The organism is Kitasatospora sp. NBC_00240 (assembly GCF_026342405.1).
GTDB lineage: Bacteria > Actinomycetota > Actinomycetes > Streptomycetales > Streptomycetaceae > Kitasatospora.
This window is the reverse complement of sequence record NZ_JAPEMU010000001.1, coordinates 9,116,490-9,337,474: the sequence shown is the minus strand read 5'-3', so window position 1 is coordinate 9,337,474 and position 220,985 is coordinate 9,116,490. Positions and strand designations below refer to the sequence as shown.

210 protein-coding genes and 24 pseudogenes (1 of these 234 only partly in view) are annotated in these 220,985 nt (G+C 72.6%); 102 read left to right on the top strand and 132 right to left on the bottom strand.

The genetic code is table 11. From position 1 onward, the window contains the following. The first annotated feature begins 598 nt into the window (after positions 1-598). The gene (locus tag OG689_RS39825) at positions 599-1,282 is read left to right on the top strand and encodes a hypothetical protein (protein ID WP_266326732.1); all 684 of its coding nucleotides are present in this window, start codon (positions 599-601) and stop codon (positions 1,280-1,282) included. Positions 1,283-1,618: 336 nt separating this feature from the next. On the opposite strand, the gene OG689_RS39820 is transcribed toward OG689_RS39825, so the two are convergent. The 4 genes from OG689_RS39820 to OG689_RS39805 all read right to left on the bottom strand — a co-directional run bounded on the left by OG689_RS39820 (position 1,619) and on the right by OG689_RS39805 (position 7,774). After that, positions 1,619-2,455 carry a DUF4265 domain-containing protein gene (locus OG689_RS39820; RefSeq protein WP_266326731.1) on the bottom strand — a complete coding sequence of 279 codons (837 nt, stop codon included), beginning with the start codon at positions 2,453-2,455 and terminating at the stop codon, positions 1,619-1,621. Between the two features lie 331 nt (positions 2,456-2,786). Then, positions 2,787-4,850 carry a hypothetical protein gene (locus OG689_RS39815; protein ID WP_266326729.1) on the bottom strand — a complete coding sequence of 688 codons (2,064 nt, stop codon included), beginning with the start codon at positions 4,848-4,850 and terminating at the stop codon, positions 2,787-2,789. A 46-nt stretch (positions 4,851-4,896) separates the two neighbouring features. Then, entirely contained in the window at positions 4,897-6,564 is a 1,668-nt protein-coding gene (locus tag OG689_RS39810) for a hypothetical protein (RefSeq protein WP_266326726.1), read from the bottom strand. Between the two features lie 334 nt (positions 6,565-6,898). After that, a complete protein-coding gene (locus OG689_RS39805) occupies positions 6,899-7,774 on the bottom strand; it encodes a LysR family transcriptional regulator (protein WP_266326724.1) in 876 nt (291 codons plus the stop codon). Between the two features lie 122 nt (positions 7,775-7,896). On the opposite strand from OG689_RS39805, the gene OG689_RS39800 reads away from it, so the two are divergent. From OG689_RS39800 to OG689_RS39785, 4 genes and pseudogenes are all read left to right on the top strand, one after another. Continuing rightward, complete coding sequence (locus tag OG689_RS39800) at positions 7,897-8,895, top strand: NADP-dependent oxidoreductase (protein ID WP_266326722.1); 999 nt, start codon at positions 7,897-7,899, stop codon at positions 8,893-8,895. Continuing rightward, positions 8,892-9,041, top strand: coding sequence for a hypothetical protein (locus OG689_RS39795; RefSeq protein ID WP_266326720.1), 150 nt, complete (start codon positions 8,892-8,894; stop codon positions 9,039-9,041). The genes OG689_RS39800 and OG689_RS39795 overlap by 4 nt, the downstream gene beginning before the upstream one ends. 371 nt (positions 9,042-9,412) lie before the next feature. After that, positions 9,413-9,648 (top strand): annotated as a pseudogene (locus OG689_RS39790) (FMN-binding glutamate synthase family protein); the annotation flags it as partial. A 247-nt stretch (positions 9,649-9,895) separates the two neighbouring features. Continuing rightward, positions 9,896-10,285: a hypothetical protein gene (locus OG689_RS39785; protein ID WP_266326718.1), complete on the top strand. Its 390-nt coding sequence runs from the start codon at positions 9,896-9,898 to the stop codon at positions 10,283-10,285. Between the two features lie 132 nt (positions 10,286-10,417). On the opposite strand, the gene OG689_RS39780 is transcribed toward OG689_RS39785, so the two are convergent. The 3 genes from OG689_RS39780 to OG689_RS39770 form a co-directional block, all read right to left on the bottom strand. Continuing rightward, the gene (locus OG689_RS39780) at positions 10,418-10,816 is read right to left on the bottom strand and encodes a DUF2267 domain-containing protein (protein WP_266326716.1); all 399 of its coding nucleotides are present in this window, start codon (positions 10,814-10,816) and stop codon (positions 10,418-10,420) included. Next, positions 10,813-11,226, bottom strand: coding sequence for a DUF2267 domain-containing protein (locus OG689_RS39775; RefSeq protein ID WP_266326714.1), 414 nt, complete (start codon positions 11,224-11,226; stop codon positions 10,813-10,815). The genes OG689_RS39780 and OG689_RS39775 overlap by 4 nt, the downstream gene beginning before the upstream one ends. Before the next feature lie 200 nt (positions 11,227-11,426). Next, complete coding sequence (locus OG689_RS39770; protein WP_266326712.1) at positions 11,427-11,864, bottom strand: Hsp20/alpha crystallin family protein; 438 nt, start codon at positions 11,862-11,864, stop codon at positions 11,427-11,429. Positions 11,865-11,978: 114 nt separating this feature from the next. Between OG689_RS39770 and OG689_RS39765 the strand changes: the two genes are divergently transcribed. Next, positions 11,979-12,671: a type III effector protein gene (locus OG689_RS39765; protein WP_266326710.1), complete on the top strand. Its 693-nt coding sequence runs from the start codon at positions 11,979-11,981 to the stop codon at positions 12,669-12,671. A gap of 306 nt (positions 12,672-12,977) precedes the next feature. On the opposite strand, the gene OG689_RS39760 is transcribed toward OG689_RS39765, so the two are convergent. Beyond that, positions 12,978-13,148 (bottom strand): hydrophobic protein, encoded by a 171-nt coding sequence (locus OG689_RS39760; RefSeq protein ID WP_266326708.1) that lies wholly within the window; start codon positions 13,146-13,148, stop codon positions 12,978-12,980. Positions 13,149-13,295: 147 nt separating this feature from the next. Here OG689_RS39760 and OG689_RS39755 point away from each other — a divergent pair. Next, positions 13,296-13,406, top strand: a pseudogene (locus OG689_RS39755) (phosphatase); the annotation flags it as partial. 101 nt (positions 13,407-13,507) lie between these two features. On the opposite strand, the gene OG689_RS39750 reads toward OG689_RS39755, so the two are convergent. After that, positions 13,508-14,359: a LysR substrate-binding domain-containing protein gene (locus tag OG689_RS39750; RefSeq protein WP_266326706.1), complete on the bottom strand. Its 852-nt coding sequence runs from the start codon at positions 14,357-14,359 to the stop codon at positions 13,508-13,510. 82 nt (positions 14,360-14,441) lie between these two features. Here OG689_RS39750 and OG689_RS39745 point away from each other — a divergent pair, with 82 nt between their 5' ends. Then, complete coding sequence (locus tag OG689_RS39745) at positions 14,442-15,335, top strand: MBL fold metallo-hydrolase (RefSeq protein WP_266326704.1); 894 nt, start codon at positions 14,442-14,444, stop codon at positions 15,333-15,335. A gap of 213 nt (positions 15,336-15,548) precedes the next feature. Here OG689_RS39745 and OG689_RS39740 read toward each other — a convergent pair. Then, positions 15,549-15,695: pseudogene (locus OG689_RS39740) on the bottom strand (cold shock domain-containing protein); the annotation flags it as partial. Between the two features lie 32 nt (positions 15,696-15,727). Between OG689_RS39740 and OG689_RS39735 the strand changes: the two are divergent. After that, a complete protein-coding gene (locus OG689_RS39735; RefSeq protein ID WP_266326700.1) occupies positions 15,728-15,868 on the top strand; it encodes a ricin-type beta-trefoil lectin domain protein in 141 nt (46 codons plus the stop codon). A 449-nt stretch (positions 15,869-16,317) separates the two neighbouring features. Here the strand turns inward: OG689_RS39735 and OG689_RS39730 are convergent, their stop codons facing one another. Continuing rightward, positions 16,318-16,620 (bottom strand): MerR family transcriptional regulator, encoded by a 303-nt coding sequence (locus tag OG689_RS39730; RefSeq protein ID WP_266327767.1) that lies wholly within the window; start codon positions 16,618-16,620, stop codon positions 16,318-16,320. A gap of 1,098 nt (positions 16,621-17,718) precedes the next feature. On the opposite strand from OG689_RS39730, the pseudogene OG689_RS39725 reads away from it, so the two are divergent. The 3 genes and pseudogenes from OG689_RS39725 to OG689_RS39715 form a co-directional block, all read left to right on the top strand. After that, positions 17,719-18,167 (top strand): annotated as a pseudogene (locus tag OG689_RS39725) (hemolysin III family protein); the annotation flags it as partial. Between the two features lie 37 nt (positions 18,168-18,204). Further along, positions 18,205-19,061: pseudogene (locus OG689_RS39720) on the top strand (PP2C family protein-serine/threonine phosphatase); the annotation flags it as partial. Further along, positions 19,030-19,227 carry a hypothetical protein gene (locus OG689_RS39715; RefSeq protein WP_266326698.1) on the top strand — a complete coding sequence of 66 codons (198 nt, stop codon included), beginning with the start codon at positions 19,030-19,032 and terminating at the stop codon, positions 19,225-19,227. The pseudogene OG689_RS39720 and the gene OG689_RS39715, both read left to right, overlap by 32 nt. A 28-nt stretch (positions 19,228-19,255) precedes the next feature. Here the strand turns inward: OG689_RS39715 and OG689_RS45090 are convergent, their stop codons facing one another. After that, the gene (locus tag OG689_RS45090) at positions 19,256-19,537 is read right to left on the bottom strand and encodes an ATP-binding protein (RefSeq protein ID WP_354536924.1); all 282 of its coding nucleotides are present in this window, start codon (positions 19,535-19,537) and stop codon (positions 19,256-19,258) included. A 17-nt stretch (positions 19,538-19,554) separates the two neighbouring features. Between OG689_RS45090 and OG689_RS44945 the strand changes: the two genes are divergently transcribed. Both OG689_RS44945 and OG689_RS39705 read left to right on the top strand, forming a co-directional pair. After that, a complete protein-coding gene (locus OG689_RS44945; RefSeq protein WP_323189369.1) occupies positions 19,555-20,052 on the top strand; it encodes an endonuclease/exonuclease/phosphatase family protein in 498 nt (165 codons plus the stop codon). A gap of 565 nt (positions 20,053-20,617) precedes the next feature. Then, a complete protein-coding gene (locus OG689_RS39705; RefSeq protein ID WP_266326696.1) occupies positions 20,618-21,220 on the top strand; it encodes a hypothetical protein in 603 nt (200 codons plus the stop codon). An 870-nt stretch (positions 21,221-22,090) separates the two neighbouring features. Here the strand turns inward: OG689_RS39705 and OG689_RS39700 are convergent. Beyond that, entirely contained in the window at positions 22,091-22,735 is a 645-nt protein-coding gene (locus OG689_RS39700; RefSeq protein WP_266326694.1) for a DUF4232 domain-containing protein, read from the bottom strand. 94 nt (positions 22,736-22,829) lie between these two features. Here OG689_RS39700 and OG689_RS39695 point away from each other — a divergent pair, with 94 nt between their 5' ends. Next, positions 22,830-23,012, top strand: a complete 183-nt coding sequence (locus OG689_RS39695; RefSeq protein ID WP_266326692.1) for a hypothetical protein — start codon at positions 22,830-22,832, stop codon at positions 23,010-23,012. A gap of 185 nt (positions 23,013-23,197) precedes the next feature. Here the strand turns inward: OG689_RS39695 and OG689_RS39690 are convergent, their stop codons facing one another. The 5 genes and pseudogenes from OG689_RS39690 to OG689_RS39670 all read right to left on the bottom strand — a co-directional run. Beyond that, on the bottom strand, positions 23,198-24,238 hold the full coding sequence (locus OG689_RS39690) for an NAD(P)-dependent alcohol dehydrogenase (protein ID WP_266326690.1): 1,041 nt from the start codon (positions 24,236-24,238) through the stop codon (positions 23,198-23,200). A 34-nt stretch (positions 24,239-24,272) separates the two neighbouring features. After that, on the bottom strand, positions 24,273-24,683 hold the full coding sequence (locus OG689_RS39685) for a cupin domain-containing protein (protein WP_266326688.1): 411 nt from the start codon (positions 24,681-24,683) through the stop codon (positions 24,273-24,275). Positions 24,684-24,705: 22 nt separating this feature from the next. Then, entirely contained in the window at positions 24,706-25,722 is a 1,017-nt protein-coding gene (locus tag OG689_RS39680) for a zinc-dependent alcohol dehydrogenase family protein (protein WP_266326686.1), read from the bottom strand. 321 nt (positions 25,723-26,043) lie between these two features. Further along, complete coding sequence (locus OG689_RS39675; RefSeq protein WP_266326684.1) at positions 26,044-26,322, bottom strand: GlsB/YeaQ/YmgE family stress response membrane protein; 279 nt, start codon at positions 26,320-26,322, stop codon at positions 26,044-26,046. Positions 26,323-26,608: 286 nt separating this feature from the next. Continuing rightward, positions 26,609-26,875: pseudogene (locus tag OG689_RS39670) on the bottom strand (MerR family transcriptional regulator); the annotation flags it as partial. 1,018 nt (positions 26,876-27,893) lie between these two features. On the opposite strand from OG689_RS39670, the gene OG689_RS39665 reads away from it, so the two are divergent. From OG689_RS39665 to OG689_RS39655, 3 genes are all read left to right on the top strand, one after another. Beyond that, positions 27,894-28,118, top strand: coding sequence for a hypothetical protein (locus tag OG689_RS39665; RefSeq protein WP_266326682.1), 225 nt, complete (start codon positions 27,894-27,896; stop codon positions 28,116-28,118). 47 nt (positions 28,119-28,165) lie between these two features. After that, positions 28,166-28,369, top strand: a complete 204-nt coding sequence (locus OG689_RS39660; RefSeq protein WP_266326680.1) for a hypothetical protein — start codon at positions 28,166-28,168, stop codon at positions 28,367-28,369. A 128-nt stretch (positions 28,370-28,497) separates the two neighbouring features. After that, positions 28,498-28,707, top strand: coding sequence for a hypothetical protein (locus tag OG689_RS39655; protein WP_266326678.1), 210 nt, complete (start codon positions 28,498-28,500; stop codon positions 28,705-28,707). A gap of 48 nt (positions 28,708-28,755) precedes the next feature. Here OG689_RS39655 and OG689_RS39650 read toward each other — a convergent pair whose 3' ends face one another. Continuing rightward, positions 28,756-29,121: an STAS domain-containing protein gene (locus OG689_RS39650; protein WP_266326676.1), complete on the bottom strand. Its 366-nt coding sequence runs from the start codon at positions 29,119-29,121 to the stop codon at positions 28,756-28,758. Positions 29,122-29,519: 398 nt separating this feature from the next. Here OG689_RS39650 and OG689_RS39645 point away from each other — a divergent pair, with 398 nt between their 5' ends. The 3 genes and pseudogenes from OG689_RS39645 to OG689_RS39635 form a co-directional block, all read left to right on the top strand. Then, positions 29,520-29,876 carry a helix-turn-helix domain-containing protein gene (locus OG689_RS39645; protein WP_266326674.1) on the top strand — a complete coding sequence of 119 codons (357 nt, stop codon included), beginning with the start codon at positions 29,520-29,522 and terminating at the stop codon, positions 29,874-29,876. A 330-nt stretch (positions 29,877-30,206) separates the two neighbouring features. Continuing rightward, positions 30,207-30,704: a hemerythrin domain-containing protein gene (locus OG689_RS39640; protein WP_266326672.1), complete on the top strand. Its 498-nt coding sequence runs from the start codon at positions 30,207-30,209 to the stop codon at positions 30,702-30,704. A gap of 293 nt (positions 30,705-30,997) precedes the next feature. Next, positions 30,998-31,660 (top strand): annotated as a pseudogene (locus tag OG689_RS39635) (iron-containing redox enzyme family protein); the annotation flags it as partial. A gap of 163 nt (positions 31,661-31,823) precedes the next feature. On the opposite strand, the gene OG689_RS39630 reads toward OG689_RS39635, so the two are convergent. After that, positions 31,824-31,964, bottom strand: a complete 141-nt coding sequence (locus OG689_RS39630; protein WP_323189368.1) for a hypothetical protein — start codon at positions 31,962-31,964, stop codon at positions 31,824-31,826. An 11-nt stretch (positions 31,965-31,975) separates the two neighbouring features. Beyond that, positions 31,976-32,086 (bottom strand): annotated as a pseudogene (locus tag OG689_RS39625) (methyltransferase); the annotation flags it as partial. A 42-nt stretch (positions 32,087-32,128) separates the two neighbouring features. Between OG689_RS39625 and OG689_RS39620 the strand changes: the two are divergent. Then, complete coding sequence (locus OG689_RS39620) at positions 32,129-32,293, top strand: hypothetical protein (protein ID WP_266327794.1); 165 nt, start codon at positions 32,129-32,131, stop codon at positions 32,291-32,293. Positions 32,294-32,625: 332 nt separating this feature from the next. On the opposite strand, the gene OG689_RS39615 is transcribed toward OG689_RS39620, so the two are convergent. Beyond that, the gene (locus OG689_RS39615) at positions 32,626-33,867 is read right to left on the bottom strand and encodes an SLC13 family permease (RefSeq protein ID WP_266326670.1); all 1,242 of its coding nucleotides are present in this window, start codon (positions 33,865-33,867) and stop codon (positions 32,626-32,628) included. Continuing rightward, a complete protein-coding gene (locus OG689_RS39610; RefSeq protein ID WP_266326668.1) occupies positions 33,852-35,174 on the bottom strand; it encodes a CoA transferase in 1,323 nt (440 codons plus the stop codon). The genes OG689_RS39615 and OG689_RS39610 overlap by 16 nt, the downstream gene beginning before the upstream one ends. Before the next feature lie 209 nt (positions 35,175-35,383). On the opposite strand from OG689_RS39610, the gene OG689_RS39605 reads away from it, so the two are divergent. Next, a complete protein-coding gene (locus tag OG689_RS39605) occupies positions 35,384-35,959 on the top strand; it encodes a MaoC family dehydratase (RefSeq protein ID WP_266326666.1) in 576 nt (191 codons plus the stop codon). Between the two features lie 160 nt (positions 35,960-36,119). On the opposite strand, the gene OG689_RS39600 is transcribed toward OG689_RS39605, so the two are convergent. From OG689_RS39600 to OG689_RS39590, 3 genes are all read right to left on the bottom strand, one after another. Further along, a complete protein-coding gene (locus tag OG689_RS39600; RefSeq protein ID WP_266326664.1) occupies positions 36,120-36,947 on the bottom strand; it encodes a CoA ester lyase in 828 nt (275 codons plus the stop codon). After that, positions 36,947-37,456 carry an ATP-binding protein gene (locus OG689_RS39595; RefSeq protein ID WP_266326662.1) on the bottom strand — a complete coding sequence of 170 codons (510 nt, stop codon included), beginning with the start codon at positions 37,454-37,456 and terminating at the stop codon, positions 36,947-36,949. The genes OG689_RS39600 and OG689_RS39595 overlap by 1 nt, the downstream gene beginning before the upstream one ends. Positions 37,457-37,591: 135 nt before the next feature. Then, entirely contained in the window at positions 37,592-38,515 is a 924-nt protein-coding gene (locus tag OG689_RS39590) for a LysR family transcriptional regulator (RefSeq protein WP_266326660.1), read from the bottom strand. Between the two features lie 199 nt (positions 38,516-38,714). On the opposite strand from OG689_RS39590, the pseudogene OG689_RS39585 reads away from it, so the two are divergent. Beyond that, a pseudogene (locus OG689_RS39585) lies at positions 38,715-39,347 on the top strand (ATP-binding cassette domain-containing protein); the annotation flags it as partial. 323 nt (positions 39,348-39,670) lie between these two features. On the opposite strand, the gene OG689_RS39580 reads toward OG689_RS39585, so the two are convergent. After that, positions 39,671-40,615: a YafY family protein gene (locus tag OG689_RS39580; RefSeq protein ID WP_266326658.1), complete on the bottom strand. Its 945-nt coding sequence runs from the start codon at positions 40,613-40,615 to the stop codon at positions 39,671-39,673. A gap of 101 nt (positions 40,616-40,716) precedes the next feature. Here OG689_RS39580 and OG689_RS39575 point away from each other — a divergent pair, with 101 nt between their 5' ends. Further along, a complete protein-coding gene (locus OG689_RS39575) occupies positions 40,717-41,451 on the top strand; it encodes an alpha/beta hydrolase (RefSeq protein ID WP_266326656.1) in 735 nt (244 codons plus the stop codon). A 511-nt stretch (positions 41,452-41,962) separates the two neighbouring features. On the opposite strand, the gene OG689_RS39570 is transcribed toward OG689_RS39575, so the two are convergent. Then, positions 41,963-42,871, bottom strand: a complete 909-nt coding sequence (locus tag OG689_RS39570) for an AraC family transcriptional regulator (RefSeq protein ID WP_266326654.1) — start codon at positions 42,869-42,871, stop codon at positions 41,963-41,965. A 189-nt stretch (positions 42,872-43,060) separates the two neighbouring features. On the opposite strand from OG689_RS39570, the gene OG689_RS39565 reads away from it, so the two are divergent. After that, on the top strand, positions 43,061-44,179 hold the full coding sequence (locus OG689_RS39565; RefSeq protein WP_266326652.1) for a serine hydrolase domain-containing protein: 1,119 nt from the start codon (positions 43,061-43,063) through the stop codon (positions 44,177-44,179). Between the two features lie 712 nt (positions 44,180-44,891). On the opposite strand, the gene OG689_RS39560 is transcribed toward OG689_RS39565, so the two are convergent. Further along, positions 44,892-46,166: a serine/threonine-protein kinase gene (locus tag OG689_RS39560; RefSeq protein ID WP_266326650.1), complete on the bottom strand. Its 1,275-nt coding sequence runs from the start codon at positions 46,164-46,166 to the stop codon at positions 44,892-44,894. Between the two features lie 284 nt (positions 46,167-46,450). On the opposite strand from OG689_RS39560, the pseudogene OG689_RS39555 reads away from it, so the two are divergent. Further along, positions 46,451-46,999, top strand: a pseudogene (locus tag OG689_RS39555) (thiamine pyrophosphate-dependent enzyme); the annotation flags it as partial. Positions 47,000-47,289: 290 nt separating this feature from the next. On the opposite strand, the gene OG689_RS39550 reads toward OG689_RS39555, so the two are convergent. Then, the gene (locus OG689_RS39550; RefSeq protein WP_266326648.1) at positions 47,290-48,183 is read right to left on the bottom strand and encodes a S41 family peptidase; all 894 of its coding nucleotides are present in this window, start codon (positions 48,181-48,183) and stop codon (positions 47,290-47,292) included. A 312-nt stretch (positions 48,184-48,495) separates the two neighbouring features. Here OG689_RS39550 and OG689_RS39545 point away from each other — a divergent pair, with 312 nt between their 5' ends. Next, entirely contained in the window at positions 48,496-48,993 is a 498-nt protein-coding gene (locus tag OG689_RS39545) for a cupin domain-containing protein (protein ID WP_266326646.1), read from the top strand. Positions 48,994-49,054: 61 nt separating this feature from the next. On the opposite strand, the gene OG689_RS39540 is transcribed toward OG689_RS39545, so the two are convergent. Then, positions 49,055-50,257, bottom strand: a complete 1,203-nt coding sequence (locus OG689_RS39540; RefSeq protein ID WP_266326644.1) for a saccharopine dehydrogenase C-terminal domain-containing protein — start codon at positions 50,255-50,257, stop codon at positions 49,055-49,057. A gap of 227 nt (positions 50,258-50,484) precedes the next feature. Here OG689_RS39540 and OG689_RS39535 point away from each other — a divergent pair, with 227 nt between their 5' ends. From OG689_RS39535 to OG689_RS39525, 4 genes and pseudogenes are all read left to right on the top strand, one after another. Beyond that, entirely contained in the window at positions 50,485-51,138 is a 654-nt protein-coding gene (locus OG689_RS39535) for a GPP34 family phosphoprotein (protein ID WP_266326642.1), read from the top strand. Positions 51,139-51,290: 152 nt separating this feature from the next. After that, positions 51,291-51,695 (top strand): annotated as a pseudogene (locus OG689_RS45085) (LamG-like jellyroll fold domain-containing protein); the annotation flags it as partial. Between the two features lie 124 nt (positions 51,696-51,819). Continuing rightward, positions 51,820-52,023, top strand: a complete 204-nt coding sequence (locus OG689_RS45080) for a ricin-type beta-trefoil lectin domain protein (RefSeq protein WP_354536923.1) — start codon at positions 51,820-51,822, stop codon at positions 52,021-52,023. 430 nt (positions 52,024-52,453) lie between these two features. After that, the gene (locus OG689_RS39525) at positions 52,454-53,056 is read left to right on the top strand and encodes a hypothetical protein (RefSeq protein ID WP_266326638.1); all 603 of its coding nucleotides are present in this window, start codon (positions 52,454-52,456) and stop codon (positions 53,054-53,056) included. A 160-nt stretch (positions 53,057-53,216) separates the two neighbouring features. On the opposite strand, the pseudogene OG689_RS39520 reads toward OG689_RS39525, so the two are convergent. Continuing rightward, a pseudogene (locus tag OG689_RS39520) lies at positions 53,217-53,474 on the bottom strand (RNA polymerase subunit sigma-24); the annotation flags it as partial. Positions 53,475-53,502: 28 nt separating this feature from the next. Between OG689_RS39520 and OG689_RS39515 the strand changes: the two are divergent. The 4 genes and pseudogenes from OG689_RS39515 to OG689_RS39500 form a co-directional block, all read left to right on the top strand. After that, positions 53,503-53,817: pseudogene (locus tag OG689_RS39515) on the top strand (ROK family protein); the annotation flags it as partial. Between the two features lie 44 nt (positions 53,818-53,861). Continuing rightward, positions 53,862-54,221 (top strand): NUDIX hydrolase, encoded by a 360-nt coding sequence (locus OG689_RS39510; protein ID WP_266326636.1) that lies wholly within the window; start codon positions 53,862-53,864, stop codon positions 54,219-54,221. Between the two features lie 175 nt (positions 54,222-54,396). Next, entirely contained in the window at positions 54,397-55,641 is a 1,245-nt protein-coding gene (locus tag OG689_RS39505; RefSeq protein WP_266326634.1) for a GNAT family N-acetyltransferase, read from the top strand. Between the two features lie 106 nt (positions 55,642-55,747). After that, on the top strand, positions 55,748-56,368 hold the full coding sequence (locus OG689_RS39500; protein ID WP_266326632.1) for an L-threonylcarbamoyladenylate synthase: 621 nt from the start codon (positions 55,748-55,750) through the stop codon (positions 56,366-56,368). Between the two features lie 254 nt (positions 56,369-56,622). Here OG689_RS39500 and OG689_RS39495 read toward each other — a convergent pair whose 3' ends face one another. From OG689_RS39495 to OG689_RS39485, 3 genes are all read right to left on the bottom strand, one after another. After that, positions 56,623-57,234, bottom strand: coding sequence for a hypothetical protein (locus OG689_RS39495; protein ID WP_266326630.1), 612 nt, complete (start codon positions 57,232-57,234; stop codon positions 56,623-56,625). Positions 57,235-57,818: 584 nt separating this feature from the next. After that, entirely contained in the window at positions 57,819-58,313 is a 495-nt protein-coding gene (locus OG689_RS39490; RefSeq protein ID WP_266326628.1) for an ATP-binding protein, read from the bottom strand. 31 nt (positions 58,314-58,344) lie between these two features. After that, positions 58,345-59,172 carry a DUF6328 family protein gene (locus tag OG689_RS39485; protein WP_266326626.1) on the bottom strand — a complete coding sequence of 276 codons (828 nt, stop codon included), beginning with the start codon at positions 59,170-59,172 and terminating at the stop codon, positions 58,345-58,347. Here OG689_RS39485 and OG689_RS39480 point away from each other — a divergent pair. Then, positions 59,122-59,931 carry an aminoglycoside adenylyltransferase domain-containing protein gene (locus OG689_RS39480; protein WP_266326624.1) on the top strand — a complete coding sequence of 270 codons (810 nt, stop codon included), beginning with the start codon at positions 59,122-59,124 and terminating at the stop codon, positions 59,929-59,931. The two genes, OG689_RS39485 and OG689_RS39480, sit on opposite strands and share 51 nt — an antisense overlap. A gap of 597 nt (positions 59,932-60,528) precedes the next feature. Here OG689_RS39480 and OG689_RS39475 read toward each other — a convergent pair. Then, entirely contained in the window at positions 60,529-61,116 is a 588-nt protein-coding gene (locus tag OG689_RS39475) for an SRPBCC family protein (protein ID WP_323189367.1), read from the bottom strand. 330 nt (positions 61,117-61,446) lie between these two features. Then, positions 61,447-61,758 (bottom strand): DUF3040 domain-containing protein, encoded by a 312-nt coding sequence (locus tag OG689_RS39470; protein WP_266326622.1) that lies wholly within the window; start codon positions 61,756-61,758, stop codon positions 61,447-61,449. Between the two features lie 1,125 nt (positions 61,759-62,883). Here OG689_RS39470 and OG689_RS39465 point away from each other — a divergent pair. Beyond that, on the top strand, positions 62,884-63,123 hold the full coding sequence (locus OG689_RS39465; RefSeq protein WP_266326620.1) for a DUF6479 family protein: 240 nt from the start codon (positions 62,884-62,886) through the stop codon (positions 63,121-63,123). Between the two features lie 372 nt (positions 63,124-63,495). Here the strand turns inward: OG689_RS39465 and OG689_RS39460 are convergent, their stop codons facing one another. From OG689_RS39460 to OG689_RS39450, 3 genes and pseudogenes are all read right to left on the bottom strand, one after another. Beyond that, positions 63,496-64,932, bottom strand: a complete 1,437-nt coding sequence (locus tag OG689_RS39460) for a non-reducing end alpha-L-arabinofuranosidase family hydrolase (RefSeq protein ID WP_266326618.1) — start codon at positions 64,930-64,932, stop codon at positions 63,496-63,498. A 294-nt stretch (positions 64,933-65,226) separates the two neighbouring features. Continuing rightward, positions 65,227-66,693: pseudogene (locus OG689_RS39455) on the bottom strand (endo-1,4-beta-xylanase); the annotation flags it as partial. Between the two features lie 296 nt (positions 66,694-66,989). Then, positions 66,990-67,871, bottom strand: coding sequence for a glycoside hydrolase family 11 protein (locus OG689_RS39450; RefSeq protein ID WP_266327762.1), 882 nt, complete (start codon positions 67,869-67,871; stop codon positions 66,990-66,992). 976 nt (positions 67,872-68,847) lie between these two features. Here OG689_RS39450 and OG689_RS39445 point away from each other — a divergent pair. Both OG689_RS39445 and OG689_RS39440 read left to right on the top strand, forming a co-directional pair. Further along, complete coding sequence (locus tag OG689_RS39445; RefSeq protein ID WP_266326616.1) at positions 68,848-70,095, top strand: histidine kinase; 1,248 nt, start codon at positions 68,848-68,850, stop codon at positions 70,093-70,095. Further along, complete coding sequence (locus OG689_RS39440) at positions 70,083-70,733, top strand: response regulator transcription factor (RefSeq protein WP_266318246.1); 651 nt, start codon at positions 70,083-70,085, stop codon at positions 70,731-70,733. Before OG689_RS39445 ends, OG689_RS39440 begins: the two co-directional genes overlap by 13 nt. Positions 70,734-71,265: 532 nt before the next feature. On the opposite strand, the gene OG689_RS39435 is transcribed toward OG689_RS39440, so the two are convergent. Continuing rightward, positions 71,266-71,649, bottom strand: a complete 384-nt coding sequence (locus tag OG689_RS39435) for a hypothetical protein (RefSeq protein ID WP_266326614.1) — start codon at positions 71,647-71,649, stop codon at positions 71,266-71,268. 684 nt (positions 71,650-72,333) lie between these two features. On the opposite strand from OG689_RS39435, the gene OG689_RS39430 reads away from it, so the two are divergent. Together OG689_RS39430 and OG689_RS39425 are read left to right on the top strand one after the other, a co-directional pair. Beyond that, positions 72,334-72,681 (top strand): VOC family protein, encoded by a 348-nt coding sequence (locus OG689_RS39430; protein ID WP_266326612.1) that lies wholly within the window; start codon positions 72,334-72,336, stop codon positions 72,679-72,681. 290 nt (positions 72,682-72,971) lie between these two features. Next, the gene (locus OG689_RS39425) at positions 72,972-74,672 is read left to right on the top strand and encodes a PKD domain-containing protein (protein WP_266326610.1); all 1,701 of its coding nucleotides are present in this window, start codon (positions 72,972-72,974) and stop codon (positions 74,670-74,672) included. Positions 74,673-75,034: 362 nt separating this feature from the next. On the opposite strand, the gene OG689_RS39420 is transcribed toward OG689_RS39425, so the two are convergent. The 9 genes from OG689_RS39420 to OG689_RS39380 form a co-directional block, all read right to left on the bottom strand. Further along, positions 75,035-76,708: a ricin-type beta-trefoil lectin domain protein gene (locus tag OG689_RS39420; protein ID WP_266326608.1), complete on the bottom strand. Its 1,674-nt coding sequence runs from the start codon at positions 76,706-76,708 to the stop codon at positions 75,035-75,037. An 810-nt stretch (positions 76,709-77,518) separates the two neighbouring features. Then, positions 77,519-77,905 carry a gas vesicle protein K gene (locus OG689_RS39415; RefSeq protein WP_266326606.1) on the bottom strand — a complete coding sequence of 129 codons (387 nt, stop codon included), beginning with the start codon at positions 77,903-77,905 and terminating at the stop codon, positions 77,519-77,521. A 28-nt stretch (positions 77,906-77,933) separates the two neighbouring features. Continuing rightward, positions 77,934-78,179 carry a gas vesicle protein gene (locus OG689_RS39410; protein WP_266326604.1) on the bottom strand — a complete coding sequence of 82 codons (246 nt, stop codon included), beginning with the start codon at positions 78,177-78,179 and terminating at the stop codon, positions 77,934-77,936. Positions 78,180-78,183: 4 nt separating this feature from the next. Then, the gene (locus OG689_RS39405) at positions 78,184-78,972 is read right to left on the bottom strand and encodes a GvpL/GvpF family gas vesicle protein (RefSeq protein WP_266326602.1); all 789 of its coding nucleotides are present in this window, start codon (positions 78,970-78,972) and stop codon (positions 78,184-78,186) included. Continuing rightward, a complete protein-coding gene (gene gvpJ / locus OG689_RS39400) occupies positions 78,972-79,481 on the bottom strand; it encodes a gas vesicle protein GvpJ (protein ID WP_266326600.1) in 510 nt (169 codons plus the stop codon). The genes OG689_RS39405 and gvpJ overlap by 1 nt, the downstream gene beginning before the upstream one ends. A gap of 97 nt (positions 79,482-79,578) precedes the next feature. Then, positions 79,579-79,827 carry a gas vesicle protein GvpG gene (locus OG689_RS39395; RefSeq protein ID WP_266326598.1) on the bottom strand — a complete coding sequence of 83 codons (249 nt, stop codon included), beginning with the start codon at positions 79,825-79,827 and terminating at the stop codon, positions 79,579-79,581. 12 nt (positions 79,828-79,839) lie between these two features. Continuing rightward, complete coding sequence (locus OG689_RS39390) at positions 79,840-80,553, bottom strand: GvpL/GvpF family gas vesicle protein (protein WP_266326597.1); 714 nt, start codon at positions 80,551-80,553, stop codon at positions 79,840-79,842. 3 nt (positions 80,554-80,556) lie between these two features. Beyond that, entirely contained in the window at positions 80,557-80,988 is a 432-nt protein-coding gene (locus tag OG689_RS39385) for a gas vesicle structural protein GvpA (protein WP_266326596.1), read from the bottom strand. A 101-nt stretch (positions 80,989-81,089) separates the two neighbouring features. Further along, on the bottom strand, positions 81,090-81,482 hold the full coding sequence (locus OG689_RS39380) for a gas vesicle protein (RefSeq protein ID WP_266326594.1): 393 nt from the start codon (positions 81,480-81,482) through the stop codon (positions 81,090-81,092). 680 nt (positions 81,483-82,162) lie between these two features. Here OG689_RS39380 and OG689_RS39375 point away from each other — a divergent pair. The 4 genes from OG689_RS39375 (at position 82,163) to OG689_RS39360 (ending at position 84,789) form a co-directional block, all read left to right on the top strand. Next, complete coding sequence (locus OG689_RS39375) at positions 82,163-83,104, top strand: histone protein (protein WP_266326592.1); 942 nt, start codon at positions 82,163-82,165, stop codon at positions 83,102-83,104. A gap of 2 nt (positions 83,105-83,106) precedes the next feature. Further along, positions 83,107-84,195 (top strand): SRPBCC family protein, encoded by a 1,089-nt coding sequence (locus OG689_RS39370; RefSeq protein WP_266326590.1) that lies wholly within the window; start codon positions 83,107-83,109, stop codon positions 84,193-84,195. Between the two features lie 153 nt (positions 84,196-84,348). Continuing rightward, the gene (locus OG689_RS39365; protein ID WP_266326588.1) at positions 84,349-84,507 is read left to right on the top strand and encodes a hydrophobic protein; all 159 of its coding nucleotides are present in this window, start codon (positions 84,349-84,351) and stop codon (positions 84,505-84,507) included. A gap of 108 nt (positions 84,508-84,615) precedes the next feature. After that, on the top strand, positions 84,616-84,789 hold the full coding sequence (locus OG689_RS39360; protein ID WP_266326586.1) for a CsbD family protein: 174 nt from the start codon (positions 84,616-84,618) through the stop codon (positions 84,787-84,789). A 173-nt stretch (positions 84,790-84,962) separates the two neighbouring features. On the opposite strand, the pseudogene OG689_RS39355 reads toward OG689_RS39360, so the two are convergent. The 4 genes and pseudogenes from OG689_RS39355 to OG689_RS39340 form a co-directional block, all read right to left on the bottom strand. Further along, positions 84,963-85,191: pseudogene (locus OG689_RS39355) on the bottom strand (SRPBCC family protein); the annotation flags it as partial. Between the two features lie 121 nt (positions 85,192-85,312). Further along, entirely contained in the window at positions 85,313-85,681 is a 369-nt protein-coding gene (locus OG689_RS39350; protein WP_266326584.1) for a low affinity iron permease family protein, read from the bottom strand. A gap of 87 nt (positions 85,682-85,768) precedes the next feature. Then, positions 85,769-86,254, bottom strand: a pseudogene (locus tag OG689_RS39345) (YihY/virulence factor BrkB family protein); the annotation flags it as partial. Positions 86,255-86,661: 407 nt separating this feature from the next. Then, positions 86,662-87,783 carry a YbdK family carboxylate-amine ligase gene (locus OG689_RS39340; protein ID WP_266326582.1) on the bottom strand — a complete coding sequence of 374 codons (1,122 nt, stop codon included), beginning with the start codon at positions 87,781-87,783 and terminating at the stop codon, positions 86,662-86,664. 770 nt (positions 87,784-88,553) lie between these two features. On the opposite strand from OG689_RS39340, the gene OG689_RS39335 reads away from it, so the two are divergent. Together OG689_RS39335 and OG689_RS39330 are read left to right on the top strand one after the other, a co-directional pair. After that, positions 88,554-88,961 (top strand): hypothetical protein, encoded by a 408-nt coding sequence (locus tag OG689_RS39335; RefSeq protein ID WP_266326580.1) that lies wholly within the window; start codon positions 88,554-88,556, stop codon positions 88,959-88,961. A 95-nt stretch (positions 88,962-89,056) separates the two neighbouring features. Beyond that, positions 89,057-89,389 (top strand): annotated as a pseudogene (locus tag OG689_RS39330) (LLM class F420-dependent oxidoreductase); the annotation flags it as partial. A 31-nt stretch (positions 89,390-89,420) separates the two neighbouring features. Here OG689_RS39330 and OG689_RS39325 read toward each other — a convergent pair. Continuing rightward, positions 89,421-90,332 carry a Rieske 2Fe-2S domain-containing protein gene (locus OG689_RS39325; protein WP_266326578.1) on the bottom strand — a complete coding sequence of 304 codons (912 nt, stop codon included), beginning with the start codon at positions 90,330-90,332 and terminating at the stop codon, positions 89,421-89,423. A 228-nt stretch (positions 90,333-90,560) separates the two neighbouring features. Here OG689_RS39325 and OG689_RS39320 point away from each other — a divergent pair, with 228 nt between their 5' ends. Beyond that, the gene (locus tag OG689_RS39320) at positions 90,561-90,953 is read left to right on the top strand and encodes a DUF6328 family protein (protein ID WP_323189398.1); all 393 of its coding nucleotides are present in this window, start codon (positions 90,561-90,563) and stop codon (positions 90,951-90,953) included. A 243-nt stretch (positions 90,954-91,196) separates the two neighbouring features. Further along, positions 91,197-91,859, top strand: coding sequence for an SGNH/GDSL hydrolase family protein (locus OG689_RS39315; protein WP_266326576.1), 663 nt, complete (start codon positions 91,197-91,199; stop codon positions 91,857-91,859). Between the two features lie 84 nt (positions 91,860-91,943). Here OG689_RS39315 and OG689_RS39310 read toward each other — a convergent pair whose 3' ends face one another. The 11 genes and pseudogenes from OG689_RS39310 to OG689_RS39260 form a co-directional block, all read right to left on the bottom strand. Continuing rightward, entirely contained in the window at positions 91,944-93,131 is a 1,188-nt protein-coding gene (locus tag OG689_RS39310) for a sn-glycerol-3-phosphate ABC transporter ATP-binding protein UgpC (protein ID WP_266326574.1), read from the bottom strand. A 34-nt stretch (positions 93,132-93,165) separates the two neighbouring features. After that, positions 93,166-93,996 carry a carbohydrate ABC transporter permease gene (locus OG689_RS39305; RefSeq protein WP_266327758.1) on the bottom strand — a complete coding sequence of 277 codons (831 nt, stop codon included), beginning with the start codon at positions 93,994-93,996 and terminating at the stop codon, positions 93,166-93,168. Beyond that, positions 93,996-94,925 (bottom strand): carbohydrate ABC transporter permease, encoded by a 930-nt coding sequence (locus tag OG689_RS39300; protein WP_266326572.1) that lies wholly within the window; start codon positions 94,923-94,925, stop codon positions 93,996-93,998. Before OG689_RS39300 ends, OG689_RS39305 begins: the two co-directional genes overlap by 1 nt. Further along, positions 94,922-96,199, bottom strand: coding sequence for an ABC transporter substrate-binding protein (locus OG689_RS39295; protein WP_266326570.1), 1,278 nt, complete (start codon positions 96,197-96,199; stop codon positions 94,922-94,924). Before OG689_RS39295 ends, OG689_RS39300 begins: the two co-directional genes overlap by 4 nt. A 126-nt stretch (positions 96,200-96,325) precedes the next feature. Next, positions 96,326-97,378, bottom strand: coding sequence for a cation diffusion facilitator family transporter (locus OG689_RS39290; protein WP_266326568.1), 1,053 nt, complete (start codon positions 97,376-97,378; stop codon positions 96,326-96,328). A 153-nt stretch (positions 97,379-97,531) separates the two neighbouring features. Beyond that, positions 97,532-97,765 (bottom strand): annotated as a pseudogene (locus OG689_RS39285) (PRC-barrel domain containing protein); the annotation flags it as partial. 30 nt (positions 97,766-97,795) lie between these two features. After that, on the bottom strand, positions 97,796-98,269 hold the full coding sequence (locus OG689_RS39280; RefSeq protein ID WP_266326566.1) for a hemerythrin domain-containing protein: 474 nt from the start codon (positions 98,267-98,269) through the stop codon (positions 97,796-97,798). 302 nt (positions 98,270-98,571) lie between these two features. Beyond that, entirely contained in the window at positions 98,572-98,694 is a 123-nt protein-coding gene (locus OG689_RS39275; protein ID WP_266326564.1) for a hypothetical protein, read from the bottom strand. A 126-nt stretch (positions 98,695-98,820) separates the two neighbouring features. Then, positions 98,821-100,359 carry a CYTH and CHAD domain-containing protein gene (locus OG689_RS39270; protein WP_266326562.1) on the bottom strand — a complete coding sequence of 513 codons (1,539 nt, stop codon included), beginning with the start codon at positions 100,357-100,359 and terminating at the stop codon, positions 98,821-98,823. A gap of 168 nt (positions 100,360-100,527) precedes the next feature. Further along, positions 100,528-101,895: a mycothione reductase gene (locus OG689_RS39265; RefSeq protein ID WP_266326560.1), complete on the bottom strand. Its 1,368-nt coding sequence runs from the start codon at positions 101,893-101,895 to the stop codon at positions 100,528-100,530. A gap of 73 nt (positions 101,896-101,968) precedes the next feature. After that, a pseudogene (locus OG689_RS39260) lies at positions 101,969-102,248 on the bottom strand (methyltransferase domain-containing protein); the annotation flags it as partial. 175 nt (positions 102,249-102,423) lie between these two features. Here OG689_RS39260 and OG689_RS39255 point away from each other — a divergent pair. After that, positions 102,424-102,741: a hypothetical protein gene (locus tag OG689_RS39255; RefSeq protein WP_266326558.1), complete on the top strand. Its 318-nt coding sequence runs from the start codon at positions 102,424-102,426 to the stop codon at positions 102,739-102,741. 257 nt (positions 102,742-102,998) lie between these two features. Here OG689_RS39255 and OG689_RS39250 read toward each other — a convergent pair whose 3' ends face one another. Then, the gene (locus OG689_RS39250) at positions 102,999-103,529 is read right to left on the bottom strand and encodes a hypothetical protein (protein WP_266326556.1); all 531 of its coding nucleotides are present in this window, start codon (positions 103,527-103,529) and stop codon (positions 102,999-103,001) included. A gap of 448 nt (positions 103,530-103,977) precedes the next feature. On the opposite strand from OG689_RS39250, the gene OG689_RS39245 reads away from it, so the two are divergent. Further along, positions 103,978-104,142: a hypothetical protein gene (locus tag OG689_RS39245; RefSeq protein WP_266326554.1), complete on the top strand. Its 165-nt coding sequence runs from the start codon at positions 103,978-103,980 to the stop codon at positions 104,140-104,142. A gap of 244 nt (positions 104,143-104,386) precedes the next feature. Here OG689_RS39245 and OG689_RS39240 read toward each other — a convergent pair whose 3' ends face one another. Beyond that, complete coding sequence (locus OG689_RS39240; protein ID WP_266326552.1) at positions 104,387-104,728, bottom strand: hypothetical protein; 342 nt, start codon at positions 104,726-104,728, stop codon at positions 104,387-104,389. 417 nt (positions 104,729-105,145) lie between these two features. On the opposite strand from OG689_RS39240, the gene OG689_RS39235 reads away from it, so the two are divergent. The 4 genes from OG689_RS39235 to OG689_RS39220 all read left to right on the top strand — a co-directional run bounded on the left by OG689_RS39235 (position 105,146) and on the right by OG689_RS39220 (position 108,033). Further along, positions 105,146-105,406 carry a DUF4235 domain-containing protein gene (locus OG689_RS39235; protein ID WP_266326550.1) on the top strand — a complete coding sequence of 87 codons (261 nt, stop codon included), beginning with the start codon at positions 105,146-105,148 and terminating at the stop codon, positions 105,404-105,406. A gap of 155 nt (positions 105,407-105,561) precedes the next feature. Beyond that, a complete protein-coding gene (locus OG689_RS39230; RefSeq protein ID WP_266327756.1) occupies positions 105,562-105,912 on the top strand; it encodes a DUF2000 domain-containing protein in 351 nt (116 codons plus the stop codon). A gap of 49 nt (positions 105,913-105,961) precedes the next feature. Continuing rightward, on the top strand, positions 105,962-106,771 hold the full coding sequence (locus tag OG689_RS39225) for an alpha/beta fold hydrolase (RefSeq protein WP_266326548.1): 810 nt from the start codon (positions 105,962-105,964) through the stop codon (positions 106,769-106,771). Then, on the top strand, positions 106,771-108,033 hold the full coding sequence (locus OG689_RS39220; protein WP_266326546.1) for a SpoIIE family protein phosphatase: 1,263 nt from the start codon (positions 106,771-106,773) through the stop codon (positions 108,031-108,033). Before OG689_RS39225 ends, OG689_RS39220 begins: the two co-directional genes overlap by 1 nt. Here OG689_RS39220 and OG689_RS39215 read toward each other — a convergent pair. Beyond that, on the bottom strand, positions 108,008-108,211 hold the full coding sequence (locus OG689_RS39215; RefSeq protein ID WP_266326544.1) for a hypothetical protein: 204 nt from the start codon (positions 108,209-108,211) through the stop codon (positions 108,008-108,010). The genes OG689_RS39220 and OG689_RS39215 overlap by 26 nt on opposite strands. A gap of 502 nt (positions 108,212-108,713) precedes the next feature. Here OG689_RS39215 and OG689_RS39210 point away from each other — a divergent pair. The 3 genes and pseudogenes from OG689_RS39210 to OG689_RS45075 all read left to right on the top strand — a co-directional run. Beyond that, on the top strand, positions 108,714-109,676 hold the full coding sequence (locus tag OG689_RS39210) for a hypothetical protein (protein WP_266326542.1): 963 nt from the start codon (positions 108,714-108,716) through the stop codon (positions 109,674-109,676). A gap of 1,224 nt (positions 109,677-110,900) precedes the next feature. Further along, positions 110,901-111,218, top strand: a complete 318-nt coding sequence (locus tag OG689_RS39205; protein WP_266326540.1) for a hypothetical protein — start codon at positions 110,901-110,903, stop codon at positions 111,216-111,218. A 56-nt stretch (positions 111,219-111,274) separates the two neighbouring features. After that, positions 111,275-111,721, top strand: a pseudogene (locus tag OG689_RS45075) (extracellular solute-binding protein); the annotation flags it as partial. Positions 111,722-111,871: 150 nt separating this feature from the next. Here the strand turns inward: OG689_RS45075 and OG689_RS39200 are convergent. Together OG689_RS39200 and OG689_RS39195 are read right to left on the bottom strand one after the other, a co-directional pair. Next, on the bottom strand, positions 111,872-112,849 hold the full coding sequence (locus tag OG689_RS39200) for an aldo/keto reductase (protein ID WP_323189366.1): 978 nt from the start codon (positions 112,847-112,849) through the stop codon (positions 111,872-111,874). Between the two features lie 2 nt (positions 112,850-112,851). Continuing rightward, complete coding sequence (locus OG689_RS39195; RefSeq protein WP_266326536.1) at positions 112,852-113,232, bottom strand: MerR family transcriptional regulator; 381 nt, start codon at positions 113,230-113,232, stop codon at positions 112,852-112,854. A 296-nt stretch (positions 113,233-113,528) separates the two neighbouring features. Between OG689_RS39195 and OG689_RS39190 the strand changes: the two genes are divergently transcribed. Further along, positions 113,529-114,038, top strand: a complete 510-nt coding sequence (locus OG689_RS39190) for a hypothetical protein (protein ID WP_266326534.1) — start codon at positions 113,529-113,531, stop codon at positions 114,036-114,038. A 162-nt stretch (positions 114,039-114,200) separates the two neighbouring features. On the opposite strand, the gene OG689_RS39185 is transcribed toward OG689_RS39190, so the two are convergent. From OG689_RS39185 to OG689_RS39150, 8 genes and pseudogenes are all read right to left on the bottom strand, one after another. Further along, positions 114,201-114,947, bottom strand: a complete 747-nt coding sequence (locus OG689_RS39185; RefSeq protein WP_266326532.1) for an SDR family oxidoreductase — start codon at positions 114,945-114,947, stop codon at positions 114,201-114,203. A 329-nt stretch (positions 114,948-115,276) separates the two neighbouring features. Next, the gene (locus OG689_RS39180; RefSeq protein WP_266326530.1) at positions 115,277-115,525 is read right to left on the bottom strand and encodes a hypothetical protein; all 249 of its coding nucleotides are present in this window, start codon (positions 115,523-115,525) and stop codon (positions 115,277-115,279) included. Further along, positions 115,525-116,928, bottom strand: coding sequence for an AMP-binding protein (locus OG689_RS39175; protein WP_266326528.1), 1,404 nt, complete (start codon positions 116,926-116,928; stop codon positions 115,525-115,527). Before OG689_RS39175 ends, OG689_RS39180 begins: the two co-directional genes overlap by 1 nt. Then, complete coding sequence (locus OG689_RS39170; RefSeq protein WP_266326526.1) at positions 116,925-117,896, bottom strand: p-hydroxycinnamoyl CoA hydratase/lyase; 972 nt, start codon at positions 117,894-117,896, stop codon at positions 116,925-116,927. Before OG689_RS39170 ends, OG689_RS39175 begins: the two co-directional genes overlap by 4 nt. Continuing rightward, a pseudogene (locus OG689_RS39165) lies at positions 117,896-118,500 on the bottom strand (LysR family substrate-binding domain-containing protein). The gene OG689_RS39170 and the pseudogene OG689_RS39165 overlap by 1 nt, the downstream one beginning before the upstream one ends. A 43-nt stretch (positions 118,501-118,543) precedes the next feature. Next, on the bottom strand, positions 118,544-119,224 hold the full coding sequence (locus OG689_RS39160) for a CPCC family cysteine-rich protein (RefSeq protein ID WP_266326524.1): 681 nt from the start codon (positions 119,222-119,224) through the stop codon (positions 118,544-118,546). 261 nt (positions 119,225-119,485) lie between these two features. After that, positions 119,486-120,265, bottom strand: a complete 780-nt coding sequence (locus OG689_RS39155) for an ATP-grasp domain-containing protein (RefSeq protein ID WP_266326522.1) — start codon at positions 120,263-120,265, stop codon at positions 119,486-119,488. Positions 120,266-120,560: 295 nt separating this feature from the next. Beyond that, positions 120,561-121,091: a hypothetical protein gene (locus tag OG689_RS39150; RefSeq protein WP_266326520.1), complete on the bottom strand. Its 531-nt coding sequence runs from the start codon at positions 121,089-121,091 to the stop codon at positions 120,561-120,563. A gap of 480 nt (positions 121,092-121,571) precedes the next feature. Here OG689_RS39150 and OG689_RS39145 point away from each other — a divergent pair, with 480 nt between their 5' ends. From OG689_RS39145 to OG689_RS39130, 4 genes are all read left to right on the top strand, one after another. Beyond that, positions 121,572-122,279, top strand: coding sequence for a response regulator transcription factor (locus tag OG689_RS39145; RefSeq protein ID WP_266326518.1), 708 nt, complete (start codon positions 121,572-121,574; stop codon positions 122,277-122,279). Then, positions 122,276-123,724 (top strand): HAMP domain-containing sensor histidine kinase, encoded by a 1,449-nt coding sequence (locus OG689_RS39140; RefSeq protein ID WP_266326516.1) that lies wholly within the window; start codon positions 122,276-122,278, stop codon positions 123,722-123,724. Before OG689_RS39145 ends, OG689_RS39140 begins: the two co-directional genes overlap by 4 nt. 99 nt (positions 123,725-123,823) lie before the next feature. After that, positions 123,824-124,201, top strand: a complete 378-nt coding sequence (locus OG689_RS39135; RefSeq protein ID WP_266326514.1) for a hypothetical protein — start codon at positions 123,824-123,826, stop codon at positions 124,199-124,201. Then, positions 124,198-124,416, top strand: a complete 219-nt coding sequence (locus tag OG689_RS39130) for a hypothetical protein (RefSeq protein WP_266326512.1) — start codon at positions 124,198-124,200, stop codon at positions 124,414-124,416. The genes OG689_RS39135 and OG689_RS39130 overlap by 4 nt, the downstream gene beginning before the upstream one ends. 192 nt (positions 124,417-124,608) lie before the next feature. Here OG689_RS39130 and OG689_RS39125 read toward each other — a convergent pair whose 3' ends face one another. Then, entirely contained in the window at positions 124,609-125,301 is a 693-nt protein-coding gene (locus OG689_RS39125; protein WP_266326510.1) for a TetR/AcrR family transcriptional regulator, read from the bottom strand. An 80-nt stretch (positions 125,302-125,381) separates the two neighbouring features. On the opposite strand from OG689_RS39125, the gene OG689_RS39120 reads away from it, so the two are divergent. After that, positions 125,382-126,536, top strand: coding sequence for an NAD(P)/FAD-dependent oxidoreductase (locus OG689_RS39120; protein ID WP_266326508.1), 1,155 nt, complete (start codon positions 125,382-125,384; stop codon positions 126,534-126,536). Between the two features lie 260 nt (positions 126,537-126,796). Next, the gene (locus OG689_RS39115; protein WP_266326506.1) at positions 126,797-126,991 is read left to right on the top strand and encodes a hypothetical protein; all 195 of its coding nucleotides are present in this window, start codon (positions 126,797-126,799) and stop codon (positions 126,989-126,991) included. A gap of 171 nt (positions 126,992-127,162) precedes the next feature. Here the strand turns inward: OG689_RS39115 and OG689_RS39110 are convergent, their stop codons facing one another. Next, positions 127,163-128,338: a HEAT repeat domain-containing protein gene (locus OG689_RS39110; protein ID WP_266326504.1), complete on the bottom strand. Its 1,176-nt coding sequence runs from the start codon at positions 128,336-128,338 to the stop codon at positions 127,163-127,165. 257 nt (positions 128,339-128,595) lie between these two features. Between OG689_RS39110 and OG689_RS39105 the strand changes: the two genes are divergently transcribed. From OG689_RS39105 to OG689_RS39090, 4 genes are read left to right on the top strand one after another with little or no spacing between them, the layout of a single operon-like run. Further along, complete coding sequence (locus OG689_RS39105; RefSeq protein ID WP_266326502.1) at positions 128,596-128,931, top strand: hypothetical protein; 336 nt, start codon at positions 128,596-128,598, stop codon at positions 128,929-128,931. An 8-nt stretch (positions 128,932-128,939) separates the two neighbouring features. Beyond that, positions 128,940-130,415, top strand: coding sequence for a PrsW family glutamic-type intramembrane protease (locus OG689_RS39100; RefSeq protein ID WP_266326500.1), 1,476 nt, complete (start codon positions 128,940-128,942; stop codon positions 130,413-130,415). Continuing rightward, positions 130,412-130,762, top strand: coding sequence for a hypothetical protein (locus OG689_RS39095; RefSeq protein WP_266326498.1), 351 nt, complete (start codon positions 130,412-130,414; stop codon positions 130,760-130,762). Before OG689_RS39100 ends, OG689_RS39095 begins: the two co-directional genes overlap by 4 nt. Before the next feature lie 58 nt (positions 130,763-130,820). Then, the gene (locus tag OG689_RS39090) at positions 130,821-132,878 is read left to right on the top strand and encodes a hypothetical protein (RefSeq protein WP_266326496.1); all 2,058 of its coding nucleotides are present in this window, start codon (positions 130,821-130,823) and stop codon (positions 132,876-132,878) included. Positions 132,879-133,318: 440 nt separating this feature from the next. On the opposite strand, the gene OG689_RS39085 is transcribed toward OG689_RS39090, so the two are convergent. Next, positions 133,319-134,722 carry a helix-turn-helix transcriptional regulator gene (locus OG689_RS39085; protein WP_266326494.1) on the bottom strand — a complete coding sequence of 468 codons (1,404 nt, stop codon included), beginning with the start codon at positions 134,720-134,722 and terminating at the stop codon, positions 133,319-133,321. A gap of 759 nt (positions 134,723-135,481) precedes the next feature. On the opposite strand from OG689_RS39085, the gene OG689_RS39080 reads away from it, so the two are divergent. Further along, positions 135,482-136,273 carry a nucleotidyltransferase domain-containing protein gene (locus OG689_RS39080; protein ID WP_266326492.1) on the top strand — a complete coding sequence of 264 codons (792 nt, stop codon included), beginning with the start codon at positions 135,482-135,484 and terminating at the stop codon, positions 136,271-136,273. Positions 136,274-136,392: 119 nt separating this feature from the next. Here OG689_RS39080 and OG689_RS39075 read toward each other — a convergent pair whose 3' ends face one another. Next, entirely contained in the window at positions 136,393-137,196 is an 804-nt protein-coding gene (locus OG689_RS39075; protein WP_266326490.1) for an aminoglycoside 3'-phosphotransferase, read from the bottom strand. A gap of 395 nt (positions 137,197-137,591) precedes the next feature. On the opposite strand from OG689_RS39075, the gene OG689_RS39070 reads away from it, so the two are divergent. Next, positions 137,592-138,932: a DUF1996 domain-containing protein gene (locus OG689_RS39070; protein ID WP_266326488.1), complete on the top strand. Its 1,341-nt coding sequence runs from the start codon at positions 137,592-137,594 to the stop codon at positions 138,930-138,932. An 80-nt stretch (positions 138,933-139,012) separates the two neighbouring features. Beyond that, a complete protein-coding gene (locus OG689_RS39065; protein ID WP_266326486.1) occupies positions 139,013-139,633 on the top strand; it encodes a DUF305 domain-containing protein in 621 nt (206 codons plus the stop codon). Positions 139,634-139,672: 39 nt separating this feature from the next. Here OG689_RS39065 and OG689_RS39060 read toward each other — a convergent pair whose 3' ends face one another. Then, the gene (locus tag OG689_RS39060; protein ID WP_266326484.1) at positions 139,673-140,092 is read right to left on the bottom strand and encodes a hypothetical protein; all 420 of its coding nucleotides are present in this window, start codon (positions 140,090-140,092) and stop codon (positions 139,673-139,675) included. A gap of 201 nt (positions 140,093-140,293) precedes the next feature. Further along, positions 140,294-140,692, bottom strand: a complete 399-nt coding sequence (locus tag OG689_RS39055) for a nuclear transport factor 2 family protein (protein WP_266326482.1) — start codon at positions 140,690-140,692, stop codon at positions 140,294-140,296. 255 nt (positions 140,693-140,947) lie between these two features. Here OG689_RS39055 and OG689_RS39050 point away from each other — a divergent pair, with 255 nt between their 5' ends. The 3 genes from OG689_RS39050 to OG689_RS39040 all read left to right on the top strand — a co-directional run bounded on the left by OG689_RS39050 (position 140,948) and on the right by OG689_RS39040 (position 144,524). Then, a complete protein-coding gene (locus tag OG689_RS39050) occupies positions 140,948-141,220 on the top strand; it encodes a hypothetical protein (RefSeq protein WP_266326480.1) in 273 nt (90 codons plus the stop codon). Between the two features lie 246 nt (positions 141,221-141,466). Then, positions 141,467-143,572 (top strand): sigma-70 family RNA polymerase sigma factor, encoded by a 2,106-nt coding sequence (locus OG689_RS39045; protein ID WP_266326478.1) that lies wholly within the window; start codon positions 141,467-141,469, stop codon positions 143,570-143,572. A 130-nt stretch (positions 143,573-143,702) separates the two neighbouring features. Next, entirely contained in the window at positions 143,703-144,524 is an 822-nt protein-coding gene (locus tag OG689_RS39040) for a hypothetical protein (protein ID WP_266326476.1), read from the top strand. Positions 144,525-144,610: 86 nt separating this feature from the next. On the opposite strand, the gene OG689_RS39035 is transcribed toward OG689_RS39040, so the two are convergent. Then, positions 144,611-144,919: an MBL fold metallo-hydrolase gene (locus OG689_RS39035; protein WP_323189397.1), complete on the bottom strand. Its 309-nt coding sequence runs from the start codon at positions 144,917-144,919 to the stop codon at positions 144,611-144,613. An 83-nt stretch (positions 144,920-145,002) separates the two neighbouring features. Between OG689_RS39035 and OG689_RS39030 the strand changes: the two genes are divergently transcribed. Continuing rightward, positions 145,003-145,314: a hypothetical protein gene (locus tag OG689_RS39030; RefSeq protein ID WP_266326475.1), complete on the top strand. Its 312-nt coding sequence runs from the start codon at positions 145,003-145,005 to the stop codon at positions 145,312-145,314. A 144-nt stretch (positions 145,315-145,458) separates the two neighbouring features. Here the strand turns inward: OG689_RS39030 and OG689_RS39025 are convergent, their stop codons facing one another. After that, positions 145,459-146,583, bottom strand: coding sequence for a lactate 2-monooxygenase (locus OG689_RS39025; protein WP_266327752.1), 1,125 nt, complete (start codon positions 146,581-146,583; stop codon positions 145,459-145,461). 482 nt (positions 146,584-147,065) lie between these two features. Between OG689_RS39025 and OG689_RS39020 the strand changes: the two genes are divergently transcribed. Then, on the top strand, positions 147,066-147,608 hold the full coding sequence (locus OG689_RS39020) for a hypothetical protein (RefSeq protein WP_266326473.1): 543 nt from the start codon (positions 147,066-147,068) through the stop codon (positions 147,606-147,608). A gap of 445 nt (positions 147,609-148,053) precedes the next feature. Here OG689_RS39020 and OG689_RS39015 read toward each other — a convergent pair. Both OG689_RS39015 and OG689_RS39010 read right to left on the bottom strand, forming a co-directional pair. Further along, positions 148,054-148,377, bottom strand: a pseudogene (locus OG689_RS39015) (ArsR/SmtB family transcription factor); the annotation flags it as partial. Then, positions 148,377-148,748, bottom strand: a complete 372-nt coding sequence (locus OG689_RS39010; RefSeq protein WP_266326471.1) for a hypothetical protein — start codon at positions 148,746-148,748, stop codon at positions 148,377-148,379. The pseudogene OG689_RS39015 and the gene OG689_RS39010, both read right to left, overlap by 1 nt. A gap of 456 nt (positions 148,749-149,204) precedes the next feature. Here OG689_RS39010 and OG689_RS39005 point away from each other — a divergent pair, with 456 nt between their 5' ends. Continuing rightward, on the top strand, positions 149,205-150,716 hold the full coding sequence (locus tag OG689_RS39005) for an oxidoreductase (protein WP_266326469.1): 1,512 nt from the start codon (positions 149,205-149,207) through the stop codon (positions 150,714-150,716). 520 nt (positions 150,717-151,236) lie between these two features. Beyond that, the gene (locus OG689_RS39000; protein WP_266326467.1) at positions 151,237-152,328 is read left to right on the top strand and encodes a peptidoglycan-binding protein; all 1,092 of its coding nucleotides are present in this window, start codon (positions 151,237-151,239) and stop codon (positions 152,326-152,328) included. 250 nt (positions 152,329-152,578) lie between these two features. On the opposite strand, the gene OG689_RS38995 is transcribed toward OG689_RS39000, so the two are convergent. After that, positions 152,579-153,715 (bottom strand): ROK family protein, encoded by a 1,137-nt coding sequence (locus OG689_RS38995; protein ID WP_266326465.1) that lies wholly within the window; start codon positions 153,713-153,715, stop codon positions 152,579-152,581. A gap of 69 nt (positions 153,716-153,784) precedes the next feature. Here OG689_RS38995 and OG689_RS38990 point away from each other — a divergent pair, with 69 nt between their 5' ends. Together OG689_RS38990 and OG689_RS38985 are read left to right on the top strand one after the other, a co-directional pair. Then, positions 153,785-154,879, top strand: a complete 1,095-nt coding sequence (locus OG689_RS38990; protein WP_266326463.1) for a Gfo/Idh/MocA family oxidoreductase — start codon at positions 153,785-153,787, stop codon at positions 154,877-154,879. Then, a complete protein-coding gene (locus tag OG689_RS38985) occupies positions 154,876-155,367 on the top strand; it encodes a heme-degrading domain-containing protein (protein ID WP_266326461.1) in 492 nt (163 codons plus the stop codon). Before OG689_RS38990 ends, OG689_RS38985 begins: the two co-directional genes overlap by 4 nt. An 84-nt stretch (positions 155,368-155,451) precedes the next feature. Here the strand turns inward: OG689_RS38985 and OG689_RS38980 are convergent, their stop codons facing one another. The 4 genes from OG689_RS38980 to OG689_RS38965 all read right to left on the bottom strand — a co-directional run bounded on the left by OG689_RS38980 (position 155,452) and on the right by OG689_RS38965 (position 160,032). Beyond that, the gene (locus OG689_RS38980; RefSeq protein WP_266326459.1) at positions 155,452-155,889 is read right to left on the bottom strand and encodes a hypothetical protein; all 438 of its coding nucleotides are present in this window, start codon (positions 155,887-155,889) and stop codon (positions 155,452-155,454) included. Next, entirely contained in the window at positions 155,886-157,376 is a 1,491-nt protein-coding gene (locus OG689_RS38975; RefSeq protein WP_266326457.1) for an APC family permease, read from the bottom strand. The genes OG689_RS38980 and OG689_RS38975 overlap by 4 nt, the downstream gene beginning before the upstream one ends. Positions 157,377-157,813: 437 nt before the next feature. Beyond that, on the bottom strand, positions 157,814-158,173 hold the full coding sequence (locus OG689_RS38970; RefSeq protein WP_266326455.1) for a DUF6204 family protein: 360 nt from the start codon (positions 158,171-158,173) through the stop codon (positions 157,814-157,816). A 188-nt stretch (positions 158,174-158,361) separates the two neighbouring features. Further along, the gene (locus OG689_RS38965) at positions 158,362-160,032 is read right to left on the bottom strand and encodes a beta-1,3-glucanase family protein (RefSeq protein ID WP_266326453.1); all 1,671 of its coding nucleotides are present in this window, start codon (positions 160,030-160,032) and stop codon (positions 158,362-158,364) included. A gap of 461 nt (positions 160,033-160,493) precedes the next feature. Between OG689_RS38965 and OG689_RS38960 the strand changes: the two are divergent. After that, positions 160,494-160,699: pseudogene (locus OG689_RS38960) on the top strand (NADP-dependent oxidoreductase); the annotation flags it as partial. A 65-nt stretch (positions 160,700-160,764) separates the two neighbouring features. On the opposite strand, the gene OG689_RS38955 reads toward OG689_RS38960, so the two are convergent. Beyond that, a complete protein-coding gene (locus tag OG689_RS38955) occupies positions 160,765-161,454 on the bottom strand; it encodes a 2-phosphosulfolactate phosphatase (RefSeq protein ID WP_266326451.1) in 690 nt (229 codons plus the stop codon). A 222-nt stretch (positions 161,455-161,676) separates the two neighbouring features. On the opposite strand from OG689_RS38955, the gene OG689_RS38950 reads away from it, so the two are divergent. Beyond that, entirely contained in the window at positions 161,677-161,865 is a 189-nt protein-coding gene (locus OG689_RS38950) for a hypothetical protein (RefSeq protein ID WP_266326449.1), read from the top strand. Positions 161,866-162,138: 273 nt separating this feature from the next. On the opposite strand, the gene OG689_RS38945 is transcribed toward OG689_RS38950, so the two are convergent. Further along, on the bottom strand, positions 162,139-162,663 hold the full coding sequence (locus OG689_RS38945; protein WP_266326447.1) for a DUF1877 family protein: 525 nt from the start codon (positions 162,661-162,663) through the stop codon (positions 162,139-162,141). 201 nt (positions 162,664-162,864) lie between these two features. After that, a complete protein-coding gene (locus OG689_RS38940) occupies positions 162,865-163,092 on the bottom strand; it encodes a hypothetical protein (protein WP_266326445.1) in 228 nt (75 codons plus the stop codon). Positions 163,093-163,646: 554 nt separating this feature from the next. On the opposite strand from OG689_RS38940, the gene OG689_RS38935 reads away from it, so the two are divergent. The 3 genes from OG689_RS38935 to OG689_RS38925 all read left to right on the top strand — a co-directional run bounded on the left by OG689_RS38935 (position 163,647) and on the right by OG689_RS38925 (position 168,816). Continuing rightward, the gene (locus tag OG689_RS38935; protein ID WP_266326443.1) at positions 163,647-163,820 is read left to right on the top strand and encodes a cold shock domain protein CspD; all 174 of its coding nucleotides are present in this window, start codon (positions 163,647-163,649) and stop codon (positions 163,818-163,820) included. Between the two features lie 820 nt (positions 163,821-164,640). Beyond that, positions 164,641-168,030, top strand: a complete 3,390-nt coding sequence (locus OG689_RS38930) for a CARDB domain-containing protein (RefSeq protein ID WP_266326441.1) — start codon at positions 164,641-164,643, stop codon at positions 168,028-168,030. A 498-nt stretch (positions 168,031-168,528) separates the two neighbouring features. Further along, complete coding sequence (locus tag OG689_RS38925; RefSeq protein ID WP_266326439.1) at positions 168,529-168,816, top strand: hypothetical protein; 288 nt, start codon at positions 168,529-168,531, stop codon at positions 168,814-168,816. A gap of 36 nt (positions 168,817-168,852) precedes the next feature. Here OG689_RS38925 and OG689_RS38920 read toward each other — a convergent pair whose 3' ends face one another. Continuing rightward, positions 168,853-169,455 carry a hypothetical protein gene (locus OG689_RS38920; RefSeq protein WP_266326437.1) on the bottom strand — a complete coding sequence of 201 codons (603 nt, stop codon included), beginning with the start codon at positions 169,453-169,455 and terminating at the stop codon, positions 168,853-168,855. A gap of 348 nt (positions 169,456-169,803) precedes the next feature. Here OG689_RS38920 and OG689_RS38915 point away from each other — a divergent pair, with 348 nt between their 5' ends. Continuing rightward, complete coding sequence (locus tag OG689_RS38915; RefSeq protein ID WP_266326435.1) at positions 169,804-171,927, top strand: SpoIIE family protein phosphatase; 2,124 nt, start codon at positions 169,804-169,806, stop codon at positions 171,925-171,927. Positions 171,928-172,000: 73 nt separating this feature from the next. Here the strand turns inward: OG689_RS38915 and OG689_RS38910 are convergent, their stop codons facing one another. Further along, entirely contained in the window at positions 172,001-172,930 is a 930-nt protein-coding gene (locus OG689_RS38910; protein ID WP_266327750.1) for an NADP-dependent oxidoreductase, read from the bottom strand. Positions 172,931-173,041: 111 nt separating this feature from the next. Between OG689_RS38910 and OG689_RS38905 the strand changes: the two genes are divergently transcribed. Next, positions 173,042-174,007, top strand: a complete 966-nt coding sequence (locus tag OG689_RS38905) for a helix-turn-helix domain-containing protein (protein ID WP_266326433.1) — start codon at positions 173,042-173,044, stop codon at positions 174,005-174,007. Between the two features lie 398 nt (positions 174,008-174,405). Here OG689_RS38905 and OG689_RS38900 read toward each other — a convergent pair whose 3' ends face one another. From OG689_RS38900 to OG689_RS38875, 6 genes are all read right to left on the bottom strand, one after another. Beyond that, positions 174,406-175,179 carry a maleylpyruvate isomerase family mycothiol-dependent enzyme gene (locus OG689_RS38900; protein WP_266326431.1) on the bottom strand — a complete coding sequence of 258 codons (774 nt, stop codon included), beginning with the start codon at positions 175,177-175,179 and terminating at the stop codon, positions 174,406-174,408. A 416-nt stretch (positions 175,180-175,595) separates the two neighbouring features. Further along, on the bottom strand, positions 175,596-176,240 hold the full coding sequence (locus tag OG689_RS38895) for a helix-turn-helix domain-containing protein (RefSeq protein ID WP_266326429.1): 645 nt from the start codon (positions 176,238-176,240) through the stop codon (positions 175,596-175,598). Further along, on the bottom strand, positions 176,237-176,605 hold the full coding sequence (locus OG689_RS38890; RefSeq protein ID WP_323189365.1) for an AAA family ATPase: 369 nt from the start codon (positions 176,603-176,605) through the stop codon (positions 176,237-176,239). The genes OG689_RS38895 and OG689_RS38890 overlap by 4 nt, the downstream gene beginning before the upstream one ends. Before the next feature lie 108 nt (positions 176,606-176,713). Beyond that, complete coding sequence (locus tag OG689_RS38885; RefSeq protein WP_266326427.1) at positions 176,714-179,257, bottom strand: hypothetical protein; 2,544 nt, start codon at positions 179,255-179,257, stop codon at positions 176,714-176,716. Positions 179,258-179,551: 294 nt separating this feature from the next. Continuing rightward, positions 179,552-180,289, bottom strand: coding sequence for a hypothetical protein (locus tag OG689_RS38880; RefSeq protein ID WP_266326425.1), 738 nt, complete (start codon positions 180,287-180,289; stop codon positions 179,552-179,554). Continuing rightward, positions 180,267-181,493 carry a hypothetical protein gene (locus OG689_RS38875; protein WP_266326423.1) on the bottom strand — a complete coding sequence of 409 codons (1,227 nt, stop codon included), beginning with the start codon at positions 181,491-181,493 and terminating at the stop codon, positions 180,267-180,269. Before OG689_RS38875 ends, OG689_RS38880 begins: the two co-directional genes overlap by 23 nt. Positions 181,494-182,281: 788 nt before the next feature. Here OG689_RS38875 and OG689_RS38870 point away from each other — a divergent pair. Both OG689_RS38870 and OG689_RS38865 read left to right on the top strand, forming a co-directional pair. Further along, positions 182,282-182,419 (top strand): hypothetical protein, encoded by a 138-nt coding sequence (locus tag OG689_RS38870; RefSeq protein WP_266326421.1) that lies wholly within the window; start codon positions 182,282-182,284, stop codon positions 182,417-182,419. Continuing rightward, complete coding sequence (locus OG689_RS38865; protein WP_266326419.1) at positions 182,416-182,670, top strand: hypothetical protein; 255 nt, start codon at positions 182,416-182,418, stop codon at positions 182,668-182,670. The genes OG689_RS38870 and OG689_RS38865 overlap by 4 nt, the downstream gene beginning before the upstream one ends. A 125-nt stretch (positions 182,671-182,795) precedes the next feature. Here OG689_RS38865 and OG689_RS38860 read toward each other — a convergent pair whose 3' ends face one another. The 3 genes from OG689_RS38860 to OG689_RS38850 all read right to left on the bottom strand — a co-directional run bounded on the left by OG689_RS38860 (position 182,796) and on the right by OG689_RS38850 (position 184,302). Then, entirely contained in the window at positions 182,796-183,200 is a 405-nt protein-coding gene (locus OG689_RS38860) for a hypothetical protein (RefSeq protein ID WP_266326418.1), read from the bottom strand. 184 nt (positions 183,201-183,384) lie between these two features. Further along, entirely contained in the window at positions 183,385-184,056 is a 672-nt protein-coding gene (locus OG689_RS38855; RefSeq protein ID WP_266326417.1) for a MarR family transcriptional regulator, read from the bottom strand. A gap of 84 nt (positions 184,057-184,140) precedes the next feature. Then, the gene (locus tag OG689_RS38850) at positions 184,141-184,302 is read right to left on the bottom strand and encodes a hypothetical protein (protein ID WP_266326415.1); all 162 of its coding nucleotides are present in this window, start codon (positions 184,300-184,302) and stop codon (positions 184,141-184,143) included. 428 nt (positions 184,303-184,730) lie between these two features. On the opposite strand from OG689_RS38850, the gene OG689_RS38845 reads away from it, so the two are divergent. Then, positions 184,731-185,426, top strand: coding sequence for a DUF1062 domain-containing protein (locus tag OG689_RS38845; protein WP_266326413.1), 696 nt, complete (start codon positions 184,731-184,733; stop codon positions 185,424-185,426). 190 nt (positions 185,427-185,616) lie between these two features. Here the strand turns inward: OG689_RS38845 and OG689_RS38840 are convergent, their stop codons facing one another. From OG689_RS38840 to OG689_RS38825, 4 genes are all read right to left on the bottom strand, one after another. Next, positions 185,617-186,468 (bottom strand): class I SAM-dependent methyltransferase, encoded by an 852-nt coding sequence (locus tag OG689_RS38840; protein WP_266326411.1) that lies wholly within the window; start codon positions 186,466-186,468, stop codon positions 185,617-185,619. A 254-nt stretch (positions 186,469-186,722) separates the two neighbouring features. After that, complete coding sequence (locus OG689_RS38835; protein ID WP_266326408.1) at positions 186,723-188,168, bottom strand: glyceraldehyde-3-phosphate dehydrogenase; 1,446 nt, start codon at positions 188,166-188,168, stop codon at positions 186,723-186,725. Positions 188,169-188,385: 217 nt separating this feature from the next. Beyond that, complete coding sequence (locus OG689_RS38830) at positions 188,386-189,573, bottom strand: agmatine deiminase family protein (protein ID WP_266326406.1); 1,188 nt, start codon at positions 189,571-189,573, stop codon at positions 188,386-188,388. Between the two features lie 213 nt (positions 189,574-189,786). After that, entirely contained in the window at positions 189,787-191,034 is a 1,248-nt protein-coding gene (locus OG689_RS38825) for an agmatine deiminase family protein (protein ID WP_266326404.1), read from the bottom strand. 320 nt (positions 191,035-191,354) lie between these two features. On the opposite strand from OG689_RS38825, the gene OG689_RS38820 reads away from it, so the two are divergent. Then, the gene (locus OG689_RS38820; RefSeq protein WP_266326402.1) at positions 191,355-192,014 is read left to right on the top strand and encodes a TetR/AcrR family transcriptional regulator; all 660 of its coding nucleotides are present in this window, start codon (positions 191,355-191,357) and stop codon (positions 192,012-192,014) included. A 45-nt stretch (positions 192,015-192,059) separates the two neighbouring features. Here OG689_RS38820 and OG689_RS38815 read toward each other — a convergent pair whose 3' ends face one another. The 8 genes from OG689_RS38815 to OG689_RS38780 all read right to left on the bottom strand — a co-directional run bounded on the left by OG689_RS38815 (position 192,060) and on the right by OG689_RS38780 (position 201,243). Continuing rightward, positions 192,060-193,250, bottom strand: coding sequence for an agmatine deiminase family protein (locus OG689_RS38815; protein ID WP_266326400.1), 1,191 nt, complete (start codon positions 193,248-193,250; stop codon positions 192,060-192,062). 230 nt (positions 193,251-193,480) lie between these two features. Further along, a complete protein-coding gene (locus tag OG689_RS38810; RefSeq protein ID WP_266326398.1) occupies positions 193,481-194,278 on the bottom strand; it encodes an ABC transporter ATP-binding protein in 798 nt (265 codons plus the stop codon). A gap of 100 nt (positions 194,279-194,378) precedes the next feature. Further along, positions 194,379-195,356 carry an ABC transporter ATP-binding protein gene (locus tag OG689_RS38805; protein WP_266326396.1) on the bottom strand — a complete coding sequence of 326 codons (978 nt, stop codon included), beginning with the start codon at positions 195,354-195,356 and terminating at the stop codon, positions 194,379-194,381. Further along, the gene (locus OG689_RS38800) at positions 195,353-196,207 is read right to left on the bottom strand and encodes an ABC transporter permease (protein WP_266326394.1); all 855 of its coding nucleotides are present in this window, start codon (positions 196,205-196,207) and stop codon (positions 195,353-195,355) included. Before OG689_RS38800 ends, OG689_RS38805 begins: the two co-directional genes overlap by 4 nt. Further along, positions 196,204-197,163, bottom strand: a complete 960-nt coding sequence (locus OG689_RS38795) for an ABC transporter permease (RefSeq protein ID WP_266326392.1) — start codon at positions 197,161-197,163, stop codon at positions 196,204-196,206. Before OG689_RS38795 ends, OG689_RS38800 begins: the two co-directional genes overlap by 4 nt. Continuing rightward, the gene (locus OG689_RS38790; protein WP_266326390.1) at positions 197,160-198,818 is read right to left on the bottom strand and encodes an ABC transporter substrate-binding protein; all 1,659 of its coding nucleotides are present in this window, start codon (positions 198,816-198,818) and stop codon (positions 197,160-197,162) included. The genes OG689_RS38795 and OG689_RS38790 overlap by 4 nt, the downstream gene beginning before the upstream one ends. A gap of 109 nt (positions 198,819-198,927) precedes the next feature. Next, positions 198,928-199,938, bottom strand: a complete 1,011-nt coding sequence (locus OG689_RS38785) for an agmatine deiminase family protein (protein WP_266326388.1) — start codon at positions 199,936-199,938, stop codon at positions 198,928-198,930. Between the two features lie 141 nt (positions 199,939-200,079). After that, a complete protein-coding gene (locus tag OG689_RS38780) occupies positions 200,080-201,243 on the bottom strand; it encodes an agmatine deiminase family protein (RefSeq protein ID WP_266326386.1) in 1,164 nt (387 codons plus the stop codon). A gap of 269 nt (positions 201,244-201,512) precedes the next feature. Here OG689_RS38780 and OG689_RS38775 point away from each other — a divergent pair, with 269 nt between their 5' ends. From OG689_RS38775 to tatA, 3 genes are all read left to right on the top strand, one after another. Continuing rightward, complete coding sequence (locus tag OG689_RS38775) at positions 201,513-202,085, top strand: TetR/AcrR family transcriptional regulator (protein WP_266326384.1); 573 nt, start codon at positions 201,513-201,515, stop codon at positions 202,083-202,085. Positions 202,086-202,608: 523 nt separating this feature from the next. Then, positions 202,609-203,004: an ATP-binding protein gene (locus tag OG689_RS38770; protein ID WP_266326382.1), complete on the top strand. Its 396-nt coding sequence runs from the start codon at positions 202,609-202,611 to the stop codon at positions 203,002-203,004. A gap of 113 nt (positions 203,005-203,117) precedes the next feature. Next, positions 203,118-203,423, top strand: a complete 306-nt coding sequence (gene tatA / locus OG689_RS38765) for a Sec-independent protein translocase subunit TatA (RefSeq protein WP_266326380.1) — start codon at positions 203,118-203,120, stop codon at positions 203,421-203,423. A gap of 235 nt (positions 203,424-203,658) precedes the next feature. Here the strand turns inward: tatA and OG689_RS38760 are convergent. The 4 genes and pseudogenes from OG689_RS38760 to OG689_RS38745 all read right to left on the bottom strand — a co-directional run. Further along, positions 203,659-204,303 (bottom strand): annotated as a pseudogene (locus OG689_RS38760) (amidohydrolase family protein); the annotation flags it as partial. 251 nt (positions 204,304-204,554) lie between these two features. Continuing rightward, positions 204,555-205,718, bottom strand: a complete 1,164-nt coding sequence (locus OG689_RS38755; RefSeq protein WP_266326378.1) for an agmatine deiminase family protein — start codon at positions 205,716-205,718, stop codon at positions 204,555-204,557. Between the two features lie 210 nt (positions 205,719-205,928). Continuing rightward, positions 205,929-207,092 (bottom strand): agmatine deiminase family protein, encoded by a 1,164-nt coding sequence (locus OG689_RS38750; RefSeq protein WP_266326376.1) that lies wholly within the window; start codon positions 207,090-207,092, stop codon positions 205,929-205,931. Between the two features lie 646 nt (positions 207,093-207,738). Further along, positions 207,739-208,320 (bottom strand): TetR/AcrR family transcriptional regulator, encoded by a 582-nt coding sequence (locus tag OG689_RS38745; protein ID WP_266326374.1) that lies wholly within the window; start codon positions 208,318-208,320, stop codon positions 207,739-207,741. A gap of 304 nt (positions 208,321-208,624) precedes the next feature. On the opposite strand from OG689_RS38745, the gene OG689_RS38740 reads away from it, so the two are divergent. Further along, positions 208,625-210,358, top strand: a complete 1,734-nt coding sequence (locus OG689_RS38740; RefSeq protein WP_266326372.1) for a serine/threonine-protein kinase — start codon at positions 208,625-208,627, stop codon at positions 210,356-210,358. 29 nt (positions 210,359-210,387) lie between these two features. Here the strand turns inward: OG689_RS38740 and OG689_RS38735 are convergent, their stop codons facing one another. The 4 genes from OG689_RS38735 to OG689_RS38720 form a co-directional block, all read right to left on the bottom strand. After that, positions 210,388-210,900: a protein phosphatase gene (locus OG689_RS38735; RefSeq protein ID WP_266326370.1), complete on the bottom strand. Its 513-nt coding sequence runs from the start codon at positions 210,898-210,900 to the stop codon at positions 210,388-210,390. Positions 210,901-210,982: 82 nt separating this feature from the next. Next, positions 210,983-211,105 carry a hypothetical protein gene (locus OG689_RS38730; protein WP_266326368.1) on the bottom strand — a complete coding sequence of 41 codons (123 nt, stop codon included), beginning with the start codon at positions 211,103-211,105 and terminating at the stop codon, positions 210,983-210,985. Between the two features lie 179 nt (positions 211,106-211,284). Then, positions 211,285-212,061 (bottom strand): MBL fold metallo-hydrolase, encoded by a 777-nt coding sequence (locus OG689_RS38725; RefSeq protein WP_266326366.1) that lies wholly within the window; start codon positions 212,059-212,061, stop codon positions 211,285-211,287. 239 nt (positions 212,062-212,300) lie between these two features. Beyond that, entirely contained in the window at positions 212,301-213,320 is a 1,020-nt protein-coding gene (locus tag OG689_RS38720; protein ID WP_266326364.1) for a GlxA family transcriptional regulator, read from the bottom strand. A gap of 201 nt (positions 213,321-213,521) precedes the next feature. Between OG689_RS38720 and OG689_RS38715 the strand changes: the two genes are divergently transcribed. Then, a complete protein-coding gene (locus tag OG689_RS38715; protein ID WP_266326362.1) occupies positions 213,522-214,025 on the top strand; it encodes a DUF1269 domain-containing protein in 504 nt (167 codons plus the stop codon). Positions 214,026-214,212: 187 nt separating this feature from the next. Further along, complete coding sequence (locus OG689_RS38710) at positions 214,213-214,452, top strand: amphi-Trp domain-containing protein (protein ID WP_266326360.1); 240 nt, start codon at positions 214,213-214,215, stop codon at positions 214,450-214,452. 120 nt (positions 214,453-214,572) lie between these two features. On the opposite strand, the gene OG689_RS38705 is transcribed toward OG689_RS38710, so the two are convergent. The 3 genes from OG689_RS38705 to OG689_RS38695 all read right to left on the bottom strand — a co-directional run bounded on the left by OG689_RS38705 (position 214,573) and on the right by OG689_RS38695 (position 218,122). Further along, on the bottom strand, positions 214,573-216,051 hold the full coding sequence (locus OG689_RS38705) for a diacylglycerol kinase family protein (protein ID WP_266326358.1): 1,479 nt from the start codon (positions 216,049-216,051) through the stop codon (positions 214,573-214,575). Between the two features lie 292 nt (positions 216,052-216,343). Next, the gene (locus OG689_RS38700) at positions 216,344-217,885 is read right to left on the bottom strand and encodes an alpha/beta fold hydrolase (RefSeq protein ID WP_266326357.1); all 1,542 of its coding nucleotides are present in this window, start codon (positions 217,883-217,885) and stop codon (positions 216,344-216,346) included. A gap of 15 nt (positions 217,886-217,900) precedes the next feature. Then, positions 217,901-218,122, bottom strand: coding sequence for a hypothetical protein (locus OG689_RS38695; protein ID WP_266326355.1), 222 nt, complete (start codon positions 218,120-218,122; stop codon positions 217,901-217,903). A 1,020-nt stretch (positions 218,123-219,142) separates the two neighbouring features. Here OG689_RS38695 and OG689_RS38690 point away from each other — a divergent pair. Continuing rightward, positions 219,143-219,340, top strand: a complete 198-nt coding sequence (locus tag OG689_RS38690; protein WP_266326353.1) for a hypothetical protein — start codon at positions 219,143-219,145, stop codon at positions 219,338-219,340. 98 nt (positions 219,341-219,438) lie between these two features. Then, positions 219,439-219,783 carry a S26 family signal peptidase gene (locus OG689_RS38685; protein WP_266326351.1) on the top strand — a complete coding sequence of 115 codons (345 nt, stop codon included), beginning with the start codon at positions 219,439-219,441 and terminating at the stop codon, positions 219,781-219,783. Positions 219,784-219,855: 72 nt separating this feature from the next. Here OG689_RS38685 and OG689_RS38680 read toward each other — a convergent pair whose 3' ends face one another. Then, a complete protein-coding gene (locus OG689_RS38680) occupies positions 219,856-220,158 on the bottom strand; it encodes a hypothetical protein (protein WP_266326349.1) in 303 nt (100 codons plus the stop codon). Between the two features lie 169 nt (positions 220,159-220,327). Between OG689_RS38680 and OG689_RS38675 the strand changes: the two genes are divergently transcribed. Then, positions 220,328-220,985 carry the 5' portion of an alpha/beta hydrolase gene (locus OG689_RS38675; RefSeq protein WP_266326347.1) on the top strand. The gene runs 293 nt beyond the window's last position, so 658 of the gene's 951 nt are visible here — the first part of the coding sequence; its start codon is at positions 220,328-220,330; its stop codon lies beyond the right edge, outside the window.

Sequence of the window (220,985 nt, the reverse complement as noted above, 5' to 3'; positions counted from 1 at the left end):
CGCCCTCGCCCGGGCGAGCGGGCGGGCACGGGGCCCGCGGCGTCAGGGGCCCGGCGGTGTCAGGGGGCCCGCGGCGTCAGGGGCCCGGCAGTGTCAGGGGGCCCGCGGCGTCAGGGGCCCGGCAGTGTCAGGGGCCCGCGGCGTCAGGGTCGGCGGGTCACGGCGCGATCTTCCAGGAAAGGCGACGATGGTCCGGGCCGGGCGGACGCCAGGCGGCCCGCGCCCGCGCGCCGGCGGGGCTTGCGGGACAGGGGCGTACGGGACAGGGGCGTGCGGGACAGGGGCGTGCGGGGCCTGTCCGTCGAACGGCCCTGTCGCGTCATCGGTGGTGGCACTGTGTGGTGATCACGTGAGGAGGATGCGGCGGCGGAGGCGGGTGAGCCCGGCTCGGCCGTGCAACGGGCGCGCGCGAGCCGAGCCGTCGGGCACAACGCGGGGAGCAAGGCCGACAGGCCCGGGGTGCGCGGCCAGCAGACCCGGATGAATCCGGCGGCGGGGCAGTCCACCCGCCCGCTATGGTGCTGATCTTGAACCCGGAAGCCCCGGAGGCCCCGCGCCGCCTCGGCGGACCGGCCGGCCGCGTCCAGAAGGCACAGTGATGTACAGATTGCGGGCCGCCGTGCCCGCGGGCGCCGCCCTGCTGGCGCTCGCCACCGCCTGCTCCTCCCCCGGCGGTAACTCCCCCAGCGACTCGGCCACCGCGACAAGCACCGCATCGGCCGCCGCGTCGGCCGGGCAGGGCGGAGCAGATTCCTCCCTCCCGCCCAGGTACACACTGACGGCCCCGCAGGCCGTCGGCAGCGCGCAACAGATCAAGCGGAACCCCGGTGAAGGCCTGGCGGACAGGATGGGCGTGCAGCTGGCGGCCCTCTTCCCGGAGCGCACCGACTCCCCCGTCGCAGCCGCGTTCGACATCAACCGGGTCTTCTACTTCGCCGGGATCAGCGGCTCGCTGCCCCACCCCGGGAACCTCGGCGAACAGGCCGACCTGGCCCTGCGGGCCGTACCGGCGGCCTCTTCCTCCTCGGTGGCACCCACGCTCTCCGCGGCCGCGACCTACCCCTCCGACGATCCACGGGCCGTCCTGCGGTGCGCGGCTCTGACCCTGCACAACACGGACCGGCCGCTGGACGTGCCGGTGTGCGCGTGGGCGGACGCCTGGAGCGTCGGCGTCCTCCTGGACTACTCCTCGCCACCGGCGGAGCCTGGCGCGGCCGAACTCACCGGCGCGGCGCAGCGGACGTCTCTGGTTCGCGAGGCGGCCCGACAGCCCGGCCTTTAGTGCGGGCGGTTGCGGGTCGCCGCGGCTCCAGGACGTCGCGGACCGGCGTGCGGGCGGGGGCCTGACCGCCGAAAGCGGGGTACGGGCGGCAGCTCCGACCGGCCGGGGCGGCAGCCGGGACCGTTGCGCGGCGGACGGGCGCGCCCGGAAGAACCGCCGACGGCGGGCAGGGCGGGCGCCTGGAACTCGGTCTGGCGGGCCGTGCAGAACACGAACCGACCGGACACGCCGGACAACATCATCCGAAGGGGCGGGAAGATCAACTGAGCAGGTTCGGCCGACGCCCGAGGCGAAGGGCAGGAGGAATGCGGCTCCGGCAGTCCGGTCGACGACCGCTCAGGCAGAGGCGGCCGGGTGATCTCCGTTGCCGAGCCACCACTCGACCCCGTCGATGCCCGCGGCCCATGTGTCCATGACCCGCTCGATCGCAGGCAGGCCGACCGTCCGGCTGACGGTGACGACGATGAAACGCAGGTCTGCCGGTGCCTCGGCCATGCCGGGGAGAACCGCGGCTGCTTCTCTGAGCGCCACAAATGATCCGGGGCTCAAGCGCCCGAGGCCGGCTGCCTGAATGCACCAGTTGTCGCCCTGTTCGACTACTTCGAACTGGCCGTCATCGGCGACCCTCAGCACGTCACCGGCCGCGCATCCGAGCACCATGCCCGGGCTTCCTGCCAGCCGGAACAGGTCCGACTGCACCGGCCGGGCCGGCAGTACTTCGAACACCGGACGCCCGGCCCCGGCGTGACCCGCCAGAAGACGTATGTGGGTGCGGGTACCGGCCGGCGGCTGAGGATCGGACGTCATGCGAGTGATCGTCCCACTAGCCTCCGACCGACCGTGGCCCACGGCGGGGTCCCGGGCGAGGCGGGCCAGCAGGGCGGCACCGTTCTCCCGGCGCTCCGCCATCCCCGCCAAGGTCGCGGCCGCGCTGCGGCGGAGGTGACCGTGCAGCGAGGCGTCCTGGGCGCAGCGGGTCAACAGAGCGGCTGCGGCCTCCTGATGCCCCTCCAGGGCGCTCAGGGCCTCCACCGCGTTCAGATGGTCGAGGTCGTCCACGAATTTTTCGAGCCAGAGCCACTTCCGCAGCAGCCGGCGTCGTTTCGGCCACTTCCCGGCGCCGTCGTCGGCGAGGCGCACCAGGCGCGCGGCGCCGTCCTCGGCGTGGCCCACCACCCGGGCCGTCGCCGCAGCCGCGTCCACACGGGTGTGACCGGGCAGCGAGGTGTCGTCGGCGAGGGGTGCCAGCAGGGCTGCCCCCCTCACGATGACCGTCCCGGAACGACAGGGCCTCGGCCGCCGACACACGCTTCTCCTCGCCGAGGCCGGCGTCCCCGGCGAGCCGAGCCAGGGCGGCGGGGCCGAGAGACGCAGATCCGTCCGGTACCTGGTCCGCCGTGGTTTCGCCCATGGTCCTCCTCCGTCGTGCCGGACGTCCGCGGAGCGCGAGCCCGGGCGTCATGGATGTTGTGCGGCTCACTCGGGAGGTGAGCCGCCGCACGTGTCACCAGGTGAGCTGGAGTGTGAGCACTCCGCCGTCGTGTCCGACGACCAGGTCGGAGCCGGCGGCGGCCAGGCAGGTGACCGCCACGTCCAGGGCCAGGTGCTGCACCTCGCCGGTCCTGGGTTCCCAGACCCGCAGGCTCCGCCCGGAGTTGCTGCCGGTGACCAGGACGGCGCGCCGGCCGGGGAGCGTGGTGGCGGTCATGGCCGTCAGGAGACTGCCCGGGGCGTCCGCGGGCAGCCCGTCGCCGACCGGGGTGCCGGTGGCGGGATCCCACAGCATGACCGCGCCGCGGCGGTCCCCGGTGGCCACCAGGTGACGGTCGTGAGCGGCTACGGTCGCCACCAGAGCCACCTGATGGCGGTGGTCCTCCCGTACCCGCTCGCTCGGCCGTGTCGCGGCCCCGGGCTCCCAGGGGTCGTCGACGGCCGGATCCCACAGGTGGACGTCACCTTGGGTATCCGAGGCCGCGACCAGCGTGTGTCCGGGCGAGATCGGCACGGCGGCGATCGATGCGATCCCACGGCCGGTGGGGTTGAGACGCGCGACGGACTCGCCGGTCCGCGGGTCCCGCAACCGGACCGCCCCGCGTGGAGTAGCGGTGACGAGAAGGGTCCGGCCGTCCGGGACGGCCGCGGCACACATGCCTTCCACGGAGCCGAGCCAGTTGGTGACGGGCTCGCACAACGGCTGCCCGGTGCCCGGGTCCCACAGGACGAGCGTGCCGTCCGCGTGCCCACTCGCCAGGACGACGGGGCCCTCGGGCAGCCGAAGGGCCGTCAGCGACCGGACAGGGTGGCGATGCGCCCCGAGCGGCGCGTGGACGGGCCGACCGTCGGCCGCGTCCCACAGGAACACCGTGCCGGTGTCCCCGGCCGCCGCCACCAGCGTCGGCCCGGCGGGCGAGGACAGGACCGCGAGCGCGTTGACGCCCTCGCCGGAACCGGAACGCGGTGCGGACGCGGAGCCGGGTGCGGACGCGGAGCCGGGGCCGGGTGCGGAGAGGACCTTCACCCGGCCCCGGGGCGTGCGGTCGGCCGCGAGCAGCACACCGCCCTCCAGCCGAAGCCCTGCCCCCGGCCCACCGGTCCGCCCCGCTTCCGGGGCCGACGCCGTCGACGGGACCGACGGGACCGACCAGCCGTCCTCGGTCCGCACCCGCCCACGTGCGTCGTGGGGGCGGGCGCCGTCGGGGTCCTCCACCAGGCAGTCGGCGATCGCCCAGGTCTGCTCGCAATCCGGGCACCGGAAGTCCCCCGTCAGCAGCATGAGCTTGCGGGCCCACTCCTTCCCGGCCCAGTCCGGGGTGCCCTTGACCGCCACCATGGCCGCGACCAGGCACAGGACGGCCCGCCCCGGCGTCCCGACGGGCACACCGGCCGCCGCGACCGCGCGGGCCACCCGCAGGAAGGGCTCCCACTCCTGCCCGAGCGCCCCGTCCGGCAGCGCCCCGGCGACCTCACCCCAGACGTGCCCGTCCGGGGGCGCCACCGCGGGATCGGGCACCCCCGGTGCTTCGAAGGGCGGATGTACCGGGTCCACGAAGAAGTCGGCGATCTCGGTCTCGGACTCGCAGCCGGGGCAGGACAACACGATGCTGCCCTCCTCGAACCCGAGCGACTGCCACAGCACCTCTCCGATGCGGTGGCCGGAGAGAGCCACGCAGGAGAGCGCGAGGTACGCGCACTCCGCGGCGGGCGCTCCGGCTGTGAGGTACCCGCGCACCGCCGCCTGCGCGGCCAGTCGGACAGCGGCCGTGAACCCTGCTTCGAGGTCGGCGGGAACCGGCGTCGCGGGCTCCGCGGTCACCATGAGCCCCAGGTCCGCCCACAGGCCCACGAACCGGCCGGGCGACGGCGCCGCGGCCTCGACGAGGTGCGGCAAGGCCGCGAAGGCTCCGCTGTAGAGGGTCTCCTGCTGCAGCAGGCCGTCGAGGACGCGGCTCCACGGCTCCTTCCAGTCCTCCCCGGCGCCGGCGGCGCCGGTGGCTGCCATCGCCTCCAGGACCTCCTTCAGCTCCTCGACCGACACACCGTCGAGGTCGCGCCAACGGGGGCTGTCCAAGGGCAGTTTCGCTATCACGCAGGGCGCTCACAATCGACGAGGGGGATCAGGAGGAAACGGGCTCGGGTACTCGGCGGCCCAGCTGGTCGGCCACGGTCGCCGCCGCGCGCGGCACGATCGGCTCCAGGACGTCCAGGACGGCGGCCCAGCCGTTCAGGACCACGGCCTGTGCGGCAAGCCTGCGGGCCCGGGGCGGCGGTGACAGTTCCACGAGCGAGGCCAGCGCGCGTGCCCTCGCCGCACGGTGGACGATCGACGAGGCGAGGCTCTCGGCCCGGCTCATGCTTCCCTGCCGGGCCAAAGCGTGGACGACAGCGGTCAGTGCCTCGTCCCGGTCCCAGGCGTCGGTGAACGACCCGGCCAACTCCTGCGCCCGGTCGATCAGGCCGCGCCGAGCCAGCTCATGGACCACGCCGATCAGCGCCACCGCCGCGGCCGTCCGGTCGGTGATCGCACGGGCCAGGTACTGCGCCCGGCCCACGTCGCCGTGGCGGGCCACCTCCCGGACGATCCGCGCCTGGCGCGCGGGGCGCAGTGCGGGCTCGTCGAACCGGTCCGCCAGGGCCATGGCCCGCAGATGGTGTCCTCGCCCGGCCAGCAGAAGGATCACGGCCTCCAGCAGATCGTGGGGACGGCGGCCGGTGCCGGTGTCGAGCAGTCTCTCCGCCCGGTCCGCGAGGGCGAGAGCCAGATCGTGGTCGGCGCTCCCGGCGACCGCACGGACGAGATCCGCCATGACCCGCGCGTCAACGGGAGGTCCACTGCTCGGGTCGGGCAGGAGGTGGGTGAAACAGTCCGGATGCGGTTCGGGATCCTCTCGGGCTGCCTGCCCGTCGGTCCGGGGCGGGTCCATGTCCGCGTCCACGTCCACGTCCACGTCCGCGCTTTCATCGGGCGACGACAGGAGGGCGTCGATCCGGCGCAGATCGCCCTGGAGAGCCTCGCAGGCCAGCACCCTCGCCAAGGGGTGGAGCCCACCCCGGCGCCCGTCGTAGCCGATGGGCGCGGACGGCGACTGCACGCGGCCGGCGAGCTCGGCGGCCCAGGCCGCGTCGCCGGCGACGACGGCCACCTCCACGAGCAGGGCAAGCACGTCCGGTGACGCCACCCCACCGGACATCAACTCGTCTGCACGAGCAGCATATTCAAGAGCGGCAGCCGTGTCGCCACGGTCCGCCTCCGCCTTCGCCAGCGCCGCCCAGGCCGTTCCCCAGTGGTGCGGATATCGGACCCTCTGCGCCAGGGCCACGGCCCTGCCACGCTCGCCGCTACGAGCCCACGCCGGCACGAGGGCGACAAGAGCCCGGTCATGTGCGTCGCGCTCGGGGAGCGACTCGGCCAGTGCCTGGGCTCCCCGCAGGTCGCCGGCGTGGGCCGCGGCCTCCACCAGCGCCAGGAGGGTGTCGCCCGGCCCGGATCTGCCGCTGGTCGCCCAGGCCAGCTCCGCCGCCCGGGCAAGGTGACCGGTTCGGGCCAGCGACTCCAGGAGCCAGGTGGGGAATCCACCACTGGGGTCTTCGGCCACGGCCACTCGGAGCAGGGCCAGCAGACAGGGCTCGTAGCCGCTGCGCACGACGCCGCTGCCGGTGTGCCGGTCAGGCGCCGGTCCGCGGCTTCGCTCCCGCATGCGCAGCAGGCCGACGTCCTCCGCCCAGGCGACAAGCCTGTCCTGCGCCTCCGGCTCGTCCCGCCGGTGAAACCCCGTCTCAGCCACACGCCCCCCTCGCCCCGGCCAGCCCCCGGCCGGCCCCCACGCTATCCATCCAGGTACAGCCCGCGCATCCCGTGGAACTGCGGCGCCCGTCACGGTGGACGGCGCACAACTCGGTTGTCGCCCACGGGAACCGGTCACACCGACCGGGGCGCCGATGGTTCCGCCTCGGGCAGCCGGAACCGGGAGCTCCGGTCTCAGGTCGCAGGTCCACGACTCGGATCATGTCCGGCGGCACCGACAACACCCGAGGACCCCTCAGGTGTTGTCGGTTCGCAGCGACAGCGCGCGTCACCGCTTGGTGCGGTTCAGCGCCCAGCGGGTCGGCCGATCCCGGTCAGGCCGCCGGGGCGGTCAGGACGGCCTTGGCCGCCAGCCGGAGATTCCTGATCATCGGATTCGGGTCGCCCTCGCGGCCGACCAGGACGACCTGGCTGGGGGGAGCGCCCTCGAGCGGGACGGTGACGAGGTCGGGACGAAGTGAGCTACGCCGATCGCCGACCGGTAGCACGGCGATCGCCCTGCCGCTCGCGACGAGTTCGAGCTTGTCCTCGTAGCTCTCGATCGGCGGCACGCCGGCCCCGAGAAGCCGGTAGGAAGTCCAGTCCTCGGTCTCGAACGCGCACGGCGCGGCCTCCTCGCCGGCCAGTTCCTCCGCGGTCACCGACGCGCGGTCGGCCAAGCGATGACCACGCGGGACCACGAGCATCCGGGGCTCCTCGTACAGCAGGGTGGTGAACACGTCATCGGCGGCGAGCGGCAGCGGGGCCCGTGCGATCAGGGCGTCGACGCGCTCGTCGGCCAGCGCCCCGACATCGTGGCAGCTCAGGTGCCGGGTGGCGATCTCGGCGTCCGGGTGACGGCGGCGCAACTCCCGTACGGCGGCAGTGATCACCAGGTCTTCCACGTAACCGATGACGATTCGTTCGGTCCGGGCTTGGTCGCGCACGGACAGCTCGGCCTGGCGGGCGGCCTGCAGCAGGGCCCGGGCCCGGGGGAGGAACGTCCGGCCGGCCGGAGTGAGCCGGGTGCCCTGGGGCGTGCGGTCCAGCAGTCGTGTGTCGAGGTACTTCTCGAGCCGTTGGATCTGGCGGCTCAGCGCGGGCTGGGCCACGTGCAGGTCGGCGGCGGCCCGGCCGAAGTGCTGGTGCGCCGCCACCACGGTGAAGTAGCGCACCAGTCGCAGTTCCAGGTCCTGTCCGAGATCGTTCACCCTTCCAGCGTACGCATCATGCTGTTTCGGAATGACCAGGTTGCCGAACCGGTCTTGGACGGCCATGCCGTCCTGGGCCTTGACTGAAGGAACAACGTTTCCCCGAGAAAGCGACAGGCGCGATGAAGGCTATCCAGTTCCACGAAGCGGGCGGACCGGAAGTTCTGCAGTACGACGAGGTACCGGTTCCCGAGATCGGCCCGGGCGAGGTGCTCGTCCGCGTGCACGCGGCGGGCATCAACCCGCCGGACTGGTACCTGCGTGAGGGGATGAAGGTCATGCCGGCCGGGATGAGGCCGGCGCTGGAGTTCCCCCTGATCCCCGGAACGGACATGTCGGGCGTGGTTCAGGCGGTCGCTCCGGACGTGCCGGGGTTCGCCGTCGGTGACGAGGTCTTCGGCATGCTGCGCTTCCCCGGATTCGACGGCCGGACGTACGCCGAGTACGTGGCCGCGCCGGCTTCCGACCTCGCCCACAAGCCGGCCGGTATCGACCACGTGCAGGCGGCCGGGGCGCCGATGGCCGTGCTTACGGCCTGGCAGTACCTGGTTGATCTGGGCCACGACGTACCGTCTGCCTTCACCGGCCGGGTGCACCAGCCGGTGCCGATCACGCCGGGGATGACCGTGCTGGTCAACGGGGCCGCCGGTGGGGTGGGCCACTTCGCGGTGCAGTTGGCGAAGTGGAAGGGGGCACACGTCATCGCGGTGGCCTCGGGCCGGCACGAGCAGTTCCTGCGCAAGCTCGGCGCCGACGAGTTCATCGATTACACCAGGACGCAGGCCGCGGACGTGGTCAGCGGTGTCGACCTGGTGATCGACACCGTCGGTGGCCCGGACAGCTCACGGTTCCTGGCCGTGCTCAAGCGCGGCGGCACCATGCTTCCGGTGTTCTTCGCCCAGTACGACCCGGAGGAGACGGCTAGTCGGGGCATCACGGTCTCGAACATTCAGGTGCGTTCCAACGGCCCCCAGCTCGCCGAGATCGGGCGCCTGTTCGACGAGGGCAAGCTCCAGGTCGGGGTGGACAGCACCTACCCGCTGCCCGAGGCGGGCAGCGCGCACACGCGAGCCGCGCAGGGCCACCTCCAAGGCAAGATCGTGCTGACGGTGCTCTCGTGATCGCCGAACTCCAGCAGGCGGTGGCGAACCACGCCCACGCCCTGGACGAGTTGAACATGCCCGAGCCGCCAGCGGTCCTGCCCGAAGACACGAGCTCAAACTGGAGTGGCGCCGCGCGGCGCTCTCCCGGGGCGGCGTCCTGCTGATCACCGGGCCCTTCACCGGCCACGCCGACTTCGCCGAGCCGACCGCCCCCGCACCCGGCGGTTCCTGGCCGTCCCGTCCCGCCGTCCGGCCCCGAGCGTCAGCCCAGCTTGCTGCGTGCCCTGCCGGGGCCGGACCGGGCCCTGCGGGTGCGTGCCGGTCGGGACGGGCGGACGTCCGGGCGGGTGGCTTCCTCGGCCGTCGGGGTCCGGGCGGCCAGGTTGGCGGTGAAGGCGACGAGCGCGACAGTCGTTCTCGTACATCGCTGCCGGGCCCACCGTCCGACGCGCTTGCGGGCCGCATGCTTGACACCGGGGAACAGGGACAGGAGCGGTCCGTGCTGAGATTCCTGTGGGTTGTCCTGACGGGGTGGATGGCGGTTGCCGCGGTCGCTGCGGCCGTGGTGGTGTCTCCGTGGTGGTGGTTCGTGGCCGGACCGCTGGGAGCGCTTGCACTCCTGGCCGGCCGGGACCTGCTCCAGCGCAGGCATTCCGTCCTGCGGAACTACCCCGTACTGGGCACCTGCGGTTCGCGCTGGAGGCGATCCGGCCCGAGGTCCAGCAGTACTTCGTCGAACGCAACTACGACGGCCGTCCGTTCGACCGCGACTGCGTCGGCTACCAGGCCCACGACCCGCAGGGCCGCGAGGACGCCAGCCTGACCCTGAACGCCCCCTGTCTTTCCAGGATGCCGACATTTTTCCAGGTCGCGATCACAGTCGCGATCACAGCCTCGATCACAGGTGGTGGAATTGCCCTGCCCCGCCGCGTCCGGTGCCGGCGAAGGGGGGCGGCGGGCCGGGGCCACCCCGGGGGGTCCGTGCGGGCGGGTTGCGGTGGGCACTATTCTGGGGTCCATGTCGAACCCTGATGGGCTGCTCGTCGACATCGCCGCGATGGTGGAGTCCGAGCACAACAACCAGATGGCCCTGACCGTCGTCGTCCCGGGGGCGGTCATCACCGGCCGGCTCGCGCCGCAGAGCCTGTGGCACGAGCGGGTGGCCGAAGTCCTCGCCGCCTCGGACCACCTGAAGCCATTCGCCGCCCTGTTCGCGGCACCCGGCGACGGGGGCGCGGACGGCGAAGGCGTGGCGCCGCCCGCCGTGCGGCCGACGCATCTGCACCTGCACGTCGCCCGCATCCTGCAAGGCAGCTACGGCTTGCCGCAGACCGGCGGCATGTACCGCATCGCCATCGCCGACATCAGCAGTTGGACGGTGGGAGACCTCAGCTACTCCGACCAGTGACGCCCGGACCATTTCACGACGGCAGGGCACGCCGGGGCCCGCCCTGCCGTCGTGGAACGGGCCGGGCTCGTTGCTGTGCGAGGACGATCGGTCCGGGTGGCCGTCCGGCCCCGAGCGCCGTGGGGCGGGGTGTCAGGCTGCGGTGACCAGTTGGGCGCGGCCGAACAGGAGTGCGTAGCCGTTGGGCAGGGCGGCGAGGAGGCGCTGGGTGAGGCCCGGGCCCGTCAGGTCGGCGAGGGCGGTGAGGGCGGCGCCGACGTCCCAGCGGGCGGTGGGGACGGTGGTGGCCAGGCGGGCGGCGACGGCGTCGACGAAGCCGGGCGCGGTGAGGGGCTCGGTGAGCGGGAGCTGGCCGGTCGTCAGCGCCCGGGCCTCGGGGGGCAGGGCGGCCGCGAGGTCGCGCCGCTCGTCGTCGGCGAGCTGGCCGGCGAGGACGGTCAGGACCGCGGTCAGGACGCGTTCGGCCTCCTGGGTGTCGCCGTACCGGCCGAGGGAGCGGACGTGGTTGATGAGTTCGTCGTGCCGGGTCATGACTGGGGTGCCCTTTCTGAAGGGTCGGGCCGGCCGAGGAGGAGGTCGTAGCCCGGGGGGAGTTGGAGCAGGAGGCGCCCAGTGAGGTCGTCGCCGGCGGCTTCGGCCACGACGCTCAGGACAGCGCCGACGTCCCAGGCCGCGGTGGCCTCGCTCGCACCAAGGATCCAGGCGGCGGTGGCCCGCACGAACCTCTCGGCGTCCAGGGGCTGGGCTGCCTGCAAGGGGTTGAGGAGGACCAGGGCGAAGGTCTCCGGGAGCCGGGCCGCGAGCTCGGCCCGGTCCCGGCCGGCGAGGTGGGCGCCGAGCAGGGCCAGGACGACCCGGGCGGCCTGCTCCGCCTCGCCGGCAGTGGGGTATTCACCGCGTTCCTGCACCTGTGCCAGGAACGCCTCGCATCGAAGGGTCATCGCCATTGCCTCCCCGGACGAATGGGCGTGGGCGGTGCGGACGGCTGCGGCGCCCGCCCGGCGGCGGCGTCAGGGCTCGCCGGTCAGGCGCCGCCCAGGGGTGGTGAGCTCCAGGATCGGGGCGACGCCCGGACGGGCCGATGGGGGGTGCCGCCCTGCGCGGCCCGGGGGTGTAGCCGGCAGGGCGGCAGTCTCCGGGGTCAGGCGCGGATCTGCTTGCGGTCCGTGCCCTGGGCGGTGACGGAGATCTTGCGGGGCTTGGCCTTCTCCGCGACCGGGATGCGCAGGGTGAGCACGCCCGCGTCGTAGTCGGCGCTGATGCCCTCGGGGTCGAGCGTGTCGGAGAGCATGACCTGGCGGGAGAACACGCCCAGCGGCCGCTCCGAGAGCTCCATGCGCGCGCCCTCGGCCTCGGGGCGCGGACGGCGCTCCGCCTTGACGGTCAGCATGTTCCGCTCCACGTCGATGTCGATCGCCGACGGGTCCACCCCGGGCAGATCGAACGCGATCACGTACTCGTCGCCTGCCCGGTACGCGTCCAACGGCATCTGAGCCGGCCTGCTCCAGGTCCCGCTCTGGGCCAGGAACTGCTGGGTCAGACGGTCCAGCTCGCGGAAGGAATCGGTGCGCATCAACATCGCGAAACACCTCCAGTGGTCCAGGCAACCAAGTGCCAATGCGCTTCACCTGACACCGTTGTAGCATGTCATCCATCCGATGACAAACACTGAAGTCTCCGAAAGGGTGACAGCATGCGAGAGCACCGAGACCCCCCGGTCACGGGCACCGCACAACCCGGCGAGCCCGCCTCCTTCCTCGCCGCCTCAGCCGCCCTCGACGCCATCGACACCGCCCTGCGCACCGCCCAGAACCCCTCACCCCCGGGCCCCCGCCACACTCCGACCACCCCCGGCGCCGACCCCGAACAAGCCCTGGCCGCCCTGCTGCTCCTGCGCGAACTGCGCGCCCGACTCGCCACCTGGGAGAGCCCCCTCGTCGAGAACGCCCGCGCCGCCGGCGCCACCTGGGCCGACCTCGCCCACCCCATGGGCGTCGCAAGCCGCCAGGCCGCCGAGAACCGCTACCTGCGGCTGCGCCCGGCCACCGACGACGCCTCCACCGGCGCCCAACGCGTCAAGGACGTCCGCGACCGCCGCGCCGCCGACCGCGCCATCACCGCCTGGGCCCGCGACAACGCCACCGACCTGCGCATCCTCGCCGCCCAGATCACCGCCGTCACCGACCTCCCCACCACCGCCCGACCCCACCAGGCCCGCCTGCGCACAGCCCTCGGCCACCACGACGCCGCCCGACTCCTCGCCCCCCTCGCCGACATCCGCCCCCACCTCGACGCCGGCCACCACCCCGACATCGCCGCCCGCCTCGACACCCTCACCAAGCACACCGACCAGCTCCGCCACGACAGCAACCACGACCGCACCTGAAACCACGCGCCCGGGCCGGGAACCCGCCCCCGTCGCGGATCCCGCAGCTCGCCGGCGCCAGCTGGAAGACCAGCCGGTCGGCCTCGGAGCCCGCCCGCACGCCGAACTCAGCGCGACGATCACCGACCTGGACCGATGCCTCACCGGCCGTAGTCCGACCCTCCGCCTCCGAGCACGGCGGTGCGGCAGAGCGGCAGAGCGGCAGGGCAGCGGGGCGGTGAGGCGGTGGCCGGGCATGCGCGAGCGGGGCCCGCATGGTGCGCGGGCCCCGCTCGGGTGCGGCTCCGGGGTTCAGGTGGTCGGCGCCTACCAGCGGTACCAGCGGTGGCGGCTGCCGGAGGAATGGGTGCCCCGGGCGACGAAGCCGACCAGCCAGACCACCAGGACGACGACGGCGACCCACCAGAGGATCTTCACGGCGAAGCCCGCTCCGAACAGCAGCAGGGCCAGCAGCAGGACGAGAAGAAGGGGAACCATTGCGACCTCCACAGTCAGTGTCGAACCCCCGGCTGCCCCGGTGCGCGGCGAATATTCACAGAAATCCTCCGGCCCCGGAGGGACAGACGGTCTCCCGTCAGCACAACCAGGCCCGACGTGGTGGAGATCGCGATGAGCACGGGCGACCTGCGCAACGCCCGCCGCGCCGGCGTCGACATCGCCGACCAGGTGGCACTGGCCGACCAGGCCGTGTACGGGCAGTACCGCGGCGAGGCCCACGTCTCGGTTCTCCTCCTGGGCCCCCTGTTCATGCGGGCGGGAAGACAGCAGACATTGCATGGGGTTGACACGTCAACCGGAATGGTCTGAGCCTTTTTGTTCAGCCCGCCGTGAGTCTCTCAGCCGCGGTAGGCGGCCGTCGCGATCTGGACGAACGACCGGATCAGCGGGTTCGCGTCGTCCTGCTTCCAGGCAGCCACCACGTGGCTCGGCGCCATGTCGGTCAGCGGGACCACGGCCAGGTCCGCGGGCAGCTGGTGGCCGAGTGGGGTCATCCCGACCGTGCCGTTCCAGAGCACGGCCTGCAGGCACTCCTGTACGGCGCGCACCACGGGACCCTCGCGAGGCTCGCCGCCGTTCCAGTACGACCGCCAGAGAGGGTCGGTGCCGTCCGGGAACTGAAACCAGCGCCGGCCGGCCAGGTCGGCCAGCCTCAGACCCTCACGGCGGGCCAGTGGATCGTCGGCGCGCAGCACCGCGCCCACCGCGTCGGTGCGAAGCTCGTGGACCGTCAGGCCGGTCTCGGTGAACGGGCCGCGGGTCAGGGCGATGTCGACCAGTCCGGCGCGCAGCCCGCAGGTCGGATCGGTCAGGTCGGTCTCGCGGATGCGGACTTCGACGCCCGGGTGTCGTCGGCGGTAGGCGGTGGCCAGCCGCCGTGCGCCCGGGCCGGAGTTGTCGGCCAGGATGCCGACGGTGATGGTCGCGGCGCCGGCGGCCGCGGCCACCCGCACGCGCACCTGATCGGCCTGGTCGAGCAGGGTGCGCGCCTCGTCCAGCAGCACCGCTCCGGCCGGGGTGAGCGTGACGCCGGCGGCGGAGCGGTGCAGCAGGGCGGCGCCGAGGTCGGTCTCCAGGTGCTTGATCGCGCGGCTCAGCGGCGGCTGGCTCATGTGCAGCTGGGCGGCGGCCCGGCCGAAGTGGAGTTCCTCGGCGACGGTCACGAAGTAGCGCAGGGTGCGTAGCTCCATGACCGGTGACGATACCCGTACGGTATCGGGATCGCGGAACAGGTCTTGGACGGCCGGGGGGCGCGGGCGGTCGAATCGGAGCATGACCGAAGAACTGATGCCCGACCCCGCCGTGCAGGTTGCCGGAGCCCAGGAGATCGCCCCCGACCTGGTGGTGATCCCGAACCACCGGGTCCAGCTGGTACCCAACATCGGCGTCATCGGCGGCACGCAAGCCGTCCTGGTCGTCGAGACGGGGATCGGCACCGCCAACGCCGAGCAGGTCCTCGCCTTCGCCTCCGAGATGGCCAAGGGCCGCCGGCTGTACCTGACCACCACGCACTTCCACCCCGAGCACGCGTTCGGCGCCCAGACGTTCGCCGGCCATGCCACGTACCTGGTCAACCGTGCCCAGGCGGATGACCTGAAGGCGAAGGGGCCGGGATACCTGGAGATGTTCCGGGGCTTCGGCGGGCCGATCGCCCGCCGCCTGGACGGGGTCCGGGTGCCCACCCCCGATGTGGTCTACGACGACGGGTACGACCTGGACCTCGGCGGCCGAACCGTACGGCTGCGGCCCACCGGCCGAGGCCACACCATCGGCGACCAGGTGGTCGAGGTCCCGGACGCCGGCGTGCTGTTCACCGGGGACCTGGCCGAGACCGGGCAGTTCGCCATCTTCCCGTGGTTCCCGCCGTACGACACGGACGTCTCGGGAGTGCGCTGGCTGGCGGTGCTGGACCGGCTTGCCGCTGCCGGCCCCCGGGTGGTGGTGCCCGGTCACGGCGACCTCGGCGGCCCGCAGGTACTCGCCGACGTCCGCGACTACCTGCGCGAGCTGCGCGACGAGACGTGGCGGCGGCGCGACCGCGCGATGGGCGAGGACGAGATCGTCGCCGAGGTCCGGGCCCTGCTGATCGAGCGTCATCCCGAGTGGGCCGGCCAGGACTGGATCGAGCGGGGCGTCGGCTGCCTGTGCACCGAACACGCCGCGTGACCCCGTCCCCGCGCGGCCTGGGCATGTCCACCTTCTCGTGGATGCCACCGACTCCAAGGAGACTGCTGCCGGAGCCGGAGGAGCGCGGACCGGTCGTGCGCTTCGGCACCCAGCGCCTCCGTCGGCCCACCGCGGTGCGCACCGAACCCGAAGGCCTGTGGAGCGGGGACGCCGAAGGCCCGGAGCGGTGTGGCTCCGGACCTTCGGGAGTGGTCATCCTGCCGGAACGATGTTCTCGGCCTGCGGGCCCTTCTGTCCCTGCGTCACGTCGAACTCGACCCGCTGGCCCTCCTGGAGCTCGCGGAAGCCCTGGCTGGCGATGTTCGAGTAGTGGGCGAACACGTCCGGGCCGCCACCGTCCCACGACACCCGCACCCGCCGCCCAGACCTGGGTGACCCGCACCGACGGCACCCTGCTCAATCCCCGGTCCGGCCGCTGCCTCGACGACAACGGCGGCAAACAGCAACCCGGCGACACCCTCCAGATCTGGGACTGCGACGGCACCACCGCACAGCGCTTCACCCTCGGCTGACATCGTTCACGAAGTGGCCGCCACCGGCCGGTGGCGGCCACTTCGTGAACGCGGGCCGCGATGACCTCCGGCGACACGGCACCGTAGGTACTGCCCGGCCCCTCTGCGGCCCGCGAGCCCCTCGCCGGCCGGCAGCACCGGCGCCTGACCCGCCGGACCTGCGTCCCGGCGCCGGTCGTGAACCTGGCCGCCTGGCGGTGAGTTCGGCAAGAAGCTCGAGACCTCCCGGCTGCCCACGCGGGCGAACCGCCACCGCGCGGTCCTGGGACGCGTGACGAACACGCTGCCCACCAACCCGCTCGCGCCGACGGGGCCGCACCGTCGGCACCCGAAGGTGCTCCCTGAGGGCGCGGGAGAAACCGCTGACGGTGGTGAACTCGGCCAGGGACCGGCTTGCTGGTGACTCGGCCGGATGGTGGCGGGCTACCGTCCGGCAGCCCGGCCGGGTGTCAGGTGTCGGCCACGGGCTTCGCAGCGTCGGCCACGGGCGGCGGAGTGTCGGCGGCGTTGCGCAGTTCCTCGTTGATGCGCAGGGCGTCTTCGAGTTGGTCTTCGAGGATGACGATGCGGCAGGCGGCGTCGACGGGGGTGCCCTGGTCGACGAGGTCGCGTGCTCGCATGGCGATCCGCAGCTGGTAACGGGAGAAGCGGCGGTGGCCGCCCTCGGAGCGCAGGGGGGTGATGACGCCCTGGTCGCCGAGGGCGCGCAGGAAGCCGGCGGTGGTGCCGGTCATCTCGGCGGCGCGGCCCATGGTGTAGGCGGGGTAGTCCTCGTCGTCGAAGTTGGCGTCAGGGTTGGGGCTGGGGGCGGGGGGTCGGATGGCGGTCGTGGTCACTGCACCTCTTCTGTCTGGGTTCGGGGACGCGTGGAGGGGCCCCGGTGCCGTTGCGGCTCCGGGGCCCCGAAGGGATACATCACCATCTACCGGCCTCGGGCCGGGTTCCTTGGGTCCGCACTGCCCCGGGGGATTGGGGCGTGCGGGGATCGCGTATGCGTGACCGGAAACCACCGTCCTTCGTAGCTGGGGGGTCTGCGGTGTCCGCCCGGACGAAAAAGCCTCACGGGCCGGGCGATCCTGATGGTGCTCCGTCCCCTCCGTTCATCCTCTGGACTGACTGATTACTGCAACTTCGGGTACTGCGAACTGCGGGTACTGCGAACTGCGGGTACTTCTCGGTAGTGCTGAACTGCCGACTACCTGTACTGCTGCGGCCCTCCCGGGCCGTCCTGGTCCGGCAGCCAGCCCCGTCGCCCGTCCTGCACTTTCCCTGGCTTGGAACCCCACTGCCGAACTCCCGGCACGCGCGCCCGCAGTCCTGGCGCCTTCACCGGGATACCTCGTACCGCGACTGCTGGGTACTGCACCTACGTGATCGCGGTACCGCTGCGTGGCGGCCCCTGACAACTGCGGGCCACCCGACCCAGCCACCGGCCTGTCGCCGTACTGCACCTGCTCTGGCTTCAGGGCCCTGCAACCGTGCCGATCTGCGAACTTCTCGCACTGCTGCCCGCCAGTTCGTGTCTGGCGGGTACCTCTCGACTGCTTGCTACGAGAGAAACACTAACCACGACACGATGCGATGTCTACTTCCGCCAGCACAGATTTTTCGCTGTTCGAGAGGAAGGTTGTCTTCAGCCCGAACAGGGCGGCCCGGCACCGCAACGGCGCCGGCAGCACGGATGGCAGCACGGACGACGGGAGGCCGACGGTGGACGGGCAGCAGCCGGACCGACTCCCCACGCGGCGCCGGCCGGCGGTGGACGCCTGCCCTCGCGGGGCCGAATGTTGTCCGGATGATGTGCGGCGACGTCGGCCGCACCCTTCCACCCCCCTTCCTGGACTGAGCGCATGATCGCCGACCACACCCGGCCGCCGGGACACAGAGGGAAGTTTCAGCCCCACCCCGGCATCACGACCAGCACCCACCCCACCTCCACGGTCGACCGGCCGGCCGCCGCAACCGGCCGGCTGACCGCCCCCAGGACGATCCCCCACCGGGAGGGCGGCGACGCCCGTACGGCGGCCGCGCTGAAACCGACCATGCGCGGCTGGCTGCACGCCGGCGTGTTCCCCTTGCGCTGGCCGGCGGCATCGCCTTGATCACGCTGTCGCGCTCGGCCGCGGCCTTGGCGGCCTGCGCGGTGTTCGCGTTGTCGGCCTGCCTGCTGTTCGCCACCAGCGCCGTCTACCACCGCGGAACCTGGGGTCCGCGCGGAGAGGCGGTCCTGCGGCGGCTGGAGCACGCGAACAGCTTCCTGATCATCGCCGGCACCTACACCCCGCTGGCGGTGCTGCTGCCCGCCCGCCCGCCCGCCCGCCGGCAGACGGTGCTGAATCGGCGAGAGCGCGCACGCGCTGGCGTACATCGTCATCGCCGACCGGTCCTTCACCGACGTGTACCAGTGGGGCCGGCGCACCGTCCCGGTGAACCTGGCCGCGGAGATCCAGCACCGGCTGCTCCCCGCGTCGCTGGCGTGCGAGGCCGCGCAGTTCTCGGTCGCCGGGGCGCTGGAGCCCGCCGACCACGTCGGGGGCGACACCTTCGACTACGTGATCGACCGGGACACCGTCCAGCTGTCCGTGACCGACGCCATGGGCCACGACGTCGACGCCGCGCTGCTGGCCACCCTCGTGGTGGGCGCGCTGCGCCGGGCACGCCGGGCGGGGGCCGGACTCGACGAACAGGCCCGCCAGGCCGACCAGGCCATGCGGGACCACGGCCGCCGGGGATACGTCACCGGCCAGCTCCTGCGCATCAGCCTGCTCGACGGCACCACCGAGTTCGTCAACGCCGGGCACCCCTGGCCACTGCGGCTGCGCGACGGAAACGTGCAGGAGATCGTCCCGAAAGTCGATCTGCCGTTCGGCCTCGTCCGGGCCGCCCCCACCAACACCTACCTGGTGCAGTCCCTGGACCTGCGGCCCGGGGACCGGCTGGTGATGCTGACGGACGGCATGCTGGAGCGCAACGCCCAGAACGTCGACCTGCGGGGCCTGATCGTCCGCACCCGCGCCCTGCATCCCGGGAAGCCGCCCGCACCCTCATCGGGGCGATCATCGACGCCGGCCACGGCCACCTGGACGACGACGCGACCATTGCACCAGTTCAGGGACCGGCCGGGCGCCAAGGACGTCGAGACCCTGATCCCGGTCGAGGAGTTGGACCGGCCCCGCCAGATCCTCGCCCGTGAGCGCGAAGGCGCCGACGGCCTGATCGACGGATACATCCTGCAGAGCCTCGACGGACGCTCGCGCACCGCCGTCTACACCTGGGTGCGGGCCGGCGACCCGGAGCCGGTGGCGCAGTACCTGCTGGCCCTCCTGGCCGAGGTCTACCCACGGGGGAAGACCCGGTAGACCCGGCCCGGCGCCTGGCGTCGTGGGCTCAGCGGGCGGGCAGGCCGAAGGTGACGCGCAGGCCGCCGGTGGGGGCGGGGGTGAGCCGCAGTTCGCCGTGGTGGGTGTCGGTGACGGCGACGACGATGGCCAGGCCGAGGCCGTGCCCTCGGCGTGCGGGGTCGGCCTGTGCGGTGCGGGCGCGGCCCCGGAGGAAGGGTTCGGTGAAGGTGGCGACGCTCTCGGGGGTGAGGCAGGGACCGGTGCTGGTGACGGTGAGCTGGACCCGGCCGGGGCGGGGGGGTCGGTGCCGGTGGTGACGGCGGCCGATCCGCCGGTGGGGAGGTTGTGGCGCAGCGCGTTCTGCAGCAGGTTGACGGCGAGTTGGCGCAGCTGGACGGGGTTGCCGGTGGTGGGGGCGGGTCGGCAGTCGGTGGTGAGGGTGATGCCGAGGTCGGCGGCCTCGTTCCGGACGGCGGCGACGGCGTCCCGGGTGGTGTCGGCGAGGTCGACGAGGTGGAGCTCGGGCGGGTTGTTGTCGAGGTCGGTGAGTTGGAGGAGGGCTTCGCTGATCTCGACGCCGCGCTGGTTGGTGTGTCCTGGAGGGTGCTGCTGCTCGGCGACCTCAATACCGCCGCCGGGGACCACGCCCTCGGCCCGCTGACCAGCCGGCTGAGCTCCGCGCAGGACACCGCAGGCGGCGGTTTCGGGTTCACCTGGCCGGCTGCCTTCCCGTCGGCCAGGATCGACCACATCATGTCCCGGAACCTGCCGGCCACCGCGGCCTGGACCCTGCCCGCCACCACCAGCGACCACCGGCCCGCCGCCGCCAGGCTGAGCCCGTAGAGCCGGTCTGGTCGGCGGGCGACGGGCGGCGGGCGACGGGCGGCGGCTGGCAGCGGCAGACGGCCGCCCGGGACGGGAGGACCGCGACCGAGCGGTGGGCAGGGAGCAGCCGGGACGACGGGACCGGCAGGCGAGAGGGGTCGGTCACCAGCCCCAGCATCCCGGGACGGCATCCCAGGACTCCCTGTTTCCGCAGTTCAACAGGGGTGGGATGGTTCCACCGTTGCAGGTCCGGCGGCGGCTGTTGTGGTGGATCCCCGAGGTCCTGGAAGCTCTGGGTGTCGCACCGGCCGAGGCAGAGCGACCGCCCCGGCAGCAAAACCGCAACGACGCCCACCCCGCACCCTGCGCACCGGGACACCTCCATGCCCCGACACCCGAGGTGCGGCGCTCGCCACCCCACCTGGGCCGGCCGCCAACCGGCCGACCCCGGGGCGAAGGACGGTCGGGCCCGCGTCCTCGGACCGGACGCGGGCAGGGGCGGCGACGAGCCGGCAGGTCCGTTCGGCAGGAGAGCCGGAGTCCGCCGGGAGCACTCACCCACGAACCGGAAAAGGAAACGCACATGAACAGGAAGTCCCTCACACACCGCTGTCCGGGCCGCCGCGCGGCCGCCGCCGCCGCTCTCGTCCTGGCGGTCGGACTCGGCGTGTCCACCCAGATGTCGGCCCAGGCCGCCGACCACACCCCCGCAAAGATGCCGGCCCAGGCGACCCTCCAGGCCGCCGCGCAGGCGGCCGCCGCCCCGGGGTCGGACGTCCAGGCCGCCGCGCAGTTGCCCGCCGCGGCACCGGGATCGGTCGGCGGCACGAGCGGCCAGGCGGTGACCCGGGTCGCCGACTTCTACGGCGCGTACATCGACGCAAAGGGCGACTACGAGGACCCCGACCGCGCGCTGGCCACCGCCCTGCGCAAGCACTACCTGACGCCCGACCTCGCCACCCGACTGGCCACCTGGGAGGAGAGCAACGGGGTCGACGGCGTCCTGCACGCCCAGAACGTCCCCGCGCGGTGGACCGTCACCGACAACGGCGCCGTCGGCAACGGCCACGAGGTCATCGTCACCCTCACCTACGGCAGCGGAGACACCACCCGGAAGACCAAGCTTTTCGTCCTGCTGGAGCGCTACAACCACATCGCCGACATCACCACCACCAGCAACCACTGACCACACTGCGTCCCCGGTCCGGGCGACGGGCGGCTGCCCCACGGGGTTGGGCAGCCGCCCGTCGCCCGCGCCAAGGACCTCCCGCGCGTTCACAGGGGCCGGCGTGATCGGCATCCGACGCCGACACGACACAGTGAAAGCGGAAACGCGACGTACGGGGCGCAGCCGGCTGACGCCCACCGACGCCGAGGACAGCAGGCGCCGGCCGATACCGGTGCGAAGACCACGGGCAAGGCGACGAAGAACCGGGCGGGCGCCGGGACCCAGGCCGGCGCCGCGACCGGCCCCACCTCCACCGGGCACCGACCCAAGGACACCAGAGGCAAGAAGAGCACCTCAGCTCGGGCGGCCCGGCCGGCGACCGGCGCCACCGGCAGGAAGACCGCCACCGCCGCCGGCCCCCGGAAGGACGACCTGTCCGGGTTGACCAAAGCCGAGCTCTACAAGCGGGCCGCCGAACAGGGCCTCCCCCACCGTTCCGCCATGACCCGCGACGAACTCCAGCACGCCCTGGAGAAGACCGGCCGAGGCCGGCACCTGCGCAGCGCGTCCTGGCCGCCGGCCGGGCCCGGGCGGCACCGGACGGCGGCGCCGACGGCTCAGCGCCTGTCGGGTGGCTGGCCATGGGCGGGGGGTGACGGTCGGGATCTGCTCTCCGGGCATGGCGATGGCGACGGCCTCGGAATGATCACGTGGTGTGTGTGCCCGTGCGACAACTCCGAGGCCGTCAACGGCCCATGACGGCCCGCCCGGCCCTCGCCGGGCATCCGCGTGCGGAAACCGCCTGGGACGGCGGGACCAGCCGCTGCGTCCGCCCAGGAAGCGGCCCGGTGCGGGGAATCGCCAGGGCTCCCGGAAGAGCGGGATGCATCAGACGCCGGGGACAGCGTCCTTCGCATCGGTGTGCCAGTTGGTGACGACCGGCTTGTCGACCTTGACGGAGCCGACAGGAATGCTCGCAGGGTTCGGATCCGCGGCGCCGACGCCGATGATGACGTCCTTGAACTCCACGACCTGATCGTTGTTGGTGCTCTTCGGGTTGATCCCCGCATAGGCGACTGCGGAGCCGGTGAGCGTGATCGGCCGACCGACGGCCTGCTCCGCGTTGGCCGCCTCGATGCCGCCCGAACCGAAGGCGATGACCGGGTGCTCGCCGGGCAGGACGCAGGTGATGCCGGGCTTGGCCTTGGCGGAGATCTGGATGTAGCCGCCGGCCTGGGTCTCCATCTTCGCGCCGAACGTGAGGTCGTTGGCGCCGCAGGCCTGGCCGTAGCCGGATTTGCCGCCCGAGGCGGAGGCGGAGGCGGAGGTAGCGGCCCCAGGCTTCGCCGACTTGGCCGGCGTGGCAGCCGCGGTCGGGGACGCGGCGGCCGGCGGAGCGGTTGACGCGGCGGCAGCAGTCGTCGGAGCGGCACCCTTGCCGGAGGCCGGGTCACTGTTCTCCGGGCCGCAGGCGGTGGCCGTCACCGTGAGTGCGGCGACCGCAAGTGCGGCGAGGACGACTCGTGAGCGCATGGGATGTTCCAACTTCCTTATGTCGAAGGCCTTCATGCTAGAACCGCCTTCATCACCCGCTCGTCCCCGAGATGTCCCGATCATGTCTCAAGCGATGCTGGCACAGCCGGGCAGGCAATCCGCAGCCGTCACCGTGCACCAGCCCCTCACGGAGAAGGCCTGGAAGACCGCGTGGACGAACTTCTCCGGCACAGGCGGGCACGCGTTGCTGCGCGCGGACAGCCCGGCGTCGGCCGACGACGTCATCGCCAACGGCGCTGCCCACCGACCGAACTGACCGGTGATCAGCGAGGAGGCCCAGACGGTCATCACCTTGCCCGTGCCGACGGACGACCGGCCGGCCGGCCTTCCTGACGAAGGGCGTAAACCGGCAGTACGTCCCTGGCCGCCGGACCCGGCCGCCTGTCCGCGCGAAACGGCGAGCCGGCAGGTGGCCGGCTCGCCGTTTCGCGCCCGAGTGGGTCAGCCGATGGTGGCGGTGTCGATGACGAAGCGGTAGCGGACGTCGGAGGCCAGCACGCGTTCGTAGGCCTCGTTGATGCGGTCGGCGGGGATCACCTCGATGTCGGCGCCGATGCCGTGCTCGGCGCAGAAGTCGAGCATCTCCTGGGTCAGGGCGATGCCGCCGATCATCGAACCGGTCAGCACGCGGCGGGCGCTGCCGAGCAGGAAGCCGTCGACCGTCATCGGGCCGGGGGCGGCGCCGACGTTGGCGAGGACGCCGTCGAGGGTCAGCAGGCCGAGGTAGGCGTTGACGTCGAGGTCGGCGCTGACGGTGTTGACGATCAGGTCGAAGCGGCCGGCGAGCTCGGTGAAGGTGTCCGGGTCGGAGGTCGCCCGGTAGTGGTCGGCGCCGAGGCGGCGGCCGTCCTCCTGCTTCTTCAGTGACTGGGAGAGCACCGTGACCTCGGCGCCCAGGGCGTGGGCGATCTTGACGGCCATGTGGCCGAGGCCACCGAGGCCGACGACGGCGACCTGCTTGCCGGGGCCCGCACCCCAGTGGCGCAGCGGGGCGTAGGTGGTGATGCCCGCGCACAGCAGGGGTGCGGCGGCGGCCGCGTCGAGGCTGTCGGGGACGGACAGCACGAAGCCGGCGTCGACGACGACGTGGGTGGAGTAGCCGCCCTGGGTGGTGGTGCCGTCGTGGTCGGTGAAGGCGTAGGTGAAGACCGGGCCGTCCACGCAGTACTGCTGGTCACCGCTCAGGCAGGGCGCGCACCGGCCGCAGGAGTTGACCATGCAGCCGACGCCGACGCGCTCGCCGACGCGGTGGGCGGTGACGGCGGCGCCGGTCTCTGTGACGGTGCCGATGATCTCGTGGCCGGGGACGACGGGGAAGGGCTGCGGGCCCCACTCGCCCCGGACGGTGTGGATGTCGGAGTGGCAGATGCCGACGTATTTGATGGCGATCAGGACGTCGTTCGGGCCGACGTCACGACGTTCGACGGTGGTCGGCTCCAGGGGTCGGCCGGCCGCGGGGGCGGCGTAGGCGTTCACTCGCATGGGCAGGTGTTCCTCGACGGGAGTAGGGGTCGGGTCAGTCGGCGGCCGGGGCGGTGGCGTACTCCTCCTCGGTGACGGGGGTCAGCCAGTGGACGACGTCGTGGTCGGCGTCGCCCTCGTTGATGGCCAGGTGGACCATCAGGCGGTTCGGTGCGGCGCCGTGCCAATGCTCCTCACCGGCTTCGAACAGGACTCGGTCGCCGGGGCGGATGACTTCGACGGGGCCGCCGCGGCGCTGGCACAGGCCGGTGCCCTCGGTGACGAAGACGGTCTGGCCGAGCGGGTGGCGGTGCCAGTGGGTGCGGGCGCCGGGCATGAAGTGCACCAGGTTGGCGGTGACCCGGGACGGCTCGGGGGCGGCGGCGACGGCGTCGATGTAGACGTCGCCGGTGAACCAGTCGGCCGGGCCTTTGACGGTGTCGAGAGAACTGCGGGTGATCTGCACGGCGGTGCCTCCAGGGGTGGGGTCAGGGCTTGAGCAGGGTCTTGACGGCGCGGCGCTCGTCCATCGCCCGGTAGCCGTCGGCGACCTGCTCCAGGGGCAGGGTGAGGTCGAATACCTTGCCCGGGTCGATGCGGCCGGTCAGGACGCGGTCGATCAGGTCGGGCAGGTAGCGGCGGACGGGGGCGGGGCCGCCGCGCAGGCCGACGTGGGAGAAGAACAGCTCCTGGCCGTCGATCGCGACGTCGTGGGGGACGCCGACGAAGCCGACGCTTCCGCCGGGCCGGGCGCTGTGCAGGGCCTGCTGCATGGACTGGGCGGTGCCGACGCACTCCAGGACGCTGTCGGCGCCGATGCCGGCGGTCAGCTCCTTGATCCGGGCCACGCCGTCCTCGCCGCGTTCGGTGACGACGTCGGTGGCGCCGAACTCCAGGGCGAGCTTCTGCCTGCTCTCGTGGCGCGACATGGCGATGATCCGCTCCGCGCCCATCTCCTTCGCGGCGATCACCGCACACAGGCCGACGGCGCCGTCGCCGACCACCACGGCGGTCGAGCCGGGCTTCACCCGGGCGGCGTCGGCGGCCCACCAGCCGGTGCCCATCACGTCGGAGTTCGCCAGGAGGCCGGGCCAGAAGCGTTCGTCCGGCACGTCGTCGGTGGCGACCAGGGTGCCGGCGGCGTCGGGGATGCGAATGTACTCGGCCTGGCAGGTGGACAGGAACTCGCGGTGCAGGCAGTTCGACTGGAAGCCGTTGCGGCAGTTCCGGCAGGTGTTGTCGGAGGTGGCGAACGAGCCGACGACGAACTGGCCGGGCCGCAGGCCGGTGACCTCGGCCCCGACCTCCTCGACGAAGCCGGCGTACTCGTGGCCCATCGGGTGGGCCTCGTCGGTCGCGTCCAGGCCGCGCCAGGGCCACAGGTCGGAGCCGCACACGCAGGTGACGGCCGTGCGGATGATCGCATCCGTGGGCTTGAGGATCTTCGGGTCGTCCAAGGTCTCGAAGCGCACGTCGCCGGGGGCGTGGATCACTGCTCCGCGCATGGGAAGGTCCTTTCTGCCGGAAGGGGAGCCCGGGACCGTTGCCGTCCGGGGGCCTTCTTCCAGGTAACCGCGCTTCCCGGCGGGGAGCGAGGCACCAGCGGGGGGTGTACTGCCCTCACGCGAGGACGCGCTGGAGTGGGCTGCCAAGTTCGCCGCCGCGTGCCGGTGTGCGCAAGAGGTCCGGGAGATCATGCCCGACCCGACCGTCTGATCGAAGACGACCCGCCGGGGCTGGGGCGGAAGCGGGCGGGGGCGGACAGCGAGAACGGCTCCGCCCTCGGGGAGAGGGGGAGCCGTTCTCGCCGGCCGGGGCCGGAACGCTCAGGCGTGGCGGTGGTGGTGCTTGTTGCCCGTGACCAGTCGGTAGAGGACGAGGAGGATCACCGAGCCGACGATGGCCGCGATCCAGGTGGAGAGGTCGAAGAAGCCGTCGATGGAGTCGACGCCGAAGATGACCTTGCCCAGCCAACCGCCCAGCAGGCCGCCCGCGATCCCGATCAGGATCGTCACGATCACACCCCCCGGGTCCTTGCCCGGCATCAGTGCCTTCGCAATGAAACCCGCGAACAGTCCGATCAAGATCCAAGCGATGATGCCCATGAGCTTCTCCCTGCCTCGCCGAGTAAAGCCGGTGTCAGCACTCGTCTTCACCGAGCCGCGAGTCCCAAACCCCCCAATCGCCGTCGTATCGTCCGCCGACCCCCGGACCGGGTGCGCACACTCTGCACCCCGGCGCGCACACCCCGCCCTGTGGCGTACCGACAGGCGGATGGGCGGACCTACAGCTCCCCCGGCCTCGAAGCGGGTGTCCTACGGTGTGCTCCGGCGACGGTTGCTGTCCGCCCGCACGGGCAGCGGGCCGGGCCGGGTGTCCGGGTTCGGCCGCGGGGTTCGGGGTGTCGGCGGCTTTGCGAAGTTCCTCGTTGAGGCGCAGGGCGTCTTCGAGTTGGTCTTCGAGGATGACGATGCGGCAGGCGGCGTCGACGGGGGTGCCCTGGTCGACGAGGTCGCGTGCTCGCATGGCGATCCGCAGCTGGTAGCGGGAGAAGCGGCGGTGGCCGCCCTCCGAGCGCAGGGGGGTGATGACGCCCTGGTCGCCGAGGGCGCGCAGGAAGCCGACGGTGGTGCCGGTCATCTCGACGGTCCGGCTCATGGTGCAGGCGGGGTAGTCCTCGTCCTCGAAGGTGGCGTCGAGGGCACCCGGGCCGGGATCGGAGCCGGGGGTGCGGGGTCGGACGGCGGTCGCGGCCATGGCCTCCTTCTCATCCGGTTCGGGGACGCGGCGAGGGGCCCCGTCGCCGTTGCGGCTCCGGGGCCCCGAAGGGATACATCACCATCCACCGGCCTCGGGCCGGGTTCCTCAGGTCCGCACTGCCCCGGGGGATGGGGTGTGCGGGGATCGCGTATGCGTGACCGGAAACCACCGTCCTTCGTAGCTGGGGGTCTGCGGTGTCCGCCCGGACGAAAAAGCCTCACGGGCCGGGCGATCCTGATGGTGCTCCGTCCCCTCCGTTCATCCTGTGGGTGTACTGACCTGCGCACTACGGCACTGCTGGTTCTTCTGAACACGGATACTGCTTCGATACTCGGTTCTGCGTGGCGGCCTCGAAGGGTCACCTGGTCCGCCGGCCAGCCCCGTCGCCCGTCCTGCACTTTCGCTGGCTTGGAACCCCACCGGCCGAACCTCCCAGCACGCGCGCCCGCAGCCCGGCGCCTTCGCTGGGATACCGCTTACTGCCACTGCTGGTACCGCTCACCTCGACTTCACCTGCCGGTACCGCACGCTCTTACCGCGGAACCGCCGGTGGTGGCCCCTGATCACTGCGGGCCACCGGGCCCGGCCGCCGATCCCGTCGCCGTACTGCACCAACCGTGGCTTCAGGACCCTGCAACCGTGCCGACCTGCGAACTTCTCGCACTGCTGCCCGCCAGTTCGTGTCTGGCGGGCACCTCTCGACTGCTTGCTACGAGAGAAACACCAACCACGAGATGCGGTAATGTCTACTCCGGCCAGCTTAGATTTTCCGCTGTTCGATGGACAGATAGTCTTCGGTCCTGAACAGGGCGGACCGGCGCCGGGCGCCGGCACCACGATCAGATGGAGGCCGACGATGGAAGGGCAGCAGCCAGCAGGGACACCCGCGGCCGCCCCACATGCCCCGCGCACTCGCGTGTCCCTCCTGGCCGCCCTCACCGAAGCCGTCCACGACCGCGACGAGCACGTGCTGCGCCGACTCCTCACCCGCTTCGCCGAACAAGCCACCCTCACCGACCTGCCCGCCCTACGCCACGCCCTCGACCCCCGGTCCTCCTCGGCAACGGCATGGGACCGCACGGATGCCGGCACGGGCGACGGGCCGGGCCCGCATCGACAGCAGACAGGGTTGATCGCGTAGGAGCGTACCGTTGAGCCGGGGGCACCCGGCGGGACGAGGCGATCGTCATGGAACAGACCTCCGACGTCAGACCCACGCCGTTCATGACCTGCGCCGAGTGCGGGCTGCCGGCGCCCTGGAACCCCACCACCTTCTGCAGCTGGGCCTGCTTCCAAGTACGCCCCCGCGACCCCGACAGCGGATCGCCGGCCCCGTCCTACTTCTTCGGCCTCGGCACACCCGCCTTGCTCCATCACCACCGCAACCCCTGACCGGGTTCGAACATCAACCGGACCGGCCGGGGGCGCCCGGGCGCTGTCCGGGGCGGAGGAGGACCGCGGCGCGGGCGGCGGCCCGTGTCGGGGCGGCGGGTTTCCTCACGCCCCCATCACCTGCTCCGATGCCTGCCGGCATCCCTCTGGTACCGGCGGGGGTGCCGTCCGTCACCGGACGCGGTGTCCGAGGGCACGTCGCCCGATCGCCACGCCGGCAGCCCTTCTCCGACTCCGGCCGCCGGCCGCCGCCCGAGGCCGTCGAAGCCGCCCTGGACGGCAGCCTGGACCGGCTGGCCGAGCAGGCCCGGCTGCGTGTGGAAGGCCCGGCAGGCTGACCCCTCCGTTCCCGCTCCTCACTTCGGTGCACCCGCGGGGCCTGTCGGTCAGCTGCGGGTGCGCGGCGAGGTGTGATCGCCCAGGTCGACCGGGAACACCTGGTCGGCGCCCGTGATCTGCAGAACCCGTGCGACGGTGGGCGCCGGGCGGCCCAGGTGGATCGTCACACCCTGACGCTCGGCCTCTATTCGGCCCTTCAGCAGGCCGTTGAGGCCGGAGGAGTCACAGAACGTGACACCTTCGAGGCCGATCACCAGCGTCGGCGGGAGCGGGCGGGTCGCGAGAGCGCGACGCAGCGCTTGGTGCAGGACCGGCACGCCGTCCAGGTCGAGGTCGCCGGCGCACTCGATGACCGGGCCGCCGGGGGTGTCGCGGACGACTGCGGTGAAGTCCGGCCTGGTGGTGTCGCTCACGTGCTTCCCTTTCAGGTGTGCAGGTCGATGCGGAAGTGATGGTCGACCGGTCGACTGGCGGCGCGAGCCCGAACGGGCGGTCCAGGTGGGCCCACGGCGTCGGTGCGGATGCGCGGCAGCGCGCCGTCCGCTGCCGCGGCGGCCACCGGCCGGACCGTGGCGGTGGGGCCGACCCGCCGCACCGGCCGGGGTTCACTCGGCCGAGGTGATCCGGGTGGTGGCGGGGTTTCGGCGTGGTGGGTGGGGGCGTGGCCCTGGTGTCGCAACGGGTGCTCCTTCACGGGGGCTGCAAGGAGGTCTTCCTCCATGCTGAACCGCCCCACCACGACCCGTCAAGATATTCACGAATCCCATTTCAGGCATTGCATGACGCGAACCGGATGACGCATGGTGGAGACATGCAGCGCAGTGACCAGCAGCCCGTCAAGGCAGCCGCCGAGCGTCAGGAATGGACCTTCCTGACCAGTCATGCTCGCGTACTCGTGATCATCGCTCGCGACCCGACCGTCCGACTGCGTGACGTCGCCGCGATCTGCCAGGTGACCGAGCGGACCGTGCAAGCGATCGTTGCCGACCTCGAAGAAGCCGGATACCTGGTGCGCTCGCGGGAAGGACGGCGCAACCACTACACGATTCCCTCCGGCGGGCAGTTCCGGCACGCCGCCGAGGCCGGACAGGAGATCTCCGGCCTCCTCGCCCTCCTCGCCCGGCCCGCAACCCCCACCGAGGACAGCGACGGCAACTACCGCGCCTGACCCGCCCGGCACCGGCCGCCCGGCACCCACGGCGCGCCGACGCCATGGAACCGGGGTGCGCGTGCGGGTCGGAGTCTCTTCTCCGCGGCGGACAGCGGGCGGATTGCCGCACGGTCCCTGCTCCGCCCAGGGCGGGCAGAAGGCCGGCGGGTGGTGCGCGAGCAGGCCCGGCTGGTCGGGTGGTCCCGATCGTCTCGGCGGGCGGCCCACGGCATCGGCCGGAGGACGCCGCTGACCCCGCCCACCCGTTCGGCCGCGGACAGGTATGCACGGGATCCCGACGGGGGACACGGGATGCACACCTCGCAGAATGCAGAAAGGGGATTCCTCATGTCCACCGACGCCATCGTTCTCCTCAAGGAGGACCACAAGGACGTCCGCCGCCTGTTCCGTGCCTTCACCAGCGCCGGCGACGACGCCGACGCGGAGAAGGCCGACCTGGTGAATCAGATCCTGGAGGCCCTCACGGTGCACACCTACATCGAGAACGAGGTGATGTACCCCGAGGTGCGCAGGCTCGTGCCGGCCCTGGAGAGCGACATCCTGGAGTCCTACGAGGAGCACCACGTCGCCGACCTGCTCTGCGCGGAGCTGTCCGCGATGAGCCCCGACGACGAGCGCTTCGACGCCAAGACCACCGTGCTGATCGAGAGCGTGACCCACCACATCGAGGAGGAGGAGAACGACTGGTTCCCCAAGGTCCGCGACGCGCTGGGCAGAAAGGAACTGCAGGAGATCGGCACCCGCCTGATCGAGGCGCGCGCGAAGGCACCGCGCCGGCCGGAGCAGCCCAGCGCCCTGAAGAAGGCCGCCGACGCGATCCTCTAGCCCCGGCGGGACGACCTGGGCTGGGCCGTCGCTGCCGCTCTCCGCGGCGACAGCGTGGGTCCGGGGAGCCGACGACGCGGCGGTACCTGATTCGGCCGACCCGGTGCTCTGCTTCGCCGCGGCGCCGACGGGTAGGCGCCCCGTGGCCGAGAGAGCAGACCGATCAGAGATTCCATCCCGTGGGTGTAAGCACCGCAGGTTCGCAGCCCCGTCCGCCCGACGCCCGGGGCCCCTTTCCCGTGCCGTGATCGAGCTGATCTCCTCCCGGGCGGCACTCGGCGAGGGACCGGTGCTCGCACGTCCTGCTGCGCGAGGGGGACCGCCGGCAGGTCCGCGAATACCTGGTGCACCGGTCCCTGTACCACCTCAAGGAGGCCGATCCGCAGGCCTGGGTCATCCCGCGGCTGCACGGCGCCGCCCAGGCTGCCCTGGTGGCGATCGAGTACGACGAGTACGGCGGGGGGCGCCCCGATCGCGTCCACTCGCGGCTCTTCGCCGACATGATGGTGGACTTCGGCCTGGACGCCGGGTAGGGCCACTACCTCGACGTGGTGCCGGCGCCCGCGTTGGCGGTGGTGAACCTGATGTCGATGTTCGCCCTGCACCGTGCGCACCGAGGAGCCCTGGTGGGCCAGTTCGCGGGGGTGGAGATCACCTCATCGCCCGGATCGGCCCGGCTGGCGGCAGTCTTCGAACGCCTGGGCGCGGGACCGGCAGGGACGGCGTTCTACCGGGAGCACATCGAGGCGGACGCCGCTCACGAACAGCTCGTTCGCCACGGCGTCATCGAGACGCTGCTCAGGGACGAACCCGAGCTGGAGGAGGACATCGCCTTCGGGCCGGCCGCCAGCTCGCTGACCGAGGAGCGACTCGCCCGGCACATCCTCGACTGCTGGGAGCAGCGGCGCGGCTCGCTGCTCGCCCCGCTGGAGGAGTCCCCGGCCCTGGTTTCCTGACCCGGCGGCGACCCCCGGGGTCCTGGCCCGGGCGGGCGTCCTGACCCGGGCGGGCGCGTTCGCGTGGACACCCCGGACGTGTTCGCCCGGCCGGCCCGGAGCGCGTCACGGCGGCCCGGTGGTGGGTGCCCCGGGTGTCGGGGTCCGCGCCCAGCCGTCCGGGCTACGCCTCGCGGGCGTCCCCGGCCGGCCCGTCGGTGCCGTCGCCTTCGGGGCGCCGGTCGGCCGGCGGGAGGGAGCGGCGGCGGCTGGTGTCGCAGAAAGGGTAGAGGCGGCTGCGGCGGCACAGGCACAAGGCGATCACCGGCCGCTCGCTCCGGATGGCCGAACCGTCCGCCAGGCCGGTGCCTGGCGGCAGATCCGGTCCACCAGGGCGCGGTCGTCGTGCCCGGCGTCCCAGGCACGGGCGATCCCGCGGCTGGGGGGCGCTGCGGCCGCGGCAACGAGGCCTACCGGTAAGCCAAGCCCGTGGCCGGCCCCACGGCCGCCCGGCCCGTCTGGGTGTCGGCCGCCGTCGACCCCCAAGCCGCCGGTGTGCTCGTCCCGGACGACCCGGCCGACCTGGTCACGGGCCTGGTGGAGCTGCTCGGCGCCCACCGCGTCCGGGACCGCTTCCCCGCCCCGACCAGCTGACGGGCAGTTCGCCTCCTGTCACCCGCGCCCGCCGGAGCAGGCCTTCGGCCGATGCTCCGGCGGGCGTTGCGGGCTGCCGGGCCAGGAGCTGCGCCGAGCACCCGGACGCCGTCCGGCGCGTACGAAGGAGCCAACCATGCCCACGGCCATCGACGAGTGCGCGACGCTGACGCGGCAGCTGCACGCCGCCCTCGCCGCGGCGGGCAGCACGCTGGCCGTCGCCGAGTCCCTCACCGGAGGACTGCTCGCCCTCACGCTGACCGAGGACGGGCGAACGGTCGCCGGGGCTGCCCTGACGGGGTACCAGCGGCGGCCCGGGCCGCCGCTCGGAGTCAGAACACCACGAACGTCAGCCAGGCCGCGCCGGGGGCGATCACGCACATGCTCGCGCCCCACCGCAGCAGACCGCGGTACGTCTGTGTCCGCAGGGGTTCCGGCGCGTTGGCGACCACCAGTGCGCCGTTGGTGGAGAAGGGACTCGCGTCGACGATGGTCGCCGCCGAGGCGAGTGCGATGACCAGGCCCGTGGTCGGGATGGAGCCCGAGGCCAGGAAGGGGGCCGCGAGCGGCATCAACGCGCCGAGGATGCCCGTGGTGGAGGCGAAGGCCGACACGACGCCGCCGACGTAGCAGATCAGCAGGGCGGCCAGCAGCGGGGCGCCGACGACCGCGATCGTCCTTCCGAGCGAGTCGACGATCCCGAGTTGCTGCAGCAGGGCGATGTACGTGACGATCCCGCAGACCAGCAGTACGACCGGCCACGCGATCTCCTTGGCGGCCCGCTGGGCCGTGGTGCGGAAGACCACGGCCAGGGCGGCGGCCAGGGTGAGCGCGAACAGTCCGGTGTCCAGGGCCAGGACGGTGGTGCCGAGAACCAGCAGCACCACCGCCACCAGGGTGGCTGCCTGCTCGACGCCGAGCACCGGCTCGGGCCCCGCCGTGCTCTCCTCCCCCGCCGCCGGGGCGGGCGCCGTGCCGCGGCGGCGGCCGAAGACGAGCCAGGTCACGAGCGCGGCGGCCAGGTTGAGGGCGAAGGTGCCCCCGAACAGCGCGGCGCCGTCGACGTGCAGGTGATTCGCGGCGAGCGACGAGTGGACGATGCCGCCCAGGATCCCGGTGGGCGCGAAGCTGCCCGCGGCGGCTCCGTTGACGGCCATCAGCCCGGCGTACAGCGGGTTCATCCCGTGGCGCACGGCGAAGGTGATACCGATGGGCGCCACGATCGCGACGGCCGCCGGGGAGGCGGCACCGGTGGCACACATCAGCGTGGCGAGCAGGAACAGCAGCCAGGGCACCACCGCGACCCGGTTGCCGGCCGCCCGGACCGCGGAGTGGACCAGCCAGTCCACCGTGCCGTTCGTGCGCGCGATCCCGAACAGGAAGGTCACGGCGACCAGCACGACGAGCATCTCGGCCGGAAAGCCCGCCAGCACCTCCTTCGCGGGATGGCCGAGCCAGACGGCGCCGAACAGGAAGGTGGCGGTCAGGGCCAGGATGCCCATGTTGAGGCCGGTGAGGGAGGCCAGCACGAAGATGACGGCCAGGACCAGGACGCCGGTCAGTTCAGTGGACATGACGATCTTCCTTCGGGTGAGGGCTCAAGGGGCGCGTCGAGCCAGGCGAGAACCGATGCGGTGTGCTCGCCGAGGGCCGGTACCGGCCGGAGTCGGGCAGGCCTGCGTCCGGGCACCGTGACCGGCGGGATGAGCCCGCGCAGTTCCCCCACGGGGCTGTCGAACGAGGCCCAGCGGCCGCGGGCCAGGAGTTGGGCGTGCTCGCTGAACTCGCTCATGGTGCGCTGCCGCGCGTGCGCGACGCGGGCCTCGTCCAACCGGTCGACGAGGTCCGCGGTGCTCAGGCCCAGGGTGGTCTCCCGTACGACGGCGTCGAGTTCGTCGCGGTGCGCGACCCGGTCGGCGTTGCCCAGGAACCGGGGGTCCTCGGCCAGCCGCGGCCGGCGCAGGACGGTCTCGCAGAAGGCCACCCACTCGTGGGCGTTCTGGAGACCGAGCATCACGCTCTGGCCGTCGTTGGTGGGGAACGGGCCGTAGGGGGCGATGGTGGCGTGACTGGCGCCGGCACGGGCGGGCGCGGCACCGCCGTAGCGGGTGAAGTACTCGGCGTATCCCATCCATTCGCCGAGCGCTTCGAGCATCGAGATCTCCAGCCGGGTGCCGAGGCCGGTCCGGGTGCGCTCCAGGAGGGCCGTGAGGATGCCGGAGTAGGCGTACGTCCCGGCGCAGATGTCGGCGATCGACAGGCCGACCTTCGACGGTGTCTGCGGGGTGCCCGTGATGGAGAGGAGTCCGGCCTCGGCCTGTACCAGGAGGTCGTACGCCTTGCGGTCGCGGTGGGGGCCGGTGCTTCCGTATCCCGAGATGTCGCAGGTGATCAACCCGGGGTGGTCCGGGGCGAGTTGCGCACTGTCGATGCCGAGCCGGGCAGCGGCCCCGGGGGCGAGGTTCTGCACCAGGACGTCGGCCCGGTCGACGAGTGCGTGCAGTCGCCGGTTGCCCTCGGGCGAACGCACGTCGAGCTGGACGCTCTCCTTGCCCCGGTTGAGCCACACGAAGTGGCTGGACATACCGCGCACGGTGCGGTCGTAACCGCGGGCCAGGTCCCCGGTTCCGGGCCGTTCGATCTTGATGACGCGGGCACCGAGGTCGGCCAGCTGACGGGTCGCGAACGGTGCGGCGACCGCCTGTTCGAGCGAGACCACGACGAGGCCGGCGAGCGGCCCGTCCACGGGTTCGTCCACGGGTTCGTGGGTGGGTGCGTCGGCGGGTCGAGCGGCGGGTTCGTCGGCGGGTCGAGCGGGAGGTCCGGCGACGGGGCCGGCGGTGAGGCTGTGCGGGGAGTGCGGGGGGTGCGGCTCAGGCATGAAGTCCCTCCCAGGGGCGGTTGGGGTGTGTGGGGAAACCTTCCGCCGCCCGGGAGCCGCTGTGAAATGACGAAAAGACCGCCGCCCCATACGTGTTGTGCATGGTCGCGGGTCGCTCCCGGCGGCGCCGACGACCATGCGCGACACGTATGGCACCAGGCGTATTCGGGCATTTCACAAGTCCGCCCGGCATTCCGAAGATGAGGTGTATGACGAACGAGAACGCCAGCTGCCCGCCCGACCCGACCCGCGCCCCCGAGGGAGGCTGGCCGGGCCGCTACTTCGAGGACTTCGCGGTGGGGGACGTCTACCGGCACCCCCTCGGCCGCACCGTGCTGGAGACCGACAATTCGTGGATGACGCTGCTCACCCAGAACACGGCGCCGCTGCACTTCGACCGGCACTACGCGGCGCAGACCGTGTGGGGCCGCCCTCTGGTGGACTCCACCTTCACGCTGGCCCTGGTGACCGGGCAGAGCGTCACCGATGTCTCCCAGCACGTGATGGCGAACCTGGGATGGGATCGCGTACGCCTGCCGAACCCGGTGTTCGAGGGCGACACGATCTACTCCGAGTCGGAGGTGCTGTCCGCGCGCCCCTCCTCCAGCAGGCCCGACGTCGGCATCGTCCGAGTCCGCACGATCGGGTTCAACCAGGACGGGGTCGTCGTCATCACCTTCGAGCGGACGCTGATGGTGTACCGGCGTGGCCACGGCCCGTCGTTCGACGCCGTACGGCCCGTGTGGGACGAGCGCTCCCGAAAGGCTGCCGGCATCGACGGCTGAGGCAAACGGCACTCGTGCCCGGGCCCGTCCGGCCCGGGCACCCGCATGTCCGGCACGGGCCCGCGCGCGTCCGACTCCGGCCCGTGCGCGGGGGCTGGGCGGCCCACCGACCCGCCCAGCCCCTCCCCCGCTGCTCCCCGCCGCTCCCTGGCGCTCCCCTCTACCCGTCGGTCGCGGCAACGAGTTCCAGCAGGTCACGGGCGTGCTCCAGGCGAGGCCGGTCGATCATCTCGCCGTCCACCCGGACGGCGGCGCCCTCACTGCGCGCGGCCTGTTCCAGAACCCGGCGGGCCCAGGCGATCTGCTCCGGCGCGGGGCTGTAGGCGGCGTTCACGGCGGCGGTCTGCGCCGGGTGGATGCAGAGCTTGCCGGTGAATCCACCGGCCCGACCCGCCTGCGCCTCGGACCGCACCGCGGCGACGTCGTCCAACTGCATGGCGGGGCCGTCGATGGGGCCGCGCAGTCCGGCCGCCCGGCTGGCGATCACCAGCCGGGTCCGGGGGTAGGCCCATGCCTCGGGCGCGTCGCCCATGCCGGTCTCGCGACGGAAGTCGGCGACGCCGAAGGCGAGAGCGAAGGTGGCCGCCTCGCAGGCGATGGCGAACGCGTTCTCGATTCCGAGCGAGGACTCGACGAGGGCGACCACGGGTGTACCCGCCGGCAGCCGGGCCGCCGTGGCGGCGACGTGCTCGGCTAGCTCGGTCTTCGGGAGCATCACCCCGGCGAGGGCGGGAAGGCCGGCGACGACTCCCAGGTCCGCCCGCCAGTGATCGCTGGTCCGGTCGTTGATCCTGACCCAGACGGGTGTGTCGGCGGCGACGTGCCGGGTGAGTTGGTCGCGGGCGAGAGCCTTGCGGCCGGGTGCCACGGCGTCCTCCAGGTCGAGGATGACCGCGTCCGCGCCGGGCAGGTCCCGCCGGGGGTAGCGGTCGGGACGGTCCGCCGGGGTGAACAGCCACGAACGGGCGTACTGAGGTCCGAGGGCCATCACTTCTCCCCTCGCGAGCCGGTCGGGGTGAGACGCAGGTCCGCCCGGACCGTGCGCCGGCCTTCGGAGATCGTGGTCTCCACCCGGTCGGCGAGCCGGTCGACGATCACGAGTCCCCATCCGCCCTCCTCGGCCGGCCGGGCCGCAGGGGCCGACGGGCCGGCACCGAAGTCGCAGACGTCGATGCGCAGGATCGTGCCCCGCAGCGACAGGCTCACGGCCAGCTCCGGACCTCCGTACTGAGCGGCGTTGGCTGCCAGTTCACCGATGATCAGGACAGCGGACTCGCGGTCGGAGGCGGTCACTCCCCAGGAGGCCAGCAGAGCCGCGGCGCAGTGACGCGCCTCGCGCACCATGCTGTCCTCCGCTGCCAGGAAGACGGCACCCCCGCGGGCTTTCGCGTGCGGAAGCCCTGCCGTTCGGATCGTCCCGGCCATGCGCAGCCCACGTTCCGGGTGTTGGTTCCCACGGGGCCGCGTGGTGACGGTGGTGGTGAGGTTGGTGCCCATGGCGCCATCCTCGGACGGCGGTGTTCCGCTGTGAAATGACGCGTTCCCGGCGCCGTCATACCTGGCGTGCATCACCCCAGCTCAGCGGGGCAGGGGCAGGCGGTCGCGGGGTCACGGGGGCAGGCGGTCGCGGGGTCACGGGGTCACGGTCACGCTGCGGGCCTGCGGGCCTGCGGGCAGCTGCGCGGTGGACCGGATGTAGTCGTGAAAGCGTGCCACGACCGCTGCGCGCGGGCCCCCGGCCGGCACGATCACCCCGATCGTGCGGAACGCCCCAGGGTCGGCGAGCGGTACGGAGACGGTGAGACGCTGATGAGCGGACAGGTCACCGGTGGCCGGCACCACCGCCACCCCGAGCCCGGACGCCACCAGCGAGCGGAGCGTGCTGAGTTCCGTGGACTCCATCACGATCCGCGCCGTGAATCCGGCCGCCCCGCACAGCCGATCGGCGACCTGGCGCAGGCCGAACTCCGGTTGCAGCGCGAGGAAGGCCTCCGAGGCGAGCTCGGCCACCTGTACCCGGTCGCGGCTGGCGAGCCGGTGGTCGGCGGGTACGAGCAGAACCAGCGGCTCGTCCTGGAGCGGTGTCCAGTGCAGCGCCTCGTCGGCGGGGCGCGGGCTGGTGATGCCGAGGTCCAGGCGGCCGCGCCGCACCCCGTCGGCGACGGCGTCCGCCGCGCTGCCCCGCAATTCGAACGTCGTCGCCGGAGCGATCCGGTGGTACCCGGCGAGCAGTCCGGGAATCAGCCAGGTGCCGTAGGAGTGCAGGAACCCGAGCGTGATGGCACCGCTGTCGGGATCGATCAGCGCGGCGATGCGCTGTTCCGCGCGGTCGATCTCGCTGATGGCCCGTACGGCGTGCGCCCGGAACACCTCGCCGTACTTGTTGAGGTGAAGCCGGTTCTGCCGGCGGTCGAACAGCGGCACCCCCACCCGCTTCTCCAACCGGCCGAGCGCACGGGAAAGGGTGGGCTGGGTGATGTTGAGCCGATCGGCCGCGGAGGTCACGTGCTCCGACTCGGCAAGAGCCACGAACCACTGCAATTCCCTGATCTCCATGAGACCACCCTATTTCGACGCGGGATCCGAGGGAATTCGGTCGACACCACTCACCAGCCCCCACCGGGGCCGACGTCACCCCGACCTTTCGCGCCCGGCACCGCGTGCCCGGCGAACGCCTCGCCCCTTCTCGTCGGTGAAGCCGCACGGTCGGCCGGGCAGCCACGCAGGCGGCCGGCGGTTCGGCCTGCTCTGTGCGAGGCTGGCGGTGGTCGGCCCCTCGGGGGCCGGGAAGTCCACCCTGGGCCGGCTGCTGGCCGGAGCGGAGGTGCCGCGCACCGGCCGGGTGACGGTGGGGCAGGTGCCCGTCGCCGAGCTGGACCCGGCCGAGCTGCGCAGGCACGTGGTGCTGGTCTCCCAGGAGCACCACGTCTTCCTGGGCACCGTCCGGGACAACCTCCACCTCGCCGCGCCCGACGCCACCGACCAGCAGCTGCACGCGGTGCTGGCCGCCGTCGACGTCGACTGGGTGGAGGAGCTGCCGACGGGGCTGGACACCGTGATCGGCTCCGGCGGGCACCGTCTGGACGCCCAGCAGGCGCAGCAACTCGCCCTGGCCCGTGTGGTGCTGGCCGATCCGCACACGCTGATCCTGGACGAGGCGACCTCGCTGCTCGACCCCACCACGGCCCGGCACACCGAGCGTTCCCTGGCGGCCGTGCTCAAGGGCCGCACCGTGATCGCCATCGCGCACCGTCTGCACACCGCGCACGACGCGGACCGGGTCGCGGTGATGGACGGCGGCCGGGTGACCGAACTCGGCAGCCACGACGAACTCCTGGCGGCCGCCGGCGGCTACGCGGCGCTGTGGAAGTCCTGGCACGGCGCCTGAGCGCGCGCCTCACCCTCTCGACCAGTAGGAACGGACCCCCCGTCGGCATATTCGCCGCGATCGCCGCCGCACGGTCCAGCTGGAGCAGCAGCTGGTCGGCCCGGATCAGCTGCTCGCCGAGGGCGAAGCGCTCGGCCGCGAGCGGGTCGTCGGCCAGGCCGTCGGGGAGCCCCGTTTCGCCCCGGGGCGAAACGGGGGCCACCGTGAGGGCCTTGGTCTGCTTCTCCTTCTCCCTCGCGCGGTCCGCCTTCGACGAGCACTGCGCGCCGGTGCCCCGCCCGGACACGGGTGCAGCACGGGTGGCTTTTCCGAACTGCGGGTCTCTACTGCGGCAGTGTGCGTTCGGCTGATGCTGTGAGCTGGGCGGCCAGATTCTTGAGCGCTGGCCGGAGTTCGTCGGGATGGTGGATGGTGAAGGGCCATTCGAGGGAGGCGAGCAGGTGTGCCATGCCGTCGAGGCGCTCTGCGCGGGCTTGCATCAGAACGCCGGTGGGTTGGGCGGTGAGCGTGACAGCGGTGTTCGGCAGCCTGCGGGCGATCTCGTCGAGGGGGCAGTGGATCGTCACTTCGACCTGCCAACGGTAGGGCCCCTGGGTGAGGGTCGAGGTCAGGTGGGCGACGGGGTCGAAGCCGTCGGGGATGATGAAGGCTTTCGTGCGGGGAGTGACGGAGGCGATGCGGTCGATGCGGAAGGTTCGCAGGTCGTCGCGGAGGTGGTCGTGGCCGACGAGATACCAGCGGCCGGTATGGAAGACCACGCCGTAGGGGTCGATGTCGCGCTCGGTCTGGTCCTGCCGCCATGACTGGTACCTGATCCCGACGGTCGTCCTGGTACGAGAGGCCCACGCGAGTGCAAGCAGGACGCCGCTCTCGGGTGCCTGCGCGATCACGGCATTCGCGGTGAAGGACAGGGTCTCCCGCATGGCGGCGAGCGGCTCCCGAAGAGAGTCCGGAAGCACCCTCTCGATCTTGGCCCGGGCGCCCGCCCCGGCCAGCACCGTCGTACCCATTCCGAGCCGTTCGGCCGCGAGGAGTCCGAGGACAACGGCGAGGGCCTCGTCATTGGTGAGCACCAGGGGCGGCATCCGGTAGCCGCGGGCCAGACGGTAGCCGCCGTAGCGGCCGCGCTCGGCCTGCACGGGGATGCCCAGGTCGCGCAGGTGGGTGATGTACCGGCGGATGGTGCGGACGTCGGTGTCCAGCTGGTCGGCCAGCTCGGCCCCGGTAAGCCCGGCGTTCGACTGAAGCAGTTCCAGCAGGGTGAGCACACGGGTCAGGGGATGCGACATGGATCACTCGACATTTCAGGGCTGATTCTGTCCTGTATCGACTCTACGCTCCATGCAGCACCTCACTTCAGGGAGATCACATGACCACCTTCGTACTCGTTCCCGGCGCCTGGCTCGGGGCTTGGGCCTGGGAAGACACCGCCCGCGCACTGCGGGAGTACGGCCGCACGGCGCTGCCGCTCACGCTGACCGGCCTGGCCGAGCGCGCGGAGGAGGGAGGGCCCCAGACGGACCTGGACACGCACATCGCGGACATCACCGAGTTCGTCGAGAAGAACGATCTGCACGACGTCACCCTGGTCGCCCACAGCTACGCGGCCGCCCCCGTCACCGGAGCGGCCGGGCGTCTCGGCGACCGGCTGGAGCGCGTGGTCTACGTGGACAGTGCCCCGTTCGCCGCGGGCATGCGCATGCTCGACCTCTTGCCGCCGGAGGCAGCGGACCAGCTGGGCCGGCAGGTCACGGCCCACGGCGACGGCTGGCAGCTGTCGATGCCGCCGTTCGAGGTCCTGGGTCTGTCCAGCAGCCTCGAGGGGCTGGATGAGGGCCGGCGGGACGTGCTGCGTGCGCGTGCCACTCCTCAGCCGTTCGGCACCTACACCCAGCGCCTCGCCGACCACGCCGCGCCCGGCCCCGGTGTGGACCGTGTCCTGGTCGCCTGCCGTGACTTCCAGGGCCTGTTGGATGCCGGGGTGCCGATGCTGGACTTCCTCAACCACGCGCCGTGGCGGCGCTTCGACCTGCCCACCGGGCACTGGCCGATGCTGTCGGCGCCCACCGAGCTCGCCGACATTCTCCACACGGCCGTCTCCTGACACAGACGGGTCCAACGAGGCATGACGATGCTCGATCGCGAAGGTGTCCGCGGGTCGCGGGCCCGCACGCAGGCCCTGGCCGGCGGACTGCGGGAAGTCTCCGCCGGGGCGGTCGTCCGGCGCGTCCTCGCCGCGCATGGCCGCTCACCCGAGCTGAGCCGACCGAGCACCTCACCACCCTCTGCCCCCCAGTGGACGGGCAGGTGCCCTTCCATCTTGAGGCGAGTTTGTTGCGGGCGGCGTCGAGGCTGATCTGGAGTCCTTGGACTTCGCCGAGCCAGCTACTCAGGCCCAGCAGACCAGGCCGGAACATCACCTCTGGACCTGGCGGCTTGACCTACGGCATCAGGAATCGTTGCGACGGGTCAGCCACTGTCCGCTGACAGGTGAGTTCGAACACCCGCTCACACCCGGGTCTAGACGTCGCAATCCACACCGAGCCGGAAGGCCCTCACTCATTTCAAGATCACCACGCCGTGAGCCGTGTCACCAACCTCCGTGGTCAGTACACCTAGGACTCCGGTGACAGGGAACGGTGTTGACGCCCCGATGCCCCGCCGCCCCGCTCGACCGGGATCCACAACTGGGAGTCGGTCTCCGTGCCGACCTCCACCGGCCGCGTCCGCAGGAGTTCCGGCCCGGTCCGGCTCGTGTACGGGTTCGAGGGGAACCACTGCGTGAACACGTCGCGCCACAGCTCCTGGAGGGCGCTGGGGTAGGGCCCGTGGTTGTCGAAGACCGCCCAGGTGCCGGCCGGCACGTCGAGGGTGTCGAGGCCCTCGACGGCCGCCCCGGGGCGGGTCACCACGCCGATCCAGTAGTCCGCCTCGGCGCCCTCCTCCCGGCTGTCGGTCAGGTACACCACCGCCGACAGGATCCCCTGCGGCTCCTGGCCGGCCAGTTGCTTCATCCGGACGATCGCCTGTTCGTCGAGGCTCGCCAGGTGCGCCGCGGCGCCGGCGTTGACCCCCTCGTGCACGAGCGGGAGCCGGGCCTTGCGGCCGACGACCCGGAACGGCTCCTTCTCCACGATCCGGTACCGCATGGCCGTACTGCCCTCGACGACGACCCGAAAGGACATCCGCGGCTGCGCCGTGAGCACCGCACCCGTCCGCCGGGCCTCGCCCGGCCCGATGCCGTGCACCGAGCGGAACGCTCGGGCGAACGCCTCGCCCGAGCCGTACCCGAACCGCACCGCGACGTCGAGCAGCGTCAGCTCCCCGGCCAGCACCTCGGCCCCGGCGAGCGTCATCCGCCGACGCCGCACGTAGACCGGGAGCGGCATTCCGGCGAGCGCGGAGAACAGCCGACGGAAGTGGTACTCCGACACCGCGGCGATCCGGGCCACCTCGGCCATGTCGACCTCCCGGTCGAGGCAGGCCTCCAGGTGGTCCAGCGCCTGGTTCAGCCGCTCCAGCACGCGGATCCGTCCTTCCTTCTCGTACCCAGCGTAGGACTCGCCCTCCGGCCGGCCGACCACGGGCGGCCGCAGCGGCCCGGTGGCCGGGCCGGCTCATCACAGTGGAGAAGATCTGATCGCGCCCGACCCGACAGAACCGGTGCGGGAATTGTCGGGCAGGAGGCCTCGGCATTACCTGAGGCTTTCACCATGGCTGATATTGAGGGAGCTTGCGAACCGCGGTTCGACGCAGTCCGTGCGGCCCTTGCGACTCTGCTCGGCAAGGACGACGTGGGTGCCTCGGCCGCCGTCTACCTCGAGGGCGAGCAGGTGGTCGACATCTGGGGCGGGTACGCCGACGCGGACCGCTCCGTCGGCTGGGAGCGCGACACCCTCGTCGGTGTGAACTCGGTGTCCAAGAACATGACCGCCCTGTGCGCGCTGATTCTGGCCGACCGGGGCGATCTCGACCTCTCCGCGCCGGTCGCCGCCTACTGGCCCGAGTTCGCGGCGGCCGGCAAGGAGGGCACGCTGGTGCGGCACGTGCTGTCGCACACCGCGGGGCTGCCGGAGCTGTCCGGGCCGGCGGTGGTGGAGGAGCTCTACGACTGGGAGAGCGTGACGGCGGGGCTGGCCGCGCAGGCCCCCGCGTGGGAGCCGGGTACGGCCGCCGGCTACCACGCGCTCACCTTCGGTTTCCTCGTGGGCGAGATCGTCCGCCGCATCACGGGTCGCAGCCTCGGCCGGTTCTTCGCCGAGGAGGTGGCCGAACCGCTGGGCGCGGACTTCCACATCGGGCTCTCCCCCGAGCACGACCACCGCGTCGCACCGCTCATCCCGCCGCCGTCACTGACCGACGAGTACGCGTCCAGCGCACCGCCGGGACCGGACGGCACCCGCCGGGAGAACGCCGGTGCCGCGATCCGCGTCAAGGACGCCAACTCCACAGCCTGGCGCCGTGCACAGATCCCCGCGGTGAACGGTTTCGGCAACGCGCGCTCGGTGGCCCTCGCGCAGTCGGTGCTGGCGAACCAGGGTTCGGCCGGTGGCGTGCGACTGCTGTCCCCCCGGGGTTGCGAGCCCGCGTGGCAGGAAGTGTTCCGCGGTGACGACCGCGTGCTGGGGACTCCGATGTCCTGGACGGTGGGTTTCGGCAGGTTCGGCAACACCTTCGGCTGGGGCGGCTGGGGCGGTTCGCTGGTCGTGAGCGATCCCGGCTCGCGGCTGACGGTGGCCTATGTGATGAACCAGATGATCGACCGGGAGCAGCACGAGGACAACCGCGGCATGGAGATCGTCATGGCCGCCTACGACGGCCTGTACCGGTAGCGCGACGAGGGGCGGTCCGGGCCCACCCGGGCTGCCCGTTCCCTGCCCCGGACCACCGGCACATCCGGCCGGGCGACCGCGGCCCGCGCGACTCGGAAGGGCGTCCACCGGGTCGGGCCCGGGGGCGTACCCGTCTCCGGCGACCGGCCGGTGCGCCAGGACACCGACCGGGCTGCCGAGCGGGTTTGTCACGTCGTGGCCGGCCGGCGTAGTCCGATCACCGGGTCGTTCGCCCAGGCGTAGCGGCCGCCGTCGGTGACTGTGGTGCCGTAAGGGCAGCAGGCCGGAGGGCAGCCCGGGGACGGCCGACGACGGGCCGGGACGGCGGAACGCCGGCGGGCAGCGGGGACTCACGTACGCGGTGTCCGTCGGCGCTGCGGCGGCCGTGGCGGCGGTCGCCGTCCCGGCGCCGGCGGCCAGGGCGGCGCCCGCGGTGCCCTCCCGCCGCTGGCCCCGGGCGGCCCGCAGGGCAAGGGGTGTCGGCCGGACGACCCCGGCCGGCCGCCAGGCCTTGCGAGACCGGTTTTGTGACCGGCGCGCATCTCAATGAAGCAGTCCCATTTTCGACAAGGGAACCGGGCCGCTGACCGTTCGACATGTGAGCGTCACTCAGGACACCCCGTCCCGCCCGCCGGCCCCGGTCAGGCCGGGCGAGAGAGCAACCCCGTGCGACCTTTCGCAGCCTTGCCCGTGCCTGCCGCGCGGCTGTGGATCAGTGCTTCCTCTTGGCCTTCACAGGCGTGGTCTGATTGCCGTTGCCGTTCCCGTTTGCGTTGTTCTTGGAGGGCGCGTGCGTCGCCGGACCAGAGCCGGCGGTGGGAGCCGACGGGAGAGCGGACCCCGACGTATCCGTGGCTGGGGCGGTGCCCGCGCTCGGAGCGGCTGCCGGTACGCCGGCCGCGGGTACGTCCGCCCGCGGCGTTGAGGTGCTGCCGGCCGGGTCCGGCCCGCCCGCCGGGGCGGCGGGCGCCGGGGTCACCGCGGGAGGAGCAGCGCCGAGAGTGCTACCACCCGCCAGTGCGGCCAGCCCCAGGACGGTCGCGGCCGCCAGGGAAACCCCGCGCCTTCGGCGTGCCGGCGTCGGCGGTGCGGCCGGTGCGGACGTGGGGTGCGGGGGTTCAGGCCGCACCAAGGGTGCCGGCAGGTGCAGGGCTTGCGTACGGACCGCACCGGCGGCCGACATGACCTCCCCGAGCACCTCGGCGCACTCGATCGCCGACGGTCGCTGCCGCGGGTCGGTGAGTGTCATCCTTCGCAGGACCTGCCGGAGCAGGGCGGGGAGGCCTCCGGGTACGGCAGGCGCGCGGTGCAGGCGCGCGGCGGCGGCTTCGAGCGGCGCGCCGCCGTACTCGCGACGTCCCGTGAGGCATTCGAGGAGAACGAGGCCCAGTGCGTAGACGTCGGCGGCCGGCTGTGCCTGCCGGCCACGGATCTGCTCCGGTGCCAGGTAGGCCGGAGTGCCGACGACGAATCCCGTCCGGGTGACGGCGGCGTCCCCGGTGAGCCGGGCGACACCGAAATCCGCGAGCCGCGGCGCCCCACCCGCGCCGATGAGGATGTTGGCCGGCTTGACGTCCCGGTGGACGATGCCGTGCCCGTGGACGAAGGACAGCGTGTTGGCCAGCCGGGTTCCCAGGCGTGCCGCCGCCGATGGTGACAGCGGCTCACGCCGAAGGACATCCCGCAGCGTCGGGCCCTCGATCAGTTCCAGTACGAGGAAGGGCCGTTCGTCCCAATGGCCGTAGTCGTACACCTGCACCAGGCCCGGGTGCCGCAGTCGGGCCAGCGTCCGGCCCTCCAGAGCGAAGCGTTCGGCGGCCTCCGCTCCGGCCCCGGCCCGGAAGACCTTGAGGGCCACCGGGCGCTCCAGCCGCTCGTCGACGGCGCGCACCACCTCGGCGGCGCCACCGCTGCCCAGGTGTCCCTGGACCCGATAGCGGTTGGCGAACAGTCCGACGGGGGTGGACGACGCGTTCGCGGTGGTCATCGACGTCTCCGCTCCTGGAGGTTCCACCACTGCTCCGGCCGGAGCAGGACGGCTTAGCGGCGCCTACCCCCGCAACGGCGACCCACGCGGGGAAGACACCTGGCCGGACCACAGGTCAGGCCTCGCGCCAGCGGTGGTGAGGACGCCAGGCAGGTTCTGGTGGACCAGCGCGACGTGGATCCCCCGCGGCCCGACACGGCGCCGGCCGGCCCGCAGGTGAACCTCGGCCGGCCGAGGTCAGGCGGGGCCGGCGTCCCCCGGCTCCGGGAACATGACGTGCGCCCCGCCCCGAGGCCCTGGCCGCAGCGGTGAACGCCTACGCGCCCCCGGACGCGATCTTCACCTCCGGCACCGGTACGGCCACAGTCTGGCTCTCGCGGTTCGTCACCATGCACGACCGGCGGCGCCTGCTCGGCTCCTGCAATCTCGGCTCGATGGCCAACGCGATGCCCCAGGCCCCCGGCGCGCAGCTGTGGGCGCCCGACCGGCAGGTGGTCGCGTTCTGCGGCGACGGCGGGCTGAGCATGTTGCTGGGTTACCTGATGACGATCAAGAGCTACCGCCTGCCCGTGAACCTGATGGTCTTCGACAACCGCAGGCTCGGCATGGTCAAGCTTGAGCAGGAGCAGGTCGGCCTGCCCGAGTTCGGTACGGAGCTGGACGATCCCGACTTCGCCGCCGTCGCCGGCGCCCTGGGCATGACGGGAATCCGGGTGACCGACCCCGGGGAGCTTGACGACCCCGTCCGGCGGGCCTCCGACACCCCCGGTCCGGTACCGCTCGCCGTCCTGACCGATCATCAGGAACCGGCTGCCCCGGGCAGGCCGACCGTTCATCGCACCGCGCCGCACAGCCGACGTCATGCCCCGCAACGGCCCCGGCCCTGGCCCCGGCCGAAGGGTGCCGCGCGGGACCGGGTCCGCGGCGCTGGCGATGGCGGCGGCCGTGCGGGGCCTGCTGCGGGTCTTGTCGTCCGGTCCACCGCGGGCCCACCGCCGTGACGGCGACCACCGCGGCCGGCGGATCAGCCACGGCCGACGCCCGGCGCTTCCGGGGCGCCCACGCCGTCCGTCGCCGTCCGGCGTGTGCTGCCCCCTCCGGCAGCACCTGAGGCCGGACCGGCCTACGCGCCCAGGCGCTCCAGGGCGGTCCTGAGTGCCACGTCGAGCGCCTCGCCCGCCGGTGCGGCGATGTCCGGGACCACACCGGTGCCTTCCCAGTTGGTGCCGGTGACGCTGTTGATCGTCCGGGCGGTCGGCACGGTCACCATGATGTGTTCCGTGACCGGGTGACGGTCCGTCGGGTGTGCCCCGCCGCGCGTCGTCTCGCCGACGAGTTCGGCGCGGCCGTGCGCCTGCAGGGTGTACGCCACGTCCTCGCCGCCGGAGAAGGTGACCGAGCTGGTGAGGACGAGGACGGGGCGGCCGGTGTAGCGCGGTGCGGGAAGGTGCGCGGCCGTCCAGAACTGCCGGGTGGCGCCGGTGGAGCGTTCGTAGAAGTCGTTGAGGTGCACCTGGTCGTCGGGGAAGAAGTAGCTGCACCACATCGCCGCCCCCTCCGGTGCCCCGCCGCGGCACTCGCGCAGGTCCACAACGAGCGCCGAGCTGCCCGCGACCAGCTGCATGGCCGCGCCGATCGTGGCGGCGCCCTCGTCCGCGGAGGCGATCCAGCGCACGTCCACGAGCCCGATGTTCCCCTCCAGTTGCTCGACGCGGCGGATCCCCTGGTTCTCCGCCCTGAGCAACGCGCGGAACGCCGCCCGTCCCTTGTCGTCGTCCGCCGGGTCCAGCGACTGCGGCTGATCGACCCAGAGCAGCCGCAGGTGCTTGTCGGGGCACACCTCCTGAAGATGCGAGGTCACCGCCTCGCACAGGGACGGCCCGTCCAAGCCGCCGTACTCGCCCTGCGCCAGCCGGCGCCGGATCGCGGCGTCGACGGCCGCGGTCTTCTCCGGAAAGACGTACCCGGCCTCGATCCGGCCCAGGGCCTGATGGACTATCTGTTCATTTGATGGCATGGCGGCGGATCGTAGTCCCACGAACAGGCTGCTGGCCAGTCAAATCCCCCGGAGGCAGAGCCCGGAGTGCCGCCGTGGCCGGGGTCGCGGCGCCGGCGCGGACCGCGGCAGGGCCGACGCGACGGGCCGACGGCGGTGCGAAATCCGGTAGCGACGGGACAGCTGTCGGCATCGGCCACTGCAGGACAGCGCCAAATTGACCCACGATTTCATACCACCAATGAACCATTTCATGGGTCTTTCCCCCGCATAGAGTTGTGGCCACAAGGCCGGGAGGGAACGCCGGAACGGCCCATGACCAGGGGAGACACCATGACCACCAGCCCGCTGAAGCCGCTGCTGACCCGCGCCGCCACCGCCGAGACCACCAGCGACCCGAGCAGCACGATGACCCTGCTGGCCGACTGCGGCACCGACGGCAGCCCGGTCACCAGCTACCGCTCGTCCTTCGCCAAGGGTGCCGTCGGCGCCCCGGCCCACTTCCACACCCGCGCCTCGGAGCTGTTCTTCGTCATCGGCGGCTCGCTCCGGGTGCTGGTGGACGACGAGGTGAAGACGCTGGAGGAGGGCGACTTCCTGCTGGTCCCGCCGCACACCCCGCACGCCTTCGCGGCGGCCCCGGGCTCCGAGGCCGACGTGCTGTTCACCTTCACCCCGGGCATGCCGCGCTTCGACTACCTGCGCCTGCTCGGCCGGGTGATGCGCGGTGAGGCGAGCCCGCAGGAGATCAAGGACTCCTCCGAGCAGTACGACAACCACTACGTCGACAGCCCGCTCTGGCGCGCCACCCTGGAGGCGGCGGCCGAGTAGGACGGCGCCGGAATCGGCGGGCGGCCCGGCCCTCGTGGGAGGGCCGGGCCGTGCGGGTCGCTCACATCTCGCGCAGGCCCCAGGGCGCGCCGTAGGCGTTGAGGAGGTCGAGGAAGGGGCGGGGTGCCAGTGCCTCGGGGCCCTGGACGCCGGTGGCCGTCCAGGTGCCGGTGGCGATCAGTTCGAGGGCGACGACCGGGTTGACGGCGGTCTGCCAGACGACGGCCTGGGAGCCGTACTCGGCCATCGTCACCTCGTTGTCGGCGACGTGGTAGAGGTAGACCTCTCGCGGGGCGCCGTCCTTGGTGCCCTTGACCCAGGTGCCGGCGCAGGTCTTGCCACGCATCCGGTCGCCGAGGGTGGCCGGGTCGGGCAGGCAGGCGGCGACCACGTCGCGGGGCGCGACCAGAACGTCGCCGACCTTGACCGGCTCGGTACGGTCGAGGCCGAGCTTGTGGAGTGTGCGCAGGACGTCGATGAACTCCTGCCCGAGGCCGTACTTGAAGGTGACGCGTTTCGCGTCGATCCAGCGCGGCATCAGGAGCACCTCCTCGTGCTCGACGTTGACGCACTCGACCGGGCCGATGCCCTCGGGGAAGTCGAAGACCTCGGGCTCGCTGAACGGCGGGGTGGTGAACCAGCCGCGGTCCCGCTCGTAGACGACGGGCGGGTTGAGGCACTCCTCGATGGTCGTCCAGATCGAGAACGAGGGGGCGAAGTCGTAGCCGTCGACGGTGAGGTCGGCGCCGTCGCGGACGCCGAGTTCCTCGATCTCGTCGAACAGCTCGTCGGCGGCGTGGCGGGCGAACACGTCGGAGAGTCCGGGTTCCACGCCGATGCCGACCAGGGCGAGCCGGCCCGCCCGCTCCCACTCGGGGGCCAGCGCGAACTGCTCGTCGCCGAGCTTGACGCCGGTCAGCTCGTGCGGCCGCTCGGGGTGCGGGCTGGAGAGCGACATCGCCATGTCGAGGTAGTTCACCCGGGCCGCGAGGGCGGCGCGGAAGAGCGGCATGACGAACCGCGGGTCGGTGGCGTTGAGGAGGACGTCGCAGCGGTGCCGGGCGAGGAGGTCCTCGACGGCCGGCTGGTCGGAGGCGTCGACGCGGGCCGCGGTGAAGCGGGTGTCGTCCGCCGAGGCGGCCACGGCGGCGGCGCGCTCCCCGTCGTAGTCGGCGACGACGAAGTGTTCGAAGAAGTCGCGGCGGGCGGCGATGCGGGTGACGGCGCCGCCGACGCCGCCGGCTCCCACCAGGAGGATGCGCATGCGGGGTCTCCCTTTCGCTGTCGGTCCACTCCTCCCTCAGCCTGGCCGACCTCGACCGCTTCCGCACCACCAGGCGCCGGGCGCAGGGACCGGCACCGGACCCGGGCACCGGGCACCGGCAGGCGGTGGACGGCAGGCGGCGGCCGGCCGGGTACCCCTCAGGGCGGAGGTCGAGTTGGTCCCTCGGGTTGACGGCGGACGCGAAAGCGCGCCGTATCGTCGGTGGCATGAGCCGTGGACTGCATCTGGCCGCCTACCTGCTGGCCTTCGACACCCGGACCGGGTCGCTGCAGGACCGCACCCGCGCCGGCTACCTGGTACGCGCCGCCGCCCTGGCCGAACTCGCCCGGCGGGGGGCCGCCACCGAGGACGGGGACGGCCGCGTCCAGGTCGCCCTCGCTGACCCCACCGGCGACCGCGTCCTGGACGCACTACTGACCGAGCTGGGCGAACGGCCCCGCAGCTGGAAGTCGTGGATCAGGCGCAGCCGCGAGGACACGCTGGAGGCCGTCGAGGAGCAGCTCACCGTCCTCGGCATCACGACGATGGCCGACCGGGACCCGCACGGCCCCGTCGAGCCGCACCGGCGGGTGGCGGTCGACGATCCGCGCCAAGCCCTCGACCTGCAGGTGCGGGTGGCCGGACTCGTCCGCGGTGACGCTCCCCCCGCGCAGGCGCCGTACGCCGATGCCGTCCTGGCGGCGCTGGCCGCCCACGGGCACCTGCGCCTCGTGCTCTCACGCCACGACCGCAGGACCCACGCCCGGCGGATCGCCGCACTCACCGACCGGCTCACCGAACGGACGCCGGGCCTGGCCCGGGCCGTGACCCGGCTGAACCTGACCATGGTCGCCGGCCAGGGCGGCATCGGCGGCGGCTAGGAGCTGTCCGGCCGATCACCCCTCTCCCAGCAACAGGGCGCCTACGAGGCCACCACCTGCGCCGGCGGCCGCGGCGGCCGCTGCCTCACCCAGCGGGCGCCGGCCAAGACGATCGTGTGGAACGAGAGCCACGACGCCACCGCCCCTACACCATGGGCGGCGACCTCAGCTGGAGCGACTACACGGTCGCCGGCGACACCCTCCTCCGAGGGCCAGGATCCGTGCAGCTGATGGCCCGTGTGGGAGTTCAGGGCCGGCACCCCGCCCTGTTCGACGCCTACTACCTGGGGGTGTCCGACACCGGTGCCTGGTCCCTCGTCCGCTCCAGCAAGGAGGACGACGGGAACGCGGGCGACGGCAGCAGCACCGTCCTGAGGAGCGGCAGCGTCCCCGTCCTCGGCACCGACACCTGGCACCACCTGGCACTGACCGTCGACGGCCCGGCCCTCACCGCCGCCGTGGACGGCAACACCGTCGGCTCGGTGACCGACACCGCCTTCACCACCGGCATGGTCGGCCTGGGCGGCGACCGCTACCGCAACGACCAGTTCGACAACCTGTCGGTCACCCCCACCGGCCCGCCCACCGCCGCCACCGGCCCCCTCAGGCTCACGGACTGGGGCAACAAGGTGGTGGGCTGCCTCGACGGCAACGGGACCCGCCGACCCCGAAGGGACCGCGGTGCGCACCTGGGGATGCGACGGCAGCGCGGGCCAGAACTGGACCGTCGGCACCGACCGCACGGTCCGCGTCAACGGCAAGTGCCTGGACGTCTACCGCGGAGGCGTCAGCGACGGCTCCAAGATCGTCCTGTGGGACTGCCACGGCGGCTCGAACCGGGAATGGACCGGTTGGAGACCGAGCGTCGCGAGCTCGCCACGCTGATCGCCACCGTCGACCTCACCCGCAATGCGGATCGCGCCGAGCTGACCACCGCGCTCGAAGCCCTGCACCAGCACATCGCCAAGGAGGAGGACGGCCTGTTCCCGGCCTCGTTGATCGCCCTCACCGCCGAGGACTGGGACCGGGCCATGGCCGCCTGGCGCGCAGCCCGTGCGGGACACGCCCCGGCACGATGACCCCGCCCGCGGGACACGGGCCGAGGACGCGGGCGGGCCGAGGACGCGGCGGGGGCCGGGCGGCGGCCGCCGATACGACGGGATCGCCCCCACGGGGGCCCGGCCGGGGCGGGCCCCGGAAGGCCGAAGGAACGGCTCCAGCGTTTGACCGGGGGGCGGGTCGGGCGTGCGATGGAAGGAGGGCGGGACGGGTGCGAGGTGCCCGTTCCACGGCGGACCGGGACGGAGACGCAGCCATGTACGTCCGCACCATCTACCTGACCGGTGATCCGGCACTGGCCGACGAGGCGCTGGAGGGGCTGAAGGCGACGTCCGTCCGCTCGCTCTCCGACCAGGCGGGCTACCGGGGGTTCAGCATCTTCTCGGACCGGCGGCTCGGGAAGATCCTGCTGGGCTCGTGGTGGGAGAGCGCGCAGAACGAGCGGGACAGCTGGGAGGCGCTGCACGACCGGCGCCAGGAGCTGCTGAGCGTGTTCGGCGGCACGGTCACCGTGGGTGGCTGGGAGGCCGCGGTGTTCCGCCGGGGCGACGCGCAGCCGGGGGCGGGGTTCCGGCTGGTGCGCCTGGCCTTCGACCCGGCGGCGGCCGACCGGCTGGTGGAGACGTTCGAGGCGACCGCGCTCCCCGGGCTGGAGTCGCTGGACGGGTTCAGCGGCGGCGCGCTGCTGATCGACCGGGAGCGCGGGACGGGGAGCGTCGGCGCGATCTTCCGCGACCGCGGGGCGCTGAAGGCCTCCCGGGGGCCGCACGCGCAGCTGCGTTCGAAGGCGTCGCAGGCGGCAGGGGTACAGGTGCAGGCGCTCGAGGAGTTCGACGTCGAACTGCTTCACCGGCCGTAGACCGGCCGGGGCCCGGCGCCGGGCCCCGGCCGCCGTGCCCGGCGTGAGGCCCGGGGCGACTCAGCGTAGTTCGTGCCGGGTGCCGGGTGCCGTCGGCGACGGCGACGGCGACGGCGACGGCGACGGCGACGGCGACGGCGACGGCGACGGCGACGGCGACGGCGACGGCGTGCAGCTTGTCCGGGTTGGCCACGTTGTGGATGGTCCGGATGCGGGCCTCCGGGTCGAAGTCGAAGGTGAGCGTGGCGACCACGCGGTCCGGGCCGCGGAAGACCACGCCCGGGCCGCCGTTGATCCAGGTGAGCTCGGCCCGCAGCTGCCCGGGCTCGATGCCCTGGTGGCTCACGGTGCCGAGCGCGGCGAACCAGCGGGCCACGGTCTCCGGGCCGACGACCGGCTTGAGGGCCTGGCGGACCTTGCAGGTCGCCGCCCATCCCGCCGTCGAGGGCCTGCCCGTCGTCCTCGGCGGCGACGCCGTGGCGAAGACCGTCGCCGAGCACTGGCGCGGAGCCGCCCGCGACCACCGCAACGCCCTCTACCCGGTCGTCTCCACGGGCGTCGGCGCGGGCCTGGTCATCGACGGCACCCTGCACACCAGCCCCAGCGGCAACGCCGGCCACCCCGGCCACCCCGGCCACCCCGGCCACATCAGCGTCGACCTCCACGGCCGCCCCCGCCCCTGCGGGTCACGCGGCTGCCTCGAAGGACTCGCCAGCGGCACCGCCATCACCCGCACCGCCCTCGAAGGCGGCTGGCAGCCGAGCGGCCCGCCGCGGCCGAGCTTGCCCTCACCCCCGACCGGCGGGTGATCCTCGCCCGCCAGTTCCGCCCCGGTCCGGCCGCCTTCCTGCACGAACTGCCGGGCGGCTTCGTGGAACCCGACGACGAGCCGGCCGCCGCCGCCGAAGTCCTCCAGGAGACCGGCCACCGGGGCACCCTTCAGGCCGTCACCACCTGCTGGGACGACGCCTACCCCAACGTCCGGCGCCACGTCTTCGCCGCTGCCGACTGCGTCAAGGTCGCCGAACCCACCCTTGAGCGCACCGAGTTCGTCGACCTCGTGCTGATGCCCCTGGACACCTTCCGCGCCACCGTTCTGCGCAGGGGCCGGATGACCGACGTGGAGGCGGCCTACCTCGCACTGGACCACCTCGGCCTATTCTGACCCCCGGGGCCGGGCCGCACGCCCCCGTGCCGGGCCGCGAGCAGCGGGCGCCAGCGCGAGCGCGAGCGGCACGGACCGGGCGGTAATTCGCTTGCCCCGGGCGCGGGTCGGCGCTGCACTGTGGCCGGGCACCACACAGCCGTGGTGCCCGGGATTCGAGGAGGCGGCACGCGCTATGGAGATTCGTTCCACGACCGATGAGGACCTCGAGGTCTTCGTCGACACGGCCTACACCGCGTTCGCGCGTTTCCCGGAGAGCCCGGCCCAGGGCAGCGAGCTGTGGTGGGCGGCGCTGGAGATGGACCGCGGCGTGCTGGCCGTGACGGCGGACGGGCGGCCCGTGGGCACCGCCGCCGCGTACTCCTTCGAACTGACCCTGCCCGGAGAGGTCCTCGTCCCGGCCGCCGGGGTGACCGCCGTCGGGGTCCTGCCCTCGCACCGGCGCCGGGGCCTGCTCAGCTCGATGATGCGCCATCAGCTCGCCGAGCTGCGGGCCCGCGGGGAGTTCCTCTCCGTGCTGCTGGCCTCGGAGGCCACGATCTACGGCAGGTTCGGCTACGGGCCCGCGACCAGCACCGCGCGGCTGACGGTGGCGCGCCACGGGGCCGCGCTCGCCACGCCACGGGCCCGCGCCGAGGCCGGCGCACCGGCGAGCGACCCGCACGGCACCCCGGACGGGGGCTCGGTCGAGCTGCTGCGCCGGAGCGCGTGCGGCAAGATCCTGGAGGAGGTCTACGACCGGTACCGCCGTACCCAGCCCGGCGCGCTGTCCCGCCCGCCCCGCTGGTGGGCCGTGGGCGCGGGGCAGCCACCGGTCTCGCCTGCGCCGCGCTTCGTCGCCGTGCACCGGGACGCCGACGGCGTCCCCGACGGGTACGCCAGCTACTCGGTCGACGAGGCCAGGACCCTGACGGTCGACGAGACCATCGCCACCGACGACGCCGTCTTCACGGCCCTGGCCCGCTTCGTCCTCGGCCACGACCTGGTCTCCCAGGTCGTGTTCAAGCACGTCCCGCCCGGGCACCCGCTGCGCTGGCAGCTCGCCGACTTCCGCGCCGGCACGGTGAGCAACGACACCGACTGGCTCTGGGTGCGCCTGCTGGACGTCCCTCGCGCGCTGACCGCGCGCGGCTGGTCCACCGACGGCGAGCTCGTCCTCGACGTCCAGGACCCGTTCCTCGGCGAGAGCGGGCGCCACCTGCTGAGCGTGCGGGACGGCAAGGCCGACTGCGTCCCGACCGACCGGGAGCCCGACCTGTCCCTGGACGTGCGCGACCTGGGCTCGGTCTACCTCGGCGGCACCGCCCCGAGCACGCTGGTGCGGGCCGGACACGTCCGGGCCCACCACCCGGGCGCGGCCGCCCTCGCCGACGCCCTCTTCCGCGCCGAGCGCCCCCCGCACTGCCTGCACTGGTTCTGACCGCGGCCGCACGGTGCGCCGGGTGAGCACCGAGCACGGACCGCGGGGCACAGGGCCACGGGCGCGGCCGCTCCCGTCCGCCGGGTGGATCCCGTAGGGTCGGCCGATGGCGAAGTACTTCGACGTGCACCCGCAGACCCCCCAGGCCCGCACCATCGGCACCGTGGTCGACAGCATCCGCTCCGACGCCCTCATCGCGTATCCGACCGACTCCTGTTTCGCCCTCGGCTGCCGCATGGGCAACCACGAGGGCCTGGAACGGATCCGCTCCATCCGGCGGCTCGACGACCGCCACCACTTCACCCTGATGTGCGAGAACTTCGCCCAGCTGGGGCAGTTCGTCCAGATCGACAACGACGTCTTCCGCGCCGTCAAGGCGGCGACGCCGGGCAGCTACACCTTCATCCTCCCCGCCACCAAGGAGGTCCCGCGCCGACTGATGCACCCGAAGAAGAAGACGGTGGGGGTCAGGATCCCCGACCACGTCGTCACCCGCGCCCTGCTCGCCGAACTCGGCGAACCCCTGGTCTCCAGCACCCTGCTGCTCCCCGGCGAGAGCGAGCCGATGACCCAGGGCTGGGAGATCAAGGAGCGGCTCGACCACCTGCTGGACGCCGTGGTCGACTCCGGCGACTGCGGTACGGAGCCGACGACGGTCGTCGACTTCTCCGAGGGCGAGGCGCAGATCGTCCGGCGCGGGGCCGGCGACCCCGCACGCTTCGAGTGACAACGCGGCCCCGGGAGCGGTCCGGCTGAACCAGCCGCCCCCCGGGGCCGTAATTCGTCCGGGCGGTGGGCGCGGCCGCCGCTTCACCGGCCCGGGCGGCGTGCCAGGGCCGCCTACGGTCGGAAGTGCTCGCGGTGCTCGTCCAGGGTGCTCGCGCAGGTCCCGCGGGGCGAGGTCGACGTACCGCACCCGGCAGCCGGTCAGGGCGGTCAGCCGGGCGGCGAGGTCGGGGTGGGCGACGGCCTGCGGTCCGGTCAGCGTGTAGTTGCCGCCCGCGACGTCGGCCCTGGTGAGCGCGGCGGCGGCGACGTCCCCGATGTCGCGGCAGTCGACGTAGTTGCACGGCGCGTCCCCCATGGCACCGAGGTGAGGGCGGGCGCGCGGTCGGCGATCGCCCGCCGCTCGGCGTCGCCTGCCGTCAGCACCACCAGCCCGGCCAGGTCGGTCCAAACCGCGCGGTCGACGGCCGGGCGCAGGACGGCGTACGGCCGGCCGGAGACGTAGACAGGCAGGCCACCCGCCCACCGGAGATCAGTGATCTTGTCGTGGCCCAGACGCGCCGGCCGCCCCGCTGTCGCCCTCGGCCCACCGGCGGCCGCGGCCTCCAGCCGGAAGCGCCGCCCCATGGGCATGACAGCCCGCCAGTCCTGCCCCTCCGCCGACGCGGCGTACCGCTCCGGCCGACGTCGCCGCTCCTCGCTCGTCCGCTTGGCCCGGTGCTCGCGGTCGGTCGCGGCGAACGCCGCCTCCTGCACGATGTACATCGGCGCCGTCCACAGCACCCGGTGATCGCCCTCCCCGGCCGGCACCTGGTGCGGGACGACACGGTCGCCCAGCGCCCAGACCACGAAGTCGTCCAGCGGCACGTTGACGCTCCCAGCGGCCGTGGCCGTGCGGACAGCGGCACTTCTTGCGGCACGGGACGACGGCGAACCTGCACAGGCCGGTGCCCACGCTCCACCGCTCCGTGCCACCCGGCCGGGGCGCGGAGGCGACCACCGACGGCTCCGCGCCCACCCGCAGCCGCGAGGACAAGGCCACCCGGCACACGGAGATGCCGTCACCGACATAGCGACGGGTTCGCTCGTGGAGCTCGCCACCGGTGATCGGGGAGAGCTGCGCCTCCCAGGCCGTGCGGCGGGCGCCGTCCGGGGAGGAGGTCATCACGTCGGCCCGCCACGACCCGTCCGGCGCGCGGACCTCCAACTCGGCGTACCAGCCGGCGGCCCGGGCGGCGTGCGCGAGCTGCAGCCTGGTCAGGTGGTGCTCCATGCCATGCCCGAAAAGTCCGATTCATCGGAGGGGGTGGGCCGTCCGCACGCTCGCGGGGAAGACCCGGCCGACGCGCACCCTCCTCACGGCTCCGTGCCTTGTCGCCAGGGTCTGGCGTGCGCCTTCGAGGTGTCGATCAGGCGTACACCTTCGAAGCCCCGTGTTCGAAGCCCCGTGTTCAAGGCCACGAGCGCGCCCGGCCGTCGACCGGACGCGAGCGGGGGCGCAGCGGAGCGGGCACCTCGAACCACACGCGTTTCCCCTCCCCCTCCGGCGCGCAACCCCAGCCGTGGGAGAGGCGTTCGATCACCCGGAGCCCGTAGCCGCCCGGCCGCCCGCGATCAGGGGCCAGGCGCAGGCGAGGCGGAAGCGGGCTCCCGTCCGAGACCTCCACCCGCAGGCGCCGCCCGTCCCAGATCAGCCGTAGCTCCCTGGGGCCTCCGGGGGCGTGCAGGCAGGCATTGGTGACCAGTTCGGAGACCATCAGCAGGACATCATCGGCAGCCACCCGCTGGTCCTCGTCCCGGGCCGGCAGCCACCCCCAGTCGAACAGCGCCCGCCGGCCGAAGTCCCGGCAGCGCTTCGCGGCGCCCTCGGTTCCGTAGGGCGCGAGCCGCCTGGTCTGCTGGAATGGCGGCGTACCGGTCGGGGCGTGGTCGTCGGGGAGGGACATCGCGTGGCTGCCTTAGAGCGCGGGGCCCGGCTCACGGGAATCCGCGAGAATCCGGGAGTGAGTCGGTCGGATGCGCTACGGGCCTCGCGAGTCTCGGCCGAGCCGGCTCGGGACCCAGCCTGCCGGCGGCATGCCGTCGTACGGCGTGCCGTCGTACAGCCCGACCCACGATGCCGCTTCCCCGGGTTGATGCCGGTGGTTCGCCGGGTCCGCCGCTCGGGCGGTCGCGGAACGACGGGCCGTGGCTGACGCCGGCCGTCCGTTTCCGAGAGGTCACACACACCTCATGGTCAGTCGTGTGCCCAGGAACAGGCCGCTTACGCACGACGGGTGCCGGCCCGTTCCGATGCTCCGGCCGGCCCGTCGGGACAGGCCCGGCGGCGCAGGCAGGCCGGCGGTCAGCGGCTGCCGGACGCACTGCCGGGGGCCGCCTCGGTCGGCCGGCTGCGCCTGGCCGCCCGGCGCAGCACGACCAGGGCAGTACCAGCCAGGTGGTCGCGAACCAGAGGCCCACACCGGCGCTGCGCACCCATGCGGCCTTGGGACCGCCGGTGGCGGTACGCAGCAGGAGCAGCAGGGCCGCCGTGATGGTGAGGGCCAGCGCGACAAGCCCGACGGCGATGAGCCGACCGGCTACGTGCACGAGTTCAGCCTTCAGGCCGTGGCCGGCCGAAAAGCGGTGGAAGGCCACCGGTGGGACGAGCGCCCCGGTCGCGAGGCCCCCAGCACGACGCGAACCAGGAGGGATTCTCCGGCCGTCCGCACACGAATGCCGTCCCTGCGCCGCGTCACGGCGGAGACTGGCCGTATGACGCGCATGTCCCGGGCTTCCGGGGGCCCGCAGCCGCTCCCCGAGCACGTCCGCCCCTACCTGCGGGAGCTGGTGGGGCGCACCCGCGGGGTCTGCGGCGCTGAGCTGGTCAGCATCCTGGCGGTCGGGTCGCTCGCCCTCGGGGACTACCGGCCGGGGCGCAGCGACGTCGACGTGACCGTCGTGGTGGAGCCGTCCGTGTCCGGTGCGATGCTGCGCGTGCTGGCCGGGACGCTCGCCCATCCCCGGCTGCCGTGCCCGGCCGCCGGGTTGGAGCTGGTGGTGTACGACCGGGACTTCGCCGGCCGCGCGTCGGGGCGGGCCGGGTACCTGCTGGACCTCAACAGCGGCCCGCTGCTGACCGGGCGGGCGAGTTTCGACCCCGTGCCCTCCCCCGCGTTCTGGTACGTCATCGACCGGTCCGTGGCCCATCAGGCCGGACTGACCCTCTTCGGCGGGACGGCACGGGAGGTGATCGCGCCCCCGACGGCGGCCGACCTGCTCGCGGCCGTCCGGGCGTCCGTCCGCGAGCACAGCGAGGGCGAGGGCCATCTGGCGGACAACCGGGTCCTCAACGGCTGCCGGTCGGTGCTGTTCTGCCGTACCGGGCGCTGGACGGCCAAGCGCGCGGCGGGGCACGCGATCGCCGCCGCCGAGCCCGGTTTCCGGCCGATCGTCGAGGCGGCGCTGGCCGGTTTCGAGCGCCCGCGTGCCGAGGCTGTCGGCCTGCCGGCCGCCGAGGTACGGAACTTCCTGGCCTGGGTGCGTGAACGGGTGGACGAGCCCGCGGGGGCCGTCGGGCGCTGAAGCCGGCGCCGCCGCGGCCGAGCCGATGGGGTGAAGGCCGCGGGTGCGGTCCGGGTCGCCCCCGCCGGTAGGACCCCGTGTCGCCCGTGCCGGGACGGGTACCCACCCCGTACGGATGGACGGCGTACATGGACGAGATGGACGGCGTACACGCGCGGCTCTCCGCGCCGAAGGGGCGGCGCTCGCACCGGTGCGAGCGCCGCCCCTTCGAGCCCAGGCTCTGCCCGTACTGCGGCTCCGTCGGCATCGCGGGGTCGCGGATCTCCTCCGGGTGCACGCTCCGCGGCCTCCGCCGGACGACCAATGCGACAAGGATGGCAGCCACCACCGCGCCCCGGGCCCTGGGGGGCGTTGTTCGGGCTGGAGCGCACTGCGGGGGCGGCCGGTCGCCTACCGGTACCGGGGGGCAGGTCGTCCGCGTACTCTTCCTCACCTTCGAGATCCACTCGGTCCGGCGCCGCTCCTCCCGCGCTCCCCCGAGGGCGGAGAATATGCAGTTCCCCCGGGCCGAAGCACGGCGACCGGACGCCGGGCGCGCCTCGAAGGCGCCGGCGTCCGGTCGGGGCTCAGGCCTGCGTGGCCGGCCGGGACGAGCGGTCAGCCGTGCCGCAGGTGGTCCGGGTCCACCGGCAGCGGCGGCGCGCCCTCTCCGGTCATCCGGGCCTGGGGCTGCTCACGCGGCGGTGCGTCCTCACGCACGGCCGGGCCGCCGCCGGGGGCTCCGGCACCGTCCGGTGTCAGGCGGCCGCCCCAGCCACCGGTCGCGCGTCCCTGCTCCTCGATGAAGCCCTTGAACCGGCTCAGGTCGCCCTTGACCTGCCGATCCAGGACACCGAGCAGGTCTCCGGCCTTCTCCACCATGCCCTGCGGCTCGAACTCCATCGCCAGACTGACCCGGGTGCGGGAGTCGTCGAGACGCTGGAACGTCACCACGCCCATCTGCCGCACGTCACCACCCACCGTCCGCCAGGAGATCCGCTGGTCGGGAAGCTGGTCGACGATCTCGGTGTCGAACTCGCGGCGCGCGCCGGCGACTCTGGTCGTCCAGTGGCAGTGCCGGTCGTCGGTCTGCCGCACCTCCTCGACGCCGTCCATGAATCGGGGGAATTCCTCGAACTGCGTCCACTGGTTGTAGACGCCGTGCAGAGGGACGTCCACGTCGATGGACTCCTTCACCTTGCTCACAACGGACTCCTTCGTAGTCGACAAGCTCGGACATTCCGTACTGTCCACGCGCCTGCCCCGGGTGCGGGCGGCCAATCAGGATTCCCCGCCGGGGTCGGGTCGCGGGCCAGCCGGGCGGCGACGGCAACCCGGCCTGCGGCCGAGCAGCGGGCCGCGAGGAGAACCGAGCGGGACGGGACCGCGGCGGAGCACACCGAGGAATGACGAAGGTCCTCGACTGCGCCACCCAACCCGCTGCCCGCACCGGTGCCCGACCGCCTGCTCCGCAGGTGGGCCGCGACGACCGGCTGTTCAGCGGGTCCGCTCAGCGGGTCCGCTCAGCGGGTTCGCTCAGCGGGTTCGGCGCGAGCGACGACGGCGCTCGAACGCCTCCGCGGCGAGCCAGAGGCAACCGGGCACCGCCCCGACCAGGAGAGACACGGCCAAGAGGGCGCCGACCCCGTGCGCGGCCACCGCGACGAGGAGCAGAACGGCGCTCAGCGCGACGAGGAGAACGAACCCGGCGGCCTGCCCGGGATGGCGGGCGCGGTCGCGCCCCGGCATCGGGGGTACGAGGGTACGGGCGAACTCCGGGTCCTCCTCCGTGAGCCGGCGTTCGATGTCCGCGAGGGCCCGACGTTCGCGGATCGACAGATGGGACATCACCGTCACCTCACCAGGACGCAACCGCCTCCGACAGCCATTGTCGCGCCCCCGCTCCCGATACGGACGATACGGACTCGGGAACCGGACCCGGCCGTCGGCGTCGCGGCGGCCGGGTCGAGGACGGAACCGAGGTCGAGGGCGGTACCGGGGTCAGTGTCCGAAGTGAAGCCGCCGACGCGTACTTGGCCGGCGCGTTCGTCCCCCGGCCGAACACCGATGTCTTCCCCGCCCCGGCGATGCGACCGCCTCGACGGATCCCGCAGGGCTGGATACGGGGCGCGGAGGCCCGTACGGTGGTGCAACTCGGTCCTGGCCGGGGTCGACCCCGGTGCCGGGCGCGGCCTCCGGAAGCCATCGCCAGGGGACGGCCACAGGCTGCCGGGCGTCACGAATCGGTGCCAGGCGCACAGCTCCGTGCGGTGTTCGGGCGCCGCCCGCGCAGGGTACGTGCCGGCCAGGAGACCGGCGGGAAGGGAGGCAGGACGATGACCGACCCGCGACGGGGGTTCAGTGACCTGGCCCGTTACGTGAAGGACGCCGAGGCCGCCGGAGAGCAGGAGATCGCAGCGTTCTTCCGCGCCGTCCTGCGTGAGGACACGGCGCGCCGCAGGCGGCGTGGGGAGGACTCCGCCCGCTCAGGAGCCGGTGCACGAAGCGAAATGCCGGACCCAGGGCTGCGGAACAGGCGCCCGGCGACCGCTCCGACGTACCCGAAGGCCTGAAAGCGCACAGAGGGACGGTGACCTGCGGAGGCACGAACACCTGGTCGCTCCGGTCCGCCGTGACGTGTCAGCAGCGGCCGCCCAGGCACCGTCGGTGCCCTGCCGTGGGCCAGGGTCGTGGTGGGGCGGACCACCCGGTGACGCGGCGTGGATTCGGCGGCGGAGACCGGGAGGTCCGCACCCCGGGAGAAGGCGTGGCGCCCCAACCACGACGTCGTGCGGCGCGGCTGCCTACTCGGGAGTGCGGCGGCCAAGGGCGGCAGGAGGTTCGGGCCGGAGTTCCAGGAGGGACCGTCGGACCGACCCCAACGCCGCGCCCAGTCCGCGACCAGCACGGTTGCCGCCGCGCCGGCCGGGCAGACGACCGGCGATCCGATCCCCGAGAACCGGAGGTAGTGACGTGAAGGACTTCGAAGTCCTGGCGGCCGGTATGCCCGGCTCCGCGCTGGCCCTGCTCGTGGTCGCCGGCCTGGTGGTGGGAGCCCTCCTCGTCGGCGCCTTCGTCCACGGGAGCCGGCGCAAGGACAAGGAGCCGCCACCGGTGGACCTCCAGGCCGCCCTCTCCCCCGACCACGGGGGCCGGGGGACGCGGGAGCCGACGCGTTCCCAGTCACCGGACATTCCCGGGCCGCCGTACTGAGCCCGGCCGCGGCAACGCTCCGCCCGTCAGAGCGGCGAGCCGAGGTGACCGAGCCGGAGGTGACTGGGCCCGGGACGACCCATTCCGGTAGCACGGCCGACGACGCCCCCTCGGTCACCGAGTACTCGGAGCACGGCAGCCGGGCGGTTCCATCTCCGTCCGGACGCCGTCCGCGGGACAGGCGACGGCTCGGTCCGCGCCCACGACGGAAGCCCACGACGGAAGCCCACAGCGGAGCGGCCCCCAGCCGACGCACGGCTGGGGGCCCCGGAGCGGTGATCATCGGTCAGCAGGTGGAGTTGTCCACGCCGTGGACCGTTCGTCCAGGTGGCGGCGGGCCGGACCCGACGCGATCACCGTGGACCGGGCGGGTCAGCGCTGCAAAGTGAGGAGCCCCGGGCGGTACGGCAGTTGGTCGTAGGGGCCGGTCGCGGTGGGGGACTTGCCCTGGTAGAGGAGCTGCAGGTTGCAGGGGTCGATGGTCATGGTCTGGTCGGGGTTGTTGCGGACCAGGTCACCGTGGCTGATGTCGTTGGTCCAGGTGGCGCCGCTGTTGGCCTTGCCCGCGAAGGGGTTACTCTCGGTGGCCGCCTGCGGGCTCCACGAACCGCTCAGGCTGGAGGCGGTGAACGAGCGGAAATAGCGCTGCTCGTTCGCGCCCCGAGCCTCAACGATCATGAGGTACTGGTTCTGGCCCTTGACCTTGTAGACCTGCGGTGCCTCGAACAGGTTCTTCACCGTGTCGCTCATGACCGTCGTGTACGAGGAGCCGAAGCTGCCCGGGAAGTTCCCGATCGGCATGCTCGCCCGGTAGATGCTGCCGTTGTCACCGGCGAAGAACAGGTACATGTTCTGGTCGTCGGCGATCAGGGTCTGGTCGATCGGGGCGGCGCCCGGGATGCCGCCGGTGAACAGCGGCTGCGGCGCGGACCAGCCGTTGGGGTTCGTCGGGTCGCTGGAGGTGCGGTAGATGAAGGGCCACGCACCCCACTGGTAGGCCAGCACCCAGATGTTCTTGGGCGCGAAGTAGAACAGCGTGGGCGCCACCGTGGCCTGGCTCATCCCCGTCTGGGGGGCCGAGGCCATGTCCGACCAATTGGTGAAGGGGGCGAACGCCATCGAGCCGTACGAGGAGCCGTTCACGTTCGACGCGTAGACCAGGTGCTTGCCGTTGTACACCACGTCGGTGAAGTCCTTCACCGACGTCCAGCCGTTCGCCGGCTGCGCCAACGCACCCGTCGACGACCACCGGTACGTCGACGGCAGGGCACACGTGCCGCCCGTCGGCGTGGGCGACGGGGTCGACGCCCCGGACAGGCCGGTCCACTTCTGGTTGCTGCCGCCGTTGCACGTCCAGATCTGCACCGCCGTGCCGTTGGCCGTACCGCCGCTCGCCACGTCCAGACACAGCCCGGACTCCACTCCGACGACCGTGCCGTCGGAGTTCAGCCGCCACTGCTGGTTCGCAGCGCCGCTGCAGGTCCAGATCTGCACCCGGGTACCGGCCGTGGTGGCGTGACCCGGAACGTCCAGGCACTTGTCGCCGTACACGGTCAGCTGGTTGCCGGACGTCGAGGTCCACAGCTGGTTGGTGCCGCCCGAGCAGTCGTAGATCTGCAGGGACGCGCCGTCGGCCTGGCTGGCGTTCTGCACATCGAGACAGCGGCTGGAACCTGTCCCGCGCAAGGCGCCACTGGTGGCGGCCTGAGCAGGCTGGGCGACGAGCATCGCCGCCAACGCGGCCAGGATCGCGACCGCGGCGGTGAGTGCCGCGGACAGCTGCCTGCGGCTGGAACTTCGTCTGCGCATGGGGATCTCCTTTGAGAACGGATGGAACTGCCACGCGACCCTGTTAGCGTTAACATGCCTACGCCGCCATGAGCCCGTGACCAGGGGTCGCCATCGGGCCGGTGCTGGATTGCCCGCCCTTGGCGGTTGACTTCGGGAGCGGCGACATCGGCCGGCCCGCGCGCCGGCCGGGCGTCGCGGTCTCGTCCGGCCGCGTCGCGGTGCTGAGCGGGTCACCCTCGCCCGGTGGCGCGCGGGCGCTTTCACGGCGGGGCGAAGGGATCCGGCCCGGGGCTACTCAGGTCACCTGAAGGTCCAGTGCTGGTTGGCGCCGCCGGTGGCGTCCCAGATCTGGACGGGCGTGCCGTTGGCGCTCTGACCGCCGGGGAGCTCCAGCGCCCGGCCGCTCGCGACGTTCGTCAGCGTGTAGGAGCCGTCGCTGTTCTGATCGGCCCGCCAGTGCTGGTTGGCGCCACCGTTGGAGTCCCAGACCTGCATCCGCGTGCCGTTGCCGGTCCGGTCACCCGGCTCGTCCAGTACGCGGCCGCTGGCGACGTTGGTCAGCGTGTAGGAACCGTCGCTGTTCCGACCGGCCCGCCACTGCTGGTTGGAGGCACCACTGGCGTCCCACACCTGGAGCGGGGTGCCGTTGCCGTTCTGTCCCGCAGGCTCGTCGAGCACGCGTCCGGCGGCCACGTCCGAGAGCGTGTAGACGGTGCCGGAGACGATGCCCCCGCCCGGTGTGCCGCCGCTGCCGCCCAGGGCGGCGAGTGCCGCGCCGTAGGCGGGCTTCTTGTTGCCACTGTTGTCGAACAGCAGCGGGTTCTCGCCGGTGCGCCACGAGTCGCTGTCGCGGATGCCCCAGACCGTGATGCCCGTGCAGCGGGCAACGTCGAGGCAGGCCCGGACGGTGTTGGTGTACGCGGTGGTGGATGCCTGGGCGATGTCGAGTTCGGTGATCTGGACATCGACGCCGAGCGCGGCGAAGTTGGCGAGGGTGGTCTGGAAGCTGCCCGACGGGCCGCCGGTGCCGAAGTGGCTCTGGAGGCCGACGCAGTCGATCGGCACGCCGCGGGACTTGAAGTCCTTGACCATGCTGTAGACGCCCTGGGTCTTGGCGTCCGACCAGTTCTCGATGTTGTAGTCGTTGTAGCAGAGCTTGGCCGAAGGGTCGGCGGTCCGGGCGGTGCGGAACGCCTCCTCGATGAAGCCGTTGCCCAGCACGTTCTGGAACACGGACCCCCGGTGCTGGCCGCTGCCGTCGTCGGCGAAGGCCTCGTTGACCACGTCCCAGGCGTAGATCTTGCCCTTGTAGTGCGTCATCTCGGTGGTGATGTGATTGTTCATCACACTACGCAGGGTGTTGGCGTCGGTGATGGAGCCGACCCAGCTGGGCAGTTGGGAATGCCACACCAGGGTGTGGCCGCGCATCCGCTGGCCGTGCGCGGTCGCGTGGTTGACGATCTGGTCGGCGGCCCCGAAGTTGAACGAGCCGCGGGAGGGCTCGATCGCGTCCCACTTCATCTCGTTCTCCGGGGTGATCATGGTGAACTCCCGGTCCAGGATGCCCGCGTACGTGGAGTCCCCGAGCCTTCCCGCCGCCACCGCGGTACCGAAGTACCGGCCGGACTGAGCGGCGACGGCCCCCAAGGACCCTGCGGAAGCTGCGTTCGCCGACCAGCCCGCCGCTCCGGTCGCGACGAGGGCGACACCGGCGATCAAGCCGGTGGCGGCCGTCAACCTTGAGCGGAGACGGGACTGCTGCTTGTTCGGCCATGACATGACGGATCGTTCTCCTTGTGTGTATGGGGGATGCCAGCGGCACCGGTTGAGGACCGGCGCACGGTCCTGACCGTTCTGCCAGGACGTACTCGGCCGGGCCGTTGCTGCCGGGCAGGGGGCGGCACAGGTCCAGGAGTGGCGCCTGGCCCCGCCGAAGGGCTGTGCGGTCGGTTGACGCACCACTCACCCTTGTGATGTCCGGCCGACGGCCGGCATCGGCCGGCTCTCAGAATCGGCCTGTTAACGCTAACAATTTGCAGCGGACAAGCGCCCTGCCCGAGGAGCCGGCCCTTGGGTCAGCTCACGCTGCAGGAGACCGTCGGCCAGGTGGTGCTGCCGTTCTTCATGACGGTCATGCCCCAGTTGTTGCCCGCGCCGTCGGAGGTTGCGAGGAGGGTCTGCGCGTCGGGGTAGGACGCGTTGATGTTCCAGGTCGAGCCGACCTTCTCCGGCGAGGGCACCTTCACGGTCACCTTCCAGGTGTCGGATCCGGTGACCGAGACGTTCAGGTTGTAGCGGTCGCTCCACGAGGCGCCGGCGGAGAGCGTCGCGGTGCAGCCGCCGCTACCCCCGCCGGTGGAGGAGCCGAGCGTGATGTTGGAACTACCACTGCTCTGATACCCCTCGGTGGCCATGATCTCGTAGTTCATGGTGCCGAGGGTCATGCCGTACTTCGCCCAGGCGTCGAAGTGGTTTCCGACGGTGATGGTTCCGCCGGTCCGCTTGGCCTGACGGACGCTCCAGTACTGGTTGAAGGTCTTGTTGCCCTCGATGGAGGGGGCGTTGTAGCGCGTCGTCTCGTAGATGTCGTAGGTGCCGCCGTCAGTGCTGACGGTACCCTTGTACGTGCCGGTGGGCTTGTAGGAGCCGTAGTTCTCGACGACGTAGTACTCGACGAGCGGGTTGGTGCTCCAGCCGTAGAGCGACAGGTAGGCGTTACCGCTGGTGCTCCAAGTGCCCGAGTAGGTCACGGGGTTGCGCGACCCGGTGCTCCAGCCCTTACCGGCGACGAAGTTTCCGGCGTTGCTCCAGGAGGTGCCGTAGTTGCCGCCGCCGTTCAGGGACATCGAGGCCGCACCGCTGCCCTCGGTCCAGAACGAGTAGAAGTATCCGCCGTCACTGCCGGTCTGGTTCGCGGTGATGGTCGCGGCGTCGGCGGTGCCGGGCAGGAGCAGCACGGCCGCGACGGCCGGCGCGAGAAAGCGGCCGCCCCGGCGGACCTTCCTGACGAGCCGCCAGGGGAGCTTGGCCGCGCGGCGCTTGGGGTGGGGATCGTTCACGGGGGTGATCCATCCTGTCGATGAGTCGGGGTGGGGGTGGGCGCAGCCCCCGCGCGCACCGATGGCCGTGAAGGGGTGGATCGGCCGGACGGTGTCGCGCAGCGGTGCACACAACCGATTGGTCCTCAATGCCGCTCCACCCGAAGCCGGCTGACGAAACTCCGATCCAGGGCCGGGCGGATTTGTCGACGGCGACAGTGTTGGCCCGGACTCGACAAGCTGTCAACACTTTCGACCGAAACAGTGAAAGTATCGGACATCCCCGGGCTCGCCCTTGCTCGAAACACCGCAGGCCAGACGCCTGGACACCTGCGCAGTCCGGTCCCTTGACCAAGACCCTGCCGATTTTCAGCGATCAGCCGCCGCCGCAAGCCGCAACATGCGACGGCAAACCGTCGAAAGTTTCGAGATGGACAGGGCTCCGCGCGCCACAGGCGCTCGAACTGCCGGACTGCCCACGACCAGGAGTTCACTTCCCCGGCCAACGCGAACACGACAGTCAGCTCCCGAACAGGATCACCTCATGTCGACTCTCGGGGACTCGGCCTGATCCGGGCGTGGAGGGTGGCCTCGATCAGATCGCCTGGTGGAGTGCCGCGTGGGTCCACCACGTCGCAGGGGCGGCGCAGATCATCGGCGAGGGAGGCCGGGCGGCCGCGGGCCGCCGGCCGCCGCATCCAGTGCGCGATTCGGCATAGTGCCTGTTCCACCGGGCCCGGTCCACCTGCCAGCTGCCAGCAGAAGCCGACCTACCGACCCGAGATGCGGTCCGCCCACAGGCCAAGATCAAGATCCACGGCTGGTACTAGGTTCACCATGAGATCGGGTACAGGTTTCATGGCACCGTCCTCCTGCGGTGCCCTAGCGTCGTGCCATGACGATTCCAGCTGGACTGAGACGCACGGTCCTCCGGGCACAGCGGGACACCGGCTTTCTTGCCGCTGGTGTGCTGCCGCACCTGGCGCTGGTGCCCGTGTGGGCCTGGGCGGTGGCGACTACCGCCAGGACGGGGAACCGGCTCCTCACGGTTTCCGTGTCGGCCGCCCTGGTCCTGCTCGGCACCCCGGTGCTGACGGCTGTTCAGCGGGCCCGCTACCGGGTGCTCATCGGTGTGGACGTTCCCCGGCTCACCCCCACCGCGCCGGAACAATGGACGTGGGCCTCGACCGCCCGGTGGCTCGCGGCGACGCGGCCTTGGCGCAAGATCGGCTACCACCTCCTGCTGGGCCCGCTGCTCGCGCTGCTCGAGCTGCTGGTGCTCGCGGTGGCGGCGGCGTGCCTGGTGGGTGTCATCGCCTACGCCTGGTCATGGGCGCTGCCAACCGGAATCCGCCAGGACTGGTTCGGCTACCTGACCCAGCTGCCGGCTTACACAGCGGCTGGACTCCTCCTCCTGTGCGCCCTGCCCTGGACCGCGCGGGCAGTGGCCCGGGCCGAGGCGCGGCTGGCACTGGGCCTGCTCGGGCCCAGCCGGGCGCAGCGGCTCCAGGAACGGGTAGATCAACTGGCCGTGAGCCGGACCGACTTGATCGAGGCCGTCGACGCGGAGCGCCGCCGGATCGAGCGTGACCTGCACGACGGAACCCAGCAGCGGTTGGTGTCGCTCGCGGTCAACCTGGGTCTGGTCATCGCCACCCGCCCGGACCTGCCGAGTGATGCCCGCGAGGTGATCGCGAGAGCGCACCTGCAAGCGAAGGAGGCGATCGCCGAACTCAACGACCTGGTGCGGGGGCTGCACCCGGCCGTGCTCGAAGACCGAGGTCTGGACGCGGCGTTGTCCGGGCTGGCTGCCCGCACGCCCCTGGCGGTGCGGCTGCGGGTCGATCTGGAGGAGCGGGTGGCGCCCAACGTGGAGTCGGTCGCGTACTTCGTGATCTCCGAGGCGCTGACCAATGCAACGAAGCACGCCAACGCGATGCGTGCAGAGGTGATGGTCCGTCAGGTCGGCGAGGTGCTGCGAGTGCGCGTTACCGATGACGGGCTGGGTGGTGCCGACGCCGCCGCCGGCACGGGGCTGAGCGGGCTGGCCAAGCGGGTCAGCTCCCTCGACGGGGCCTTCCAGGTCAGCAGCCCCGTCGGCGGGCCCACCACCATCACCGCGGAGCTGCCGTGCGCGCGGTGATCGCCGAGGATTCGGTGCTGCTCCGGGTCGGCCTCGTCAAGGTGCTGGAGACGGGCGGCTTCCGGGTCGCCGCGGAGGTCGGCGACGGGGAGGCGCTGGTGGCGGCGGTGGCGGAGCACCGGCCGGAACTCGCCCTGATCGACGTCCGGATGCCGCCCGGCTTCACCGACGAGGGGGTGCGGGCCGCGGCGGAGATCCGCCGGCGGTGGCCGCGGACGGCGGTGCTGCTGCTGTCGCAGTACGTGGAGGAGCGGTACGCGGCCGACCTGCTGTCCGCCCACACCGGCGGGGTGGGCTACCTGCTCAAGCAGCGGGTCGCCGATGTCGCGGACTTCGTGGCGGCGGCCCGGCGGGTGGCGGCCGGGGGCACGGCGTTGGACCCGCAGGTCGTGGCCCAGCTGCTGCTGAGGCGCGGCGGCGACCCGCTGAAGCGGCTGACCCCGCGCGAACGGGAGGTGCTCGGACTGATGGCGGAGGGGCGTTCCAACGCCGGGATCGCGGCGGAGCTGGTGGTGGGCGAAAGCGCGGTGGCCAAGCACATCAACAACATCTTCGCCAAGCTGGACCTGCCCGTGGCCGAGGCGGACCACCGCCGGGTGCTCGCCGTGCTGCGGTTCCTCGGAGCGTCCCGGGCCTGACCTTCCCACCCGTGATCACGATCTACGGCTGGAGTACCGACCCACCCCAACCACCACCACGGCCGGGACACACACCCACACCCACACCCACGACCTGCACCCCCAGGCCCGCACCCGCCTCTACGCCCCCAACGCCCGCCGGCCCGCACCCGCCCCTGCACACCCAACGCGCGTGCACCCAGCCCTGCGTCACCGCCGCAACGCCCGCCGCCACTGCACAGGCGGGACAACGCGCCACCGGCGCCCGGATGTGCCACCGTAGAAAGACAGCCCCACCACACGAAAGGAACCCACATGTCATCCAAACGACGCCGCAAGAAGAAGGCACGCCGCAACCACAAAGCAAACCACGGCCGCCGCCCCCAGTGCTGAACACCCCGAAACCAACCCACACCACAACAAGCCACACCACAACCCCCGGGGCGCCGACACCACACGGCGCCCCCACCCACACCCCCCGTACCGCCCCTGCCGCAGCACGGTCGCCACGACCGACCTCGTGGCCCCACCCCGAACCCGGGATGTCGCGCGTTCACCCCCGCCCCGGTGTCACCCCGGCACCGCCACCGTCCCCGGCAGCGGGCGGCACCGGACGCCGCAGCGTCACCCCCAGACAGCTGCCCGCCGCGTCCAACACCGCTTCTGCCCGGCGCATGTGACGCAGCACCAACGGCAGGAACGTGCCACGGAAGCGGTCAGCCCCTCGCAGTTCCCCGGCGGCCTCCTCCAGCAGGACGCCGGCTCGCCGCACCACCTCGCCCCGTGCACTGGCCAGATACTCCCCCGCCAGGCCCGTCAAGGCATCCGCCAGCTCGGCCGCCCCGGGATCCTCCACCACCTCCCCGCCGAAGAACACCATCCGCTCCGCGATCCGCATCAGCGCCGCGTCTCTGCGCCCCGCCCACCACACCGTCACGCCTTGATCATGCCCTGTCACCGAACGCCGCGGGCCAGGACCATCAAGTTTTCCCAACACCCCCCACGTCCAGCCAAAACACCCGTACCCTGCCACCAGCCCACCTCACCCCAGGCGAACGAACCGACCGCCCGAGGCGCCGTGCGGACAGACGGACGGCCCAGCAGGCGACGTCCCGCCGACGCGGGGGCGCAGGATCGGTGCCGGTGAGGGTTGCCCCGGCAGCGGCTGCCCGCGCGAGGTCGCGGTGCACCGCCAAGGACTCGCCTCGAACGCAGCCCGGGCTACGACCTCGACGTGCCAGCAGGCCATCGCCGGGCTGCTGCCCTCCGAGCAGGCGTGCGACGCTGCCGCCCTGCTCGTTGCCCGCACCCACCGCACCCCCGCCGGAACATCGCCTCCCGGGAACTGTCGGCCTCGGCCGAGGCCGCCGGCGAGGCCACCGGGAAGTGCATCAGGACGGAGCAGCTCCTCCCGTCCTGAGAGCGCGACCTGCGGATCTGTCCCGACGACGGCGCGGGGATCGCGCCGGCCGGGGCGCGCCGGCAGAGTGCCGGGCCGGCCGACGGGGGCGGGGCACCACGGGGTCGGGTGCTCCCGGCCCGGCGGCGGTCGTATCCTGCCAGTGCCTCTGGAAGTCCTGGAAGTCCTGGAGATCAGGTCCGCTCTCACCTGGAGTCGTCGGTGGCCGTTCGTCGCGTCGTGCCCAACATCCGGTCGGATGCCGCGCAGGAGAACCGGGAGTTCTACGGTCTGCTGGGCTTCGAGGAGGTCATGAACCACGGCTGGATCATGACGCTCGCCTCCCCCACCGCACCGGCGGCGCAGATCAGCTTCATGGACCGGGACAGGACCGCGCCGGTGTCCCCGGACCTCAGCATCGAGGTGGACGACGTGGACGCGGCCTACGCGGCCCTCCGGGAGAGCGGAGCGGAGATCGTCCACTCGCTGCAGGACGAGGAGTGGGGCGTCCGGCGGTTCTTCGTCCGTGACCCCAACGGCCGGGTGGTCAACGTCCTCGGCCACCGCTGACGCCGCTTGCGTGCGCATCCCCACCGAGGCCCGCCTCGGTCCGGCGCCCACCACGGATCGCGCAGAAGACCGTGGAGCTCCGCGGCGATCTCTGCCGGCGGGGTGCGGCGCCAGCACCCCTGCAGCAGCCGGGGGCACGGATTCCGATGGCAAAGGCTCGGCTGTGGCGGCGAACCACGACAGTGTTCTCCGGTAAGAGTGGGATGCGAACCTTCGGTGGGATAGGCTTCGTGATCAAGAGCTTTTGAACGAGTTCAGGAATTGGGGGGCCGGTGTACCGTCACCGTGTCATGATCTCTGCTGTCGTCGTCTCGGCAGTCGTCGGCTTCATACCCGCCAACGCGCAGGCGGCGAGTCCGTCGGGTGCTCCCGGCGCGGGTGCGAGTGCCACCACCCCGGCCGCGGGGGCCGGGAAGGGCGCGCCCTCGGCGGGAGCCTCCGCGCGGAGCGCCGAGGACGCCGCCGCCGAGAAGGCCGCGCGGGATGCCGTGGCGAAGGACATCGCCGCGGGGAACGCCAAGGCCGCCAAGGCCAAGAACAGCGCCCGGTCGGCGCCCGGCGCGTCGGGTACGCCGGCTGACTCGGCCGAGCAGCCGTACTTCCAGGTCTCCACCGGTCGGTCCAACCGGAACGCGCACGGCATGGGGATGGCGGTCGGCGTCAGCACCGACCTGACCCAGGGAGTCGTCACCTACCAGGTCGACTGGGGCGACGGCAGCACCTCCTCCGACATCGGCCTCCTCAGCGAGGTGAGGTTCCTCAACCACACCTTCGCCGAGGTCGGTTCCCACCAGGTCACGGTCACGGCGACCGAGGCGATCAGCAAGCTGACCGCCGTCACCGTCTTCGAACAGGTCGTGGACGGCTCCGAGTTCACCCCGCACTCGCCCACCCGGCTGCTGGACACCCGCGACGGCACCGGAGCCCCGGCCGCCGGGGCGGTCGCCCCGTACGCCACGGCCAGGGTGAAGATCGCCGGCAACGGCGACATCCCGGCGGGGGTGACATCGGTGGCCCTGAACATCACCGCCACCAACACCGCGGTCGACGGGCACGTCATCGCGTACGCCTCCGGTGCGAAGCAGCCGACCACCTCGAACGTGAACTTCACGGCCGGGCAGACCGTGCCGACGCTGGCGATCGTGCCGGTCGGTGCGGACGGGTACGTCGAGCTGGCCAACCGCAGCGGCAGCCCGGTGGACCTGCTCGCCGATGTGACCGGGTACTTCAGCAAGTCCGCGGCCAACGGGTACACCTCCGTGAAGCCGTCCCGGATCGCCGACACCCGCGAGGGCAGGGGCACCGCCCAGGGCCAGGTCGCCGGGCAGACCTCCTTCGCCCTGCAGGTCGCCGGCCAGGGCGGGTTGCCGGCCCAGGGCGTCGCGGCCGTCGCGCTCAACGTGACGGTCACCGACCCGAAGGGCCCCGGTCACCTGACCGTGTCGCCGAGCGGCCTGCAGCCGTCGGCCACGTCGAACCTGAACTTCACCACGGGACAGACGGTCGCCAATGCGGTGATCGTGCCGGTCGGCCCCGACGGCCGGATCACCGTCCGCAACGGCGCCTGGGCCGCAGCGGACGTCATCGTGGACGTCACGGGCTACTACGGCGCGGACGGCAAGGCCGCCTACCTGCCGGAGGAGCCCCGGCGGTTGTACGACTCCCGGCCCTGGGGGCCGCTCTCCGGCCGTAACTTCGACCGCGAAGGGGTGTGGACGTCCGGCCGGGCGCTGGAAGCCCTCGTCCTGAACACGACGGTGACCAACGGACACGGCAGCGGCCACCTCGCGGTCGCTCCGGAGCCCGGCAACCTGGGCGGCGCCAAGCCGACTCCGCCGGACTCCTCGGTGCTGAACTGGACGAAGGGCGCAACCGTCTCCAACCTGGTCCAGGCGGACTTCAGGAACGTGGAGTACGTCGACATCTGGAACCTGGGCTGGGAGCCGACCGACCTGATCGTCGACCTGGTCGGCATGTACGACCGGTCCTGACGCCCCGTCCGTGCCGGTAACGGCACCGAGCCGGAGGCGGGCCCCGTCAGCCCGCCCCGGCCCGCGTCTGCGCGCGCCGGTCCCCGGACCAGTCGCCGGCAGGGAATGCGGGCAAGCAGTGGGCGCGTTCCGTGATCGCGGGCGGGTGCTGAGCTGCCGGTGGTTGCCCGGCGAAGCATCCTGGGTGACGGGCCCGGGAGCGGGACAGCCGAAGCCGGCCAGGACCGGAAGAGAACGGGACAGACGGATAGCCGGACCGAGATCTCGAAGCGCGGTCCCCCCGAGCACGACGGCGAGTGCCCCACCGTCAACCCGTCAACGGTGGGGGCACTCGCCGTCCAAGGCCGAGGTCCCGCTCGTTCTCAGGCCAGGGCAAACTTCTGGGCGCCGGAGCCGTTGCAGTCCCAGATCTGCAGCCGGGTGCCGTTCGCGGTGGCACCGGAGGGGGAGTCGATGCACCGGCCGCTGGTCGGGTTCGACAACGAGCCGTCGCTGTTGGGGACCCAGTTCTGGTAGCCGCCGCTGTTGCAGGTGGCCAGCTGGAGCTGTGTACCGGCGGCGCTGTTGCCGCCGGCGATGTCCAGGCACTTGCCCAGCGTGCGCAGGGTCTGGCCGCTCCAGGTCCACTTCTGGTCGAGTGAGGTCGCCTGCTGGCAGTCCCAGAGCGCGACCGCGGCGCCGTCGCCGCCGTTGTCGTCACCCGCCACGTCCACGCACTTGCCGCCCGGACCGTAGATCGGGGTGCCGATGGCGAACTTCTGGGCGCCGGAGCCGTTGCAGTCCCAGATCTGCAGCCGGGTGCCGTTCGCGGTGGCTCCGGACGGGGAGTCGATGCACCGGCCGCTGGTCGGGTTCCGCAGTGAGCCGTCGGTCTGCCGCACCCATGACTGGTAGCCGCCGCTGTTGCAGGTGGCGAGTTGCAGCTTCGTTCCCGCGGCGCTGTTGCCGCCGGTGATGTCCAGGCACTTGCCGAGGGTCTGCAGGGTCTGGCCGCTCCAGGTCCAGTGCTGGTCCTTGGCCCCCGACTGGCAGTCCCACAGTTGCACCGCGGTGCCGTCGCCGCCGTTGTCGTCGCCGGCCACGTCCACGCACCTGCCCCCCGGACCGGTGATCGTCTGGCCCGTCACCGAACCGCCGCCGCCACCGCCGCCGGGGCCCTTGTTGTAGACGGCCACCGAGTCGATGACCAGCTTGCCTCCCGAGACCGTGGCCGCGTTCGGGCCCCCGCCGTAGGCGTCAGGGAATCCGCCGCCGATCGCCAGGTCGTAGATGATGAAGAACGGGTGGTCGATCGCGTTGGCCCAGGTCGTCGAGTCCACCTGGTTGGCGTTGACGGTGAAGAAGTTGTTCCCGTCGAGGTAGAACCGCACCTGCTCCGGCGACACCGAGCGGTCGATCTCCGCCGCGTAGTCGTGGAAGCCTGTCTGGCAGCCCGGACAGGCGCGTTCGCCCGAGCCGATGCCGGTCGACTCGTTGCACGGACCGCCCGGGTTCACGCCGCAGTGGATCGTACTGAACTGGGAGCTGCGGCCGTTGATGTCCTCCATGATGTCGATCTCGCCGGACTTCGGCCAGGTCACACCGTCGCGCAGGGGTGCGCCGAGCATCCAGAACGCCGGCCAGTACCCCGCACCGTTGGAGGTGTTGACGTCCGGCTGCTGCAGGACGGACTCGATGCGTACGACTCCGCCCGCCGGAGCGCCGAAGGACGCCGACTGGGTCTCCACGCGACCGGAGGTCCATCCGCCCCGCGGGTCGGACCCCGAGTGCAGGGCTCGGAGCACCAGGTGGCCCTGGCCGTCGTAGTAGACGTTCGAGGTGCTGTTGGTCATGGTCTCGATTTCACCGGTGCCGAAGTTGCTGCCCGGCCCGGTGTCGTACTTCCACAGGCTCTGATCGATGCCGGTGCCGGACGCACCGTTGAAGTCGTCGCTCCAGGTGAGCGTGAAGCCCGGCGGCGTCGAGGGCACCGCCGCCTGGACGTTCGCTGTCCCGACGACGGTGGCCGCCACCGTGACCGCGACCACGGGGACCATTGAGAGCGCTCTCTTCCACGCGCGGCGCCGTGGCCGTGCCATAAGAAATGTCATGCATGCAGCATGTCGATCCACCCTCCGCGCGGCAAGAAGACCGACGCGGTTATCCTCGCGAAATTTCGTGAACTCACCCTGGCCGACCACCCGGAGACGGCTGGAGCTGACGCCCGCTCAGAGCTCGGCACACGGTTGTGCGGCGGGCGGGGCGGGGGCGGCGGCGCCGGGGTTCGGGCGCGGACCGCCGCCCTGGCCGCCGCGAGGGAAGGGTCGCACCCGTCGACCGCCGACCTGGCCGATGCTGCGCGAGCGCGGGCGACAGGTGCAGCGGACGTGGCCCGGCGGCGACGTTTGCCAGATCGAACGTCAAGTACGCTTGACGCTGCGGCGGGTCGCTGGTCTTCTCCGCCATGACCTCCACCTCGTCGCCACCTGCGTTGGACGCCGTCGCCGTCGTCGAGAGCGGGTCGGGGTGACGGTGCACTGCCGCCGAATCAGCCGAATCACAAGACACCGCCGTCCTGAAGGAACGCCGGGACACGGCCGACGAGCGCGCGGCGGCCAGGCTGGGGCTCTACCTCGACCGTGGACGTCCACGACCCCTGGCAGGGCGCCTGCCCGGCCTTCACCGCCTGCGTGGAGACCATCGAGCAGGGCGCCGACCGACACCTTCAGCCGGAACGCCGATCACGCCCGAAGCACTCGCCGGCCGGGGCACGGCAGGGCAACGGCACAGCGGGCCGAGGCAGGGCGCTCCCTGTCCGTTCCTCCGGAAAACGAGCTGGCGCCGCCCGCTTCGGGGCGGCCCGCGTGTCAGTCCGGCGGCAGGAGAGGACCGAGCGGACCCAGATCGAGGTTCAGGTCCGCGCGGGTCAGCTCGTAGCGGGCGCAGAGTTCGTCCATCCGGTCGTCCAGGCCCATCAGGGTGGCCCCCAGCTGCTCCTCCTGCTCCTCGGTGAGGGTCCCGTCGTCCACCCGGCGCAGTGCCTGGCGCTCCATGAGCTGGCGGAGGAGTTCCACCAGGGTCAGCACCAGTTTGACCAGGTCACGCTCCACGCTCTCCGGATCGGTCCCGATCCGGCGGACGGTCCGCCGGGCCGGGTCCGGCGGCTGCGGGACGTCCTGCGGTGTGGCCGGCAGCAGGCGGAACGCACGCGCGGCGGCCCGCGCGACCTCGTCGTAGCGGGTCTCCCGTGACATGCCGTCATCCGTCACGGCTGGCATACCGTCATCCGTCACGGCGCGCCGCCGTTCCGGATGCCAGGTCCCACGGTGCCGGGTTCAGTTCGCTGACGGAGACGATCAGGGCGCGCAGCGAGACCCGGACGAGGTCGATATCGGCGATCGACAGCACCAGGTCACCCGTGACCACCACTCCGCCACTGAGCAGACGGTCCAGCAGGTCGACCAGGGCCACCTGCCGGCCGGGCATCGGTTCGGCCCGCTCGGCCGGTTCGGGAGTCGTCGGGTCCATGCGGTCACCCTCCGTCGTCCGGGGGCGTCGCGAAGGAGTAGGGGGCCCAGGGGCCGGTGACCTCGACATGTACGCCCGGCAGGCCGTCCGCTGCGGTCAGGACGGACCGGCGAAAGGCCTCGGACCGGCTCTCGGGCACGAGGTAGGCGTCGTTGACGACGTTCTCGCCGTCGCCGCCGGCCAGTTCACCCTGCTGGACGCGGTGCCGTGCCCGTTCGACAGCCAGCCCGCGGGCGGCCGCCTCGATCCGTTCCTCGGCCTGTTCGGCGGCACGGTAGGCGTCGGCGCGCCGGTCCCGCTGGGTCCGTCGGCTCTTCAGGTAGGCGCGGCCCGGGCTGAGGGCCGCGTCCGCCGCCGGTGGGTGGCGTGCCGGCTCCGCCGAGGCGTCGACGTAGAGCTTGATGCCCCATTCGACATGGGCGTCCAATCGGGCCAGACGGTCGGTGAACACACGCCGGCGCGCGTCGAGCACGTCACGAAGCCGGTCCTCGTCGAGGTACACGGTCGCGAGCCGGAGCGGCAGCACGGTCGTGGCGGCGGACAGCGCGGCGACGACCTCGTGGTGGGCGCGGGCGACCTGCTCCAGCCAGTCGAGGTCTTCCAGGTGCCGGGCGAGCGCGTCCTCCTGGAAGTCCGCCGCCGGCACCCGGCTCGTTGCCGCGACCACCTCGGGGGTGGCCCCGTGGAGCAGGCTCACCCGGGTGCCGGCGACGCCGCGCAGGCCGGTCAGCCGGTCGGGAAGTCCTTCGGCGGCTCTGGCCACGGCGTAGGCGTAGACGACCGTCGACGCCATCACTCCTCCCTCGGTCTACGGGGGCGGGACGCGGGGGTGGCACGCGGGCGGGACGTGCGCGGGCGGGATGTGCGCGGGACCGGCTCCGCACGCTTCGGCCCGGCCGGTGGGCGCGCGAGCTCGGTGGGCTCCTCGCCGGGCGGCAATGCCGCCTCCCGGCGCAGGGCGGCGATCTCCGTCCGCAACCGCTCGTTCTCGCGTGCCAGGGCACCTTCGTCGGCCCGCCCGGGTACCCGTTCAGGACCCGCTCTGGAGGAGAGCGCGGGATCGTGCTCCCACCAGTCGATACCCATCTCCTTCGCCTTGTCGACCGACGCGACCAGCAGGCGCAGCTTGACGGTGAGAAGTTCGATGTCGAGCAGGTTGATCCGGATGTCGCCGGCGATGACGATCCCCTTGTCGAGGACGCGTTCGAGGATGTCGGCGAGGTTCGCCGAGGATCCCTGGCTGTACGGCGGGGCAGCTCTGGAGGGGAATGATCCGAATCTGTCGGCCACCGGTTCCGTCACGGCCGCTCGACCTCCCTCTCGCCTTGTCCCGGTGCCTGTTCAGGGCGCCGGGTGGAAGCCTGCCGGGTTCCGTTCCTCCTCGTGTTCGCCCGGGCGTTCAGCGCTCGCCGCGCCGCCACGCCCTGATCTCGTCCAACCGGTCGAGCAGTTCGTCCTCCCGCTCGTCGAAGGCCTGCTCACTGATGTCACCGGCCAGCAGCGCCTTCTCCAGTTCGGCGAGCTCCCGCTCGACCGGGGCCGGGTCGTAGTACTCCTCCTCGGCCGCTTCCTGAATCCGCTCCACGACCCACACCGCCCCGCGGACGGGCGCCAGCGGAAGAGTGACGATCTGCGTGAACAGGCCCATGGCCGTGGCTCCTTACACGAAGCTGTACGCGGGCAACGGGCCTCGCAGGCGGAAGTCGACGCTTTCCCCGAGCCGTTCGGCGATCCCCTGCTCGGCCTCTCGGAACTCCTTCTCGTCCGCGCGGGCCACCAGGAAGGAGATGTTCAGGAAGTCGTCACCGACCGGCTGGGACGAGCGTTCGTCCCGCGCGAACGGACGCAGTGCTTGCACGACTCCGGCGGCCAGCGCCTCTTGGCGCACCCGGACCTCTTCCGCGACGATCTCACCCAGCGCGAGCGGCAGGTCCGGGCCGCCCCCACCGCCGCGGATCTCGTCGTTGAGGGTCCTGGCCTCTTCCGACTCCTCCAGGATGCGGCGTAGCAGTGTTTCCTGGTCCTCGGCCGCCTTGAGGTGGTATTCGGCGCAGCCCTCCAGGGCCTCCAGTCGGGCGGTGTATTCCTCGGTCCGCCCCTCCAGTGCTTTGCGAACGAGGTCGTCGCTCTCGGCGGTGAGGCCGAAGCGCAGTGGCAGGACGGTGCCGTCCGACATCAATCGCTCCTGAACTGCCTGATGGGCGGCCAGGTCACGCCGCTTGGGTCGCAGATCGGGCGGCGCGTCGCTGACGACCGCGCAGAGCGGGCCGGCGGTGACCGTCCGGAGTTCGCCGGGAGACTCCCCGACTCCGCGGAGGTCCTCCAGGCGCAACGGGTGTGCCGCGTCGACGACCGAGTAGACGTAGACGGCCATGGCTCACTCCTCCCGGCGTCGGGCGGGCCGGCGTGCGGGTCGCTCCCGTCGCTCCTCGGGTTCCTTCTGCTCGTCCTCCCGTCCCAGGTGGAGGGTGTCGGCCACGGCCTCCACCGCGCCGGTGAGCGCGCCCTTGCTCTTGCCCTTGGCGCCTCCCTCGGTGACCTCGCCCACGATGTCGGTGAGCTGCGTCGGGGCCTTGCGTCCGGACTCCAGGTCGAGTCGGTTGCAGGCTTCGGCGAAGCGCAGGTAGGTGTCGACGCTGGCTACCACGATTCGTGCATCGATCTTGAGGATTTCGATGCCGACCAGGGAGACGCGTACGAACACGTCGATGACCAGGCCACGGTCGAGAATGAGTTCGAGGATGTCGTACAGATTGCCGGATCCCGCACCTCTGGCGACGCTTCCCCCGCTCTGCGGCACGACAGTCACGCTTCGCTCCCTTCTCCGGCCGGGCGCGAGGTCCGCCCGCGCTGCCAATTCCAGGCTCCCGACGTCGTTACGGACGCGATGAGTCGTCGCGACCTCGCCGGTCATCTGCGGTCGATCTGCCCGCGCGTGTAGCGACGGACGCGTTCGTAGGCCACCAGCTCGCCGTCCCGGTCCAAGGTCACCCGGTAGCTGGCCATCACGCTCGTCGTCTCGGGGACGCGCTCCAGCTCGAGGACTTCGACGTCGGCCTGCCAGCCGTCCTCGGTCGGCTTGACGGCCGAAACGGACTCGGGTGTCCTGCCGAGCAGTTCTTCGAGTTGTCGGGCCGCGTAGCGCATCGCGTGGGGCGCGGACACTCTGTGTGGCCGCCGCCGGGTGACGCCCTCGGCCGCCGGGGCTTCGTGGCCGCGCTCGTCGGAGGATCCGGCTCCGGCTCGCTCGCGGCTGGACCGGGCTCGGGTCCTCTCCCTGCGATCCTCTGCACCTGCGGCCATGCTCTTCTCCGAAGGCCGGAGACGACGGACTGCCTTTTACCGTTCCGCGAAGGAACGGACATTTCATGCTATAAGAGCGCTACTTGCGATGCTACGCCGTATCTTCCGGTGCGGGAGCCCGCGGAACCGATGCCCGCACCTCGGGAGCAGCCGGTCCGACCCGGCGTTGCCGAAGCGCCCCGACATGCGGCCGCGACCGTAACTCACCAGACTGGTAGGTGGGCAGGGCGGCAACAGCGGCGCGTTCCCGCTGATGGAGGAACGCCGCACGCCGGAGACGTCCACGCTGCTCTGCCGTCGAGGTAAGGCCGAGCAGCATGCGGAGGCGTGATCGGTGTTCATCCCCGACAGCGGCCCGCGCCCTGTCGGATCGGACGTAGCGGTGCCACCCGGCGCCGGAGGCCGGCCGTGCCCGCGCGGTGGCCGTCGGCCCCGTCGCCGAACACCCTCCCCTCGCGCATCCTCCGCACCAGCCGGCCCGGCGCCGGCCACCCGCCCCACCCTCGCCCGTACGGCGCGGACCACGGCCGGCACTCGGCGACCCGCTCGGGGACCCTCTCGGGGACCCGGTACCGGCAGGTCGGTCGCGGGGAAGCACGGCCCGCCGGACGCACAGTCACCCCGCCTGTCCGATGCGCGCGCCATGGCGCCTTCGGCCGGCCGTCTGAAGGGAACGTCTCGTGAAGGAAACTGCGAAAGTTGCTCTCGCGGCCGCAGTCGCGGGTGGCTACGTCCTCGGCCGCGCGAAGAAGGGCCGGATGGCCTTCGCCGTGGCCACCTATCTCGCCGGCCGCCGGTTCGGCCTCGACCCGCGCCAGCTGGCCACCGAGGGAATGCGCCGGCTCTCCGAACTCCCGCAGTTCACCGAACTCAACGAGCAGGTCCGCGGTGAGTTGCTGGAGGCCGGCAAGCATGCCGTAGCGGCGGCCGCGAACAAACGGCTCGCCGAGCTGGCCGACTCACTGCGCGACCGCACCCAGCGGCTCGGCCAGGAGGAGGACGAGGCCGAGGACGAGTACGCCGAGGACGAGTACGAGGACGAGGAACCCGAGGACGAGGAACCCGAGGAGGACGAGAGGGAATCCGAGCCGGAACCGGAGGAGGACGAGGAGGACGAGGAGGAGGCCGGGCCACCGGAGGAGCCCGAACCCGAGGAGGCGAAACCGCCGCGGGCCCGACGCCGCCGCACCGCGAAGGCGCCGGAGGAATCCGAGCCCGAGGCCGCGAAGAAATCCACCGCCCGGCCGCGCCGCCGCACCACGACCGCCGGGGAGGACGAGGAGCCCCGCCGCCGCACCGCCGGCAGGGCAGCGCCCGCCAAGGCAGAACAGGGCAAGACGGATCTGGCGCAGCGCTCCCCGAGCAAGGCGGCGGCGAAGAAGTCGACCGCGCGCAAGGCGCCCGCGAAGGGCGAGGCCGAGCCGCGTAAGACGGCCGCGAAGAAGTCCGCACCGGCAAGGAAGACACCGGCCAAGAAGGCACCTGCCAAGAAAGCACCCGCCAAGAAGGCCGCACCTGCGCCGAGGGCCGCCAAGAAGTCGGCCGCCCCGGCGAAGAAGGCGGCCACGGCCAAGCGGAGCGCCGCGAAGAAGGCGCCCGCCCGAGCCGGCCGCGGGAGGTAGCCATGGCCAGGACGGAAGAACGCCCTTCCGACACCGAGGTCTCGGGGTTGGACCGGCTGCGCGAAGAGGTCGTGAACTATCTCGGCGTCCAGGCTGAACGCCTGGCGGAGAAGGCCGGTGACAAGCTGACGGACGTCACGCACCAGCTTTCCGACGTCGCCGAGAACGGCGGCGTGCTGCCCAAAGCCGGCGGCCGCATTCTCCAGGGGGAATCGCCGTTGAAGGCCTTCATGAGCGAGAAGGCCAAGAGCGTCAAGGACAACGTCGTCGGCAAGGTCAAGGAGGCCTTCGGCCGCGGAGGGAAGGGCGGCAAGTCCGGCACGACGAAGGTCATGAACATGGTCGAGGTGCTCGACGTCGGCGTGCCGCTGCGGACCGCCTACGACCACTGGACGCAGTACGAGCGGTTCAGCGGCTTCGCCAAGGGCGTCCGCAGCGTCGACAAGGGCGACGACGTCAGCAGCAACTGGAAGGTCAAGGTCGGCCCCTCCACCCGCAGTTGGAAGGCATCGGTGCAGGAGCAGATCCCGGACGACCGCATCGTGTGGACCTCCGACGGGGCCAAGGGCTCGACCCACGGCGCCGTCAGCTTCCACGAACTCGGCCCGACCCTCACCCGCATCGTCCTCGTGGTCGAGTACTACCCGTCCGGGCTCTTCGAGAAGACGGGCAACATCTGGCGGGCCCAGGGCCGCCGGCTGCGGCTGGACTTCAAGAACTTCCAGCGCTACGTCACGTTCGCGGAGGAGGACCCGGAGGGCTGGCGTGGCGAGATCCGGGAGGGCGAGGTGGTGCGAAGCCACGAGGAGGCCATGGAGGACGAGGCCGACCGGGACGGCGACGAGGAGCAGTACCCCGCTGACGACGAGGACGAGGCCGGTTTCGACGACCGCGACGACGAAGGGGAGGCGGAGGCGGAGGAGGACGAATACGAGGAGGAGGAGGACGGCGCTTACGCCGACGACGAGTACGACGGCCGCGAGGAGCCGTACGGGGACGAGGACGAGGAGGCGGACGAGGACGAGTACCGGGACGACGAAGACCCCGAGACGGACGAGTACGACGACGAGCGGGCGCCGGAAGAGAAATGAGCCCGATACTTCGGGCCGCGCACGGTAGGAGGTGCTGACCCGCACCTCCTACCGTGTGCGAAGGACGAAAGTGGCAAGTACGCGAACATCTCCCCGTCGATCTGCATATTCTGCCCACCCCCGGGCAGACGCGGCTCGAAGGAGGTTGGTGTCATGGGCGTCGTACTTCTGGTTCTCCTGCTGGCCCTGATCCTGGGCGGAGTGGGTTTCGCGATCCACGCGCTGTGGTGGGTGGCCCTGGTGGTCCTGGCACTGTGGCTGCTGGGTTTCGTCCTGCACGGAGCGGACGGGGGTCGCTGGTACCGCTGGTGAGGCGCGGCACCCGGCGTCCATGGAAGTCGACTACAAGACGCATGTCGACCGCAAGGCGCATACGGAACACAAGAACGTACACGGAAAACACTGAGAAGGTTGGTCGGAATGGGCGCGAAGGACAAGATCGAAAACGCTGCCGAATCGGCGAAGGGGAAGGCCAAGGAGGCCGCAGGAAAGGCGACCGGCGACCGCTCGACGGAGATCTCCGGGAAGGGCGACCAGATCAAGGCGGACGTGAAGCAGGCCGGTGAGAAGCTCAAGGACGCCACCAAGCACTGAGGCAGTAGTACACAGGTTGGGGCGGGACCGATCGGATCGATCGGTCCCGCCCCAACCTGTGCCCGGAACAGGAAATCGGACGCGGCGGTAGCTGCCGCGAGTACCTCGTCGCAGTCCAGCACCCGCCGCAACACCGCCAGTTCGCGGGCCGACGCGGAACTCGCGAGCACGACGGTGGTCCGCCAAGCCACCCGCTCGTCCGGCAGTTGATCGACGATCTCGGTGTCGAACTCACGGCTGACGCCCGGCGATGCTGGTCCGCCAGTGGCTACGGCGCTCGTCCAGCTGGACGACCTCGTCGACGCCCTCCATGAACTTCGGGAACTCCTCGAACTGCGTCCACTGGTGGTAGGCGGTGTGCAGGGGCACGTCCAGCTCGACCGATTCCTTCACCGTGCTCATCCGGGTTCCTCCTCGAAAGCTCGGGTCCCGGCGGCCGGGCGCGCGCCGCCGTCCGGCCGGTGCCGGGGTGTCAGGCGGATCGCGGGCCGAAGGGGCGGTGCGGCGGGCCGGGGCGGCGTGCTCAGAGCCGCTCCTCCATCCGGATCGCCTTACGGAGCTCCTCGTGCGCCTCGCCCGGGTGCCCCTCGTGCTGTTCGAGCAGGGCGGCCGCGATCGCGTCGAGTTTGCGCTGGAGGGCGTGTTCGGCGCGGCGCTCGGCGTTCTTGAGCAGCGCCAGCAGCAGCAGGGTGACCGCGGTCATGGTGTCGCCCACCAGGATCTGCCACTCCGCGGACAGGCCGGCCGCGTGGACGGCGAAGAAGGCGGCCACCAGCAGGACGCAGAACACGGAGAACGCGGGCGAGCTGGTGAGGTTGGAGGCCGCTTCGGCGAGCCGCTCGAACCGGCCGCGCCTGCCGTCACCGCGTTCAGCGGGGTGCGAGAGCGTCATGTCTTCTCCCTATCACTTACCGTGTCCGCGGCGTCGGACGCCGGGGTCGCCCCACCCGTGGCGGGGCGCACAAAAGGGTCGGGCGGATCAGGGCTGCTCGTCCTCGGGCCACGTCCGGGTGTCGCGGGGCCGGACGTACGGCTCCTCGTCCTTCGGCAGACCGCCCTCGACGGCGCGTTCGCGGGACAGCTCGGCGTCGAACTCCGGGCCCGGCAGAATGGCAAGGTTGGAGATCCACAACCAAAGGTTGGAGATCCACAACCAGACGAGGAGAACGACGACTCCCGCCAGGGTGCCGTACGTCTTGTTGTACGACGAGAAGTTCGCGACGTACAGGGCGAACCTGGCGGAGGCTGCCATCCAGAGCGCGACCGCCGGCAGACTGCCCGGGGAGATCCAGCGGAATCCGCGGTTGCGGACATTGGGTGCGGCCCAGTGGAGAACGGCGATCATGAGGGTGACCAGCAGCACCAGGACCGGCCACTTGGCGACGGCCCAGACCGTCAGCGCGGTGTCCCCCAGACCGAGCGCCCTGCCGACGCGGTCCGCCAGCGGGCCGGTGAACACCACGACCCGGCAGGTCGACCTCGCCCCGGCCGCGACCTGAGGCCGGGAGACGCCGTCCGGACACGGTGCGTCCGACGGCACGCCCGCCAGGCACACGCTGGATCCGCGCCGCCTCGCGAGGCCCATCGCGGGATTGCCGGGCGACGGAGCGTACGGCGGCTCCGCCGCTCCCCTGCCCGCCCGGGGCTCCGGGCACCGGACGCCCCCGGCGGCGAGGCCGTACACGCGATACGGGCCCCGCGCTCGTACTGCCCGACGGACGGCCCCGGCGGCGAGGCCGTACACGCGATACGGGCCCCGCGCTCGTACTGCCCGACGGACGGCCCCGGCGAGGCCGGGCGGCTCACCGGCCGGAGCGGACGGGTGCGGGCTCCGCGAAGTCGGCCGCTCCTCAGCCCGCGTGGACGGTCAGGTCAGCCCGCGTGGACGGTCAGGGCCGCGAGGTCGTCGACGACCTCGGTGAGGGACCCGTGGCGACGCCGGACGGCCTGCTGGCGCTCCGCCCCCGTCCCGGCGGCCAGCAGCCCGCCGAGCAGCGACTTGACCTGTTCGAGGTCGCCCGTCGCCGCCAGCCCTGGAGCGCCGCGCCGTAGGAGTTCACCCAGCAGCTGGAGCATCGGCCGGGCGACGCCGTCCGGGCCGACCCCCGTACCGCGCAGTCCGTACAGGGCCGCCTGCCGGTGGGCGCCGGTCAGTTGCGAATCGCTGACCACCGGCCCCGGGACTCCCCGGTCCGCCTCGTCGAGGAGCACGGCGGCCAGGCCGCGGAGCAGCAGCGCCAGTAACAGGGTGGTGTCCACTCCTGCGTTGACGTCGGCCACCCGGATCTCCAGGGTCGGCAGGTGCTCGGACGGCCGGGCGTACCAGTAGATCATCCGCCGGTCCAGGACCGTTCCCTGCGCGACGAGGCGGTCGGCCAGCTCGTCGTAACCCCGCTCGTCCAGCACCGGCGCGGGCCCGACGGTGGGCCAACGCGCGTACCGCAGGGACCGCCAACTCGCGCAGTTGCGGTTCAACCCGCCCGCGAAGGGAGAGTTGACCGTCAACGCCTGGAACACCGGCAACCACGGCCGCAGCCGCCCGCTCAACAGCAGCGCGTCGGCCCTGCTGAGGGTGCCGAGATGGACATGGCAGCCGCCCAGTTCGCCCGCTCCGGTGGCCAGCGGACCGACGAGTCCGGCGATCCTCCGATAGCGGTCGCCGTCGGTGATCCGCATCGGCCGGCAGCTCAGGATCCCGCTGGCCGAGGCGACCAGCAGGCAGTCGGCACGCCGTGCCGCCGCCGCGGTCACCCGCCGGCCGTGCAGCAGTTGCCGGCGCAGCTCACCTGCGGTGGCCACCGGTTCCGTGCACACCTCCACCTGGGTGGCGAAGAATTCGCTCTGCACCTGTGGCCCGAGCACCGTCTCCACGTCCGCGATGACCTCGCCCGCGCGGGGGACCGTCACCCGGGTTCGCCGGTCCGCCAGCAGGAACTCCTCCTCGACACCGAGCGTGAGCGGTGGGCGTCGTGGAGCGAATTCTGAGGTGGACATCCGGGTCTCCCTGGTGATCGACGGGTGCGGACCTGGTGATCGACGGGCGTGGACCGAATCGACGGGCCTGCGTCGAAGCGCTGGGCGACGCCGACGTGTCCGAGGCGTCCGAGCAGCTCCGCCACGGGCCATGTCGCACCTGCCCCCGGGGGCCGGCCGGAAACGCTCCGCCCGCCACCCCCCGCGTGTGAGCGCCGAAGAAGGGGGCAGACGCGTGACGAACCGGAGGCGGGCGGGCGGCCACGCCGGACCCCGCCGGGCGGGCGACGTCGGGCCTGACCATGGGGTCGTCCGACGGCCCCGGCCGAGTGCGGCAGGCCGCCTCCGGCGACGGGCGGACGGGCGGACGGGCGGACGGACGGACGGACGGACGGACGAAAGAGGGGAAGCTCACAGTGGTGGACGACGTCGACTGTCCGGCCTGCGGCAGTTCCGACACGGTACGGCTGGCGACCCCTGAGGGCTGGCGCTCGCACCGGTGCCAGCAGTGCGACCGCGCCTTCGAACCGCGCGCGTGCCCGTACTGCGGCTCGCGACGGCTCGAGGGCTCCCTCGGCGTGGCCGGAGCGGTGTACAAGCAGGCGCCCGCCGGTGTGGGGTGCCGAGGCTGCGGAGCGCGGCTTCCGGTGCTGACCGACGCGTACGGCCAAGGCTGAGGCCACCTGGACGGGAGGCGGGCCCCCGACCACCACGACGAGGACAGGCGAGAAGGACCGGGGGCCTGACCGCCCGGCGGCCCCGGTGCACCCGACCCAGCGAGAGGGAGACCCATGTTTCTGTTCGGACTGCTGCTCCTCGGCGCCAGCGGCGCCTTCGTCGGCCTGCTGATCGCCGAGAACCTCGGCGGAGGCCCTGACTACACCGTCGCCATGTTCGGCAACGATCTGGCCACCTTGAACAGCCTGGGGATCTTCCTGGCCGGTATCGCGCTGGCCCTGGTCTTCTGCCTCGGGCTGCTGCTCGCCACGGGCGGCGGGATTCTCCGGCGTCGCCGGTCCAAGGAGCTGCGGAGCTACCGGGCCGAACGGGCCGCCGGGACGGCCCTGCCGGGCCAGGGCCAGTACACGGGCCTCGCGGACGACCGCCGAGGGGTCGTTGCGCCTATCGAGGAGACGGGCGCCTCGCCCTCACGGTCCGGCCGGGTCCCGCGGCACCGGCGCCTGCATTTCGGGCGCTGAGGACGCCTGCCTCCCACAGCCGACCCGGCCGTACCGTTGCGGCCGGCCCGCAGGCCGTTTCGGTCGCACCCGCACGGGCAGGCGCGCGGCATGGGGTCGGCCAGGTGCCGGTCTGTTTCGACCGGGACCGGGAGGCCGCCGTCGCCCGGGTCCATGACCAGTTCCGCCGGTTCGGAGGTGGCTGGAAGGTCGACGCCGAACTCCCCGGCCCGGCCGCGTCCGCCGCGGCGAGCCGGTTCGTCCGGCCGCAGGACGTGGCACGCTCCATCCCGTGCGGCGACGATCTCCCCGCGTTCGTGGACGCGGTCCGTGCCTACCAGGACGCCGGGTTCACCGAGGTCGCGCTGATCCAGATCGGCGGCGACGCTCAACGGCCTTTCCTGGCATGGGCGGAGGCGACCCTGTTGCCGGCGCTCCGGGAGATCTGAACGGGCGCTCCGGGGTCGGCGGGCGGCCGGTTCAGCCGGCCCCGGGCAGACGTGCCTGCAGATTGCCCTGGTCGTCGGTGCGGGTGACGAATTTGGGCTGCGGGGCGGTGGCGGGTCCGTCGACGTTCCAACCGTCGGTGAGGCGGAAGACACTGCCGTGCCAGGGGCAGGTCACGCAGCCGTCCGCGACCTTGCCCTGCGAGAGCGGGCCGGAGGCGTGGCTGCACCGGTCGGCCAGGACGTGGAACACCTCCTCGGCCTCCCGCACCACCAACACGGCCACCTCTCCGATCGTCCGGCGCGCCGCCTCGCCGACGGGGAAATCCGCGGTGCGCCCGAGCGTGTGCCAGCCGGGCTCGACCAGGTGCGCGACGGGCTCCGCCTTGTTCGCCCCGGCGGCCTGCCGATAGGCGAGGTGCCCGCCGAGCGCCGCCCCGCAGCTCACCGCCGCGAGCCCGGCCAGTCCCAAGGCACGCCCCAACCGGTGACTGTCGCGCGAGCGCGCCACCCATGAGGCACCGTGCAGGGCCACGGCGACCGCCATCGACGCCGCGTGCAGCAGACCGGTGCGCATCTGCTGCTCGTGCTGCTCCGCCCAGTCGACCCAACCCGTCCAGGCAGCCGGGGCGGCGGCCACCACGCCCACCGCGACCAGTACCTCGGCGGCGCGCTCCGAGCCGGGTACGACGTCGAGGACGGCGGCGGACACCCAGGCCCCGAGCGGCAGTTGAACGAGGGCCGGGTGCAGCGGGTGTCCCAGGGGCCGGCCGTGCAGCACCCCACGCAGGCGTCCCAGGGGCAGGCCCTGGACGACGCGCTGCAGCGGTTCGGCGATCCGGTCCAGGTCCTCGGCGTCCCCCAGCGCGTCCAGCGCCTTGAGGAGCCGGCTGCCGATGCCGTCCGCCGCGGCGGCGTCGTGGATTCGCGCGATGAGAGTTCCCATGGCTCCAACGCTGCCCGCCCCACCGCGGCCGCGCCGCGCAAGATGGGCCGGACGGGCGTAGCCGTCACCGGCTGCCCCGGCCGGGGCCGGACGGCGGTCCTCCCTGGCCACCGAACGCCCGGTCCGCCCTGCCGGCCCGGTCGAGGTGCGCCACCCACAGGGGTGAGCGGGTAGCGGAACACCGCAACCGCCGCGTCGCGACGGGACGCATGGTCCGCGCCGGAACGGATACACGCGTGGGAAGAAGATCCGCACGACGGGAGGCACAGCCATGACTGCGACGGACGACGGCCGGGGCGACGACGTCTACCAGCCCGACGCCGGCGAGGCGCCTGCGCCACCGGCGCGCTCATCGCACCGGTCGCCTTCCACCGCTTCCTCGCCGGGCGCAACCTCAAGCCCCAGCTGACCCGGGCCGCCGGCAAGCTCATCGCCACCGGTCTCGCTCTCCTTGCTCCGACCATCGGCTGCGCGCTGCTGCTGCTCCTGCGGACCGCCACCGGCAACACGGCGCTCTCCTGGGCCCTCAGCGCCGTCGTCCTCGCCTGGTTCGCGACCACCTGGCTGGTCCTCCCCCGGCTGCTCCTGCACCGCGCCGACCATGGCGGTGGCCACCGCTGAAGCCCCTGCCAGGCTCTGCGGCCGACGGATCCGACAGTCCGGGACCCGGGTCCGCCCTGCCCGGAGGGACACCGAGCGGAATCTGTGCCGCCGCCACGGTACGAGCGGCCTGTCGGCGATGTATGAGCCGGTGACGGCGGCCTGCCAGGCGGGGACGACGGCCCGACGACGGCGAGGTCCGCCCTCGTCGAAAGGTCCCGACCCACCCCCCTCCTCCACCGAGCCCGAACCCAAGGAGCGAGCATGACGATCACACTCCGCCCCGGAACCACCGTGATGTTCACAGGTGACTCGATCACCGACTGCCGACGGCGGGAGAGCGAGGACGCGCTGGGCCGGGGCTACCCGCTGCGCGTCGCCGGGGAGTGGGTACGCCGACACCCGGACCGGCCTGTGACCTGGCTGAACAGCGCGAATTCGGGCGACAAGGTGATGGATCTGGAAGCCCGCTGGCAGACGGACGTGCTCGACGCGAGCCCCGACGTGGTGTCGATCCTCGTCGGGGTCAACGACATGGGCTGGCACACGGTCGACCCGAAGGGGTACGTCATCCCCCCGGAGCGGTTCGAGGCCGGTTACCACCGTCTTCTCGCGCCCCTCGCCGAGGCGGGCACGCAGCTGATCCTCATCGAGCCGTTCCTCCTGCCGATCCGCGGTGACGTCGAGGATGGCGCCGCGCGCGTCGGAGCGGAGGAGCGAAAGGCGTGGCGCGCGGATCTGGATCCGAAGATCCAGGTCGTCCGCCGGCTCGCCCGCAGGTACGACGCCCAGCTGCTCACCGCCGACAGCATGTTCGCCGAACTCATCGCTGCCACCGAGCCGGAGCACTGGGCCGCGGACGGCGTCCACCCGACACCTGCCGGTCACGCCGCACTTGCCGCCGCCTGGCTGCGCCTCGTCGCATGACCGGGCAGGGCCGCCTCTGACGGCAAGCCACCTGTGTCGACACGCCCCGAGCCGGCGCGCCAAGCCCGGTCGCGGCCGCGTACGTTATCGCTCCTGCCGCTCCGGATGGGTGAGATTGGCGCCCGAGGAGGGGTCGAAGACGTGGATGCGGGACACGTCGAGCCACAGGTCGAGGGGACTTCCCTCGGCGGCATGCGTGGAGGGGCTGAGCCGGGCGACGATCCGGTGGCCCTGCATTCCGGTGTCGGCCCGGCCGGAGTCGGCCGCGAGTTCGGCCAGGTCGTCCGAGCCGGCCGGCCCGCCCTCCTCGGTGAAGTGCACGTAGACGTCGGAGCCGACGGACTCCCGGACGTCCACGGTGGCCGTGCAGGTATGGCCGGCGTGCCGTTCGTCGACGAGGGCGGCGTCCTCGAAGTCCTCCGGCCGGATGCCGACGATGAGGTCGCGCGGTGCGTCCTGGCGCTCCAGTCGGCGGCGTACCTGATCGTCGAGCGCCAGGTCGCCGAGGGAGGTCCGTAGTGCGCCCTGTTCGAGCGTCGCGGCGAGGAAGTTCATCCCGGGCGAGCCGATGAACCCGGCGACGAAGAGGTTCACGGGTGCGTCGTAGAGGTCCTGGGGCGTGCCCACCTGCTGGACGACTCCGCCGCGCATCACCACCACCCGGTCCCCCAGCGTCATGGCCTCGACCTGGTCGTGCGTCACGTAGACCGTGGTCGTGCCCAGTCTGCGCTGCAGGGCCGCGATCTGGGTACGCATCTGGACGCGGAGCTTGGCGTCGAGGTTGGAGAGCGGCTCGTCCATCAGGAAGGCCTTCGGGTCCCGGACGATGGCGCGGCCCATGGCGACGCGCTGGCGCTGGCCGCCGGAGAGGTTGGCGGGTTTGCGGTCGAGGTGCTGGGTGAGGTCGAGGATCCGGGCGGCCTCCTCGACCTTGGCGTCGATCACCGCCTTGTCGGTCTTGGCCAGCCGTAGGGCGAAGCCCATGTTGTCGCGGACGTTCATGTGCGGGTAGAGGGCGTAGCTCTGGAACACCATGGCGATGTCACGGTCCTTGGGCGCGCGGTCGTTGACGACCTGGCCGTCGATCCGCAGGGTGCCCTCGGTGATGTCCTCGAGTCCGGCGATCATGTTCAGAGTGGTGGACTTGCCGCAGCCGGAGGGGCCGACCAGAATCACGAACTCGCCGTCGGCGATGGTGAGGTTGAAGTCTTGGACTGCGAGGGCGCCGTCCGGGTAGCGCTTGGTGATGCCGTCGAGGACGATCTCGGCCACGGTCTGCCTTCCTGGCCTGCCCGGGAGGGCGGGCTCATCCCTTGACTGCGCCGGCGGTGAGGCCGGCGACGATGCGGCGCTGGAACAGCAGTACGAAGATCACGATCGGTACGGTGATCACCACGGCGGCCGCGGCGATCGAGCCGGTCGGCTGCTGGAACTGCGAACTGCCGGTGAAGAACGCGATCGCCGCCGGGACGGTGCGTGCCGCGGTGGTGGAGGTCAGCGAGATCGCGAACAGGAAGTCGTTCCAGCAGAAGATGAACACCAGGATCCCGGTGGTGAAGACGCCTGGTGCGGCCAGCGGCGCGATCACCAGCCGGAACGCCTGCCAGGGGGTGGCGCCGTCCACCTTGGCGGCCTTCTCCAGGTCCCACGGGATCTCGCGGAAGAACGCGGACAGGGTGTAGATCGCCAGCGGCAGCGAGAAGGTCATGTACGGGATGATCAACCCGATCCAGGTGTCGAAGATGCCCAGGACGCGCTCGATGTTGAACAGCGGTGAGACCAACGAGATCGGCGGGAACATCGCGATCAGCAGCGACATGCCGATCAGCGCCCGCTTCCCGGGGAAGCGCAGCCGGGCCACCGCGTACGCGGCCATCGTGCCCAGCACCACGGCGATCGTGGTGGCGATCACCGCGATGCCGATCGAGTTGATCAGGGCGCGGGTGAACTCCGAGGTCTGGAAGATCCCGTGGTAGTTCTCCCAGGTCCATTTGCGGGGAATGAAGTTGCCGTCGGTGAGCGTGCTCGGGTCCTTGAACGACAGGGCGACGATCCACCACACCGGGAACAGCGCGTACAGCACCACCACGACGTTGACGAGGCCCCAGCCGGTGAGGGTCCTGCTGCGGTGGGACATCATCGCCGCTCCGGTTCGCCGCCCGGCGCAGCCGCGCCGAAGATCTTGATGAAGACGAAGGCGATGGCCGCCACGCAGATGAAGATCAGCACCGAGATCGCCGACCCGATGCCCAGGTTGAGTGCGGTGAACAGGTTGTCGTAGCCGAGGATGGAGACTGATCCGGTGTCGTTGGAGCCGCCGGTCAGGACGTAGATGTTGTCGAAGATCCGGAACGCGTCCAGGGTGCGGAACAGGAGCGCGACCAGAATGGCCGGCTTCATCAGCGGCAGGATCACCAGCCGCAGCCGTTGCCAGGACGTCGCGCCGTCGACCATCGCGGCCCGCACCGTCTCTCCCGGGACGAGCGCGAGTCCGGCCAGCAGCAGCAGTGCCATGAACGGGGTGGTCTTCCACACCTCGGCCAGGATGATCAGCCCGATCGCCTGCCACTGGTCGGTCAGGGGCGCGCTGCCGGCGGGCAGCAGTGCGGCCAGGTACCCGGTGCCGGGGGTCCAGGCGTACTGCCAGGAGTACGCCGCGACCACGGTGACGATGCCGTACGGGATCAGGACCGCGGTGCGGACCGTCCCACGGCCGAAGATCGCCCGGTGCATCACCAGCGCCAGGGCAAGGCCGAGCACCAGCTCGATCGCCACCGACACCACCGTGATGAGCGCCGTCACCCAGAGCGCCTGCCACCAGAACGGCGAGGACAGCACGGCCCCGTAGTTGCTGAAGCCCACCCAGCGGGCCTGACCGGGGAACCGCAGGTCGTAGCGCTGGAGCGAGAGGTAGATCGCGTAGCCGATGGGGTAGGCGGTGACCGCGACCATCACGATCACCGCGGGCGCGCAGAGCAGCAGGCCCAGTCGGCGCTCCTGCCGGGCGCCCTCGGACAGGGCGGGGCGGCCGCGTCGCCCGGCCGCGGCGGAGGTGCGTGTGCTCACGGGATCAACCCCTTGGAGCCGAGGGCGTCCTCGATCTGCCCCCGGAGGTCGGCGACCGTGCTCTCGGGTTTGATCGCGGCCGGCGGTGAGAGGGTGTGCGAGATCGCGATCGACACGTTCTGGTAGGCGGGTGTCTGCGGTCGGACGCTGGCCGTTTCGAGTGCGGCCAGCACGTCGGCGGCGAAGGGGTAGCTCTCGGTCAGTTCGGCGGCCTGGTAGAGGCTGCGCAGGGAGGGCGGCAGCCCGCCCTTGAGCGCGTTCGTCAGCTGGTTCTCGCGGTCCCGCAGGCAGAGGGTGGCCTCGAACGCGAGATCGGGGTGCTTGCCGTACGCGCCCACCGCGAGATCGATACCGCCGATCGTCACCGTGGCCGGCCGGTCGGCGGTGACCCCCGGGTAGGGCGCCCACTTGAAGTGCTGGAACAGCTCCGGCTGGTTGGCCTTCATCGACGGGTAGACGAAGGGGTAGTTGAGCTCGAAGGCGGCCGTGCCGGACTCCATGGCCAGCCGGTTCTGGTCCTCCATCTGGTTGGGCAGCGACGGGTCCGCGGCGGCGGAGCGGGCGGTGTCCCGCATGATCCCGGCGGCGGCCACGGCCGGCGCACCGAGGGAGGGTGCCTGCGCGTCCGGCGTGAGGATGGAGCCCCCGCTGCTGGTGACCAGCGTGTTGAACCAGACCGTCAGACCCTCGTACTGCGCGCCCTGGATCTCGACGTAGTGCGGCTTGCCGGCCTTCGCCAGCGCGTCGGCCTGGGCCAGCATCTCCGGCCAGCTCCTCGGCGGGGTCGCCACCAGGTCGTCGCGGTACCAAAGCAGTTGGGTGTTGGAGTTGTAGGGGGCGCCGTACAGCCTGTCCTTCCAGGTGGCAGTCTGCACGGCGGCCGGGAGCGTGTCGGCGGTCGCCTGCTCCTTCATCGCCCCGGTCCACTCACGGATCCAGCCGGCCTCGGCGAACTCGGCGGGCCAGGTGACGTCCAGGCCGATGATGTCGACCCCGGAGTCGTGCGCGGCCAGCCGCCGGACCAACTGCTGGCGCTGCCCGTCGGCGGTGCGCGGGAGCTTGTTGTACTGGATCACGTACCGGCCGCCCGAGGCCTGGCCGCACCGGTCCGCCGCCTGCTGCAAGGCGCCCGAGTCGTCCGGGAAGTTGTACCAGTTCAGGGTCACCGGGCCGCTGCCTCCGCTGCTCCCGCAGCCGGTGAGGACCGAGGCGAGCACGGGCAGGGCGGCCGCGGCGTTCAGCCACCGTGTGCGGAGACTTCGGCCCCTGGGCATCGCACTCCTGCTCTCGGCGGCGGGTGGGCAGGTTCACGCTACGGACGGGGAGGGCGCCGACGGGGCCCGACACTCCGCCTCTCACCCGAGGCCGCTCGGACGGCCCAGCCCGACCGACCCGACCGCTCAACACCCACGTCTCCGGCGGGCCGTGTTTCCGCTTCCGCTCCCGCCGCTCCGATCCTCCCGGCCGGCGGGGCCCCGGCGGCCGGGGGTCGGGTCCAGGTAGACCCGTGAGACCGCGGGGAAGGCCGCCCGGATCACCTGTTCGGCGCGTTCGCAGGCCAGCTCGACGTCATGCGCCGTCGCGGGCGACTCGAAGGCGACCTTCGCCGCGACCAGAATGTCCTGCGGGCCGTGCACCAACGTCACCAGGTCCACCACCTCCCGCACCTGAGGCAGGTCACGCAGGGCACCCACGATCCGCTCCTCCACGGACTGCGGCAGCGAGCGACCGATCAGCAGGGAGCCGTTGGCGCGGGCGAGCACCACCGCGACCCAGGCCAGCAGAGCCCCGATCAGCAGCGAGGCGCAACCGTCCCAGATCTCCGAGCCCGTCGCCGTGGAGCCCAGCAGGCCGCCGAAGGCGAGCAGCAGGCCGATCAACGCGGCGACATCCTCCAGGTAGACGGCCTTGACGGCAGTGTCCGGCGTCAGCCGCAGGTAGCGGCGCTGCGAGACGCCGAGCCGGCCGGCGTCCCCGCGCACCTGACGGACCGTCCGGGCCAGCGACACCGATTCCAGGGCGAAGGCGATGCCGAGGACCACGTAGGAGAGCACCGGGCTGCCCGGGTCCTTGCCGCCGCCGGTCAGGGTGTGCACGCCGTCGTTGACCGAGAAGACGGCGCCGCCGACGAACGTCGCGAAGGAGGCCAGCAGCGCCCAGACGTAGCGCTCCCGGCTGTACCCGAAGGGGTGGGCGTCGTCGGCCGGGCGGCTGCTGCGTTTCAGGCTGAAACAGAGCAGCACCTCCGTCACGGTGTCGGCCAGCGAGTGCGCCGCCTCGGAGAGCATCGCCCCGGAACCGCCGATCACACCGGCCGCCGCCTTGGCGATGCTGATCCCGAGGTTGCACAGCCCCGCGACGATCACCGTGACTGTGCTCTCGGAGGACTCGCCGGCACCAGGAGGGCCGGCCTCCACCGGGTGTTCTGCGCGTGCGGGACAGGTGTTCGGCATGCCTTGCCTGTGCCCCGTCCACCACGACCCATGCGCGCGCCGGCATCGGGACCACAGGGGCCGGCTGGCGCCAACGCCCCTCTCCCGCAACGGCGTACGGGCCGCCACGCGTCGTGGCGGCCCGTGGGCGTTCGCAGGTCAGGTCAGGTCCGGTCAGATCGGCCCGCCGTAGTACGGGCCGTAGTAACTCACGTAGGCGTCCCGGTAGACGCTGTCGGTCGGGTCGTGCTTGTCGATGTCGTACTCGGGACTGTTCCTGATCTCGTCCTCGGTGCGGTCGACGAAGACCTTCCGGTCTCCCCGGTCGACCCGTACGACCGTGCCGGCCGGCAGCAGGACGTGCTTGCCGAAGATCCACGGCCCGGTGTCGACCACCAGGTACTCCGTCCGGCCGTCCGGGCGCTTCGGGGGTATCCGTCAGTCCTGGGCGCTGGGGACCTTGAGCGGGTCGCGCGGCGCGTCGGTCCTCGCTGTCCGCATCTGTTCGCCGAGCTCGGTGAGGCGGTTTCGGCCCATGGCCTTGCGGACCTCGGGGAACCACTCCTTCTCCTCCTCCTCGACGTGATGGCGCACGTTCTCGATCAGCACGGTCATCTTGGCGTCGAACCGCTCGTCCTGCGGGTCCAGGCCGGCGAGTTCGGACAGCATCCAGAGCACTACGTGGTGCTCCTCCACGCTCTCCAGCACGTGGTCGCCGGTCTCCGGGACGGCCGCCCGGGCCGCCGGGTAGAAGATCTTCTCTTCGATCCAGGTGTGGACCGTGAGTTCCTGGACCACCTTGTCGGCGATGTCCCGCTTCTGCTTGTACGCCCTGTCACCGGACTTCTCGAACTCCTTGAACAGCTTCTCCACCGTCCTGTGGTCGTCCTTGAGCAGCACGATCGCGTCCATGAGGTCTCTCCTTCGACTCCGACGACTGCGGGCCGGGTCCAGTACCCACGGCCCGGTGGATGCGCGCCTACCCCGCATGCGACGGATGAACAGGAGGATTTCCGTCGGCCCCGAAAGGTCTTCGGCCTCGCCTACTGGGAACTCGACCGAGGCGGCCCCGTCGCCCGAACCCAGGCTCCCCGCGCCGAACTACCCCTGGCCGACTTCCGCTTCTCCCAGGACGAGAACGACGACGCCGTCCAGGAAGTCGCCGACGGCGCCTCCGGATCCTCCGACTGGGTACCCACCCTCCCGGACTACCTCTACGTCTCGGTGACCAACTCCACCGCCTTCAGCCCCACCGACACCGTGCCGCTCTCCACCCGCGCCAAACTCCTCATGAGCATCGAGAGCATCGCGGCCCTGCTCACCTCACTGCTCGTCATCGCCCGCGCGGTCAGCATCCTGCACCGAACCCTCCACGGGCGTCGCACCCGGCCCGGGGTGCGACGCCCTGCAGGGACCACCGACCCCGGCGACCTTCTCGGGAGCCAACCCGGCGGGGTCCGGTACTACGCGCGGTCGAGGCGGTCCCAGTGGTGCCGCGCCTGGTCGAGGTGGGCGCCGGCTCCCTGCCGCTGCATCGCGCAGAGCATGCCGAGCCCGAACGCTCCCTCGGTGCCGCCCGCCGCCGCGCCCAGCGGCAGCATCTCCTTCTCGGCGACAACGCCGTCCTGGTACGCCCCGAGCGCCTTCTGGATCTTCTTCATCCGCTTGCCGTAGTGACGGCCCGCCGAGCCGGCGAGCGGTGCCACGCTCTCCGCGGTGTAGCGGGCCCGCTTGGCAGCCTTGCGGGCACGGTGCAGGGCCTGGTCCCGCTCGTCCCCCGGCGGCCGCTCCAGGGCCCGGCCCAGCCGCCGCCCGGTACGCCGCTTCTCCCGCCGCAGCGCCCGGCGCACTTCCGCGCGGCCCCGGCCGGCCTTCCCCCGCAGGGGCGGCGCCGTGTCGATCTCGGCCAGGGCGTCCAGGACGGCGTAGTAGCGGCGGCTGTCCATGCTGCGGACGGCCTTGCGGTGGGCCTCGGCGTACCGTTCGCCGAACCACGCTTCGATGCGGGCGGCGACCCGGTCGGGCCGGGCCTCGGGCGGCAGGGCGTCGGCCTGGGTGGTCAGGTGGTCGCCCAGCACCTCGGCGTCGCGGGCCTCCCCCAGGACGTGGCCGAGCCAGCGAAGTTCCTCCGCCAGGTCCTCCACGGCCGAGCGTTCGAGGAGCCGGTGGTGGGCGGTGAGGGCGCTGCGCAGCCGTCGGACGGCGACCCGCATCCGGTGCACCGAGTCGGGTTCGTCGAGGCGGACGGCCGGGTCCAGTGCGCGGATGCGGGCCGTCTGTGCCCGCAGGTAGGCGGTCAGTGCCTCGCCGACGGACCCAGCCGCAGGTACGGCCCGCCGCGGACCCGGCGGCAGGCGGTCGGCGAGAAGCCGGCCGAGCTTGGTGGACGTCGCCGCCGGGCGGAGTCCCTGGTCCCGCAGCACCTGGTCCACGGCGTCGAGGAGATCGCGCGGACCTCGCACGAGTTCCACCTCGGTCTCGGTCCACACGGCGGCCCCGGCGTCCGGACCGGCCTGCTCCTGCTCCTGCGCACGGCCCTGCCCGCCCGGGACGGCGTCGAGCACCTGCGCGGACACCTCGTCGTGCGCGAGTTCCGCCAGGGGCCGGCCGTCCGCGTCCACCAGCAGCGCCCGGGCCCGCCGGGTGTGCAGACGGGCCACCGGGTGGAGCCTCGCACCCCGCGACGTGGCGCGGGTTCGGAGGGTGAATTCCTCGGGCGGGCCGTCGCCGGCCCCGGCGTCCGGCGGCAGGGCGAACTCGGTCCGCCCACCGTCGTCGCACGGGACCTTCAGGTGCCAGCCCGCGTCGTGGCCGCCGGTACGCCGTCGCAGTGTGCAGCCTGACGCCAGGAGCCGCAGATCCGGGGTGTCGTAGTAGACCGCGTCCAGGTCCTCCGTCTCCTGCTCGGTGATCTCGCTGATCTCCGGGAGCACCGTCAACGCCTGCAGTCGCCTGGGCCGACCGTCGTACTTCCGCTCGACTTCCTGATGAACTGTCCCCATACTCCGCGCGTACCCGGGCCGGAGCAGCGCAATCGCGCTCGCCCGACGCCGGCGGACGTCGAACTGCGCGGCGGCCGCTCCCCCGGCCCGCGGGCCCGGCCACTCCCGGGGATCAGAGGTCGGGGATCAGAGGTCGCGGGTCAGAGGTCGGAGATCAGAGGTCGGGCGTCAGAGGTCCAGGTCGAGCAGAGCGTTGGCCACCACCTCGGTCAGGGCGGGATGGATCCAGTACGGGCTCCCGGCCAGGGTGGGCGCGTCGATGCCCAGGCTCATCGCGAGGACCAGCGGCTGGATCAGGGTGGACGCCTGCGGGCCGAGGATGTGCGCGCCCAGCAGGCGGCGGGTGCCCGGGTCGGCGATCACCTTGCAGAAACCGGTGGTGTCCTCCAGCGCCCATCCGTAGGCGACGTCCGCGTACCGGCGGGTGGCGGTCCGGTAGCTCAACCCCTCGTCCCGGCATTCCCGCTCGGTACGGCCGACCTGGGCGATCTGCGGGCGGGTGAAGACCGCGGCGGGGACGGCCTCGTAGCTGGTGGCGGTCAGGTCGCCGGGGTGCAGCAGGTTGTGCGCGACCACCTGCGCCTCCCGGTTCGCCACGTGCTTGAGCGGCACGGGGGTGCACACGTCGCCGAGCGCGAAGACGCCCGGCGCGGTGGTCCGTTGCCGGCTGTCCACGACGATGCGCCCGTCGTCGTGCAGGGCGATGCCGGCCCGGTCGGCGTCGAGGGTGTCGCTGTTGGGGGTGCGGCCCACCGCGACGAGCAGGGTGTCGGCCTCGACCACGGAGCCGTCGTCCAGGAGCAGGCGCAGGCGCCCCGGCTCCCCTTCGAGCCGGTTGAGCGCGACTCCGGTGCGGACGTCGAAGCGGGAGCGGGCGATGCGGGTGTACGCCGCGGACACCGCCTCGTCCTGGGCGGAGAGCAGCGTCTCCTCCTTCTCGACGACCGTGATCCGGCTGCCGGCCGAGTGGAAGACCTGGGCCAGTTCGGCGGCGATGTACCCGCCGCCGAGCACGGCCAGGTGCCGGGGCGGGGCGGGCAGCCGCATCACGGTGTCGGAGGTCTCGTACGGCAGACCGCTGTCGCGCACCGGCGGCGGGACGACGGGACGGCTGCCGACCGCCACCACGACCTGCCCCGCGCTGAACCGGACCTCGCCCCCGTCGCCCTCCACCACCAGCGTGCGCTCCCCGGTGAAGCGGGCCCGGCCGCGATGGACGGTGACATGACCGGAGCGGCGCCGGGCCCGCTCGCCGTCGGCCGCCTCCTGGTCGAGCCGCCCGAAGACCCGGTCGCGCACCGCCGTCCAGCGCACGCCGTCCAGGGTGGCGTCCACGTCGAAGCGGCCCGCCTCGCGCACGGTGTCCGCGACCTCCGCGGTGTGGGCGAGCATCTTGCTGGGAATGCAGCCCCGGTTCAGGCAGGTCCCGCCGAAGGGCCCCTCGTTGACGACGGCGACGTCCAGGCCGGCGAAGCGCTCGTCGATCACCGCGTTTCCGGAGCCGGCTCCCAGGACGACAAGATCATGATGTCGCATACCGGCAGGCTACCCCCGCACGCCGTCCGGACCCGGGATCACCTCAGCCGCCCGGGCGGTGTCGCCGGAGCGCGTGGCGAAGTTCCGCCCCGAGGCGCGTCAGCAGCTCCCGGACCGCCTCGCGCAGCCGGTTGGCCCGCCGCTGCGCGGGACCGCTGTCGTCCAGGCGTGCCAGCGGCTGCAGAGCGGTGTCAGCGTCCTCGACCAACAGCCGCCCGCCGGGCCGTGGCGCTGCCGCCATCATGGCCAACGCCCGCTCCCGGTCGGGCACATGGACCGGCGAGCCGGGCGGGCACCAAGTCGAATGTCCCCGGCTCCGGGAGCGGATCAGCGGCGATGTCGTGCCGGCGAACCCCGCGCGTCCGGCAGCACGGTTCTGCACCGTGACGCGCCGGAGGCGGACACCCCGTGCCCGTCCCGCACAAGAACCCTGACGCATGCGCGGCGCCGCTCGGGGTAGCCGCCGCAGCACGGAGAACTCAACCGCCGGGAGCACGCTCCCGGCCCGCCCGACGAATGGGGACAGCCGTGAAGAACCAGGCACAGGGGGCCGTCGCGAGCGCCGCCACAGCGGTACGAGACACGGTCGCCCACACCGTCCACACCGTGCGGGACCACGCCCCGCAGGAGGTCCTGGACCGCGCCGGACACCTGGCGGACCGGGCCCGAGGGACGGCGGCGCACGCCGGGCACCTCGCCGCCGAGCACACCTCGCCGCAGGTGCGCTCGCAGGCCGCCCGCGCGGTGGGCGTGGCCCGCACCAATCGCACGCCGCTGCTGATGGCCGCCGCCGCGACCGTCCTCACGGCAGCCCTCCTGCGCGGCCTGTTCGCCCGACGCCACTGAAGGCGCCGCGGATTCCGCTCCGCGTCCTGCTCCGCTTGGTCGCGGCCCGCCGACCCCGCCACCGCCAGGCCGCTCGAAGGGTCGCGACCGTACCCGGCCGCGACCCTTCGGGCATCCGACCAAGCCGAGCGACCATCCCGAGCCCGCCCGCACCGGTGCAGCCGCACAACGCCGCCCTCGGCGCCCTTTCGCGTGGGACCGCGGCTCGGCGGGACGCAACGTGCGCCGGACAGCTTGGAGGCGGGTCGCGGGCCGGCTCAGTGGCGCACGGAGCCCAGGTGCCCGGCCCGGACCGCGCGGACGGCGCCCGGCGGGAAGAGCCCGGCACTCACGGAGGCATGGTGGACCTCCAGAGCCTCGGCCTGAGCCCGGGCCCGGCCTGCGAGGCGGTCCAGCTCGGCCGCGTCGAGCGGCCCACCGTCGGCTGCGAGAGGCCGCAGGGCCCGCCACAGGGCGGTCTTGCCCTCGACGCCGGCTCGCATGGCTTCCAGCTCCAACAGGTCGCTGAGCGGAGACCGGCGGAACAGGCGCCCGTTCAACTTGACCCGGCCCAGCCGCTCGCCCGCGACACCGAGCCACTGTCGGTAGCGGCGTACCGGGACGCCCAGCTCACGCATCAGGCGCAGCAGATCGTCACGGTCCTCGGCGATGTCGGCCGCCAGACGCCGCAGCTCGCCGTCCCGATGTTCGGCGGCGATCCTGCGGGCCAACTCCGTTCCGCCGAAAGCCCCCATCAAATGATCGTTGAGGTAGATCCCCAGAAGCTCGAACCTCTCGTCGACCTGCACGGCACGGCCTCCTTCGTGAAGTGGCCCCCCGACTCGTCTGCCCACCCGGCCGGGAGCCAACCGATCGCTCCGCCTGCCTCGCCCTGATCACGCGGCTGCGGGACTGCCGCCGCCGTGGTGGGGAGCTCCGGCGGATCGCCGGGGGCACGACAGGCAGGGCAACCGATCCGGCTGATGACGGGGGCGTCGAGCGCCTTGCCCTGCGCGATCGGGGACCACGCCTCGGTGTGCGGAGCCCTACGGAGTTTGGGGCGGTCTTGCCGAGGACGAGCGCCTTGCCCTGCTCCGTCCCGTGGTCCGCCGCGGCCACTGAGCGGGTCACGGCAGGCCCCGGTCGTGTCGGGAGCGGGGTTCGGGGTACGCGCTACACGCGTGCCTGCGGATTTCCCCGCACCGGCGGCACCCGATTGCGCCCGGCCCGGCCCGCACCGACGAAGAGGCGATGCACATGAGCACCCCGAAGAAGGACGACACCGCAGCCGCCACCGACGCGCAGCGACGGGAGCGGTCCGCGGAGGAGCGGAACGTCGTGGCGCCCACCCCGAAGGACGTCCGGGCCAAGGCCGAGGGCGGGGAGCCGGAGCCGCCGGCGGCCGACACCGAGGCGCCCTGACGACCGGGCGCGCAGGGCTGCTGTGTCCCCGTCTGCGTCCCCGTGTCAGTACCGGCCGTCACTGCTCCCCGCAGGGCGCGGGGCCGCTCAGGACCGGGCCGGCCGGCGCCGCGGGAGGTTCCTCCCAAGGGCCTCGCAGCCGGTAGGAGCATCGCACCGGGCGATCACCCGGCCGCGTCTGAGCAGGTGGAAGCGATGGCCCAGGACCTGCGGCGGCGGGGAGCTGCAGTTCGAGCCCGCGCCGTTACGGGCGCCCATGCCCGTCCCGAGCGGCGGCGGTGTCCGGCTGCGGGGGTGCCGGCTCGTCGGCGGAGGTCCGGGCCGAACCGGGACCTGTGCCCGACGCCGGGACGGTCGGAGCAGGGCCCTCGATCCGGGTCGACACCACCGACCGCTCTCCCGCCTGTCCGTCCTCAGGTATCAGGCCCAGGGCCTGAAGGAGTTGGCGGCAGTCGTCGGCGTCGCGGGCATAGGAGGCCACCACCGCGAGCGCCCTTCGAGCCACCGGCCCCGGCACGGGGAGCATCTCGCCGGGCACCGCCTCCACGGTGTCGATGAGCGTCTGCAGGTCACGGGAACGGGCCACGGACAACACCCCCTGGCGATCGACTCCGGCCGGGTGGCCTTCCAGGGTACGACTCCGGCGTACCTCCCGGGCGGCCCGGGCGACGGCCGGCGCCACCCTGCGAATGACGCGAAGGAGACCGTCGAATGGGTGCACCGCATCCTCAAGGAGGAACGGGACATCAGGGCCGGCCGAAGGCACACCTGCCCAGCACGCAGGCCGCCCCTCCCGTCGTTCTCCCGCCCATCGGTGATGTCCGGCGCAAGCCGGCATCACATCGCCGGGCAGGGGAGACGTGTCCGGACCGTTCCTTGCCGACCTCCTCGCCGACTGACAAGTCCGCCGGCCGGCGCAGAGGCGATTGGTCGTACGCGACATGGGCAGACGTGCAACGTCGCCCGGTCCCGGCGACCATGCAGGTGCACCGAGGAGCTCACGATGGTCAGGATCCTCTACAAGCCGCTCGGGCTGTTGTTCGGCGCTCTCGGCGGGCTGGTCGCGAGCAGTGTCTTCAAACGCCTGTGGGCACTCCTCGGGCACGAGGACGACGCCCCGCAGGCCACCGACCGGGACCGCACCTGGCGCGAGGTACTCATGGCCGCGGCCCTGCAAGGGGCGGTCTTCGCCCTGGTCAGGGCCGCGATCGACCGCGGCGGCGCCGTCGGCACCCGCCGTCTGACGGGTACCTGGCCCGACTGACCCCGCCGCATGGTCCTGTGGTGCCCTCACGGGGCGCTGTCGTGAGTTGGGCCGCCGGCCGCGGGCAACGGCTCGGGGTGCTTCTCCTGGCTTCTCCTGGCTTCTCCTGGCACGGGTGGCCGCCCGGGCCGGGGCTGCCGTGAGCACGGCAGCGGCTGAACGTGACCGCCTTCCTGGTCAGCGGTCTCGGCACGGCATCGCCCGAGGTGATCGGCGAACCGTACGAGGACGCCGACGGGACCGTGTACCTGCCGATGTTCCGCCAGCCCGTGCTGGTCTTCCATGGAACGGAGGAAACGCTGACCGCCGCGCACAACCGTGCGCAGTCCCGCTCGATGCACAGTTCCGTGTTCACCTCGGACCTCTTCGGCACGGGCAACGACCGGGACAACCGGGCGGCGGTGCGAGCCGTGGGCAAGGACCAGCTCGATCTGGTGGGGATTGCTGTGTACGGGGCGCGCAACGCGGTCGACAAGGTTCTGAAGGGCGCGCAGATGCACTCCTGAGCAGGGTGACCCTCCTGCGGTGACCTTGGCCTCTGCGAGGATGTGCCACATGGACGTGCGACGCAGGAACCGGGTGAGGGTGTCCGGCCGGCAGGGCGGGCCGGTGGTGGTCCTGGCCCACGGGTTCGGGTGCGACCAGAACATGTGGCGCCTGGTGGTGCCTGCCCTGGAACGGCACTTCACGGTGGTGCTCTTCGACCATGTGGGCGCCGGCGGCTCGGACCTGTCGGCCTGGAGCGAGCAGCGGTACTCCAGCCTCGACGGCTACGTGGAGGACGTGCTGGAGATCTGCCGTGAGCTGGATCTGGGCCCGGTGACCTTCGTGGGGCACTCGGTGAGCGCCATGATGGGGGTGCTGGCCGCCGTCCGCCGCCCCCGGTACTTCACGGGCCTGGTCCTGCTCGCTCCCTCACCGTGCTTCATCGACGACCCGGCCACCGGTTACCGGGGCGGGTTCAGTGCAGAGGACATCCAGGAGCTCCTCGAATCCCTGGACGCGAACTATCTCGGCTGGTCGGGCGCGATGGCGCCGGTCATCATGGGCAACCCGGAGCGCCCGGAGCTGGGCGAGGAGCTGACGAACAGCTTCTGCGCCACCGATCCGGCGATCCAGCGGGTCTTCGCCCGCGTGACCTTCCTGTCCGACAACCGCGCGGACCTGTCCCAGGTGACGGTGCCCACCCTGGTCGCCCAGTGCTCCAGCGACGCCATCGCCCCACCGGAGGTCGGCCCCTACGTCCGGTCCCGGATCGAGGGCAGCCGGCTCGTCACCCTGAACGCCACCGGACACTGCCCGCAGCTCAGCGCCCCCGAGGAGACCGCCGAGGCGATCACCGCGTTCGTGCGAGGCCTGCGGTGATGGTCCGCACCGGCGCCGACCAGGAGCACCCCGATCCCGACCCGCGCCCGGACGACGGCCGAAGCTTCTCCGCGCTGCTGGAGGAGAGCGCCGAGGACCTGTACGAGAACGCTCCGTGCGGGTACCTGTCCACGCTGCTCGACGGGCGGATCGTCAAGATCAACACCACCCTCCTGAACTGGCTGGGCCAGCAGCAGGCAGACCTGGTGGGCCGGCGGACGTTCTCCGACCTCCTCACCGTCGGCGGCCGGCTCTACCACGAGACGCACTTCGCACCGCTGCTGCGCATGCAGGGCGAGATCAGCGGAATCGCCCTGGAACTGAAGGCTGCCGACGGCCGACGGATCCCGGTGCTGGTGACCTCGACCGTGAAGTCCGACAGCGACGGGCAGCCGCTGCTGATCCGCACCACCGTCTTCGACGCCCGCGACCGCCGCGCCTACGAGGAAGAACTGCTGCGGGCCCACCGGGAGTCGGAGCGCGAACGCGAACGCCTTCGGCAGCTGACCGCCACCCTCCAGCAGACGCTGCTGCCACCGGTCCTGGCGAGCGTGCCGGGCTTGGACGTGGCCGCGCACTACCACATCGCCTCCATCGACGAGGTCGGCGGCGACTTCTACGACCTGTTCCCGCTCACCGGCGGCACCTGGGGCCTGTTCCTGGGCGACGTGTGCGGCAAAGGCGCAGCGGCCGCGGCCGTCACCTCCCTGGCCCGCTACACCTTGCGTGCCGCCGCGGTCTACGATCCCGACCCGGCCGCCGTCCTGGGCAACCTGAACACCGTCCTCAACCATCAGTACAACGGCGACGACCCGCGGTTCTGCACCGTGCTCTTCGGCGTACTGACCCCCGAAGGCGACCGGGGCGCGTTCCGGATCACCCTGGCCGGCGGAGGTCACCCACCGGCCCTGCTGATGCGTGCCGACGGCACCGCGGATTTCCTGCCCACGCCCGGTGGGCAGCTCGTCGGCGTCCTTCCCGATGCACGCATAGTCACCACCACCGTCCGCCTCGATCCGGGCGACACCCTGCTCCTGCACACCGACGGCCTCACCGATGCCCGCACCGCCGCAACGGGGTCGGACCGTTACGGTGACGACGCTCTCCTCGCCTTCGGGCGCGCATTGGCCCCCACCACGGCCGAGCACACCGTCACCGCGATCCGCGCGCTCCTCGACACCCTGGGCGCCGGGGTGGACGACGACACCGCCGTCCTGGCCGTCAGCGTGGCGCCCCTCACCCGCCCTGAAGAGCAGCCGTGACCCGGTTGATCGGTGCCCGCATCCGCCGCCCGTGTCCCGCGGCGCCTACCGGGTGCAGGACGAAGCCGGCGATGACCAGGGCGAGGACGACGAGGCCCTGGGCGAGGAGACGGTGGTCGTGGACGGCCTCGCGCTCGTTGAGTTCCATGACCTCCGCGGCGCGCTCCTCGTCGAACACGAAGTTTTGCCGAACATGATCCGGCCCATCACCAGGCGCTGTCTTCGACCCACACCGTGCGGCCTTCCGCCGTTACCGATCACACGTCCAGGGAGACGGGACTGGTCGGACGAAGTCGGCAGACGGGCGGAAGTCATGGGGTGCGGTGGGGAAGTCCTCTGTGAGGATCGCCGAGGCAAGCGCCTGTGTGAGCGCGGAGCGCAGGAACGGGGCGAAGGCCAGATCGAAGTGTTCCCATCGGCTGCCGCGAACTTCGTCGACCATGACGGTCCACCGGTCGGGGTGCAGTCCGGGCTCGGCAAGCCGGTGGAGGAACTCGCAGTTGTCGGTGGATGCCGTTCAATGCGGAGGCACGTTCCTGTTCGAGGTATCCCGCGGGGAGTGCGTCGCGCGAGCGCACGGCTGCCCGAACAGGCGAATTGTGCCGAACCCCATGGTTTTCGGAGATCCGCGTCGTAGATTTGCGTCAAGAGCCGTGGCTGACCATACGACAGGAGCCTTTGTGGCAAACATCGATACGTTCGGTACGGACAGCGGTGTCGGATCGACGATCGCCCTTCTGGAGTCCAAACTTCCCGGGGTACGCGAGCGACGACGGCAGTTGGAGGGCGAACTCGCCACTGTCGTCGCGCAGGAGGACGCAATGGTCAGCGCGCTGCAGGGCTTGGCCGCGCTGTCCGCAGCATCCCTGGAGGGCGCCTCGCCGGCCACGCAGGACGCAACACCGGTGGCCTCGGCGGTGACGCCCGCGCCGCCCGCGCCGGCGGTGGCGAAGGTGTCCGCGGAAAGCGTGGCGGACGGGCCGGTCGACGAGCAGCCTGCGTCGTCGCCCGAGCCGGCCGTGGCGCAGCCCGGCCGGAAGCGCACCACGAGTAGCGCGGCCGGCCGCGCCGCCACGGTGAAGAAGGTCCCGGCGAAGAAGGCCATCGTCAGGAAGGCTACGAGCACGAAGGGCACCCCTGGGAAGGGGACCGCGTCCGGGAAGGGCGCTCCGGCCGGACCGGTGGCCGAGGCGGCTTCGGCCGTGGTCTCCTCCGCCGTGGTCGCCGAAGCACCCGCAGAAGCCGGCGTCGGCGCGTCGAGCGCGGGCTCTGCCCCGAAGGCGACCGTCAAGAGGACGACCTCGAAGAAGGCGGCGGCCAAGGAAGGCGCCGGGGCGAAGAAGGCGACGGCGAAGAAGGCGGTGTCCTCGACCGGGAAGGCCGCGGCCGCCGAGACGGCTCCCGCCCCTTCTGCGTCCTCGGGCCGTAGGCGGCTGGCCCAGGCCGAGAGCGTCGTGGAGATCCTCGCCCGGGCCACCGGCCCGCTGCGGGCCCGGGAGGTGACGGGCCTGCTCGGTCTGGACGACCAGGACACCAGCAACGTGAACGCGGTCCGCACCATGCTGGAGCGCCTCGCCAAGGCCGACCGGGCGCAGCGCAGCGGCCGGGGCCTGTATGTGGCGTCGGCCGGACTGACGTCCTGATTCGGAGAGGCCGGCGACAGCCGGGGAGGCAGGGTCCCGTGGTGCCCCGCACAAGAGGTGGGTGACGAGAGACGCGGGCGGCCACCGGCTGTCGCCGGCCACCGACTTGGATCGGCCGCCTGATCAGCGGTCGGCCGGGGCGGGCACGGCCCCTTGTGCTGCCGGGGCCACTGCTGTGCGGCGCCGCGGAGCTGGCGGGTCGAGGACGGGGAGGCGGGGCGAGGCACGCGGCAGTCTGACCGGTGGATGGGTGTTCACGCAATGCGTGGCACGCCGGTCTGTCCGCGCCGGCCCCTTGTCCGCAGCTCCACCGGTCGGCCCGGTGGGCGTCAGGTTCCTCCCGGGCCCGGCGTTCCATCTCGACCGCGCGAAGCAGCCCGAACCTGCGCAGACCCCTGACCACCTCCGCTCGTACGCCCCCGCCGGTCTCCTGCCGTGAGTCTGCCCGTCGGGAAGAGCGAGGCCCGACGCCCTGCGGGGCGGCCTTCTCGACCGTGCGGAATCCTGCCCGACCTGGCGTAACGCGCGACTGTCGGACGCCGCGCGGCCGCCGGCAGGGGCCGACCCCGGCCCCGAAGGGCGGAGCGCCCGCCCTGCAGGCCCGGGCCGGCCCACGGCCCCAGCGAGCGACGACACCGGCGAGACACCCCCGGCAGACCTCGCGGCACCCCGCCTCCGGCACCCAGGGCCCGCGCTCGGCGATGCCGGCGAGGGCAACTCCGTGCGCCCGAGGACGTCCTCGATTCCTTCCATCCGCTGATTGCCGGCCACCACGCCCTTGGGGTTCTGTGTGGTGAAGTGATGTCCGCCGATGACGTGGATCCCGTCCCGGTGGCCCGCGTCGAGCAGGGCCTGGGCAGCCGCGCGGCCGCCGAAGGCGAGGCACCGAAGAGGTGCTGGTCGAGTCCGGCGGGCTCGGTCGAGCCCGCAGGAAGGGGCGACCCGAGCCTGGTCCGTGGTGCCGACCGGGACAGGCGACCGACGCTCTGGATTTTCTTGCAGAAAGTTTCAGCAAATTCGCAAGACGCCTTGACGGCCCCGGCCCCGCGAGCGAGGGTCTACCTACGAGCCCCCGGCCGGAGCCGCCGACCACCCACATCGGCAGGCTCCCCCGCCCCGCCGGCGCCCCGCGCCCGTGTGCGCTCAGGCAGGCATCCACCCGGCCGCCGAACGCACCCGCCCCGCCCACCGGGGCCGTCCGTGATCACCCACCCAGGAGTTGCCATGGCCCTCGGCCTTGTCCCCGCAGCTGCGGCCACCCCCGCGGCCGGCCCCCTCCCCGCTCGTCGGCGGTACTCCACCCCCTCCACCGCGGCCTCGCCGTGGAGCAGTCCCGCCGCCGCTCCCCCGCTGTGGCTGGTCACCATGCCGACCGCCGGGCGCGACGGTCGGACCGGCACCCAGAGCTTCGTCGTCCGGGCCCGCGTCCTCCAGGAGGCGATCGTCGCCGCCGTGACCTGCTCGGGAACCGACCACGCCCTCCTGCACCGCCGCGGGGCCCGCATCAACCCGCTCCTGGCCTCCGCCGCACTCCACCGCTGATCACTGAACGCCTGCGTGCCACCTTCCTCCCCCACCCGAGCGAGGACTCTCCCCCCATGCGTCGTGCCCCCACGGCCCTCGCCCTGACCGCAGCGGTCATCACCGCACTGAGCGCGTGCAGCTCCGGCGGGCACACCATCGCACCTACCGCACCCACCGGTCCGGGACCGATCACCATCAGCTGGTGGGACACCTCGGACGGCGCGAAGGAGGCACCGGCCTACCGGTCCCTGGTCGCGGACTTCGAGATGGCGAACCCCGGCATCAAGGTCGCGTACAACAGCGTCCCCTTCGACGGGGCCCGGGAGGACTTCAAGGCGGCGGCAGGCACGGCGGACGCTCCGGACTTGCTGCGGGCGTACGTCGGCTGGACGGCGGACCTCGCCAAGTCCGGTGATCTCGTGCCACTGGACGGTACGGCCGCCGCGGCCGACAGCGCGAAGTTCCAGCCCTCGTCGATCGAGCAGGCCACCTACGACGGGAAGCTCTACGGCATCCCGCAGGTCACCGGCCGGCCTGGGAGGAGTCTTGATCCCCAGAACCCAAGGAGTCACCGGGGCCGCAGCGCGCGTCCGCACTCGACACCGTGCTCCCCCAGCCGAGTCCGGCCCCACCCGAACGGCAGGGCCGGAACCCGGATCCTCATCGGCCCGCTAGCGCAGCAGGGCCTCGACCTCGGCGAACTCGACTGCGGGCAGCGGGCCGTGGGCGAGAGTACCGAGGTTGTCCTCGACCTGGGCGACGGTGCGGCAGCCGGGGATGGGGATGACGGCGTCGGTGCGGGCCAGCAGCCAGGCCAGAGCGCCCTGCGCGAGGGTGCGGCCGTTGCCGGTCAGCACCTCGCGGACGGCGTCGATGCGGGACAGCCACTCCGGATCGCCCGCGCCGTCCTGGCCGAAGTAGGGGATCCACCGGTGGCCCTGGGCGCGGACGTCGTCGGAGGCCACCCGGCGGCCGCCGTGGTACTTGCCGGAGAGCAGGCCCATAGCCAGCGGGCCGCGCGCGACGGAGGCCAGGCCCGACGCCTCCACCACCGCCACCATCTCCGGCGCCGGGTTGAGCACCGAGCAGTCGTGCTGGATCGCCGCGCAGCCAGGGGCCGCCTCGGCGAAACCGGCGGCGTTGGCGGCGTCGTCGGTGGACCAGGCGTAGGCGCGGATCTTGCCCGCTTCCACCAACTCCTCGAGGGTGTCGACCAGGTCGAGGGCGGTGGCCAACGGGGCGTCGGAGATGTGGAACTGGTAGAGGTCGAGGTAGTCGGTGCCGAGGCGGCGCAGGCTGCCCTCGACAGCGGTGCGCAGGTAGGCCGGGGTGGCGTCCTGGCCGGTGGCCTCGCCGGTGGTCTCGTCGAAGGTGTTGCCCCACTTGGTGGCGATCACCACCTGGTCGCGACGGCCGGCGAAGGCCCGGCCGAGGACCTTCTCGCTGTGTCCCGCCCCGTAGTTGGAGGCGGTGTCGAAGAAGGTCGCGCCCAGGTCGAAGGCTCGGTGGAGGGCTGCGGTCGACTCGTCGTCGTCCACCGCGCCCCAGCCGAACTGCTCCGCGCCGGCGTGCAGCGGGCCGCCGATGGCCCAGCAGCCCACGCCTATCGCGCTGACCTCGATGCCGGTGCTGCCCAGAGTGCGGTTCATGGTCATTCTCCCGGTCGGATGTGGATCTGCGCCTGGTACCAGGCGATCTTCTCTGCCAAGTGCTGCTGCTGGCGCCGAAGTTCGGCGATGGTCCGCTCCACGCGGGCGGCGTGCTCGGTGAGCAGCTCCAGCCGCTCCGCGAGCGTGGCGTCGCCCCCGCGGGCGGAGTCGGCGTAGCGCTGCATCTCGGCGATGGGCATGCCGGTGTCCCGCAGGCAGCGCAGCACACCCAGCCAGTCGAGGTGGCTCTCGTTGAACTGCCGCCTGCCGCCCACGGTTCGGTCGATCCGGTCGAGCAGGCCGATGCGCTCGTAGTAGCGCAGGGTGTCGATGCTGAAGCCGGACCGTTCCACGACCTCAGCGGGGGAGAGTGTGTCCGCCATGCGTCTACCGTCGCAGCTGGAGTGCGCTCCAGGTCAAGCCCGGGCCGGGAAGCGGCGCCAGGGGTGCCGCGTCGCACACCGCGCCGCGCCGCGCGACGCCACGGAGGAGCAAGCCGGGGTGATCCGAACATCACGTCGCCGTCCGGCAGCCCGAGGGCCTCACCTGCTCGACGGAGGAGCATCAAGGGAGTGCCTGGGAGTAACCGAAACTACTGTGGGTACACGTAGTTGACTTATCCCGACCAGCGGACGCACATTGGAATCAGGGGCGATCCGCCCCCTCCGAACATGCCCCCTTGGCGCTGAGGACCACCAAGTGGTTGCGAAGGGAGGAGTTGGCCATGGAAGTCTTGATCACCTGTCTCGGAGATGTCGCAGGTCCACGCCTGTTGGACGGGCGGACCGGCAACGGCACGGTCGGTCTCGCGCCGCACTCCGGTGAACCGTTCAGCGGGACGCGCTGGAAGATGAACGGTGGCCCCGAGGGTGTTGTCACGCTGTTCTGCGAGGGCGACATTCCCGGCAACCGGTTCCTGGACGGCCGGACGGCAGACGGCACTGTCGGCCTCGCGCCCAACACGAATCCGCCGTTCAGCGGCACCAGATGGCTCGCCACCAGGCTGGGCGACGGCTCGACCACGTTCAAGTGCCTCGGCGCCATCGAGGGCAACCGGTTCCTGGACGGCCGTACCGGCAACGGCAGCGTCGGCCTGGCGCCGAACACCGAGCCGCCGTTCAGCGGCACAAGGTGGCAGGTCGGCGTGCCGTTCGGCGACGACAACGTCGGTGTCCCGGTCGACGGCTGACAGGGCACCGGCACGAACCGACTGTCGGCGTTCAGAGTTGTTCGTGACGATCGCCGAGCGGCGTTCGAAGGCGGCGTCGGCCAGGCCGCTGCACGAGCGCGGGCCCGCCCCGGACGACCCGGGACGGGCCGGCGCCACCGAAGCGTGCCCACGGGCGGACGCTCAGCCGAGCTTCTTCAGTCCCGCCCCGGTCAGCAGGTAGCCCGGAGCAACGGCCTCGGCCTGCGAACCCACCAGCTCCACCAGGGAACTCCCGGCGATCTCCGGCGTCAACAACGGACCCATCTGCTGCAGATACTCCTCCTGCGACTGCCCGTTGCGCACCGCGTAGGCCCGCGCCGCCGAGCGGCCCAGTTCAGTCAGCGGCGTCATCCGGGGCAGCACCGTGGTGAAGGAGATGTCCAACCCGGCCCGCTGTGCCTCGTCCTGCGCATAGCCGGTGATGAACCGCTGGGTCGCCTTCGCACCCGCGTAACCACCACTGAGCGGCGACCCGGCCAGAGCCGCACCGCTGCTCACGACCACCACCCTGGCGCCGGGACGCAACGGCTTCAGCAGCACCTCCCGAAGCCAGTGGAAGGTGATCCGCACGTCGCTCTCCCAGTTCGCGGAGAACGTCTCCCAAGTATGTTGCTGCAACGGTCGCATGTGCGGATTCGCACCAGCCACCACGATCAGGTTCAGTGGCTCGTGCAGGTCCAGCAACCGACCCGCCACCGTCGCGTCACCCGCATCGGCGAGAACGGCGTGGATGCTGCCCTCCCCGTTCGCGGGTTCGGGGAACTCCCCCGGCGTGCGGGAGACCGCCACCACCGGGGCACCCGCCTCCGCGAACGCCGTCGCGATGCCGTGCCCCAGCCCTCGACTCGCCCCGACCACGATCGTGGTCCTGCCCGACAGATGACTCATGATGTCCTCCCATGACATAACCGACCACCCGAACCGGGACGGGGCCCGCCCCGGAACAGCCCTTCGAATCACGGCAGCAAGCCGCTCCAGGCCAACGACACTCAGGGACCCAGGGACACGCTCCCCGGCCCGACACAACCAGACCCGTCGCCGATCACCGATCAGCGGCCGGCAGCCGGCAGCCGGCAGCCCACGGCCACCGAATCCCTCGACCATCGATCCCGGACCGGCGCCGGCCGGTAACTATCTTTCCATGAAAAGATACTGACGGATCGACAGATCAACGACCTGGCGGATGAGAGGGCCGCCCAACCCTGCGTGCGGCCGTGTCACGGGGTGGTGCGTTCGCGTTCCTTGAGGGTGCGGCGTTGGGTTTTGCCGACGGGGGTGCGGGGGATCTGGTCGATGAATTCGACGCGCCTGATCTTTTTGTAGGGGGCGACGCGTTCGGCGACGTAGGTGATGATTTCCTGTTCGGTGACGGGTTCGCGGGCGACGAGGAAGGCTTTGGGGAGTTCGCTGGCTTCTTCGTCGGGGACGCCGACGACGGCGGCGTCCGCGATCTTGGGGTGGGTCATCAGGACGGCTTCGAGTTCGACGGGGGAGACCTGTTGTCCCTTGTACTTGATGAGTTCCTTGATCCGGTCGACGAGGAAGAGTTCGCCGTCGGTGTCGACGTGTCCCAGGTCGCCGGTACGCAGGAAGCCGTCCGTCGCAGGGCCTCCCGGGTTGCCTGGGGTGCGTGGAGGTAGCCGCGCATCACGTGCGGTCCGCGGACGAGGACCTCGCCGTCCTCGCCGGGGCCCAGGGCCCGGCCGGTGGTGATGTCCACGATCTTGAACTCGATGTTGGGTGCGGCCCGGCCCACCGACGCGGCCGGTGAGCCGTCCACCTGCATGAAGGACACCAGTCCTTCGGTGAGGCCGTAGCCCTGGCGGACCCGGCAGTCCAGCCGTTCCTCGCAAAGGCGGGCGATCTGCGGGTCCAGGGCCGCGCCGCCGGAGACGACGGTGCGCACGGACGACAGGTCGTACCGGTCCACCAGGGGGCTGCGGGCGAGCAGGACGGCGATGGTCGGGACCACGTAGAGGCGGGTGATGCGGTGGTCCTGGATCGCCTGCAGGTAGGCCTGGGGGTCGAAGCGGGGCAGGGTGACGACGGTGGCGCCCTGGCGCAGGCTGGCGTTCATCACCATGATCAGCCCGAAGGCGTGGTGGAACGGCGCCACCGCCAGCACCCGCTCCGCGTCCTCCAGCGGCGCGGCCGTGCACGTCTGCAGCACGTTGGCGTTCATGTTGCGGTGGGTCAGCATCACGCCCTTGGGGCGGCCGGTGCTGCCGGAGGAGTGCAGCAGCGCCACCACGTCAAGGCCCGCGTCCACCCCCACCACCGCACCACCGCCACCGCCGGGACGGGGACCGTCGGGACCGCCGGCCGGCGCCTGGTCTGCTGCTTGATCCCGGGGCTGGTCGGGTGTGTGGTCGAGGATTTCGGCGAAGGGTGTGTGGTCGAGGAGTTCGGCGAAGGGTGTGGTGCCGGGTGCGTGCCCGAACACCACCACCTCCTTCACGCCGGTGCCCGCGGTCAGGTCCTTCGCCCGCAGGAGTGCCTGTTCCTCGGTGGTGACCAGCAGCGCAGCCCGGGCGGTGTTGAGGTGGTCCACCAGGTCCGCGGTGGTGTCCAGCGGGTTGAGGACCATCACGGTGGCGCCGACCGCCGCGCCCGCGTGGAAGACCACCGGGTACTGCGGGACGTTCGGTGCCAGCACCGCCACCACGTCCCCGCGGCCCAGCCCCCGCGCCGCCAGCGCCCCCGCCACCCGGCCCACCGCCGCCACCAGCTCCCCGTAGGTGAGGGAGTCCTGCCCGGTGACGTCGACCACCGCCACCCGGTCCGGGTGGCGCCCCGCCCCACCCAGCACGAACGAGGTGAACGCCACCTCGGGAACCGGCGTCGGCGCGTGCGGCCCCGTGAAGATCATGACGCCGCGTCCCCACGCCGGTAGGTGCTCAGACCCGGCTGGTAACTGCGCTTCTCGAACTGCTTCAACGCCACGTTGATCCACTCGTTGCCCGTCAGACGCGACAACTCCCACAACTTCGCCTGGTCGTAGTCGATCGCCGTCGGCAGATCGGTGGCCCGGTTGTGCTCGTACACCTGCTTCGCCAACTCCAACGTCACCGGGTTCTTCCGCACCAGCTTCGCCACGATCCGGTCCGTCTCCGCGTCCAACTCCTCCGCCGGCACCGCCCGGTTCACCAACCCGAACTCCCGCGCCTGCGCCCCCGTGAACGTGTCCCCCGTCAGGATGTAGTACAACGCCTCCTTGCGCGGCAGGTTGTTCGCCGCCGCCCACGACGCCCCGCCCGCCGGGAAGATCCCGAAATTGATCTCCGACAACCCGAACAGCGCACCCTGCGACGCCACCGCCAGATCACAGATCCCCGTCACCAGCACCCCACCACCGAAGGCGAACCCGTTCACCTTCGCCACCGTCACCGCCGGAAACGCCTTCAGACGCTTGAACCACCGCAGCGCCACCAGATTCGTCCGGTAGAACAACTGCGGGTCCTCGTAGGGCCGCAGGAAACACTCCTCCAGATCCATCCCCGCACTGAAACTGTCACCGTTCCCGGTGACCACCACCACCTTCACACCCCCCGCCGCCTCGATCTCGTCCAACGCCGCATTCATGTCCGCATGCATCTGCGGATTCATCGCGTTCTTCTTCTCCGGCCGATCCAACGAAATCGTCGCCACCGGCCCCTCGATCTCCACCAGCACCGTCTCCAGCTTGATCACCACAAACCCCTCCCACGCGACGAAGCAACCGACCGACCACCACACCGGCGGCCGGCAACCGACCACCGCACAAACACCGACCGGCAACCGACGGCGCGACCGGCGAACAACCACCAACCACCCGCCGGCAACCGGCAGACCGAGCATCACAGCACCCCAACCACACCGCTTCTCCCAACGTGCCCAACACCCCGCCGACCCCCACCCCGGAACCACCCACCACCAGCAAGAACCCCCACCCGTCCGCCACCCGCAGGACCACCGGCCCAAGCACGACCGGACACCCTCAACGCCACCGACCGCCGCCCTCCCGCAATCCACGAGCGACAGCGAGCAACCGGACGACGAACGGGTTGTCGTCGTCCGCCCGCCGGACCATCGCCACGGTGGAACGCGCCGTATCCGGACTGATCCGGCGAAAGGCCACCCCCGCGCAGCCAGATCCGCCGCACCCCCTCCGGCGCCAGCGAAACCCCCGGACCCGCCGCGACCAGGGCACTCACGGTCTGCCACTCCACCGCCCGCCGCACGACCCGCGGCTCGAACCCCGCATCCCGGCACACCCCCACGATCCGGTCATGCACGGTCGGCCCGCACGACCGGGGCAGCAGGACGAACGGCTCCTCCGCGAGATCCGCGACGGCGACCCGGCGCCCCGCCGCCAACGGTGTCCGGCCGGCAGGACAGCCACGAACCGCTCCGCCACCAGTGCCTCCACCACCAGGCCCGGCTCCGCCGGCGGCTCACGCAACAACCCGACGTCGATACCCCCGTCGCGCAGGCTGCTCTCCGGGCTACTGCTGGTAGACGGCCTTGAATTCCGGGTGCATCCTCTCGAGCCTGGTGAGGGCTTGCCGCAGCCTATGGGAAGCCAAGGGAAGTCGACCTTCGAATGCGGACCAGCCGACGAAGCTCAACTCGCGGGGCATCGCGACGAGTCCGCTGATCGCGTCCCAGAGCGCGTCCCAGTTCATGCCGTAGAAGGCGGGGAATCCAAGCTCGCGTTTGAGAAGGCCATGGAGCTCGCGCTCGTTCTGGGCGGTACTCACGTCGATGACCACACGTCGATCCGGGTCCGGCTCGGGCTCTTCCGGACATCCCCAGAAGGACGGGAGCCACCAGCACAGAACTGATCGGTCGTCGGGCCAAGGACGGAAAGGTTCGTTGTCCGGGGTCTCGAACAAGTCCGACAGCGGATCGATCGGGCGCCAGTCGGCGTCAAGAGGTTCGTCCTCCGTCGGTGGCCGTACATATGGCCGACTTCGCTGCTCGCAGGCTCCGAAAGCCTGGAAGTTCTGCTGGGCCTCCGCGAGCGTGACCCGGTTGGCGCCGCCCCGGGTGTACGGCCGGCGGAACTGAGTCGCGTCGTCCTCCCAGTGGCAGACCGGGCAGATCACGAACGACCCGGGCCAGCCTTCCCCGGCGTCGAAGACCAGATGACCGCAACAGGGGCAAGGGCGAATGGTGTCCACCATGCCAGTCCGGCCTGTCGTCCTCAGCCGCAGCGACTGGATTTCCCTGCTTCGCCCGCCTCTCCGCGGGGCGAAACAGCACCTGTGCACGGGCGTGCTGGACAAACCGATCCGATCCCGCCCGCCCGCCCGCCCGCCCGCCCGCCCGCCGAGGACCTGCACGGCGGGGAGCATGGCGGGACGGTCCCCTCGCTGGGGGCGGGAGCAGCGGGTGCAACCTCGGCCCTGCGTACTCCCCCGGGCCGATTCCTCGTACGATGCGGATCAGTCCCGGACGAAGGGCCGATCCGCCGGCCGGACCCGCTCGCGCGGCCCCGCCGCCCGCAGCACGACGTCCAGCACCCGCGCCGGGTCGGCGGCATAGGCGTGGGAGAACCATGCCATGTTCGCTTCCACCACGGCCCAGCGGTGGCCCGGGCGGTACGGGTCGAGGAGCTGTCCGACGTCCAGGACGACGGCGCTCGGCAGCGTGTGCCCCGCCACGGCGACCAGCCGGTCCACGAACTCCGTGATCTGCGCGGCGTCGGCCCGCTCCGCGCGGTCCGTCCCGTCCGTGCGGAGCAGGCGCGGGTCCAGCGGGCGCGGGTCGAGCCGGCGCGGGTCCAGCCGGCCGAACACCGCGTACCGGCTCGCCGTGACGATCCGTCCGTCCAGCAGGAACAGCCGGTACTCGGCTGCGAAGGTCACCACCTCGGAGAGCAGCACCGGCTCCGCCGGGTCCAGGCCGCCGGGCAGTCGGGAGCCGTCGGCATAGACGTCCGCCGGGAAGGACTTGTCACGAGGCGGCTTGACGAACGTCGGCCGGTCGAGTGCCCACGCGTCCGCGACGGTCGCCAACCGGACCTGCCGCCCGGTGAACTCCTCCGACAGCTCGGCCAGCCAGCCGTCCGCCGGTTCGAGCAGCGCGAAGCCGAGCGCGCCGGCCAGCCTCGCGCCCGCGACCGGGCCGCCGTACCAGTGCGCCGGGCCCGCCACCGGGCCGAGCGCCTCCGCTGCCCGGACCGCCATGCCACGACCCGCCGCCTCGACAGCCAAGAGTTCCATCGTGGACGTCCGCCGCCCCGGCATGACCAGCACCGCAACCCCTCCTTCACTTCGCAGACCGCCACGCTAGCCCCGCCGCGCCCACCACCGCAGCCGAGATTCGGGCGGGAGGCCAGCGGCGGGGACGCAGCGCACGACCGGGCCTTCGCGGGCATCAGGCGCAGCCCGGGGCCTGGCGGCAGGGCACCGGGGTGGGGGCGGCACGGGTGGCCTGCGGCCCCTTTCCGGTGCGGAGTTCTCTCGGCCGGGTGCCGTTCGCCGGTGACTGCTCGGTGTGGGGGCCGCGGGGATTCGGTCAGGCGGCTCGGCAGAGTTCCGTGGAGCCGGCAGGGGCGCAGGCGCGGGCCGCGGTCGCGGTCGCGGGCAAGGAGCGGGCGGGGCGGACGGTGGCCACGGCCTGCGTGCGGTGGCGCGCGAAGACGACCAGGCGCAGCACCGCGAACCGCGCGACGCCGGCGAGGGCGGAGGCCGTCAGGTAGACGGTCTGCTCGAACACCGCGCCGGGTGTCGCCACCAGTTGGTGCAGGGCAAGCATCGCCGTGCAGGTCAGCGCGTACGCGGCCGCTGCGGAGCCGGCCGACTGGGCGTGCTGGCGCCGGGTCGCGCGCCGGCTCGCGCCGAAGGTGAAGCGGGCGTGCAGCTCGGTGGCGAGGAGCGTGGAGAGCACGGTGATCAGGGCGTTGGCGAGGATCCAGGGAATCCGGGCGGCGAGGGCCGCCACGGCGAAGCTGGAGGCAAGTCCCACTCCCCCGCCGCAGAGCACGAAGCGGGCGAAGGCCGTGAACGCGCCGGGTGCCGCTTGCGGTCGATCCTGCGCTGTCTCCATGATCCGCCCCCGTGACGATCCAGCATGTTTCCAACAACGGAAAAGCTACGTTGCTTTCATCTTTCAGGCAACTGGCGCAATGTCAAAATCCAGCATACCAGCAGTTCAGGGCCGTCAAATCGTTGCATCAACCCCGAATCTAACGCAACGACAGCCAGGCAAACCATTGCAATGGTGTGACTTGAACGCTACACGCAGGACTCCACAGGGCCGGGACGCCGGGGCACGACACAGGGGCTCGGCGCGCCGGCCCAGGAGGGACGGCAGCCCAGGAGGGCCGAACACCGCAGCGGGCGACCGAACCGGTGCAACCGGCCGGACCGGCCGGACCAGCCGGACCGGCGACGGAGACCCAGGACGGCACAGGCGCACAGGAGCGCGCCGGAACCGACCCCGGCCCGCCGGTCCGGGGCACCCCGGCCGCCCGGCGCCCGCCCTCGCGTGAGAGAGTCGTCGGCCCACGGGGTCGAGGAGGTGGCGATGGGCGGCGCAGGTGGCCGGGTGCTGGTGGTTGACGACGACGCGGCGATCCGGCGATCGCTGGAGCGCGGGCTGCGGCTGAGCGGCTTCGCCGTCCAGGTCGCGCCGGACGGCGAGAGCGCGCTGGCGCTGATGGACGGCCCGACGGCGCCGGACGTGCTGGTGCTGGACGTCTCGATGCCCGGGCTCGACGGGACGGGCGTCTGCCGGGCGCTGCGGGCCGTCGGCGACGAGACCCCGGTGCTGATGCTCTCCGCACTGGACGAGCTCGCCGACCGGGTCGCCGGGCTGCAGGCCGGGGCCGACGACTACCTGGTGAAACCCTTCGCGCTGGAGGAGCTGGTGCTGCGGCTGCACGCCCTGCTGCGCCGGCGGCCGGCCCCGCCGTCCGAGGTGCTGCGGGCGGGCCCGCTGACGCTCTCCCCCGCGGCCCGCCAGGTGCACTGGGAGGACACCGAACTGCACCTGACCCGGCGTGAGTTCGAACTGCTCACCCAGCTCGTCCGCAACCCCGGCCTGGTCCTCACCCGCGACCAGTTGCTGGACCGGGTCTGGGGCTACGACTTCGAGGTGCGCAGCGACGCCGTCGACACCTTCGTCAGCTACCTGCGGCGCAAGTTGGAGGACGGCGGGCGGCCGCGGTTGGTGCACACCGTGCGCGGGGTCGGGTTCGTACTGCGGCTGCCGGCCGACGGGGGGCGGGCGTGAGGCTGTCCACCCGGATCGCGCTCCTGGTGACGGTGCTGGTGCCGGTCGTGGTGGTGGCGGCGGGCCTGCTGCTGCTGGGACTGGTCCACCGGGACCTGTCCCGCCAGCAGGACGCGGTGCTGCGCGAGCGTGCCGCCACGGTGCTGCCGAACGTGCGCACGCTGCTCGCGGCGGACGGCAAGGGCCGGCCCCGGGTCGAGCAGACCCAGCAGCGCAAGGTCCTCGACGGGGCGCTGGACTCCGGGGTGCGGCTGGCCGGGGCGGACGGAACCGTCCTGCTGGTGGTCGGTCCGCAGCCGGCCGAGTACGTCCCGCTGCCGGCTGCCGCCGACGCGCCGGTCACGCTTCGGGATGCCGGCCGGACGTGGCGGGTGCTGTCGGTCCGGGTGGACGGCACGGCGCCCGGCACGCTGTGGCTGGTGTCGCCGTCGTCGGCGGTGGATCCACAGGTCGCGGCCGTGCGGCGGCGGGTGCTGCTGGTCGCGCTGATGGCCGCACCGGTGGCCGGTCTGCTCGCGTTCGCGCTGGCGGGCCGGGCCACCGCCTCGCTGCGGCGGCTCAGTGCCCGGGCCGCCGCGCTGGACCCGGGCAGCGGGGCGACGGCGCTCGCGCACACCCCGAGCCGGGTCCTGGAGGTCGACGAACTGGCGGCCGCGCTGGGGCTGTTGCTGGCCCGCTACGACGAGCAGGCGGTCCTCACCGCGCAGGCCCTCGACACCGCGCGGTCGTTCTCGTCCGCGGCCTCGCACGAGCTGCGGACCCCGCTGACCGCGATGCGCACCAACCTGGACGTCCTGGGCGCCCATCCGGGCCTGGCGGCCGACGAGCGGGCCGAGGTGGTCGCCGAGCTGTCGCAGGACCGCGCCCGGCTGGAGGAGCTGCTCACCGCACTGCGGACGCTGGCCAGCGGCGACCTGGTCGACGTCTCCGCCTTCACCGCCCTTGACCTGGGCGAGCTGGTGGAGAGCGCGGTCGCGGAGGCGGTGCGCCGCCGTCCGCAGGCCGTGATCGACGTCGAGTGCGCGCCCGGGATCCGGGTGTTCGGCTGGGAGGCTGGCCTGCGGATCGCGCTCGCCAACCTGGTCGGCAACGCCGTCGTGCACGGTCGTCCGCCCGGCGGCGGGCCGGCCAGGGTGACGGTGCGGCTGCGGGCGGGCCGAAGCGGGGCGGCGGTGCTGACCGTCGACGACACCGGGCCGGGCGTGCCTGCGGCCGAGCGGGCCACGGTCTTCCACCGCTTCCACCGGCGACCGGACAGTCCGGGGTCGGGCCTGGGCCTGACCCTGGTGGCCCAGCAGGCGGCGCTGCACCGCGGCACGGTGGCCGTCGGCGACGCGCCGCCGCCGGGCGGCTGCCGGTTCGAGCTGCGGCTGCCGCTGCTGCGACCGGAGGCACCGACCCTGCAGCTGCCGGCCCGCCGCGACTGGCTCTCCGGCGACCGGTGATCCGCGCGGGCCCCGTCCGGATCACAGGGATTCCACAAGAAGCCGTCCTACGCTCCCCGCATCCGATCACCCCGGTACCGGAGGAGAACCGGCCTGCAGATGAACCGCAAGGCCGCCGCCGTCGGCGCACTCGCTCTCGCAGGCACGCTGCTCGCCGCCGTCCCCGCACAGGCCGATTCCGCGCCCAGGAGCGACGGCGCGAAGTCGGTCTGCAAACGCCTGCCGACGACCCAGGAGCGCGTCGACAAGGCCGTCCGGCGGCTCAACGGCGACGCCACCGTCGCCGGCTCGGTGGCCCGCCTGCAGCAGCGGGTGACGGACGCCAAGGTCGCCGGGCACACCGAGATGTACACCTACCTCAACGACCGGCTGACGTTCCGCAAGACCCTGCTGCCGGCGCTGCAGACCCGCCAGGCCGACCTGAAGTCGGTCGCCACCTGGTGCGCCGCCCAGCCCTCGCCGGCGGCGAGCAAGTGAGCCGCCGCCCCGTGGGCCACCGCGTCGGCGCCGCCGCAGCGGTGCTCGCCGTGGCCGCCGCCCTGCTGCTGACCGGCTGCGGACCGAGCGCGAAGTCGCCCGGGAAGGCCGCGGCGACCGCGGACGACGGCCAGGTCCAGCAGATGCAGCAGAAGGTGGACGCCGCGGAGAGCGCCGCCGCCCAGGCCGACTCCGACGCGACGCAGGACAACTGACGCTCCGGCGGCGAAGCCGCGGTCCCGTCCGGGTGTTCCACCTGGCACGGCCGCCGGCGGGGCCCGTCCCTCACCTCGAGGGGACGGGCCCCTCGCCATGCCCGGCCCCCTCCGGCCGCCCCGAACGAGACTGCCAGCCCTGAGCGCGCCCGCCCGCGTTCGGGGCCGTCACCCGACCCGCTCGGGTTCGGGTCAGGTCCGCGGGGACGGACCTGGGCGGGCGGCCTCGATGCCGGTCAGGATGAGGTCGATGCCGGCCAGGAACTGCTCCCGGTCGTCGTGCTCGGGCAACTGCGCCGCCACCCGGTGCACGAACGGGTACCGGGCAGGATCGAGCTGGGCCCACTGTCGGGCGATCTCGTCCAGAAAGGCCGTCCGATCGGTCCGGTGCGCGAGCAGGCGGGCGTTGGCGGCGTTCTGTCCTGCGACGCCGAGGACATGGATCACGAGCGTGGACGTGGCGTCGAACTGCGCGTCCTCGGGCACGCCGAGTTCCTCCAACCGGCTGCCGAAACCCTCGAAGATCTGCGGAATCGCGGCCAGCCACGGCGCGCGGGAGAGCTGGCTGCCGACCCAGGGGTGGGCGTCGATCGCGTCGAAGAGCCCGACCGCGAGGGCCCGGATCGCCTCCCGCGGGCGCGCACCACCGGCCAGGTCCGCCATGACCCGGGCGATCACGTCGTTGGTGGCCGCCGCCAGCAGGTCGTCCTTGTCGGCGACGTGCCAGTAGATCGCCCCGCTTCCGGTGGCCAGGTGGGCCGCGAGCGCGCGGAAGGTCAGCGCGCCCTCGCCGTGGGAGTCGAGGATCTCGATCGCGGCCTCCACGATCCGTTCCTTCGACAGCGCGTCGGTGCGCCGTACGGCCCGCTGCTTCTTGATCGCCATGCACACAGTTTGACATGAATGGATCGCCGTTCCAACATGGGAATGGAACAGCGTTCCATCACTGCTTCGAAGGGAACACCATGACGACTCCGGTCACGATCATCGGCGCCGGCCTCGGCGGCCTCACCCTCGCGCGCGTCCTGCACGTCCACGGCATCCCCGCCACCGTCCACGAGGCCGACCCCTCCGCCGAGTCCCGCACCCAGGGCGGCCAGCTCGACATCCACGAGGAGGACGGACAACGCGCCCTCGCGGACGCCGGCCTCACCGACGAGTTCCGCGCGATCATCCACGAGGGCGCCGACGCCGCCCGGGTGCTCGACCAGCACGGCGCGCTGCTGCTGGACATCCCCTCCGACGGCACCGCGGCACGCCCCGAGGTGCTCCGCGGCGACCTGCGCCGGATCCTGCTCGACTCCCTGCCCGAGGGAACGGTCCGCTGGGGCAGCAAGGTCACCGACGTCCGGCCGCTCGGCGACGGCCGGCACGAGCTGACCTTCGCCGACGGCTCGACCGTGACCAGCGGCATCCTGGTCGGCGCGGACGGCGCCTGGTCCAAGGTCCGGCCGCTGCTCTCCGACGCCCGGCCCGTCTACACCGGCACGACGTTCGTCGAGACCTACCTGCACGACGTCGACGAACGGCACCCCGCGACGGCCGCGCTGGTCGGCCAGGGAGCCATGTACGCGCTCGCCCCCGGCAAGGGGATCGTCGCCCACCGCGAGGCGGGCGGGATCCTGCACACCTACGTCGAGCTGAACCGTCCGGCCGAGTGGATCGCCGCCACCGACTTCACGGACGCCGCCGCCGCGAGCGCCCGGGTCGCGGCCGAGTTCGACGGGTGGGCGCCGCACCTCACCGCGCTGATCACCGACGGCGAGACCGCCCCGGTGGCGCGCATGATCCACACCCTCCCGGACGGACACCGCTGGGACCGGGCACCCGGCGTGACGCTGCTCGGCGACGCCGCGCACCTGATGCCGCCGTCCGGCGACGGCGCCAACCTGGCGATGTTCGACGGCGCCGAACTCGGCAAGGCCATCGCCCGGCACCCCGACGACGTCGAGGCGGCGCTAACCGCCTACGAGAAGGAGCTCTTCCCGCGCAGCGAGGCCTTCTACGCGGACGCCCACGAGATCCTCGACCTCTGCCTCGGCGAGCGCGCACCGCAGAGCTTCATCGACTTCTTCAGCGGGCAGCCGGAGGGGCAGGACGACGCGGTCGCAAGGTCCTGAAGGCGACGACCGAGGCCGGACGACCCGAGGGGCGGCGCGGATCCGGGTACCCGAGACCCGTGCCGGACGGGCGGTGCGGGGACGCTCGTCCCGGCCGCCGTTCCGGGGGCCCGAATGCCAACCGCGTGGCCGTCACCAGCGCCACTGCCCGGCCGGCCCGCCGACCGCCGGGGAATCGCTGCGGGACCGCTGCACCGGGAAACGGGCGGAGCAGTTGCGGACACTGGAAGAGCAGATCCCCGTCGGACGGAGGTGGACGGATGCCCGACAGTGCACTGACCCCCGAGGACGCCACACTGGTCCACGACTTCGTGGACATCCCCCCAGGCCTCGCCATCGACCGCACGGACGTGCAACGCGCCCGCCTGGCCCAGGCGGCCGGCGGCCGCTTCCGCAAGGTGGCCCCAGGCCTGTACGAGATCATCACCCACGCCCCCGACAACCCCACCGCCTGACCCGTACCACCACCGGACGAACGACGAACAGCCGTCCCGACGCCTCCGCCGCACAGGCCGCGAACGAGCCGCCGCCCCGGTCGCAGGGGCCGGTCGCAACCGGCCGCGGGGGCGGGACCTGCTCTGCGCTCTCCGGCATCCCCACCTACATCACCGGCCCGGGCCGTGCGATCACATGCCCGCCGTGTGGGCGCGGAGCTGGTGGTGGAGGTCTTCGAGGCGGCCCGCGCCGCGGCTGCTGCGGTTCTTGATGCCCCGGCGGATCTCCTCGATGACCGCCGCGCCGCGTTCGTCGCCGCGCAGGGCCAAGGCGACGGCGGCTTCGAGGCGGGCGTCGAAGTGGGTGTCGGTGAGGTGCGCCGCCAGCACGGTGCGCAGGGCGGGGACGTCCACGGGTGAGCAGGTGAGACGGTAGAGCGCGCTGGTCCGGGTGACGGGGTCGGGGTCGTCGGCCAGGCGCAGCACGGCGGCGAGCGCGTCGGGGCGGTCGGCCAGGAGACCGGGGAACGCCAGGGCGACGCATTGGCGGACGCCCGGGTCGGGGTGGTCGGCGTGGGCCAGGACCGCCGGGAGCTCCTCGCGGGAGCAGTAGCCGGTGAAGGCCGCGACGACGGCGCGCAGAGCGTACGGGTCCTGCTCGGTGTCCAGCCGGGGCCGGAGGAGCTCGACGGCATCCCGGGTGAACGGCGGCGCGTCGTTGCTGTTGTGGGGGTTGAGACCGAAGCCGAGGAAGTTGATCACGGCGAACGCGAAGCGCCTGCGGTCCAGCTCGCCGGCGTCCTCGGCGTCCGCTACGACCGCCCGGGCCCAGTCGAACCTCTCCTGGCTCTCCGGCTCGGCGATCCGACACAGCGACTCGAACCAGTCGTCGTGCTCGGGGTCCGCATGGACCAGGGCGCGGGCCATCAGCTCGTCCGGCATGCGGTGGACGCCGAGCTTCGCCTCCAGGTAGGTGATGACCGCCCGGTGCGCCGGGGGCGGCACGACCCCGGCACCGCCCCCGGACTCGAGGGCCGCCCGCGCCACCCGCAGCGCGCGGCGGTGCGCACTGTCGACACCCAGCGGGTCGCGGTCGGGAGACAGCAGCGCGTTCAGGACCCAGTACGCGCCATTCGCGGCGGCCCACGTGACGGGGTCGATGCCTCCGGCCCAGGGCCGGGTCGGGTCGACCTCCCACCGGACGACAAGTTCCCAGGCGACGTCGCCGCGCCCGGCGTACGCGGCGGCAGCCAGCAGGGTGATGCCGTCGTCGCCGGTGAACTCGTCGCTCCTCACATCCTCCAGAAACTCGAAGACCGAGGTGTCGTCGCCGCGCTCGACGGCGGCCAGCAGGGGAGGCAGATCCACCGCCCGATCATGCCCTCCTATCCACCACTCGGGCGAACGGCTTTCCACCCCACCGCCCCGGGCGGTGAAACCTGCGCGAATCCGTCGAGGACGCCATGCGCTCGGCACTCGCCACCGCCCTCGGCGCCTGCGGTCTCGAAGTGTTGGCTTTCTCCGTTTCGCGGCGGGTCCAGCAGCCTTTCGATAGCGTCCTTTTGACGTGTTCGCGGCGACGTGCAGGGATGCGCTGCGCGCTGCCCAGGTGAGTGGAGTCAAGTGTGACCGAACTGCGGCGCAAACCCGCCCCCGAGGCCGATCCAGGCGGCCCGCCCGGTCGTCAGATCCGGGTGCTGCTGGGCGGGGGGATCCTCGGGGCGGTGCTCCTGGCCGCCTCGCTGGTGGTCAACTTCTCAGGGGCCAACGATGTGAGCGTCCCCCAACTGCCGAAGCTGCCCCCGCTGCCGACGTCCTTCCCGACCGGCCTCCCGTCCGGCTTCCCGACCGGCCTGCCGACGTCCTTCCCGACCGGCCTCCCGTCCGGTTTCCCGACGCGCTTCCCCGGGCTTCCCACGACATTCCCCAGCCTGCCCGGCTTCCCGGGAGGTGGCTCGTGAAAGGACAGGTGTTCCAGGTCCTCCGGAACGACCGGGCGGTCACCGCGAGCGCGTTGCTGATTGCCCGGGGTGCCATCGCCCTGTACCTGGTCGAGTTGGTGGGGAATCTGACCCGCCCCCGGCTGCTGCCCGACGAGCCCTCCCTGTCGATCTTCTACAAGATGCCGTCCGACCTCACCGAAATGCCCGGTTTCTCCGATTCGTTCGAGAAACTGATGGCGATGCCGAGCGCCGTCTTCTGGACCGTGTTGGCGGGCATCGCGGCGGGCGTCCTGATTCAGCTCTTCGTCGCCGTCACACGTCAGCCCGACCGGCGGGCGGCGCTGCTGACCTGGGTGACCCTGGGACTCCTGCTGTTGCCCTTCGGGCTGATCCCTCTGGTGGTCGTGGTCGAGTACTTCCCGCTGACGCTGGCCTGCCTGCCCAGCACCGCGTTCGTGCTGCTCCTGCTGCGCAGCGGAGTGCGCTTCGCCCGGGTGCCGCTCGCGGCGCTGCTCGCCGCGTTCGGCTGGGGCGCGCTGATCGTCTTCGGCCTGGGCCGCGCCTACACCGGCCTCGCGTTCGCCACCATCAGCGGCTACATGATCCCCAAGGACTACCTGCACCCCGCCGGCGGCGACCTGGACCTGAGCCAGTTCCTCCGGAGCATGTACCGCACCATCGACCTGGTGATCGTCCACCTCGGAGTGGTGAACGCACTTGTCGTCGCGGCCGGCGTCCTGATGCTCCTGCTGCTGTTCCGCCACCGCATCACCGACACCGTGACCGGACTGACCCTCGGCGCCGCGGTCGGGCTGGGGTACAGCTTCGTGGAGAGCATCCTGTTCATCAAGATCTACGGTTCTTTCGGCTCCATCCTGGGGACGACCGGCGGCTTCGAGTACTGGATCCGGCAGTCGATCGGGCTGCTCGGCGGACAGGTCGCCTTCGGCGCGGTAGTAGGAGCCGGGCTCACGCTCGCGGCCCGGTCGCAGCGGCGCGTGCTGGTCGCCTCGGCGGCCCTGGTGGCGGCGATCGGCGGTGCGACGGCGACCGAGACGCTCTCCGGATGGCTCTCCGGCCGGCTCGCAGGGCAGGTGGACACCGGTAGCGCGCTGGACACCCTGGTTGTCTCGCCGCTGCTCTGGCTGCTCCCCCAACTGCCCTTCATCGCCCTGGCCGTGATGCTTCTGGTCCTCGGCCTGCGTGAGCGCGCCGTGACTCTGCGGGCCGCCGCGGCCTCCGAGGCAGCGACGGGTCACCTGGCCATCACCCCGGCGGAGGAGCTCGTCCTGATCTCGCCCACCCTGCGTCTGTGGGCCCTGGTGCGCACCTGGCGCCGGCACGGACGCGGCACGGCATTGCACTTGCACCGCCTGCAGACCGCGCAGCTCGACCTCGCGAGCTGGCGGGCGCAGAACGATCCGGACCTCGAAGCACAGGGAGACGAGTTGCGAACGCGGGTACTGCAGCTGAAGAACGTGCGCGCGGTGGTGGGATCATGACGGCCCGCCTGGTCGCCGCGCGGTTGGCGGGGGCCGCCGCCCTGCTGGCCTGCAGCACGCTGATGTCGGCCCCGCCGGCCTCGGCCTGCATGGTCAGCATCGGCTACAAGCCCTCCCTGGACATCGCCGATCTGCGTCACCACCGGACCTGCTCGACCGGCACGTCGCTCGCCGGGGCCGGCGGTGTTGCCGTGCTGGTCCTAGGCGCCCTCGGCGTGGCGGGGCAGCGCGCCTACCGGCGTGGCGAACAGGCCGCGGGGCCGGAGCCGGATCCGACTCTGGCCGCCTACCTGGACGCCACGGGAGTGACCGCACAGGAGAACGGACACGGCCATGGCGCGCCGTAGCGTCCGGAGCCCGAGGACGGGCCGGTGGAGCCGACCCAGCCGGGCGGTGCGAGCTGCCGTGCTGGCCATCGCCGTGATGATCACCGGCCTGCCGTTGTCCCCGGCTGCTGCTGCTGTGGGCACGCCGACTCCCAGCCAGTCCGAAGTGGCGGGCGAGTTCGCGGACAACGCGCGCGAGCTCTTGGCGAACCCGATCGGCCGCGAAGGGGTCCTGGCCCATAAAAGGCTGAACATGTGGGACAGCAACCGTAATCTCGCCATTTTCTGGTATGACTTGACCGGCTTCCAGAGGACGCATGTGGAGTCGTTCAAAGATAATTTCGAGGAGACGCCAAAAAAGTGGGCCGACTGGACCGGCGAAATCAGCATGCTGAAACGCGACGGCCATGAGGCGCTCTTCGACAAGCTGGGCATCGTGGGAGACGGCCCGGTGCTGGCGGTCACCGGTGTCAACGACCCGAAGGTGGAGCACTCCGAGATCGTCATCCCGAGGGTCCTTTCGCTCATTGCGGGGGTACTCGGCCTGCGGAACGATGCCCAAGAAAAGCTGCTGGCGAAATTGGTCGGTATCTACTCGGACCGCGACCGTTGCGGGCCCTGCCTGAAGGCCACCATACAAATCCCCGAAGAGAGGTTCGCGTCCGCGGCGCGCTACGGAACCGAACAGCAGAGGAAGGAGTCGGCAAATCAGGTAAAGGGCACCATGAGCCAGGCCGAAAGCCAGCTTCGGCGCGAGAGCAAGGAGAAGCAGCAGCAGGCCAAGACAGCCATGCCGGTATCGGGCAGCCCGGCCACCCACTGTTCCTCGATGCGTGGCGGCACCGGAAGGGCAGTCACAGCCATGTCCCTGAAACTGGCCGCCGATCCCTGCGCCGAGGAGGACGGCAGCGCGCAGCCGGGGGCACTCGACCAGGCTCTCGCATCATCGGACGCAACATACGGCGGCGTGGACTTCTCGACGCTGGAGATGCGCTACATCTCCGACGGCTCGGACGGGGTGCAGTACGCGTACTCCGCGCAGTCGCTGCCCGAGGAATACCAACAGGACAACAGCCTCGGGGTGCGGGTGGTCAAGAACCTGGGCGACGACCTGCGGACCTGGCTGGTGCTCGATCCGCAGAAGTTCTGGGTCAACCTCAACCCCACCGAACCGGACCGCATCGTCGATCCGGCCCTGGGACAGACCAACGCGGGGAAGGCCATGCTGGAGGCCGACCTGGAGATGAAGCGCACCGAGGCGAAGATCCTGCACCCCGACTCGGCGACGGGAGCGAAGTACTGGCAGCAGCTCCAGCCCGGTGCGGACGGCACGCTCTGCTTTTCCTCCCGGATGTGGATCGTGCCCGGGCAGGTCGAGGTGCGCGAGGACAGCGGCTCGCTCTACATCCTCAAGGCGCTGCTCGACGTGAAGACGAAGTCGGACCACATCGACGACCCGTACTCCCAGACGTGCAAGGCCGACCCGGCCACCGACGCCCACAACGAGGAACTCGAGCGCACCCTCGTGCTGCCCGAGGTGGTCAAGGCGGTCAACACCGCACCGGAGTACGCCCCCCTGCGCCGCGCGTTCATGGCGCGCATCATCGCGCAGTGGACCCGGGAGCGGCACCAACAGGGACACCGGACCGCGTTCGACAGGATCATCGACTCCCAAGACCTGGGGCCGGCCCGGCTGGACGGCGACTGGCGCCCCAAGCAGGTCTTCGACGACTACGTGCGCTCCTACCGCGACCACGAGTTCGACATCACCCGGGAGTCCACCGACGGCGGCGTCCGGCGCGTCATCCGGTACGTCTACGGCGGCGCCGACCTGACCAACGTCCAACTGACCGGTGTCACCGAGACAGACCTGTGGCACCGGTACCCGCAGGTCGCCCGGGCCGCGCAGGACTCCGCCACCCGGCAGGTCACAGCACAGGACGGCTCGATCTGGCTGGGTGGAGCTGTCCAGGTGCCGGAGCAGGGCTTCTGGGACCGACTCAAGGACGACGTAACCGGCCTGACCGGAGGCAACGGTCTTCTGCTGGCGGTGCTCCTACTTGCCCTGGGGGGCGTCCTGTTCGGCTTCCGGAGCCACCGCGGCAACCGCGGCAACCGAACCGGCCCAACCGGGTGAACCCGTCGCGGGCGCCTACGCCCGGCCAACCCGTGCCAAGGGTGCCAACTCGGCTGCGTCCCCGTGAGCCGGACGCAGCCGTGCCCGCCGCGTTCCTCGGACGCGGCGGGCACAGGTGGGCCAAGGCGGCCTGGAACGCTTCTTGGCGGGCGCCGGGCCTGGCCGGGTCGGCGCAGTGGAGTCCCGGCGCGGGTGGCAGCGGTGGCAACCATCGCGGTCGGCGGGGTTGGTTCTGCACCCGGGGATCGGCCGGGTCTGTCCAACTGCTGACCGTCGCCGCCGCCGAGCGCCCCACCGTTCGCAAGATCTGGGCCGACATGGCTACAGGAACGCCGTCGTCGAACACGGAGCCCTGGGTATGGACGTCGAGATCGTCCGCCGCGACCCCGCCATCACCGGAACCAGGGACGAAACGCCCGGTGACGCGCGATCGACCCCGCTCAGCCGGTCGGAGTCCAGGCCCCACCCGGATACCAGTAGTGCGGCAGGTCCTTGGTGCCACTGGTGCGGAACGGGACGCCCTGGTCGTCGATGCGCTCGGTGCCGGTGCGGCCCAGCGAGGACCAGTCGAGCTCCAGGTACCAGCGGCAGTCGCAGCCGACGGTCCGGGCGTCGACCAGCAGCACCTCGGGATCCTTCGAGGACACCCGCAGGGGCATGCGAATCGCCGGGGTGCTCGTCCCGCCCGCCACGCCCTGGGCCGGGCGGGCGATCGGTCGGTCGATGTCCAGGTCCACGGTGAACGAGCGGGGATCCATGTCGCCGCCGCAGCCCTGGCCGGTGGCATAGACGATGCCCTTCACCGGGGCGGCCCGTCCCACGACGCGGACCCGCAGCGCCTCCAGGACGACGGCGTCGTCCGTCAGCCCCTGCACGGAGATGTCCACGATGGTCTGACCGCCGTGTACAGCGCCCTGTGAACGCGCCCACGGGGCCGCGTCCTGCGGCGCCGGGGGTGGGGGCACCTGCTGGGGTTCCTTGTCGATGACGTAGTCGTGATCGCAACCGGTCGCCCAGAGCTGGGAATTCACCGTCCAGGTGAGGGGCGGGGCGGCGGGGCCGGACGTGGCGGGCGCGGACGGTGCCGGGGAGTCGGGCACCGCGCCCGCCGTCCTCGCGCCCGCCGTGCCGGACGCCTGGCCGTCGCGGGCGGCCGAGGAGGGCCCGGACGGCAGGGCCGACAGGCTGCCCAGGGCGGCGACCAGCGCGGTCACGACCGCCACGGTGACCGCGAGGCGGCGCCGGTACCAGGGCCTTCCCGGGGCAGGACGCGACACTGCTTCGTGCTGGCGCGACGAGCCGGGGTGGCTCTCCCCGGGGGCCTCCCGAGGAGCGGCCGCGGGAGCGGCCGAGACGCTGGACGAGGCGCCTGCCCCTGCGGCGGGCACGGACGCGGCGGCCGTCGTGAAAACGGAGTCGGCGGCCACCGCGGGCACGGGCTCGGCCACCCCGTCGGCCCCGTCCACGCCGTCGGCCCCGGCCACCCTGTCGGCCCCGTCCACGCCGTCCGCCCCGTCGGCCGGGGGCTCCTCGCCGTCGACCGAGCGGGCTCCGGCGGCGTCCGGTACGGACTCGGTCACCGTCCGGGACCGTTGGCGTGCCGCCACCGCCAGGACCCACCGCCGGTGCAGCTCGATCCGTTCGGCCGGACCGGCCCCGCACATCGCGGCGAACCGTTCCACGCTTGCGAAGCTGAGCGGCACCACCTCCCCGGCGCAGTACCGGTGCAGTGTAGAGGCGTTCATGTCCAGGCGGCGCGCGAGTGCCGCGTAGCTGCGGTCCGTACGGGCCTTCAAACGCCGCAGCAGCGCGGCGAACTCCTCCACCTCGTCCTGGGACGACACCGGTTCCCCTTAGCTCGCGTCCCAGGACGGCATCCCAGGCACTCCCATAAGGAGAGGTCAGAAGGCCTGGGACGGTTCCACCGTCTCGGATGAAGCGCCGTCCGTCGTGCCCGGACCGCGGGGCCACCGATGCTCCGGGTGTCGCCGGGAGACCGCCCTGCACCGCAAGGAGCGAAGGGGCCGACCCGCACCCGGCGACGCACTTCCGAACCCACCTACCTCGGGGAGCACACTCATGAACAGCAACACGACCGCCCACAAGCACGTCCGCCGCACCACTCTGATCGCCGGCATCGGCGGCATCGTCGCCGCCGTGGCGCTGCCGCCGGCGCTCGGCCCGGCGGCACAGGCGACCGTCGGAGGGACGACGGCGGGCACCACCCTGCAGCGGACGATCAGCGGCACGTCGTCGGACAAACGTGACCCGGGTCGCCGACTTCTACGGCGCCTACATCGACGCCCGGCTCGACGCCGAGGACGGCAAGCTGACCACCGAGCTCCGCAATTTCTACGTCCAGGCCGACTACCTCGGCGAGGTGGCGAAGTGGGAGGAGGCCAGCGCGGACGGCATCCTGCGCGCCCAGAACGTCCCGCTGAAGTGGACGGTCAAGGCCAACGGCACGGTCGGTCTCGTACGTACGCCCCACTGCCCTCTTCGGACATTGACGGGCGGCCCTGAGCGGGACGTCCACGGCGAATTCGATGGTCCGACACGCTCCCGACTGCCAGACTCGCCCCGTGCGGGCGATCATCGAGGACATGGCAGAGCGTCTGGTCACGGTACCGGGCGTGATCGGGGTGCTGCTCGGTGGCAGCCGGGCCCGTGGGGAGCACCGGCCGGAGTCGGACTGGGACCTCGGTGTCTACTACCGCGGGGAGCTCGATCTCGCCGCGTTGCGCGCGCTGGCCGGGCCTGAGGTGGATGTGGCCGCGCCCGGCGGCTGGGGGCCCTGGGTGAACGGCGGTGCGTGGCTTCGGGTCGACGGCGTCGCGGTGGACTGGATCCTCCGGGACCTGGACCGGGTCGAGCAGGTGTGGGCGGACTGCCGCGCGGGCCGGTTCGAGGTGGGTGTGCAGGCGGGGCATCCGCTCGGGTTCTGGTCGCCCTGCTACCCGGGCGAGGTGGCACTCGGTCAGGTGCTGGCCGATCCCACCGGAGAGCTGGCGGACCTTCGACGGCGGACCGCGAGCTACCCGTCGCTGTTGCGGGAGTCGCTGATCTCGGCGGCCTGGGAGGCGGAGTTCCTGGTCGGCGCCGCGGCCAAGGGCGCGGCTCGGGCAGACACCCTGTACGTCTCGCTGTGCCTGTCCAGGGCCGTCGGTGTACTGGTGCAGGCGATGTTCGCGGGAGCCCGGCGCTGGTGCCTGAACGAGAAGGGCGCGCTGGCCGTCGCCGAGACGTTGCCGTCCGCGCCGGCCTGCTTCGGCCCCCGCGTCCGTGCCCTGTCGGGAGCGCCTGGTGACACGGTGGAGGCCCTGACCGCGACCGTGGCCCGGGCGCGGGTGCTGGTCGCGGAGACCCGGGCCGCGCTCGGGAACTCCTCCGGGTAGCGGTCCCGTTCGGTGCCGGAGGCCCGCGCCACGCGTGCGGTACGAGCTCAGGGCCCGCCCGCGGCTGATGCCCGCCGGTGCCTCCCGGTACGCGGGGACGGCGGCGCCGGAGCGCGGCCTCAGTCCGAGAGCTCCCGGAGCAGCCGGTAGTACAGCGTCCGCTCCGGGTCCGGCTCGACCCCGTAGGCGTCGAGGAGTGCTTCCTCCCAGCCCGGGCCGTAGTTCCACTGCGTGCTCCAGGTGGCGATGGCCAGGTCGGCCCAGCGGTCGGCGAGACCGAGGGCGCCCAGGTCGACGTGTCCGCTGCAGGTGCCGTCGTCGCCGATCAGGGTGTTGGGGGCGCAGGCGTCGCCGTGGCAGACCACGAGTGTGTCGACGGGCGGCGGCTCGGCCAGCACGTCGAGGGCACGGGGCACGGTCCCGAAGGGGCGGATGCTCTCGTGCCGGTCGGCCGGGTCGATCCGGCCGGCGGCCGCCCGTGTTCGCACAGCCGCCAGTCGTCGCTCGGCGGACCAGTCGAACGGGCATTGCGCAACGGGTAGTTCGTCGTGCAGGGCCCGCAGGCCGGTGCCGATCGCGCGCACCGCGGTGTCGGGGTCGCGCTTCCAGTGGTCGTCCACCGCCGTCCGCCCGGGCAAGCCGGCGGTGACGATCCAGGCGCCCGATCCGTCCGAGCCCTCGTCCAGGACCTGCGGCACCACGGTGTGGGCCGCCGCCCAACGCAGCCGCTGCACCTCGGCCGACAGGTCGATCCCGCTGCCGACCGGTGTCCACTTCAGGAACTGCCGCGAATCCCCTTCACCGACCTGGAAGGTCAGGCCGCCGACGGCGTTCCGCCAGACGGGCAGCGTGGGCCGTCCGGCCGCGAACTCGGTGACGATCCGGGGGACTTCGATCGGGCTCTGGGAGAAGGTCGGGATCACCGGGTCATTCTCGCAGCGCTCAGCACGGTCGGGACAGCCGGTGTTCGGGCGCAGCCCCCGCCGTCCACCCGGCCGGACCGGACGCGGTGGGGCCGTCCGACCGGCGCCGACCCTTCGGCCGGGAATCTGCCAGGGAGGGCTGCTCCGAACGGAGTTCGGGACCTGCGGTGCTCTCCCAACCATCCTGTCGACATCCTCGGCGGGAGCGCTCTCCCCCGACCCTTCGACAACAGCACCGGCGGGTCGGTGCGTTGACGGAGGACCGGCAAGATGCCTTGACAGTGACCGCAGGGCCTCCTAGCTTCGGAGAGCGCTCTCTCCCCCATGGATTCCGAGCGCCCGGCACGCACCCTCACCGCACCTTTCCGGCTCCTTCCCCCACCCGATTGGAAGCCATGAGGTCCTTCACCTTGCGGTCGCCCCTCCGTTCTCCGGTTCCGCGGCCCCCTTCGCGCGCCCGCTCGCACTCCGCTCCCGGCACGCTGCGCCGGCGGCTGACCGGCCTGGTCGCGGCCGCCGTCACCGCCGGGGCGCTGCTGACCGGTACCACCGGCCAGGCACAGGCCGTGGACACTCCCCTCTCGCAGGGCAAACCCGTCACCGCGTCCTCGGTCGAGAACGCGGCCTACCCGGCCGGGCTCGCCGTCGACGGCAACGGCGGGACCCGCTGGTCCAGCGCGGCCGCCGACAACCAGTGGATCCGGATCGACCTCGGCGCCAACGCCGCGATCAACCGCGTCGTCCTGAACTGGGAGGCCGCGTACGCCAGTTCCTACCAGCTCCAGGTCTCGGGCGACGGCACCAACTGGGTCACCGTCCGCAACGCCGCCGGTGCCGCCGGGCAGCAGACCCTCGACCTGTCGGCCACCGGCCGGTACGTGCGGGTGCTCGCCACCGCGCGGGCCACCGCCTGGGGCGTCTCGCTCTGGGAGTTCCAGGTCTTCGGCACGGCCGGAACGCAGGCCGTGCCGCCCGGGGCGGTCCGGGTCGCGGAGTTCCTCGCCGAGTGCCCCTACAGCCACCGCCTGCCGGACGACCCGATCGTGCTGCCGGGCCTGCCCGGCGGTTCGCACATGCACAGCTTCTTCGGCAACAACGCCACCGACGCCTTCTCCGACCTGGGCCGGCTGGAGACGTCCGGCGGTACCTGCAACCCGGCGACCGACGTCTCCTCCTACTGGGTGCCCACCCTGTACGCGGACAACGTCCCGGTCGAGCCGACCGGGACCACCTTCTACTACCTCGGCGAAGGCGTCCGGGACGACGTCATCGCCAACACCCAGCCGCTCCCCCGCGGTCTGCGCATCGTCGCGGGCAACGCCAAGGCGACCGGGCCGGACGACAACACCATCTCGCGCTGGTCCTGCCTGCACGCCGGCGAGGTCAACCCGTCGCACAACTTCGTGAACTGCCCGGCGGGCACAATGCTGGAGTCGTACCTGGACTTCCCGCAGTGCTGGAACGGCAAGGACCTCGACTCGGCCGACCACAAGAGCCACATGGCGTACCCCGTGGGCGGCGCCTGCCCCGCCACCCACCCGGTACCGGTGCCCAAGCTCCGCCAGGTGCTGCGCTACCCGGTCACCGGCGACCCGTCGCGGCTGCGGCTGGCCTCCGGGCCCGGCTACACGATGCACGGTGACTTCTTCAACGTCTGGCCGGCCGCCGAGATGGAGCGGCGCGTCCGCGACTGCATCAACCCGATCGTGAAGTGCGGGGCCGACGGGCGTCCGTGACGCCTCGAACCCCCGGTCCACCGGCCCGGGCGGGACTGCCCTCCCGCCCGGGCCATCGCCGTACTGTGGGAGGGCTCCCGATGAGAAGAGCGTTCGTCGGCGCGGCGGTGGCCTCGCTCGCCGTCTGCGGCGCACTCGCCGCCGTCGCCGGGCCCGGCCCCGAGGCGCAGCGGCCGCCTGCCGTGGCCGGCGCGGCGTCCCCGGCGGTGCCCGGCACCGTCGCCGTGGCCTCGGCAACGCCGTCCGCGCCGACGCCGGGGTCCGCGTTCAACCCGACGGACGTCGCGTGGCTGCAGCTGGCCGCCCCGATGACCGAACAGGCTCTGCGGCTGGCCGAGTTGGTCGCGGCCAGGGCTTCCACCCCGGACCTGCGCGAGCTGGCGGCAGCCGTCACCGGTGCCGACGGGGCCGAACTGGCCCGGCTGCAAGCACTCCTCGTGCAGGCCGGCGCCGACCGGGCCCGCCCGCACGAGGGCCACGACATGCCGGGCATGACCACCCCGGCCGAGTTCGCCGCCGCCGAGCAGGAGAGCGGCGCGGCCTTCGACCGCCTGGTGAGCACGTACCTGCGGGAGTACCTGGAGCAGTCGGTTCGGCTGGCCGACTCCGAAAGCTCGGCGGGCAAGGAGCCGGCCACCCGCCGGCTCGCCGCCGACATCCGCCGCGGCCGAGCCGCCGAACTCGCCCGGCTCGGAGGGTAGTCGGCAGGCCTCGACCGGGCCGGAGGGTGGCGGCTCGGGTCAGGTCGTAGCCGGATCCGTTCCGATCGCACCGGCGGAGCGGAGGGACTCACCGAGCCTCCCGGTGAGAACGCGGGGGTGGCGCCGCCACCACAACAGGTCGGGGCCGGGCCGGGCGTGGAACTGGTCGAGTGCCAAGCCGTCGTCGGCGATCGTCGCCGCCCTGAACCGGTCGTCGAGAGTCTTGATCCGCGGTGTCCGGAGCTGCACGACGTGGTCGGGCAGCAGGAGCCACGCCTCGTGGAGCCAGTTCCGGCAGTAGAGGTCGTTGGTGTACTCGTCGATGTCGTCGTGGTAGCCGCGCTCGACCTCGCCCACCAGCCCCGCCCACGCGCTCACCCGCTCGGCGACCGTGAACGCCGTTCGCCAGCCGCGCTCCCGCAGGAGTTCGCCCACCCCGGCTTCGTCATGAGTGCTCATCGTGCCGAGGCTCTCACGAGGAGGCCGACGGGCCCAGCGAGATTCTCCCGGACGCCGCCACCCGTCCGCAGGTACGCCGGGTCGCTGCGCCAGGTGCCGACCGACCGGCACGGCCGGTTTCCTGAGTGCGGCCCCGTGCCCGACATGACAGGCACGCCCGGCGCGCCCAGCTCCGACGGCTCCCTCCGGCCGGGCCGTCCGTCAGGGCTGGTCGAACCAGGCGAATGCGGCGATCCGCCAGCCGTCCGGGGTGCGGACGAACTGGATGGTCTTCGTTCCGCCGCCCTCGAACGGTTGGCCGTCGGCGATGCCGGATTTGCGGTACTCGCCGACCCTGGAGGCGATGTCGCCCACGATCTCGGTCCGCTCGGTGGTCTCCCACTCGGCGAACTCGACCAGCCGGCCGTCGGCGAGCAGGGCTTCGCGCGGCTCGACGAACTCGTCGACGGTGTAGACCGTGAAATCGGGGCCGGTCTTGACGATCACGCCGCCTGGGATGACCAGCCGGCGGATTCGGGCCACGTCGGCTGTCCTGCCGCCCCGGTTGTCGAAGGCGCCGAAGAACTCGGCGGTCAGCGCGTCGATCTCGGTCTTTGACATGGCGCGACAGTAACACCGCCGGGGCGCCGACGAGGTTCGGTCGCCGGGGGCGGGCACCTGGCATGGCAGGGGGTGGTCGGCGCGGGACCGGAAAAGTCCTCCGCCGATTTTCTGTTATCGGCACGCCCCAGGTCCGGACTCCTCCTGTGGGACGTGCATTCCGGTGCGCCCCGCGGTCCGTCCCGGCGGGCCGCCGTGACCAGGAGCGGGAGGCACCATGTGCACATTCGAGCCACGTCCGACCGGAGGGCCGGCATGACCACCACACCCCGACCCGGTCACCAGCCGGTGTCCGACCCGGCAGCCGCCCTGCCTCCCACCCTGCATCTCGTGCCCAGAGCGGCCCCGCCGCTGCCCCGGCCGGCCCCTCCCCTGCCGTTCACCTCCTACCCGAACCAGCCACCCGTCGGGCCGGCCGAAGCCCTCCTGCGGGAGGCCCTGGAGCGGGTGCTCGCCCTGGCCGAGCGCTGGGAGGAGACCGAGCCCGACGCCCCGCACACCGTCGCGCTCTGGGAGGCGCTCGGCTGACGGAGGAGCCGACGGACGAGGTGGGGCGCGGTCCGGCCGACGGGCGTCCTGACGGCCGGCAGTCCGGGCGGCCATCGGCCGGACCGGCACGGCGGGGGCGCCACGGGCCTGCCACCGCTTGCCCGTCCCCACCCCCGCCACCACCGCAGGTTTCTGTTATCGGCATACCGCAGCTCGGCACTCCGACTGTGGGATGTACATTCCGGTCCGTCCGGCGGTCCGCCGCGACGAGGAGCGAGAGGCACCATGAGCACATTCGAGGACGGCGGCCTCACCCCGGCGAGGGTCGCGGCGGCCCAGCGGGGCGACGGCGCGGCCCTGGACGAGCTGCTGGCGGTCTGCCTGCCGCTGGTCTACAACATCGTCGGCCGGTCGCTGGGTCGGCCGGGCGAGGTGGACGACCTGTCGCAGGAGATCCTGCTCAAGGTCGTCGCCGGGCTCCCCCAGCTCCGTGATCCGTCCGCGTTCCGGAGCTGGCTGGTCGCGGTCACCGTCCGGCAGGTGCGCTGGTACCGGGCCGCGCAGGTGGAGGTGGTGCCGTCCGCCGCGCTGGAGGAGGTGCCGGACCAGGCCGATCCGCAGGCGGACTTCGTGGACCTGTCGATCCTGCGGCTGGGGCTCACCGGCCAGCGGCGGGAGGTGGCGCTGGCGACCCGTTGGCTCGATCCGTCCGATCAGGAGCTGCTCGCCCTGTGGTGGCTGGAGGCCGCCGGGCAGCTGGGGCGGGCCGAGCTCGCGGCTGCCCTCGGGCTGTCCCCGGCGCACACGGCTGTGCGGGTGCAGCGGATGAAGCAGCAGCTCGACCTCGCCCGGTCCTTGGTCCGGGCCCTGGAACGCCGGCCGGTGTGCGCGGAGCTGGCGGTGCTCGCGGAACCGTGGGACGAAGTCCCCGGGCCGCTCTGGCGCAAGCGGCTGGCCCGGCACACCCGCGACTGCGCCCGGTGCACGGCCGGCTCCCGGGGCCTGATCCCCGCCGAGGGTCTGCTGGCCGGGATGGCGCTCGTCCCGGTGCCGACGGCTCACCCGCTGCCGTTGCCGCCGACGGGCGGGCCCACGCCACCCCCGGAGCAAGGAACCGGTCCGGGCCCGGGCCCGGACCAGGGCGCGGATGTGGGCGCGGACCCGGCCCAAAGTACGGGCCCGGCGCAAGGCACCGGCCCGGCCCAAGGCACCGGCGCGGAGCCGGGCACCGGCCCGGCCACCGGAGCGGGCCAGGGCCCCGCGAGCGCCGGACGGCGGACGGCCCGGCACGGTCGTCGGGCCGTCCGTGCGGGCGGCCCCGGCCGCGCCACCGTGAAGAGCGTGAGCCTGATGGTGGGCGCGGTGGCCGCCGTGGCGGCGCTGGGTGTGCTGGCGGCGACCCTGAGCGCCGCCGATCCCCGTCCCGCCGCCGTCTCCGCGCCGGCGCTCGCCCCGGCCTCCGCCGGTGACGCACCGTCGGCGGCCGCGCCGGACGCGACTGTTGCTGCCACGGAACCGTCCCCCTCCCCGTCCGCGGAGCCGAGCACCGCCACCACCTCGGCGCGTCCCACCGCCGCGCCTTCGAGCAAGCCGGCGCCGTCCGCCCCCGCCGCGACGGCCGGCGGCCCGGCGCCCGCCGCTCAGCCGGTCCGCGGCCCGAAGAAGGGCGTGTCGACCTGGGCCTTCGACGGGGTCGGCACCGCGCTGACGGGCTCGGGGGCGTCCTGGTACTACACCTGGGGGCCAGACCACCCGGGTATCGCGGGGCCGGCGGGCGTCGACTTCGTCCCGATGATCTGGGGTTCGGCCGCGGTCGGCAACGGCTCGCTGGCCAAGGCCACCCAGCAGGGAAGCCGTACCCTGCTCGGCTTCAACGAGCCGGACCTCGCGGCCCAGTCCAACCTGACACCGCAGCAGGCCTTGGACCTGTGGCCGAAGCTGATGGCGACCGGCCTCACCCTCGGCAGTCCGGCCGTCGCCTACGGCGGCGCGGATCCGGGCGGCTGGCTGGACCAGTTCATGCAGGGGGCCAGGAGCCGCGGGTACCGGGTCGACTTCATCGCCCTGCACTGGTACGGCTCGGACTTCCGGACCGCCGAGGCCGTCGGGCAGCTCCAGCGCTACCTGCAGGCGGTGCACGACCGCTACCAGCTGCCGGTGTGGCTGACCGAGTACGCGTTGATCAAGTTCTCCGGCGGGACCAGCTTCCCGACCGCTGATCAGCAGGTGGCCTTCGTCAAGGCGTCGACCGCGATGCTCCAGGGCCTGCCCTTCGTCCAGCGCTACGCCTGGTTCGCGCTGCCCGCCACCGCGCCCGGGGAGACGGGTCTGTTCCAGCCCGGCGGCGCGCCGAACGCCGTCGGCTCCGCCTACGCCGCCGCAGGGCGCTGACCGCTGCCGCGGGCGGGCTCCGGAGCCCGCCCGCGGCCGGAAATCCGCCTCCCCGCCCAGCCCGGGAAAGATCCAAGTAGGCTCCGGGCAGCGGCCGGTGGGCCGGTCGGCCGGGCGCTGGGGAGAAGACATGACGAATCGGACAGGCACGGCGGCGCTCTGCTTCGTCGCCGCCCTCGCGACGCTGGCCGGCTGCAGCGACTCGAAGGACCCGGCGACCCCGACGAGCACCGCCACGGCCTCGGCCGGGAGCGCACAGGCCGCTCCGGCGGCCGGCGGCAACACCTTCGGCTGCCTCACCGGCGAGCAGGCCGGCAAGGGTTCCGTCACCGTGCAGGACGCCGAGCACAGCGACGCCGCGTACTTCCAGGACGCCGACGCGGGCCGCGCCGAGGTGGCGGTGGTCCTCCTGCACCAGGCCGGGGGTTCGCTCTGCGACTGGGTGCCGGCCCTCGGCAGCTTCACCAAGGCCGGCTACGCGGTGCTCGCGGTCAACCGCAGCGGTGACGTCCTGGACGACCTCGGCGCGGTCGACCAGTTCCTGGAGAGCAGGAAGGTCGCCCAGGTGGTCCTGGTCGGCGCCGCGGACTCGGCCACCGCCCTGCTGGACAAGTCGGCCTCGCCGGTGTCCTCCAAGATCCCGGTGAAGGCGGTGGTCGCCCTGAGCGCCCTGCAGAAGTCCGGCGTGTGGAATGCCGCGGGCAACGCCGAGTTCAACCGGATGCCGACCTTCTTCGCCGCGGGCCGGGACGACCGCACGGCCGCCGCCGACGCGCAGGCATTGTACGACAAGTCGGTCCACGCCGCGCCCGGCAAGCGGCTGCGGTTCTACCCGGGCACCGGCCACGGCGCCGACCTGCTGCGGGACGTCGCGCTGCCGGACGTCCTGACCTTCCTCGCCGAGCGTGTACCGGCCACGTCCACCCCGACGCCGACGGCGGGCGCGGCCTGAGCAGCGGCCCGCCGCACACCGCCCGGGGCCGTGCCCGTCGTGGCGGGGTCGGGTTGACCGCGCCCGCCCGCCGTGGGCCGGCACGGTCAGGAGAGGCCCGCCGCGCGGGCCTGCCGGGCGGCGGTGGCCGGCCCGCCGTCCAGGGGTTCACCGTGGCCGGGGAGGACCAGCCGGCCGGGGAGTGAGCCGAGGATGTCGAGGGACGCCAGGGCGGCCGCGGCGTCGTGGGTGAAGCCGCGGCAGACCAGTCGGGGGCCGCGCGCTCCGGTCAGGCCGTCGTAGGTGACCAGGGCGTCCCCGGTGACCAGCAGCCCGCGGTCGGCCCAGAGGTAGGCGGTGCTTCCGGGGGTGTGACCGGGCAGCGGGACAGCCTGCGGCTGCCCGGGTACCTCCAGGAGCGGACCGGCCGCGTCGAAGGTGCGGGGCGTGCTCCCCCACGGACGATCCGGTCGCCAAGCTCCAGGGGTACGCGCGGTTCGTGCGCGGCGTCCACAAGCGGCTGGGCGAGCTCCATGCCGTCCTCGCCGCAGCCGACCCCGAACTCGCCGAGATCGCCGCCGACACCGACCGCGAGCGCCTGACCGGTGTCACCGCCTTCGTCACCCACCTGCACACCGCCGGGCACCTGGGCGCACACCTCGACCCCTCCCGCGCCGCCGACGCCTGCTGGGCCCACACCTCCCCCCAGCTGTACGCCCTGATGGTCCGGGCCCGGGGCTGGTCCCCGGACGACTACCAGGACTGGCTCGCCGACCTGCTCGCCGCCGCCCTGCTCACTCCACGGGGGTAGGGAACCGCACCGGGGACGAGGGCGCACCGGGGAGGGGGCGTGGGGTACGGGGGACGGGGGCGGATGGGGGTACGCCCGCGCCGGCGGCAGCAGCAGCGGGCCCGGGCCCGTACGCACCGGCGCCGGACGGCGGCTCCGCGCGGCCTACCGCTGCGCGCAGGCCAGGGACTCCCGGGTCAGCCCGCGGTGGCTGACGTACCCGGACAGGGCGAGGGTGAGGTCGAGTTCGGCGAGCAGGCAGCGCAGCACGTGGTCGACGCCCTCCTGCCCGGCCAGGGCCAGCCCGTAGAGCACGGGGCGTCCGAGCAGCACGGCCTGGGCGCCGAGGGCCAGGGCCTTGACCGTGTCGGCGCCGGTGCGCACACCCGAGTCGAAGAGCACGGCGAGGCGGTCGCCGACCGCGTCCGCGACGCTGGGCAGGGCGTCCAGGGCGCCGATCGCGCCGTCGACCTGCCGGCCGCCGTGGTTGGAGACCACCACGCCGTCCATCCCGTGGTCGGCGGCGAGCCGGGCGTCCTCGGCGGCGTTGATGCCCTTGAGCAGGATCGGCCCGTCCCAGTGCTCCCGGAGGAAGGGCAGGTCGGCCCAGCTCAGGCCGGGGTTGGGAAACATCTTCGCCCAGTGCAGGGCGGCGGCCCCCGGGTCCTCCTCGACCGGCTTGTCGAGCTTGGCGAGGAACGCCGGGTCGGTGAGGTAGTTGGCGATGCCGACGTTGCGCAGGAAAGGCAGGAAGCCCCGGTTCAGGTCCGCGGGACGCCAGCCGAGCATGGGGGTGTCGAGGGTCAGCACCAGGGTCGAGAAGCCGGAGGCCTTCGCCCGCGCCAGGAAGCTCAGGCAAACCTCGCGGTCGGTCGGCCAGTAGAGCTGGTACCAGCGCGGGGCGTCGCCGCCGGCCTCGGCGATCTGCTCGAAGGAATGCGCGGCCTGGGTGGAGTGGACGTACGGCACGCCCAGCGCGGCCGCGGCCCGGACGGTGGCCAGTTCGCCGTCAGGGTGGGCCAGCGTCTGCACCCCCATCGGGGCGATCAGCAGCGGCGCGGGCATCGCGGTGCCGAGAACGTCGCAGGTCAGGTCGCGGTGCGCGCCGCCGCGGAGCATCCGCGGCACGATCCGCCACCGGTCGAAGGCCTCCCGGTTGGCCCGGGCGGTGGCCCCGCTGCCCGCGCTCGGCACCACGTAGCCCAGCGCCTCCGGCGCGAGGGCTGCGCGGGCCTGGTCCTCCAGGGCGGCCAGATCGGTCGTCAGGTCCGGGGTCCGGTCGGCGAACATGCCGTTCAGGTAGATGCCGAGCTGGTGGTCGCCGTAGTTTCCGGGCGGGTGCGGCGCTTCCTGCGTCAAGGCTGTCTCCCGAGGCGAATGGGCACGGCGCGTTTCGCGTGCGAAAAGTAGCCTGCAAGCGCTCATCCGCCCCGTCAAGGACCGGGGGCCGCGGCGGGCGGACGGAGCGGACGACCACCGGCCGGAGCACTCCAGCAGCCTGGCGGCCCGACGGTCCGACCGGATCTGCCGAGGTCCCGACCGCATCCGCCGCGTCGCCCGGCCGCGTCCCGGTCGGCGGCCCGGCCGCGCGGGGGGCGCTCACCGGCGGCTCTTCCCCGCCGTGGCCCCGCCGTAGCGCCGACGCCGTCCCGACCGCTGCGGGCGCGGGCCGAGGCGGCAATACGGGAAACACCTCGCCCGCCCCCTCCGGGCCGGGCGGGTGCGAGTACGGTGGAAGCGAGGACGGCCCCCGGCCCGGGAGGTGCGCAGCCGTGCCGACGATGACCTGCGAGGGCTGCGGGCGCCAGGTTCCGTGGAACCCCTTCTCCTGCTGCAGCTGGACCTGCTTCACCCGGCCCCGTGATCCGGACGAGGAGATGACGGAGGTGGCGGCGGCCGCCCCGGCCGCACTGGCGTACTTCTTCCGCCTCCGGCGTGGCTACCGGGTGCACGACGGCCTGCCGCGGTGGGCCCTGGGCGGCACCCGGCACGATCAGTCCGCCGGATCCGGCCCGCGCGCGGCCGGACAGCCGTCACCGGCGCAGGACTCGACCGCCCGTCCTTCGACCACGCAACCCTCGGCCGCGCAGGCCTCCGCCGCCGCCCGACTCCGGGCGCCCTACCGGCCGTCCTGGGCCGGGGATGGCAACGCCGCCAGCCCGGCGGACCCGCTGGCCATGGTGTGGCTGAGCCGGACCGGTGGCCGGTCGGCTGCCGGCCCCGAAGGTCCGGCAGCCGCGGTGAAGGCCGCTGTCTCCGACTGCCGCCGGTGGTGGGGGCGCTCGATGCACCGCCGGCCTAGGCTCGAACCGTAGCCCGGGGTGGCGGCACCAGCCGTAGCCCGGGGTGCTGGTCCCGAACCATGGGCCGACTGCGGACGGCCGAGGGGTCCCGTACTCGAACGATTCCGAGGCCCTCACGGCCGGACGCCACCCCGCCGCGCCACCTGCGGCCGGCCCGACAGTGCGGCGCTCAGGTGCGGAGGGTGGCCGCACCGGCGGGGACGGGGACGTCCAGGCCGAAACCGTCCACGCGTGACCCGTCCGGGGCGGCGGTGTCCACGCCGGCCCCGTCCACGTCGGTCTCCTCCACGTCGGACACCTCCACGTCGGACGCCTCCACCGCGGAACCGTCCTCCGCAGGATCGTCCACGCCGGCCCCGTCCACGTCCGCACCGGACATACCCGCACCGGACGTGACCGTCCCGTCGACAACCGGACCGCCGGGGACGTCCGCCGGGCCGTCGCCAGGCAGCCCTTCCTCCCGTAGCTGCTCCAGCACGCCCTCCCGGTCGGAGAGCAGCACGGTGAGGATCCGCCGGGCGGAGCGCAGGAAATCGGCGACGTCGCCGCCGGCCAGGGCGTAGAGCACGACCGTGCCCTCACGGTGGGAGACGACTATGCCCGAGCGCCTGAGGACGGCCAGCTGCTGCGAGAGGTTGGAGGGCTCGACCCCGATGTCGGCCAGCAGGGCCCGGACCGGCAGCGGGCCGCCCTGGAGCAGTTCCAGCACGCGGATCCGTACCGGGTGGCCGAGCATCCGGAAGAACTCGGCCTTGACCTGGTAGAGCGGGGGTTGCGGCATCAGACCTCCAGCTCGCTCTCGACCAGCTGCAGCCGGCGGCGGGCCATCGCGAGGTTCGCGCGGTTGCGGTCCAGCGCCAGGTAGAGGAAGAGCCCGCTGCCGTTGCGCGAGGTCAGCGGCCGGATCAGGTGGTACTGGTTGGTGAGCGTCACCAGGATGTCCTCGATGGCGTCCTTGAGCCCCAGCATCTCCATCGTGCGCGACTTCGCCCGGACCAGGTCGGTGTTGCCCGCCGCGGCGATGGCGAGGTCGAAGTCCCGGTCGCCGCCCAGGGTGCCGAGCGCCATGCCGCTGCCCACGTCCACGAGGGCGACGCCGATCGCGCCCTCGATCATCATCGCTTCCTTCAACGCCACGTCTGTGTGTGCCATGACCGCAACGGTAGTCCTTGAACTGACTGTGCATCACGTGAATTGCAAAAGTCCGCAATTCATGGATCCGGTGGTGTACTTTACCCCCGCCGGAGGGCCGCACCAGCTGATGAGCAGTCAGCGAACAGCGGCACGGAGAGGGTCCGGTCCACGCAGGATGACGGGCATGGACGTGATCGAGGTACTGCCCGGCCTGCGCATGCTGCGCTTCCCGGTGGGGGCCGCCTACCTGTGGCGGGACGCTTCCGGGCCGCACCAACGGATCACCAACCGGCCGCAACGCCGGTACGCCGCCCGGCCGCTCCGCCGGCACGCCACCACGCGCTCACGCCCCCACGCTCCCCACGCCCCCGAACGGCAGCCACCGCGGCGCGATTCCGATCACCCGGGGCAGCTCCGGGCACGGTCTGACGCTAGGGTGCTGCGGGGCCGGAGTCGAGCAGGGGGAGGCACGGGGTGCTGACGTACACGGAGTTGAGCGGGCCGGAACAGCAGGTGTGGGACGCCTTCGCGGCCGGCACCCTGGTGAACCTGCGCAGCGGGTCCGCCGGGTCGGACGACCCGCGGACCGGCGACGCCTGGGGCGAGGAGCGCACCGTACGGGCCGAGGTGCTCAGGGCGCTGCTGCTGGACGGCCGGGCGGGGCGGCTGTGGCTGGCGGGGGCGCGGATCGTCGGGCCGCTCGACCTCGCCGACAGCAGCGTCGGCTGCGCCGTCACCCTGGAGGGCTGCCGGTTCGAGGAGCCCGTGGTACTGCGCGGGGCCTCGATGCGCTCCACCGGCCTGATCGGCTGCTGGATACCCGGCCTGGACGGCTGGCTGTTGCAGGTCGACGGCAACCTGTTCTTCGAGGACTCCGTCGTCGCGGGCCGGCTGACCCTCACCCGCGCGCACATCACCGGCGAACTGCGGCTCAGCGGCGTCCACCTCACGGCCCGCGAACTGCTCGGCCCCGCGGCCCCGGACGATGCGGCCCGGGCCGCCGGCATCTGGGCGCTGTGGGCCGGCGGGCTCGTCATGGACGGCGGCTGCTTCGCCCGCAAGGGCTTCACCGCACGCGGCGGACTGCGCCTGGTCGGTGCCCAGTTCAACGGCGGGCTGTTCCTGGAGCGGGCCACCATCGACAATCCCGGCGGGGACGCCATCAGCGGCGAGGACCTCTTCGCCTCCACCATGATGCTCAGCGAGGGTTTCACCGCGAACGGCGCGATCCGGCTGCCGGGGGCCACCGTCCGCAGCCGGCTCTCCCTGGACGACGCCCGGCTCACCGGCGGCCCGGTCTCCCTCGACGCCACCCGGCTGCGTGTCGGCGACCTCCAACTCACCACCGCCGCGGTGCCCGAAGGCGCCGTGGACCTGCAGGAGGCACAGGCCGCGCTCGTGCACGACAACGAGCACAGCTGGCCCGCCGACATCCGGCTCGACGGATTCGTCTACGCCTCCCTGCCGTTGCCGCCGGACGGCCCGAGCGCGGACGGCGTGGCGGCCCGCCTGGAGTGGCTCGATGCCCTGCCCGGCTACGCGCCGCAGCCCTACGAGCAACTCGCCTCCTGGTACCGGAAGATCGGCCACGACGACGACGCCCGCCGGGTGCTGCTCGCCAAGCAGCGCCGGCGCCGGCGCACCCTGCCCCCGGCAGGCCGGGTCTGGGGCGTCCTGCTGGACGTCACCGTCGGCTACGGCTACCGGCCCTGGCAGGCGGGCCTGTGGCTGATCGGCCTGCTGGCGATCGGGACCACGGTGTTCGGCCGCGGCACCGCCTCCCCGGTCCAGCCCGGCCAGGGCGCACCGTTCAACCCGTTCGTCTACACCCTGGACCTGCTGGTCCCGATCGGCGGGTTCGGCCAGCGCACGGCCTGGTACTGGACCGGCTACCACCAGTGGCTCGGGTACGGCCTGATCGCCGCCGGCTGGCTGCTCACCACCGCCGTACTGGCCGGCATCACCCGCTCGCTCAACCGGGCCTGACGGGCGGCCGGCCGACCGACGACCGGGCACGGGCGCGGGGCGCGCAGCCGGCTTTCGCTCCGCGCCGATGTCCGTCGCGGACGAGCCTCGTGCTGTCCGTCCACGCCGGGCTTCGCCCGCACCGACCGGATGAGGCCGTCGGCACGGATCTCGCCGCGCCGACGGTGTACGCGCGTGAAGTCCCAGGACCCCGACCGCCTACGCGCCTGACGAGGCCGGTGTTGTCGACACGTTAGGGGGCTGTTGGTGCCGGACATTACCTTACGGTCCGTCAGTCGTCCGCTGCGCACCGTCCAAGGGGGTCGATCACGGCGTTGAGTACGAACGGGCCCGGCCCTGGTGGCCCGGCTCGGCGCCCGCGGACGAAGGCCCGACGAACCGACGGCCCGACGAACCGTTCCCGGGAGCACGTCGTCCCCACGTCCGGACGCACTCACGGCCCGACCCCGCCCCGCCGACCCACCGCCGGTGCACCGCAGGCCGGTTCACGAGCCCCGCACCCCACAGACCGGAGAGATCGATGCCCGTCACCCACCCGCTCGACCGGATCCGTCCGCGCCGGCTGACCCGCCCGGCCGCGCTGCTCACCGGCGTCGCCGCGGCCTGCTGCCTGCTCGCCGGCACCTCGGGAGTCGCCCACGGGGCCCCCACCCCGGTCCCGCTCACCTCGCCCGCCTGCCCCGCCGTACTGGCCCAGGGCGAGCAGGACGGCTGCGTCACCGAACTGCAGAACCTGCTGGACACCCACGGCGCCAGCATCGCCGCCGACGGGGACTTCGGCCCGACCACCACCACCGCCGTCAAGGGCTTCCAGTCCGCCGTGGGCCTGGCCGTCGACGGACAGGTCGGCCCCGCCACCAAGGGCGCCCTGTACGCCTCGCCGACCGCGGCCGTCCGGCTGACCTCGCCGCACTGCGCCGTGGTGGTCCGCCAGGGCGAGCGGGACGGCTGTGTCACCGAGTTGCAGCGGCTGCTGAACGGCCGCGGCGCATCGCTCACCGTCGACGGGGACTTCGGCCCCGGCACGCTGACCGCCGTCGAGAACTTCCAGGCCGCCAACGGGCTGGGCCCGGACGGCCTGGTCGGTCCCGCCACCAAGGCCGAGCTGTACGGCGAGCAGGTGCCGCCGACCCCCGTCGACCAGGGCGCCGGCCGCTACGCCGCGGTCGTCGGCTACGCCACCGCCGCGCTCAACGCCTACATGCCCTACGTGTGGGGCGGCGGCCACGACGGCCCGACCGGGCCGTCCATCGGCACCTGCAGCGGCTATTCGGGCGCCATCCAGCCCTGCCCCGCCGACCGGACGGTGGGTCTGGACTGCTCCGGCCTGGCCCGCTGGGCGTACTGGCAGGCGGGCGTCGGCGACATCGGGCAGATCACCGACAACCAGATCGCCAACCCGCGGTTCCACCAGGTCGCCCAGGCCGGCGCCGTTCCGGGCGACCTGGTCTTCTTCGGCCCGAGCACCGCCGACCCGGCGCACGTGGGTATCTACACCGGCGCGCCCGGCGGCGTTCCGACGATGATCAACGCGCCGGCCACCGGCCGGTTCGTCACCTCCGAGCCGGTCGCCGCCCACTCCTCGCTGCTCGGCTACTACCACTACAGCTGAGCCCGGACGCCTCCGCTCCCCGGCCCGATGCCCCGACCACGCAGGGACTCCGGGGCTCCAGAGCCGCACGGGCCGGACTCAGGCGCGGTCGTCGGCCCCAGGACCTGGCCCGCGTCCCCGGGTCAGGGCGCTCGTCCACCTGGCCAGGCGTGCCGACGGGCCGGGCAGGACCGGGGAGGAGTCCGAAGCCGGCCGCCGCCGCGACATTTGACGGTCCGGCCGCTCCGGGGCCCCGCCGCCTCCCGTACCGTCAGGTCCGGCGGCGGAAGAGGGGGCCGAGGACGAGTTCGGCGGCGCCCGCGGCGACGGCGAGCCGGCCGGCGCTGCTGACGGAGACCGGGACGGGCTGCCAGTCGGGGTCGGGGATCCGGGCCTCGATCTGTGCGGTGACGCCGGCGAGGTAGACGTCGGGGGCGGAGAGGACGGCCCGTCCGCCGAGGACCACCCGGTCGATGTCGAGCAGCCGGACGAGGTTGGCGACGCCCACGCCGACCAGCCGGGCGGCCGCGGCGTGGTCGCCGCGCCGAAGTTCGGCGAGGCAGAGCACCTCCAGGCAGCCGTGGTTGCCGCAGTCGCAGGGCGGACCGTCGATCTGCACGGTCTGGTGCCCGAACTCGCCCGCGTTGGTGCGGGTGCCGCGGTGCAGGGCGCCGTCGAGGAGCAGGCCCGCGCCGAGGCCGGCGGCGAGGTGGATGTAGGCGAGGCCGCCCCCCGGCCGCGGGACGGCCGGCGCCTCGGCCAGGGCGGCGGTGTTGGTGTCCTTGTCCACGACGACGGGCAGGCCGTCCAGCCGGGCGGCGAGTTCGTCGCGCAGCGGGTAGCGGTCCCAGCCGGCGAGGTCACGGGCGCCGGGGGGCGTGAACCAGTGCAGGACGCCGGCGGCGTGGTCGAGCGGCCCGCGGCAGCCGACCCCGGCCCCGAGCAGCCGCGCGCCGGCCGGCAGTCCGGCGGTGGCCCGGCCGATCTGCGCGGTGATGAGCCGGACGGCCTCGGCGGGGGTGACGGCCCGGTCCACGGGCTGGGTGTGCAGGTAGCGGTGACGGCCCGCGAGGTCGACCAGCAGGACGGTGAGCTCGTCGCGCTCCAGGTGGACCCCGACCGCGCAGGCGGCCTCGGCGCGCAGCCGGAGCAGGGTGCGGGGCTTGCCGCCGGTGGAGGCCTCCTGGCCGGCTTCGACGATCATCCCTTCGGCGAGCAGCCTGGCGGTGATCTTGCCGATGGCCTGCGGGGTGAGGCCGGTCCGGGTGGCGAGTTCGACGCGGCTGCCGCCCCGCGGGGCGGCCCGGAGCAGGCCGAGGACGAGTGCGGCGTTGTGGTCGCGCAGTCCGGCCAGGTTGGTGCCGGCCGGTCGGCTGCTACCGGCCGGGCCGGGGGGCGGCGTCGTCATGGGGTCATTCTGCCTGGGCGGGCGCGTCCGGGCTTGCACTTAGGAAACAGTGTTGTTTAACTGGATCGCATGACCCCCGAGAGCACCCCCGGTACCGGGCACCCCGCCCTCCGCGTCGGCCTGGTCGGCTACGGCCTGGCCGGTGCGGCCTTCCACGCCCCGCTCATCGCCACCACGCCCGGCCTTCGCCTCGACGCCGTGGTCACCGCCGACCCCGAACGGCGCGAGCAGCTCCGCCGGGAGCACCCGCAGGCCCGCGCCGTCGACAGCGCCGAGCAGCTGCTGGCCGATCCGGACGCCCTCGACCTGCTGGTCGTCGCCTCCCCCAACCGCAGCCACGTGCCGCTCGCCCGCGCCGCCCTGGCGGCCGGGCTGCCCGTCGTGGTGGACAAGCCGCTGGCTGCCACCGCCGCCGAGGCGGCCGACCTGGTCGAGCTCGCCGAGGCCCGCGGCCTGCTGCTCACCGTCTTCCAGAACCGCCGCTGGGACGCCGACTTCCGTACCGCCCGGCAGCTGATCGCCGACGGCGCGCTGGGCACCGTGCACCGCTACGAGTCCCGCTTCGAGCGCTGGCGGCCGGAGCTCAAGGAGGGCTGGCGCGAGTCCGCCGACCCGGCCGACGCCGGCGGCATCCTCTACGACCTGGGCAGCCACCTGATCGACCAGGCGCTCACCCTCTTCGGCCCGGCCGTCGAGGTGTACGCCGAGGTGGACGCCCGCCGCGCCGGCGCCACCGTCGACGACGACGCCTTCGTGGCCCTCACCCACACCGGCGGGGTCCGCTCCCACCTGTGGATGAGCGCCCTCACCGGTCAGCTCGGACCGCGCCTGCGCGTCCTCGGCGACCGCTCCGCGTACACCGTGAACGGCATGGACCCGCAGGAGGACGCGCTGCGCGTCGGCGAGCGCCCGGGCCCGGGCTGGGGCGCCGTCCCCGAGGCGGAGCACGGCCTGCTCGGCACCACGGACGGCGCAGCCCCGTACCCCACGCTGCCCGGCGACTACCCCGCCTTCTACGCCGGGGTGGTCCGCTCCCTGTGCGAGGGCGCGCCCGCGCCGGTCGACCCGCGCGACGCCGTCGCCGCGCTGACCGTCCTGGAGGCCGCCCGCCGCTCGGCCGCCGAGGGCCGCACCGTCACCCTGACCGAGAGGACCTCCCGATGACCTCCGACGAGGCCAGCGCCCTGATTCACCGGATCGAGGAGGAGGAGCGCCGTCTGCGCCTGCCGCACTTCGACAACGACGACGCCTGGCTGCTCGGCACCCTGCTGGTCGGCCTGGCCCGCGCCGAGGAGGCGCCCGTCGTGGTGGACATCCGGCGCAACGGCCAGCAGCTCTTCCACTACGCACTGCCGGGCAGCTCGGCCGACAACGACGCCTGGATCCTGCGCAAGGCCCGCACGGTGGACCGGTACGGCTGCTCCTCGTACCTGGTCGGCCTGCGCTTCGCGGCCCAGGGCAAGAGCTTCGAGGAGGACTCCCGGCTCGACCCCGACACCTACGCCGCCCACGGCGGTGCCTTCCCGATCACCGTGGAGGGCGTGGGGGTCGTGGGCACCGTCGCCGTCTCCGGCCTCCCGCAGGCCGAGGACCACCGCCTGGTGGTCACCGCGCTCGAACGGCACCTGGACCGCCGCCTCGAAACCGTCTGACCCGCCGCCGGCGGGAGTTGCCGGGCGGCGGGTCGGACGGATCGGCGGGTCCGGACCTCGGTGGGTCCGGACCCGCCACCCGGCTCAGTCGTCGACGGTGTCCGCGGTCTTGAGGTCGTTGATCTTCTTCTGGTAGCCGGCCAGCACGTCCGGGCAGTAGACCTTGATCACCTCGGCACCGGCCTCCAGGATCTGGCGGTCGACGATGACCGGGCGCATGCCTGGGCCGCCCGCGCCGTTGGAGAGCTGGACGAGCCACAGGCTCCGCTTCAGGGACGAGTTGGGGTCCTCGCAGATCACGCCGCCGTCGGTGCCCAGGGTGTCGGCGATGTTGCTCGGGTTGCGCGAGGCGAAGCCCTTCGCGACGAGGGCATCGTTCAGCTGGTTGGCCTTCCGGTAGGCCTCGTTGGTGTTCCTCTGCTGGGTGTACGTGAACAGGCCGATGATCATCATGCCGACCAGCACCACGATCGCGCCGACGTAGATCCAGCGGTGCTCGGACCACATCCGGGTGGGGCTCATGCCATTCCTCCGTCCACCGCGGCGGCGTCGGCGTCGGGCTGCCGCCAGCTGGGCTTGCGGGCCTTCAGGAAGCCGAACGGGATGACCACTCCGAGCAGCAGCAGGCCGCCGCCGACGATGGCGACGTACGCCCAGCCGCTGCCGCCGCCGAACTGGGAGGACGGAATGAACCCGATCACCATGGCCAGCGCCGAGGCGACGAAGCCGACCACGCACAGCGTGGTGAGCAGCGGCGCCCGGTAGCCGCGCGGGTGGTCGGGCTGCTTGCGGCGCAACTGGATCGCGGCCAGGAACATCAGCAGGTACATGATCAGGTAGACCTGGGTGGTGATCACCGAGAAGATCCAGTAGACGCTGGAGACGTTCGGGATCAGCGCGTACAGCAGGGCGATGACGGTGGTGAGCAGGCCCTGGGTGACCAGGATGTTCTGCTGGATGCCGTGCTTGTTCAGCCGCTGCAGGAAGGGCGGGAGGTAACCCTCCTGGCGGGAGATCAGCAGCAGGCCCTTGGACGGGCCGGCCAGCCAGGTCAGCATGCCACCGAGCGAGGCGGCGCAGAGCGCGAACGCGACGATCGGGACCAGCCAGCCGATGTGGAAGTACTGGAAGAAGGCGTCGAAGGCCTGCATGACGCCGGCGGTGAGGCTGAGCTGGTCGGCCGGGATCACCCAGCTGATGGCCAGGGCCGGCAGGATGAAGATCAGCAGCACCATGCCCATCGCCAGGAACATCGACTTCGGGAACTCCTTGGCCGGGTTGCGCAGCTTGTTGACGTGGACCGCGTTCATCTCCATCCCGGAGTAGCTGAGGAAGTTGTTCACAATGAGCACCAGGCTGGCGATGCCGGTCCACTCGGGCAGGATGTGCGAGGCGTTCATCGGCGCGGCGGAGGCGTTGCCCTGCCCGAGGAAGACGAACCCGAGCAGGACCAGCAGCGCGCCGGGAATCAGCGTCCCGATGATCAGGCCGCCGGAGGCCAGCCCCGCGACGGCGTTGGTGCCGCGGGACGACACCCAGACGCCGGTCCAGTACAGGACCACGATGACGATCGCGGTGTAGACGCCGTTGCTGGCCAGCGCCGGATTGATCACGTAGGAGATGGTGCTGGCCACGAAGGCGAGCAGGCTGGGGTAGTAGAAGATCGTCATGGCGAACTGGCACCAGACCGCGAGGAAGGCCATCGGCTTCGACAGCCCCTGGGCGACCCAGTTGTAGACACCGCCGCTCCAGCCGGAGGCCAGCTCCGCCGACACCAGGGCGGTGGGCAGCAGGAACACGACGGCGGGCACCAGATAGAGGAAGACGCAGGCGAGGCCGTACACGGCCATGGTGGGCGCGGCGCGCAGGCTGGCGACGGAGCTGGTCGTCATCATCGCCAGCGTCAGCCAGGAGATCTTCTGGACCCCCGCCACGGCACGGACCGCGCCCGCCGCCTTCGCCGACGCCGGCCGGCCGGCGTCGTCCGCCGGTACATCTCCAGCGCTCATCGGGTACCTCCTCGTAGCAGGCCGCGCGCGAAAGCACGCCACGACCTCCATGCTGATCACCGCACGCGGCCACCGCACGCCGGCGGGACCGTTCGGGTGCGGGACAACAGGGGTAACGGACCGTCGGAGCGCGAGGCCGTCCGAGCGAACGGGCGCCGGCGCCCCCGACGGCCCCCTGGGTGCCCCTGACCGCCCCTGACCGCCCCTGACCGCCCCTGACCGCCCCTGAAGTCCCGGGCGGGAGCCGGCCGAAGGAGTCGGGCGTCGAAGGCCCGGCGCCGGTCACCCGCAGAACGGGCCGGCCTGCTCGCCCCGGCCGGGTGTCTCCTCCGGGCGGGGTGGCGACGGCCAGGGGCGACGGCCGGGGGCGACGGCCGGGGACAGGGCGGCGCAGGGGAGGCGGCGGCCGGGGCGGGACCCCGGCGAAGGCCCGCGGGTCAGTCCGTCTGTCGGGCGGCCTCACGACGCCGGCGCTTGCCGAGCGGCGCCTGGGAGAGGTCCTCCGCCTTGGACCTGAGGCTCTTCCAGCTGTAGCCGCGTTCGGACAACCAGGCTCGGGCCGCGCTCTCGGCGCGTTCGGTCGCCGCCAGGATGTCCTCCTCCGCCTCCCCGGAATCGCGGAAGCGGAAGGTGAAGGCCGGCCGCGCGGCGAGGTCGTAACTGAGGTGTCCCTCGGGCGTGAAGGCGGCCTGCAGGATGTCGTGCTCGGGTGCGCGGGCAAGAAGTTCGGCGCGCTGCTCGGCGTCGAGTCCGTCGAAGACGCCGCGAACGGTGATCCGGAAGGTGCGAGTGCTCATCGGCCGACCATAGGCAGGTCCGGCGCTCCGGTTCCACTGCGTTTCCGTTGGCCGGCGGCACGGGACGGGCCACGGCGAGACGGCCGACGGCGGGACGGCCGACGGCACCCGAAGGTCGCCGCCGGCCGCCTCGGCCTCGCCGTCGCGATGCCGAACCCCGAACCCCGCGTCCCAGGCGGGTGGGCGGCTCAGCTGAAGCTGAACCAGTTGAGGTTCACGAAGTCGGCCGGCTGGCCGCTGTCGAAGGTGAGGTACACGTCCTTGGTGCCGGTCACCCGGCTGATGTCGGCGGGGACGGTCCGCCAGGTCTGCCAACCGCCCGTCGAGGCCAGAGCGAAGCCGCCGACCGGCGTGGCCGTCGGGCTGCCCAGGCGCACCTGGACGAGCCCGCTGATGCCGGCCCCGGCGCCGGACGCGACCCGGGCCGAGAAGCGGGTGGCCCCGGTGGTCCCGAACTGCACACCGGGGTACTTCAGCCAGTCGCCGTTGGACAGCCAGCCGACGTCCTGACCGCCTCCGGTGTCGGAGCAGGCCTCCACCGTGGCGCCCTGCTGGGCGCTGAACGTCTCGGCCTGGATGGTGCCGAAGGCGCCCGTCCCACCGGTCGAGGTCGCGGTGGGCGTGGGCGACGGGGAAGGGGCGGGGCCCCCGGCCGATCCGCCGACCGTGATGGTGAACCGGGTGGGTGCGCCCGACTGCACCTTCCCCTCGAAGTCCACCGCCGCCGGGTGCACGTCGTCGTAGGGGAAGGCGTACCCGAGGCCGTCCGGGGTGGTGGAGTGCAGGATCCGGGCGTAGTGGTTGGTGCGGGCCCGGGTGTAGAAGGTGGCGGGGTTCTCACCCGTGGGCTGGAACGCGTTGTCCAGCAGGGTGGTGCGGTTGAGGGCGGCGGCCAGCCGGGCGCTCAGGTTGCCCATCTCGTCGTTGCCGGTGGTGAACGGCGCGTCGCTGCAGGAGAAGATCGCCAGGGTGGACGGCTTGCCGAAGCTGCCGACGCCGGGGAAGGACAGCTGGTCGCCGGAGACGCGTCCGGTGACGGTGCCCCAGGTGAACTGGGTGTCGATCCGCAGGTCGGTGCCGCGGTACTTGTCCCAGACCTGGTTGACGTAGTCGTCGAAGTAGCCCTTGAAGAGCGAACTGTTGCCGCGGATGGCCAGGTTGGGGCTGAGCACCCGCAGGTCGGAGCCGCCGCCGGGGACGATCAGCTTGCTCCAGTCGGAGCCGTCGACGGCCGACTGGGCGCGCAGCGCGGCGGCCACCCGGCTCAGGCCGTCGGAGGGCAGGCCGCGCACGGTCTGGGTGGCGCCGGTGGTGTCCAGCCGGAACGAGATCGGCAGCCCGACCATGTCGACGAAGGTGATGTTGGCGTACAGCTGGTCGTTGTTGTACGTGAACTCGCAGAAGTCGTGCCGGACCGCGATGTTCGGGTCCGAGGGGTTGCTGACCGACGGCAGGGCGAGCCCGCCGCCGCGGTTCATCAGGAAGGTCAGTTTGGCGCCGACCGAGAAGTAGATCCGGCCGCTGTCCAGGTGCGGCAGGGTGACCCCGCGGGCTGCCGCGCCGGACGCGTTGAGCGCGATGGCGCAGTCGACGCCCAGCGGCGTCTGGTCGGCGGCCGGGGACGGCGGGTGGTACAGGGTCCGCCCGTCCGACTGGACGAAGGCCCAGTTGCCCCCGGCAGCCGGGTCGCGACCCAGCACGTAGGCGTAGACCGTGCCGCTGCCGGTCGTGTTGACCAGGTCCAGGGGGAGGGTCGGCGCGGTCGCCGCGCCGGCGGTGGAGTCCAGCAGTCGGGCGAGCAGGGGCACGGAGAGTGCCGCGCCCGCGGACGCGGTCAGCAGCTTTCGGCGGGTGAGCATGGTGGGGGGACCTCCAGGTCGGGCGTACTCGGCTACGAGTACGGGAAGTACCGCTCACCCTGAGGGGTGTGTCAGGCGCCGGTCAATACATGAAGCAGAGAGCGCTCTCAGATTTAGGATGCCTTTAAGAAAGAACGAAGCCTGCGAAGGTCGACCACGGGGAATCCGCGCCTGCCTGGCCAGTTGCGGTCAGGTGCCGACGACTTGTGACGACAGCGGACCGACCGTCCGACGGCCGGGCGGACGGGCCGACCTGAGAGGTCGCCGGCTCCGCCCCGGACGGCCGCCTCGGCACCCCCCGCGCAACCGCTCGGCCCGGGGGGCCGTCTGACGGACCGATGAACGGCGGTCCCGACCAGGACCGGCTTGACATCGTCGTGCGGGTCGAGGGTTGGCGTCACCACACCCCGGCGGCGAACGCGCGCCGTGCCGCTGCCCAGAACCCGCCCGGGAGGCCGAACATGACCACTGCCCTGCCCCGAACCACCCGGGAGGTCCGACTCGCCTCCGTCCCGTCGGACTGCCGGAGCGGGAACACTTCGCCCTCGTCCGGACCGCGCTGCCCGAGCACGGGCCGGGCCAGGTACTGGTCAGAAACCGGTACTTCCTGGTCTTCCCCGGTCTGCGCACCCTGATCGGCGGGGAGGTGGGCAGCCTGCCGCTGCCGGCGCCGGCGCCGAGCGCCCCGCCGAGCAACGGGCCCCGGCCGGGGCGGTCACCGGGACGGATCCGCTACCCGCGCCCGTCCCCCGGCAGCGCAGGACGGAGAACCATCAGCGAGTCCTCCGAGGTCGCCACCATGCCGAACGGGAACCGGTCGAGCTCCAGACAGAGTGCGACATCGTCAGGATGGACCCCTTGCCGCACACCCTGGGCCAGTTCGTAGGCGGCGCGCGACTCGCCGGCGCGGCGGAGGAACTCGGCCGGATCCGTCCCGTCCCCGGTGGCCCTGCGAGCGATGTACTGGGCGCAGGCCAGGTCTTCGTCGGCCTGGCCGTCCTCGCCGGTGACCACGAACGTGACACTGTCGCACCCGCGTGCCCGCAGGAGCCCGGCCGTCGCCTCCGCCACCACGAAGCCGGCGCACAGCACCAGCGACGCCTCCCTGACCGCGAGGGCGCCGACCGTCCCGGCCGTGGTCTTCTGCACCACGGTCCGTCCGCCCAGGTCCAGGGAACGCAGCAGGCCGGGCGAGTTGACGGTGTCGAACCCGGGCGCGGACGGTCCGTCCTTGATCGCCACCCAGTCCGGGTGGCGGGCCTTGAGTACCAGGGCCTCGTCCAACGACCCGGCGAGAACGATCTTCTCCGCCCCCTGGGCGAAGGCCCAGGCAGCCACCGTGAAGGCCCGCATGACGTCGACCACGACCGCCACGGACGGGGTTTCGACCAGATCAGTGATACCGAGGAATCGAGCGTCCATCCGATCATGATCGCGCATGCCCGACCCGAGCGGCCCGGACCGTGATGCGCGTCATATCGACGGTCTCGGGATGCCACGCCGCCGACTCGGCCTCGCCGAGGCCGAGGCCGAGGCCGTTCACGGCCCTCGACCGCGCACCCGGCAGCGCACGCGGCGACGCACGCGCGGCACCGGCCGGGCGGCCTCAGCGATCTCTGGACGCCGCTGCGCCTCGATGATCTGATGGCCGACCACACGACCGTGCTGGGCATCCGCACCGACGATCTCGCCGCCTTGACCGGCCTCGATCTGCCCGCTGGGACCCGGCCACCGTCCCGTACCACTGTCGACCTGACCGGACTCGTCGGGGACGTCCGACGCCTGACCTACGACCAGGTGCAGCGGGTGTGCGAGAGCGCGAAGACACGGTGAACCGGGCGGGGCGCAGCCGACCGGCATGCAGGACGGTCTCGGTTCGGAGGCACGGCCGGTACGGGACGGGCGGATCCGGGTTCTCGGACGCTCACCGGTTCCTCGTCACCGGTGACGCGCGGGGCCTTGGGCCGGTCCTGCATGCGGGGCCTGATGTCCTCCGTCACGGGACGCAGACCCTGCGCGAGATCGTCCGGGATCGGCCCGCGCTCGTGCTTCCCTCCCACCCGCGACCGGTCCGAAGCAGTTGGGGGGCCTCCCGGATCCGGGCGGTCAGTCCCACCAGGAGACGACGGCGAGGCCACGCCGCGAGGCTTCGGCGTAGAACTCGCGAAGAGCGTCGAAGTGGCGTATCAGGTACGCGCCGGGCCCGTCGACGAGCCCTTCCGCACCGTGGCCGACCAACAGCCCTGCCGCACGACCGTCGGCCGGCAACGAACCCAGGCCGGCCTGAAAATCGATCTCTGCGAGCAGGCGGGCGACCCGGGTGACTGCCGACGGGTCGAGTGCGGTCGGCGACGGCCCGAAGGGCCCGATGGCGTGCGGGTGAGTGTCGAGGAACCCGACCTCCATCACCACGCCGCCGTCGGTGGCCTCCTCCAGGGCCGCGCGGTGCGGGTCGTCGACTCCGCCGATCTCGCACACCCGGGCCAGCATGGCCGGGGCCCAGTCCAGGTCGAGGCGGTCCGCAGCCGGCGGGTCCCATCGGTGATCACCGTCGGACGACGCCTCGGCGCGCGTCCGACAAGCGGCGAGGTAGTCCACGCCGACTCGGGCGAGTTGCTGGGTAACGGGCATGACCAGCAGTATCCCCGGTGGCGTCCACCTGTTTTGTCGCCGCCACCCGGCACAGGATCGGCGGGAGGGCCCGTTCACGCGTACGGTGACGCGGCGGGCCGGTGCGGCCGGTCCGCCGCGCTGCGAACGGCTTCAGGGGCGACAGGACCTGCGGCGGTCGGCCGGTGGACCCGAGCCCGCGTCCTGCGGAGTGCCCCGGGATCAGAGTTTGAACATCGCGGTGTAGGGCTGGGTGATGCGCTCCTGCCGGGTGCCGAAGTCGACGAGCACGGCGATGTCCCCGTCACCCTCCACTGCGATGGCCTGGCCGAGGCCGTACCGGTCATGGGTGACCCTGTCGCCCACGGCGAACCGCTTGCGCGGTGCCTCGGCGCGAGCTTTGAAGGGGCTGGCGGGCAGGGGGCGGCGGATTGCTGCTGAGTTCGTCATCGACTCCAGTATGGACCGGAAATTGCGAAGAGGGACCCCCCTGAAGCGATCGGGTTCGCCCGGGATCGGAATTCGAGAGGCGCCCTTTGTCGTTCCGACCGCCGGAGCCGGCTCCACACGCGTCTGTTCTGCGGGCGCCTGGCAGCACCTTGCGGGCGTCGCCGGGCGGCCGGTCCACGCACGCCACCCCCTCCCCCACCCGCGGGCGCCGTCCGGGGCGCAGCCCGACGGAGCGGCCTGCGGTCATGAACTCCCGCGAGACAAGGCCCTGTTGCCGATGCCCGCCGGAACGGGAGCCGCCGAACCGACGCGGAACCTCGATGACATCGAGACCAAACCGAACCACAGCCGCGACCTCCGGCCTGCTAAAGTCTTGGGAGCTGCAGTACTGGTTCCCATGACCTTTGTGTGCGCCTGCTGACGTTTCGCGGGCGTATTTTCATTTCCCGACTCTTCCCGGGTGTGCCCTCGTCGGGGCACTTGGAGTTCGCACGGCGCGACCTCCGAGCATCCCGTTGAAGGGCATTCTTTTTATGCCCCATGACACCCGGAAGTTGTTCGACACGGAAAAGGCTTTCGGCTTCGCCGGGCAGACCGCCGGCGACACCGACGCGGGCACCCACGCCCCCGGCATCACCACCAACGGGTTCCGCGAGCCGCTCGCGAGCCGGAACGTCGAGTCCGAGGCCGGCTCCGGGCCGGAGGGCGGGAGCACCCGTCCGCGGTAGGCCCTCCGCCACGGCACCGGGCTGACACCGAGGGCCCCTTCGGCCCCATCCGCCCCCACCGGCACTTCCGGCACCTCCGGCACCTCCGACGACCATGGTCGGCGTCGAGGAGCTCGCCCACCGCGCGGGCAGCCCGGCGCCCCGCCCTCGATGCCTGCGCGTCGGCGCCCACACGGCGGACCGCCGGCGGCGGCACCGCAACTCCGCGGGCCCCGGAAGCCCCCATGCCGGCGAAGGGCCCGCGCCGGATCCGTCCCTCGCTCGCACTGGCCCTGGGCGGCGCCCCGCAGCACCGCGGCCTCCGACGACAGGTCGTACGTCGGGCAGGACAGTGCGGCCGATGCCGGCCGTGGCGGCACACGGCCGGTGGCCGCGGCGCAACGCCGGTGGCCGCGACCAGGACCGCCGACCCCGACCGCCCACCCCGGCCCCCCACCCCGGCCGATGCCGCGAGCGCGGGCGCCGTGGTCCGGCAGTCGTCCGCCGCGCACCGCTCCGAGCTGCGCGGACACCGCCGCCAACTGGGCTGTCGCGTCAGAGCCGTTGACAAAGTGAGCACTTGATAGAAACCTGTCACCCTGACAGCGCAAATGATTGACCAAGAAGCGCAAAAGACTTCCACTCATGCTGTCGTTCTCCGCCGAGCCGTCTCGGGCGGCAGGCGGGACCTCTCCCCCACCCTGTCCGACCGACGCACCGGAACGCGCGCCCTCACCCGGCGCCCCAGGCCGCCCAGAACACCGGCGGCCCGCAGGGCGATCCGCCGGTGACGGGTGCCGCGTCCTGGTGCCCGGGACACGAACAAGAGGACTCGAACACGATGAGATGGAAACACCGGGGCCGACGACTGACAGTCGCCACCGTGGTCGCCGGCCTGGTCGTCGTCGGACTGACCCCCCTGACCGCCGCCCACGCCGCGGACGGCCCCAACCTCGCGCTCGGCAAGCCCGCCACCGCCAGCGGCGCCAACGGCAGTTATCCGGCCGGCAACGTCACCGACGGCAGTCAGGCCTCCTACTGGGAGAGCTCCTCCGGGACGTTCCCGCAGTGGGTCCAGGTCGACCTGGGCAGCAGCGTCAGCGTCGACGAGGTGGCGCTGAAGCTCCCGTCGTCCTGGGGCACCCGGACCGAGACGCTGAGCGTCCTCGGCAGCACCAACGGAACGACCTTCACCACGCTGGCCGCCTCCGCCGGGCGGGTGTTCGACCCGTCCGGCGCGAACACCGTCGGCATCACCTTCCCGGCCGCCGCCGCTCGCTACGTGCGGGTGCAGGTGACCGGGAACACCGGGTGGAACGCCGGGCAGATCTCCGAGCTGGAGGTCTACGGCGATGCCGGCAGCGGCCCGGTCGATCCGCCGGTCAACGGCTCTAACCTGGCACGCAACAAGCCGATCGAGGCCTCGTCGACGACCCAGAGCTACACCGCCGCCAACGCCGACGACGACAACACCTCCACCTACTGGGAGTCGTCCGGGTTCCCCTCGACCCTGACGGTGAAGCTCGGCTCCAACGCCGACGTCGAGGCCGTGGTGGTCAAGCTCAACCCCGACGCCGCGTGGGGGGCCAGGACGCAGGCCGTCCAGGTCGAGGGCCGGGAACAGTCGGCGACCACCTTCGCACCGCTGCGCGCGCGGGCCGACTACGCCTTCAGTCCGGCCGGCCAGAACACCGTGACGATCCCGGTGACCGGCCGCTACGCCGACGTCCGGCTCACGTTCTTCTCCAACACCGGCGCCCCCGGTGCGCAGGTCGCCGAACTCCAGGTGATCGGGGCCGCGGCTCCCAACCCGGATCTCACCGTGACCGACCTCGCCTGGTCGCCCACCGCCCCGACCGAGTCGGACAACGTCACCGTCAACGCGACGGTGCGCAACGCCGGGACCGCCGCCTCCCCGGCGACGACCGTCAACGTCAGCCTCGAAGGCGTCGTGGCCGGTTCGGCCCCGGTGGGTTCGCTCGCCGCCGGCGCCTCGTCGACCGTGGCGGTCGCCGTCGGCAGGCGTCCGATGGGCAGCTACACCGTCGCCGCGGTGGTCGACCCGACCGACACCGTCGCCGAGCAGGACAACTCCAACAACAGCCGGACGGGCTCCGCGAAACTCGCGGTCGCCCAGAGCCCCGGCCCCGACCTGACGGTCACCGGCATCACCAGCAACCCGGCCTCCCCGGCCGTGGGGGCGGCCGTCGGCTTCACCGTCGCGGTGCAGAACCGCGGCACCACCGCCGTCCCCGCCGGCACGGTCACCCGCCTGGTCGCGGGCTCCACCACGCTGAACGGGACGACGGGCGCCATCGCCGCCGGCGCGACCGCCCAGGTGCCGATCACCGGTACCTGGACCGCCACCAGCGGGGGCGCCACGCTCACCGCCACGGCGGACGCGGCCGGTACCGTCGCCGAGACCAACGAGAACAACAACGTGTTCGCCCGCTCGGTCGTGGTCGGCCGCGGCGCCGCCCTGCCGTACACCGAGTACGAGGCGGAGGACGCCCAGTACAACGGCGTCCTGCTGCAGTCGGACCAGAAGCGGACCTTCAGCCACACCAACTTCGCCACCGAGTCCTCCGGCCGACGGTCGGTGCAGCTCAACTCCCAGGGCCAGTACGTGGAGTTCACCTCCGCGAACGCCGCGAACTCGATCGTCGTACGCAACTCGATCCCGGACGCGGCGGGCGGTGGCGGCGCCGAGGCGACGATCAGCCTCTACATCGACGGCACCTTCAGCCGGAAGCTGACGCTGTCCTCCAAGTACAGCTGGCTGTACGGCAGCACCGACAGCCCCGAGGGGCTGACCAACACCCCCGGCGGCGACGCGCGGCGCCTGTTCGACGAGTCCAACGCGCTGCTGCCGCAGTCGTACCCGCCGGGCACGAAGTTCCGCCTCCAGCGGGACGCCGGTGACAGCGCCGCCTACTACATCATCGACCTGGTCGACCTGGAGCAGGTGGCCCCGGCCCTCACCCAGCCGGCCGGCTGCACCTCGATCACCGCCTACGGCGCCGTGCCCAACGACGGCATCGACGACACCGACGCCATCCAGCGGGCGGTCACGGCCGACCAGAAGGGCGAGATCGGCTGTGTCTGGATCCCCGCCGGCCAGTGGCGGCAGGAGCAGAAGATCCTCACCGACGACCCGCTGAACCGCGGCCAGTTCAACCAGGTCGGCATCAGCAACGTGACGATCCGCGGCGCGGGCATGTGGCACACCCAGCTCTACACGCTGACGGCTCCGCAGGACGCCCACGGCATCAACCACCCGCACGAGGGCAACTTCGGCTTCGACATCGACGACAACACCCAGATCTCCGACATCGCGATCTTCGGGTCGGGGACGATCCGCGGCGGTGACGGCAATGCCGAGGGCGGCGTCGGCCTCAACGGCCGGTTCGGCAAGAACACCAAGATCAACAACGTCTGGATCGAGCACGCCAACGTCGCTGTCTGGGTCGGCCGCGACTACGACAACATCCCCGCACTGTGGGGCCCGGCCGACGGCCTCGAGTTCAGCGGCATGCGCATCCGCAACACCTACGCCGACGGCATCAACTTCGCCGACGGCACCCGCAACTCGACCGTCTTCAACTCCTCCTTCCGCAACACCGGCGACGACGCGCTCGCCGTCTGGTCCAGCAAGTACGTGAAGGACCAGTCGGTCGACATCGGCCACGACAACCACTTCCGCAACAACACGATCCAGCTGCCGTGGCGCGCCAACGGCATCGCGGTGTACGGCGGTTACGGCAACACCATCGAGAACAACATCATCTCCGACACGATGAACTACCCGGGTATCATGCTGGCGACGGACCACGACCCGCTGCCCTTCTCCGGGCAGACGCTCATCGCCAACAACGCCCTGTACCGCACGGGCGGTGCCTTCTGGGGCGAGCAGCAGGAGTTCGGGGCCATCACCCTGTTCGCCGCCTCGCAGGACATCCCGGGCGTCACCATCCGCGACACCGACATCTACGACTCCACCTACGACGGCATCCAGTTCAAGACCGGCGGCGGCGCGTTGCCGAACGTCCAGGTCAGCAACGTCCGGATCGACAAGTCCGTCAACGGCTCGGGCATCCTCGCCCACGGCGGGGCGCGCGGCTCGGCGACGCTGAGCAACGTCACCATCACCAACTCGGCCCAGGGCAACGTCCTGATCGAGCCCGGCTCGCAGTTCGTCATCAACGGGACCGCGAACACCCCGGCCCCGTAGCGGCCCCGTCCGCAGCGCCTGCAACACCTGCAGCACCCTGAAGTGAACGAGGGCCTCCGGCCGTGGGATCAGTACCCGCGGCCGGCGGCCCTCCGCGCTGCGGCGGTCCGAACAGGTTCACCGAGCCGTCCGGCCGCCGGCGTCGGAGCCGGCTCGGACCGACCGGTTCCGCGCCGGAGCCGGCTCGGACCGACCGGTTCCGCGCCGGAGCCGGCTCGGACCGACCGGTTCGGCCCGCAGGAACGAGGCGACGGCGGCGGACCAGGGCCACGGTCGGCCCATCGACCCGTAACCATGACGAGCGCGGCCCGGTTGGCACGGCATGACCAACGACGAGCCCGATCGGCACACCACGCTCAGCTCCCGCCGAGCGACCCGTACCGCGCCCGCCCACGCGGGCGGGCCTCGCGAGCACGAGCGGTGGCCGGTGCCGGGCCGGGCGCGCTGATGGCGAACGACCTGGTGGGCGGACAGCGCGAATCACGGGAGAATCACCCGGTGAGCAACCCCGGCAACAACACCTCCCGGCCCGGACAACGCGGCCTGACCGCCCTCATCCCCCAGCGCCCCGACGAGTCCAGCCCCGGCCGGCGCGCCGCGGCCCAGATGCTGGCGCTGCGCGAGGTCACCCTGCCCGCCGCCGTCGTCGCGGCCGCCGCCGAACTCCTGGCCGAGAAGCTCGACCACGAGAGCGACCCCGTCACCCGCGAAGCCACCGCCGCCGTACTCGCCCGTCTCCATCACGCCGTCGACCAGGTCAACCCCCTGCCGGAGTACCGTCGTTGAACGACGCCGCCGGGGCGGCCCGCTCGTGTGCCCGGTTCACCGGTGGACCGGGCAGTCCACCGGCCGGAACGGCTTCGAGGAGGCCCGCACCGGCTCCAGGGCCGCCTCCCAGTCGTCGCCCCGGCGACTCAGCACGACCAGCCGGTTCGTCCCCGCGGCCCGGTCGCGGCGGTAGGCGGCCAAGGCCTGCGCCTCCGGGCCCGCCAGTTCGGCGGTCACCTCCTCGACGAGGCAGACCGGGCAGCCGGCCGTCACCATCACGGCGTCCCGTCGAACTGCGTCCCGCCAGACGCCGTCCAGCATCACGGCGCCGCCCGGCGCCACGGCCAGCGTCAACTGCTGCCGCCCGCCGTCACTGCGGCAATCCGTCAGGAGTTCTGCCTTCACCTCGGCCGAATCCGTGTGCGGCATCCGGCTGTTCAGACGTGCGGCAAGGAGGAAGTCCCCCGCCGTCACCGTCAGGAGCACGACAGCCGGCCAGAGCAGCCATCCGGGCCCGGGGCCGAACCCCCGCCACAGGCCGAGCCCGCCGAACACCAGCGCCAGCAACAACGGCCCCGGCGTCGGCCCCCGCCGCACCAGCGCCCGCAACAGCAGCGCGACCAGCCCGACGGCCACCACGATGTCAAGGACGCCCATCACTCCCCCATCACCTCCGGCGCCCCGACGGGCCACCCCCACCCGTATCGTGCCAGCCGGACCACCGCCAGGACAGGGGTGCTGCACGACCGAGGGCTGCCGGCGCCACGACCTGGCGGGCCGGGGCTCCGCAAAGGTCCGGGCCCCGGCCGACCCGGACGGCAGGGCAAAGGTCCGGGCCCGGCCGACCCGGACGGCAGGCCCCGGGCGGTCGGCGGCCGGGCCCGCACCGCGGGCCGGACCGGCGCGCGAGGACCGTGTCACCGTCCGCCACCGGCGCGCGCCGACCCCGCGTGAAGTGTTCAATGAGAACAGGAGCGCCCTCGATCCTGCCGGAGTGAGACACGAGTGAGCGACAACGACCCGGAAGAACCCGTCGCGGCAGCGGACTTCCCCACGGCGGTTCTGGTACTCGACGCGGTCGGCAAGGTGTTGACGTGCACACGTTCTGCCGCGGCCCTGCTGGGTGCTCCTGAGACGATCGGCGGCCCCGGCGCCGAGCAGCTCGACGCGGAACTGCTCTTCGAGGACCCCGACCTGTGGGCCCGCCTCGTGGCCGGAGCCGTGGGCGGCGCCCGGCGCAGCGCCCGTGCCCGACTCCTGCGGCTGGACGGCGGACGCCTGGAGGCCGACGTCGACATCATCACCCTGCTGGAGGGCTCGTCGGCGCGGGTCCTGCTGCGCCTGCGCCCCGCCGATCCGGACCACCCCGTACCGGTCGCCGTGGCCGGTGACCTCCGCCGGGCCCCGCCGCTGCCCCCGGCGGACCAGCGCGCCGCCGAGCGGTTGGCGCTGCTCAACGCGGCCGCCGCGGAGATCGGCAGCTCCCTCGACATGGCACGCGACGCCGAGCAGCTGGCGGACGTACTCGTCCCCGCGTTCGCCGACCTCGTGGCCGTCGATCTCACCGAACCCGTGCTGCGCGGCGAGGAGCCGGGAGAGTTGGTGACCGGAGCGCCGATGCGACGCGTCGCCGTCCGGGCCGCCGACGGGCGGTGGCCGCCGGGAAGCTACTCCGTGGGCGACACCATCCGGCTGCAGAGCATCGAGAGCGTGCACCTGCGCGGGGGCTCGGCGGTCTTTCTCCCCGACCTGCGCGAGCTGCGCGCGGTGCTGGCGGGTGAGGAGGAGCGCGTCCGGCTGATCCTTCCCCCACAAGCCGCCTCCCTGATGATGGTTCCGCTGCAGGCCCGCGGCTCGGTGCTCGGTGCCCTGGTCCTGTGGCGCACCGCGGAGCGCCGCCCCTTCGACCAGGAGGACGCCGTCCTCGCCGAGGAGATCGGTTCCCGGGCTTCCCTCAGCATGGAGAACGCCCGCCGGTACACCCGCGAGCGCCGTACCGCGGAGGCCCTGCAGCGCAGTCTCCTGCCGAGGCCCGTCATGGACGTCACCGGGGCCGAGACCTCCGGTGCCTACGTGCCCGCCAGCACGACGACGGCGGCCGTCGGCGGCGGAGGCTGGTTCGACGTCATCCAACTTCCCTCGACCCGACTGGCGTTCGTCATGGGCACAGTGGCCGGACACGGCGTCAGCGCCACGGCCGCGATGGGGCGTCTGCGCTCGGCCGTGCAGACCCTGGCCGATCTCGACCTCAGTCCGGACGAACTGCTGGCGCACCTCGACGACCTCGTGGTGCGCTTCATCGAGGACGACGACCGCCAGCAACCCGACGCGGACGCGCCGAGCGCGCTGACCGGCGCCACCTGTCTCTACGCCACCTACGACCCGGTGTCCCGGACCTGCGTGCTGGCCGGCGCCGGCCACCCGCCGCCGGTGCTGGCCACCAGAGGACACAGCGGAACCGGCATCGGTAGGTACCACCCGGGTCCGGTCCTGGGCACCGGCGGGCATCCGTTCGCACCGGTCGAACTGCGCCTGGAAGCCGGTGACGTACTGGCCCTGTACGGCGGAGCGCTCGCCAAGGACACCGACCGCTCGGAGCGGCAGCTGGCGGTGGTCAGGGCGGGCGTGCGGGACGGCGCCGACAGCGGGCGGCCGGTCACCGAGATCGGACGCGGCATCCTGGGCACCCTGTTGAACGAGCCACCGGACGACGACCTGGCACTGCTCGTGGTCCGGGTCAAGGAGGTGTCCGCCGACGACACCGCCGTCTGGGAGCTGCCCGCCGACCCGTCCCTCGTCGCGCGGGCCCGCGGGCTCGTGGCGAGCCGGCTGACCGCCTGGGGACTGGAGGATCTCGTCTTCACCACCGAGCTGATCGTCAGCGAGCTGGTCACGAACTCGGTCCGGTACGCGGGCGGTCCGGTCGGCCTGCGGCTGATCAGGGATCGCGTGCTGATCTGCGAGGTCTCCGACCCGAGCCAGACGCAGCCGCATCTGCGCCGGGCGCAGCTCACCGATGAGGGCGGCCGCGGCCTGTTCCTCGTGGCGCAGCTCACCCATCGCTGGGGCAGCCGGTACACGGCGGCCGGCAAGACCATCTGGACCGAACAGCTCCTGGGGAGCGGTTGAGCCGCCGGGCTCGAAGCAGGGCCGGGAGCGCCGGCCCCGCGCCTCGATGCTCGCGAACGCCTGACCGTAGGGGTCAGACGACGGCGAGCACGAGCTTGCCGGCGGTCCGCCCGGTGTCGAGCATCTCGTGGGCCTTGGCGGCCAGTTCCAGCGGCAGCACGGTGTCCACCACCGGCCGCAGTCGGCCGGCCTCGACCAGGGCGGCCAGCCCGAGCAGCCCGGCCCGGTCCGCCTCGACCGCCATGAAGGCGGCCCGAATGCCGAGCGGGCGGGCCTGCTCGGCCAGGTACGCCTCCGCCGGTGAGGCCAGCGAGACCAGGTGACCGCCCGCCCGCAGCACCCGCAGCGAGCGGGGGCCGTAGTCGCCGCCGATGGGGTCGATCACCACGTCCACCGGACCGACCGCCGTCTCGAACTCGACAGCCGTGTAGTCGATCAGCTCGTCCGCGCCGAGACCGCGCAGGAAGTCGTGCTTGGCCGCCCGGGCGGTACCGATCACGTGGGCGCCGCGCGCCTTGGCGATCTGCACCGCAAGGTGGCCGACCCCGCCGGCGGCGGCGTGGATCAGCACCCGCTGCCCGGGCCGCACGTCGGCGGTGTCCACCAGCGCCTGCCAGGCGGTCATCCCGGTCAGCGCCAGCGCGGCGGCCTCGGTGTGGTCGAGCCCGACGGGCTTGCGGATCAAATGCCGGGCAGGCGAGGTGACGTACTCGGCGTACGTCCCGGCGGGCAGCGGGTGGCGCGGCATTCCGAACACCTCGTCGCCCGGGGCGAGCGTGGTGACGCCCAGGCCGACCGCCTCGACCACGCCCGAGACGTCCCAGCCGAGCCGCACCACCTTGCCGGCCAGCCCGCCGCTCCCCCGGTGCCAGGAGTCGGTCGGATTCACCCCGGCCGCGTGCACCCGCACCAGCACCTCGGCGACGCCGGGCTCCGGGCGCTCCACCTCCACGACCTTCAGTACCTCGGGGCCGCCGAAACCGTCCTGGCCGATCGCACGCATCGTCATCTCCTGTGTCCTCCGGCGGCCGCACCGGCCGCGTGACGACAAGGTTTCCGGATCGGACCGGCCCGAACGAGTGGCAAGACTGCCGATATCGACAAGAATCTTGCCATGCACCGTGTCGTGGTCCTGGCTCTGGAAGGCGTCTACCCCTTCGAACTGAGCATCCCCGTACGGATCTTCGGCACCGCCGAGGGTGCGGACGGCAAACCGCTGTACGAGGTGGTCACCTGCAGCCTGGACGGCGGCCCGGTCACCACCGACGCCGACTTCACCGTCAACGTGCCGCACGGCAGCGAGGCACTGGCGACCGCCGACACCCTGATCATCCCCCCTTTCACCTGCGGCCCGGACGGCCCCCGGGACTGGCTGCCCGACGACCTGGCGGCGGCACTGGCCCTACTGCCCCCACAGGCCCGGATCGTGTCGATCTGCACCGCCTCGTACGTACTCGCCGCCGCCGGCCTGCTGGACGGCCGCCGGGCCACCACGCACTGGAACGAGGCCGCACACTTCCAGCGGACCTTCCCGCAGATCGAGGTGGACGCCGACGTGCTGTTCATCGACGACGGCCAGGTGCTGACGTCGGCCGGCGTCGGCGCCGGGCTGGACCTCTGCCTGCACCTGGTCCGGCGCGACCACGGCAGCGAGATCGCCAACCGGGTCGCCCGGCTGTGCGTGGTGCCGCCGTGGCGGGAGGGCGGGCAGGCCCAGTACATCGAACGCCCGCTGCCCGAACCCGATGCCGCGACCACCGCCGCCACCCGGGTCTGGGCCCTGGGTCAGCTCCACCGTCCGCTCCCGCTGGCCGAGTTGGCCGAGCACGCCCGGATGAGCGTGCGCACCTTCTGCCGCCGGTTCGTCGAGGAGGTCGGCCTGCCCCCCGGCCAGTGGCTCACCCAGCGCCGGGTGGACCGGGCCCGCCGCCTGCTGGAGACGACCGACCTGCCCATCGACCAGGTCGCCACCGAATCGGGCTTCGGCACCGCCGTCTCGCTCCGCCAGAACCTGGCCGGCACCGTCGGGGTCTCCCCCACCGCGTACCGCACCGCGTTCCGCTCCCGACCCGGCGTCTGACGCTCGGACCGGGAACGTCTACCGGCCTGGCGGCGGCGGGGACTTCGCCGTCCGGACGGCCACCCCGCCCGACCCCAGACGGCCACCCCCGCCCGACCAAGCACGGCCGGCCGGCCGGCCCAAGAAGAGCAGCGCACCCATCGGGCCCGCTACCGACCGCTGCTTGATCTACGAGGTCGGTCCCAGCGATCCGCACCCGCCGCGCACTGTCCCCGGTCGAGCGCGAGCCGCCCGCAGGTGCGCCTTTCGCCCTTGCACAGCACCTTGAACGGCACCTTGAACAGCACTTTGAACAGCAGGCCCGCGGCCTGCCCGCAGCCGCGCGATCCTCAACCCCGGGCCCGGTGGCGCCCGCAGGAGCGCGCACACCACCGACAGACGCGTCCCAAGCCCGCGTTCTACGCGTTCGGGTCCCAGTCTGCGAGCTGCTCCATCGGCTCGGTGTCGCCGGTGGTCTCCAGGCCGTCGAGCGGGACGCGGTCGTAGAAGTAGAGGACCAGTTCGCTCGCTGCGCCTCGCATCACCATGTCACCCGGCTCCGCGTCGGCGGCGAGGTCGTCGCAGCGGACGCCGTCGGCGTCGAGGGTCAGGCGCCAGGAGCGGCCCTCGGTCGCGTGCAGGTCGATGGTGGCCGGCTTGAACGGCCAGGCGACGGACGTCGCCGAGACGGTCGTCAGGAATTCGTCGACGCCCTCGACCGCGACGTCCGTCGGCAGCGGCTCTGCGGCCCCCTGGGTGAGCTGGGCGTCGTAGGTGTGGACGGCGATCTCCTGGATCTGGTGCCGGGCCACGGCTCCGCTGGTCTCCGGGGCCTGCGAGCGGCCCCACCAGGTCCAGCAACCGCGGTCCGGGCCGGCCTCGCGCAGCGCGTCGAGCATGAGCTCGGTCGACTCGGCGAGCCAGGCGTCCAGGGCTTCGCGGTCGCGGGGCGCGGTCGGGGCGCCCTTCGGGTCCGTCCTCGCCGGGGGCTCAGCGTCGGGGCCCGCCGCGACGATCGCGGCCTGGCGGCGGCGGCCGTCACCGAGGTGCTGCACCATTTCGCGCAGCGTCCAGTCAGGGCAGGTCGGGACCTGGACGTCAAGGTCGGGGGCGGACGCGATCGCGGCGCGGAACGCGGCCGAGCGGTCTTCGATCAGCCGCAGGACCTCGGGGAACTCCACAATGTTTTGCACATCGGTTGTGTATCACGGCGCTCCGGCCGCCTGGTAGCGAATTTGTCCGACGAACGCGTCGACGGCCGGGCGGAGCGCCGGCGCCGGCGGAGTGGAACGAGAGTTGGTGCCCTGCGCAAGCCGGTGCCGGCCATGATGCCGGGCATGCCGGAGCGCCGGACCCACCGACTACGTCCGCAACGGGCTGACCACGCCGTCCGCCGCGTTCGACACCGGTGATCCGCAGGAGAGCCCTTCTGGTCCCCTCGGGCGTACACCGGAAGGCAGGTGGCGCTCGCCGACGCCCTGCGTGGCCGACTCCGGCCGGACGGGGCCGGCGGCGACCTCCCCGCGGCGGGGCCCGGCTCGTCCACCCCGTGCAGCCGGGCGTCAGGCCCGGCCGTAGAGGCCCTGAGGCGGCCCGGCGACCACCCGGGCTACGTCGCGGGCCTGTGCCGGGGGTGAACCTCGTCCACCGCGATGCTCGGAGGCCGGCCCGGCCGCGGCTCGTCCACCAGGCCGTCCAGCCGCTCGGCGAGGAACCGGCGACGCCACTTGCGGACGGTGTCCGCGGTGATCCCCAACTCCCTTGCGACAGCCACGATCGACGGCACGTCCAGGCCGTCGCAGGCCAACACGATCCGAGCCCGCAGAGCCAACGCCTGGGCAGACGTCGCCCTGTCGTGGACTGTGCTCACGCTGGTCACCTTCGGGATGTGCGGGACGACGGGTTGTCCGTCGTGCTGGGGGGCGAAGCCCTCCTTCGGGAAGTCCTTGCTGTTCTTGAGCTTGTCGTACATGGTCTGGACGGCCAGCGCGCCGACGTCCTTGCCGTTGATGAACAGCGCGGCCTTCATGCCCGACGGCTTGCTGCCGCTCCAGTCCTTGCAGGCGAGGTAGGCGCCCAGGCCGACGCCGATCACGTTGTCGGCGCTGATGCCGGCGTTCTCCATCGCGGTGACGCCGCCCTGGACGTTCTCGTCGTTGCAGCCCCAGATGATCCAGTGCTTCACGCCGGCGTTGGCGGTGATCGTCGCGGCGATCTTGTCCTGAGCGCCGGTCGGAGTGTTGTACGGGCTCACGCCGCGACCGACGGCGTCGTCCAGCGCTGGTTGATGCCTCCGTTGCACGTCCCGTAGTAGGGGGCGTTGTCCATGGCGTAGCCGAGGCTGGGCGGGCAGTCGACGATGACGAAATCGAACTCCTTCTCCTGTTCGGTGAGGGCCTTTTCGAGGGCGGTCTCCTTGACGCGGACCTCGCGTGAGGTGACGAGTTTCGCGTCGAGCAGGAATCCGTCGGTGCAGGCCGGCAGGAGGTGCAGTCGGTCGCCGAAGCTGTCGCCGTCGACCTGCATCAGGAGTTCGCGGAGGTCGACCTGCCGTTCCCCGACCATGTGCTTGCGCTTGGAGCAGTCCTCGCGGAAGTTCTTGTCAAGGATCGACGGCACGTAGGTGGAGAAGGGGTCGGTGCGTGCGGTGTCGATCGTCTGCAGGTGGACGGGCCGGCCGGGCCCGAGAACGCGGTGGGCCCGGCCGGGAAAAGCACTCCGAGCGGGTCAGTCCCGGCCGGGCACCGCCAGGATGCACAGCAGCGAGCAGGCCACCGCGGAGGACGGCGCGCTCGTGGTCGGTGCGGTACCGGCCGGGGAGTTCGCGGCGACGAAACTCACCGACGCGGTGTTCTTCATCGGCAGGGCCAGCAGGAAGGAGTCGCAGTAGATCTGCCGGCTGCTCCCGGACGCCAGCGTGAAGGTGCCGGCGGCGCTGCGGCAGGACGGGGTGACGGCGTCGTTGACGCTCACCGCCACCGCGTCCACCGGGCCGGCGTTGGTGACGGTGATCCGCCAGTGGGCCGTCCCGAGCAGGCCCAGCAGCCCGACGGGGCTGGTCTTGGCCCACGGGCCCGGGCCTCCGGGGCCGCAGTCGTGCGGGTGGTCGGAGCCGCAGATCTCCTTGTTGACGGTCACCTGGGGCCGGCATTCCGGTCCGGGCGCGACGGGCACGGCGACGGTGTTGGAGGTGAGGGCGCCGGTGGCGTCCGTGCCGGTCGCGGTGTTGGAGATCCTGGTGGTCGCGCAGTCGGCGGCGATGGTGGTCCGGAAGCAGATCTGCGGTGCGTCGCCCTGGTACTCGACCACCAGGGTGGGGCGGTTGTCGGGGGTGAAGTCGTCGGCGGCGGTGAGCACCAGCTGGGCCGTGACGGTGATGGCGGGGTGCGCGGTGACGGAGACAGCCGACAGGTCCGCCGTCCCGGTCGGGCTGAGTGCCGGCGTGGCGACGGTACTGCCGTCGGGGTCGGTGACGAGGACCCGGGAGGCCGCCAGGTCGACGTGGGAGAGGTCGATGCCCGTCAACCGGGCCAGCGTGTAGCCCTGCACGTGGCCGGCGGCACCGTCGCAGTAGAAGTCGGCGGGCTTGAGCGTGACGGTGGCGCCGCTGTGCACGCAGGGCGTGGCCCCGCTCGCGGGGTCGAGGGAGAACAGGACGCCGGCGTCGCCGAGGCCGATCAAGCAGCGGGTGGTGGCGTCGTAGCTGTAGCCGTAGTCGCGGGTGTTCCCGCCGTTGACCCCGGGGTGCAGGGCGGGTGTGGGGAATCCGGTGCAGGGCGCGGCGTGCGTCCAGTCGTGGCAGACGGTCGCGCCGGGCACGCCGCCGCCCCACACGGGGAAGTAGCTGCGGGTCGCGCCGTCGGCGGTGACCGTCTCGGGGTTGAAGGTCAGCACGCCGCCGCCCAGCGCCGCCAGGGTGGCCGGGGCCGTGAACGCGGTGCCGTCCGGTCGGTAGCAGGTGGTCCGCAGGTTGGTCCCGCCGACGGTGGTGGTGCAGACGCCGTCAGGCTGTCCGGCGGTGTCGTACGAGGTGTACGCGTTGTAGGTGTAGTACCCGGCGTCGGGCCCTGCCGGCAGCGGGGTGCTCCAGCCGGTGCAGGCGGCCAGGGTCGCGGTGTCGAAGCAGCCCAGGGTCGGCGGGCCCGCGGTGGTGGAGCCGCCGCTCTGCGGGGACGAGGACGCGAAGACCTTGCTCCCGATGGTGGTCAGGGCGCCGAGGTAGAGGGCGCCGGGCGTGCTGGGCAGGTCGTGGTTGGGGGTGACGACCGGCGCGTACGGCTGCCCGGCGCAGGGGGTGCGGGTGGCGACGGCGAGGCAGATGACCTGACCGGTGTTGGCCACTCCGTAGAGGTTGCCGCCGACGGTGACGAGCCCGGCCAGGCTGTTCGCGGTGCTGGGCGCGGCCGCGGTGCTCGCCAGCGCGAAGAACCCGCAGTTGGCGCGGAGCCCCAGGTCGAGGCACCCGACGCCGACGGCGGCGGCGGTGACGGCGGGGTAGTAGACCACGCCCGGCCGTCCGGGATCCAGCACGTACTGCGGGGTGAGCGGGCTGCCGATGTCACCGGTGTTGCCGGCTCCGAGCGGGCCGGCGGTGGTGTTCAGCGGGCGGGGCCACGGGCCGCCGGTGCAGGGCTGCCCGGACGAGAGGCTGCTGCAGACGACCTGGCGGGCGGTCGGCCCGGCGTGGTGGTAGATGTTCCACGACTCGACCTCGCCGGACGCCGTCCGGTACAGGATGGGGGTGAACCCGTCACCGCCGGTGGACTGCGCGGTGGGGCGGACGGGTGCGAGCAACGGCGCGGAAAGGTCGGTGCCGCCGGGCCGCGCGACCGGGTTCTCGGCCCGGACGGCCTTGGTGGCCGGGCCCGGGTCGACGGCGTTGAAGGACGTGCCGTCGGTGGACCAGGACGGGGACCAGCCGGGCGGGACGTGCAGCGATCCGGGCAGGTAGGTCTGGCCGCCGCCGGCGGCGACGACCGGATCGGTGAGCACCGCAGGCGCGGCGGCGCCGCCGGTGGCGGCGTTGTCGTACTGGACGACCCAGTTGACGGTGTCCCCATGGTCGGCCGGGTTCGCGCCGGGGTGGGTGACGTTCTGGACGCTCTTCACCAGCGTGGACGTCCCGCTCGGGGCGGTCGTGGTGTCCGTGGTGGCGGCGACGGCTCCCGGGGCCAGGTTTCCCAGGCCCGAGAGCAGAGTGGCGGTCAGCGCGGCGGCCGTGACGGCGCGCAGCAGGCGGGTCGGAACGGGCGGACGGAGGCTTTGCAGCACAGGTTCTCCACCTCAAGGCGACTGGCGGGCTGACAGAAGTGCAGCCCGCGCCGCTGACCACAGTAGGGAGACCTGGAGTCAGCAATCAGTCGGTTTTGCATATGTGCCGACTGATGCCTGAATCTGACAACAGCGCCGCCACTTGAAGCCGTTCTGTGTACGCCCCGGTTCTACAGGTGCTCATCGGTCGACCGCCGGTCCACACGGCAGGGCACGATCCTGGCGTCCGGCAGCGCTTCGGGCGCGCCCGGTTGTCCAGCTGGCGGTCGGGCCATGGAAGTCGAGCCACGGCGGTCAGGCCGGCCGCCCTCCCGTCCAGACCGTAGGCTGCCGTGCGCGGTCACCGCGGCTACCGCGATCGGCCTGGCGGCTGTGGCCGACGTCTCCCGCGGCGGCCGGCGGCGAATGCGGCGGTGGCGGCGGTCGCTGCGCGGGCGGCGGCTCGGGCAGCAGACGCAGCCCGTGCCGCAGGTGCACCGCGCCGGGCAGGTTGACCTGGCCCTGGCGCTGGGCCAGCAGGATTCGGTGGGCCGCGAGCCGGCCGGTCACCAGGCAGCGTCCGGACCGCACCGCCGTCAGCCGCGCGTCCCGCACCACGACCACCAGGCCCTCCAGGTCGAACACGAGCCGCAGGTCCAGGTCGACCGTTCCCACCCGGGTTCCGTCCACGAGGACATCGACCTGCGGCTGGTGGCTGGAGGTGATGCGGTGGGTCGCCAGGGCAACGACCTCCTCACTGCCCGGGACCTCGCGGGTGCGCCGGGCGGCCTCCCTGAGGGCGGCATGCCGGCGCCAGCCTCCGGCCGCCAGGTCCACCACGTCCAGGGCGAGGAACCCCTCGACCACCGAGGCCACCTCCCGCTCGACGATCCGGGCCACCGGAGCCGTGAGGCCGTGCACACCGCCGGCCAGCTCCCGTACCGCCTCCTGCTCGTGCAGGGCCTGGGTGAGCGCATCGGCAGCGATGTCGGGCCCGTCACCGAACAGGAACTCCCTGACGGTGCCGGGGTCATGGAGGATCGCCGTGTTCATGTCCCGCCTCCTCGATGCTCTGGGTACCGGGATCAGCGTGCGGTTCGAGTCGCACGGCGCGGGTCGGCCGGCCCTCGCCCTCGGGCTCGGAGAGCCGGACCTCGGCGGCGCCGACCGGCCGGAGCACGGCGCTGACCTGCGCGTGGGCGGCATTCGCGGGCCGGTGCCCGTGCCCCTGCCCCTGCCCCTGCCCCTGCCCCTGCGCATGACCGTGCCCCTGCCCGTGCCCGTACGCGTAGGCGGCCCGGGGCGCTCGGCCGCGGTGCAGCAGGAAGACCGCGGCGGCCGCCAGCAGAACGGCTCCGCCGACCGCCGGTCCGACCACCGTCGCGACGGGTGTGCCGCCGGAGTCCGTGGTGCCCCCGTGCCCGCTGCCGTTGCCGTTGCTGTTGCCGTTCCCGTTGCTGTTCCCGTTGCCGTTGCCGTTGCCGTTGCCGGAGACCGTGCCGGGGTTCGTTCCGCCGCCGCCCGACCCGGCGGGCTCGACGGTGAAGGAGTAGCTGTCCGTCACGCCGCTGTCGTCCGAACAGGCGGCCCGGAGCACGCGCCCACCGGCGGAGGAATCCGACGGCACCACGATCACCTCGTTGAACCCGGCCTCATCGTCGACCGGCGTACGGGCGAACACTCGCCCGCCCGTCCAGGACAGCTCCACGTCCGTGCCCGGCCCGCCCGGGCACCGGAACCCGGTGCCGGTGGCCTGGACCTGCGCGCCCGGCCGCCCCCGATCCGGGTCCAGCCGCAGCACCGGTGTCCCGGCCGAGCCGGTGCGCCCGGCATCGACCGTGAACCCGGCGCTGACCACGAGTGGCGCGGTCTGCGGACTTTCAGACACTTCGCCCACGGCGGTCCTCGGCGGAGGAACCCGGGCCAGGCACTGCGCGCGAACCTCGTGCCGCCCGGCGACGGCGTCCGCCGGAACGGTGAAAGGTACGGCAAAACCATCCCTGTTGCGGACCTGCGCGTCGTCGATCGCAGAGTCGTCGGAGTCGAAGCTGAGCGTCACCACGGTGACGCAGGCCCCGAAGCCGTCACCGTTGACGACGGCTCCGACGCCGGCCGGGCCGTGGCCGGGAGTGACCGAGAGGGCAGCATCCGCCCGGGCCAGGTTCGGGGCCATCAGGACGGCGGAGGCCAGGCAGACCGCGATGCCGATGAGCAGCGCGGCCAGACGTCGGCCGACCGGCCAGGTCCCCGCGGACATGACCGTTGGTCACCCCGCAGCCGCCGGGGCACCCCTGGGCAGCCGGACCGGGCCCGCTCCGCGGGATGCCCCGGGCACGTCGTCACATCCGCGTGACGGATCTTCGGTCAGGGGGTGAAGGTATTCGCACATGACGCACCGTCCTTCAACGGGTCGGCTCCATTCTCCTCTCCGGTCGGGCACCGGTACAGCCCGGGCCGCCTTCTCCTTCCAGGCTCACCCGTGTGCAACTCGGGCGGGACATTCGCCGTCCTGGGCAGTTCCGCCCCTCCCGAGCTGCCGCTGGTGGAGCGTCATCCGCGCTCACCCGCAATGGCAGCCGGCGGCTTGCGGCGCCGTCGTCGCGCAGCCCGGGACGGCACCCGTCCTCGCGCGCCGGATCAGCGGCTGCGGGGTATTTCCACCCACCCCGGTGGTGGTCCTTTCCGCCCCTTGAATGCGGCACCCGGGAGGAAATCGAGCACCCGGCCGGGCGGGCCACGCGCTCGGCATGTCGGAACGACGGAGGAGCCGTTCACCGCGGACCGTCGTCCCCGAAACCGAATCGGTGGCGGGTCGGACGGCGCTCCCCCGTGATCACCACCACCCACCACCGTGCGAGGACGAATCAGCCACCGGCGGGGCAGCCCCGCCACGCACCGTAGCCCCGGTGGAGGTGCTCGGCCCCCGCGGCCCCGGCCGACCCCGCCCCGGTCGCCGACTTCGGTCCGGCCCCGCGCCCGCTGCCGCCGCGTACGGAGTGCCGCGAGCTCCGACGCCGTGGGGCGGGCCTCGGTATGGTGGTCACCATGTCCACCAAGGTCGAGCTGCAGGAGCGGTCCACGGCGGCGGCCCGCGCGGCCGCGGCGGCCGGCCCGGGTGTCGGCAGGTTCCGGACGCCGCCAGCGCCGCCGGACAAGATGCCGGACGAGGTGCCGGGACGGTGAGCCGGCGACCGTACGAGGCTCGGTTCGCCCGGGAGGTCGGTCTCGCCGTGCGCGAGCTGGCCCCGGACGACGGCAAGGATCTGCAGGCCGCCGTGGAGCAGGCGTCGAGGGATCCGTGGTCGTGGCCGCAGGCCGACCGGTACGACCTGGACGACACGGTGCGGGTCATCACCACCCGGACGGCGATCGCGCACTACGCGATCCTGCCGGAGCCGCCGCACCTCTGGGTGTTCGCCGTCACCGTGCTCTGACCGGGTGTCGCCGCCGGCGCGGCGGCCGGGTGCCCCCCGTCTCCGTGCTTTCCCTGCCGGGTGGTGGCGCGGTGCCGCGGACGTACGGCCGGGTGCCGACCCTGAGGCAGGCGGCAGGGGTCAGGTCACCCCTCGGACGGGGCGTCGTCGCGGGTCGGACCGGCGGCGGCCATCACCGCCTGCCAGGGGGCGGAGTCGAAGATCAGCGTGATCGCGGTGATCCGGCCGTCGCGGAGCCGGAAGTGCTCGGCCGTACGCTGGGTGATCCCGAGGGCCGGGACGGTGTGGACGTCGTACACCAGCACGGCCTCGGCCTCGCCGTACAGCTCGCTGATCAGGTCGACGCGGGTGACGACTCCCAGCAGCCCGTCCAGGCCGTCGAGGTGGCCGGTCGGGCTCTCGGAGGTGATGAACGGGCTGCGGAAGTGAAAGCCGTCGCCGATCTGGACGGCGGCCGTCGCGACGTCCCCGCGGAACCGCGCTTCGTGGTACGTCCGGACGGTGTCCCGGGTGGGCGAGTCGGTGGTCATGCGGTCCTCCGGGTCGGTGTGCCGGCCGCCTGCCGCTCGTCCGTCGGACTGTTCGGCCTGTCGATCGGGCAGCCTGTCGGTCTGTCGGTCGTTCAGGAATGCGGCCGGGAATGCGGCCAGGGATACGGCCAGGGATACGGCTGGGAATGCGGCCGGGTATCCGGTGGCCCACGAACCGGGCCGCTCAGGGGCTCGGCGCCGCCTGGTCGGGCCGGTTCGTGTTCAAGTACGCCTCGATCCGCTGCTGGTTCTCGACCAGACGGAGGCAGAGGTGCCGGAACTGGGCAAGGTCGGCTTCGGAGAAGCCCTGGAACACGGCGGACATCGCACGCTGCGTCGGCAGCCGGAACGCCGCCAGCCACTCGTGGCCCACCACGGTGATCCGGACCCGGACCGAACGGCGGTCGTGCCGGTCCTGGACGCGCTGCGCCAGGCCGTCCCGCTCCAGGGTGTCGACCAGGCCGGTCACGTTGCGGGAGCTCACCCCCGCCGCACGCGCCAACTCACCGATGCTCAGCCCCTCCTCCCCGGTCGCACTCAGCCGCGCGAGGACGTCGAGCGCCCCGGCACTGAGCCCGCGTCCGCCGGCCCCGTGCGAACGCAGCCGGTCGATCGCCTGCGAAGCCGACCGCACCGCCGCGGCCGCCTCCAGCGCACCGGTGTCGTCACCCGCCGCGAACACCCGCATGGACGCCCGGACACCAAGGTCGTAGAGCTGACCGTCAGGGTCGTGGGCCAGGCCCTCAGAATTATGTACGTCCTTCATAATGAAGCCACACTCTACCGCGACCGGGACTGCGGTGCCACCACCCTCGATGCCGGACATCACTGTCGACAAACGGATCTGACGAGTCATTTGCTACGCACTCCGGCGCCGACACGACGCGGCCGCGAGGATGCGCGCCGCCGCCGACGCCCCGACGGCTGTGCCCGGCGCCGATCAATCGGCGTGCTCTGCGCGATGACGCTGGAAGAGAGCCAGGGCGGCGATGGAAGGGGCGTCCTTGAACCGGCCCTCGGCGATGAGTTGCCAGACCTCCGTGCTGCTGGTGGCCACCAGTTCATGCTGCGGCAGTGATTCGTGAGCCTTCTTCATAGCCATGCGTGAACGCTAGCGGAGCATCCGGGTCAGCTGCATGACGGACCATCACGCGAGAAGTGGCGGCAAAATCACTCCCGAGCAGCGGAACTGACGGTTGGACGGATACCCACCCTCGGCGGGACGCAGCCCCCGGGACGAGCGTCGGGACGGTTCTCCCCTGCGATGTCCGATCGCCGGGGCGCTGCCAGGGCTCGCCGACGAGCCACGGAAAATGGGTTGCCGGCGGCCGTCGCCTCGATCATGATCATCGGCATGGACCTGTAACGACTGCCACGTAGCAACAGCCGACCTGTCGCGCGCGATCGACCTCGGAGCCTGACCGCTCAGCCCCGAGGCGATGACTCGCGCCCTCGTGTGCATCCGTCAGATCCAGGAGCCGCGGCCTCGCCTGCGAGTGCTCCTGCTGAGTCCTGAAAGCAACCACATCCATGCATATCGACCGCAAGGCCCGGTGGGCCGTGCGTCAGTCCGCCCTGCCCACCGTCGTACGACCCTGCCCGGACTGCTCCGGCACGCGTCACCGCCCCTCGGGCAAGATCCGTGTCAATGCGAACGGCAAGCTCCTCGACGTCTGGCTTCTCCTGAGCTGCGCGACGTGCGACCGGACCTCCAAGGTGCCCGTCCACGAGCGCGTCCACGTGTCGTCGCTGGCGCCCGCACGCCGGGAGGCGTACGAGGCCAATGACCCGTCCGTGGTGCGGGAGCTGACGATGAGTGCGTCGCTGGCCGCGAAGAACGGCTACCACCTCGACTGGACCGATACCTGGGAGTTGGAGACCCGCACGCCCCTCTACGCACTCGACGACCCGACACCGCTCAAGGTGCTGGTCGGCTTCGAGCTGCCCGGGCCGGTCCGTGTCGAACGGCTGCTCGTGCTCGGGTTCGGTCTCAGCCGCTCCCGGATACGGCGCATGGTCGCGGACGGACGCATCCAGCTGCCGTTGGCTCTGAACGCCAGGACGCGCCAGGACTTCGAACTCACCGTCCACGGCCCCGGTTCCGTCGACAGTGCGAAACACTCGAAGCTCCTCGACACTCCGACGGGGGTGAGCACCGACCTGAGTCGCATCGGGTCGCACGTCAGGCCGCGGCAACTGCCGCGCTCCGCAGCCTCAGGAGCGTAGGCGAGGAAGAGCCGGGCCTCCTGGACACCTCGTCGGCGTCGTCAGCCTTCGAGCTGCCGGGAGGCCCTGCTCCGCACGACACCCGCCGCACCCGCCGCACCCGTCGCCGTCGCCGTCGCCCGGGGGTGAGTCCGCCTCGTCCGCCACCCCACAGGATCGGAACGGCAGCGGTCCACCCGGGACGGGGCACTCACCGCTCGGCGGCGGGGTCCGTCCCCCAGATGTGGACCTCGGTGCTCGGCCGGCGCTCGGAGAACAGCCCGGACGCGGAGGACTCCCGCAGCAGCCGGCGCAGGTCGGCCTCGAAGTCGTCCCGGCCTCCTCCGAACAGGTGCGGGGTCGAGGAGGACATCGAGAACGCCCAGGCGACCACGTCGTCGGCGGTGCGCTCCAGGGCCTGCTCCCCCGGCACCACGAGCCGCCGCGGGCCGGAGAATCCCGCTCGGGCGAGCACCTCGGCCTCGCCGCCGACCGTCCCGTCCGGCAGCAGACCCCGGCCGGCCCGCCGGACCGGTCCGAGGTACTGCCGGACGATCCCGTCGATCGCGGCGTAGGGAACCGCCGGGTGCGGAAGTCCCTCGACGGATCGGATCTCCGACTTCAGGTCCGAGATGTGCACCAGCGCGCCGCCGGGCCGCAGCATGGCTTTGACCGTCCTCGCCACCAGGGCCTGGTCCATCCAGTGGAAGGACTGGGCGAAGGTCGCGGCGGTGAACGTGCCGAGGCCCGCCGGCAGGTCCTCGGCCCGGGCCTGTACCCAGGTGGTCCGGCTGGACGCCCCCGCTGCCGCGGCCGCGCGCCGGGCCTCGGTGATCATCCCGCGGTCCGGGTCCACCCCGACGGTCGCGTCGAACAGGTGCGCAAGCCCCAGGGCGACGGTGCCCGGTCCGCAACCCACGTCGAGCAGGCGCCCCCGTCCGTCGAGCGTCAGCGCCTCGGCGAGCACGTCCGCCAGTCCGGGCGCGTAGGGCAGTCGCCCGCGCCCGTAGTAGGCGGCCGCACCCGCGAACAGCGTGTCGTCCCACACCCGGTCAGCCGCCATACCCGCCCACCGCAATCCGTCGGAGTCCCGCACCCGGCGGGTCCGATGATTCCACGGGGTCGCGCCGCCGCGGCGCCCGCGGGCGGGCGGAGGCGGGCGGAGGCCCGGCGGCGGAGCGGCACCCCGGGAGCGGAGCGGCGTCCGGTGGTGGGGCGGCGGCCGGTGGTGGGGCGGCGTCCGGCCGCCGGCCGGGCCGGTTGCCGTCCGACCGCCGCCCCACCCACCGGACGTACCGGTCGGGCGCGTCCGACGGATCAGACCGCCGGCACCGGGTAGGTCGGGTACTCCACCCCGGAGACGTGCTGAACGACCCGGATGACCTGGCAGGAGTAGCCGAACTCGTTGTCGTACCACAGGTAGAGGATCGCGTTGTCGCCCTCGACCTTGGTGGCGCCGGCATCGACGATCGACGCGTGGCGCGAGCCGATGAAGTCGCTGGAGACCGCGTCGGGCGCGCTGATGAAGTCGATCTGGCGCTTGAGCGGCGAGGTCAGCGACACGTTGCGGAGGTAGTCGAGCACCTCCGCGCGGTTGGTCTCGCGGGCGAGCTGCAGGTTGAGGATCGCGATCGAGACGTCGGGCACCGGGACGCGGATCGAGCTGCCGGTGATGGTCGCCTCGAGGTCGGGCAGCGCCTTCGCGACGGCGGAGGCGGCGCCGGTCTCGGTGATGACCATGTTGAGCGCCGCCGAGCGGCCGCGCCGGTCCGACCCGTGGTAGTTGTCCAGCAGGTTCTGGTCGTTGGTGTACGAGTGGACGGTCTCCACGTGGCCGCGCAGCACGCCGTACTCGTCCGCCATCGCCTTCAGCGGCGGGACGATCGCGTTGGTGGTGCAGGACGCGCAGGACAGGATCTGCTCGTCCGGCTTGATGGTGTCGTGGTTGACACCGTGGACGATGTTCGGGACGTCGCCCTTGCCCGGCGCGGTCAGCACGACCTTGGCGATGCCGGGGCGGAGGTGCTTCGACAGGCCCTCGCGGTCACGCCACCGGCCGGTGTTGTCGATCAGGATGGCGTCGTTGATGCCGTACGCCGTGTAGTCCACCGACGTCGGGTCGTCGGAGTAGATCACCTTGATCTCGTGACCGTTGGCGATGATCTTGTCGTTCGCCTCGTCGACGGTGATGGTGCCGTGGAACTGGCCGTGGATGGAGTCCCGGCGCAGCAGCGACGCGCGCTTCACCAGGTCCTCGCCACCGCTGTTGCGCACCACGACGGCGCGCAGCCGCAGGCCGTTGCCGGAGCCGGCCTTCTCGATGAGCAGGCGGGCGAGGAGGCGGCCGATCCGGCCGAAGCCGTACAGGACGACGTCGCGCGACTCGCGGCGCTCCAGCTTGTTGGCGCCGGTGGCGCCGACGACGGCCCCGGCGGTGAACTCCGCCACCGAGAGGCCCCGGTCGTCGGTCTTGTACATCGCGGCGAGCATGCCGACGTCGATCTGGGAGGGGCCGAGGTCGAGGGCGGTGAGCGCCTGCAGGAAGGGCATCGTCTCGGTGACCGAGAGTTCCTCGCCGGCTATCTGGCGGGCGAAGCGGTGGGTCTTGAGGATGCTCACCACCGACCTGTTCACCAGAGAACGGCTGTGCAGGAGGACGGTGACGTCCCGCTCCCGGTGCAGCCGGCCGATGATCGGAATCATCGACTCCGCGATCTCCTCGCGGTTCTTCCAGTCCGTGAACACGTCTTCATTGACAGTCACAAGTTCATCTTTCGGGTTAGGCAACGTTCACATGGTACCTTTCGGCCAATTTCGACGAGTACGGGGACCCTCCTGATCAGCACGTTCCCGCCGGGGCGGCGCCCGGACCGCCCGCGACGTCCCGCCGGGCGACCGGCGGGACGGCCGGCGGGACGGCCGGCCGCCGGTGACCGGCGGGCGGGTCGGATCCGACCGGCCCGCCGGTCGCGCGGGGGCGCTACGGCACGGGCTGCTGCTGGGTCACGCAGTGGATCCCGCCGCCGCCGGCGCCGAGGCTGTCGATGTTGAGCTGCTCGACGACCCGGCCGGGGAAGACCCTGGCGAGTGTCGCGCGGGCCGCCGCGTCGGCCCGGGTGTCGCCGAACTGGGCGGAGATGACGGCGCCGTTGCAGAGGTAGTAGTTGGCGTAGGAGCCGACGAAGTTCGGGTCGGCCGAGCGGATGAGGTTGTAGTCGGGGCCCTGGATCCGGGACAGCGACATGCGATTGCCCTGGGGGTCGGTGGCGGTGGACAGGGCCTGGTACTGCTGGCGCTGGTCGTTGGACCAGACGTCGGTGTCCGACGCCAGGGGCGCCTGGACCAGCGCGGTGGCGTCGGCGAGGAACCTGGAGGTGGCGTCGACGTGGTCCCCGGTGATGTCCTGGCCGGTGACCCCGGGGAACCAGATGACCTTGGTGGCGCCGAACGCGGCGCACATCGCGGCCTCGATCTGGGCCTGGGTCTTGCTGCCGTTGCGCCGGGAGTCGACCAGGCTGCTCCGGGTGGCCATCAGCAGGCCGTCGCCGTCGGTCTCGACCGCGCCGCCCTCGCCGACGAATCCGGCGGCGGTGAACGGTACTCCGGCGTAGGCCGCGACCTTGGCCGCGACCAGGGCGTCCTTGGCATGGGTCTGCCGGTTGCCCCAGCCGTTGAAGTTGAGGCCGACGGCGTCCAGGCCGCCGGCGCCGTCGGTGCGGAACACCGGGCCCGAGTCCCGCATCCAGCAGTCGTCGACGGGGATGGTGCCGATGACGGTGACGGCGGATCCGCAGGCGGACCGCGCCTGCGAGACGCTGGCGGAGTTCGCGCACATGATGACCGGTTCGTACTTCGCGACGGTCTTGGCGATCAGCGCGATGTTCGCCTGGACGCCGGCCAGTTGGCGGCCCCAGATGGCCGAGCTGTCGGGCCAGGCCATCCAGGTCCGGGTGTGCCGAACGGTGTCGATCGGGACGGCGTAGGCCGCCGCCGCGGCGCCCGCGGGTCGCGGGGCACCGCCGGCCGCGTGGGCGGTGGCGCCGCCGAGCGCGGTGGCGCCGGCGGCGCCGGCCAGGGTGAGCCCGGCGGCGGCGAGGAAGTTCCTCCTGCCGAGGGCGTGCGTGGGTGTGCTGCCGGATGAGACGTGCTGGGGGTGGTGCTCGTTCATGTCTGGCCTCCCGTCACCCGTCGGGCGGACCTGTCCGTCCGACTGGGGAGGACCGTATTATTGACCGAGCGCTCGGTCAATAATACGGACGGAACTGCCCTGCCGGACGGTCAGGAATCCACCCCCGATCGCCACCGCGCCGCACCGATCCGCAGGGCACCGACGGCCGGAGGGACCGCCGGCCCGCTCCGCCTCCGGCGACCTGCGGACGGCCTACGGGACGGGCTGCGGCTGGGTGACGCAGTGGATCCCGCCGCCGCCGGCGCCGACCGAGTCGATGTTCAGCTGCTCGATCACCCGACCCGGGAAGAGGCTCTGCAGGGTGACCTTGGCGGCCGCGTCGGCCTTGCTGTCACCGAACTGGGCGGAGATGACGGCGCCGTTGCAGACGTAGTAGTTGGCGTAGGAGCCGACGAAGTTCGCGCTGGTCGACCGGATCACGTTGTAGTCCGGACCGCCGATCTTCGTCACCTGGACCGCGCCCCCCGTCGCGTCCGAGGCGGCGGACAGGACGTTGTACTGGTTGATCTCGTCGTTGTACCAGCCGTCGTGGGTGTCCTTGGCGTTCGGCTGCTGGACCAGACCCTTGCCGACCTCGATGAAGCGGCTGGTCGCGTCGACGTGGTCGCGGGTGATGTCGCCGGAGTCGATGTAGCCGTCGAACCAGATCACCTTGGTGGCGCCGTACGCGGCGAACATCGCGGCCTCGGCCTGGGCCTGCGTCATGGCGCCGTTGCGGGCCGGGTCCAGGATGCTGCTGCGGGTGGCCATCAGGGTGCCCGCACCGTCGGCCTCGATGGCCCCGCCCTCGGCCACGAATCCCGGGGCGGCGGTGAAGGGGACCCCGGCGTAGGCCGCTACGAGCTTGGCGACCTGGGCGTCCTTGGCGTGGGTCTGCTTGTTGCCCCAGCCGTCGAAGTTCAGGCCGACGGCGTCCAGGCCGCCGGTGCCGTTGGTGCGGAACACCGGGCCCGAGTCGCGCATCCAGCAGTCGTCCACCGGGATGGTGCTGATGACCGTCACATTGGCGGCGGAGCAGGCCTTCTTCGCGGCCGCGGCGCTGGCCGGGTTGGCGCACATGACGACCGGCTCGTACTTCGCGATGGTGTTGGCGATCAGCGCGATGTTGGCCTGGATGCCGGCCAGCGAGGTGCCGCCGCGACGGCCGCCGTTCCAGATCGCCGTGCTGTCGGGCCAGGCCATCCAGGTCCGGGTGTGCCGGACGGTGTCGATCGGGACGCGGTAGGTCCCGGTGCCGCCCGTGGCGGTGGGGGTCGGGGTGGGCGAGGGGGTGCCGCACCCGGGGGTGTCGGCGGCCTGCGCGACCTGGGAGGTGCCGCTGTTGGCCGCCCACACGACGCCGACGGCGGTGAGCCCGGCCGCCGCCAGCACCCGGCGCCTGCCCAGCACCGGCGCCTGCGGTCTGCCGGGCTGCTCCTCCGTGGTGATCTGCTCGTTCATCTCTCGGCCTCCATGTCTGCCACCGGCGGGTCGTCCGCCGATGGATCGGAAAGCTATAACTGACCAAGCGCTCGGTCAATACTTTCTCCGAGGCCTTTCCCCATGCCGGGCCGGGCGGCCCCCAACCGCATCGGCCCAGCTCAGGCCGGGGCGGCCGGCCCCCGATCACCGGCCGCCCGACGGACCGGCCGCCGGCGAAGGCCCGTCCGTACACCCCCGTCGCACGGGGGCGGGGCCACAGCCGCGCGCCCCGGCCGAATTCCCGGCGCAATCCACCGAGCGAGATCCACCACCGACGGCCGACTCGTTACAGTTCGCGGGTGGCTACACGATCCAGCGACACCCCGTCCCGGCCCGTCCCGGCAGAGCGGCCGACCGGCCGGACCCGCGCCTCCGCGAAGGGCGAGCAGACCCGGGCCCGCCTGATCGCGGCGGCCCGGACCCTGCTGGCGGGCGACGACAGCATCCCGTTCACCACCCGCAACGTCGCCGCCGCCGGCGGGGTGACACACGGCATGTGCCACTACCACTTCCAGGACCGGACCGATCTGATCCTGGCCGTGGTCGAGGACATCCGGCCGGAGTGGATCACCCCGCTGGAGGAGGCGGTCGGCGCTCCCGGCCCGTTCGCCGAACGGGCCGAGCGCGTGGTCGGCCTGCTCACCCAGCCGGAGGGCGCCGACCTGTCCCGCCTGCACTCGGCGCTGCACTGGTTCGCGCTCAACGACGACCGGGTCCGGGCGAGCCTGGCGGGCGAGTACCGCCGCTGGCGCTCCTGCTTCGTCACCCTCTACCAGGTGCTGGCGGACGAGCGCGGCGACGGACCGGACCCCCGCACCCTCGGTGAGGCGGCGGCCGCCGCCGTCGACGGCCTGGCCGCGATCCGGTCTCTGGACGAGGAGGCCGACGCCGAGGTCGACGCGGAGGCCGTGGTGCGCGCGGTCGTCCTCGGGCTGGCCTCGGCGGGCGCCGGGCGCTGACCCCGCGGCACGGCCCCGCCGGAACGCCGTCGTCGAAGACCTCGGTCAGGACGCGGCGGACGGCAAAGCGGCGGCCTGCGGCTGCTGCTGGGTGGAGCAGTGGATCCCGCCGCCGCCCGCGGCGATGGCGTTGATGTCGACCTGGACGACCTGGCGGTCCGGGTGGAGCTCCGCCAGGACGGCGGCGGCCCGGGCGTCCGCGTCGCGGTCGCCGAACCGGGGCATGATCACCCCGCCGTTGACGACGTAGTAGTTGAGGTAGGTGGCGAGGAAGTCGTCCCCGCCGCCGTCGATCTTCGAGAAGTCCGGTTCGGTGAGCTCGACGACCCGCAGGCTTCTGCCCCTGGCGTCGGTGGCGCTCTTCAGCACCTGCAGGGCCTGGTCGGAGGCGGTCGACCAGATGTCCGGCGGCGCGTCCGGGCCGGGCCGGTGGAGCACCACGACACCCGGTTCGGCGAACCGCGCCAGGGCGTCGACGTGGCAGTCGGTGATGTCCTTGCCGGCGACCCCCTGGAACCAGATCACCCGCTGCACCCCGAGCATCTCCTCCAGGGCCGCCTGGATCTGGTCGCGGGTCCGGCCGGGGTTGCGGTTCGGGTTGACCAGCGAGCTCTCGGTGGCCATCAGGGTGCCCTCGCCGTCGACCTCGACGGCGCCGCCCTCCGCGGTGATCGGTGCCTGGATCCGGCGGATCCCGTAGTGGTCGAGCAGGGCGGCGGCGACCCGGCTGTCGTTGTCGTGGGTCTGCTTGCCGCCCCAGCCGTTGAAGTTGAAGTCCACCCCGGCCAGGCCGGGCGGACCGGTGACGAAGGTGGGCCCGGTGTCCCGGGCCCAGAGGTCGTCCACCTGGAGGTCGAGGACCTCGACACTGTCGCCGCACAGCTGCCTGGCCTCCGCGCTCTGGTCCGGGCGGGCCATCAGGACCACCGGCTCGAACCCGGCGACGGCCCGGGCCACGCCCGCGATGTCGCGGCGGACGGCGGCAAGCTGGTCGCCCCAGACCTCCTCCAGAGCCGGCCAGGCCATGAACGTACGCGTGTGCGGCTGCCATTCGGCGGGCATGGCGAGCGAGGCGGCCCCGCCGGGAGCGGGGCTCGCCCCGCCGCCCGTGCTCGCCGTCGCCCCGGCCGGCGGGCCGGCCGAGGGGTCGGAGCCGCAGCCGTCCAGCAGGGCGACGGCGGCCAGGACCGCGCCGGAGCGCAGCAGCGTCCGGCGGGACAGGGCGGGGCTTCTCATGGGTTCCCCTGATGCCGGGAAGATCATCCGAAATCGGGTGATATCCGATGATAGCGAAGCGGATCACCCGGTGGGCGGCCCGTGCGCCACCGTTCGGGCGACCCGGCCGGGGGCCGACCCGCCGGTTCGAAGGGTCCGCCGGGGCGGATCGGGTCGGAGCAGATCGGGGATCGGGTCCGGGCCGCCGCCGTGGGGGCGCCGACCGCCCGGACCCGGGTTCGGTGGCCGCGCTACAGCGCGCGGCGCGCCTCGGCGATGCCCCGCGGATCCCAACCCGGCCTGGGCACGGAGTCCAGCAGGAGCCGGGTGTAGGGGTGCTGGGGCCTGGCCAGCACCTCCGGGGTCGGGCCGGACTCGACGATCTTCCCCCGGCGCATCACGATGACCTCGTCGGTGACGCACCGCACCACCCCGAGGTCGTGGGTGATGAACAGGTAACCGATGCCGGTCTCGTCCCTGATGTCGGCCAGCAGGTTGAGGATCTGCGCCTGGACGGAGACGTCCAGCGCGGCCACCGCCTCGTCCAGGACCAGCACGGCCGGCTCGACCGCCAGGGCCCGGGCGATCGCGACGCGCTGGCGCTGCCCGCCGGACAGCTGCCGGGGCAGCGCGGCGGCCTCCCGGGTACCGAGGCCGACCTGGTCCAGCAGCTCGGCGATCCGCCGGTCGTGGTCGCCGTCCGGGAAGTGCAGCCGGAGCGTCTCCCGCAGCACCGCTCCGACGGGTGTGCGGGGGTCCAGCGAGAGGAACGGGTCCTGGAAGACCATCTGCACCTCGCGGGCCCTGGCCAGCCGGTGCGCCCGGCCGCGCCGGTGCTCGGTCCGGTCCCGCCGGTGCACCAGGACCCGGCCGGAGTCCGCGCTCTCCAGGCCGACGACGATCCGAGCGGTGGTCGTCTTGCCCGAACCGGACTCGCCGACGATGCCCAGCGAGCCGCCCTCGGCGAGGGTGAACGAGACGTTGTCCACCGCCTGGACGCTCCCGTAGGCCCGGTGCAGGCCCAGCACCTCCAGAACGGTCTTCCTCATCGACGGCTCCCCCTTCGGGCTGGTCGCGCCGGCCGTCCCCGGACCGGTCGCCGGGCGCGGCCGCCCGCCCCCCGCCCCGCCGACGGCTTCCATGGGTGCCTTACGCATCGGCGCTCACCGCCCCCGTCCGGTCGCTGTGGTGGCAGGCCACCCGGCGGGCCGGCTCGCCGGCGATCGGCAGCAGCGCCGGTGCCTGCTGGCTGCAGAGGAAGGTCGCCGTCGGACACCGGGAGGCGAACGGGCAGCCCACCAGCTCCTCCTGGAGGCTCGGCGGCCGGCCCTCGATGGCGGCCAGCCGGCCCGCGGGGGCCTCCAGCCGTGGCGTCGAGTTGAGCAGCGCGGCCGTGTACGGGTGGCGCGGGCGGTCGAACAGGGCCTCGGCCGGGCCGGTCTCGGCGATCCGTCCGGCGTACATGACGTAGACCCGGTCGCTGATGGCGGCGGCGAGCCCGAGGTCGTGGGTGACGAAGAGCAGGCCGGTGCCGAAGCGGGCCTTGAGGTCCCCGAGCAGGGCGACGACCTCGGCCTGGGTGGTGACGTCCAGGGCCGTGGTGGGCTCGTCCGCCAGGATCAGGGCCGGGTCGCCCATCAGGGCGGCGGCGATCATGACGCGTTGCAGCATGCCGCCGGACAGCTCGCCCGGGTACTGCCGCAGGGCGGCGGCGGTGAGGCCGACGGCCTCCAGCATCTCCGCGGCCCGCGCGGTGGCCGTGGCCGGGGCGGTGCCGGCGTTGAGGCGCACGCTCTCGGTGAGGAAGTCCCCGATCCGGCGGAGCGGGTTGATGGCGGCGCGCGGGTCCTGGAAGATCATGGCCGCGCTGTTGGTCCGCAGGCGGCGGAGCTCGTCGGGGGCCATGGTCAGGACGTCCTCGCCGTCGACCCGGACGGTGCCCTCGGTGCGGGCGCCGGCCGGGAGCAGCCCGAGGACGCTGCGCGAGGTGAGGCTCTTGCCGGAGCCGGACTCGCCGACCAGGGCGACCGTCTCGCGGGCCTCGACGGTGAGGTCGACGCCGGCGAGGACGGGTCTCGCGGTGTTCGGCAGGCTCAGGCGGTAGGCCTGGATGTCGAGGGTGGTCATCGGTCCCTCCTGGCGACCTGGTCGGCCCAGCGCTCGCCGACGACGTTGAAGGCGACCACGGTCAGCACGATGGCGGCGCAGGGCAGGATCGCCGACAGGGGGTAGCCGTGCTGGATGGCGGACTGGCCGTCGAAGACCATCCGGCCCCAGTCGGGTGTCAGCGCGGGCACGCCGAGTCCGAGGAAGGAGAGGCCGGCGAGGTCGATGAGGGCGTAGCCGAAGTTGACGGTGGACTGGGCGAGCACGACGGGGGCGATGCCCGGGACGACGTGCCGCAGGCAGATCTGCAGGCCGGAATGGCCCTGCACCTGGTAGGCCTCCACGTACGGGCGGCGGCGCTCGGCGAGCACCAGGGAGCGGGTGAGGCGGCTGACGTAGGGCAGGTAGGCGATGGCCAGGGCGATCACCGGGGCGAGCAGGCCCTCGCCGTAGACCGAGACGATCAGGATCGCCAGCAGCATGCCCGGGAACGCGAAGACCAGCTCGGTACTGCGGGACAGGACGGAGTCCAGCCAGCCGCCCCGCCAGGCGGCCGCGACGCCGACGGCGACGCCGGCCACGGTGGAGAAGGCGACCACGCCGAGTGGTCCGAGCAGCGAGGTGCGGGCTCCGATCAGCAGGCGGGACAGGGTGTCGCGGCCGGAGGCGTCGACCCCGAGCAGGTGGTCCGCCGACGGCCCGGCGAGGGCGTTGCCCAGGTCGACGGCGTTGGGGTCGTACGGCGCCAGCCAGGGGGCGAGCAGCGCGGCCAGCACCACCAGGGCGACGAAGCCCAGGCAGAGCCGGTGCAGCGGTGCGCGGGTGGTACGGATCCGGGCCAGGCCGGGCCGGCGCAGCAGGGTCGTGGTCATGCGGCGGACCTCCTCGGCCCGAGGGTGACCCTGGGGTCGACCAGCGGGTGCAGCAGGTCGACGACCAGGTTCACCGTCATGAACAGCCCGACCATGATCAGGGAGATGGCCTGCACCGTGGGGAAGTCCTTGGTGGTGGTGGACAGTTCGAGGAGCTGGCCGATGCCGCCGACGCTGAACGCGGACTCCACCAGGACGGTGCAGACCAGCAGGGTGGAGACGATCAGGCCACCGGTGGTGAGGACGGTGCCGAGCGCGTTGCGGAACACGTGCCGGCTGATCACCCGATGGTCGGAGACCCCGCGGCTGCGGGCCACGGTGACGTGCTCCTGGCCCAGCACCTCCAGCATCGCGGCGCGGGTGACCCGGGCGAGCATGCCGATCAGGTAGAGCGCCAGCGCGACGGCGGGCAGGGTCAGGTGCCAGATCATCTGGCCGAGGCCGTCCCCGGTGCCGCCGGTGGGGAACCAGCCGAGCTTCACCGCGAACAGGCCCTGCAGCAGGACCGCCGCGACGAAGGACGGCGTGCCGAGCGCGAACGTGGTGCTCACCAGGATGGTGGAGTCGGCGGCGCCGCCGCGCACCGCGCCGATCCAGCCCAGCAGCAGGCCGAGCGTGACGACCAGCACGAGGGCCATCGCGACCAGCAGCAGCGTGCTGGGCAGCCGGTCGGCGAGCAGCCGGGACACATCGGTGCGGTAGGTGATCGAGCGGCCGAAGTCGCCGTGCAGGATCTGGCCGGTCCAGCGCAGGTACTGCAGGACGAACGGGTCGTCCAGGTGGTACTGGGCGTTGATCGCCTTCAGCGCCTCCGGCGAGGCCGAGCGGCCGGAGAGCAGGAAGCTCGCCGGGTTGCCCGGCGCCAGGTACATCGCGCCGAAGATCACGAACGAGGCGCCGAACAGCGTGGCGGCCATCTCGGCCAGCCGGCGTGCGGCGAATCTCAGGAAGCTCACCGGGCCGCTCCCACGTCGGCCGCCCACGGGTAGTACATGTACGAGATGGTGGTGGGCGCGCCGGTGATCCGCTTGTTCATGAACACCGCGGTGGGCCACTCGGCGACCGGTATCCACAGCAGCTCGTCGGAGGCGATCTTCTGCAGCTGCGCCTCGATCGCGAACCGCTCGGCGGGGTCGGCGGTGGTGGTGGCCTTCTTGACCAGGTCGTCGTAGGCGGGGTCGCTGAAGCCCGCGTAGTTCTGGAAGGCGCCGGTCTTGAAGTTGGCCAGCAGGTCCAGCGGGTCGGTGATCGAGTCGTAGTACGTCTCGGGGAACATGTCGATGCCTTCGCGGGCCTCGGCCGAGGTGAACAGCGAGGTGAAGGCGTTCGGCGCGATGGTCTTCAGCTGGACGTCCAGGCCGATGCCGGTGCCGGCCGCCTGCACGGCGGTGGCCAGCAGTGAGACGTCCTGGCCGATCGGGCTGGTGGCGACCGTGACGGTCTTGCCGGCCGCGCCCGCCTCCTTGATCAGCGCCTTGGCCCGGGCGAGGTCGGGGGTGGTGGGGGTGAGGCCCTCGAAGGCGTCCTTCCTGGTCGCCTCGGGCGCGGCCGCCCAGGCGGCGCGGGTGGTGAGCGAGCCGGTGACGGTGCCCGCGCCGCCGAGACCGGCCTTGACGAAGCCGGATCGGTCGAGCGCGAGGGACAGCGCCTTGCGGACCCGGGCGTCGCCGAGCACGCCGCTCATGTTGGTGACGTTGACGTTGACGGTGCTGAGGCCTTCGCCGAAGTAGAGCGAGCCGGCGCCGCTGCTCCGCAGCCGCTCGTAGCTCTCGGTGGGGATCAGGTAACCGCCGTCGGCCTCACCGGTGATCATCGCGTTGACCCGGGCCGAGGGGTCGGTGAGGAAGCGGAACTCGGCCTTGGCCGCCTTCGCCTTGGTACCCCAGTAGCTGTCGAAGCGGCGCAGTTCCAGGGACTGGCCCTTGTTCCACGCGCCGAGCTCGAACGGGCCGGTGCAGTCCAGGCTGCCGGTGGTGCCGTAGTCCTTGCCCGCGGCCTGGACGCCGGCCTTGGCCGCCACCACGCCGGCGGCGGTCGCCATGTACTGGTTGAACTGCGAGTCCGGCTGGATCAGCTTCACGGTGACCTGGAGCGGGCCGGTCCTGATGACGGTGCTGACGTTCTGGAACTGCTGGGCCCAGGCGGCGGCGTTGTCGGGGTTCAGCTGCCGGCCGAGGCTGTAGACCACGTCGTCGGCGGTCAGCACGCTGCCGTCGTGGAAGTGCACGCCCGGACGCAGGTCGTAGACCCAGGTGGTGGGGTCGGGGTTGGACGCCTTCTCGGCGAGGCCCGGGGCCAGCGTGAGCTGGGGGGTCCACCGCATCAGGCTCTCGCAGACGTTGGAGAGGATGGTGTTCTGCGGGTAGTCGAACGCGGCGATCCAGTCGAGCGTGGGGGGCTCGGCGTACAGCGCCCAGCTGAAGGAGTCGATGTCGCCCTTGGCGGCGGGCGTGTCCTGGGAGAGCTGGTAGGACGAGCCGCCGCCGGTGTCGCCGCTCTTCGGCGGACCGGCGCAGGCCGCGACCAGGGCGAGGGCCGCGAGGGCGGCGAGGGGCAGGGCCGGCCGGCGGTGGGACGAACGGGATCTGGACCCGTCCTGGGGGTCTGCCATCGGTGTTCTCTCTTCCGTGCTCACGGGGGTGGCGAGGAGATCTGTCAGCGGACTGCGGAGCTGTGGGGGCGCCGCCGCGGTGTCCCGGGTCGGGCCGCGGGCGCACCGGTCACACGGTGCGCCGGGCCGCCGGCACCTGCTGAGTGATGCAGTGGACGCCGCCGCCGCCGTAGGCGATCACGCGGGAGCGGACACCCACGACCTTGCGGCCGGGCAGGGCGGCGGCGAGCACGGCCAGCGCGCCCTCGTCCTCGGGGATGTCCGCCACCGGGACGACGACTCCACCGTTGGCGATGTAGAAGTTGAGGTAGCCTACCTCGGTCTCCTTGCCGTTGACCTGGACGAATGCGCTCTGCGGCAGGTCGATGACCTCCAGCTTGCGGCCCTGGGCGTCGACGGCGGCCTCCAGCACGGCCCGGTTGGCACGCATCCGCTCGAAGTCGGGGTGCGCCGGGTCGGCGGGCAGCTGGACCACGACCTTGCCCGGGGCGACGAAGGCGCAGACGCCGTCCACGTGGCCGTCCGTCTCGGTGTCCAGCAGGCCGCCGTACGGCAGCCAGATCACCGTGCTGACCCCGAGCTTGGCGATCAGTTCGGCCTCGATCTCGGCCTTGCTCATGCCGGGGTTGCGGTTCGGGTTGAGCAGGCACTGCTCGGTGGTGATCAGGGTGCCCTCGCCGTCGACGGTGATCGCGCCGCCTTCGAGGATCATCCGGGAGTCGATCCGCTCGACGCCGAGGCGGTCCAGCAGCGCGGCGGCGATCTTGTCGTCGGTGTCGTAGGGGTGGTGCTTCTCACCCCAGGCGTTGAAGCGGAAGTCGACGCCGGCGCGCTCACCCTCCAGGCCGAGGACGAAGATCGGGCCGGAGTCGCGGAACCAGGAGTCGTCCAGCGGCAGCTCGACGACCTCGACCTGGTCGCCGCACAGGGCGCGGGCCTCCTCGCCCTGCCCCGGGCGGGCGACCATGGTCACCGGCTCGAACTCGGCGATCGCCCGGGCGACCTGCGCGTACTCGCGCTTGACCTCCTCGAAGGTGTCGCCCCACAGCTCGACCCGGGTGGGCCAGGCCATCAGGCAGCCGTCGTGCTCGGTCCACTCGGCCGGCATGCGAAAGGTCATGGTTCTCTCCTGGGTGAAAGTTCAGTCAGTGTGGAGGGGCGGAGCCGGCCCGGGCTCCGGAGGGGCCTCGGGCCGGGGCGCCCCGGGCGGGTCGGCCGCCGTCCGCACGAAGGCGGCCGACCCGGGGAGCACGATTCGCGGTCAGTAGGCGGGCGGCACGGCCGGCTGCGACTGGGTGGCGCAGTGGATCCCGCCGCCGCCGCTCGCGATGCCGTCGATGTCCAGCTGGACGATGTCGCGGCCGGGGTAGGCGGCCTGGAGGATCGCGTAGGCGACCCCGTCCGCGTACCCGTCGCCGAACTGCGGCACGAACACGGCGCCGTTGGCGACGTAGAAGTTGGTGTAGCCGGCCAGGAACTCCTTGCCCTTGCCCCGGATCTTCCGGGGGTCGGGGCACGGCAGTTCGGTGACCGTCAGACGGCGGCCCCGGGCGTCGGTCGCGGTCCGCAGGATCTCCTTGGCCTGCTCGTAGACCGCCACCCACTTGGGGTCGGCCCCGGGGGCCGGGCGGTCCAGGATCACCTGGCCGGGTGCGGTGAACCGGGCCAGGTAGTCGACGTGCGCGTCGGTGATGTCCGCGCCGGCCAGCCCGGGGATCCAGATCAACCGGTCGATCCCCAGGGCCGACTTCAGGCCCTGCTCGACCTGGTCCCGGCTCATTCCCGGATTGCGGTTGCCGTTCACCAGCGAGCTCTCGGTGACCAGCAGGGTGCCCTGACCGTCGGTCTCCAGGGCGCCGCCCTCACCGGTGAACGGGGCCCGGATCCGCTCGACGCCGTACTGCTCCAGCAGCGTCGCGGCCGCCGCGGCGTCGTTGGCGTAGGGCTGGTAGTACGGCGTACCGCTCTTGCCCCAGCCGTTGAAATTGGTGTCCACCCCGGCGACGGCGCCGGGGGCGACGACGAAGGTCGGACCGAAGTCGCGGATCCACAGGTCGTCGTTCCAGATCTCCAGGACCTCGATGCCGTGGTAGCCGCCCCGGCCGCAGGCGTACCGGGCGTCGGCGGCCTGGGAGGGCCGGGCGAGCAGGACGACCGGCTCGTAGCGCGAGATCTCGTAGGCGACCTTGGCGATGTCCCTGCGGACCGCGGGGAGTTGATCCTGCCAGACGGAGGAGAGCGCCGGCCAGGCCATGAAGGTGCGCAGGTGCCGGTCGTCCTCGGCAGGCATCCGCAGGGTCGCGCCGGACGGGCTCACGGCGGCGCGGGCGGAGACCGGGAGGGTTGCGCCGAGGGCCGCCAGGGGCAGCGCCGCCGCGCCGAACTGGAGCAGCCGGCGGCGGGACGGAAGTGCTGACGTGTTCAAAAAGACTCCCTGGAGGGTGCTGGGAGGTGGGGTATGCCCCGCATCCTGCCCTCAACTGAAAATTCAGTCAATACCTTCAGGCTCCGAGAGTTCACCCTGCGCCCCCGGCGGGCCACCCGAAGCGCGCAGTGCGCCCGGCTACGACCGGACGGGCCCAAGGAGGGGGCACTGAACAGGAACGTCCCAGGAACCGACTCCACCAGGAGCACCCTGATGATCTGATCAGGAAATGCCCCGAAGCGGCCGTCGGCCGGGTAGAGTGATCGCTCGTGTCCGACCGTCGAACCGAAATACTCAGAGCCGCCACCCGGGTCATCACCCGGCGTGGCGTGCGCGGCCTGCGCGTGGGCGAACTGGCAGCCGAGGCGGGGGTGTCGACCTCGCTGATCTACTACCACTTCACCGACCGGGCGGGCATCCTGCGCCAGACGCTGGAGTTCATCAGCGACCGCGCCGACCGCTACACCGCGGAGCGCGACCCCGGCACACCCCCCGACAGCCCCAGGGTCGAGCTGGAGCAAGTCCTGCTGCTGGAGCTCCAGGACACCGCCGAGGTGCGCGAGAACAGCACCGCCTGGGGGGAGTTGAGGGCGAGCGCGGTCTTCGACCCGGACCTGCGCGAGGAGTTGGCCAGGGCCACCCACACCTGGGTCCACGAGATCGCCGAGCTGCTGGGGCGGGCCCACCCGGCGGGCACCGCGCCGGCGCACGCGGCCTCGGCCGAGCGGCTGACCGCCCTACTGGAAGGCCTCAGCGTCCGCTGGCTCAGCGGCTCCCTCCCGCTGGACCATGCCCGCCGACTCCTACGGGACGCGATCGCCGCCGAGCTGCAGCGGGCCTGAACTCCCGCCCGCGCGAAGGGCCGTGCCCGGCCGGGCCGGCCCGGGCACGGCGCCCCGAACCTGCCGGGCCGTCCCGGACCCGCCGGCCCACACCCATCGCCCCCCTGCTGGCCCCACCCCCGTCGGAACGGAACGCACGAACGGAACGCACGAGCTGCGGAGTCGACCCGGATGCCGACTCCGCAGCTCGCACCAGTGGCCCCCTGCCGTACGGCAGGGGGCCACTTCGACTCCCGGGCCGGGGCCTGCTCCCCCACCGGCGAAGCACGGGCCGTCTCCGCCTCAACCCTTGACTGAATTTTCAGTCAATGCGACAGTGTGGCTGTATCAAGACAAGCCCATCTCTCCGGCCCTGCGCAGCCGGCCGGACCGACCCCGGCGCACAGCGACGACCCGGTCGAGCCAGGTCGCTCCGGGTCCATGGGCACCCACGTGATCGCCTCGGTGCGAGCCACGGGCCGATGCCCTCCCACAGGGCGCAGAACTCCAGGACACTGGGAGAACCCCTCCGATGCTTCCGCACATGCTGACCCCGCCCGTCGGCGCCCTGCCCGGGTTCCGGTTCGACATCCGCCCGACCGCGACGCCGGACGGGGTCGGAACGGTACGACGGCTGCTGCGCGACGCGCTCGTCGCCGTCCACCTCGACCCGGACACTCCGTGTCTGCTGCTGTCGGAGCTGCTGACCAACGCGCTGGTCCACGGGAACACCGCCTCCGTGATCATGGAGCTGCGAGCCGGATACCTGCTGATCGCCGTCGCCGACCACTCCCCCGCGCGGGTCGAGCGGCTGCCCGAATGCTCCGAGCGGACGAGCGGACGGGGCCTCGCCCTGGTCGAGGCCCTGGCCGACGCCTGGGGGGTCTCCCCCTTCGGGGCCGGCGGCAAGGCCGTGTGGGCGTCGGTCGCGGCGGCCTGACCCGACGGAACACCCCGCGCCGTGCCGACCCCCGGCCGGCGCCCACACCCACGGCAGCACCGGACGCACGGCGTCCGACCTGCCGGCTGCACGAAAGGCCCGGTGGCACCCCCATGCTCCGTAACGGACTCGAACCCTGGCACATCCTGGTCGTGGTAGCCGTGGTCATCCTGCTGTTCGGCTCGAAGAAACTGCCCGACATGGCCCGTGGCCTGGGCAGGTCCATGCGGATCCTGAAGGCCGAGACGGCCGCCCTGCGCGAGGACGAATCCACCACCGAGGGCGGTGCCCCGGCCGAAACGCCTCGGCCGGCGGTGGCCGCGTCCGGGCGGACCTCCCCCGAGGACCGGCCCACCGAGCAGCAGTACACCCCGTCGCAGACCACCCCGTCGCAGCCGCGGCCCAGCGGCACCGCCTGAGCCCGGTGGCCGGCCCCGCGCCGGGCCGGCCGACCATGCGGACAGGGCAGGCACCTTGTGCCTGCCCTGTCCGCATGCCCGCATGTCCGTTCGGCTGCTCGTCGGCACATCCGTACACCGTTAATCCGTACGTCGGTACGTCTGTACGTCTCTTTGTCGCCATACCCGCGGGCGGCCGGGCTCCGGTCGGATGCCCGGTCCCGCCCGGAGGCCGGCCCACCGCGGCTACACGCGCTTACAGGAAGTAGAGGCGGTTGAGCGAGACGGAGTCCGCAGGCCCCGAGCACAGCGGTTCACCGTCGAGGGAGACCAGCCCGCTGCCCGGATGGACGTCCACCTGACCGGTCCGGGCATTGCGGAGCATATTTCTCGGCCCGATGCCGCGGGTGCCCCGGACGGCGACCCGGCGGCGGCGGGTGGGCATGCCGTCGGCGGCCTTGTCGAGGTAGGCGCCGTCGGCGGCGGCCTGGGCGAGGAAGGCGACCGAGATGTCGGCGGCGGTGGCGCCGTGGGCGCCGAACTGCGGTCCCAGAACGAGGGGTTCGCAGCGGTCGGTGGAGGCGTTGGGGTCGCCGGTGACGCCGTAGGCGGGGAACCCGGACTTCAGCACCAGCTGCGGCTTGGCGCCGAAGTGGTCGGGGCGCCAGAGGACGATGTCGGCGAGTTTGCCGACCTCGACGGAGCCGACCTCGTGGGCGAGGCCGTGGGCGATCGCGGGGTTGATGGTGAGCTTGGCGATGTAGCGCAGGACGCGTTCGTTGTCGTCGCCGCCCTCGGTGGTGCCGTAGGAGCCGGCGCCGTCCAGCGGGCCGAGTTCGGCCTTCATCTTGCCGGCCATGGCGAAGGTGCGGCGCACGGTCTCGCCGGCCCGGCCCATGCCCGGCTGCTGTGAAGATCAGCAGCCGGTCCCGCTCGGTCGGTGTCAGTCGCATGATTCCTCGTCGGAGAGAGGGCCGATGTCGCTGGTACGGCGTCGCCGGTAGCGGCTCGTTCGTACGGCGCGCAGCCAGTAACGGCTTGTTCGTACGGCGTCGTTGATACGACGTGATACGACGTCGTTGATACGGCGTCGCAACCGTCGGGTGGAGCCCGCGCCGGGTGTCGGCGCGGGCTCCACGGTCGCGACGGGGGTCAGCCGGCCGCCGGGGTACCGGGCTGGTCGTGGGTGGAGCAGTGGATCCCGCCGCCACCCGAGGCGATGTTGTCGATCTTCAGCGGGACGATGTCCCGGTCAGGGAAGTGCTCGCGCAGGATCTTCTGGGCGCGGTCGTCCGCCGCCGCGTCGCCGAAACGCGGCAGGAACAGCGACCTGTTGGCCACGTAGAAGTTGATGTACGAGGAGACGAAGGCGTCGCCGCGGCCGGTGATCCGGTCCGGGTCCGGCTGGGGCAGCTCGATCACCTGCAGGGGCTTGCCGCTCGCGTCGGTGGCGTCCCTCAGGACTTCCTTGGCCTGGGCGGCGGAGCGCGACCAGACGTCCTCGGGCGCACCGGGGAACGGCTGGTCCAGGAGCACCACCCCGGGAGCGGCGAACCGTACCAGGCAGTCGACATGGGCGTCGGTGATGTCCTGGTCGCGGACTCCGGCGAACCAGATCACCTTCGTCACGCCCAGGGCCCGCTTGAGCTCGGCCTCGATCTCGTCCCGGGACCTGCCGGGGTTGCGGCGGTCGTTGACCACCGAGCTCTCGGTGACCAGCAGGGTCCCCCGGCCGTCCGTCTCGAACGAGCCGCCCTCGGCGACCACCGGTGTACTGACCCGCTCGATCCCGTACCGGGCCAGCAGGGCGCCGGCCAGGGCGGTGTCGTTGCCGTGTTCCTTCTGCTTGTTGCCCCAACCGCTGAAGTTGAGGTCGACGCCCTTGAGCGTGCCGGAGTCCTCCACGAACACCGGCACGGTGTCCCGCGCCCACAGGTCGTCCACCGGCAGAGGGACGACCTCCACGCCGTCCCCGCAGGCGCGCTGCGCGGCATCGGCCTGGGCCGGCCGGGCGAACATCACCACCGGCTCGTAGTGGCCGACGGCCCGGGCCAGACCGGCGATGTCCTGTCGGACATCAGGGAGTTGGCTGTCCCAGATGCCGGTCGACGCGGGCCAGGACATGAAGGTCCGCGCGTGGCTCTCCCACTCCGCCCCGAACCGGCGGCCGGGCGGCGCGCCCCCGTCGGGCGACGCGGGCGCCGGCGCCGGGTCCTCCTCCCCCGACGGGGAACAGGCGACAGAACCGAGGGTCAGCAGGCCGACACCTGCGGCGGCGCGCAGCATGGTCCGACGGGACAGGGCGAGATCTGGCACAGGACAACTCCGAGGGGGCAGGGGTGACTTCAATCGGACGGCGGTGGCGCAGGCGGTCCGACCGGCGGACGGGACCGGGCCGGACGGAAGGGGCAGGCGGCACGGAAGGGGCAGGGCAGCAGGGCACAGGACCGGACGGCCCATGACCGGCGGCACGGGACCGGACGACACGGAACCGGACGGCACGGAACCGGACGGGACCGCCCCGGGCTACGGCAGCGGCTCGTGCATCGTCGAGCAGTGGATCCCGCCGCCTCCGGCCATCAGCCGGTCGACGTCGAGCTGGACGACCTCCCGGCCGGGGAAGGCCGCGGCCAGCGCCTGTCGGGCGGCGGCATCCTTGACCTGGTCGCCGAACTGGGCCGTGATCACCGCACGGTTCACCAGGTGGAAGTTGAGGTAGGAGTCGACGAACTTCGAGTCCCGCGACCGCACGGTGTCAGGGCCGTCGACCTTGATGACCTGGAGCCTGCGGCCGCGGGCGTCGGTCGCGCGGGAGAGGATGTCGAACTGCTGGCGGGCGTCGCGGGCCCAGACGTCGCCCCGTTCCGCCGGGGGCAGCTGCACCATCACCACGCCCGGCCGGACGAACCGCGAGGTGACGTCGATGTGGTCGTCGGTGATGTCCTGCCCCTTGATGCCGGGCACCCAGATCATCTTGTCGGCGCCGTACACGTGCAGCACCGCGTCCTCCACCTCGGCGCGGCTCCACCCGCGATTGCGGTTCTTGTTGACGAGGCTGCTCTCGGTGGCCATCACGGTGCCGTCACCGTCCGTCTCGATCGCCCCGGGCTCGCCCACGAAGTCGGCCGTGCCGAAGCGCAGGCGGTTGCGGTCGGCGATTGCGCGCGCGACCTCGGCGTCGTCGGCGTGGGTCTGCTTGTTGCCCCACCCGTTGAAGTTCAGGCCGACCGCGTCCAGCGCGCCGTAGCCGTTGCGCCGGAACACCGGGGCGGTGTCGCGCATCCACAGGTCGTCGGTGGGGATCGCGTCGGTGACCGTCACCTCTGGGCCGCACCAGGCGCGGGCGTCCGCGGCGGTCCCGGCGTCCGGGGCGCACATCACCACCGGCTCGAACCGCGCGATCGTCCGGGCGATCAGCGCGATGTCCTGCTGCACGCCGCCCAGCTGGCGCCCCCAGACGGATTTGCGGGACGGCCAGGACATCCAGGTCCGGGCGTGCGGCACATCGTCCGCGGGGACCCACCAGCGCGGCAGCGGCTCGCTGGCGGACGGGGCGGCCGCGGCCGCCCGGGGACCGAGCGCGAGGCCTGCCGCGCCCAGACCCACCGCGCCGAGGAGGGAGCGCCGCGACGGGCCGGCTCCGAAGAGGCGGTCGACGAGGGAAGGTCCCGCAGTGCCGGGGTCGTTCATAGGAGTCTCCAGATCAAGTATCGCCTGCGCCTGGCCGGAAGCGCCGCCCCGGCGCCGCCCCGGCGGACGGCCGTACGCCCGGGTCGCCGGGCGGCCGTCCGCCGGGACGGCGGGCGGAGGCGCTCGGCACGGCCGCCGGGCCGGGTACGTGGGGCGTACGAGCGGCCTGGCCGTGCCGACCACGGACCAACGGCGGTCGCCGGACGGGCGTGCCGTATCCACACTGTCGCATTGACTGAAAATTCAGTCAAGAACGACCTCAGAGGGCTCCCACGTCGTCGGAAGGCCGGCCATGCCCGGGCGGCAGGCCGCCGGCCCGGCGGCGCACGCCACTCGTGACCAGCGGGATCGACGGCGTGGACGCCCGAGCAGGGGGCCGGTCACGGCCGTGACGAACCCGGAACAGCCGCGCGGCCGTACGTCGCGGCCGAGAACGCGGGCGCGAGGCCGACCACGGCCGGGGGGTGCCCAGGCGCAGCCGCGCCGGACGCGGGGAACACCGCAGGGCGCCCGGTCAGTGGCAGGCCGCACGGCCGACCTCGCCCTGGACCCACGAACGCCCTGGACCTACGAACATGGCGGGCGCGTACCGCGACACCCGAGCCGCACCCGGGCAGCACCCGCGGACGCGCGGAGTCGTCCCGGCCTAGCGACGGCCCAGCATCTCCAGCTCGCCCTCGATCGCGCCGGCCATCAGTTCACGCGCGTGGGACAACGGCAGGCTGCCGCTCAGCCAGCGCACACTCAGCCCTTCGAGCAGCGCGGTCAGACGTTCGGCCGACCCGGCGAGGGCCGCCGCGCCGCCCATCGGCCGGACCCTGCCGAGCAGTTCCGCGACCTCCTGGACCCAGATCAGCGTGGACCGGGCCAGGTCCTCCCGCAGGTCGGGCTCGAACACCGCACTCGCCCGCAGCTCCCCCCAGGCGGTGCTGTTCTCCCGCACCTCGGGCGAGTCCTGGAACTCCAGCAGCAGCGTCTGCTCCAGCTCCGCCCTGGCGTCCAGCGGCGGGGCCCCGGGCTCGCGCTGCGTGGTGTAGCGCTCGGCGCGGTCGCTGATGAACTCCAGTGTTGCCCGGAGAATGCCGGTGCGGTCCTTGAAGTGGTAGTAGATCAGCGCCGTGGACACACCGGCCTCGGCCGCCAACTCCTCCACGCGCAGCCCGCGGACCCCGCGTCGGGCAATGACCCGCGCGGCCGCTTCCATGATCGAGGTTCTACGGTCTGCCACGGGGCAACACCCTACCCGGTGGCCCCACCTGGACAGAACCCTCGGAGCTGACTGAAATTACAGTCGGCTAGAGTGCCTCCAGTCAGCCCGACACGGCTGCCTCGACGCGGCCCCGCCGCTCGGGGCGGTACCACGCGGCGCGGGAACCTCCCGGCGGTGCCAGGACTCCCCTCCGGGCATCCGCACCACAGCCGGCCGCCCGGGCCGGGCCCGTCCGAGTACCGGCACCGGTCCCCGCAGGACCGCGCCGACCCGTGGCACCGCGCCGACCCGCCCGACCACCCCCGAGCCGCCGGAGGCCATCGTGACCACTGGAGACCGCACGGTCCCGCTGCCCTCGACCTTTCAACCGCTCTCCGCGGACGATCCCCGCGAGGTGGGCGGCTACCGCGTGTTCGCCCGGCTGGGTGCGGGCGGGATGGGACGGGTCTACCTGTCGTACACCAGGGGCGGCCGGCCGGTGGCCATCAAGGTCGTCCGGCCGGAGCTGGCCGAGGACACGGAGTTCCGGCACCGGTTCGCCCGCGAGGTGGCCAGCGCGCGCCGCATCCACGGGCTCTACACCGCGCAGGTGGTCGACTCCGGCGTCGACGCCGCCCAGCCGTGGCTCGCCACCGCGTACGTGGCCGGCCCCTCGCTGCAGCAGGTGGTGGACCGGTTCGGCGCCCTCCCGGAGCGGACCGTCCTGCTGATCATCGCCGGCATCGCCGAGGCGCTGCAGGCGATCCACGCGACGGACGTGGTGCACCGCGACCTGAAGCCCGCCAACGTCCTGATCGCCGCCGACGGCCCGCGGGTCATCGACTTCGGCATCGCCCGGGCCGCCGACACCAGCGCGCTCACCTCGACCGGCCTGCGGATCGGCTCCCCCGGCTTCATGGCGCCGGAGCAGGTCCTCGGGCAGCCCGCCGGCCCGGCCACCGACGTCTTCGCCCTGGGCGCGCTCGCCTTCTACGTCAGCACCGGCACGCCGCCGTTCGGCGGCGGACCCGAGTCCGCCACCATGTACCGCGCGGTGCACGAGGACCCGGACTTCTCCCGGGTGCCGGCCGGCCTGCGCCCGCTGCTCCGCCAGTGCCTGGCCAAGGACCCCGCGCGGCGCCCCGGCACCCTGCAGATCATCGAGTCCGCCCGCAGCCACGCCGCGGTGGGCGGACACCTGCGGTTCGCCGACGACTGGCTGCCGCACCCGGTCAGCACCGAGATCCGGCGCCGCGCCGACCTGCCCACGGCCATCGCCGGAACGAACGCCGCCGGACCCGCCCCGACCGGACCGGCCACCACCCTCGACCCGATCCGGGCCGCGACGGCCGAGGCCCCCACCGCCCTCACCCCGGCCACGGCGCTCGCTCCCGCACCCGCACCTGCTCCCGGACCCGCACCCGCACCCGCACCCGCCGACGAGCCGGGGCTCGACCACGGCCGCGACCGGCACCGGGGCTCCGGACGCCGGCGGACGGCCCTCACCGCGACCGCCGCCCTGCTGATCGGCGCCGTCGGAGCGACCGCCCTCCTGCTGACCCCGCTCGGTGACGACTCCGCCGGCGCCGACACCGTCGACGACGTGCCGACCACCGCGCCGACCACCGCGCCGCCCGCCGCGCCGACGACGACGGCCCCGAGCACACCGCTCTCCACCCCGACCGCGCCCACCGCCGGCCCCGGCTTCACGCCGGTGTACGCAGAGGTCGAACTGACCTCGCCCGACCCCTCGTACGAGTTCGACATCAAGGCCGGCCGGGTGGCCCCGCAGGAGAACGCGACCTGGTACCTGGGGCGCAGCGCCACCGAGTTCTTCGTCCCCGAGGACAGCGACACCTTCATCGCCCCGGGCGGCCGGCTGACCCCCGAGGACTGCGTCAAGGGCATCGAGAGCCGGCCCGCCACGGCATTGCCGTTCACCACCCTGGGCGCCGGCCGCGCCTTCTGCGTCCGCAGCCGCGCGGGCCACGACATCGCCGTCGTCCGGGTGCTCGCCGCCGGCGCCGAGGACGGCGCGGTGCGGATCTCCATGGACTACTACCGCCAGGACGGCTGAGCCTGCTCGTCAACCTCGGGGGCGGTCGGTCAGACGGGACCTTCGAGTCCGGTCAGGAGGGCCGCGATGTCCAGGCCGATGGTGAGGTACTGCTCGAAGGTCCGGTTGTTCAGGGCCCACGGTGATCGTCTGCGCCGGACGAGATCAACGGCTGCGGCGGGCTCCTGGCCCAGCTCGACGAGGGTCTGTGCGACGACCAGCCCGGAGCGGTTGTAGCCCGAGTGGCATCGCACGAGGACCGCGCGATCGTCGTGCACGGCCTTTGCGGTGGCCATGGCCAGCCGCTGGACCGTGCGGATCTGCTCGGCCGTGAGCGGACTGTCCGGGATCTCACCGACCAGATGCTCGACGCGGGGGTGCGGTCCATGGCCTGCTCGGGTGAACAGGCTGACGACGAGGTCGAATTCGGCGTCGGCGACAGCACTCCGCGTCCGGCCTCCCGGACCGGCCCAGAAGTGTCCACCCATCCAGAGCCCCGGCGTGATCTCGTTCCACGGCGCCTGCGGTTCGGGGGCATCGCGCTCCCTCTGACGTGTCTTCATCTGTTGCCCTTTCCGGGACGGTCAACGAGACGGCCAGGCAGTCGGGTTCCCTTGCCCGCTGCCCTGTCGGGCTTCCTGAGGGTCAGGCCACGCGGTTCGGTCCTACCGGCGACGAATCGTCCCGCTCGTTGGCGATCGGCGAAGCCGGGCGGACATCCAGCGCCGGGTCTTCCATGACCGGGTCTTCCAGGGTCGGGTCTGCCATGACCGGGCAGCGCTGCCCGGCACGACGCCCCCGGCCCGGGTCAGCTCGGCCAGAGGCGGAGCGCCACGGCGCCCGTCAGGACCAGCGCGGTCAGCACCGGCGCCCCATCCGACCCCCCGGCCGCCCGGACGTGACGGCGGCCGTCGACACGATCGGCAACGCGACGGCCAGGCCCACCGTCATCGCGAGCGCCGTATCGGACGGCGGCTCGTGCCCGGCCGGCTGCGCAGGCGGCCGGCGGCAGCCGCCCTGTCGAGGCGCCGCTGCTCGCGCGTGGCCCAGTCGCGGACGCGCTCGGGGTCGAGCGGGATCCCGTGGCCGACGTGCAGCCGGGTGGGCCTCAGTTCGAGCATCGCGCGCAGGCTGGCGAGGTTGCGTCGCGGGTCGTCGTGGAAGGGCGGGTTGGCGGGGCGGCCCGGGACGAGGCCCATGAAGGAGTTGGCGATCAGGTCTCCGGCCACCAGGTCGCCGTCGTCGGTGAGGACGGAGACGGAGCCGGCGGTGTGCCCGGGGGTCGGCATGATCCGGGCGTCGACGCCGAAGTCGTGCAGCGGCAGCTCACCGTCGAGGAGCACCCCCGGCTCGAACGGCTCGACGGTCTCGTGGAGTTTGCGGTTGCGGTCCATCAGGCGTCCCATCGGGCCGGTCGGCAGGTACGGCTCCCGGACCCGCCCGGTGCGGTACTGCCCCAGGTCGGCGACATGGCCGGCCACGGGGGCACCGGTGAGCCGGTGGAGCTCGGCGGCGGATCCGAAGTGGTCGAGGTGCCCGTGGGTGATGACGATCAGCCGCAGGTCGGCCGGGTCGACGCCGTTGCGGGTGACGGCGTCGAGGATCCGCCCGGCACTGCCCGGGGTCCCGGCGTCGACGAGCACCGGGTGTCGGCCCAGCAGCAGGTGGGCGTTGACGGCGTGCTTGCCGAGGACCGGGATGGCGATGACCTTCGTACGGGACATGTGTACTCCGTCGTGAGTGTGTTCGGTGCGGTGGACGGGCGTGCGGAGGTGGCGCGGGGCGCGCGACAGCGGCGCTCCGCACAGGTGGGCGTACAGGGGCGGTGAGTGGGCGGGCCAGGGGTCGGCAGGCCGGAACAGCCGGAGCGGGCTGGTAGGAGCCCGGCTCACGGGAAGGCTGACCGGGCGCGCGGGTCGGGGCCGGGCCAGGGCCCGGGCCCGGGCCCGGGCCCGGGCCGAGGTCAGAGCGTGGGACGGGCCGGCGGACCGGCAGGTGCGTCGGGCGACCGGAAGCGCCGCCGGTACTCGGCCGGGGTGGTTCCCAGCCGTTTGCGGAAGACCCGGTGCAGGGTCTCGACGGAGCCGAGGCCCGTGCCGGCGGCGATGCCCACCAGCGGGCGCTCGCTCTCCTCCAGGAGCCGCCGCGCGGCCTCCAGCCGGGCGGCCTCCAGGTAGTCGGCCGGAGTCCGGCCGGTGCGGCGGCGGAAGAGCCGGGAGAAGTGGCGGACACTCACATGGAGATGCTCGGCCAGCACAGGCAGCGGCAGTTCCTCGGCCAGGTGCTCGTCGATCCAGCGGAGCAGGTCCTCGATCCGGTCGTCGGCCGAGTCCTGAAGGGACAACGGCACGCTGAACTGGCTCTGCCCGCCGGCTCGTTTGACGTACATCACCATCGCGCGGGCGGTGTTCAGCGCCAGTTCCTGCCCGTGGTCCTCGGCCACCATCGCCAGCGCCAGGTCCAGCACCGCCGTGACCCCGGCGCAGGTCCACACCCGCCCGGCCCGGAGGAAGATCGGGTCCGGGTCGACCGCGACGAGCGGATGGGCGGCGGCCAGCTGGTCGGCGGTCAGCCAGTGCGTCGTCGCCGGCAGGCCGTCCAGCAGCCCGGCCGCGGCCAGGATGTGGGCTCCCGCGCACAGCCCGGCCACCCTGCGGGCCCCCGGTGCGGCCTCGCGGAGCCAGGCCGTCACCGCCGGGTCGACCACCGCCTCCACCCGCCCCGCCGTCATCTCCATCGCGCCCGACACCAGCAGCGTGTCGACGCCCGCGGGCACGTCCTCCAGTGCCAGGTCGGCCACCAGCCGGACGCCCGAGGAGGTCGTCAGCTCGCCCTGCCGAGGAGCGGCGATCAGCACCCGGTAGCCGCGCCCGCCGGACGTGATCAGCCGCGAGGCGATGGAGAACACCTCGGCGGGCCCGGTGACGTCGAGCAGTTCGACGCCCGGGAAGGCGGCGACGAGGACTGTACGGGGATCGGCCATGTCCTGATCCTCGCGCCGCGCCGGGGCGTCCGCAACGACCTGGTTCTGTCACATCCGGCCATCGGCCGGGTGTCGGCCGGCGCACGCCCCGCTGCCCTGCCCGCCGCTCACCCTTTCGGGCTCCGCACGGAGCGGGGGCCACCGGGGGATTCGACGATGAAGGCGCGCGAACCCCTGACCGCCCGGAGATCGGAGACCGTGATGCCAACCCTGACGGTGTGGCGCTTCCCCACCCCGACCGGGGCCGATGCCGCCCTGGAGAGCCTCAAGGAGCTGCACCAGCAGCAGCTGATCACGGTGCAGGACGGCGCGGTGGTGAACTGGCCGGAGGGCGCCAAGAAGCCCAGAACCCGGCACCTGGCCAACCTCACCGGGCGGGGCGCCCTCGGCGGGGCGTTCTGGGGGATGCTCTTCGGAGTGATCTTCCTGGTGCCCATCCTCGGTATCGCCGTCGGGGCGGCTTTCGGCGCCCTCGGCGGCACACTCGCCAAGGCCGGCGGCATCGACGAGGACTTCATCCGGCAGGTGCGCGAGAGCGTCACGCCCGGGACGTCGGCGTTGTTCGTGCTGAGCTCCGACGCGGTGCTGGACCGGATCCGGATCGCCTTCGAGGGGTGGGACGCGGAGTTGATCCAGACGAACCTCTCGGCGGAGGAGGAGTCCCGGCTGCGCGAGGCCTTCTCGGAGGACCACGACACCCACTGACCCCGGCCGTGCCGCACGCTCCTCGGCGCCGCGCGGGCCGGACGGCTCCGAGCCCGTCCGGCCCGCGCGGCGCCGAGGATTTCACCGGGACAGGGCGACGGGTTCACCCGCCCGGGGGGATGCCCGGGCCCGACGGGCGGGGTCAGACTCGAGGGCGTCCGCTGTTCCCGAGGAACCGGAGGAATCCGTGAGCGACCTCAAGTTCGAACAGAAGCGATCGCTGTCCCGCCTTGAGGCTGCCGACCAGCTGGAGGCACTCGCCGCCGCACTGCGGCACGGCGGCAACGCGGAGCTGGAGCTGGGCCCGGGGGTGCTGAGCCTGCGCATCCCCGACGAGCTGCGCAGCGAGCTGGAGGTGGAGGTGGACGACGGCGAGTTCGAGTTGGAATTCGAACTCAAGTGGTCGAACACAGGCCCGGCGGGCTGAACCGGGACGGCGCCCCCCGGTACGACGACGGCCGGTACGTAGGCGGCCGCGCGTAGACGCCCGCCCCGCGCGAGGAGCAGGCCGGCCGGCGCGGGGGCCGGTCCCCAGTCCCCGGTCCCGCTACCGGTGCCGCCCACGCCGGGGTGCCGAGGACGCGGCCGGCGAACCGCTGGAGAACGCCTGGCGCAGCAGGACCGTCCGGTCGACGGCCGGCCGGTGCGGGGTGCCCGGCCGTTTCCGCGGCACTCGCACCCGCAGGGCCAGCGGCTGGATGGTGAGCCGCACCGGCGTGGGCATCAGCACGGCCTCGCCGTCGATGCCGACCGGGATCTCGGCGGCGTCCGACTCCACCACCACCTCGTGGGCCAGGAAGGTGCTCAGCCCCTTGGCGTGCCGGCCGCGCAGCAGGCCGGCCGCCTGGGCGGCGTTGTCGACGGTGATCGCGATGACCCCGAGCCGCCCGGTGTCGAGCCGGGTGCGCCGGCCCAGCCCGGCCGGGTCGCCCGACCCGTACGGGTTGTTGCTCACCAGTAGGGCCTTCGGGTCCTCGATCGCCGGCCCGCCGTCGATCCGGACGACCAGCCGGGCGCCCTGCCGGCCGGACAGCATCTCGGGCAGCAGCTGCAGGATCGTGCCGGTCTTGTCGTCGCGGTAGGCGGGGCTCTGCACGACCCCCGCGTACGCGCCGAACGACGCGTTGTTGACGAAGGTCCGCCCGCCGATCAGGCCCAGGTCGAGACGGATCTCGACCCCGTCGTCCAGGGCGTCCAGCCCGGCGTCCGGCCGCTCCCGGTCGAGTCCGAGGTCCATCGCGAAGTGGTTGCGGGTGCCGGCCGAGACGACGAGGAACGGCAGCCCGAACTCGGCGGCGATCCCGGCGACCAGCGCCTGGGTGCCGTCGCCGCCGGCGACGCCGAGCAGGTCGGCGCCGCCGGTCGCGGCCGTCCGGGCCAGGGCGGCGACGTCGACCTGCCCGGGGCCCTCCAGCAGCGCCACCTCCGCGCCCAGCGACCGCGCCTTGGTGTCCAGGGCGAAGCGCCCGACCTTGCCGCCGCCCGAACGGGGATTCATGATCAGGAAGGGCCGGGCCGGCGGCGGCGTCCGGACCTCCGGCATGGCGGTCCGCGGCCGGCCACGGACCAGGGCCGCCCTGGCGGCGGCCGCCGCCGTGGCGGCCAGGACGAGCACCAGCACGATCACCCAGAGCTGGTGCCGGACGACGTAGTAGACGGTCACGGCCACGGGCACCGCGACGGCGACCACGGCGCAGGCCCAGCGCAGCGGGCCCCGGTTGCTCAGGAACCACCAGAGCGCCGCGAGGGTGGCCGCGAGACCCAGGACCCCGACGAGCAGGACGGCGAGGCTGGTCAGGCCGCCCAGGAGCAGCAGCACGACGACGCCGAGCGCCGCCGCGCAGGCCAGTCGGGCCAGCCAGCGCTGGGCGGCCGTCACCGGTGGCGCAGCCGCACCGGCGCTCCCGGCCGTGGACGTCGCGACTGTGGACGCCGCGGGCGTGGGGGCGCCCGGCGTGGGGGCACCCGGCGTGCCGGCTCCAGGGCGTTCGGCCCCGTTCCGGGCCGGGGGCTCGACATCGGTCATGGATCCTCCGTAACCGCGGTGGGCGGACCGGACGGACCGGGGCCTGGCAGGCCCCGCCCGGTACCTCTGGGTTTCGACGGTAGCCCCGAGCGTCGCCCGCCACCCGGCGCGGCGCGCGGCCGGGGGCATGCGCCGCCCAGGGAACGGCCTCACCTGGCGGCCGCCGGCAGCGACGACGACCCGGAGGAGACCGTCGCCGCGCCGGCGACGCAGCTGGACGGCCGCCAGGTGAGTCCGTTCGCGCTCCGGAGGGTGGTGTGCCCGCCCCGGGTGCCCGGGCCGGCGGGCCGGGTCAGGTCCAGGGCGTGACGGTGAGCGCGATCCGGGCGTCCGCACCGAGCACGGGGCGGATGGTCTCCGGCAGCGGGATCTCGGCGCGCCACACCCCGGCGGCGGGGTTCACGTCGACCAGCGGCGGACCGCTCGGCGTGTGGTCCCGGATCGCGCCCTCGACGGTGCTGTTCCACACCGCCCAGACCTCGGGTGCGGCGCCCGCGGCCGCTGCACCGGCGGCGCCGGTACCGGCGCCGTTCCGCGAGCCGACGTCGACGATCAGGATGTCGTCCAGGTCGGCGGTCTGCTCCAGGTGGTCGCCGAAGCTGAGGAACCCGTCCACCCTGCGCAGCGACAGCACCCGCAGGTGCAGGGCGTGCCGCACCGGGCCGACGCCCTCGCGCGGGGCCAGCCGGCTGCACAGGAAGGTGGTCACCAGCGGGACGTCCCGCTCCGGCCCGCCGTCCGTACGGGTCCGCGGCAGCTGCACCGGGCACCAGTGGGACGCCGTCTGCTCGTGCATCACGATCGGCAGACCGCGCACCGAAAGCCGTACCTCCGCCTGCCATTCCACCTGGTCGTCGGCCGGCAGCCGGTGCCCGACCAGCGTCGAGGCCACCCGCAGGTCGCCGAACAGGAAGCGGCGCAGGTTCTGGTAGCCCTCCTCGGAGTTGACCAGCCCGTAGGTTCCGCTGTGCGAGCGGTGCACGTACGCCCGGTGCGCGCCGGGGACGTAGGCGTTGTCGATCTGCACCAGCCCGTCGCTGCGGGCCCCCACCACCGCCGAGGACAGGCCCATCGCGACCCCGTAGTCCGCCGGGTTCGTGCCGACCAGACAGAAGACCCGCTCGGGCGGGAACCCGCCCGGCATCTGCCGGGGGTCCCAGCCGTCGGGCGGCCCGTCGCGGTCCTGGAGGCCGGCGGGGGTCAGGTATTCGTACATCCGCTCCGGGCCGAAGATGTCGGCGCCGTTGATGCCGGTAGCGTCCCGCAGCCGCTCCAGCAGCCCGAGGCCGTGCTCGAAGGCGATGCCGCCGTGCGGGGTGCCGTAGGTGAAGAGCTTGTCCACGTAGTCCCCCGGATCCTCGCCCCGCTCAGGGAGGATCTTCTGCAGCAGGCAGCGGCAGATCAGACCGCCCATCGAGTGCGCCACCAGGTGCACCCGCGGCACACCGGCCTTGGCGCGGATCTTCTCGATCAGCGCCAGCAGGCTCCCCGCCGCGTTCTCCAGCCGGTACTCCTCCGGCTGAGCGCCCCAGCTGCTGGCGGCGGCGTCGTAGAAGCGGTGCACCCAGACGGTGTTCGCCGGAACCTTCTCGGCCGCGTCGAGATAGGCCTCCTGGCCGCCCTGGACCCGGATCTCGTAGCCCTCGTCGAGCAGCAGGCGCAGCAGCGGGCTCTCGAACTGGTAGAAGCTCGGCTTGTTCCCGGCCCCCACCCGGATGTGCGTCGAACCCTCGTTGAAGCCGTAGAACGGGTCCGCCACGGCCTTGTCGATCCCCCGGGTGTCGCCCGCGAAGCCGCGGACGTACACCACCGGGAGCGTCTCGTTGGCAGGCATGGCCACCTCCGCAGGTCAGCACTCCCCGACGATGATCGGCCCGTGCGCCGGATCGCGGGTGAATTCACCTGCAGTGACAATTCCGGGCCCGAACCACGGATTGTGATCGCTCTCCGAACCAGGCGCCCGCTGTTCCGCGTCACCGATGGATCCGTCGAATGCCGTGCTGCGCATGGGAAATCGGTCGTCGATCCGATGAAGCAGGGTTTCCAGGCTGACCGGGAGCCGCCAAGCCATGACGACCCCTCTCCTCGAAACCAGGCCCGACGTGCGGACATGGGCTTCGGCAGGGTCAGAAAATCGATGTGCCACCTACTCTATGCCCGCCCTGGCGAAGCCGTCCAACGTTCCCGTCCGGTGAATTCCCGATTCATTCGCACATGGACGGGACCGGATTCCGTGAACGGAGCGGCAACAGCTTCAAGCCGTCAATTCCTCTCCTCCAGGTATCAGTCGACCCCGGAGTCCGTCATGACGGTCATGACCGTCATGACCGCCATGACCGCCATGACCGCCACCACTCTCCGCCTGCTGCCTCCTCGGCGGCACGACGCGGACGGACGCCGGGGCCGGGTGGCGCCGGCGGATGTTCAACTCTCCGTCACCGTGTCGGCCACGGAGCTGACATTCGCACCGCGCACGCCGCCCGAGGCGCCCGGAGCCCCAGCACCATCAGGTCACGGTACGTCACTGCGCTCGCCCCTCGGCCGTACAACTGCCCTGACCGGCTCGATGTCGGCTACGCTCCGCACCCGATTTCGCTGGACCGAACGGGGCGCGGCCGGGCCAGGGCCGCCCGGAGGTTCGGATGCGGGCTGTGACCTTCGCGTCCCCGGCATCACCTGGGGAGGCAGCGGCTGCGCCGCCGACCGGCCCGCACGATCGCCGGTCCTGACGACGCGCCAGGCACCCCGACGTGGCCCGGCCGCGCCCCTGCCCGATTGATCGGCCCAGCGGGCGACGGACCGCGCCTGCGGCGCCCGGCAGCAGCGATGCGGGGGCAGCCGGTCACCGACGCCTGGCGGCCTCCCGGGCGCCCACGGCCGCACCGGCCCGTGTCACGCGGGTGCAACAACACCGCGCCCCGGGCCGGATCCGCGGCGGTACCGGCGCACGGCGATGGTTGACTGTGCGTGCAAGGCGGATCGTTCGACGGCCCGGCCGGCAGCGGACGAAGCGACCTGGCCGAACGGATCCGGCAATGACCGGGTCCGGCTCGGTCGATCCGGCTCGCACCAACGAGACAGGGGTGGAAACATGATCGTTCTGGTGCTGCTGGGCGCCTTGGCGCTGACCGTCGGCGGCTGTGTCTGCGTGGTGTGGGCAGATCGCGGCGGGCCGCGCTGGGCCCGGGTGGTGGCGAGCATGACCCTCGGCGCGGGCGAGCTGCTGCGCCGCTCCGCGAAGCGCCGCCGGCGGAGCCTGAACCGATCGGGCGATTCCTCCGGTGACTAGCGCAGCCGGCGCCGCCTGCGGGAACCTCCGCACCGTCGACGGGAGTGCGGCGAGATAAATCGGTGGGGCGCCCGGACCGGATCTGCCACGATCCCCCCATGGGTGCATTGGATGCCGTGGCGGGCAGGGTGGCCGGCGGAGCCACCGTGGAGTTCCGGCCCAGCGGCTCCTCGATGGTTCCGTTGATCCGCAGCCGACAGCAGGTGGTCGTGGCTCCGGTCGACCCGTCGAGGCTGGGCGTCGGGGACATCGTCCTCGCCCGGGTGGCCGGGACGGTGTACCTGCACCTGGTGTCGTCCGTGGACCGGGCCCGGAGACGGGTGCAGATCAGCAACAACCGGGGCCGCGTCAACGGCTGGACCGGCCATGACCGGGTCTTCGGCATCTGCGTGGCGATCGACGGGGTTCCCCGGGCGGGCGCGGCCGCGAAGGCCCTCACCTGAACCTGCACGCCCTGGCGACTTCCGCGACCGAGCGCTCTCGTATGCCCAGATGCCCGGGCGCCCGGCGCCGACTCAGCCAGCCGGCCCCGCAGGATCGCAGGAGGTGAGGGCGAGGTGTCCGGCCTCCCCCGCCACGACGGCGTCGACCAGGAGCGTGCTCCCGTCGCCCAGGCGCAGGGTGAAGAGCGGATCGGATGCCATGCAGAGCTCGAAGACCTCCCGCTCGTCCGGCGACAACTGCTCGGCATCGAAGATCGCGTCGCAGGCCCAGGCGCTCCCGGCATCACGGACGGTGACACGAACATCGACGGCGCCCAGGCACAGCGACCCGTTGGCCCACCATTCAAGCGTCGCAGGCCCCCGGTAGCCGTCCATGCCCCCAGTATCCCCGGTGGGATCCGACGGCCGGCACCGCCCATCGCGAGGCGCCTGGTGTCACCTGCTGGGGATCGGCACGCGTCGGATCAGGAAGGGGTGTGCAGGTTCTTGGTCGGGAGGCTGCTCCCGGCTGCCGCCGTTCGAATCAAGGTGGCATCCTGCCTGCATGGCCGAACCCGTCGATCCTTCGCTCGCCGATGCCGAACTGACCGCCTTCATCGAGGCTGTTCGGCGAGACCCCGGACCGCCCGCCCGCGCCGTGGGCGCCGTGGAGTTGAGACGCGCGCAACGAGTCCGTGCCGAGGCACGACCCCCGGGCCCCGAGATCGCGCACGTCGAGGATCTGACGGTCGGCCCGACCGCTGTGGGGGCTCGCCTCTACCGGCCGTCGGCGGCGGTCCGGGCGTTGGTCGTGTTCCTCCATGGCGGGATGTGGACGATCGGCGATCTGGAGTCGCACGATCGGGCCTGCCGCAGACTGGCCCTCAGGACCGGTGCGGCGGTGCTGAGTGTCGACTTCCGCCGAGCTCCGGAGCACCCGTGGCCGGCGGCCGTCGACGACTGCGTGGACGTGCTCCGCTGGGCCGTCGCCGGCGGGGGTGCCGGTACCGGGATCGCAGGCCCGACCGTGGTCATGGGTGACAGCTCCGGCGGCAACCTGGCCGCACTCGCCTGCCTGCGGCTGCGCGACGAAGGCGGGCCGCTGCCGGCCGCCCAGATCCTGGTGTGCCCCAACACCGACCTGACCCTCTCCCGTCCCAGCACCCGGTCGATGGCCACGGGTTGGGGCCTGACGACCGACGACGTCGCGTGGGGGGCCGAGC

Excerpts from the sequence above, each read along its gene's own strand:
- OG689_RS39350 (WP_266326584.1), bottom strand. The coding sequence starts at position 85,681 with ATGACGCTCTCGCACCCCGCTGAACGCGGTGACGGCAGGCGCGGCCGG.
- OG689_RS39145 (WP_266326518.1), top strand. The coding sequence starts at position 121,572 with ATGGGCGGCGCAGGTGGCCGGGTGCTGGTGGTTGACGACGACGCGGCG.
- OG689_RS39490 (WP_266326628.1), bottom strand. The coding sequence starts at position 58,313 with ATGTCCCTCCCCGACGACCACGCCCCGACCGGTACGCCGCCATTCCAG.
- OG689_RS39645 (WP_266326674.1), top strand. The coding sequence starts at position 29,520 with ATGCAGCGCAGTGACCAGCAGCCCGTCAAGGCAGCCGCCGAGCGTCAG.
- OG689_RS38950 (WP_266326449.1), top strand. The coding sequence starts at position 161,677 with ATGGCCGACCACACGACCGTGCTGGGCATCCGCACCGACGATCTCGCC.
- OG689_RS39535 (WP_266326642.1), top strand. The coding sequence starts at position 50,485 with ATGAGCCGTGGACTGCATCTGGCCGCCTACCTGCTGGCCTTCGACACC.
- OG689_RS38700 (WP_266326357.1), bottom strand. The coding sequence starts at position 217,885 with ATGCCTGCCAACGAGACGCTCCCGGTGGTGTACGTCCGCGGCTTCGCG.
- OG689_RS39200 (WP_323189366.1), bottom strand. The coding sequence starts at position 112,849 with ATGAACCGCACTCTGGGCAGCACCGGCATCGAGGTCAGCGCGATAGGC.
- OG689_RS39730 (WP_266327767.1), bottom strand. The coding sequence starts at position 16,620 with ATGGGCCGCGCCGCCGAGATGACCGGCACCACCGCCGGCTTCCTGCGC.
- OG689_RS39605 (WP_266326666.1), top strand. The coding sequence starts at position 35,384 with ATGACGAACGAGAACGCCAGCTGCCCGCCCGACCCGACCCGCGCCCCC.
- OG689_RS39405 (WP_266326602.1), bottom strand. The coding sequence starts at position 78,972 with ATGGCGTCGACGGTCGTCTACGCCTACGCCGTGGCCAGAGCCGCCGAA.
- OG689_RS38715 (WP_266326362.1), top strand. The coding sequence starts at position 213,522 with ATGCCAACCCTGACGGTGTGGCGCTTCCCCACCCCGACCGGGGCCGAT.
- OG689_RS38695 (WP_266326355.1), bottom strand. The coding sequence starts at position 218,122 with ATGGCTTGGCGGCTCCCGGTCAGCCTGGAAACCCTGCTTCATCGGATC.
- OG689_RS39425 (WP_266326610.1), top strand. The coding sequence starts at position 72,972 with ATGATCTCTGCTGTCGTCGTCTCGGCAGTCGTCGGCTTCATACCCGCC.
- OG689_RS38845 (WP_266326413.1), top strand. The coding sequence starts at position 184,731 with ATGCATATCGACCGCAAGGCCCGGTGGGCCGTGCGTCAGTCCGCCCTG.
- OG689_RS39135 (WP_266326514.1), top strand. The coding sequence starts at position 123,824 with ATGAACCGCAAGGCCGCCGCCGTCGGCGCACTCGCTCTCGCAGGCACG.
- OG689_RS39150 (WP_266326520.1), bottom strand. The coding sequence starts at position 121,091 with ATGGAGACAGCGCAGGATCGACCGCAAGCGGCACCCGGCGCGTTCACG.
- OG689_RS39080 (WP_266326492.1), top strand. The coding sequence starts at position 135,482 with ATGGCAGAGCGTCTGGTCACGGTACCGGGCGTGATCGGGGTGCTGCTC.
- OG689_RS38855 (WP_266326417.1), bottom strand. The coding sequence starts at position 184,056 with ATGACTCGTCAGATCCGTTTGTCGACAGTGATGTCCGGCATCGAGGGT.
- OG689_RS39615 (WP_266326670.1), bottom strand. The coding sequence starts at position 33,867 with ATGTCCACTGAACTGACCGGCGTCCTGGTCCTGGCCGTCATCTTCGTG.
- OG689_RS39420 (WP_266326608.1), bottom strand. The coding sequence starts at position 76,708 with ATGGTCCCCGTGGTCGCGGTCACGGTGGCGGCCACCGTCGTCGGGACA.
- OG689_RS39640 (WP_266326672.1), top strand. The coding sequence starts at position 30,207 with ATGTCCACCGACGCCATCGTTCTCCTCAAGGAGGACCACAAGGACGTC.
- OG689_RS39410 (WP_266326604.1), bottom strand. The coding sequence starts at position 78,179 with ATGGACCCGACGACTCCCGAACCGGCCGAGCGGGCCGAACCGATGCCC.
- OG689_RS39550 (WP_266326648.1), bottom strand. The coding sequence starts at position 48,183 with ATGCCATCAAATGAACAGATAGTCCATCAGGCCCTGGGCCGGATCGAG.
- OG689_RS39470 (WP_266326622.1), bottom strand. The coding sequence starts at position 61,758 with ATGTCCCATCTGTCGATCCGCGAACGTCGGGCCCTCGCGGACATCGAA.
- OG689_RS38940 (WP_266326445.1), bottom strand. The coding sequence starts at position 163,092 with ATGACGAACTCAGCAGCAATCCGCCGCCCCCTGCCCGCCAGCCCCTTC.
- OG689_RS38980 (WP_266326459.1), bottom strand. The coding sequence starts at position 155,889 with ATGAGCCCCACCCGGATGTGGTCCGAGCACCGCTGGATCTACGTCGGC.
- OG689_RS39575 (WP_266326656.1), top strand. The coding sequence starts at position 40,717 with ATGACCACCTTCGTACTCGTTCCCGGCGCCTGGCTCGGGGCTTGGGCC.
- OG689_RS38705 (WP_266326358.1), bottom strand. The coding sequence starts at position 216,051 with ATGACCGATGTCGAGCCCCCGGCCCGGAACGGGGCCGAACGCCCTGGA.
- OG689_RS39525 (WP_266326638.1), top strand. The coding sequence starts at position 52,454 with ATGTACGTCCGCACCATCTACCTGACCGGTGATCCGGCACTGGCCGAC.
- OG689_RS39010 (WP_266326471.1), bottom strand. The coding sequence starts at position 148,748 with ATGGCACACACAGACGTGGCGTTGAAGGAAGCGATGATGATCGAGGGC.
- OG689_RS39050 (WP_266326480.1), top strand. The coding sequence starts at position 140,948 with ATGACCACCACACCCCGACCCGGTCACCAGCCGGTGTCCGACCCGGCA.
- OG689_RS39745 (WP_266326704.1), top strand. The coding sequence starts at position 14,442 with ATGACCGAAGAACTGATGCCCGACCCCGCCGTGCAGGTTGCCGGAGCC.
- OG689_RS39055 (WP_266326482.1), bottom strand. The coding sequence starts at position 140,692 with ATGTCAAAGACCGAGATCGACGCGCTGACCGCCGAGTTCTTCGGCGCC.
- OG689_RS39195 (WP_266326536.1), bottom strand. The coding sequence starts at position 113,232 with ATGGCGGACACACTCTCCCCCGCTGAGGTCGTGGAACGGTCCGGCTTC.
- OG689_RS39315 (WP_266326576.1), top strand. The coding sequence starts at position 91,197 with ATGACGATCACACTCCGCCCCGGAACCACCGTGATGTTCACAGGTGAC.
- OG689_RS39125 (WP_266326510.1), bottom strand. The coding sequence starts at position 125,301 with ATGGCGATCAAGAAGCAGCGGGCCGTACGGCGCACCGACGCGCTGTCG.
- OG689_RS39115 (WP_266326506.1), top strand. The coding sequence starts at position 126,797 with ATGCCCGACAGTGCACTGACCCCCGAGGACGCCACACTGGTCCACGAC.
- OG689_RS38735 (WP_266326370.1), bottom strand. The coding sequence starts at position 210,900 with ATGAAGACACGTCAGAGGGAGCGCGATGCCCCCGAACCGCAGGCGCCG.
- OG689_RS39705 (WP_266326696.1), top strand. The coding sequence starts at position 20,618 with ATGAACAGGAAGTCCCTCACACACCGCTGTCCGGGCCGCCGCGCGGCC.
- OG689_RS39180 (WP_266326530.1), bottom strand. The coding sequence starts at position 115,525 with ATGACCCACCCCAAGATCGCGGACGCCGCCGTCGTCGGCGTCCCCGAC.
- OG689_RS38730 (WP_266326368.1), bottom strand. The coding sequence starts at position 211,105 with ATGGCAGACCCGACCCTGGAAGACCCGGTCATGGAAGACCCGGCGCTG.
- OG689_RS39295 (WP_266326570.1), bottom strand. The coding sequence starts at position 96,199 with ATGCCCAGGGGCCGAAGTCTCCGCACACGGTGGCTGAACGCCGCGGCC.
- OG689_RS39205 (WP_266326540.1), top strand. The coding sequence starts at position 110,901 with ATGGCCCTCGGCCTTGTCCCCGCAGCTGCGGCCACCCCCGCGGCCGGC.
- OG689_RS38825 (WP_266326404.1), bottom strand. The coding sequence starts at position 191,034 with ATGAACGAGCAGATCACCACGGAGGAGCAGCCCGGCAGACCGCAGGCG.
- OG689_RS38875 (WP_266326423.1), bottom strand. The coding sequence starts at position 181,493 with ATGTCCGCGGGGACCTGGCCGGTCGGCCGACGTCTGGCCGCGCTGCTC.
- OG689_RS38805 (WP_266326396.1), bottom strand. The coding sequence starts at position 195,356 with ATGACCACCCTCGACATCCAGGCCTACCGCCTGAGCCTGCCGAACACC.
- OG689_RS39565 (WP_266326652.1), top strand. The coding sequence starts at position 43,061 with ATGGCTGATATTGAGGGAGCTTGCGAACCGCGGTTCGACGCAGTCCGT.
- OG689_RS39365 (WP_266326588.1), top strand. The coding sequence starts at position 84,349 with ATGGGCGTCGTACTTCTGGTTCTCCTGCTGGCCCTGATCCTGGGCGGA.
- OG689_RS38685 (WP_266326351.1), top strand. The coding sequence starts at position 219,439 with ATGGGTGCATTGGATGCCGTGGCGGGCAGGGTGGCCGGCGGAGCCACC.
- OG689_RS38690 (WP_266326353.1), top strand. The coding sequence starts at position 219,143 with ATGATCGTTCTGGTGCTGCTGGGCGCCTTGGCGCTGACCGTCGGCGGC.
- OG689_RS38725 (WP_266326366.1), bottom strand. The coding sequence starts at position 212,061 with ATGTCCCGTACGAAGGTCATCGCCATCCCGGTCCTCGGCAAGCACGCC.
- OG689_RS38975 (WP_266326457.1), bottom strand. The coding sequence starts at position 157,376 with ATGAGCGCTGGAGATGTACCGGCGGACGACGCCGGCCGGCCGGCGTCG.
- OG689_RS38995 (WP_266326465.1), bottom strand. The coding sequence starts at position 153,715 with ATGACGACGCCGCCCCCCGGCCCGGCCGGTAGCAGCCGACCGGCCGGC.
- OG689_RS39095 (WP_266326498.1), top strand. The coding sequence starts at position 130,412 with ATGACGGCCCGCCTGGTCGCCGCGCGGTTGGCGGGGGCCGCCGCCCTG.
- OG689_RS38965 (WP_266326453.1), bottom strand. The coding sequence starts at position 160,032 with ATGCTCACCCGCCGAAAGCTGCTGACCGCGTCCGCGGGCGCGGCACTC.
- tatA (WP_266326380.1), top strand. The coding sequence starts at position 203,118 with ATGCTCCGTAACGGACTCGAACCCTGGCACATCCTGGTCGTGGTAGCC.
- OG689_RS39045 (WP_266326478.1), top strand. The coding sequence starts at position 141,467 with ATGAGCACATTCGAGGACGGCGGCCTCACCCCGGCGAGGGTCGCGGCG.
- OG689_RS39460 (WP_266326618.1), bottom strand. The coding sequence starts at position 64,932 with ATGCGCAGACGAAGTTCCAGCCGCAGGCAGCTGTCCGCGGCACTCACC.
- OG689_RS39000 (WP_266326467.1), top strand. The coding sequence starts at position 151,237 with ATGCCCGTCACCCACCCGCTCGACCGGATCCGTCCGCGCCGGCTGACC.
- OG689_RS38785 (WP_266326388.1), bottom strand. The coding sequence starts at position 199,938 with ATGACCTTTCGCATGCCGGCCGAGTGGACCGAGCACGACGGCTGCCTG.
- OG689_RS39335 (WP_266326580.1), top strand. The coding sequence starts at position 88,554 with ATGTTTCTGTTCGGACTGCTGCTCCTCGGCGCCAGCGGCGCCTTCGTC.
- OG689_RS39560 (WP_266326650.1), bottom strand. The coding sequence starts at position 46,166 with ATGACCACCGCGAACGCGTCGTCCACCCCCGTCGGACTGTTCGCCAAC.
- OG689_RS39760 (WP_266326708.1), bottom strand. The coding sequence starts at position 13,148 with ATGGTTCCCCTTCTTCTCGTCCTGCTGCTGGCCCTGCTGCTGTTCGGA.
- OG689_RS38850 (WP_266326415.1), bottom strand. The coding sequence starts at position 184,302 with ATGGCTATGAAGAAGGCTCACGAATCACTGCCGCAGCATGAACTGGTG.
- OG689_RS39060 (WP_266326484.1), bottom strand. The coding sequence starts at position 140,092 with ATGAGCACTCATGACGAAGCCGGGGTGGGCGAACTCCTGCGGGAGCGC.
- OG689_RS39185 (WP_266326532.1), bottom strand. The coding sequence starts at position 114,947 with ATGAGTCATCTGTCGGGCAGGACCACGATCGTGGTCGGGGCGAGTCGA.
- OG689_RS39395 (WP_266326598.1), bottom strand. The coding sequence starts at position 79,827 with ATGGGCCTGTTCACGCAGATCGTCACTCTTCCGCTGGCGCCCGTCCGC.
- OG689_RS39380 (WP_266326594.1), bottom strand. The coding sequence starts at position 81,482 with ATGGCCGCAGGTGCAGAGGATCGCAGGGAGAGGACCCGAGCCCGGTCC.
- OG689_RS38930 (WP_266326441.1), top strand. The coding sequence starts at position 164,641 with ATGAGATGGAAACACCGGGGCCGACGACTGACAGTCGCCACCGTGGTC.
- OG689_RS38840 (WP_266326411.1), bottom strand. The coding sequence starts at position 186,468 with ATGGCGGCTGACCGGGTGTGGGACGACACGCTGTTCGCGGGTGCGGCC.
- OG689_RS39025 (WP_266327752.1), bottom strand. The coding sequence starts at position 146,583 with ATGTTCGCCGACCGGACCCCGGACCTGACGACCGATCTGGCCGCCCTG.
- OG689_RS38790 (WP_266326390.1), bottom strand. The coding sequence starts at position 198,818 with ATGGCAGACCCCCAGGACGGGTCCAGATCCCGTTCGTCCCACCGCCGG.
- OG689_RS39325 (WP_266326578.1), bottom strand. The coding sequence starts at position 90,332 with ATGGGAACTCTCATCGCGCGAATCCACGACGCCGCCGCGGCGGACGGC.
- OG689_RS39280 (WP_266326566.1), bottom strand. The coding sequence starts at position 98,269 with ATGGACGCGATCGTGCTGCTCAAGGACGACCACAGGACGGTGGAGAAG.
- OG689_RS39070 (WP_266326488.1), top strand. The coding sequence starts at position 137,592 with ATGAGGTCCTTCACCTTGCGGTCGCCCCTCCGTTCTCCGGTTCCGCGG.
- OG689_RS38860 (WP_266326418.1), bottom strand. The coding sequence starts at position 183,200 with ATGACCACCGACTCGCCCACCCGGGACACCGTCCGGACGTACCACGAA.
- OG689_RS38955 (WP_266326451.1), bottom strand. The coding sequence starts at position 161,454 with ATGGACGCTCGATTCCTCGGTATCACTGATCTGGTCGAAACCCCGTCC.
- OG689_RS39270 (WP_266326562.1), bottom strand. The coding sequence starts at position 100,359 with ATGGGGACAGTTCATCAGGAAGTCGAGCGGAAGTACGACGGTCGGCCC.
- OG689_RS39175 (WP_266326528.1), bottom strand. The coding sequence starts at position 116,928 with ATGATCTTCACGGGGCCGCACGCGCCGACGCCGGTTCCCGAGGTGGCG.
- OG689_RS39445 (WP_266326616.1), top strand. The coding sequence starts at position 68,848 with ATGACGATTCCAGCTGGACTGAGACGCACGGTCCTCCGGGCACAGCGG.
- OG689_RS39370 (WP_266326590.1), top strand. The coding sequence starts at position 83,107 with ATGGCCAGGACGGAAGAACGCCCTTCCGACACCGAGGTCTCGGGGTTG.
- OG689_RS38990 (WP_266326463.1), top strand. The coding sequence starts at position 153,785 with ATGACCCCCGAGAGCACCCCCGGTACCGGGCACCCCGCCCTCCGCGTC.
- OG689_RS39785 (WP_266326718.1), top strand. The coding sequence starts at position 9,896 with ATGTCGAACCCTGATGGGCTGCTCGTCGACATCGCCGCGATGGTGGAG.
- OG689_RS39590 (WP_266326660.1), bottom strand. The coding sequence starts at position 38,515 with ATGGAGATCAGGGAATTGCAGTGGTTCGTGGCTCTTGCCGAGTCGGAG.
- OG689_RS38830 (WP_266326406.1), bottom strand. The coding sequence starts at position 189,573 with ATGAACGAGCACCACCCCCAGCACGTCTCATCCGGCAGCACACCCACG.
- OG689_RS39690 (WP_266326690.1), bottom strand. The coding sequence starts at position 24,238 with ATGCGAGTGAACGCCTACGCCGCCCCCGCGGCCGGCCGACCCCTGGAG.
- OG689_RS39265 (WP_266326560.1), bottom strand. The coding sequence starts at position 101,895 with ATGCGACATCATGATCTTGTCGTCCTGGGAGCCGGCTCCGGAAACGCG.
- OG689_RS39305 (WP_266327758.1), bottom strand. The coding sequence starts at position 93,996 with ATGTCCCACCGCAGCAGGACCCTCACCGGCTGGGGCCTCGTCAACGTC.
- OG689_RS38945 (WP_266326447.1), bottom strand. The coding sequence starts at position 162,663 with ATGCCCGTTACCCAGCAACTCGCCCGAGTCGGCGTGGACTACCTCGCC.
- OG689_RS39800 (WP_266326722.1), top strand. The coding sequence starts at position 7,897 with ATGAAGGCTATCCAGTTCCACGAAGCGGGCGGACCGGAAGTTCTGCAG.
- OG689_RS38870 (WP_266326421.1), top strand. The coding sequence starts at position 182,282 with ATGTCCACCAAGGTCGAGCTGCAGGAGCGGTCCACGGCGGCGGCCCGC.
- OG689_RS39245 (WP_266326554.1), top strand. The coding sequence starts at position 103,978 with ATGAGCACCCCGAAGAAGGACGACACCGCAGCCGCCACCGACGCGCAG.
- OG689_RS38810 (WP_266326398.1), bottom strand. The coding sequence starts at position 194,278 with ATGAGGAAGACCGTTCTGGAGGTGCTGGGCCTGCACCGGGCCTACGGG.
- OG689_RS39480 (WP_266326624.1), top strand. The coding sequence starts at position 59,122 with ATGACGCGCATGTCCCGGGCTTCCGGGGGCCCGCAGCCGCTCCCCGAG.
- OG689_RS38905 (WP_266326433.1), top strand. The coding sequence starts at position 173,042 with ATGCACCGTGTCGTGGTCCTGGCTCTGGAAGGCGTCTACCCCTTCGAA.
- OG689_RS39235 (WP_266326550.1), top strand. The coding sequence starts at position 105,146 with ATGGTCAGGATCCTCTACAAGCCGCTCGGGCTGTTGTTCGGCGCTCTC.
- OG689_RS39750 (WP_266326706.1), bottom strand. The coding sequence starts at position 14,359 with ATGGAGCTACGCACCCTGCGCTACTTCGTGACCGTCGCCGAGGAACTC.
- OG689_RS38815 (WP_266326400.1), bottom strand. The coding sequence starts at position 193,250 with ATGAGAAGCCCCGCCCTGTCCCGCCGGACGCTGCTGCGCTCCGGCGCG.
- OG689_RS38750 (WP_266326376.1), bottom strand. The coding sequence starts at position 207,092 with ATGAACGACCCCGGCACTGCGGGACCTTCCCTCGTCGACCGCCTCTTC.
- OG689_RS39680 (WP_266326686.1), bottom strand. The coding sequence starts at position 25,722 with ATGCGCGGAGCAGTGATCCACGCCCCCGGCGACGTGCGCTTCGAGACC.
- OG689_RS38770 (WP_266326382.1), top strand. The coding sequence starts at position 202,609 with ATGCTGACCCCGCCCGTCGGCGCCCTGCCCGGGTTCCGGTTCGACATC.
- OG689_RS39545 (WP_266326646.1), top strand. The coding sequence starts at position 48,496 with ATGACCACCAGCCCGCTGAAGCCGCTGCTGACCCGCGCCGCCACCGCC.
- OG689_RS38800 (WP_266326394.1), bottom strand. The coding sequence starts at position 196,207 with ATGACCACGACCCTGCTGCGCCGGCCCGGCCTGGCCCGGATCCGTACC.
- OG689_RS38720 (WP_266326364.1), bottom strand. The coding sequence starts at position 213,320 with ATGGCCGATCCCCGTACAGTCCTCGTCGCCGCCTTCCCGGGCGTCGAA.
- OG689_RS39275 (WP_266326564.1), bottom strand. The coding sequence starts at position 98,694 with ATGACGAGCAGTGAGGTGAGCAGGGCCGCGATGCTCTCGATGCTCATG.
- OG689_RS38910 (WP_266327750.1), bottom strand. The coding sequence starts at position 172,930 with ATGCGTGCGATCGGCCAGGACGGTTTCGGCGGCCCCGAGGTACTGAAG.
- OG689_RS39225 (WP_266326548.1), top strand. The coding sequence starts at position 105,962 with ATGGACGTGCGACGCAGGAACCGGGTGAGGGTGTCCGGCCGGCAGGGC.
- OG689_RS38985 (WP_266326461.1), top strand. The coding sequence starts at position 154,876 with ATGACCTCCGACGAGGCCAGCGCCCTGATTCACCGGATCGAGGAGGAG.
- OG689_RS39775 (WP_266326714.1), bottom strand. The coding sequence starts at position 11,226 with ATGACCCTTCGATGCGAGGCGTTCCTGGCACAGGTGCAGGAACGCGGT.
- OG689_RS39655 (WP_266326678.1), top strand. The coding sequence starts at position 28,498 with ATGCCTGCCGGCATCCCTCTGGTACCGGCGGGGGTGCCGTCCGTCACC.
- OG689_RS39160 (WP_266326524.1), bottom strand. The coding sequence starts at position 119,224 with ATGGTGGACACCATTCGCCCTTGCCCCTGTTGCGGTCATCTGGTCTTC.
- OG689_RS39595 (WP_266326662.1), bottom strand. The coding sequence starts at position 37,456 with ATGGGCACCAACCTCACCACCACCGTCACCACGCGGCCCCGTGGGAAC.
- OG689_RS39120 (WP_266326508.1), top strand. The coding sequence starts at position 125,382 with ATGACGACTCCGGTCACGATCATCGGCGCCGGCCTCGGCGGCCTCACC.
- OG689_RS38920 (WP_266326437.1), bottom strand. The coding sequence starts at position 169,455 with ATGGGCGTCCTTGACATCGTGGTGGCCGTCGGGCTGGTCGCGCTGCTG.
- OG689_RS38970 (WP_266326455.1), bottom strand. The coding sequence starts at position 158,173 with ATGAGCACTCGCACCTTCCGGATCACCGTTCGCGGCGTCTTCGACGGA.
- OG689_RS39155 (WP_266326522.1), bottom strand. The coding sequence starts at position 120,265 with ATGGAACTCTTGGCTGTCGAGGCGGCGGGTCGTGGCATGGCGGTCCGG.
- OG689_RS39500 (WP_266326632.1), top strand. The coding sequence starts at position 55,748 with ATGGCGAAGTACTTCGACGTGCACCCGCAGACCCCCCAGGCCCGCACC.
- OG689_RS39170 (WP_266326526.1), bottom strand. The coding sequence starts at position 117,896 with ATGCTCGGTCTGCCGGTTGCCGGCGGGTGGTTGGTGGTTGTTCGCCGG.
- OG689_RS39220 (WP_266326546.1), top strand. The coding sequence starts at position 106,771 with ATGGTCCGCACCGGCGCCGACCAGGAGCACCCCGATCCCGACCCGCGC.
- OG689_RS39600 (WP_266326664.1), bottom strand. The coding sequence starts at position 36,947 with ATGGCCCTCGGACCTCAGTACGCCCGTTCGTGGCTGTTCACCCCGGCG.
- OG689_RS39065 (WP_266326486.1), top strand. The coding sequence starts at position 139,013 with ATGAGAAGAGCGTTCGTCGGCGCGGCGGTGGCCTCGCTCGCCGTCTGC.
- OG689_RS39040 (WP_266326476.1), top strand. The coding sequence starts at position 143,703 with ATGACGAATCGGACAGGCACGGCGGCGCTCTGCTTCGTCGCCGCCCTC.
- OG689_RS39660 (WP_266326680.1), top strand. The coding sequence starts at position 28,166 with ATGGAACAGACCTCCGACGTCAGACCCACGCCGTTCATGACCTGCGCC.
- OG689_RS39765 (WP_266326710.1), top strand. The coding sequence starts at position 11,979 with ATGCGAGAGCACCGAGACCCCCCGGTCACGGGCACCGCACAACCCGGC.
- OG689_RS39780 (WP_266326716.1), bottom strand. The coding sequence starts at position 10,816 with ATGACCCGGCACGACGAACTCATCAACCACGTCCGCTCCCTCGGCCGG.
- OG689_RS38880 (WP_266326425.1), bottom strand. The coding sequence starts at position 180,289 with ATGAACACGGCGATCCTCCATGACCCCGGCACCGTCAGGGAGTTCCTG.
- OG689_RS39610 (WP_266326668.1), bottom strand. The coding sequence starts at position 35,174 with ATGCCTGAGCCGCACCCCCCGCACTCCCCGCACAGCCTCACCGCCGGC.
- OG689_RS38680 (WP_266326349.1), bottom strand. The coding sequence starts at position 220,158 with ATGGACGGCTACCGGGGGCCTGCGACGCTTGAATGGTGGGCCAACGGG.
- OG689_RS39390 (WP_266326597.1), bottom strand. The coding sequence starts at position 80,553 with ATGGCCGTCTACGTCTACTCGGTCGTCGACGCGGCACACCCGTTGCGC.
- OG689_RS39290 (WP_266326568.1), bottom strand. The coding sequence starts at position 97,378 with ATGCCGAACACCTGTCCCGCACGCGCAGAACACCCGGTGGAGGCCGGC.
- OG689_RS39700 (WP_266326694.1), bottom strand. The coding sequence starts at position 22,735 with ATGCGCTCACGAGTCGTCCTCGCCGCACTTGCGGTCGCCGCACTCACG.
- OG689_RS39360 (WP_266326586.1), top strand. The coding sequence starts at position 84,616 with ATGGGCGCGAAGGACAAGATCGAAAACGCTGCCGAATCGGCGAAGGGG.
- OG689_RS39675 (WP_266326684.1), bottom strand. The coding sequence starts at position 26,322 with ATGGGCATCATCGCTTGGATCTTGATCGGACTGTTCGCGGGTTTCATT.
- OG689_RS39770 (WP_266326712.1), bottom strand. The coding sequence starts at position 11,864 with ATGTTGATGCGCACCGATTCCTTCCGCGAGCTGGACCGTCTGACCCAG.
- OG689_RS39340 (WP_266326582.1), bottom strand. The coding sequence starts at position 87,783 with ATGTCCACCTCAGAATTCGCTCCACGACGCCCACCGCTCACGCTCGGT.
- OG689_RS39540 (WP_266326644.1), bottom strand. The coding sequence starts at position 50,257 with ATGCGCATCCTCCTGGTGGGAGCCGGCGGCGTCGGCGGCGCCGTCACC.
- OG689_RS39505 (WP_266326634.1), top strand. The coding sequence starts at position 54,397 with ATGGAGATTCGTTCCACGACCGATGAGGACCTCGAGGTCTTCGTCGAC.
- OG689_RS39415 (WP_266326606.1), bottom strand. The coding sequence starts at position 77,905 with ATGTCACGGGAGACCCGCTACGACGAGGTCGCGCGGGCCGCCGCGCGT.
- OG689_RS39825 (WP_266326732.1), top strand. The coding sequence starts at position 599 with ATGTACAGATTGCGGGCCGCCGTGCCCGCGGGCGCCGCCCTGCTGGCG.
- OG689_RS39695 (WP_266326692.1), top strand. The coding sequence starts at position 22,830 with ATGCTGGCACAGCCGGGCAGGCAATCCGCAGCCGTCACCGTGCACCAG.